The 173,737-nt window shown below is 66.4% G+C and carries 153 protein-coding genes, 1 tRNA gene and 2 riboswitches; of the genes, 98 read left to right on the forward strand and 56 right to left on the reverse strand.

Translation table 11 applies throughout. The features are described from left to right. The 3 genes from HMPREF2886_RS16790 to HMPREF2886_RS16800 all read left to right on the forward strand — a co-directional run. On the forward strand, window positions 1–1,204 hold a 1,204-nt coding region (locus HMPREF2886_RS16790), incomplete at its 5' end, for a DUF1329 domain-containing protein (protein ID WP_070747877.1). A 179-nt stretch (window positions 1,205–1,383) separates the two neighbouring features. Then, window positions 1,384–2,481, forward strand: a complete 1,098-nt coding sequence (locus HMPREF2886_RS16795; protein ID WP_033975902.1) for a WD40/YVTN/BNR-like repeat-containing protein — start codon at window positions 1,384–1,386, stop codon at window positions 2,479–2,481. Between the two features lie 12 nt (window positions 2,482–2,493). Then, window positions 2,494–4,875: an efflux RND transporter permease subunit gene (locus tag HMPREF2886_RS16800; RefSeq protein ID WP_079864453.1), complete on the forward strand. Its 2,382-nt coding sequence runs from the start codon at window positions 2,494–2,496 to the stop codon at window positions 4,873–4,875. Between the two features lie 71 nt (window positions 4,876–4,946). Here the strand turns inward: HMPREF2886_RS16800 and cprS are convergent, their stop codons facing one another. Together cprS and cprR are read right to left on the reverse strand one after the other, a co-directional pair. Continuing rightward, the gene (gene cprS, locus HMPREF2886_RS16805) at window positions 4,947–6,242 is read right to left on the reverse strand and encodes a cationic peptide sensor histidine kinase CprS (protein WP_070747880.1); all 1,296 of its coding nucleotides are present in this window, start codon (window positions 6,240–6,242) and stop codon (window positions 4,947–4,949) included. Continuing rightward, complete coding sequence (gene cprR, locus HMPREF2886_RS16810; protein ID WP_033968110.1) at window positions 6,239–6,910, reverse strand: cationic peptide response regulator transcription factor CprR; 672 nt, start codon at window positions 6,908–6,910, stop codon at window positions 6,239–6,241. Before cprR ends, cprS begins: the two co-directional genes overlap by 4 nt. 376 nt (window positions 6,911–7,286) lie before the next feature. On the opposite strand from cprR, the gene HMPREF2886_RS16815 reads away from it, so the two are divergent. Next, complete coding sequence (locus tag HMPREF2886_RS16815; RefSeq protein WP_256562546.1) at window positions 7,287–10,157, forward strand: S8 family serine peptidase; 2,871 nt, start codon at window positions 7,287–7,289, stop codon at window positions 10,155–10,157. Window positions 10,158–10,163: 6 nt separating this feature from the next. Here the strand turns inward: HMPREF2886_RS16815 and HMPREF2886_RS16820 are convergent, their stop codons facing one another. The 7 genes from HMPREF2886_RS16820 to HMPREF2886_RS16850 are packed head-to-tail and all read right to left on the reverse strand — an operon-like array spanning window position 10,164 to window position 18,117. Continuing rightward, a complete protein-coding gene (locus tag HMPREF2886_RS16820; protein ID WP_033968974.1) occupies window positions 10,164–11,243 on the reverse strand; it encodes an alpha/beta hydrolase fold domain-containing protein in 1,080 nt (359 codons plus the stop codon). 53 nt (window positions 11,244–11,296) lie between these two features. Next, window positions 11,297–12,928, reverse strand: coding sequence for a BatD family protein (locus tag HMPREF2886_RS16825; RefSeq protein ID WP_070747886.1), 1,632 nt, complete (start codon window positions 12,926–12,928; stop codon window positions 11,297–11,299). Beyond that, entirely contained in the window at window positions 12,925–14,685 is a 1,761-nt protein-coding gene (locus HMPREF2886_RS16830; RefSeq protein ID WP_033968971.1) for a VWA domain-containing protein, read from the reverse strand. Before HMPREF2886_RS16830 ends, HMPREF2886_RS16825 begins: the two co-directional genes overlap by 4 nt. After that, window positions 14,682–15,704 (reverse strand): VWA domain-containing protein, encoded by a 1,023-nt coding sequence (locus tag HMPREF2886_RS16835; RefSeq protein WP_033968970.1) that lies wholly within the window; start codon window positions 15,702–15,704, stop codon window positions 14,682–14,684. Before HMPREF2886_RS16835 ends, HMPREF2886_RS16830 begins: the two co-directional genes overlap by 4 nt. Next, on the reverse strand, window positions 15,697–16,191 hold the full coding sequence (locus tag HMPREF2886_RS16840; RefSeq protein ID WP_003107434.1) for a DUF4381 domain-containing protein: 495 nt from the start codon (window positions 16,189–16,191) through the stop codon (window positions 15,697–15,699). Before HMPREF2886_RS16840 ends, HMPREF2886_RS16835 begins: the two co-directional genes overlap by 8 nt. Next, a complete protein-coding gene (locus HMPREF2886_RS16845) occupies window positions 16,188–17,126 on the reverse strand; it encodes a DUF58 domain-containing protein (RefSeq protein ID WP_033968968.1) in 939 nt (312 codons plus the stop codon). The genes HMPREF2886_RS16840 and HMPREF2886_RS16845 overlap by 4 nt, the downstream gene beginning before the upstream one ends. 10 nt (window positions 17,127–17,136) lie before the next feature. Further along, entirely contained in the window at window positions 17,137–18,117 is a 981-nt protein-coding gene (locus HMPREF2886_RS16850) for an AAA family ATPase (RefSeq protein WP_003103494.1), read from the reverse strand. 339 nt (window positions 18,118–18,456) lie between these two features. Here HMPREF2886_RS16850 and HMPREF2886_RS16855 point away from each other — a divergent pair, with 339 nt between their 5' ends. From HMPREF2886_RS16855 to pelG, 9 genes are all read left to right on the forward strand, one after another. Continuing rightward, on the forward strand, window positions 18,457–19,227 hold the full coding sequence (locus HMPREF2886_RS16855) for a hypothetical protein (RefSeq protein ID WP_033968964.1): 771 nt from the start codon (window positions 18,457–18,459) through the stop codon (window positions 19,225–19,227). Window positions 19,228–19,499: 272 nt separating this feature from the next. After that, window positions 19,500–24,362, forward strand: a complete 4,863-nt coding sequence (gene gdhB / locus HMPREF2886_RS16860; protein WP_033968962.1) for an NAD-glutamate dehydrogenase GdhB — start codon at window positions 19,500–19,502, stop codon at window positions 24,360–24,362. A gap of 560 nt (window positions 24,363–24,922) precedes the next feature. Continuing rightward, window positions 24,923–27,769 carry a bifunctional glycoside hydrolase/polysaccharide deacetylase family protein gene (locus HMPREF2886_RS16865; protein WP_033968961.1) on the forward strand — a complete coding sequence of 949 codons (2,847 nt, stop codon included), beginning with the start codon at window positions 24,923–24,925 and terminating at the stop codon, window positions 27,767–27,769. Beyond that, on the forward strand, window positions 27,747–31,328 hold the full coding sequence (locus HMPREF2886_RS16870; RefSeq protein ID WP_070747889.1) for a tetratricopeptide repeat protein: 3,582 nt from the start codon (window positions 27,747–27,749) through the stop codon (window positions 31,326–31,328). The genes HMPREF2886_RS16865 and HMPREF2886_RS16870 overlap by 23 nt, the downstream gene beginning before the upstream one ends. Window positions 31,329–31,367: 39 nt before the next feature. Then, window positions 31,368–31,886 carry a pellicle/biofilm biosynthesis outer membrane protein PelC gene (locus HMPREF2886_RS16875; protein WP_003091288.1) on the forward strand — a complete coding sequence of 173 codons (519 nt, stop codon included), beginning with the start codon at window positions 31,368–31,370 and terminating at the stop codon, window positions 31,884–31,886. 5 nt (window positions 31,887–31,891) lie between these two features. After that, window positions 31,892–33,259 (forward strand): pellicle/biofilm biosynthesis GGDEF protein PelD, encoded by a 1,368-nt coding sequence (locus tag HMPREF2886_RS16880; protein ID WP_070747892.1) that lies wholly within the window; start codon window positions 31,892–31,894, stop codon window positions 33,257–33,259. Further along, the gene (locus HMPREF2886_RS16885; protein ID WP_070747895.1) at window positions 33,237–34,226 is read left to right on the forward strand and encodes a tetratricopeptide repeat protein; all 990 of its coding nucleotides are present in this window, start codon (window positions 33,237–33,239) and stop codon (window positions 34,224–34,226) included. The genes HMPREF2886_RS16880 and HMPREF2886_RS16885 overlap by 23 nt, the downstream gene beginning before the upstream one ends. Then, window positions 34,223–35,746: a GT4 family glycosyltransferase PelF gene (pelF, locus tag HMPREF2886_RS16890; RefSeq protein WP_070747897.1), complete on the forward strand. Its 1,524-nt coding sequence runs from the start codon at window positions 34,223–34,225 to the stop codon at window positions 35,744–35,746. The genes HMPREF2886_RS16885 and pelF overlap by 4 nt, the downstream gene beginning before the upstream one ends. A 1-nt stretch (window position 35,747) precedes the next feature. After that, window positions 35,748–37,118, forward strand: a complete 1,371-nt coding sequence (pelG, locus tag HMPREF2886_RS16895) for an exopolysaccharide Pel transporter PelG (protein ID WP_033968953.1) — start codon at window positions 35,748–35,750, stop codon at window positions 37,116–37,118. Between the two features lie 39 nt (window positions 37,119–37,157). Here the strand turns inward: pelG and HMPREF2886_RS16900 are convergent, their stop codons facing one another. Then, a complete protein-coding gene (locus tag HMPREF2886_RS16900) occupies window positions 37,158–37,388 on the reverse strand; it encodes a hypothetical protein (protein ID WP_003091282.1) in 231 nt (76 codons plus the stop codon). Window positions 37,389–37,513: 125 nt separating this feature from the next. Here HMPREF2886_RS16900 and HMPREF2886_RS16905 point away from each other — a divergent pair, with 125 nt between their 5' ends. Further along, complete coding sequence (locus HMPREF2886_RS16905) at window positions 37,514–37,990, forward strand: helix-turn-helix domain-containing protein (RefSeq protein WP_070747899.1); 477 nt, start codon at window positions 37,514–37,516, stop codon at window positions 37,988–37,990. A 37-nt stretch (window positions 37,991–38,027) separates the two neighbouring features. Continuing rightward, on the forward strand, window positions 38,028–38,504 hold the full coding sequence (locus HMPREF2886_RS16910) for a helix-turn-helix domain-containing protein (RefSeq protein ID WP_033968949.1): 477 nt from the start codon (window positions 38,028–38,030) through the stop codon (window positions 38,502–38,504). Window positions 38,505–38,599: 95 nt separating this feature from the next. Here the strand turns inward: HMPREF2886_RS16910 and HMPREF2886_RS16915 are convergent, their stop codons facing one another. The 3 genes from HMPREF2886_RS16915 to HMPREF2886_RS16925 all read right to left on the reverse strand — a co-directional run bounded on the left by HMPREF2886_RS16915 (window position 38,600) and on the right by HMPREF2886_RS16925 (window position 42,626). Beyond that, on the reverse strand, window positions 38,600–40,504 hold the full coding sequence (locus tag HMPREF2886_RS16915; RefSeq protein ID WP_070747901.1) for a M14 family metallopeptidase: 1,905 nt from the start codon (window positions 40,502–40,504) through the stop codon (window positions 38,600–38,602). Window positions 40,505–40,671: 167 nt separating this feature from the next. Further along, a complete protein-coding gene (locus HMPREF2886_RS16920; protein ID WP_058179047.1) occupies window positions 40,672–41,673 on the reverse strand; it encodes an alpha/beta fold hydrolase in 1,002 nt (333 codons plus the stop codon). Between the two features lie 71 nt (window positions 41,674–41,744). Next, on the reverse strand, window positions 41,745–42,626 hold the full coding sequence (locus HMPREF2886_RS16925; protein ID WP_039027628.1) for a DUF6685 family protein: 882 nt from the start codon (window positions 42,624–42,626) through the stop codon (window positions 41,745–41,747). Window positions 42,627–42,778: 152 nt separating this feature from the next. Here HMPREF2886_RS16925 and HMPREF2886_RS16930 point away from each other — a divergent pair, with 152 nt between their 5' ends. Both HMPREF2886_RS16930 and HMPREF2886_RS16935 read left to right on the forward strand, forming a co-directional pair. Next, entirely contained in the window at window positions 42,779–43,000 is a 222-nt protein-coding gene (locus tag HMPREF2886_RS16930; RefSeq protein WP_003103227.1) for a DUF2835 domain-containing protein, read from the forward strand. Window positions 43,001–43,056: 56 nt separating this feature from the next. Further along, window positions 43,057–44,085, forward strand: coding sequence for a quinone-dependent dihydroorotate dehydrogenase (locus HMPREF2886_RS16935; RefSeq protein WP_070747903.1), 1,029 nt, complete (start codon window positions 43,057–43,059; stop codon window positions 44,083–44,085). An 87-nt stretch (window positions 44,086–44,172) separates the two neighbouring features. On the opposite strand, the gene rmf is transcribed toward HMPREF2886_RS16935, so the two are convergent. Continuing rightward, window positions 44,173–44,385, reverse strand: coding sequence for a ribosome modulation factor (gene rmf, locus HMPREF2886_RS16940; protein WP_003103238.1), 213 nt, complete (start codon window positions 44,383–44,385; stop codon window positions 44,173–44,175). 460 nt (window positions 44,386–44,845) lie between these two features. Here rmf and rlmKL point away from each other — a divergent pair, with 460 nt between their 5' ends. Beyond that, the gene (gene rlmKL / locus HMPREF2886_RS16945) at window positions 44,846–47,023 is read left to right on the forward strand and encodes a bifunctional 23S rRNA (guanine(2069)-N(7))-methyltransferase RlmK/23S rRNA (guanine(2445)-N(2))-methyltransferase RlmL (protein WP_070747905.1); all 2,178 of its coding nucleotides are present in this window, start codon (window positions 44,846–44,848) and stop codon (window positions 47,021–47,023) included. 67 nt (window positions 47,024–47,090) lie between these two features. Here rlmKL and dacB read toward each other — a convergent pair whose 3' ends face one another. Then, window positions 47,091–48,521, reverse strand: coding sequence for a D-alanyl-D-alanine carboxypeptidase/D-alanyl-D-alanine endopeptidase (gene dacB / locus HMPREF2886_RS16950; protein WP_003160657.1), 1,431 nt, complete (start codon window positions 48,519–48,521; stop codon window positions 47,091–47,093). 310 nt (window positions 48,522–48,831) lie between these two features. Here dacB and HMPREF2886_RS16955 point away from each other — a divergent pair, with 310 nt between their 5' ends. The 3 genes from HMPREF2886_RS16955 (at window position 48,832) to HMPREF2886_RS16965 (ending at window position 52,464) form a co-directional block, all read left to right on the forward strand. Then, a complete protein-coding gene (locus HMPREF2886_RS16955) occupies window positions 48,832–49,176 on the forward strand; it encodes a YggL 50S ribosome-binding family protein (protein WP_033968940.1) in 345 nt (114 codons plus the stop codon). Between the two features lie 425 nt (window positions 49,177–49,601). Next, window positions 49,602–50,225 (forward strand): response regulator transcription factor, encoded by a 624-nt coding sequence (locus HMPREF2886_RS16960; protein ID WP_003091268.1) that lies wholly within the window; start codon window positions 49,602–49,604, stop codon window positions 50,223–50,225. A gap of 13 nt (window positions 50,226–50,238) precedes the next feature. Further along, window positions 50,239–52,464 (forward strand): ATP-binding protein, encoded by a 2,226-nt coding sequence (locus HMPREF2886_RS16965; protein WP_070747907.1) that lies wholly within the window; start codon window positions 50,239–50,241, stop codon window positions 52,462–52,464. Window positions 52,465–52,474: 10 nt separating this feature from the next. On the opposite strand, the gene HMPREF2886_RS16970 is transcribed toward HMPREF2886_RS16965, so the two are convergent. The 4 genes from HMPREF2886_RS16970 to HMPREF2886_RS16985 form a co-directional block, all read right to left on the reverse strand. Continuing rightward, window positions 52,475–53,806: a deoxyguanosinetriphosphate triphosphohydrolase gene (locus HMPREF2886_RS16970; RefSeq protein WP_033968937.1), complete on the reverse strand. Its 1,332-nt coding sequence runs from the start codon at window positions 53,804–53,806 to the stop codon at window positions 52,475–52,477. Window positions 53,807–53,922: 116 nt separating this feature from the next. Continuing rightward, window positions 53,923–54,246 carry a hypothetical protein gene (locus HMPREF2886_RS16975; protein ID WP_003103249.1) on the reverse strand — a complete coding sequence of 108 codons (324 nt, stop codon included), beginning with the start codon at window positions 54,244–54,246 and terminating at the stop codon, window positions 53,923–53,925. Between the two features lie 13 nt (window positions 54,247–54,259). Next, window positions 54,260–54,640 (reverse strand): phage holin family protein, encoded by a 381-nt coding sequence (locus tag HMPREF2886_RS16980; RefSeq protein ID WP_003091263.1) that lies wholly within the window; start codon window positions 54,638–54,640, stop codon window positions 54,260–54,262. A gap of 3 nt (window positions 54,641–54,643) precedes the next feature. Next, on the reverse strand, window positions 54,644–54,973 hold the full coding sequence (locus HMPREF2886_RS16985) for an ElaB/YgaM/YqjD family protein (RefSeq protein WP_003091262.1): 330 nt from the start codon (window positions 54,971–54,973) through the stop codon (window positions 54,644–54,646). A gap of 470 nt (window positions 54,974–55,443) precedes the next feature. Between HMPREF2886_RS16985 and HMPREF2886_RS16990 the strand changes: the two genes are divergently transcribed. Continuing rightward, window positions 55,444–56,652, forward strand: a complete 1,209-nt coding sequence (locus HMPREF2886_RS16990) for an ammonium transporter (protein ID WP_003091258.1) — start codon at window positions 55,444–55,446, stop codon at window positions 56,650–56,652. Window positions 56,653–56,836: 184 nt separating this feature from the next. Here the strand turns inward: HMPREF2886_RS16990 and opdQ are convergent, their stop codons facing one another. From opdQ to HMPREF2886_RS17010, 4 genes are all read right to left on the reverse strand, one after another. Further along, window positions 56,837–58,102 carry a porin OpdQ gene (opdQ, locus tag HMPREF2886_RS16995; protein WP_009313808.1) on the reverse strand — a complete coding sequence of 422 codons (1,266 nt, stop codon included), beginning with the start codon at window positions 58,100–58,102 and terminating at the stop codon, window positions 56,837–56,839. 168 nt (window positions 58,103–58,270) lie between these two features. Then, on the reverse strand, window positions 58,271–59,137 hold the full coding sequence (locus HMPREF2886_RS17000; RefSeq protein ID WP_003109616.1) for an MBL fold metallo-hydrolase: 867 nt from the start codon (window positions 59,135–59,137) through the stop codon (window positions 58,271–58,273). Further along, window positions 59,137–60,069, reverse strand: coding sequence for a pyridoxamine 5'-phosphate oxidase family protein (locus HMPREF2886_RS17005; protein WP_033968936.1), 933 nt, complete (start codon window positions 60,067–60,069; stop codon window positions 59,137–59,139). The genes HMPREF2886_RS17000 and HMPREF2886_RS17005 overlap by 1 nt, the downstream gene beginning before the upstream one ends. A 16-nt stretch (window positions 60,070–60,085) precedes the next feature. Beyond that, on the reverse strand, window positions 60,086–60,682 hold the full coding sequence (locus HMPREF2886_RS17010; RefSeq protein ID WP_039027623.1) for a glutathione S-transferase family protein: 597 nt from the start codon (window positions 60,680–60,682) through the stop codon (window positions 60,086–60,088). Window positions 60,683–60,849: 167 nt separating this feature from the next. On the opposite strand from HMPREF2886_RS17010, the gene HMPREF2886_RS17015 reads away from it, so the two are divergent. From HMPREF2886_RS17015 to HMPREF2886_RS17025, 3 genes are all read left to right on the forward strand, one after another. After that, on the forward strand, window positions 60,850–61,407 hold the full coding sequence (locus HMPREF2886_RS17015) for a TetR/AcrR family transcriptional regulator (protein WP_033975926.1): 558 nt from the start codon (window positions 60,850–60,852) through the stop codon (window positions 61,405–61,407). Between the two features lie 45 nt (window positions 61,408–61,452). Beyond that, a complete protein-coding gene (locus HMPREF2886_RS17020; RefSeq protein WP_033968933.1) occupies window positions 61,453–61,692 on the forward strand; it encodes a glutaredoxin family protein in 240 nt (79 codons plus the stop codon). Window positions 61,693–62,059: 367 nt separating this feature from the next. Continuing rightward, window positions 62,060–63,463, forward strand: a complete 1,404-nt coding sequence (locus HMPREF2886_RS17025) for a cytochrome b6 (protein WP_033975929.1) — start codon at window positions 62,060–62,062, stop codon at window positions 63,461–63,463. Window positions 63,464–63,520: 57 nt separating this feature from the next. On the opposite strand, the gene HMPREF2886_RS17030 is transcribed toward HMPREF2886_RS17025, so the two are convergent. From HMPREF2886_RS17030 to mobA, 3 genes are all read right to left on the reverse strand, one after another. Continuing rightward, window positions 63,521–63,597, reverse strand: a tRNA-Pro gene (locus tag HMPREF2886_RS17030). Window positions 63,598–63,750: 153 nt separating this feature from the next. After that, window positions 63,751–63,972 carry a YgdI/YgdR family lipoprotein gene (locus tag HMPREF2886_RS17035; RefSeq protein WP_024917588.1) on the reverse strand — a complete coding sequence of 74 codons (222 nt, stop codon included), beginning with the start codon at window positions 63,970–63,972 and terminating at the stop codon, window positions 63,751–63,753. Window positions 63,973–64,104: 132 nt separating this feature from the next. Next, window positions 64,105–64,701, reverse strand: a complete 597-nt coding sequence (gene mobA, locus HMPREF2886_RS17040; protein ID WP_033975930.1) for a molybdenum cofactor guanylyltransferase MobA — start codon at window positions 64,699–64,701, stop codon at window positions 64,105–64,107. Window positions 64,702–64,767: 66 nt separating this feature from the next. On the opposite strand from mobA, the gene moaB reads away from it, so the two are divergent. Then, the gene (gene moaB, locus HMPREF2886_RS17045) at window positions 64,768–65,307 is read left to right on the forward strand and encodes a molybdenum cofactor biosynthesis protein B (protein ID WP_033975931.1); all 540 of its coding nucleotides are present in this window, start codon (window positions 64,768–64,770) and stop codon (window positions 65,305–65,307) included. Next, on the forward strand, window positions 65,304–66,521 hold the full coding sequence (gene glp / locus HMPREF2886_RS17050; protein ID WP_042168998.1) for a molybdopterin molybdotransferase MoeA: 1,218 nt from the start codon (window positions 65,304–65,306) through the stop codon (window positions 66,519–66,521). The genes moaB and glp overlap by 4 nt, the downstream gene beginning before the upstream one ends. A 28-nt stretch (window positions 66,522–66,549) precedes the next feature. On the opposite strand, the gene HMPREF2886_RS17055 is transcribed toward glp, so the two are convergent. Further along, window positions 66,550–67,584: an AraC family transcriptional regulator GliR gene (locus HMPREF2886_RS17055; RefSeq protein WP_070747909.1), complete on the reverse strand. Its 1,035-nt coding sequence runs from the start codon at window positions 67,582–67,584 to the stop codon at window positions 66,550–66,552. A gap of 176 nt (window positions 67,585–67,760) precedes the next feature. Between HMPREF2886_RS17055 and HMPREF2886_RS17060 the strand changes: the two genes are divergently transcribed. The 5 genes from HMPREF2886_RS17060 to HMPREF2886_RS17080 all read left to right on the forward strand — a co-directional run bounded on the left by HMPREF2886_RS17060 (window position 67,761) and on the right by HMPREF2886_RS17080 (window position 74,414). Continuing rightward, window positions 67,761–69,356 carry an FAD-binding oxidoreductase gene (locus HMPREF2886_RS17060; RefSeq protein ID WP_003143646.1) on the forward strand — a complete coding sequence of 532 codons (1,596 nt, stop codon included), beginning with the start codon at window positions 67,761–67,763 and terminating at the stop codon, window positions 69,354–69,356. Window positions 69,357–69,361: 5 nt separating this feature from the next. Beyond that, window positions 69,362–70,942: a glycerol-3-phosphate dehydrogenase/oxidase gene (locus tag HMPREF2886_RS17065; protein WP_033968925.1), complete on the forward strand. Its 1,581-nt coding sequence runs from the start codon at window positions 69,362–69,364 to the stop codon at window positions 70,940–70,942. A 20-nt stretch (window positions 70,943–70,962) separates the two neighbouring features. Beyond that, a complete protein-coding gene (locus tag HMPREF2886_RS17070; RefSeq protein ID WP_033968924.1) occupies window positions 70,963–72,522 on the forward strand; it encodes an FGGY-family carbohydrate kinase in 1,560 nt (519 codons plus the stop codon). Window positions 72,523–72,596: 74 nt separating this feature from the next. Then, the gene (gene yegS, locus HMPREF2886_RS17075; protein WP_070747911.1) at window positions 72,597–73,505 is read left to right on the forward strand and encodes a lipid kinase YegS; all 909 of its coding nucleotides are present in this window, start codon (window positions 72,597–72,599) and stop codon (window positions 73,503–73,505) included. A 102-nt stretch (window positions 73,506–73,607) separates the two neighbouring features. After that, entirely contained in the window at window positions 73,608–74,414 is an 807-nt protein-coding gene (locus HMPREF2886_RS17080; RefSeq protein WP_033968921.1) for an MOSC domain-containing protein, read from the forward strand. A gap of 43 nt (window positions 74,415–74,457) precedes the next feature. Here HMPREF2886_RS17080 and HMPREF2886_RS17085 read toward each other — a convergent pair whose 3' ends face one another. Both HMPREF2886_RS17085 and slt read right to left on the reverse strand, forming a co-directional pair. Further along, window positions 74,458–74,844, reverse strand: coding sequence for a lysozyme inhibitor LprI family protein (locus tag HMPREF2886_RS17085; protein ID WP_003091225.1), 387 nt, complete (start codon window positions 74,842–74,844; stop codon window positions 74,458–74,460). Between the two features lie 55 nt (window positions 74,845–74,899). Continuing rightward, the gene (slt, locus tag HMPREF2886_RS17090; RefSeq protein WP_033968917.1) at window positions 74,900–76,828 is read right to left on the reverse strand and encodes a lytic transglycosylase Slt; all 1,929 of its coding nucleotides are present in this window, start codon (window positions 76,826–76,828) and stop codon (window positions 74,900–74,902) included. 225 nt (window positions 76,829–77,053) lie between these two features. On the opposite strand from slt, the gene HMPREF2886_RS17095 reads away from it, so the two are divergent. After that, the gene (locus HMPREF2886_RS17095; protein ID WP_033968916.1) at window positions 77,054–78,976 is read left to right on the forward strand and encodes an ATP-binding cassette domain-containing protein; all 1,923 of its coding nucleotides are present in this window, start codon (window positions 77,054–77,056) and stop codon (window positions 78,974–78,976) included. A 149-nt stretch (window positions 78,977–79,125) separates the two neighbouring features. Next, a complete protein-coding gene (locus HMPREF2886_RS17100) occupies window positions 79,126–79,812 on the forward strand; it encodes a DUF6901 family protein (RefSeq protein ID WP_003091213.1) in 687 nt (228 codons plus the stop codon). Window positions 79,813–79,840: 28 nt separating this feature from the next. Here HMPREF2886_RS17100 and HMPREF2886_RS17105 read toward each other — a convergent pair whose 3' ends face one another. Beyond that, a complete protein-coding gene (locus HMPREF2886_RS17105) occupies window positions 79,841–80,278 on the reverse strand; it encodes a universal stress protein (RefSeq protein WP_003091210.1) in 438 nt (145 codons plus the stop codon). A gap of 207 nt (window positions 80,279–80,485) precedes the next feature. Between HMPREF2886_RS17105 and HMPREF2886_RS17110 the strand changes: the two genes are divergently transcribed. Further along, window positions 80,486–80,920: a hypothetical protein gene (locus HMPREF2886_RS17110; protein WP_033968915.1), complete on the forward strand. Its 435-nt coding sequence runs from the start codon at window positions 80,486–80,488 to the stop codon at window positions 80,918–80,920. 16 nt (window positions 80,921–80,936) lie between these two features. Here the strand turns inward: HMPREF2886_RS17110 and HMPREF2886_RS17115 are convergent, their stop codons facing one another. Beyond that, window positions 80,937–81,755: a F0F1-type ATP synthase subunit beta gene (locus HMPREF2886_RS17115; RefSeq protein ID WP_042168980.1), complete on the reverse strand. Its 819-nt coding sequence runs from the start codon at window positions 81,753–81,755 to the stop codon at window positions 80,937–80,939. 427 nt (window positions 81,756–82,182) lie between these two features. Here HMPREF2886_RS17115 and fadB point away from each other — a divergent pair, with 427 nt between their 5' ends. The 6 genes from fadB (at window position 82,183) to HMPREF2886_RS17145 (ending at window position 89,754) form a co-directional block, all read left to right on the forward strand. Then, complete coding sequence (gene fadB, locus HMPREF2886_RS17120) at window positions 82,183–84,330, forward strand: fatty acid oxidation complex subunit alpha FadB (RefSeq protein WP_003091204.1); 2,148 nt, start codon at window positions 82,183–82,185, stop codon at window positions 84,328–84,330. A gap of 30 nt (window positions 84,331–84,360) precedes the next feature. After that, window positions 84,361–85,536 (forward strand): acetyl-CoA C-acyltransferase FadA, encoded by a 1,176-nt coding sequence (gene fadA / locus HMPREF2886_RS17125; RefSeq protein ID WP_003113978.1) that lies wholly within the window; start codon window positions 84,361–84,363, stop codon window positions 85,534–85,536. Between the two features lie 193 nt (window positions 85,537–85,729). Continuing rightward, window positions 85,730–85,993 (forward strand): DUF1653 domain-containing protein, encoded by a 264-nt coding sequence (locus tag HMPREF2886_RS17130; RefSeq protein ID WP_033968913.1) that lies wholly within the window; start codon window positions 85,730–85,732, stop codon window positions 85,991–85,993. A 90-nt stretch (window positions 85,994–86,083) separates the two neighbouring features. Continuing rightward, window positions 86,084–88,690 (forward strand): type I DNA topoisomerase, encoded by a 2,607-nt coding sequence (gene topA / locus HMPREF2886_RS17135; RefSeq protein ID WP_033975944.1) that lies wholly within the window; start codon window positions 86,084–86,086, stop codon window positions 88,688–88,690. A gap of 106 nt (window positions 88,691–88,796) precedes the next feature. Then, window positions 88,797–89,315, forward strand: a complete 519-nt coding sequence (locus HMPREF2886_RS17140) for a DUF6586 family protein (RefSeq protein WP_033975946.1) — start codon at window positions 88,797–88,799, stop codon at window positions 89,313–89,315. Between the two features lie 205 nt (window positions 89,316–89,520). Then, window positions 89,521–89,754, forward strand: a complete 234-nt coding sequence (locus HMPREF2886_RS17145; protein WP_003109483.1) for a hypothetical protein — start codon at window positions 89,521–89,523, stop codon at window positions 89,752–89,754. A gap of 20 nt (window positions 89,755–89,774) precedes the next feature. Here HMPREF2886_RS17145 and sulA read toward each other — a convergent pair whose 3' ends face one another. Together sulA and lexA are read right to left on the reverse strand one after the other, a co-directional pair. Beyond that, window positions 89,775–90,257, reverse strand: coding sequence for an SOS-induced cell division inhibitor SulA (gene sulA / locus HMPREF2886_RS17150; RefSeq protein WP_033968910.1), 483 nt, complete (start codon window positions 90,255–90,257; stop codon window positions 89,775–89,777). A gap of 11 nt (window positions 90,258–90,268) precedes the next feature. Further along, on the reverse strand, window positions 90,269–90,883 hold the full coding sequence (gene lexA, locus HMPREF2886_RS17155) for a transcriptional repressor LexA (protein WP_003091196.1): 615 nt from the start codon (window positions 90,881–90,883) through the stop codon (window positions 90,269–90,271). 231 nt (window positions 90,884–91,114) lie between these two features. On the opposite strand from lexA, the gene psrA reads away from it, so the two are divergent. The 3 genes from psrA (at window position 91,115) to HMPREF2886_RS17170 (ending at window position 93,765) form a co-directional block, all read left to right on the forward strand. Beyond that, complete coding sequence (gene psrA, locus HMPREF2886_RS17160; RefSeq protein WP_003091195.1) at window positions 91,115–91,816, forward strand: transcriptional regulator PsrA; 702 nt, start codon at window positions 91,115–91,117, stop codon at window positions 91,814–91,816. A 201-nt stretch (window positions 91,817–92,017) separates the two neighbouring features. Next, window positions 92,018–93,016 (forward strand): beta-N-acetylhexosaminidase, encoded by a 999-nt coding sequence (gene nagZ, locus HMPREF2886_RS17165; RefSeq protein WP_042168972.1) that lies wholly within the window; start codon window positions 92,018–92,020, stop codon window positions 93,014–93,016. A gap of 11 nt (window positions 93,017–93,027) precedes the next feature. Beyond that, a complete protein-coding gene (locus HMPREF2886_RS17170; protein WP_039027693.1) occupies window positions 93,028–93,765 on the forward strand; it encodes an S-methyl-5'-thioinosine phosphorylase in 738 nt (245 codons plus the stop codon). Window positions 93,766–93,811: 46 nt separating this feature from the next. Here the strand turns inward: HMPREF2886_RS17170 and HMPREF2886_RS17175 are convergent, their stop codons facing one another. Both HMPREF2886_RS17175 and mfd read right to left on the reverse strand, forming a co-directional pair. Further along, complete coding sequence (locus tag HMPREF2886_RS17175; protein ID WP_003091190.1) at window positions 93,812–94,441, reverse strand: CsiV family protein; 630 nt, start codon at window positions 94,439–94,441, stop codon at window positions 93,812–93,814. A gap of 10 nt (window positions 94,442–94,451) precedes the next feature. Then, a complete protein-coding gene (gene mfd / locus HMPREF2886_RS17180; RefSeq protein ID WP_058173611.1) occupies window positions 94,452–97,898 on the reverse strand; it encodes a transcription-repair coupling factor in 3,447 nt (1,148 codons plus the stop codon). A 139-nt stretch (window positions 97,899–98,037) separates the two neighbouring features. On the opposite strand from mfd, the gene HMPREF2886_RS17185 reads away from it, so the two are divergent. The 11 genes from HMPREF2886_RS17185 (at window position 98,038) to sthA (ending at window position 109,935) form a co-directional block, all read left to right on the forward strand. Next, on the forward strand, window positions 98,038–99,504 hold the full coding sequence (locus HMPREF2886_RS17185) for a glyceraldehyde-3-phosphate dehydrogenase (protein WP_033968904.1): 1,467 nt from the start codon (window positions 98,038–98,040) through the stop codon (window positions 99,502–99,504). A gap of 101 nt (window positions 99,505–99,605) precedes the next feature. Beyond that, the gene (locus tag HMPREF2886_RS17190) at window positions 99,606–101,015 is read left to right on the forward strand and encodes an amino acid permease (RefSeq protein ID WP_003091187.1); all 1,410 of its coding nucleotides are present in this window, start codon (window positions 99,606–99,608) and stop codon (window positions 101,013–101,015) included. 258 nt (window positions 101,016–101,273) lie between these two features. Beyond that, a complete protein-coding gene (locus HMPREF2886_RS17195; protein ID WP_033968903.1) occupies window positions 101,274–102,611 on the forward strand; it encodes a Na(+)-translocating NADH-quinone reductase subunit A in 1,338 nt (445 codons plus the stop codon). 3 nt (window positions 102,612–102,614) lie between these two features. Next, complete coding sequence (locus tag HMPREF2886_RS17200; protein WP_003109478.1) at window positions 102,615–103,826, forward strand: NADH:ubiquinone reductase (Na(+)-transporting) subunit B; 1,212 nt, start codon at window positions 102,615–102,617, stop codon at window positions 103,824–103,826. After that, a complete protein-coding gene (locus HMPREF2886_RS17205) occupies window positions 103,819–104,604 on the forward strand; it encodes a Na(+)-translocating NADH-quinone reductase subunit C (protein WP_070747913.1) in 786 nt (261 codons plus the stop codon). The genes HMPREF2886_RS17200 and HMPREF2886_RS17205 overlap by 8 nt, the downstream gene beginning before the upstream one ends. Beyond that, window positions 104,601–105,275 (forward strand): NADH:ubiquinone reductase (Na(+)-transporting) subunit D, encoded by a 675-nt coding sequence (nqrD, locus tag HMPREF2886_RS17210; protein ID WP_079387400.1) that lies wholly within the window; start codon window positions 104,601–104,603, stop codon window positions 105,273–105,275. Before HMPREF2886_RS17205 ends, nqrD begins: the two co-directional genes overlap by 4 nt. Then, complete coding sequence (gene nqrE, locus HMPREF2886_RS17215; protein ID WP_003091182.1) at window positions 105,275–105,883, forward strand: NADH:ubiquinone reductase (Na(+)-transporting) subunit E; 609 nt, start codon at window positions 105,275–105,277, stop codon at window positions 105,881–105,883. The genes nqrD and nqrE overlap by 1 nt, the downstream gene beginning before the upstream one ends. A 10-nt stretch (window positions 105,884–105,893) precedes the next feature. Beyond that, window positions 105,894–107,117: an NADH:ubiquinone reductase (Na(+)-transporting) subunit F gene (gene nqrF / locus HMPREF2886_RS17220; protein WP_003113984.1), complete on the forward strand. Its 1,224-nt coding sequence runs from the start codon at window positions 105,894–105,896 to the stop codon at window positions 107,115–107,117. Beyond that, entirely contained in the window at window positions 107,110–108,138 is a 1,029-nt protein-coding gene (locus tag HMPREF2886_RS17225) for an FAD:protein FMN transferase (RefSeq protein ID WP_083318567.1), read from the forward strand. Before nqrF ends, HMPREF2886_RS17225 begins: the two co-directional genes overlap by 8 nt. Beyond that, window positions 108,135–108,362, forward strand: coding sequence for a (Na+)-NQR maturation NqrM (gene nqrM / locus HMPREF2886_RS17230; protein WP_003091178.1), 228 nt, complete (start codon window positions 108,135–108,137; stop codon window positions 108,360–108,362). The genes HMPREF2886_RS17225 and nqrM overlap by 4 nt, the downstream gene beginning before the upstream one ends. Before the next feature lie 178 nt (window positions 108,363–108,540). Continuing rightward, on the forward strand, window positions 108,541–109,935 hold the full coding sequence (gene sthA / locus HMPREF2886_RS17235) for a Si-specific NAD(P)(+) transhydrogenase (RefSeq protein WP_003091177.1): 1,395 nt from the start codon (window positions 108,541–108,543) through the stop codon (window positions 109,933–109,935). 42 nt (window positions 109,936–109,977) lie between these two features. Here sthA and HMPREF2886_RS17240 read toward each other — a convergent pair whose 3' ends face one another. The 3 genes from HMPREF2886_RS17240 to HMPREF2886_RS17250 are packed head-to-tail and all read right to left on the reverse strand — an operon-like array spanning window position 109,978 to window position 111,614. Further along, complete coding sequence (locus HMPREF2886_RS17240; protein WP_033968899.1) at window positions 109,978–110,700, reverse strand: glycerophosphodiester phosphodiesterase; 723 nt, start codon at window positions 110,698–110,700, stop codon at window positions 109,978–109,980. Continuing rightward, complete coding sequence (locus HMPREF2886_RS17245) at window positions 110,697–111,005, reverse strand: phosphodiesterase (RefSeq protein WP_070747917.1); 309 nt, start codon at window positions 111,003–111,005, stop codon at window positions 110,697–110,699. The genes HMPREF2886_RS17240 and HMPREF2886_RS17245 overlap by 4 nt, the downstream gene beginning before the upstream one ends. 9 nt (window positions 111,006–111,014) lie before the next feature. Further along, the gene (locus HMPREF2886_RS17250) at window positions 111,015–111,614 is read right to left on the reverse strand and encodes a PilZ domain-containing protein (protein ID WP_058179040.1); all 600 of its coding nucleotides are present in this window, start codon (window positions 111,612–111,614) and stop codon (window positions 111,015–111,017) included. Window positions 111,615–111,716: 102 nt separating this feature from the next. On the opposite strand from HMPREF2886_RS17250, the gene HMPREF2886_RS17255 reads away from it, so the two are divergent. The 3 genes from HMPREF2886_RS17255 to HMPREF2886_RS17265 all read left to right on the forward strand — a co-directional run bounded on the left by HMPREF2886_RS17255 (window position 111,717) and on the right by HMPREF2886_RS17265 (window position 114,957). Beyond that, window positions 111,717–112,967: a lipoprotein-releasing ABC transporter permease subunit gene (locus HMPREF2886_RS17255; protein ID WP_003091170.1), complete on the forward strand. Its 1,251-nt coding sequence runs from the start codon at window positions 111,717–111,719 to the stop codon at window positions 112,965–112,967. Further along, window positions 112,960–113,643, forward strand: a complete 684-nt coding sequence (gene lolD / locus HMPREF2886_RS17260; protein ID WP_003091168.1) for a lipoprotein-releasing ABC transporter ATP-binding protein LolD — start codon at window positions 112,960–112,962, stop codon at window positions 113,641–113,643. The genes HMPREF2886_RS17255 and lolD overlap by 8 nt, the downstream gene beginning before the upstream one ends. Before the next feature lie 69 nt (window positions 113,644–113,712). Next, a complete protein-coding gene (locus tag HMPREF2886_RS17265; protein ID WP_033975958.1) occupies window positions 113,713–114,957 on the forward strand; it encodes a lipoprotein-releasing ABC transporter permease subunit in 1,245 nt (414 codons plus the stop codon). Between the two features lie 87 nt (window positions 114,958–115,044). On the opposite strand, the gene HMPREF2886_RS17270 is transcribed toward HMPREF2886_RS17265, so the two are convergent. Further along, window positions 115,045–115,578: a DUF2062 domain-containing protein gene (locus HMPREF2886_RS17270; protein ID WP_070747919.1), complete on the reverse strand. Its 534-nt coding sequence runs from the start codon at window positions 115,576–115,578 to the stop codon at window positions 115,045–115,047. 130 nt (window positions 115,579–115,708) lie between these two features. On the opposite strand from HMPREF2886_RS17270, the gene HMPREF2886_RS17275 reads away from it, so the two are divergent. The 8 genes from HMPREF2886_RS17275 to murB all read left to right on the forward strand — a co-directional run bounded on the left by HMPREF2886_RS17275 (window position 115,709) and on the right by murB (window position 122,544). After that, window positions 115,709–117,934, forward strand: coding sequence for a DNA internalization-related competence protein ComEC/Rec2 (locus HMPREF2886_RS17275; protein ID WP_070747920.1), 2,226 nt, complete (start codon window positions 115,709–115,711; stop codon window positions 117,932–117,934). 72 nt (window positions 117,935–118,006) lie between these two features. After that, complete coding sequence (locus HMPREF2886_RS17280) at window positions 118,007–118,642, forward strand: MotA/TolQ/ExbB proton channel family protein (RefSeq protein WP_003091163.1); 636 nt, start codon at window positions 118,007–118,009, stop codon at window positions 118,640–118,642. Then, window positions 118,639–119,079 (forward strand): ExbD/TolR family protein, encoded by a 441-nt coding sequence (locus tag HMPREF2886_RS17285; RefSeq protein WP_003091161.1) that lies wholly within the window; start codon window positions 118,639–118,641, stop codon window positions 119,077–119,079. Before HMPREF2886_RS17280 ends, HMPREF2886_RS17285 begins: the two co-directional genes overlap by 4 nt. Further along, on the forward strand, window positions 119,079–120,077 hold the full coding sequence (gene lpxK, locus HMPREF2886_RS17290) for a tetraacyldisaccharide 4'-kinase (protein WP_003091159.1): 999 nt from the start codon (window positions 119,079–119,081) through the stop codon (window positions 120,075–120,077). Before HMPREF2886_RS17285 ends, lpxK begins: the two co-directional genes overlap by 1 nt. A 37-nt stretch (window positions 120,078–120,114) precedes the next feature. After that, on the forward strand, window positions 120,115–120,300 hold the full coding sequence (locus HMPREF2886_RS17295; protein WP_003091157.1) for a Trm112 family protein: 186 nt from the start codon (window positions 120,115–120,117) through the stop codon (window positions 120,298–120,300). Then, window positions 120,300–121,064: a 3-deoxy-manno-octulosonate cytidylyltransferase gene (gene kdsB / locus HMPREF2886_RS17300; protein WP_033968892.1), complete on the forward strand. Its 765-nt coding sequence runs from the start codon at window positions 120,300–120,302 to the stop codon at window positions 121,062–121,064. Before HMPREF2886_RS17295 ends, kdsB begins: the two co-directional genes overlap by 1 nt. Continuing rightward, the gene (locus HMPREF2886_RS17305; protein ID WP_070747922.1) at window positions 121,064–121,528 is read left to right on the forward strand and encodes a low molecular weight protein-tyrosine-phosphatase; all 465 of its coding nucleotides are present in this window, start codon (window positions 121,064–121,066) and stop codon (window positions 121,526–121,528) included. The genes kdsB and HMPREF2886_RS17305 overlap by 1 nt, the downstream gene beginning before the upstream one ends. Continuing rightward, window positions 121,525–122,544 carry a UDP-N-acetylmuramate dehydrogenase gene (gene murB / locus HMPREF2886_RS17310; RefSeq protein ID WP_042168960.1) on the forward strand — a complete coding sequence of 340 codons (1,020 nt, stop codon included), beginning with the start codon at window positions 121,525–121,527 and terminating at the stop codon, window positions 122,542–122,544. Before HMPREF2886_RS17305 ends, murB begins: the two co-directional genes overlap by 4 nt. 142 nt (window positions 122,545–122,686) lie before the next feature. Here murB and rne read toward each other — a convergent pair whose 3' ends face one another. Next, a complete protein-coding gene (gene rne, locus HMPREF2886_RS17315; RefSeq protein ID WP_033975968.1) occupies window positions 122,687–125,860 on the reverse strand; it encodes a ribonuclease E in 3,174 nt (1,057 codons plus the stop codon). A gap of 576 nt (window positions 125,861–126,436) precedes the next feature. Here rne and rluC point away from each other — a divergent pair. The 3 genes from rluC to sppA are packed head-to-tail and all read left to right on the forward strand — an operon-like array spanning window position 126,437 to window position 129,051. Continuing rightward, the gene (rluC, locus tag HMPREF2886_RS17320) at window positions 126,437–127,393 is read left to right on the forward strand and encodes a 23S rRNA pseudouridine(955/2504/2580) synthase RluC (protein ID WP_033975969.1); all 957 of its coding nucleotides are present in this window, start codon (window positions 126,437–126,439) and stop codon (window positions 127,391–127,393) included. Then, the gene (locus tag HMPREF2886_RS17325) at window positions 127,386–128,078 is read left to right on the forward strand and encodes an HAD-IA family hydrolase (protein ID WP_033970435.1); all 693 of its coding nucleotides are present in this window, start codon (window positions 127,386–127,388) and stop codon (window positions 128,076–128,078) included. The genes rluC and HMPREF2886_RS17325 overlap by 8 nt, the downstream gene beginning before the upstream one ends. Further along, the gene (gene sppA / locus HMPREF2886_RS17330; protein WP_003091146.1) at window positions 128,071–129,051 is read left to right on the forward strand and encodes a signal peptide peptidase SppA; all 981 of its coding nucleotides are present in this window, start codon (window positions 128,071–128,073) and stop codon (window positions 129,049–129,051) included. The genes HMPREF2886_RS17325 and sppA overlap by 8 nt, the downstream gene beginning before the upstream one ends. Before the next feature lie 73 nt (window positions 129,052–129,124). Here sppA and HMPREF2886_RS17335 read toward each other — a convergent pair whose 3' ends face one another. Beyond that, window positions 129,125–129,703, reverse strand: a complete 579-nt coding sequence (locus HMPREF2886_RS17335; RefSeq protein WP_058173607.1) for a Maf family protein — start codon at window positions 129,701–129,703, stop codon at window positions 129,125–129,127. A 109-nt stretch (window positions 129,704–129,812) separates the two neighbouring features. Here HMPREF2886_RS17335 and HMPREF2886_RS17340 point away from each other — a divergent pair, with 109 nt between their 5' ends. The 13 genes from HMPREF2886_RS17340 (at window position 129,813) to HMPREF2886_RS17400 (ending at window position 139,865) form a co-directional block, all read left to right on the forward strand. Beyond that, window positions 129,813–130,349, forward strand: a complete 537-nt coding sequence (locus tag HMPREF2886_RS17340; RefSeq protein ID WP_003091144.1) for a YceD family protein — start codon at window positions 129,813–129,815, stop codon at window positions 130,347–130,349. A 13-nt stretch (window positions 130,350–130,362) separates the two neighbouring features. Further along, window positions 130,363–130,545, forward strand: coding sequence for a 50S ribosomal protein L32 (gene rpmF, locus HMPREF2886_RS17345; RefSeq protein ID WP_003091143.1), 183 nt, complete (start codon window positions 130,363–130,365; stop codon window positions 130,543–130,545). Window positions 130,546–130,548: 3 nt separating this feature from the next. After that, window positions 130,549–131,559 carry a phosphate acyltransferase PlsX gene (gene plsX, locus HMPREF2886_RS17350; RefSeq protein WP_071546725.1) on the forward strand — a complete coding sequence of 337 codons (1,011 nt, stop codon included), beginning with the start codon at window positions 130,549–130,551 and terminating at the stop codon, window positions 131,557–131,559. A 105-nt stretch (window positions 131,560–131,664) separates the two neighbouring features. Continuing rightward, window positions 131,665–132,603, forward strand: coding sequence for an ACP S-malonyltransferase (gene fabD, locus HMPREF2886_RS17355; RefSeq protein ID WP_058017670.1), 939 nt, complete (start codon window positions 131,665–131,667; stop codon window positions 132,601–132,603). 22 nt (window positions 132,604–132,625) lie between these two features. Next, window positions 132,626–133,369 carry a 3-oxoacyl-ACP reductase FabG gene (gene fabG, locus HMPREF2886_RS17360; RefSeq protein WP_003091137.1) on the forward strand — a complete coding sequence of 248 codons (744 nt, stop codon included), beginning with the start codon at window positions 132,626–132,628 and terminating at the stop codon, window positions 133,367–133,369. Between the two features lie 195 nt (window positions 133,370–133,564). Then, a complete protein-coding gene (gene acpP, locus HMPREF2886_RS17365) occupies window positions 133,565–133,801 on the forward strand; it encodes an acyl carrier protein (RefSeq protein ID WP_003091135.1) in 237 nt (78 codons plus the stop codon). Between the two features lie 128 nt (window positions 133,802–133,929). After that, window positions 133,930–135,174 (forward strand): beta-ketoacyl-ACP synthase II, encoded by a 1,245-nt coding sequence (gene fabF, locus HMPREF2886_RS17370; RefSeq protein ID WP_070747924.1) that lies wholly within the window; start codon window positions 133,930–133,932, stop codon window positions 135,172–135,174. Beyond that, window positions 135,174–135,989, forward strand: coding sequence for an aminodeoxychorismate lyase (gene pabC / locus HMPREF2886_RS17375; protein WP_070747926.1), 816 nt, complete (start codon window positions 135,174–135,176; stop codon window positions 135,987–135,989). Before fabF ends, pabC begins: the two co-directional genes overlap by 1 nt. Before the next feature lie 5 nt (window positions 135,990–135,994). Then, window positions 135,995–137,044, forward strand: coding sequence for an endolytic transglycosylase MltG (mltG, locus tag HMPREF2886_RS17380; protein ID WP_033970442.1), 1,050 nt, complete (start codon window positions 135,995–135,997; stop codon window positions 137,042–137,044). A 28-nt stretch (window positions 137,045–137,072) separates the two neighbouring features. Continuing rightward, a complete protein-coding gene (tmk, locus tag HMPREF2886_RS17385; RefSeq protein WP_003122486.1) occupies window positions 137,073–137,705 on the forward strand; it encodes a dTMP kinase in 633 nt (210 codons plus the stop codon). After that, entirely contained in the window at window positions 137,698–138,684 is a 987-nt protein-coding gene (locus tag HMPREF2886_RS17390; protein WP_003104126.1) for a DNA polymerase III subunit delta', read from the forward strand. Before tmk ends, HMPREF2886_RS17390 begins: the two co-directional genes overlap by 8 nt. A 33-nt stretch (window positions 138,685–138,717) precedes the next feature. Beyond that, on the forward strand, window positions 138,718–139,074 hold the full coding sequence (locus HMPREF2886_RS17395; protein WP_003091119.1) for a PilZ domain-containing protein: 357 nt from the start codon (window positions 138,718–138,720) through the stop codon (window positions 139,072–139,074). Between the two features lie 14 nt (window positions 139,075–139,088). Continuing rightward, window positions 139,089–139,865, forward strand: coding sequence for a TatD family hydrolase (locus HMPREF2886_RS17400; RefSeq protein WP_033970427.1), 777 nt, complete (start codon window positions 139,089–139,091; stop codon window positions 139,863–139,865). A 225-nt stretch (window positions 139,866–140,090) separates the two neighbouring features. Here the strand turns inward: HMPREF2886_RS17400 and HMPREF2886_RS17405 are convergent, their stop codons facing one another. Then, window positions 140,091–141,224 (reverse strand): aminotransferase class V-fold PLP-dependent enzyme, encoded by a 1,134-nt coding sequence (locus tag HMPREF2886_RS17405; RefSeq protein ID WP_070747928.1) that lies wholly within the window; start codon window positions 141,222–141,224, stop codon window positions 140,091–140,093. Between the two features lie 85 nt (window positions 141,225–141,309). Here HMPREF2886_RS17405 and HMPREF2886_RS17410 point away from each other — a divergent pair, with 85 nt between their 5' ends. The 4 genes from HMPREF2886_RS17410 to HMPREF2886_RS17425 all read left to right on the forward strand — a co-directional run bounded on the left by HMPREF2886_RS17410 (window position 141,310) and on the right by HMPREF2886_RS17425 (window position 144,270). Next, on the forward strand, window positions 141,310–141,948 hold the full coding sequence (locus tag HMPREF2886_RS17410; protein WP_033975976.1) for a TetR/AcrR family transcriptional regulator: 639 nt from the start codon (window positions 141,310–141,312) through the stop codon (window positions 141,946–141,948). Window positions 141,949–142,114: 166 nt separating this feature from the next. Continuing rightward, on the forward strand, window positions 142,115–143,011 hold the full coding sequence (locus tag HMPREF2886_RS17415; RefSeq protein WP_003091113.1) for a radical SAM protein: 897 nt from the start codon (window positions 142,115–142,117) through the stop codon (window positions 143,009–143,011). Window positions 143,012–143,075: 64 nt separating this feature from the next. Then, window positions 143,076–143,708 carry a DUF4823 domain-containing protein gene (locus tag HMPREF2886_RS17420; RefSeq protein ID WP_003091112.1) on the forward strand — a complete coding sequence of 211 codons (633 nt, stop codon included), beginning with the start codon at window positions 143,076–143,078 and terminating at the stop codon, window positions 143,706–143,708. After that, a complete protein-coding gene (locus HMPREF2886_RS17425) occupies window positions 143,701–144,270 on the forward strand; it encodes a DUF1285 domain-containing protein (RefSeq protein ID WP_070747930.1) in 570 nt (189 codons plus the stop codon). The genes HMPREF2886_RS17420 and HMPREF2886_RS17425 overlap by 8 nt, the downstream gene beginning before the upstream one ends. 48 nt (window positions 144,271–144,318) lie before the next feature. On the opposite strand, the gene HMPREF2886_RS17430 is transcribed toward HMPREF2886_RS17425, so the two are convergent. Continuing rightward, the gene (locus tag HMPREF2886_RS17430; protein ID WP_033970422.1) at window positions 144,319–145,974 is read right to left on the reverse strand and encodes an electron transfer flavoprotein-ubiquinone oxidoreductase; all 1,656 of its coding nucleotides are present in this window, start codon (window positions 145,972–145,974) and stop codon (window positions 144,319–144,321) included. A gap of 320 nt (window positions 145,975–146,294) precedes the next feature. On the opposite strand from HMPREF2886_RS17430, the gene HMPREF2886_RS17435 reads away from it, so the two are divergent. From HMPREF2886_RS17435 to fabV, 3 genes are all read left to right on the forward strand, one after another. After that, window positions 146,295–147,044 (forward strand): electron transfer flavoprotein subunit beta/FixA family protein, encoded by a 750-nt coding sequence (locus tag HMPREF2886_RS17435; protein ID WP_033970419.1) that lies wholly within the window; start codon window positions 146,295–146,297, stop codon window positions 147,042–147,044. After that, a complete protein-coding gene (locus tag HMPREF2886_RS17440; RefSeq protein ID WP_033970416.1) occupies window positions 147,044–147,973 on the forward strand; it encodes an electron transfer flavoprotein subunit alpha/FixB family protein in 930 nt (309 codons plus the stop codon). Before HMPREF2886_RS17435 ends, HMPREF2886_RS17440 begins: the two co-directional genes overlap by 1 nt. 184 nt (window positions 147,974–148,157) lie before the next feature. Then, window positions 148,158–149,354, forward strand: coding sequence for an enoyl-ACP reductase FabV (gene fabV / locus HMPREF2886_RS17445; protein ID WP_070747932.1), 1,197 nt, complete (start codon window positions 148,158–148,160; stop codon window positions 149,352–149,354). Between the two features lie 72 nt (window positions 149,355–149,426). Here the strand turns inward: fabV and HMPREF2886_RS17450 are convergent, their stop codons facing one another. The 5 genes from HMPREF2886_RS17450 to HMPREF2886_RS17470 all read right to left on the reverse strand — a co-directional run bounded on the left by HMPREF2886_RS17450 (window position 149,427) and on the right by HMPREF2886_RS17470 (window position 152,653). Then, on the reverse strand, window positions 149,427–150,374 hold the full coding sequence (locus tag HMPREF2886_RS17450; RefSeq protein WP_033970413.1) for an alpha/beta fold hydrolase: 948 nt from the start codon (window positions 150,372–150,374) through the stop codon (window positions 149,427–149,429). A 128-nt stretch (window positions 150,375–150,502) separates the two neighbouring features. Further along, complete coding sequence (gene cobM, locus HMPREF2886_RS17455) at window positions 150,503–151,255, reverse strand: precorrin-4 C(11)-methyltransferase (RefSeq protein WP_003102926.1); 753 nt, start codon at window positions 151,253–151,255, stop codon at window positions 150,503–150,505. Further along, window positions 151,252–151,680, reverse strand: a complete 429-nt coding sequence (locus HMPREF2886_RS17460; RefSeq protein ID WP_070747934.1) for a cobalamin biosynthesis protein — start codon at window positions 151,678–151,680, stop codon at window positions 151,252–151,254. Before HMPREF2886_RS17460 ends, cobM begins: the two co-directional genes overlap by 4 nt. Before the next feature lie 71 nt (window positions 151,681–151,751). Further along, complete coding sequence (locus HMPREF2886_RS17465; RefSeq protein ID WP_039027681.1) at window positions 151,752–152,453, reverse strand: CbtA family protein; 702 nt, start codon at window positions 152,451–152,453, stop codon at window positions 151,752–151,754. 17 nt (window positions 152,454–152,470) lie between these two features. Continuing rightward, window positions 152,471–152,653 carry a CbtB domain-containing protein gene (locus HMPREF2886_RS17470; RefSeq protein WP_003091059.1) on the reverse strand — a complete coding sequence of 61 codons (183 nt, stop codon included), beginning with the start codon at window positions 152,651–152,653 and terminating at the stop codon, window positions 152,471–152,473. Between the two features lie 101 nt (window positions 152,654–152,754). Continuing rightward, window positions 152,755–152,905: riboswitch (cobalamin riboswitch) on the reverse strand. Window positions 152,906–152,963: 58 nt separating this feature from the next. After that, window positions 152,964–153,155, forward strand: a riboswitch (cobalamin riboswitch). A gap of 120 nt (window positions 153,156–153,275) precedes the next feature. Between HMPREF2886_RS17470 and cobW the strand changes: the two genes are divergently transcribed. Both cobW and cobN read left to right on the forward strand, forming a co-directional pair. Next, window positions 153,276–154,328 (forward strand): cobalamin biosynthesis protein CobW, encoded by a 1,053-nt coding sequence (gene cobW / locus HMPREF2886_RS17475; protein WP_033970407.1) that lies wholly within the window; start codon window positions 153,276–153,278, stop codon window positions 154,326–154,328. A 77-nt stretch (window positions 154,329–154,405) separates the two neighbouring features. Beyond that, window positions 154,406–158,152, forward strand: a complete 3,747-nt coding sequence (gene cobN, locus HMPREF2886_RS17480; RefSeq protein WP_070747936.1) for a cobaltochelatase subunit CobN — start codon at window positions 154,406–154,408, stop codon at window positions 158,150–158,152. Window positions 158,153–158,180: 28 nt separating this feature from the next. Here cobN and HMPREF2886_RS17485 read toward each other — a convergent pair whose 3' ends face one another. Then, window positions 158,181–159,275, reverse strand: a complete 1,095-nt coding sequence (locus tag HMPREF2886_RS17485; protein ID WP_042164431.1) for a 3-deoxy-7-phosphoheptulonate synthase — start codon at window positions 159,273–159,275, stop codon at window positions 158,181–158,183. Window positions 159,276–159,832: 557 nt separating this feature from the next. Here HMPREF2886_RS17485 and HMPREF2886_RS17490 point away from each other — a divergent pair. The 3 genes from HMPREF2886_RS17490 (at window position 159,833) to HMPREF2886_RS17500 (ending at window position 162,775) form a co-directional block, all read left to right on the forward strand. Next, entirely contained in the window at window positions 159,833–160,849 is a 1,017-nt protein-coding gene (locus tag HMPREF2886_RS17490; RefSeq protein ID WP_033975988.1) for a magnesium chelatase ATPase subunit I, read from the forward strand. Between the two features lie 20 nt (window positions 160,850–160,869). After that, window positions 160,870–161,514 carry a vWA domain-containing protein gene (locus tag HMPREF2886_RS17495; RefSeq protein ID WP_033970397.1) on the forward strand — a complete coding sequence of 215 codons (645 nt, stop codon included), beginning with the start codon at window positions 160,870–160,872 and terminating at the stop codon, window positions 161,512–161,514. A 121-nt stretch (window positions 161,515–161,635) separates the two neighbouring features. Continuing rightward, window positions 161,636–162,775: a thiolase family protein gene (locus tag HMPREF2886_RS17500; RefSeq protein ID WP_070747938.1), complete on the forward strand. Its 1,140-nt coding sequence runs from the start codon at window positions 161,636–161,638 to the stop codon at window positions 162,773–162,775. 85 nt (window positions 162,776–162,860) lie between these two features. On the opposite strand, the gene paaP is transcribed toward HMPREF2886_RS17500, so the two are convergent. After that, window positions 162,861–164,471 carry an aminopeptidase PaaP gene (gene paaP / locus HMPREF2886_RS17505; RefSeq protein WP_033970394.1) on the reverse strand — a complete coding sequence of 537 codons (1,611 nt, stop codon included), beginning with the start codon at window positions 164,469–164,471 and terminating at the stop codon, window positions 162,861–162,863. 428 nt (window positions 164,472–164,899) lie between these two features. On the opposite strand from paaP, the gene HMPREF2886_RS17510 reads away from it, so the two are divergent. Continuing rightward, the gene (locus HMPREF2886_RS17510; RefSeq protein WP_033970391.1) at window positions 164,900–166,429 is read left to right on the forward strand and encodes a nucleobase:cation symporter-2 family protein; all 1,530 of its coding nucleotides are present in this window, start codon (window positions 164,900–164,902) and stop codon (window positions 166,427–166,429) included. Between the two features lie 55 nt (window positions 166,430–166,484). Here the strand turns inward: HMPREF2886_RS17510 and HMPREF2886_RS17515 are convergent, their stop codons facing one another. Further along, window positions 166,485–166,733, reverse strand: a complete 249-nt coding sequence (locus HMPREF2886_RS17515) for a hypothetical protein (protein ID WP_003091048.1) — start codon at window positions 166,731–166,733, stop codon at window positions 166,485–166,487. 155 nt (window positions 166,734–166,888) lie between these two features. Next, window positions 166,889–167,470 carry a cytochrome b gene (locus HMPREF2886_RS17520; RefSeq protein ID WP_003118076.1) on the reverse strand — a complete coding sequence of 194 codons (582 nt, stop codon included), beginning with the start codon at window positions 167,468–167,470 and terminating at the stop codon, window positions 166,889–166,891. Between the two features lie 457 nt (window positions 167,471–167,927). On the opposite strand from HMPREF2886_RS17520, the gene HMPREF2886_RS35020 reads away from it, so the two are divergent. Further along, window positions 167,928–168,059, forward strand: a complete 132-nt coding sequence (locus HMPREF2886_RS35020) for a hypothetical protein (RefSeq protein WP_003091046.1) — start codon at window positions 167,928–167,930, stop codon at window positions 168,057–168,059. 19 nt (window positions 168,060–168,078) lie between these two features. Here the strand turns inward: HMPREF2886_RS35020 and cif are convergent, their stop codons facing one another. The 3 genes from cif to HMPREF2886_RS17545 form a co-directional block, all read right to left on the reverse strand. Next, window positions 168,079–169,038 (reverse strand): CFTR inhibitory factor Cif, encoded by a 960-nt coding sequence (cif, locus tag HMPREF2886_RS17535; protein WP_070747941.1) that lies wholly within the window; start codon window positions 169,036–169,038, stop codon window positions 168,079–168,081. 21 nt (window positions 169,039–169,059) lie between these two features. Further along, window positions 169,060–170,238, reverse strand: a complete 1,179-nt coding sequence (locus HMPREF2886_RS17540; protein ID WP_070747943.1) for an MFS transporter — start codon at window positions 170,236–170,238, stop codon at window positions 169,060–169,062. 65 nt (window positions 170,239–170,303) lie between these two features. Beyond that, a complete protein-coding gene (locus HMPREF2886_RS17545; RefSeq protein ID WP_070747945.1) occupies window positions 170,304–171,413 on the reverse strand; it encodes an alkene reductase in 1,110 nt (369 codons plus the stop codon). 125 nt (window positions 171,414–171,538) lie between these two features. Here HMPREF2886_RS17545 and HMPREF2886_RS17550 point away from each other — a divergent pair, with 125 nt between their 5' ends. Beyond that, window positions 171,539–172,129: a TetR/AcrR family transcriptional regulator gene (locus HMPREF2886_RS17550; protein ID WP_003119828.1), complete on the forward strand. Its 591-nt coding sequence runs from the start codon at window positions 171,539–171,541 to the stop codon at window positions 172,127–172,129. Between the two features lie 10 nt (window positions 172,130–172,139). Here the strand turns inward: HMPREF2886_RS17550 and HMPREF2886_RS17555 are convergent, their stop codons facing one another. Continuing rightward, window positions 172,140–173,066: a LysR family transcriptional regulator gene (locus HMPREF2886_RS17555; RefSeq protein WP_003122498.1), complete on the reverse strand. Its 927-nt coding sequence runs from the start codon at window positions 173,064–173,066 to the stop codon at window positions 172,140–172,142. A gap of 65 nt (window positions 173,067–173,131) precedes the next feature. On the opposite strand from HMPREF2886_RS17555, the gene HMPREF2886_RS17560 reads away from it, so the two are divergent. Next, a partial coding sequence (locus tag HMPREF2886_RS17560; RefSeq protein WP_070747947.1) for a LysE family transporter occupies window positions 173,132–173,737 on the forward strand: 606 nt, incomplete at its 3' end.

The raw sequence follows: 173,737 nt of genomic DNA on the forward strand, positions 1-173,737 counted from the left end.
GACCGGCGGCATCACCCAGGCGCCGGCCGGCTACAAGCCGGGCCAGCACCACCCGGACCCGTTCGCCGCGGACAAGCCGCTGTTCACCATCGACAAGGCCAACCTGGAGCAGTACAGGGAACACCTGACCCCGGGCCAGCTGGCGCTGTTCAAGACCTACCCGGACAGCTTCCGGATGCCGGTCTACCCCAGTCGCCGTTCCGGTTCGGCGCCGCAGTGGCTGTACGACAACACCTTCGCCAATGCCACCAGCGCCAGGCTGCTGGACGGCGGCAACGGGTTCGCCGACGCCTATGGCGGGGTGCCGTTCCCGATTCCGAAGAGCGGCGTGGAGGCGCTGTGGAACCACGTCGCCCGCTACCGCGGCACCTATGTCGTGCGCCGCGCTTCGGAAGTCGCGGTACAGCGCAACGGTAGCTACTCGCTGGTGACCTCGCAGCAGGAAGCGCTGTTCAAGTACTACCTCAAGGGCGGCAGCTTCGCCGACCTGAACAACCTGATGTTCTACTACCTGTCGTTCACCAAGAGCCCGGCGCGCCTGGCCGGCGGCGCGGTGCTGGTGCACGAGACCCTCGACCAGGTCAAGGAGCCGCGCCAGGCCTGGGGCTACAACGCCGGCCAGCGTCGTGTGCGGCGTGCGCCGAACCTTGCCTACGACACGCCGATCGCCGCCGCCGACGGCCTGCGCACCGCCGACGACACCGACATGTTCAACGGCGCGCCGGACCGCTATGACTGGAAGCTGCTGGGCAAGAAGGAAATCTACATCCCCTACAACAACTACAAGGTCAGCAGCCCCGAGGTGAAGTACGAGGAACTGCTCAAGCCGGGCCACCTCGATCCGCAATACACCCGCTACGAACTGCACCGCGTGTGGGTGGTGGAAGGCACCCTGAAGCCGGGCGCGCGGCATATCTACTCCAAGCGCACCCTGTACCTCGACGAGGACAGCTGGAGCGCGGCGGTGGTCGACCAGTACGACGGTCGCGGCGAACTGTGGCGGGTGTCCATGGCCTACCTGAAGAACTTCTACGACCTGCCGTACACCTGGAGCGCGCTGGATGTGTTCCACGACCTGCAGGCGCGTCGCTACCACGTGCAGAACCTGGACAACGAGGAGCCGGGCACCATCGACTTCACCCAGGCGGTACCGGACGACTCCTACTTCAAGCCCTCGGCCCTGCGCCGCCGCGGCACCCGCTGATCGTTCCGCTCGCCGGCGCCGACCGCTTCCCTCCGGGGAGGAGGGCGGCGCCGATCCCCCGTTACAGACGGCTTACACGCTTAACAAAAGATAACGTGGCTTCAATTGTCTCCGTCGCCAAACGCTGGCTATATAACGCTCACCACGAACCACTAATAACAACAACGGGGACGGTATCCATGCGTGAGCCCATGACGTGGCGCACTTCGCCCGGCCAATCCGCGGACGCTTCGCGGCATCCGGCCATTCCTTCCAGATCGCCCCTGGCCAGCAGGGCCCTGTCGTTTCTCGGGGCGCTTTCTCTTCTGACCCTCGCCGCCACCCCGGTCCTGGCCGAGTCGACGCCAACCGCCGCGCCGCCGCAATTCGCCGTGGAATCGCCGAAGGCCGCCAGCAGCCTGCTGCTCGGCGTCGCCCATGCCGGCAAGCGGCTGGTCGCGGTCGGCGACCGTGGGCATATCCTGCTCTCCGACGACGACGGCAAGACCTGGACCCAGGCCAAGGTGCCGACCCGCCAGTTGCTCACCTCGGTGTTCTTCGTCAACGAGCGCAAGGGCTGGGCGGTCGGGCACGATGCGCAGATCCTCGTCAGCGACGACGCCGGCAGCACCTGGACCAGGCAGTTCGAGGACCTCGGCCGCGAAGCGCCGTTGCTGGACATCTGGTTCGCCGACGAACAGCACGGCCTGGCCGTCGGTGCCTATGGCGCGCTGCTGGAGACCCGCGACGGCGGCCAGCACTGGGAAGACGTCAGCGAGCGCCTGGACAACGAGGACCAGTTCCACCTCAACGCCATCGCCGCGGTCAAGGACAACGGCCTGCTGGTGGTCGGCGAAGCCGGCAGCCTGTTCCGCTCGAAGGACTGGGGCGCCACCTGGGAAAAACTCGAAGGCCCCTACGAGGGCTCGCTGTTCGGCGCCATCGGTACCGCCGATGCGGGCGGCGTGCTGGTCTACGGCCTGCGCGGCCACCTGTTCCGCTCCGCCGATTTCGGCGACAGCTGGGAAGAGATACCGCTGAAGGCGGCGTCCGGCGACCTGGAATTCGGTCTCTCCGACGGCGCGCTGCTGGCGGACGGGCGTATCGTCGTGGTCGGCCACGGCGGCAGTGTCCTCGAAAGCACCGACGGCGGGCGCAGCTTCAGCGTGTTCAACCGTCCCGACCGGCTGTCCCTGGCCGGCGTCAGCGCCACCGGCGACGGCCACCTGATCCTGGTCGGCCAGGGCGGCGTGCACCTCGCTGCGGCGAACGGTGCCGCGCTCGAACAACAACAATAAGTCGGGGGTCGCATGAGTGCCATGAACCAGCATCAGCAAAACAAGGCGAGCCTGCTCGAACGCCTGATCTTCAACAACCGGCCGGTGGTGATCTTCCTCTGCCTGCTGGTCAGCGTCTTCCTGTTCTACCAGGCTACCCAGGTGCGGCCGTCCACCAGCTTCGAGAAAATGATCCCGCTGGAGCACCCGTTCATCCAGAAAATGCTCGAGCACCGCAACGACCTGGCCAACCTCGGCAACACCGTGCGCATCTCGGTGGAGGCGGTGAACGGCGACATCTTCACCAAGGAGTACATGGAGACGCTCCGGCAGATCCATGACGAGGTGTTCTACATCCCCGGCGTCGACCGTTCCGGCCTGAAGTCGTTGTGGAGCCCCAGTGTGCGCTGGACCGAAGTGACCGAGGAAGGCTTCGCCGGCGGCGAGGTGATACCGCAGACCTACGACGGTTCGCCGCGGGCGCTGGAGGAACTGCGCAACAACGTGCTCAAGTCCGGGCAGATCGGCCGCCTGGTGGCGAACAACTTCAAGTCGAGCATCGTCGACGTGCCGCTGCTGGAGATGTACCCGAATCCGAAGAACCAGAGCGAACTGATCAAGCTCGACTACCGCCAGTTCTCCCATGAGCTGGAAGAGAAGATCCGCGACAAGTACCAGTTGCAGAATCCCAACGTGAAGGTGCACATCGTCGGCTTCGCGAAGAAGGTCGGCGACCTGATCGACGGGCTGGTGATGGTGGTTGGCTTCTTCGGTATCTGCCTGCTGATCACCCTGGTCCTGCTGTACTGGTTCACCAAGTGCATCCGCAGCACCATCGCCGTGCTGATCACCACCCTGGTCGCGGTGCTCTGGCAGCTCGGCCTGCTCAACCTGGTCGGTTTCGGCCTCGATCCCTACTCGATGCTGGTGCCGTTCCTGATCTTCGCCATCGGCATCTCCCACGGCGTGCAGAAGATCAATGGTATCGCCTTGCAGTCCAGCGGCGCCGACAATGCGCTGATGGCGGCGCGGCTGACCTTCCGCCAACTGTTCCTGCCGGGGATGATCGCGATCCTCGCCGACGCCGTCGGCTTCATCACCCTGCTGGTGATCGACATCGGGGTGATCCGCGAGCTGGCCATCGGCGCCTCGATCGGCGTGGCGGTGATCGTCTTCACCAACCTGATCCTGCTGCCGGTGGCGATCTCCTACATCGGCATCAGCAAGAAGGCGGTGCAGCGCAGCAAGGACGACGCGGTGCGCGAGCACCCGTTCTGGCGCCTGCTGTCGAACTTCGCCAGCCCGAAGGTGGCCCCGGTGTCCATCGCCATCGCCGTGCTGATGCTCGGCGGCGGCCTCTGGTACGGCAAGCACCTGAAGATCGGCGACCTCGACCAGGGGGCGCCGGAACTGCGTCCCGACTCGCGCTACAACCTCGACAACGACTTCATCATCCGCAACTACTCGACCAGTTCGGACGTGCTGGTGGTGATGGTCAAGACCTCCCCGGAAGGCTGTTCCACCCACCAGGCCCTGGCAGCCATGGACGAGCTGGCCTGGAAGCTGGAGAACACCGAGGGCGTGCAGTCGGCGATCTCGATGGTCACCGTGTCCAAGCAGGTGATCAAGGGGATGAACGAAGGCAACCTGAAATGGGAGACCCTGTCGCGCAACCAGGACGTGCTGAACAACTCCATCGCCCGTGCCGACGGTCTCTACAACACCGACTGCTCGCTGGCGCCGCTGCTGGTCTTTCTCAACGACCACAAGGCCGAGACCCTCGACCGCGCGGTGGCGGCGGTGCAGGCCTTCGCCGCGGAGAACGACAAGGACGACCTGCAGTTCCAGCTGGCCGCCGGCAACGCCGGGATCGAGGCCGCCACCAACGAGGTGATCAAGCAGTCCGAACTGATCATCCTGGTGCTGGTGTACATCTGCGTGGCGGCCATGTGCATGATCACCTTCCGTTCCTTCGCCGCGACCCTCTGCATCGTCCTGCCGCTGATCCTCACCTCGGTTCTCGGCAACGCGCTGATGGCGGCGCTGGGCATCGGCGTGAAGGTCGCGACCCTGCCGGTGATCGCCCTCGGCGTCGGCATCGGGGTGGACTACGGGATCTACATCTACACCCGCCTGGAGTCTTTCCTGCGCATGGGCCTGCCGTTGCAGGAGGCCTACTACGAGACCCTCCGCTCCACCGGCAAGGCGGTGCTGTTCACCGGCCTGTGCCTGGCGATCGGCGTGGCCACCTGGATCTTCTCGGCGATCAAGTTCCAGGCCGACATGGGCCTGATGCTGACCTTCATGCTGCTCTGGAACATGTTCGGCGCCCTCTGGCTGCTGCCGGCCCTGGCGCGTTTCCTGATCAACCCGGCCAAGCTGCAGGCCAGGAAGGCCTCGGTGTTCGCTCACTGAGTCGCGCCGAGCCTCGCCAAGACCGCGGCCCAGGCCGCGGTTTTTTTCGCGCGGAGGAAGGCCGTCGCGCTTCAGTCCGGCGTGGCGGGGAACAGCAGCTCGCAGCGGAAGCGCTGCTCGTCGCTGCTGTAATGCAGGCGCCAGCCGCTCTTCTGGCACAGGCGCTGGACCAGGTCGAGGCCCAGGCCGTAGCCGAAGGCCATCGACTCGTCGGTGCCCTGGGCCGCGCCGATAGGGTTGCTGATCAGCAGGCTGCGGTCGCGCACGACGATCTCCACCACGCCTTCGTCGCTGTATTGCAGGGCGTTGCGCAGCAGGTTGCCGATGATGATCCGCGCGCGGGTCTGCGGCAGGCTGTGCGGCTCCACGTCGAGGTGGAAGCTCAGGCCGCGGCGCTGGCTCAGCGCCTGCTGTTCCTCGAGCAGCTCCTCCAGCAGGCGGCCGACCTCGATGTGGCCGTCGTCGCGTAGTTCGCCGCTCTCGCGGCTGAGCCAGAGCAGGGTTTCGGTCATCTGCTGCATGCCCAGCGCCGAGCGGCGGATGCGTTGCAGGGCATGCGGGGAGGGCGCGCGGCCGGGCTGATCGAGCAGTTCCAGGTTCATGCCGATCACCGCCAGCGGGGTGCGCAGCTCGTGGCTGGCGTAGCGCAGGAAGCGCTCCTCGCGTTGGCTGAAATCCTTGATCCGGGTCACGCTGTTCCACAGGGTTTCCGCCAGCACGTTGAGTTCGCGGTAGTGGAAGCGTGGCCGCTGGCTGTCCGGGGCGAGGTCGTCGAGGGTCATCGACCAGCGCGTCAGCTTGCGCAGCGGGGCGACGATGAACCAGACCAGCAGGCCGACGGCGACCAGCGAAGGCAGGGTGACCGACAGGGTGACGATCCAGGTCTGCCTGACGCGGGCGTCGATGATGGCGTCGGACAGCGGCGTGTCGATGCTGCCGGCGGCGTCGTTGTCGTAGAGGTAGAGCGTCTTGCCGTCGGCCAGTGGCTGGCGGACCACCACGTAGGCATCGTCGCTGGGCGCGTCGTCATCCTCGTCTTCGTCATCGTCGTCCCAGTTGCCGAGCAGTTGCATGGCGCCGATGCTCTTGTAGGGTGGGGTGTCGAGCATCTCCCTGAGTTTCGGCGGCAGCCCCGCGGTGCCGACGCTGCCCTTGAAGTAGTAGCTGTCCGGCGCCGGCGTGGCCGGGTCTTCCTGGTAGCGCTGGGCGAAGTACAGCCCTTCCTCTTCCATCATCATGCTGAGCAGGTAGAGGGCGCCGGTCTCGCCGTAGTCGCCGAGCATGCGCGTGTAGACCAGCAGCACCCCGGCGAGGATCAGGGTGACGCCGCCGCCGACGGTGGGGATCAGGCTCAGGCCGCGTTTCATTTGCGCTCCAGCTGGAAGCCGACGCTGTGCAGGGTATGGATCAGAGGGGTGGCGAAACCTTTGTCGACGGTGCTGCGCAGGTGGTGCATGTGCACGTTGAGGGTGTTGCTTTCCGGCGGATCGTCGCCCCAGACGCTGCGCCCCAGTTGTTCGCGGGTGACCAGCGCGGGGCTGGCGCGCATCAGGCACTCGAGGATCTTCCAGGCGGTGGGGGACAGCGCCAGGGGCGTGCCGCCGCGGCTGGCCTGGCGGCTGTCGAGGTCCATCACCAGGTCGTCGACTTGCAGGCGCTGGGCCTGGCCGCTGCGGCGCCGGCTGAGGGCCTGCAGGCGGACCAGCAGCTCCGGCAGTTCGAAGGGCTTGAGCAGGTAGTCGTCGGCGCCGGCGTCGAAGCCGTCGAGCTTGTCCTGCAGGGTATCCAGGGCGGTGAGCATCAGTACCGGGGTCTGCAGGCCGGCTTCGCGCAGCTGGCGACAGACCTGCCGGCCGTTGATGCGCGGCAGCATGATGTCCAGCAGGATCACGTCGTAGCGGTTGGCGCGCGCCAGGTTGAGGCCGGCCTGGCCGTCGCGGGCGTGATCGCAGACCACCCCGGCGGCCTCGAGGTAGTCGATGACGGTGCCGGCGAGATCGAAGTTGTCTTCGACGACGAGTACGTGGATATGCATGGCCTGGGTCGCGTGACGAATGGGCTGGTCGACTGGCGGTGGGTGGCCGTCGCGCCATGGGCGGTTCGGGAGAGGCGAGCGGGCGGCGGTTTTCGCGAGTCGGGCAGCGATGTTCGTCGATCGGGGCGCGGGCTGTCCAGTTGCCCACCCGGTTTGCGCCTGCGCTGTGACCCCGGTCGCTCCCGTCGGCGTGCCCGCGTTAAGCCTTTTTTAACCCCCCGGGAGCTAGCGTGCCCCTGCTCGGAACGCTAGCCGCCAGGTTATTGCCGGGTGCCATCCGCGAAGAGTGCGGGTGCCTTTCGTTTTTGGGGGATTTTTTGCCATGTCGCGGACGACACGTTGGAAAGATGTTCGAAAGTGCGGGATATGCACACTGGTGCCGTTGGGCGTTTCGCTATCGCTGTCGCCCTGTGCGTTGGCCGAAGCCCGGTCCAGCGGCTGGGAGCAGGATTTCATCGGCGTGCCGGTCGCGCGCACGTTGGGCCTGACCGGCAAAGGCGTGGATGTCGGGGTGATCGATGGCGGTTTCCTTCCGCAGCATCCGGCGTTCGCCGGCCAGGCGATCACTCCGCTGGCCAACCGAGTGGCCATCGACGGCGAGGAAGCGATCGCCGATCCCTCCCGGCCGCTCTTCGATCGCGATGAGCGAAGCGGAGAAGTCCAGGTCGCCAGCCATGGCGCGAATGTCAGCGGAATCATCGCGGCCAGGCCGGAGGTCATTGCCGATTTCACCTACCGTGGTGGCGTGGCGCCGAAGGTCGGGCTTTTCCAGACGCAAATCAGGCCCAGCGACGAAGCCGATGACGAGGATGCCGACATAGAGGAGGAACAAGACGAAGCGGCGGGCCAGGCCAGCCTGCTGCAGCCGGGCAGCGAGGAACTCGTCCATGGCGCCCTGAGCACCCTCTACCGGGGCGCGCCGACGGTGCGGATCATCAACAACAGCTACAACGACGATCCTGTCGGCAATGACGCCGCCGCGGTGGATGCCGCTTATGCGGCGATCGATCCCGCAGCGCCGCATCCCTACCTGAATGCCTTGGCCGACGGCGTGCGCGACGGGTGCCTGCTGGTATTCGCGGCCGGCAACGAAAGCAGCGCGCAGCCCGGCTTGCTCGCCACCTTGCCGCGCTTCATGCCTGGACTGGAAAGCGGTTTCCTCAGCGTGGTCGCGTTGGGTCCGGACCGCGACCTCACCGACTACTCCAACCAGTGCGGGGTGGCGAAAGACTGGTGCCTGGCGGCGCCCGGCGATATGTACGTGGCCGCGGCGAACGGCGCCTCGGCCGAACGCTTGACCTACACCTATGCCGACCAGAGCGGTACCTCCTACGCCACGCCGCTGGTCAGCGCCAGCGCGGCATTGCTGGCCGAGCGCTTTCCCTACATGGACATGGCGCAGGTGCGGATGACCATGTTGAGCACCGCCGTCGATCTTGGCGAGCCTGGGGTCGACGCGCGTTTCGGCTGGGGGTTGCTGGACCTGGCCCGGGCGGTAGGTGGACCGGGCCAGCTGTTCGGCGATCAGCGGGTGACGCTGGACGCGGCGCGCGGCGGCTGGAACGCCAGGGATGTCTGGAGCAACGACATCCGCGCCGGCGGCATGCTTGGCAAGGCCGGCAGCGGCGCGCTGCGGCTGTCGGGCGACAACCGTTTCGCCGGGGTCGCGGTCGAGGCCGGCGAATTGGCGCTCGCCGGGCGCAACCGGTTCTCTGCCAGCAGTGAGGTTCGTGGTGGACGCCTGGTGGTGGACGGCACGCTCGAAGGACCGGGGTTGAGGGTAGGCCGGGCCGGCGAGCTGGGCGGCGGCGGCACCATTGCCGCGCCGACCCGGATCGACGGCGTGCTCGCCGCCGACCGCCTCGCGGGCGCGCCGAGTTTCACCCGCTCGCTCGAACTGTCGCCGTCGAGCACGACCCGGGTGGCGCTGGGCGGGCAACCGCCGATCCGCCTCGACGGCGCGGCCGCTTTCGCCCGGCTGGGCGGGCGGCTGCAACTGACGGCGGCCGATGCGGCGGGGGCGGGGCAGAAGTTCCTGACGGTCGCGCGAGGTGCCACCTACCAGGGCGGTTTCGACGCCTTGCAACAGGCGCCGGGCCTGGCCGCGCGAGGCCTGCGCCACGACTTGCGCTTCGCTGCGGATGGCATCGCCCTGGCCCTGGCTCCGCTCGACCTGCCGGGGCAGGTCAACCTACAAGGCAATGCCGGGCGTTCCGCGGCGGCGTTGAACGCGCTCCGTGACCGGCCCATCGCCCTGCGCGCCGGCGCCTACAACGATTGGCTGCAGGCCAGCCTGGCGCGCGGCGATCTCGCTGGCCTGCCGCGCAGCGCCGGCGGCCAGGTGTACGCCGACAGCCTGGCCTACCTGAGTCGGCAGCCGTCGCAAGTGGATCGCGCGATGTTCGGCGAGCTTTCCTGGGCGCAGCCCGGGCAGGCGCCGCGGTTGTGGTTCCAGAGGCTCGCTTCCGGCTTGCGCAACGAGGGGCGCTCAGGCGTCAGCGGCAGTCGCGAGCGCAGCGACGGCATTGCCCTGGGCCTGGTCCAGGCGCTCGACGAACGAACCCGGGGCGGCGCGACGCTGGCGCAGACCAAGGGACGGGTCAACAGCGCCGGCGGCAAGGTCGAGCTGGACATCACCCAGCTCGCCGTGGGCTTGGTCCACGCCTTCGACAGCCTGGAACAGGGCGGTTACGTCAGTGCCATGCTCGGCGCCGGCTACCTCGACGCCGCCAGCAAGCGGCGCCTGCCGGGCTTTGCCACGGCCAAGGGCGACAGCGAGGGCTGGCTCTACCACGCCAGCGTCAAGAGCGGCTACCGCTGGCGCAAGGACGATTGGCGGGTCGAGCCGCGGGTCGGCCTGCTGGCGACCCGTACGGAATGGAAAGGTTTCCGCGAAAAGCACAGCGAGCTGGCGCTGGACGTCGACCGCGCGGCCAGGGATGCGACCTTCGCCACCCTGGAGCTGAGCGTCGCGCGCAGCCTGCGAGTGGCCGACTGGTCGCTGGAGCCGGAGCTGAACCTGGGCTACGAGCGTGCCCTGGGAGTGCCGGCGAGCCACACCGAGGCGAGCCTGCAGGGCGTCGACCTGAAGCAGGTTTCGGCCCATCGGGGGCGCGACCTGTTCAGCGCGGGGATGGCGCTGCACGCCCGCCGCGGTCCGTTGCAGGGCAGCCTGGAGCTGCAAGGGACGAAAGGCGAGCGGGTCGGCGGCAGCGCCGTCAACCTGCGCCTGAGCTACGACTTCTAGCGCTGGCTACTTGAGCACCTTGATCGGCTTCACCGGGGTGCCGTCGCTCCACTGGCCCATGCCGGTCTGCTCCGGCGTAGCGCCCAGGGCGTACTGGCGGTTGCGGTTGTAGAACGCCGCGTCGGTGAGGCCATCGAACAGCTTCCAGGTGCCGTACCAGTCGAGGGCGTCGATCACCAGCGGGTCGTGGCCGGTATAGCGGCCTTCGGCCTGCTGCACTTCGAGGCGCTTCTCGACGCGGTCGAGCAACCAGTCGCTGTCTTCTTCCTTCGGATACTGCGGGCCGAATACCGGCGCGGTGGGCGCCGCGTGGTTGGCCAGCAGCGGCGGAGCGCCGTGGCGATCGCTGCGCAGCAGCAGGAGGTTCTTGTCGCTGGGCGGAATGTGCCGGCTCTGGCGGTAGATGCGCTTGGCGTCGGTGCAGGCCACATGGCTGTCCTCGTCGCCGCAGACCGCCAGCAGCAGGGTACCCTTGGCCAGCCCCGACAGGCGTTCCTGGGCCACGCCGTCCCAGCGCTTGCCCTGGCTCTTGCCGGGCTCGACCACCATCAGCGCCTTCGCCGCCGGCAGCTTCAGGCGTTCGCTGGCGGCCGCCAGGTTGGCGGCGAGCAGTCCGCCGGCGGAGTGGCCGAGGTAGGCGACCTGGTTCAGCCGCGGGCGCACGCCCAGCTCGCCGGCCTGCAGGCGCCTGAGGGCGTCGCCGAGGGCGCCGGCGGCATTGTCGAGGAAGTCTGCGTTGGGCGTCTTCAGGTCCGGCTGGTAGCGCGGGTAGATCACCACCATGCCGCGGCGGACGATATGGTCGATCCAGGCGCGGTAGAGGTCCGGCTGCATCACGCTCCAGCCGTGCAGGAAGATCACCAGCGGAGCGTTGCCGGGGACCGGTTGCTCGGGGGTGAACACCCAGTATTCGCGAGCGCCTTCGCCGAAATGCCACTGATGCACGCTGGCATGGCGATAGGCCGCGCCGCCCGGCCCTTCGGCCGGCTGCGTCGGCGGCGTGGGCGCGGTCGGCGGTTCGGCGGCCGTCGCGGCGTGGCCCAGGAGCAGGCCGCACAGGACGAGGAACAGGGTACGGAAGCGCATGCGGGCCCTCTTGCGGAATCGGAATGTCGTGCCAGTCCTAACCATAGCGCCGTTCAGCGCGGATAGAGCGGTGGCAGGCCGCCATTGTCGACCGCTCCCGCCGGCGCTTGTTCCGTGGTGGGCAGGGCGCGGATCGCCCGCCACAGGTCCTCGCCCTGCCAGGAATGGCCGCTCTCGCTGTACAGCGCGCCGTTGAGGCCATCCAGGGCGTCGGACAGCGGTACGAAGCGGGCCGCCATGTCGGCCAGGGTATCGGGTTGCTGACGGGCCCAGGCGTCCAGGGCCTGGCGGGTCGCCTGGGGGTCGTTGGCCAGGCAGGCGCGGCGCAGCTCGTCGAGCAGGCTGCGGCTGCTCGGGCCGTTGGCCGCGGCGCGGATCACCGCCGGTAGCTGGCGGGCGCGCCACCAGAGGCCGAAGCCGAGCAGGGTGGTCAGGGCCAGCACGGCGGTAGCCAGTTGCCAGGGCCAGAGCGTCGGCTCCAGGCGTTCGCCGAGCGGCAGCGCCGCCGCCGGCGGCTCAGCCTCGGCCTGCGGCGCGGCGGCCACCTCCAGGGTGCGCGGTGGCAGGCTGGTGTGCTCCAGGCGGTCTTCGCGGGTGTTCCACCAGACCACTTCGAGCGCCGGCAACTCGATGCGCCCGGCTTGCTCGGGCACCAGCGCCTCGCGCTCCTCGCGACTGCCGATGAGGCCCTGGTCGGTGCTCTGGTCGGCCAGCTGCGGTTGGTCCGGGTAGCGCCGCAGGCCTTGTACGTCGGGCAGCGGCAACGGCGGAAGCTGGGTGCCGGAAAGCCCCTCGACCTTCAGCAGCACGTTGCGCGTCAGCGATTCGCCGACCTGTGCCTGCTCCGGCTGCGGGCTCCAGCTTTCGCTGATGCTCAGCGCGCGGGCCGGCATCCAGGGCGCGTCGGCCGGATAGTCGGCAGGCTTGGGCCGGACCTGCAGCGGGATGCTCGGCGAAGTCACCCGCATCTGCCGGCCGGGGCGCGGGCCGAAGGGGTTGTAGTCGTCGCTGCCACGGTCGACCAGGGTCGCACTGAAGGCTTGCGCAGGAATCTCCAGGGTGCCGCTCTTCTGCGGGAAGATCGCGTAGCGCACCTCGATCACGCCGTGGCGGATGCCGTTGATCTCCTTCTCGTAGGTGCGCGCCTCACCGAGCTGTTCGACCTTCGCGTCGTTCATCACCAGCGGGGTCAGGCTGCTGTCGTCGTATAGCGACACCGAGTGGTAGATGCGCAGGGTGAGGATCGCCTGGGCCTGCACGTAGACCTTCTCCTGGTCGACGCTGGCATCGATGAAGACCGGCGCCAGCTTGCTGCTCTTGGCGCGGTCGCGCGCCTCCAGTACGTGCAGCCTGATCGGCTGGGTGCTGCTGGCGCCCAGGCTGATCGGCGGGATCGCCACGTAGCCGCTCTGCTTCGGCAGGAGGGTGACGATCCAGCGGGTGGTGGCCTGGGCCCGGCCGTTCTGCGTGGCGAGACGGTTGACCTGGCGCGTGCCGAGGACCTCGAAGAGGGCGTCCAGCGGGCTCAGGTCGGGTTTGCCGAAGAGGGTCGGGTCGTCCGATTCCAGCGTCAGTTCGACGCTTTCCCCTTCGGTCAGGCGGGCGCGGTCGACGCTGGCGCTGAAGCTGGCGTGGGCGGAGACGCAGAGGAGCGCGAGAAGCAGGCTGCAGAACAGGCGGATCATGGCGTGGCTTCCTGGCGTTGCTGCTGTTGGTACCAGAACTTGCGCCGCAGCAACTCGGCGGGATCGTCGGGAATCTGTCGCAGCCATTGCTCGAGGGCCTGGCGACGTTCGTCATCGAGTCCGTCGCCGGCTTCCTCGTCGCCCGTCCGCTCGTCCTCGGCGTCGGGTTGCGGCTGCGCTTGGTCGGGTGCTCCGGCGGTCTTCTCACCTTCGTCTTCCGGCAGGCTGGTCGAGGGCGCCGCGGCCTGGGCCTTCTGCGCATCGACGGTCGCCGCGTCGCGCGGCGGCCGCTGGCTGCTTCCGGATGGCGGGCTCTGCTGGCTCGCTTCCTGGCGCTGCTCCTTGTTCTCGCCGGCCTGCTGCTGCGCCGCCTGTTCCTGGCGCTGGCGCAGCAGTTCCTCGACCAGGGCCTTGTTGCGTTGCGCGGCGACCAGTTGCGGCTGGCGCTCCAGGGCTTGTTCGTAGGCGTCGACGGCGGCTTCCAGTTCGCCCTGGCGGGCCAGGGCGTTGCCACGGTTGTAGTGATCGGCGGCCTGGTCGCCCTGGGCGAAGGCCTGGGCCGCGGCGGCGTAGTCGCGGGCCTGGTAGAGCGACAGGCCTTTCCAGCGGAAGTCCTCGAAGCGCTTCGCCGCCTCTTCCGCCTGGCCCCGTTGCAACAGGCGCTGGCCTTGCTGGTCCGGACGCAGCCAGAGGTCTTCGAATTGGAGGGCCATGGCCGGTTGCGGCAGGCTCAGCATCAACAGCGGCAGGCAGAACAGCCAGCCGCGCCGTCCGGCACAGGCGGCCAGCAGGAGCAGCGGCAGGAGCAGCCAGTAACCCTGGTCGGCCCAGCGCTGCAGGCGCAGCAGGGCGTTCTCGCGGTCTTCCTCCAGCGTGCCGCCGCGAGCCAGCAGGCCGAGGCTGTCGAGGTCGCGGTCGTTCGGCCGCAGGCGCTGGTAGCCGGCGCCGATCTCCGCGGCGAAGCGGCGCAGCCCGCTTTCGTCGAGCCTGGGCAGGAGGATGCCGCCCTGGTCGTCCTTGAGGAAGCTGCCATCCTCCTGCTGCACCGGAGCGCCTTTCGGCGTGCCGACGCCGAGCACGGCGAGGCGCGCCGCCCGGTGCTCGAGGGCGCTGCGGATGCCTTGGCGCTCGGGTTCGCTCAGCTCGCTGGTCAGCAGCAACAGGCGGCCGCGGCCCTGGGCGCCCTGTTCCAGTAGGTCGAGGGCCTGGCGCACGGCGAGGTCGGCGCGCTGGCCGGGCTCGGGCATGATCGAAGGTTTCAGGGCGTCGAGCAGGTTGCGCGCGGTGAGCTGGTCGTCCGACAGCGGCACCAGGGTATGCGCGCTGCCGGCGTAGACGACGATCGCGGTCTGCGCGTCGTTGCGCGTGCGAAGCAGGTCGAGCAGCTTGCGCCGGGCCTGCTCCAGGCGGGTCGGCGACAGGTCGCCGGCAAGCATCCCGGGAGTCAGTTGGAGGATCGCCACCAGCGGGTCGCTACGCTTCATCGAGGGCTGTTCCAGTTGCTGCCAACTGGGCCCGAGCAAGGCCAGCAGGGCCAGCAGCCAGGCGATGCCGAGGCAGATCCAGGGCATGCGGTTCTGCCGCCCGGCGCCGCCGACCAGCAGCCAGGGCTGGAAGGCCGTCGGCAGCAGCAATTGCCAGCGTCCGGCACGACGCTGGCGATGCAGCAGCTTCCACAGCAACCAGCCAAGCAGCGGCGCCAGCAGCAGCCAGTAGGGGCGCAGCCAGTGCGGCCAGGCGTCCAGCAACAGGTTCATGGTTGCCTCCCGGAGCGGCGGCGCGGCCAGGTCCGGTTTTCCCGTGGCCAGAGTTCCAGCGCCACCAGCAGCACGCTCAGGCCGAGGGCGGCGGCCAGCGGCCAACTGTACAGCGCCAGGGCCGGGCGCGCCCGGGTAGTCTGCTGGGCGACCGGTTCGAGGCGATCGAGGGTCGCGGAAATGCTTTCCAGCTCGGCGCTGGAGCGTGCGCGGAAGTATTCGCCGCCAGTGCTCTCGGCGATACCGCGCAGGGTCGGCTCGTCGAGATCGAGCCCCGGGTTGAAGCCGAACAGGCCAGGCACGCCGCCTTGCTGCGGATCGGCGCCGATGCCGATGGTGTAGATCTTCACCTGTTGCTCGGCGGCCAGTTGCGCGGCGATCCGCGGGGCTATCTGTCCACCGGTGTTGGCGCCGTCGGTGATCAGCACCAGCACCCGGCTTTCCGCAGGCCGCTGGCGCAGGCGCTTGACCGCCAGGCCGATGGCGTCGCCGATCGCGGTGTTCTTGCCGGCGATGCCGATCTGCGCCTCGTCCAGCCAGACCCGCACGGTGTGCCGGTCGAAGGTCAGCGGCGCCTGCAGGTAGGCCTGGCTGCCGAACAGGATCAGGCCGACGCGGTCGCCACGACGGTCTTCGACGAAGTCGCCGAAGAGTTTCTTGATCAGTTCCAGGCGGCTGATCTCGTCGTCCTGCCAGCGCATGTCGCGGTAGTCCATGGAGCCGGAGACATCCACCGCAAGCAGCAGGTCGCGGCCGCTGGCGGGTAGCGGCAGGGGGTCGCCGACCCATTGCGGGCGGGCCGCGGCGAGCAGCAGGAGGAACCAGAGCAGGGCGAAGCGCACCTGCTGCCGCCAGGCCGGCAGGCGTGCGCGGGCACGGCGTCCGGCGAGGCTTTCGAGTTCGTCGAGGAAGCTCACCTTGAGCGCCGCCTCGCCGCTGTCGGCGGCCGGCAACACCAGGCGCAGCAGCCAGGGCAACGGGGCGAGGGCGAAGACCCAGGGCCAGGCGAACTCAAACATGCTTGCGAATCCAGGTGGCGACGGCGGCGTCGAGGCCGTCCACGGCCTTGTCGTCGAGGGTGCAGTCGGCGCGGTAGCCGCCTTCCACCAGGATCATCCAGCGGGTCAGGCCGGCGGCCGGGCAACGGTTGTCGAGGAACGCCAGCCAGGCGCGGCCGCTGAGGGCGTGGCTGCCGCTATCTGGCCAGCGCGCCCTGCAGACCCGCTTGAGCAGGCCGTTGATGGCTTGCAGCCAGGGCCCTGCGGAAGCCCTGCCGTAGGGCTTGGCGAGCGCGGCCAGTTCGGCCAGGGCCGCTTCGCGCAGCGGATCCAGCGGCGCTTCGCCGCGGGTGGCGATGGTGCGCCGCGGCAGGTGCCGGCGTAGTCGCCAGAGCCCCCAGCCGAGCAGTGGCAGCAGGGCGGCCAGCAACCACCAGCCGGGCGCCGGCGGCCACCAGCCGACGGGCGGGGGGGCGATCAGCGGTTCCAGCCGGTCGAGCGGATTCATGCGCGATACCCCGGCTGGTGTTGTTCCAGCAGGTCCCGCAACTGCTCCACCAGGTCTTCCTGGGTGGACAGCGGCAGCAGCGGCACGCCCAGTCGCTGGGCCAGCCGCTGCCAGCGCGCGCGGCGCGCCTCGGCCAGCTCGCGATAGGCCTGGCGCAGCTCGTCGGCGTGGGTGTCCAGCTCGAGGTCGGCGGCGCCTTCGCGGAAGCGCAGCAGCCCGGCGGCGGGGAGGGCATGGTCGAGCGGGTCGGACAGCGGCAGCAGCACCAGGTCGGTATGGCGTGCGATCAGGCTGAGTTGCTGCTCGGCGACGTCATTGAGGGTGCGCTCGTCGCACAGCACCAGGATCAGGCTGCCCGGGCGCAGCACTTCGCGGGCGCGGCGCAGGGCCAGGCCGAACAGTTCGCCAGGCCGCTCGGCCGGCGTCTCGCGCAGTTCGCGATTGGCCCGCAACAGCTGGTTGAACAGTTGCAGCAGGCTGTGCTTGCTGCGTCGCGGCTTGATTTCGTGGCAGTCGCGGTCGCCGAATACCAGGCCGCCGATACGGTCGTTGTGGGCCAGCGCCGACCAGCCGATGAAAGCCGCCGCGCGTGCCGCCAGCACCGCCTTGAAGCACAGGCCGGAGCCGAAGAACAGGCGCTGGCTCTGTTCGACCAGGACGAATACCGGCCGCTCGCGTTCCTCGTGGAACAGCTTGGTGTGCGGCTCGCGAGTGCGCGCGGTGACGCGCCAGTCGATGGTCCGTACGTCGTCGCCGGGCTGGTAGATGCGCACCTGGTCGAAGTCCACGCCGCGTCCGCGCAGGCGCGAGTGATGCAGGCCGACCAGCGGGCTGCGGCGGTTCTGCGAGGAGAACAGGCGCGCTTCGTGGAGCCGGTGGCGCATTTCCAGAAGCTCGTCGAGGCCCAGTTCGACGCCAGGGGCGGCGCTCAGCATGGCGGCGGCCTCAGGCCACGGCGACCACGTCGAGGATGCGCTGCACGACCCGGTCCTGGTCGATGCCGGCGGCTTCCGCCTCGAAGGTCAGGATCAGGCGATGGCGCAGCACGTCGAACAGCACCGCCTGGATGTCCTCGGGGCTGACGAAGTCGCGTCCGGCCAGCCAGGCGTGGGCGCGCGCGCAGCGGTCGAGGGCGATGGAGCCGCGCGGGCTGGCGCCGTAGGAGATCCATTCGGCGAGTTCCGCGTCGTGCTTGGCCGGGGTGCGGGTGGCCATGATCAGTTGCACCAGGTATTCCTCCACCGCGTCGGCCATGTACAGGCCGAGGATTTCCTGGCGCGCGGCGAAGATGGTTTCCTGGGTCACCCGGCGCTCCGGCCGGGCCTCGCCGTTCAGTGCCTCGCCACGTGCCTGCTGGAGGATGCGGCGTTCCACCGAGGCCTCCGGGTAGCCGATCTTGACGTGCATGAGGAAGCGGTCGAGCTGGGCTTCCGGCAACGGGTAGGTGCCTTCCTGCTCGATCGGGTTCTGTGTCGCCATCACCAGGAACAGCTGTGGCAGGTCGTAGGTGCTGCGGCCGACCGAAACCTGGCGCTCGGCCATGGCTTCGAGCAGCGCCGATTGCACCTTGGCCGGGGCGCGGTTGATCTCGTCGGCCAGTACCAGGTGGTGGAAGATCGGGCCTTGCTGGAACACGAAGGTGCCGGTCTCCGGTCGATAGATCTCGGTGCCGGTGATGTCGGCGGGGAGCAGGTCGGGAGTGAACTGGATACGGTGGAACTCGGCTTCGAGGCCTTCGGCGAGGTCCTTGATGGCCTTGGTCTTGGCCAGTCCCGGCGCGCCTTCCACCAGCAGGTGGCCGTCGGCTAGCAGCGCGATCAGCAGGCGGTCGACGAGTTTTTCCTGGCCGAGGATCTGGCTCGACAGGTAGCCCTTCAGTCCCTGCAGGGCGCTCTTGTGCTGCGTGCTTTCTGGCTCGTTGCTCATTGTCTGGACTACCGGTTCCAAGGCCTGCTGGGGTGTCGCTCGGTGGCGCACGGCGAGGCCGGCGCGGGCGGGCGGGGAGAAGGCTCCGCTCTGCGGCGGATGACGCCCCCCGATCCCGCACATGTTAGCGCACGGCGACTGCCTAGCGTACTCTCCGACGCTCGTGCCGCGCCTATTCGTGAACCCGCGCGGGTATGCCGGTGAAAAGCCTCCGCCTCTCGCCGTGACCTGCCTCGCGAAGCGCGGCGGATCGACGCGCCCGGGGAACTTCGCCGGCTCAGGCGGGTCGGTTTCCGCGATGCGAACAGCGAATGGACAGAGCGTTTGTCAGGAGCGACATTGCCGGGGCTTGCCCGGCGCAAGGGGGAGGGCCGCGCCCGGCGTGGGTGGCGGCGCTGGGTCGGCGGGCTGCTGTTGCTGCTCGGCGCGCTCGCCAGCGGATGTTCGAACGCGCCGCGCAACGCCGCCGGCGAGGACACCAGCCAGGGCTCGATGCGCGCCGGCGAATTCCTCCAGACCGATGCCGATCGCATGGCTACCCTGGCCATGCGCGACAACCTGCAAAGCCTCTACCAGTTGCTCTGGAAGCTGTACAAGCGCAATCCCGCCGAATGGAAGAAGACCGGCCTGCCGAGCCAGGCCGACGCCGAGCTGGCGATCCGCCGGGCCATCGAGCAGAACCGCGAACTCAGCGACCTGGGCGGCCGCCGCGACATCGCCGCGCTGTCCTATTCCCTCGATCCGGCATTCAAGGGCGACCGCGTCGGCGCCTTCATCTATGCCCTGGCCAGCATGCTGATCACCGCCCATGGCGGGCGTACCGAGTTCTACGTCTACCAGGGGATCGACGCGCAGTATGTCTACAACGCCGCGCGCAACGTCGAGGTCGCCACCTGGATGCTGGCTACCCGCAAGGACGACAAGGGCGCCCCTTTGCTGCTTTCCAACGCCCTCACCGACGACGCCAGCAACCTCAGCTACGCCCGCGAGTTCGCCAAGATCGTCGCGCGCCTGGACCTGCTCGCCGAGGTGCTCGGCGAACGCTACCGGCGGATCAGCGTGAACTACGCCCAGGGACTGCTGTTCATGCATTTCCTGCCGGTGCAGTGAGCCGATGCTCCCGGGGTGAACGAATATGTCGCAGCACGGTAAGTGTTTTGCCTTGCCGGCTCGTTAAGCTCTGTCGGATATGACCGGCGGGTCGCTCGCCGAAAAGGGCGGTTCCCGGTCAGCCTTTGCTGTGCGCCTGCCTGCCTGGATTAATGCTCAGCTTCTGCTGAACTTCATGGACGCAGCGAGGGTCGGTCCGAAGGTGCGTTGCTCGCGACCTTTCCCGCGAACCGCTCGCCTCCATGAAATAACAAGCCAAGCGGAGTACAACCATGGCGTTCTTCACCGCGGCCAGCAAAGCCGATTTCCAGCATCAACTGCAGACGGCACTGGCGCAGCACCTCGGCGACAAGGCGTTACCACAAGTCACGCTGTTCGCCGAACAGTTCTTCAGCCTGATCTCCCTCGATGAACTGACCCAGCGTCGGCTTTCCGACCTGGTCGGTTGTACCCTTTCCGCCTGGCGCCTGCTGGAGCGCTTCGACCGCGACCAGCCCGAAGTCCGCGTATACAACCCCGACTACGAGAAGCACGGCTGGCAATCCACCCACACCGCGGTGGAAGTGCTGCACCCGGACCTGCCGTTCCTGGTCGACTCGGTGCGCATGGAACTGAACCGCCGCGGCTACAGCATCCATACCCTGCAGACCAACGTCCTCAGCGTGCGCCGCTCGGCCAAGGGCGAGCTGAAGGAAATCCTGCCCAAGGGTAGCCAGGGCAAGGACGTCAGCCAGGAATCGCTGATGTACCTGGAGATCGACCGTTGCGCCCACGCCGGCGAACTGCGCGCGCTGGAGAAGGCCATCCTGGAAGTGCTCGGCGAAGTACGCGTGACCGTCGCCGACTTCGAACCGATGAAGGCCAAGGCCCGCGAACTGCTGACCTGGCTCGGCAAGGCCAAGCTGAAGGTGCCGGCGGAGGAACTGAAGGAAGTGCGCAGCTATCTCGAATGGCTGCTGGACAACCACTTCACCTTCCTCGGCTACGAGGAATTCAGCGTCGCCGACGAGGCCGACGGCGGACGCATGGTCTACGACGAGAAATCCTTCCTCGGCCTGACCCGTCTGCTGCGCGCCGGCCTGAGCAAAGATGACCTGCACATCGAGGACTATGCCGTCGCCTACCTGCGCGAACCGGTCCTGCTGTCCTTCGCCAAGGCCGCCCATCCGAGCCGCGTGCACCGCCCGGCCTACCCGGACTACGTGTCGATCCGCGAGCTGGACGGCAAGGGCCGGGTGATCCGCGAGTGCCGCTTCATGGGCCTGTTCACCTCCTCGGTGTACAACGAGAGCGTCAACGACATCCCCTTCATACGCGGCAAGGTCGCCGAAGTGATGCGGCGCTCCGGTTTCGACACCAAGGCCCACCTCGGCAAGGAACTGGCCCAGGTGCTGGAAGTGCTGCCGCGCGACGACCTGTTCCAGACCCCGGTGGACGAGCTGTTCAGCACCGCCCTGGCGATCGTCCGCATCCAGGAGCGCAACAAGATCCGCGTGTTCCTGCGCAAGGACCCCTACGGCCGCTTCTGCTACTGCCTGGCCTATGTGCCGCGCGACGTGTATTCCACCGAGACGCGCCTGAAGATCCAGCAGGTCCTGATGGAGCGCCTGCAGGCCAGCGACTGCGAGTTCTGGACTTTCTTCTCCGAGTCGGTGCTGGCCCGCGTGCAGTTCATCCTCCGCGTCGACCCGAAGTCGCGCATCGACATCGACCCGGCGCGCCTGGAGGAAGAAGTGATCCAGGCCTGCCGTTCCTGGCAGGACGACTACAGCAGCCTGGTGGTGGAAAACCTCGGCGAGGCCAAGGGCACCAATGTCCTGGCCGACTTCCCGAAAGGCTTCCCGGCCGGCTACCGCGAGCGCTTCGCCCCGCACTTCGCGGTGGTCGACCTGCAGCACCTGCTCAGCCTGTCCGAGCAGCGCCCGCTGGTGATGAGCTTCTACCAGCCGCTGGCGCAGGGCGAGCAGCAACTGCACTGCAAGCTGTACCACGCCGATACCCCGCTGGCCCTGTCCGACGTCCTGCCGATCCTGGAGAACCTCGGCCTGCGCGTGCTCGGCGAATTCCCCTACCGCCTGCGCCACCAGAGCGGTCGCGAATACTGGATCCACGACTTCGCCTTCACCTACGCCGAAGGGCTGGACGTGGACATCCAGCAGCTCAACGAGATCCTCCAGGACGCCTTCGTCCACATCGTCAGCGGCGACGCCGAGAACGACGCCTTCAACCGCCTGGTGCTGACCGCCAACCTGCCGTGGCGCGACGTTGCCCTGCTGCGTGCCTACGCGCGCTACCTGAAGCAGATTCGCCTGGGCTTCGACCTCGGCTACATCGCCAGCGCGCTGAATGCCCACACCGACATCGCCCGCGAGCTGGTGCGGCTGTTCAAGACACGCTTCTACCTGGCGCGCAAACTCACAGCGGAAGACCTGGAAGACAAGCAACAGAAGCTGGAGCAGGCGATCCTCGGTGCCCTCGACGAAGTCCAGGTGCTCAACGAGGACCGCATCCTGCGGCGCTACCTCGACCTGATCAAGGCGACCCTGCGGACCAACTTCTACCAGCCCGACGGCAACGGCCAGAACAAGAGCTACTTCAGCTTCAAGTTCAACCCGAAGGCCATCCCGGAGCTGCCCAGGCCGGTGCCCAAGTACGAGATCTTCGTCTATTCGCCGCGCGTCGAGGGCGTGCACCTGCGCGGCGGCAAGGTGGCTCGCGGCGGCTTGCGCTGGTCGGACCGCGAGGAGGACTTCCGCACCGAGGTGCTCGGCCTGGTCAAGGCCCAGCAGGTGAAGAACGCGGTGATCGTGCCGGTCGGTGCCAAGGGCGGCTTCGTCCCGCGCCGCCTGCCGCTTGGCGGTAGCCGCGACGAGATCCAGGCCGAGGCGATCGCCTGCTACCGGATCTTCATTTCCGGCCTGCTCGATATCACCGACAACCTCAAGGAAGGCGAAGTGGTGCCGCCGGCCAACGTGGTCCGCCACGACGAGGACGATCCCTACCTGGTGGTCGCCGCGGACAAGGGCACGGCGACCTTCTCCGACATTGCCAACGGCATCGCCGCCGAGTACGGCTTCTGGCTCGGCGACGCCTTCGCCTCGGGCGGCTCCGCCGGCTACGACCACAAGGGCATGGGGATTACCGCCAAGGGCGCCTGGGTCAGCGTGCAGCGGCATTTCCGCGAGCGCGGCATCGACGTGCAGAAGGACAACATCAGCGTCATCGGCATCGGCGACATGGCCGGCGACGTGTTCGGCAACGGCCTGCTGATGTCGGACAAGCTGCAACTGGTGGCCGCCTTCAACCACATGCATATCTTCATCGACCCGAACCCTGACGCCGCCAGCAGCTTCGTCGAGCGCCAGCGCCTGTTCAACCTGCCACGTTCGAGCTGGGCCGACTACGACGCCAAGCTGATCTCCGCCGGCGGCGGGATCTTCCTGCGCAGCGCCAAGAGCATCGCCATCACCCCGGAAATGAAGGCGCGTTTCGACATCCACGCCGACAGGCTGGCGCCCACCGAGCTGATCCATGCGCTGCTCAAAGCGCCGGTCGACCTGCTCTGGAACGGCGGTATCGGCACCTACGTGAAGTCGAGCAAGGAAACCCACGCCGATGTCGGCGACAAGGCCAACGACGGTCTGCGCGTCGACGGCCGCGAGCTGCGCGCGAAGGTGGTGGGCGAGGGCGGCAACCTGGGCATGACCCAACTGGCGCGGGTCGAGTTCGGCCTGCACGGCGGTGCCAACAACACCGACTTCATCGACAACGCAGGCGGCGTGGACTGCTCCGACCATGAGGTCAACATCAAGATCCTGCTCAACGAAGTGGTGCAGGCCGGCGACATGACCGAGAAGCAGCGCAACGCGCTGCTGGTGAAGATGACCGACGCGGTCGGCGCCCTGGTGCTGGGCAACAACTACAAGCAGACCCAGGCGCTGTCCCTGGCGCAACGTCGCGCCCGCGAGCGGATCGCCGAGTACAAGCGGCTGATGGGCGACCTCGAGGCGCGTGGCAAGCTGGATCGCGCCCTGGAGTTCCTGCCTTCCGACGAGGAGCTGGCGGAACGCATCAGTGCCGGCCAGGGGCTGACCCGCGCCGAGCTGTCGGTGCTGATCTCCTACAGCAAGATCGATCTCAAGGAATCGCTGCTGAAATCGCTGGTGCCGGACGACGACTACCTGACCCGCGACATGGAGACCGCCTTCCCGGCATTGCTGGCGGAGAAGTTCGGCGACGCCATGCGCCGTCATCGCCTGAAGCGCGAGATCGTCAGCACGCAGATCGCCAACGACCTGGTCAACCACATGGGCATCACCTTCGTGCAGCGCCTGAAGGAGTCCACCGGCATGAGCGCGGCCAACGTCGCCGGGGCCTACGTGATCGTCCGCGACGTGTTCCACCTGCCGCACTGGTTCCGCCAGATCGAGAATCTCGACTACCAGGTGCCCGCAGACATCCAGCTGACCCTGATGGACGAACTGATGCGCCTCGGCCGCCGCGCCACCCGCTGGTTCCTCCGCAGCCGCCGCAACGAGCTGGACGCGGCGCGCGACGTGGCCCACTTCGGCCCGCGCATCGCCGCCCTCGGCCTGAAGCTCAACGAGCTGCTCGAAGGGCCGACCCGCGAGCTGTGGCAGGCGCGCTACCAGACCTACGTCGACGCCGGCGTGCCGGAACTGCTGGCACGCATGGTGGCCGGTACCAGCCACTTGTACACGCTGCTGCCGATCATCGAGGCGTCCGACGTGACCGGCCAGGACACCGCGGAAGTGGCCAAGGCCTATTTCGCCGTGGGCAGTGCGCTGGACCTGACCTGGTACCTGCAACAGATCACCAACCTGCCGGTGGAGAACAACTGGCAGGCGCTGGCCCGCGAGGCGTTCCGCGACGACCTCGACTGGCAGCAGCGGGCGATCACCGTCTCGGTGTTGCAGATGCAGGACGGACCGAAGGAGGTCGAGGCTCGCGTCGGCCTGTGGCTGGAACAGCACCTGCCGCTGGTCGAGCGCTGGCGGGCGATGCTGGTCGAACTGCGTGCCGCGTCGGGTACCGACTACGCCATGTACGCCGTGGCCAACCGCGAGCTGATGGACCTGGCGCAGAGCAGCCAGCACGGCGTCTGCATCCCCTGATGCGAGCGGACTGACGGCAAGCAAGAGCCCCGCCCGAGTGCGGGGCTCTTTCATTCTGGCGCGGCGAAAACCTGCGGCGTTTGAGGTGGCTGAGGCGCCGTGCGACGACAAATGTCCGGCGCCCGAAGTTGGCCTGGAAAGGACAACCTGGCTCACAGATTTAATAAATATTTAGTTATTAGAAATTCTATTCATAGGTCCATATGGATCTATGACTTCTCCGCTTCGTATGCCTTGGCCGGGATCCTGTCGATCGCATAAACCCCCGGCAGCCGTACTTCCTTCCCCGCCCGGAGAGTTTTCCGGTGACGTCGGGGCGGTCACGCGGCAGGCAAGAGCAGGCAAAAGGACACTAGGGTGTCAGTGATGTGCCTAAAAATTGACAGTTTCCGCTTAAAAATTTAGCAATTAGCATATTTAGTCATTAGATTGACGTTAATCGCCTGCGGCTGCTTTGGCCGTGCCCGCACTGCCAGGGATTCGACGTTGCCACCGGAAACCGCATCCATGCTTCCGACCTGCCGCCTCGGTCGGTATCGACCCTGCCGCGTAGGCTGGGCATGCGGTTCAGCAAGAAAGGAATCGCCGTGCTGCGTCTGCCGTTCTGCCGTAACACCCTTCGACCCATCGAGCGCCCGCTCGCCTGGCTTGCCGGCCTGGCGCTGGCGCTTTGTGCCGGCACTGCCGCAGGGGCTGCCGGCGGGCCGTCCAGCGTGGCGTTCTGGTACGCCGAGCGGCCGCCGCTGGCCGAGCTTTCCCAGTTCGACTGGGTGGTGCTCGAGGCGGCGCATCTCAAGCCAGCCGATGTCGGATATCTGAAGGAGCAGGGCAGCACGCCCTTCGCCTATCTGTCGGTCGGCGAGTTCGACGGCGACGCCGCCGCCATCGCCGACAGTGGCCTGGCCCGGGGCAAGAGCGCGGTCCGCAACGAAGCCTGGAATAGCCAGGTAATGGACCTCGCCGCGCCGAGCTGGCGGGCACACCTGCTCAAGCGCGCCGCGGAGCTGCGCAAGCAGGGCTACGCCGGCCTGTTCCTCGATACCCTGGATAGCTTCCAGCTACAGGCCGAGGAGCGCCGCGAGGGCCAGCGCCGGGCGCTGGCCAGTTTCCTCGCCCAGCTGCATCGCCAGGAGCCGGGCCTCAAGCTGTTTTTCAATCGCGGTTTCGAAGTGCTGCCGGAGTTGCCCGGCGTCGCGTCGGCGGTGGCCGTGGAGTCGATCCATGCCGGTTGGGACGCCGCTGCCGGGCAATACCGCGAGGTGCCCCAGGACGATCGCGATTGGCTGAAGGGCCACCTGGATGCCCTGCGCGCCCAGGGCATGCCCATCGTCGCCATCGACTACCTGCCTCCGGAGCGGCGCGACGAGGCGCGCAAGCTCGCTGTGCGCTTGCGTAGCGAAGGCTACGTGCCGTTCGTCAGCACCCCGGCGCTGGACTACCTGGGAGTGAGCGACGTCGAGGTGCAACCGCGGCGCATCGCGCTGCTCTACGATCCGCGCGAGGGCGACCTGACCCTGAGCCCCGGTCACGTCTACCTCGGTGGCCTGCTCGAATACCTCGGTTATCGGGTCGACTACCTGCCCACCGACCAGCCGCTGCCCGAACGTCCGCTGAGCGGTCTCTACGCCGGGGTGGTGACCTGGATGACCAGTGGACCGCCGCTGGCCAGCGACGCCTTCGACAACTGGATCGCTGCACGTCTCGACGAAAAGGTGCCGGTGGCGTTCCTCGCCGGCCTGCCCACCGAGAACGACGGCCTGTTGCAGCGCCTGGGTATTCGCCGGCTGTCGCAGAAACTCAAGGTAAAGCCGAGTACCGAGACCCACGACCAGGCGCTGCTTGGTTCCTTCGAGGCGCCGCTGGTGATCCGGATCCGTGACCTGCCGGCGCTCACCGTACTCGATCCGGCGCGGGTGATCCCGGCGCTCAAGCTCAAGGGCGACGGCAAGGCGTACGTGCCGGTGGCGACCGCCGACTGGGGTGGCTTCGCCCTGGCGCCCTATGTGCTGGAGGAGGGTAGCGAGCACCGGCGCTGGATCCTCGATCCGTTCGCCTTCCTGCGCAAGGCCTTGCGTCTTGCGCCGCTGCCGAGTCCCGACGCAACCACCGAGAATGGCCGGCGCATCGCCACCGTGCACATCGATGGCGATGGCTTCGTCTCCCGAGCCGAGGTGCCCGGCAGTCCCTATGCCGGCCAGCAGGTGCTGGAGGACTTCATCAAGCCCTATCCGTTCCTCACCTCGGTCTCGGTGATCGAAGGCGAGGTCGGACCGAAGGGCATGTATCCGCACCTGGCCAGGGAACTGGAGCCGATTGCCCGGCGCATCTTCGCCGACGACAAGGTGGAGGTCGCCAGCCATACCTTCAGCCATCCGTTCTTCTGGCAGCCGCAACTGGCCGAGCAGGGCGAGAACTTCGAGGCCCAGTATGGCTACAAGATGGCCATCCCGGGCTACGACAAGGTCGACTTCGTACGCGAGGTGATCGGCGCCCGCGACTACATCGAGCAGCGCCTGACCACCCCGCGGAAACCGGTCAAGATGATCTTCTGGTCCGGCGACGCGCTGCCCGACGCCGCCACCATCAAGCTCGCCTACGACGCCGGGCTGATGAACGTCAACGGCGGCAATACCGCGCTGACCCGGGCCTTTCCCTCGCTGACCGGACTCTACCCGCTGATCCGGCCCACCCGCGGCGGCGTGCAGTACTACGCACCGATCATCAACGAGAACGTCTACACCAATCTCTGGCAGGGGCCGTACTACGGCTTCCGCGGCGTCATCGATACCTTCGCCCTGACCGACAGCCCGCGCCGCCTGCGCGGCCTGCACCTGTACTACCACTTCTATTCGGGGACCAAGCAGGCCTCGATCCGCACCATGCACCAGATCTACGCGGCGATGCAGGCGGAGCAGCCGTTGTCGCTGTGGATGAGTGACTACATCCCGCGCCTGGAAGGCCTGCATCGCGCCAGCCTGGCCAAGCGTGCCGATGGCAGCTGGCAGTTGCGCGGCTTCGCCGCCTTGCGCACGGTGCGCCTGGACCCGGCGCTGGGTTGGCCGGACCTCGGTCGCTCCACGGGAGTCGCGGGCGTGCGCGACCTGCCCCAGGGGCGCTATGTACACCTGAGTGCGGCGAATGCGCGCCTGGTCCTGCGCGACAGCCGCGATCCGCGGCCGGCGCTGGAGGAGGCCAACCTGCCGCTGAAGCACTGGCGCTACCGCGACGATGGCCGCGTCGAGTTCGCCTTCGCCGGGCACCTGCCATTGCGCCTGGTGGTGCGCGCGGCGGGCGATTGCCGGCTGAGCGCGGCCGGCAAGGCCTTCCCGGGAAAGGCCGGCAACGGCCTGTGGACGTTCGAGTTGCCGATGGAGCAGGTGCGCGATGGCCAACTCGTCTGCCGCTGACAAGCATCCCAAGGCGCGCCTGCTGAATCCCTGGGCCCTGCTGCCGGTCGCTCTCGGGGTGGTACTGGTGCTGTGGCTGACCTTCAACAGCGAAGAGGTATTCATGCCCAGCGGCGATGGCGAGCCCGACGCGGTCTCGGTGAACTACGCCGAACTGCTGTTGCAGGCGCACCCGGAGAACGACGCGCTGCGCCTGACCCTGATCGATCTGCTGGTCAAGCTCGGCGACTTCGGGCAGGCGCGTCATCACCTGGCCCTTCTGCGCGGCAAGGACCGCCTGGCAACGCCGTTCTACGAGGTGGAGCTGGACATCCTTGGCGCCCTGGCCAGGCCCGAGGGCATGGATGAGGAGCAGACGCGCCGATTGCTGGAGCGCCTGCGCAAGATCGAGCACGTTTCGTTGAGCGACGCCATGCTCGAACGACTTGCCCGTCATGCCCTGGCCCTGGACGCGCCGGACCTGGCGGCGCGGACCTTTGCCGAGCTGGCCGGCCGCGACCCGCAGGGCCGGCAGCGCTGGCTGGACGAGGCGGCCCGCTGGTACCTGGCTTCCGGCGAGCCGCTGCCGGCGGCGGACATCCAGCGGCAACTGGCCGAAGCGCAAACCGAGCCGGCGAAGCGCCTGGCCTATCTGCGCCAGGCCTTCGCCAGCCTGCTCGCTGGCGAGCGCGGCGAACAGGCGGCGGTGTTGCTGGACCAGCGGCTGGACGCCTTGCCGGAGGATGAATCGACCCTGGCCTGGCTCGCCGAGGGCGTACGCGCCGCCGAAGGCAGCCAGCGCTACGACCTGGCCGAACGCTTCATCCGGCGCTGGCGCGAATTGCGCCCCGAAGACCATGAGGCGCTGGCCGCCGACCTGCGTCTGAACATGGCCGCCGGGCGGGTCGAGCGGGCCTGGGAGGTCGGCCAGGAGCTGCTGGCCCTGCGCCCGGAGGACAGGACGCTGCTGGCCGATCTCGCGCGCCTTGGCGAATGGACCGGCAACGGCCCGCGGGCGCTGGGCCTGTGGAAGCAACTGCTGGCCGGCGCCGATGACCCGGCCCTGCGCGAGCATGCCTGGCGCCTGTCGCTGCAGATGTTCGATTTCGACAGCGCCATCGAGCTGCTGGCGCCCATCGGTGCGCAGCGACAGATGACCGACGAGGAACTCGATGCGCTGGTCTACAGCCATGAAACCCGCGGCACGCCGGAAGAGGGCGAGGCATGGCTGCGCGGCTACGTGCAGCGTTATCCGAAACAGCGCCTGGCCTGGCAGCGCTTGCAACAGATCCTCGAACACACCCAGCAGTTGCAGGAAGAGACCGGGGTCTGGGCGCGGATGGCCCGGCATTTCCCGCTGAGTGTCAAGGAACGCATGCAGTGGGCGGAAACCCACTGGAACCTGTTCGATCCGCGCCAGGCCTGGAAGGTCCTCGCCGGCGTGGATACCCGCGCGATCCGCGAGCCGGAGTTCTGGCGCCTGCGCGCGGCACTGGCCTGGGCCCTGGAGCAGGACGACGATGCCCGCGCCGCCTACGAGCGCATGCTGGCCCTGGACATCCGCCTGAACAGCAGCGACGAGGACCAGTTGGTCGCCCTGTACCGGGACAGCAATCCGAAGCAGGCCTTGCAGGTGCTTATCGGCAGTTGGCAGCGCAGCCGCGATCCGCGGCGCCTGGCCAGCGCCCTGCAACTGGCGGAGAGCCTCCACGACTGGCCGGCCCTGAAGAGCCTGCTGGCCGAGGCCGAAGGCCTGCCGGAAGCGCAGGGCAGCCCCTATTACTGGGTGGCCAGGGCGCGGCTGGCGGAACAGGAAGGCCATGGCGACGTCGCCGAGCGCCTGTACCGGGAAGCCCTGGTGCGTTTTCCCGGCGAGAACCTGGTGCGCGAACGCCTGCTCTGGTTCTACATCGACCGTGGCCGTCGCGACAGCCTGGCACCCCTGTTGGCGCAATGGCATGGCCTGGCGCTACGGGACAGCACGCTGTGGCTGCCGTTCGCCAGCGCCAGCCTGCTGCTCGAGCGTAACGGCCAGGCGCTGGCCTGGTTCCGCCTGTACCTCAAGTCCAATCCCAACGACTGGCTGGTGCAGGCCGCCTATGCCGACGCACTGGATGCCAGCGGCTACCAGGACAAGGCCCTGCGCCTGCGCCGGCAACTGCTCCGGCGGCTCGAGCGCGAGGCGGTCAGGGCCACCCCGGACAGCTTCGCCGCCTACCTGCGCCTGCTCGCCGTGGTCCAGGGGCCGCTGCTCGCCCAGGGCGAGGCGCGGCGGGCCTGGAATGGCGAGCCGGCGATGCTGCAGCTGTGGTTCGAGCAGTTCCTCGACCAACTCGCCGCCACCAACCAGGAGCCGCTGAAGGATGACTGGCTGGCCTGGGCGCGCGGCCAGGGTCTGAAGATCGGGCGCAACGAAGAGATCCAGGCCGCCCTGCGCAGCCAGAATCGCGCCGCCCTGCAACGCCTGCTGGAGCGCGGCGAGCTGGACCCGGCGCAGCGGGTCGAGGCGCTGGTGCGTCTCGGCCATGGCGGCGAAGCGCTGGGCGAGGCCCTGGGCGCACTGGGTGACGGCCACTCGCGCGATAACCGCGAGCAACTGCGGCGGCAGGCGGCGGAAATCCTCGAACGCACGCCCCAGGGCCTGCAACTGGGTTGGAACAAGCGCGACTTCGGCGGTCTCGACTTCAAGGGACCGACGCTGCGCGCGGCACGCCATCTTGGCGACGACTGGTACGCCGACCTGGCACTGGGCAGCGGTCGCTATCGCGGCGACGCCCTGGATAGTTCGCTCCTCGGTAGCGAACGCAACGCCAGGCTGACGTTGCGGCGCGAACTGGCCGATGGCTTCGCCGCGGCGACGTTCGATGGCAGCTGGCGCGACGACGAGGACCGCCACGGCCTGGGGCTGCTGCGCAATTGGCGGCTGAGCTCGCGCGACGAACTGGAAGCGGGCCTCGACTGGCACCGCGAGACCGACGAGACCGGCCTGATGCGAGCCCTCGGCATGCGCGACAGCCTGCGGCTCGGCGGCCGCCACACCCTCAGCGGGCGCGACCAGCTGAGCTGGTCGCTGGCGCACAACCGCTTCTCCACCCGCCAGGGCGACGACCTCGGCAACGGCGAGGCGCTGTCCCTGGAGTGGGCCCACACACTGTTCTTCGACGGCCCGGCCTGGCAACTGCGCGGCGGCATCGACTACCAGCGCAATCGCCTGGAGAACCGCCTGCCGGACGACCTGCTGGCGGCCCATGGCGGTGCGCTGGCGCTCGATGGCGCGCGCAGCCAGGACCTGCTGCAGGACCGCTATGGCCAGGTCTACCTCGGCAGCACCTGGCGCCGTGGCTTCCCTGGCGCGCTGAACCGCAGCCGTCCGCAATACACCTGGATCGTCGACACCCTGGCCGGCTGGCAGTGGACAGAGAAGGAGTTCAACTACGGCATCGATCTCGGCATCGGCATGGAACTGCTGGGCGACGACGAACTGGCGTTCACCTTCGGCTACCAGTCGGCTCCCCAGGGCGGCGGCGGCGATGCCGGCGGCACGCTCGGGGTGACCTACAGCACGCGCTTCGGCCGCTGAACGCGGCCCGGATACGGAATTCAACAGGAGGAACACAACATGCAATCCATCCGCTGCCTGGCTCTCGCGGCCGTCGCCCTGTTCATGGCGGGCTGCTCCAGCTTCACCAGCGAAAGCGCTACACCGCTGGCGCGTGGCGCGCAGTGGGGCCTGGTGCCGCTGCTCAATTATTCCCAGGCGCCGCAGGCCGGCGAGCGTGCCGAGCAGATCCTGCTCAGCGTGCTGGCCGAGGAGGGCGTGCGGCCGCGCCTGTACCCGGCGCAGCCGCAAGGCGACCTGCAACTGGTCGACGACCGCGAGCGCCAGCAGCGCGCGCTGGACTGGGCACGCCAGCAGAAGCTGGCCTACGTGGTCACCGGCAGCGTCGAGGAGTGGCAGTACAAGAACGGCCTGGACGGCGAGCCGGCGGTGGGCGTCAGCCTGCAGGTGCTGGAGCCGGCCTCCGGGCGGGTGCTTTGGAGCACCAGTGGGGCGCGCGCCGGCTGGTCCCGGGAAAGCCTGGCGGGCGCCGCGCAGAAAGTCCTGCGCGAGCTGGTCGGCGACCTGCGGCTCGAGTGACGGCGATGTCCGCGCACAAGGATTTCGCCCTCGCACCGCGCGCCAGCGGCAGTGTCTCCTGGGTCGAGACGCTGGTCATCAGCGCGCTCGCGCTGGGCCTGGGCTGGTGGTTCAGCCCGGACGACCCGCTGCAGGTCAACGCCACCTTTCCCTGGGTGATCCTCGCGCCCCTGTTGCTGGGCATGCGCTACGGCTTCGTCCGCGGGTTGGCCAGCGCGGCGTTGCTGGTGGCCGCGCTGTTCGCGTTCCGCGTCCAGGGCGTCGAGGCCTATGCCCAGGTACCGGCGGCCTTCATCGTCGGCGTGCTGCTCTGCGCCATGTTGGTGGGCGAGTTCCGCGACATCTGGGAACGCCGCCTGGAGCGCCTGGAGCTGGCGAACGAGTACCGCCAGTTGCGCCTCGACGAATTCACCCGCGTCCATCACATCCTGCGCATCTCCCACGATCGCCTGGAACAGCGGGTCGCCGGCAACGACCAGAGCCTGCGCAGTTCGCTGCTCGGTCTGCGACAACTGCTGCGCGAGCTGCCGGGCGAGGAGGCACCGCTCGATGCTCTGGCGGAAACCGTGCTGGCGCTGCTGGCCCAGTACGGTTCGCTGCGCATCGCCGGACTCTACCGGGTGCGCCACGACCGGACCCCGGAGCCGCAACCCTTGGCGACGCTCGGCGAGATGCAGGCGCTGGACGGCGACGATCTGCTGGTGCGCACCTGCCTGGAGCGCGGCGAACTGGTCAGCGTGCGCCAGGAACTGCTGGAGCGCGGCGAGCAGCGTGCGCACAGCGCGCTGCAGGTGTGCGTGCCGCTGGTCGATACCGATGGGCGGATCCTTGCCCTGCTGGCGGTGGAGCAGATGCCGTTCTTCGTCTTCAACGAACGTACCTTCAGCCTGCTGGCGATCCTCGCCGGGCACGTCGCCGACTTGCTGCAGAGCGACCGTCGCGCACTGCAACTGGCCGACATCGACGCCCAGCGCTTCTCCCAGTACCTCAAGCGCTCCCTGCTGGACGCCCGCGACCATGGGTTGCCGGCCTGCCTGTATGCCTTCGAGCTGACCGATGCGCGCTACGGCGAAGAGGTCCAGCGTCTGCTGGAAGGCAGCCAGCGTGGCCTCGACGTGCAGTTGCGACTGCGCAACGACGAGGGCCGGCGGGTCCTGCTGGTGTTGTTGCCGCTGACTTCCGCCGAAGGCTCCCAGGGGTATCTGCAGCGCCTGAGGATTCTCTTCGCCGAACGCTTCGGCCAGGCCAGCGAGCTGGAGTCGCTGGGCGTGCGCATCCGCCAGTACGAACTGGACGCCGGCAACGATCGGCAGGCGCTGGGACATTTCCTTTTCAACGAGTGCGGCCTGAATGATCAGCAAGTGGCTGTTTAGCGGCGCCTTCCTGTTCGAGCTGAGCAGTTGGGCGAGCGTCTTCGCCGACCTGCCGTTCGGCCAGGCGCTGGCGCTCTACCTGTTCGCCCACGGCCTGGGCAGCGCGCTGCTGTGCGTCGGCGTATGGCTGCTGTTGCCACGGCGCTACAAGTTTCCGCTGCCGTGGAGCCCGTTGTTCCTCTTCAGCCTGGCCTTCTTCGTGCCGTTGATCGGAGCGGTCGGCGTCGCTGCGGCGGTGTTCCCGGCGCTATACCTGCCGCGCCAGCGTGGCGAGCAGGCCTGGCAGGCGATGGGCGTCCCCGAGTTGCCGTTCCGACCGAAGGAAAAGCGCCTCGACATGATGTTCAGCGACGGCGGCCTGCAGGATGTCCTGCGCCATGCGCCGGACCCGAACCAGCGACTCACGGCGATCTTCGCCACCCGGCGGATGCCCGGCAAGGAGGCGATCCCGATCCTCAAGCTGGCCCTGCGCGACCCCGCCGACGACGTCCGCCTGCTGGCCTACTCGATGCTCGACCAGAAGGAAAGCCGGATCAACCAGCGCATCGAAGCCGCCCTCGGCCGCCTCGCCGGCGCCACGCCGACGCAACGCGGCGCGCTGCACGGGACCCTGGCGCGCTGGTACTGGGAACTGGCCTACCTGGGGTTGGCCCAGGGCAGCGTACTGGAGCACATCCTCGAGCAGGCGCGCGAGCATACCGACCAGGCGCTGCGCGGCACACCCTCGGCCGACCTGCACCTGCTGGCCGGGCGCATCGCCCTCGAACAAGGCCGCCTGGAGGATGCCGGGCGCGCCCTCCAGGCCGCCGAGGAGGCGGGAATCGACAGCGCGCAGCTGGCGCCGTTCCGCGCCGAGGTGGCGTTCTTCCAGCGGCGTTACCGGGACATCCCCCGGCTTCTCGCCGGAATGCCCGACGACATGCTGCAACGGCCGCCCTTCGCGGCCCTGGCGGGATACTGGACATGACCGAACACACCGCTCCGACGGCGCCCGTCGCCGATGTCTGCCTGCTGCTGGAGGGCACCTGGCCCTATGTCCGCGGCGGCGTCTCCAGCTGGGTCAACCAATTGATCCTCGGTCTCCCCGACCTGACCTTCTCGGTGTTCTTCATCGGCGGCCAGAAGGGTGCCTACGGCAAGCGCCACTACCCGATCCCGGACAATGTGCTGCACATCGAGGAACACTTCCTGGAAACCGCCTGGAGTTCGCCGAACCCGCAGACGCGACAGGGCAGTGGCGAGACCGAAAAGGCGTTGCGCGACCTGCACCGTTTCTTCCACTACCCGGAGACGCCGGACGTGGAGGAGGGCGACGCGCTGCTCGACCTGCTCGCCGAGGGCCGCATCGGCCGCGAGGACTTTCTCCACAGCAAGGCCAGCTGGGAGGCGATCACCGCAGGCTACGAGCGCTATTGCACCGATCCGTCCTTCGTCAATTACTTCTGGACCCTGCGCTCGATGCAGGCGCCGGTGTTCATGCTCGCCGAGGCGGCCCGGCGGATGCCGCGGGCGCGCATGCTGCACTCGATCTCTACCGGCTACGCCGGCCTGCTGGGCTGCATCCTGCAACGTCGCTGGGGCTGCCGCTACCTGCTGAGCGAGCACGGCATCTACACCAAGGAGCGCAAGATCGACCTGGCCCAGGCCAACTGGATCGCGGAGAACCCCGACGAGCAACTGAGTACCGGACTGGATGCCGAGGTCAGCTACATCCGTCGCTTGTGGATCCGCTTCTTCGAGCGTGTCGGCCTGCTCACCTATCGCGCCGCCGATCCAATCGTCGCCCTCTACGAAGGCAACCGCCAGCGCCAGGTGCTCGATGGCGCCGAGCCACGGCGCACCCGGGTGATTCCCAACGGCATCGACCTCGATGCCTGGGCCGGTGCCCTCGGACGGCGGCCGCCGGGGATTCCGCCGGTGGTCGGGCTGGTCGGCCGGGTAGTGCCGATCAAGGACGTGAAGACCTTCATCCGCGCCATGCGCGGGGTGGTCAGCGCGATGCCGGAGGCGGAGGGCTGGATCGTCGGTCCGGAGGAGGAAGACCCGGACTATGCCAGCGAATGCCGCAGCCTGGTGGCCAGTCTCGGCCTGCAGGACAAGGTGAAGTTCCTGGGTTTTCGTCGGATCGGCGAGGTCCTGCCGCAACTCGGCCTGATGGTCCTCACCTCGATCAGCGAAGCGCAGCCGCTGGTGATCCTCGAGGCCTGGGCAGCCGGCGCGCCGGTGGTGAGCAGCGACGTCGGTTCCTGCCGCGAACTGATCGAAGGCGCCGGCGTCGAAGATCGCGCCCTGGGCCGCGCCGGGGAGGTGGTGGCGATCGCCGACCCGCAGGCCACTTCGCGGGCGATCCTCGCCCTGCTGCGCAATCCGCAGCGCTGGCAGGCGGCCCAGGCGGTCGGCCTGCAACGGGTCGAACGCTACTACACCGAGGCGCTGATGCTCGGACGTTACCGCGGGCTGTACCGCGAAGCCACGGAGATTGCATGACATGGCCGGCATCGGCTTCGAACTGCGGAAGATCCTTTCCCGCGATTCCTATACGGCGACCCTGCGCGCCTACCTCTACGCCGGGCTGATCAGCTCCGGTCCCTGGGTGCTGTCGATCGTCAGCGTGATGCTGATCGGCGTGCTGAGCCTCGGCGTGGTGGTGCCGGACGTGCTGGTCCGGCAGTTCCTGATCACGGTGACCTACCTGATGGCGCTGTCGCTGATCTTCACCGGGGGCCTGCAACTGTTCTTCACCCGCTTCATTTCCGATCGCCTGTTCGAGCGCAAGCACGAGGCGATCCTGCCCAACCTGGTGGGCGTGCTGTTGCTGGTGACGCTGGCGGCGGGCCTGCTCTCGGCGATATTGCTGGCGACCCTGTTCGATGAGCCGTTCGCCTACCGCCTGCTGGTGATGGCCAACTTCGTGGTGCTCTGCAACCTGTGGCTGGTGATCATCTTCCTGTCGGGAATGAAGGCCTACAAGCGCATCCTGCTGGTGATGCTGATCGGCTACGCGCTGATGGTCGCCTGTGCCTACCTGCTGCGCTTCATGCAGATGGACGGCCTGCTGCTGGCGTTGCTGATCGGCCACGCCAGCCTGCTGTTCGTCTTCCTCTACGACATCCTCCGCGAGTACCCGGCCAGGCGCATGGTGGCCTTCGACTTCCTCGACCGCCGGCAGGTCTTCGTCAGTCTGCTGCTGACCGGCCTCTGCTACAACCTGGGAATCTGGATCGACAAGTTCATCTTCTGGTTCAACCCATCCACCTCGGACCTGGTGATCGGCCCGCTGCGCGCCTCGATCCTCTACGACCTGCCGATCTTCCTCGCCTACCTGTCGATCATTCCCGGCATGGCGGTGTTCCTGGTGCGCATCGAGACCGACTTCGCCGAATGGTACGAGCGGGTCTACGAGGCGATCCGCGGTGGCGAAACCCTGCAGCACATCGGCCTGCTCAAGGAGCAGATGATCCTCGCCATCCGCCAGGGCCTGCTGGAAATCTGCAAGGTGCAGGGGCTGGCGGTGGTCCTGCTGTTCCTGCTGGCGCCACAACTGCTCGGCTGGCTGGGAATTTCCCGCTACTACCTGCCGCTGTTCTACATCGACCTGATCGGGGTGAGCATCCAGGTAGTGTTCATGGCCTTGCTCAACGTCTTCTTCTACCTGGACAAGCGCCGCATCGTCCTCGAACTCTGCGTGCTGTTCGTGATCGTCAACGGCGCCCTGACCTTCGTCAGCCTGCTGCTCGGGCCGAGCTTCTTCGGCTACGGCTTCACCCTGTCGCTGCTGGTCTGCGTGCTGGTCGGGCTGTACCGCCTGACCACCGCGCTGGACGACCTGGAGTACGAGACCTTCATGCTCAATCGCTGAGGGGTTTCGCCGCGGCAGGGTCTTTCAGAAAGGGCCGATTCACCCGGTTGAATCGGCCCCTTTTTTTGCTTCCTCGATGCGTTTTTGCAGCTTCTGCATATCCACCAGGCGTTGCGTGCCGAAGGTTCGCATCGGCAGGTCGCCGCTCTCTATCCAGGCATAGAGCAGGTCCGGCCGGTCGCTGAGGCCGGTCAGGAAGGCGAAACGCATCAGGGTTATATAGCGGGGGCACTCGGCGAAACCCTCTTGGGGGAGTTCTTCCACTTTCATCAGGCGTCCTGCACCATGGTCCGATGTTGGAGGGGCACCCTCGGTCTAGAGGGCTTGGATTCATATTGATCTACTAACAGTTAGTGAATCAATATGAGTAGGGAACCATCAGACGCGGACTACACATGGTAAAGAATCGACGTTTGTTCACTGCTGGCAAGCGCTTGCGCGCCCTGCGCGAGCTGATGGGCTTGAGCCGTCCGCAGTTCGCCGAGTTGGTGGGGATGACGGCCAGGCGCCTGGAGAACATCGAGAACGAGCTGCAGCGCATGCACGACGAGGACTTCGAGAAGGTCTGCGGAACCTTCCCGGAGTTCAGCGACTGGATCGCCTATGAAGGCAGCATCGAGCCGCAGTCGATCGCCTGGAAGGTCGCCGATTCGGCGCAGGCGGCCGCGGTCTACCTGGTGGAGCGCAACCCGGTGCTGCTTGAGCAGCACGGCATCGACATGCAGGCCTGGCGCGAACGCCACCGCGAGATACGCGAGGCGCTGCTGGCGGCGGAACAGGCGCCGGAGGCGGAGCCGGCGCCCCTGGAAGAGCCGCCGGAACCCAGGCGCCAGCGGAAGAGGAAAACGCCCGCGAGCGGCAAGGGCGACTGAGGCGCATCGCGCCAGAAACGAAGGGAAGTATCTGTACATGGTCTATGTAGTGAGGAAGCGCTGCCTGTTTCGTGCCGGCGAGCGCCTGTTCGGGTTGCGCGGGCTGACGGGCTTGAACCGACCGCAGTTTTCCGAGGTGGTCGGCATGGACCCCAAGCGCCTGGAGAACATCGAGAGTGGCCGGCAGCGCATGCACGACGAGGATTTCGAGAAGGTCTGCGGGACCTTCCCGGAGTTCAGCGACTGGATCGCCTATGAAGGCAGCATCGAACCGCAGTCGATCGCCTGGAAGATCGCCGAGGCCGCCCAGGAAGCGGCGGTCTATCTGGTGGAGCGCAACCCCGAGCTGCTCGAGCTCCACGGTCTCGACGTGCCGGCCTGGCGCGAGAAGCATCGGGAAATCCTCAAGAAGGTGCGCAAGCGGGAGCTGTCGCCACCACCTGAAAAACCGCTGAAACCCAGGCGCAAGCGCAAGCCGAGAAGCAACCTGCCCACACCCACCGACGGTACCTGAGACCGGCCCCCTCTCCCCGTTTCCTCTCCCGCAAGCGGGAGAGGAAACGGGGCTCCCGAAGCCCCGCGTTATCCGCCGTCAGTCCCAGGTGGGCCTCAGAACACCACTCCTACCGGATAGACGAAGGCGTTCACGTCGTAGAACGGCGTGCGCTGGTAGAACCATTGCAGGCGCGCCTGCGGATCGGCGGCGAAGGCCTTGTCCTCGCGCAGGCGTTTGTCGAAGGCGGCCTTCAGCGCCGGGTCTTCCGCCAGCATCTTGCGCGCCATCGGCTCCATCACGTATTCCTCCGGCTCCTCGGCGGCCACCAGGGTGGAATTGAAGAAGCCCCAGGACCAGAAGGAATCCGGACTCTGCGGTTGCAGCAGGTCGATGGCCAGGACGCCCAGCGGCTGGGCGGTGTCGATCGACAGCGAGCCGGCCGGGAAGGTCTGCAGGCGCTGGAACGGCTTCGGCGTGCCGCCGACCAGCAGGCGACCTTCGTAGCCCGGAATCCGGTTGCCTTGCACGCGATCCGGTTCGAAGCCATCGGCGAGCTTGATGTCGTCCATGCGGTACAGGGTCACGGCGATTTCGGTCGGACGCTCCAGGGTGGTATAGCGGATGCCGTGGGCCTTGATCCGGGCGATCACCTCGTGCCACTGCGCCGGGACGATGAAACGCTGGGGACGCGGCACCACCAGGTCGGGTACGCCGTTGTCGGTCACCGGTAGTTTCAGCGTCTTCGGCCGGTTGCTCCAGACGATTGTACGGGCCCCGGTGACCGGCGATTGCTCGTAGCGGTAGTCGCCCACCACGAACGGCGTCTCGGCGGCCTCGCCCGGCTTCCAGGTGAGGATCACCTCCTTCTGCCGCAGCAGGCGCTCGCGGTCCCTGGCGATGGCCTGGCGCAGGCTGGCGGCCTGCTCGCCGATCACCTCGAACATCGCCTTGAGCATCACGTAGTTGCCCAGCACCTGGGTCTTGTACGGATGCAGGGCGTGTTGCTCGATGAGGATCGACGGCACGTTGCGGATGTCGCCGTACTGGTTGGAGAAGCGCGCCAGATCGGTGCGGTAGGGGTAGTAGCCCTGGGTCGGATCCTGGTTGTCGTTCAGGCTGATGCATTCATGGACCATGTGCCCGAGGCTTTCCAGCGCCTGGTACACCGGCTTGCGCATGACCTGGTCCATCCAGGCGCTGCTCGCCGGTGACCAGCCGTTGCCGTTGTGGCAGTAGGAGCTGTCGTAGGGATACATGGCGCCGTCGGTGGAGTGGGTGTCGGCGAAGAAGCTCAGCTCGTAGTGGTTGAACACCCAGGCGACGTTGCGGATCTCCGCGCTGTCGAGCTTGGTGAAGTCGCGGTTGAGGTTGAGATTGCGGCCGTTCACCCGCCAGCCGGTTTCCCGCGGGCCGTTCTGGTTGATCCGCCCGTAGGCGCTGCGGCGCAGGTCGCCGTCGACGTTGACCACCGGAATGAACAGCAGGTTGATCTTCTCCAGCAGCCCGGCGAGCGGACGATCGGCAGCGCTCATGTCGCGCAGCAGCATGAACATGGCGTCCTTGCCGTTGGCCTCGCCGGGATGGATCTCGGCTTCCACCAGCAAGGTCGGCTTGGCGGAGCGCTTCAGGCCGGCGGCGGACTTGTCGGCCTCGGTGGAGGCGGTCACCAGCAGCATCGGATGGCCCTCGGCGCTGCGCTCGGGCAACTCGCGCAGGGCGATGCGGCCGGAGGAGGCGGCCACCAGTTTCTCCAGGTAGGCGCGGGTCTCGCGGTAGTCGCTGGTGCGCTGGAAGTCGCTGCTCTCGGCCTGGGTGATCAAAGGGTCGCCGGGCTTGGCGAGGTAGCGCAGGCTGCCCAGCCTCTGCTCGAACATCGGTGGCAGGATGCGCTGGCGGGCCGCGGCCGGGTAGGCGCTGTCATCGATATAGGCGGGCGCGTGGGGCAGCTCCGCGTGAGCGGGCAGGACGCTCGCCAGCAGGACGCCGGCGAGTAGCGAACGGGGTTGGCAAGGGAACACGATGAACCTCCATGTGGATGGGAACGGCCGCGGCGTGGGCGGGCTTGCGCGACGCGAGCCACGCGTCGTCGCGCAGCCAGTGCAGTGAAACGCCGACGGCAGGCATCGGTGTTGACGCCGGGCAAGGCGCGGCGAAGCCGATGGCGAGAGCGCCGCCGGTGGATGGTTCAGGGCTGGGTTTGCAGACCCTTCAGCAGTGCCTGGTGGAAGCGTTCCGGAGCCTGTATCTGCGGGGTATGGCCAAGGTCGGGGAATTCCACCAGGGTCGCCTGGGGAATCCGTCGGGCGGCGTCCTTGCCCAGTTGCGCGTAGTTGCCCAGCCTGGCTTTCAGTTCCGCCGGCGCGGCGTCCTTGCCGATGGCGGTGTTGTCTTTCTCGCCGATCAGCAGCAGGGTCGGCATCTGCAACCGATCCAGTTCGTAGACCACCGGCTGGGTGAAGATCATGTCGTAGGTCAGCGCCGAGTTCCAGGCCACCGACTCGCGCCCCTTGCCGCGATACATACCGGCCTGCATCCGTACCCAGCGATCGAATTCGGGGCGCCATTCGCCGGCGTAGTAGGTGGCTTGCTGGTATTGGCGAATGCCTTCGGCGCTGGTCTGCAAGTCGCGCCTGTACCAGTCGTCGACGCTGCGCCAGGGCACGCCCAGGGCCTTCCAGTCCTCCAGGCCGATGGGGTTGACCAGCACCAGTCGTTCGACCTGCCGCGGATAGAGCAGGGCGTAGCGGGTAGCGAGCATGCCGCCCATGGAGTGGCCGATCACGCTGGCCCGGGCGACGCCGAGCCGTTCCAGCAGGGCGTGGGTGTTGGCTGCCAGTTGCTGGAAGCTGTACTGGTAATGGGCCGGCTTGCTCGACTTGCAGAAACCGACCTGGTCGACGGCGATCACCCGGTAGCCGGCATCGGCGAGCACGTCGATGGTGCGCTCCCAGGTCCCGGCGCAGAAATTCTTGCCGTGCATGAGCAGGATGGTGCGGCCGTTGGCTTTCTCCGGCGCGACGTCGAGGTAGGCCATGCTCAGCGGCTGTCCCTGGGAGGTGAAGTCCAGATAATGCACCGGATAGGCGTAGTCGAAGCCTTCCAGGCGTTCGCCGTAGACCGGCGCCTGGCTGGCCAGCGCCGGCCCGCAGGCGAGGGCGAGACAGAGACTGAGGCGGGGTAGGGACATGCGATCGCTCCTGTGTGGGTCTGCTGGAGGATGCACGTCAGGGCGCGAGCTGGCCAGTCCTGGCCGGTTGCCTACAGTTGCTTCAGATACTTCACCACGTCTGCCGCGCCAGCCGCCCGCAGACCTTCGCCGAGGGCATCGGCGCGTTCGTCGTTGCGGGGCAGCAACAGGCATTCCGGGGTTTCCGGGGTGAACAGGGCGAGTCGCGCATAGGGCAGGCCGGTATCCAGCAGCAGGCTCATGAAGGTCGGTTCGGACCAGGCCTCGCTCGGAATCCGCAGCATGTGGTAGCGCTGTTCCAGTTCGTCCAGCGCGCCGGGCTCCAGTTCGTAGTGTTCCAGGTGGGCCGGCAGCTTCAGGTCCAGTTCGCGGCGGCGGGCGTAGACGATCGCCGCGGCGAAGGCGCAGGCCTGGCGTTCGCCCGCCCAGAACAGGCGTTCGCCGTGCCAGGCGGCCTGGCGCAGGCGGATGCTGTCGCCGTTGGTGAAACGCGGCAGGGCCAGGCTCAGGGCCTTGACGAAATCCTTGTAGCTGATGATCCGTACGCCCCGGCAGACCTCGGCCGTGGCCAGGTCCTCCAGGCGTGGGCAAGGTGCCTGGACGAGGATCTCGCGGCTGCATACGCCTTCGATGGTCTTCAGGTCGACCGACTCCAGGGTGGAGTGGCTGACCCGCACCAGGCGCTTGAGGACCGCGTGGGCTTCCGCCTTGTCTTCCTGGACCGGGCCGGACAGCGCGCCGCGCGGCAGGTCGACCAGGGTGTGCAGAGGCGGTCCGGCCTGCCACCAGACGCTCGGCTCCGGCCGTCGCAATGCTTGGAACGGCAGCTCGAGGGCGGCCGCCCGTTCGCGCAGCTCCCGGCCATCGCTTCGCGCGGCACCCAGGCGCAGGCGATTGGCGAGTGCGGAAAGGCGACCGGTGAAGGTACTGTTGCTACGCGAGTTGGAACTCATGATCGACGGAGGGCTCCTCGGGCTCGGCGACCGACGCGGAAAGGGGCGGGAGGGGACGGCGACGGTCCGTCCATTGAAGCACAGGTTCGGGCGTGACATTCAACCGCGTGGTTTGTGGCAAGCTGTCGTGGTTCATTCAAGCGGGGGGCTCCATGCCCAGTCTCATCATGGATATCGCCCTGTCCGGCGAACGCCTGCAGGCCATCTACGGCGGCAGGGCCAATCGGGTCCTGCTGCGCAGTCGCGACGGTCGCCGGGTGAACCTGCCGGCCCATCACCTGCGTCCGTTCATCGGCCACGATGGCGTGCATGGCACGTTCCGCCTCGATTTCAGCGAGGATGGCCGCCTGCTGGCGCTGCAACGCCTCGCCTGAGCGGGCGCTCGACGGCTATAATCGGCACCCTTCATTCTGCCGACCGATACCCGACCATGTACACCCTGGCCCGCCAGCTGCTGTTCAAACTGTCCCCGGAAACCTCCCACGAACTGTCCATCGACCTGATCGGGGCCGGCGGCCGCCTGGGCCTGAACCGCCTGCTGATGCCCCAGCCGGCCAGTCTACCGGTCTCTGTGCTGGGCCTGGAGTTTCCCAACCCGGTGGGGCTGGCCGCGGGCCTGGACAAGAACGGCGACGCCATCGACGGGTTCGGCCAGCTCGGCTTCGGCTTCATCGAGATCGGCACCGTCACTCCGCGACCGCAGCCGGGCAATCCCAAGCCGCGCCTGTTCCGCCTGCCGCAAGCCAACGCGATCATCAATCGCATGGGCTTCAACAACCACGGCGTCGACCACCTGCTGGCGCGGGTGCGCGCGGCGAAGTATCGCGGCGTGCTGGGGATCAACATCGGCAAGAACTTCGATACCCCGGTGGAGCGCGCGGTCGACGACTACCTGACCTGCCTGGACAAGGTCTACGCCGACGCCAGCTACGTCACCGTCAACGTCAGCTCGCCGAACACACCCGGCCTGCGCAGCCTGCAATTCGGCGATTCGCTCAAGCAACTGCTGGAGGCACTGCGCCAGCGCCAGGAAGCGCTGGCGCTGCGGCATGGCCGGCGGGTACCGCTGGCGATCAAGATCGCCCCGGACATGACCGACGAAGAGACCGCGCTGGTCGCCGCGGCGCTGGTCGAGGCGGGGATGGACGCAGTGATCGCGACCAATACCACTCTCGGCCGCGAAGGCGTGGAAGGCCTGCCGCATGGCGACGAGGCGGGTGGCTTGTCCGGCGCGCCGGTGCGGGAAAAGAGCACGCACACGGTGAAGGTGCTGGCCGGCGAGCTGGGCGGACGGCTGCCGATCATTGCCGCCGGCGGTATCACCGAGGGCGCGCACGCGGCGGAGAAGATCGCTGCCGGGGCGAGCCTGGTGCAGATCTATTCGGGTTTCATCTACAAGGGGCCGGCGTTGATCCGCGAAGCGGTGGACGCCATCGCCGCATTGCCGCGGCGGAATTGAAAAGGGCTCCTTGCGGAGCCCTTGGGCTTGCGCCCGCCGCCCGGATGGGGCGTGCCTTGGGGAAATCGGTGCTATCCGTGTTGTCGCTTACACGTGCTGGAGTTGATTGAGACGTTGTAAGCCGGCCGTACCAGTGAGACCGTCCCAGTTGTCGCCGCGGCCCTCGCGCCAGCCGTTGAGCCAGGACTGCCGCGTCGTAGGATGGGTGAACGGACAAAGATCACGAGATTTACCGGTTATGCCGTTCTGATAACCACGCAAGAAGGCTCTTTCCAACGGATCACGCTTAAGTCTTCTCATAGGGTGTTGCCCTCACTTGTTGACTGTTATGTCCCGTTGGCCCCCAGGGGAGGCCTGGCGAAGCTTTCGCCGAAAGGGGTCGTTGCCGGCGTGACGACCCTCGCCCGACACCGTTGCGGTGGCGGATTAACTGGAGTTCTAACCAAAGCGTTCAGGTGTGTGAATGACCGATTTGTCATAAAGACTTAACGCTTTCGTCGATAGGGCCATATGTTGCAGGCTCATGACGCCTGGTTTCCGGCGCTAACGCCGTAGGGTCGCGGGGTTGCGCCTTATAACGTTTTGCACCCCCACCAATTGAGATTTCCTCGCATTCCGACGAAGGGTCGCCCAGACTGCGACTCGGGGTCGCAGCGAGCAACGCCGGGAGCGTTCCGGCAATCGAACCACGGCACCTGGTGCCAAAGAAGTGCCCATGAGGGTGCTTCCACTGACAAGGGCTACGGCCCGGGAAGGCGATATGGCTGATGTTTACGAATTGTTTCTGACCTGCCCGAAAGGCCTGGAAAGCCTGCTTCTCGAAGAGGCGCAGGGGCTCGGCCTGGACGAGGCGCGCGCCCAGGTGTCGGCGGTGCGCGGGCAGGGCAGCCTGGAGGTGGCCTATCGCCTCTGCCTGTGGTCGCGCCTGGCCAACCGGGTCTTGCTGGTGCTGGCGCGATTTCCGGTGGAGAACGCCGAGTCCATGTACATGGCGGTCCACGCGGTGAACTGGGAAGACCACCTGGACGCCGGCGGCACGCTGGCGGTGGAGTTCAGCGGCAAGGGCTCGGGCATCGACAACACCCATTTCGGGGCGCTGAAGGTCAAGGATGCGATCGTCGACAACCTGCGCGAGCGCTCCGGCCGGCGCCCGTCGGTGGACAAGGTCAATCCGGACGTGCGCGTCCACCTGCACCTCGACCGCGGCCAGGCGACCCTCTCCGTGGACCTCTCCGGGCATAGCCTGCACCAGCGTGGCTATCGTCTGCAGCAGGGCGCCGCGCCGCTGAAGGAGAACCTGGCGGCGGCGGTGCTGATCCGTGCCGGCTGGCCGAAGATCGCCGCCGAGGGCGGTGCCCTGGCCGACCCGATGTGCGGCGTCGGCACCTTCCTGGTCGAGGCGGCGCTGATGGCTGCCGATATCGCGCCGAACCTCAGGCGCGAGCGCTGGGGCTTCAGCAATTGGCTGGGTCACGTGCCGGCGCTGTGGCGCAAGCTCCACGAGGAAGCCCAGCAGCGCGCGGCGGCCGGCCTGGCCAGGCCGCCGTTGTGGATTCGCGGCTACGAGGCCGACCCGCGCCTGATCCAGCCGGCGCGCAACAATATCGAGCGTGCCGGAGTGGCCGACTGGGTGAAGATCTACCAGGGCGAACTGGCGACTTTCGAGCCGCGCCCGGACAAGGGCCAGACCGGCCTGGTGATCTGCAACCCGCCCTATGGCGAGCGCCTCGGCGACGAAGCCAGCCTGCTGTATCTCTACCAGAACCTCGGCGAGCGCCTGCGCCAGAGCTGCATCGGCTGGAACGCCGGGGTGTTCACCGGGGCGCCGGAACTGGGCAAGCGCATGGGTATCCGCAGCCATAAGCAATACGCGTTCTGGAACGGCGCGTTGGCCTGCAAGCTGCTGATGATCCAGGTCGAGCCGCGCCAGTTCGTCACCGGCGAGCGTGGCGAACGCAACGACGAAGGCCTGGCGCGGGCGCCGAGCGAGCCGGCACGGCTGAGCGAGGGCGGGCAGATGTTCGCCAATCGCCTGCAGAAGAACCTCCGGCAACTGGGCAAATGGGCGCGCCGCGACAAGATCGAGTGCTATCGCCTGTATGACGCCGACATGCCGGAGTATGCCCTGGCGGTGGATATCTACGGCGATTGGGTTCACGTCCAGGAATACGCCGCGCCCAAGTCGATCGATCCGGCAAAAGCCCAGGCGCGCCTGTTCGACGCCCTGGCGGCTATTCCGCAGACCCTGGGCGTTGCCCAGGAGCGGGTGGTGGTCAAGCGCCGCGAGCGCCAGGCCGGCAAGAAGCAGTACGAACGGCAGAGCAGCGAGGGCAAGTTCCTCGAGGTGGGCGAGGGCGATGTGCGCCTGCTGGTGAACCTGACCGATTACCTGGATACCGGGCTGTTCCTCGATCACCGGCCGATGCGCCTGCGCATCCAGAAGGAGGCGGCCGGCAAGCGCTTCCTCAACCTGTTCTGCTATACCGCCACGGCCACCGTGCATGCGGCCAGGGGCGGCGCGCGCAGCACCACCAGCGTCGACCTGTCGAAGACCTATCTGGACTGGGCGCGGCGCAACCTGTCGCTCAACGGCTTTTCCGACAAGCAGCGCCTGGTGCACGGCGACGTGATGGAGTGGTTGCGGGAAGACGATGGCCAGTACGAACTGATCTTCATCGACCCGCCGACCTTCTCCAACTCCAAGCGCATGGAAGGCGTATTCGATGTGCAGCGCGACCACGTCGAGCTGCTCGACCTGGCCATGGCGCGGCTGGCGCCGGGCGGGGTGCTGTATTTCTCCAACAACTTCCGCAAGTTCGAACTGGACGAGAGCGTGCAGGCCCGCTATGCGGTCGAAGAGATCACTGGCGAAACCCTCGATCCGGATTTCGCGCGTAATCCGAAGATCCATCGGGCCTGGAGAGTCACCGTTCGCTGAGGCGAGCGGTATTCATGAAAAAGGCCGCCGGCGGACAACCGCTGGCGGCCTTTTTTCGTGCTGCGCCTTATTTCCGCGCGTGCAGGCTCAGCAGTACCTGGTCGAGGATCGCCGAAGCGCCCCACGGCCGCGGGCTGTTGAGGATCGCCACCACCACCCAGTTGTGGCCGCTGGCGTCGCGGCTGAAGCCGGCGAGGGCGCGCACGGTGTTGAGGGTGCCGGTCTTCACGTGCGCCTCGCCGACCAGTGCGGTGCGCCGCAGGCGTTTGCGCATGGTGCCGTCGAGGCCGGCCAGCGGCAGCGAGGAGATGTACTCCGGTGCATAGGGGCTGTGCCAGGCGGCTTGCAGCATCGCCGCCATCTCACGGGCGCTGACCCGTTCCTGGCGCGACAGTCCCGAGCCGTTCTCCATCACCAGGCGCGGCGCGGTGATGCCCTTGCGCGCCAGCCACTGCCGCACCACCCGCTGCGCGGCCTGGGCGTCGTCGCCGTCGGCACTGTTGCGGAACTGCGCGCCGATGGAGAGGAACAACTGCCGGGCCATGGTGTTGTTACTGTATTTGTTGATGTCGCGGATGATTTCGACCAGGTCTGGCGAGAAGGCCTTGGCGATCAGGGTGGCGTTGCGCGGTACGCTGCCCTGGCGATCCTTGCCGAGGATGCTGCCGCCCAGTTCCTGCCAGATGCCGCGCACCGCGCCGGCGGTGTAGCCGGGGTGGTCGAGCAGCGACATGTAGGTCTGCGCGCTACAGCCCTGGGGAATCTGTCCGGTGGCCAGCAGGGTGGTGCCGTCGAACTGGGTCACCGGGCTGAAGCGCAGCTTCGGCCAGGCCGGGCAGGTGGCCGGCGCGGTCATCTTCACCTGGTTGTCGATGCGTACGTTGGCCAGCGGCGGGTCCATCTGCACGTTGACCTTGTTGCCGTCGGTGCGCACCACCATGCGCACGCTCTTCAGGTTGACCAGCAGCGAGTCCGGACCGACCAGGAACGGCTTGGTGTCGTCGCCGCCGTCGTCGTTGAATACCGGCAACTGCGGGATGTTGAAGTAGCTGCGGTCGAGTACCAGGTCACCGGTGACCTTGGTCACGCCATTGGCGCGCAGGTCGCGCATCAGCAGCCAGAGCTTCTCCATGTTCAGTTTCGGATCGCCGCCGCCCTTGAGGTAGAGGTTGCCGTTGAGCACTCCGTTCTTGAGCTGGCCGTCGGTGTAGAACTCGGTCTTCCACTGGTAGGTCGGGCCGAGCATTTCCAGGGCGGCATAGGTGGTGAACAGCTTCATGGTCGAGGCCGGGTTCACCGATACGTCGGCGTTGTAGTAGGTGGGGTTGCCCGGGCCGTCGAGCGGAATCAGCACCAGCGACAGATCGTTGCCGGTCAGCTTGTTGGTCTGCAGGGCTTTCTGCACGTTGGCCGGCAGGGTGGCGTTGACCTGGGCGAGGGTGGGAAGGGCAAAAGGCAGGAGCGTGGCGAAGGCAAGAGTACGCAGCGACTTGAACATTAATGAAGAACCCTTGAAGACGGAGGGTAGAAAATGAAATGAAGATGAAAAACGAAGCGAACCTGAAAAAAGAGACGGGCATCACGCGAAGAGGCCGTCTTGCTCATTATGCCGCAAGGCGGATAACGATGCGCTGGAGTTTCGCGGAGTTCGCCGTCATATCGCCGAATGGTCGGAACTGGTAGAGTGCGCCGGCAATCCGGCCGCGCCGCGCGGAGCTTGCCGGGGGTCGCCCGCGGCTCCAGCGGCGTCGGCTACTGTCTGTAATGCGAGGCTCCGCCAATGGAGCGTCAATCCAGGAGATGCCGCCATGGCTACTAATCGTTCCCGCCGCCTGCGCAAGAAATTGTGCGTCGATGAATTCCAGGAGCTGGGTTTCGAATTGAACTTCCACTACAAGGAAGGCGTGGATGCCGATGCGGTGAACGCTTTCATGTTGCGCTTCATCGACCAGGCGATCGAAGCCAACGAACTGACCTATGGCGGCTGTGACGAATTCGGTTTCGTCTGCCTGGCGCGCCGTGGCTCGGTCAATGAAGAACAGCGGACCCTGATCGAGGCCTGGTTGAAGCAGCAACCGGAACTGGCCAGCGTCGAGGTCGGCGCGTTGGTCGACGCCTGGTACCCGGAACAGCCTGTCCTGCCGAAGCTCTAAGCGATAGCGCCGCCATCCCGCCCGAGGATGGCGGTCGCGTTTTCCCTCTCTTCAATCCTGCCCCGGCGCCATCTGGCCTGGCGCCCGTCGTGCTTTCCTTTGGCCAGCCCAAGGCATGTCGCGGCTTGTGGCCGTACATGCGGATAGCAATACTTCGAAGCCCCTGACGAACTATTCAACTCGCTCTGGCAGATAACGAGCCGGGAGGGCGCGTATATATGCGGGTGTTTTTCATGCAGATAACCAGGGCAATTGCTTGGCAATATACGAGGTTTTGAATTCGCCGTAAGAAATAAATTAAGTTTCCGTGAGAATATTCCTTAAAGCATATGAGTTGCCATCGAATATCTCGACAATATGGCTCCCGTCTATATCTTGCTCAGGAGGAATTTTTTCTGAATTTTTATTGGCAAGGAAATCAGACAATGAGCCGTATTCTGATAGTCGACGATCATCCCGTGATTCGCATGGCCATGAAGATGTTGCTGGAAGCCGAAGGGCACCAGATCGTCGGCGATACCGATAATGGCGTGGATGCCATCAGCCTCGGGCGGGAGCTGAAGCCGGACCTGGTCATCCTCGATATCGGCATTCCCAGGCTGGACGGCCTCGAGGTCATCAGCCGCCTGATGGTGCTGGCGTTGCCCCTGAAGATCCTCGTCCTGACCGGCCAGAGCGCCTCGCTCTTCGCCCTGCGCAGCATGCAGGCGGGCGCCGCCGGGTTCGTCTGCAAGCAGGGCGGACTGGCCGAACTGGTGACGGCGGTGAATGCGGTCGCCTCGGGATACAGTTACTTTCCCAGCTCGGCCATGCGTCCTGTGCAACAGGGTGCCTATTCCGACGATGTGGAATTGCTCGGACGCCTGTCCGATCGCGAAGTATCGGTATTGCAATATCTCAGCCAGGGTTATTCGAACAAGCAGATATCCGAGCAGATGTTTATCAGCAACAAGACCGTCAGCACTTACAAGGCGCGCTTGTTGTTGAAGTTGAACGCCGGCTCGCTGGTGGATCTCATCGAGTTCGCCAAACGCAATACGCTTATCTAAGGGCCGGAACCGAATGAAGTTCCAGAAACGCAGTGCGTGCATGCTCGGCCTGCTTCTTATATTCGCCTGCATGGCGGGATATGCCGTTCCGGCGAGGGCGACGGGTGGCGAATATTCTTCCATGCCCCGGATTCCCGCTCCGGATCGTGCGGAGGACGCCGATGCGGTCGTCGAAGCGCCACTACGCCAGGCTGCCGACGGGCTGCGCTCGCCATCCCCTTCCAGCCTTGTGCTCGGCCTGCTGGTAGCCTGCCTGGTCTGCGTCGGATGCCTGGGCTGGAATACCGTCCTGCAGCTCAAGCTCAGGCGCTGGCAACGTACCGAAGCCGACCTGAGCGGCCGCCTGGCATTGAAGCAGGCGCTGGTCGACGGGATTCCCTACCCGGTGAGCATCCGCACGCTCGACGGTCGCCTGCTGGCCTGCAACCGCAATTACCTGGAAAGCCTGCGGATGACCCGTGAGCAGGCCCGCGGCACCCTGTTGACCGATTCCGACTGGGTCGAGGGCAGCAAGGCACGGCTCATGCACCAGCAGTGCCTGGCGGTGGCTCGGGGAGGAACGGCGAGCTTCACCGACATGGCGGTGCGCATCGGTGGGCAATTGCTGGAGATCCACCATTGGGTCACGCCCTACAGGGATCGCCAGGGACGGGTGCTCGGCCTGATGAACGGCTGGATCGACATCACCGAACGGGAGCGCCTGGCCCGCCAGTTGCGCGAGGCGATGCGCCAGGCGGACGAGGCGAATCGGGCGAAGAGCGTCTTCCTGGCGACCATGAGCCACGAGATCCGTACGCCGATGAATGCGGTCATCGGCATCCTCGAACTGGTCCTGCAGCGCCTGGCGCCGGAGCAGCGCGAACGCGCCTCGCTGGAGGTCGCCTACGAGGCTGCGGGGTCGCTGCAACTGCTTATCGGCGACATCCTCGACGTCGCCAAGATCGAGTCCGGCCACCTGACCCTCACGCCCGAGCGGGTTCGCCTGCGCCATGTCGTGGATTCGGTGCGCCGCATGTTCGAAGGCCTGGCCCGGCAGAAAGGCCTGAGACTCGTTGTGGAGCTGGACGATGCCCCGGGGCGGGACGTGCTGATCGATCCCCTGCGTTTCAAGCAGGTGCTCTCCAACCTGGTGAGCAATGCGATCAAGTTCACCGAGCGGGGACAGGTGACGATCCGTCTCCAGGAAAGGAGCCTGGACGAGGGGAGGGCGATCGTCCGGGTGGCCGTGGAGGATTCCGGTATCGGTATCGCTCCGGCGGACCAGGCGCGCCTGTTCCAGCCTTTCATCCAGGTGGCCAAGGGACGCACGGTGCAGGGCGGGACCGGCCTCGGGCTGGCGATCTGTCGCAAGCTGGTGGACCTCATGGGTGGCGATGTCGAGATGCACAGCGAGCCGGGCAAAGGCACCCGGGTGTCGCTCGACCTGCTATTGCGCCAGTGCGGGCCGAAAATGCCTGAATCCGGCCAGGACCCACTGGCAGCATCCATGGAGCCGTCTCGCCGCCTGCATATCCTCATCGCCGACGACTATCCGCCCAACCGGGTACTGCTGCGCCAGCAACTGGAGTTTCTCGGCCACCGGGTGGCGGAAGCGGAGGATGGCCAGGTGGCTCTGGAACTCTGGGCCGACGAGCGCTTCGAGGTGCTGATCAGCGACTGCAACATGCCGCGCCTGAACGGCTATCAGCTGGCACGCAGGATACGCATCCAGGAACGGTGCGAGCGGCGCGCGCCGATCCTGATCCTCGGCTATACCGCCGATGCCGAGCCGGACGAGGTACAGCGCTGCCGCGACGCGGGCATGGATGATTGCCTGTTCAAGCCGCTCGGCCTGGAGACCCTGCGCAACTACCTCGCGACTTCTTTCGGCCGCGACGCCGCGCAGCCCGGGGGGCTCTATGACGCGGACGCCCTCAGCAGCCTCGGCGGCGGCCGCCCGGAACGGCTGCGCGAACTGCTGGAGACCCTGCTAGGCAGCAACCGTCAGGACCTCCAGCGCCTTGCCATCCTCCTGCGCGAGGGGGACAGGACCCGGCTCGCCGAGCATGCACACCGCATCAAGGGCGCCGCGCGGATGATCGGGGCGCGTACCCTGCTGGAGGCCTGCGAGGCCCTGGAGGACGCCTGCCGGCGAAGTGGCGACGGGGAGTGCCTGCAGGCGCTTGGCGAAAGACTCCGGCTGGCCCTGGAGGCGTTGCAGGAGGAACTCCAGGAGCAATTGGCGGCCGCTGCGGTATGAGCCCTTCCGTTCAGGAGGGGCTCGAGCGTCCGGTCATTTCCCGGGCCATTTCCGTGGCGTAGCTGTCGGTCATGCCGGCGATGAAATCGATCACCTGGAGGAAGGCGCGGTACAGCGGCCACTGCGGGTCGGGCGCGTTGCGTCCGAGCAGGTCGAGGATGCGCCGGTTCTTGAACGACGGCGCATGCCCGCCGTATTGCTCCAGCGCGGCGCCACAGAAGGCGTTGAGGAGGATCTCCAGAGTGGTGTAGGCGCCGATCTCGTGGAGGGTCTTGCGCTTGTCCTGGAAGATCTTTTCCCGGGCGATGGCCTTGGCCCGCTGCACGCAGAGCTTGGCCGGGCCGTGCATGTGTTCCACCAGGTCGCCGGCAAGCTGCCCGGCGAGCAGGGCCTGCTGCTGGTCGACGAAGGCACGGGCGGCGGCATTGGTCAGGTGCTCGATGGCCTTGCCGCGGAGGATCGCCAGTTTACGCCGGCGGGAGTCCCTGGGGCCGAGTTGGCGATAGGTGTCGGGCAGGTCGTCGCCGACCAGGCCGAGCAGCAGCGCCTCGACCTCGCTGTATTCGAGCAGCTCCATTTCCAGGCCGTCTTCGAGGTCGATCAGGCCATAGCAGATGTCGTCCGCCGCTTCCATCAGGTAGACCAGCGGATGGCGAGCCCAGCGCTCGTCGTCGAGTTGCGGCATGCCGAGCTTATGGGTGATCTGCTCGAGCAGCGGCAGTTCGCTCTGGTAGCAGCCGAACTTGTGCTTCTTGTAGCCCAGCGCTTCGGCGTGGCGCGAGGTCCAGGGGTACTTCAGGTAGGTGCCCAGGGTTGCGTAGGTCAACCGCGTGCCGCCGTCGAACTGGTGGTATTCCAGTTGGGTGAGGACCCGGAAGCCCTGGGCGTTGCCTTCGAAGTGGAGAAAGTCGGAACGCTCGGCGTCGCTCATCTCGTCCAGCCAGCCACGTCCGGCGGCTTGCTGGAACCAGTTGCGGATCGCGTCTTCGCCGGAGTGCCCGAACGGAGGGTTGCCGATGTCGTGGGCCAGGCAGGCCGACTGGACGATGACCCCGAGGTCGCTGGGGTCGCACCACTCGGGTAGTTCCTCGCGGAGGATCTCGCCGACCCGCATGCCCAGCGAGCGGCCGACGCAGGCGACTTCCAGGGAGTGGGTCAGGCGGGTGTGGATGTGATCGTTGCTGGAGACCGGATGGACCTGGGTCTTGCGTCCGAGGCGGCGAAACGCGCCGGAGAAGATGATCCGGTCATGGTCCTTGTGGAAGGCGCTGCGGCCCAGTTCATCGTTGCTGTGTACCGGCTTTCCGAGCCGTTCGCGGGTGAGCAGGGTCTGCCAGTCCATCGGGAATTCCAGGGATGCGCTGAGGCGATGCGGACACGCTAACGGTTTGCCTCGGCAAGCTCAATCGTCGCGTTGGGGAAACGGAGGGCGCCGACCGCTGCCGGTCGGCGCATCCTTCAACGGCCTTTCTGCTTGCGCAGGCCGAGCAACAGCGGGGCCAGGGCGACGCCCAGGCGCAGCAGACGCTGCCAGCGTCCGCCCTTGCCAAGCAGTACGCCCAGCAGTGCGGCTCCGCCGGCGCCCCAGAGCGCCGCATTGCCACCGCCGAACAGTTGCTGGCTGAGGTTGTGGCCCAGCCCCTGGGCCTGGCGGAAGGGCTGCACCAGCAGTTGGCTTTCGCGGCGCAATTGCTGGCGCTGCATTTCCAGGCGCAGGCGGATCACCGCCTTGCGCAATTCGCGACGCGACAGGCCGGTCGCGTTCACCGGTAGTTGGCTCATGCGCGTTTCCTTGTCATGGCAGCAGTCGCTCGCGGTCGTTGGCCAGTTCTTCCAGGGTGGCGCTGAACGGCGAGCTTTCGTCGTTGATCGACTGGTACAGGCGCCAGCCGCAGAACAGCGAGCCGATCACGTAGAACAGGCACAACCCGAGCGCCGCTGCGAGCCGGTTGGTGTCCCAGAACACGATCAGCACCAGCAGCGACAGGCCGACCAGCAGGAGCAGGGCGAATACCAGGGCCAGCCCGGCGAACAGCAGCAGGCGCAGGGTGTTGGCCTTCTGTTCCTGCAGCTCGATGCCGAACAGCTCGACGTGACCGTGCAACAGGCCGAGGAAGGCGGCGCCGAAGCGCCGCAGGGAGGGGCGGCCGTCCGCCGGGTCCTTTCCTTCGCTCATGGCTCAGCGCCGGCTGACCAACAGGCCAAGCAGGAAGCCGACGCCGGCGGCGATGCCGATGCTCTGCCAGGGGTGTTCGCCGACGTACACCTCGGTGGCGTCCACCGCGGCCTGGCTGCGTTCGCGGACGTTGTCCTTCAGCGAGTCCTTGGTGTCGCGCAAGGTGTCGCGAGCGCGCTTGAGGCTGTCGTGGATCTTGCCGCGGATTTCCTCCGCCTGGTCGCCCGCCACGTCGGCGGTGCTTTGCAGCAGTTTCTCGGTATCGGCGACCAGTGCCTGGAATTCAGCCAACAGTTCATCCTTTGCAGCGTTTGCAGTGGTCTTGCGGGGCATGACGAGCTCCTCTGGTCATGGGGTGTGTTTTTTCGAGCCGAGCGCGGGGCGGAAGGTTCAACCGGTGGGTAATTTCCGCGCATTGCCGGTCGCTCCCGGCGCTCCTTTCATTAAAGACTGCCACAGCGTGCCTGTCGGCGCGGCTGCGGCGAGATGACGCCCATCCGGCTGCCTCGCAACGGGGCGCGAACTGGTATGGCGCTTGCAATTCCCTGGTGCGCACGTCGGCCGGAATGCCCCTTGCGAGGGCGCCAGGCGCTCCCGGAGGGTACTTCGGGATGAACGTCCAACCCAATGAAAACCAAGGAAAGTCCGTGAGCTTTCCATGCTGCCTCAGGCACCTTGCGAAACGTCCGCCGAAGAAAAGCGGCGGTTCGCACGACGACTACTGCTTCGTCTTGGTGCGTTGAAGGAGGGGCGTGGGCGTTTCTGGTGCTTTCTCTCTCTATGCGCGAAGGCTGCCTCAATCCATGGATAACCTGAATAGTGCGGTGCAAGTCCTGATCCACGGCTCCAATACCCTGTTCATCCTGCTCGGAGCGGTGATGGTGCTGGCGATGCACGCCGGCTTCGCCTTCCTCGAGGTGGGCACCGTGCGCCTGAAGAACCAGGTCAACGCCCTGTCGAAGATCCTGTCCGACTTCGCCATCTCGGCGCTGGCCTATTTCTTCGTCGGCTACTGGATTGCCTATGGCGTGACCTTCTTCCACCCGGCGGCGGCGCTGACCGTGGACAGTGGCTATGCGCTGGTGAAGTTCTTCTTCCTGCTGACCTTCGCCGCGGCGATCCCGGCGATCATTTCCGGTGGCATCGCCGAGCGTGCCCGGTTCGGTCCGCAGTTGTGCGCCACGGCGCTGATCGTGGCCTTCGTGTACCCGTTCTTCGAAGGCTTGGTGTGGAACGGCAATTTCGGTTTGCAGGAATGGCTGAAGCTGGAGTTCGGCGCACCTTTCCACGATTTCGCCGGCTCCGTGGTGGTGCATGCGCTGGGCGGCTGGCTGGCATTGGCGGCGGTGCTATTGCTGGGCAGCCGCAACGGTCGCTATCGCGACGGCAAGCTGGTGGCGATGGCGCCGTCGAGCATCCCGTTCCTGGCGCTGGGGTCGTGGATCCTGATCATCGGCTGGTTCGGCTTCAACGTGATGAGCGCCCAGACCCTCGCCGGGGTCAGCGGGCTGGTGGCGGTCAACTCCTTGCTGGCGATGGTTGGCGGCACCATGGCGTCGCTGCTGATCGGCCGCAACGACCCGGGCTTCCTGCACAACGGTCCGCTGGCCGGGTTGGTGGCGGTGTGCGCCGGTTCCGACCTGATGCATCCGATCGGCGCGCTGGCCACCGGCCTGGTGGCGGGGGCCCTGTTCGTCTGGGCGTTCACCGCGACCCAGGTGCGCTGGAAGATCGACGACGTCCTCGGTGTCTGGCCGTTGCACGGCCTTTGCGGGGTCTGGGGCGGGATCGCCTGCGGCATCTTTGGCCAGCAGGCATTGGGGGGGCTCGGCGGGGTGAGCCTGGCCAGCCAGGCGCTCGGCAGCCTGCTGGGGGTGACGGTGGCTTTCGCCGGCGGCCTGTTGGTCTATGGGCTGATGAAGGCGCTGCTGGGCATCCGCTTGAGCCAGGAGGAGGAGTACTACGGCGCGGACCTGTCGATCCACAAGATCGGCGCGATCAGCCACGAATGAGAGGGCGGACTTCCTTGGTCCGGTGGGGTATCGGCGGATAACGCCCCAGGCGCTATCCGTCCTGCACGTTGCGAGCGAGGCATCCCGCCATGAAAGAGGCCACCCAAGGGTGGCCTCTTCGTTCTGCCGCGGGGCCCTGGGGAGGGGCGGATGGCCGTACCGCGGCTATCCGCCGGTCCTGCCGTTACCAGAGCGGCAGCGTGTAGCTGACGATCAGGCGATTTTCGTCGTAGTCGTTGGTGTAGTTGGTGCGCATGGTCGCGTTGCGCCACTTCACCCCGAGGTTCTTCAACGGGCCGCTCTGGAACACGTAGGCGATGTCCATGTCGCGTTCCCATTCCTTGCCTTCGCCCGAGGTGGTCAGCAGGTCGATGTTGTCGCCCTTGACGTAGCGGGTCATGAAGGTCAGGCCGGGAATGCCGACGCCGGCGAAATTGTAGTCGTAGCGCGCCTGCCAGGATTTCTCGTCCTTGTTGGCGAAGTCGCCGATCTGGATGAAGTTCACCAGGTAGGGGTCGGCGCCGTTGATGTAGGCGAAGCCGGTGTCGCCGCTCATCTTCTGGTAGCCGACGCCGAAGGCGTGGTAGCCGAGGCTATAGGTGAACATGGCGTTGAGCGCCTTGTTGTCGACGTTGCTGGAGCCGTCGTCGGTGGAGCGCGCCCAGCGGATGTCGGATTTCAGCGACTGCTTGTCGGCGATCGGCAGGGTGTGCACCAGGCCGAGGTAATGCTGCTTGTAGAAGTTGTCGAGCTTGCCGTAGTGGTAGCTGGTGCTGAGGTTGTCGGTCCACTTGTAGCTGCCGCCGGCGAAGTCGAACTTGTCCGAAGTCAGCCCGGAACGGACCACGATGTTGCGCTTGCCGCCACCGGTGATGGTCATGTCCTCGTTGTCCGAGGAGTCGCGCTGGTTGACCTTCTTCAGGCGCCCGGCGTCGAGGGTCAGGCCGTCGATCTCCATGGAGTTCAGCGCGCCACCCTGGAAGGTCTGCGGCAGCAGGCGGCTGTCGTTGGGCATGATCACCGGCAGCTTGGGGGTCAGGGTGCCGATCTTCAGGGTGCTCTTCGACGCCCGCAGCTTGGCGGTGATCCCTGCCTCGCCATAGTCGTCCTGGGCGCGGCCGGTTTCGCGGTCGCGCTTGAGCAGGCCGGTGCCGCTGCGGTCGGGGCTGGAGTCGAGCTTCACCCCGAGCAGGCCGATGGCGTCGACGCCGAAACCGATGGTGCCCTCGGTGTAGCCGGACTCGTAGCGCAGGAGGAAGCCCTGGGCCCATTCCTCGGCCTTGGACTGGCTGGCGCCTTCCTGGCGGAAATCACGGTTGAAGTAGAAGTTGCGGAGTTCGATGCTGGCCTTGCTGTCCTTGATGAACTCGGCATGGGCCAGGGTTGGGACGGTAATGCTGGAACCCAGCGTGGCAAAAGCCACGGCACGGGCGATCGGGGTCATGCTCATTGTTATTGTCTCCTCGAGCGCTTGGGGCAGGCCGATGGCGGCGGCGTGACGCCACGTCGGCCTGTGACAGCCCGGTTACTTAAGCACTACGGGAAGACGGTCACTGTTAGACATTAGTCGAGGGTGGCCGCGAATTGGCACGAACCCTGTCTAGGACGGGCTTTCCCGCTATTCCAACCAGTGCGGGAAGTAGCCCAGGGCGGCCTGGACCCGCGCATCGTGCGCCGGAATCACGCTCAGGCGCGGGTCGCTGCGGAGCAGCAGGCGGATCTTCGCCAGTTGCGCGAGGGTGCGCGCGGGATCGCGATCGACCAGGGCGCGGCCGGCGAAGAATTTCTGCCGCGGGCCTTCGACGCCTTCGAGTCGCCAACTGGTGTCGCCGCTGAAGAACAGCCGGCGCCCACTGTCGAGGGTGACGAACAGACCGACCGAGCCGGGCGTATGGCCGGGCAGGGGGACCAGCACCAGGCGGCCGTCGCCAAACAGGTCGAGGCTTTCGTCGAAGCCCATGAACGGCTGCGGATCGAAGCTGTAAGGTCGCCAGCGCACGCCATGGCGGAATTGGCTGGGGAAGGCGGCCGGCGGGGTGGCGATGCGGCTGAAGGCGATCTCCTCGTAGGGTGCCCAGACCGGTACTTCGGGGAAGTCGACCAGGCCCGAGGCATGATCCCAGTGTGCGTGGGACAGCAGGATGCGATCGACGCGGATACCGGCGGCGTCCAGTTGGTCGCGCGCCGGGACGACTTTCTGGTAAGCGAACAGCGGCGCCGCCCACCAGGGCATGTCGGCGCGGAACTGGGCGTCGATGTCGCGCCCCAGGCCAGTGTCGAAGAGTAGGGTGGCGGCATGGTGCTCGATCAGCACCGCGGTATGGCTGAGCGGCACCCGGCGTACCCAGGAGCCGCCGTCGACGGTGAGCGCATCGAGGGTTTCCACTCCCGAGGTGCGCAGCAGGGCGACTCGCATTTCCGCCGCCTGCACCGGCAGGACGAGGAGGGCGATCAACAACGAGGCAAGGCGATACAGGAAAGGCATCAAGATTCACCGGCAGGAAGGAAAGGGGATGGCTGGGACTCGCCGAATGCCAGCGGCAGGCGGCCGCGTCGCCAGCGCCAGCCTGCGGGGCGCAACGCCAGCAGGCGCTCGGCGCCGGCGGGCCAGGGGATGGATGGCTGCGAACCCGGCCAGAACAGCTCGGCCTCGGCGTGCAGGTGCAGCAGGTCGCCGTTGTCGAAGTCGATGAACAGCAGGCCGCAGCGAGGCTCCTGGAGCAGGTTGCCGAGGGTATTGAACAGGCGGTTGCCGGCGTAGTCGGGCAACCACAGGCGGCCATCCGCGCCGAGCCGGAGAAAGCCCGGCGGCCCGCCGCGGTGGGAGACATCGACGCCGCCTCTGAGCGGATCGGCATGCTGGCTGGCGATGAACAGCGTATCGCTGCGCGAGACCAGCGACAGCCAGCGCGGATCGAGTCCTTCGCCCTGCAACGCGGGACTAGCGACCCTGGAGACGGGCTGATGGCTGCGCGCCTGGATGTACTTGGGACAGTTACCGAAGGATTGCTCGACGCCGACCGTGAAACCCTTTCCGTCCCGCGCCAGGACCCGTCCATTCATGCGGTTGCGGCGGCGGGTCGGCCATTCCAGGCCGAGGATGCCGAGGCGGTTGCCGGCCTCGAGATTGGCCGCCAGCGGATCGTCCGCTTGCGGCAGGCTGTCGATGCGCAGGCGGGTCGGTTCCGGCGAGCGGGCGAAGCCGGGGGGGCCCCAGAGCACCGAGGCGCAGGGGTAGCCGTCGGCGTCGAGGCTGCCCACCAGCAACAGCGATAGCAGGGCGAAGAACTCCCGGTGCTGGTCCGGCATGAAGGCGCGGATCGCGCGGCTGCCGAAGCCGGCGACCTGTTCGCGAACGCCGGCGCGTTCCTGGATCGCCAGTTCGCCGGCGTGGAAGGGACTCTGTTCCTGGCTCATGCTGCCTCCTGCCGAGCTACAGGCCGGGCATCGGGATGTAGCCGGGCAGCGCGCGGATGCGGGCGATCCAGGCGTTCAGCGCCGGGTAGTGGTCCAGCGCCAGGCCGCCCTCGGGGGCCAGGGCCAGGTAGGGGTAGAGGGCCACGTCGGCGATGCTCGGCTGTTCGCCCTGGGCCAGCCAGCGATGCTCGGCCAGGTGCCGGTCGACCAGGCGCAGCACTTCCAGGCCTCGCTGGTGGGTTTGCTCGCGATCCAGCGGCAGGTTGAAGCGAGTGATCAGCCGGGCGCTGGCCGGGCCGTTCTGCACCTCGTTGGCCGAATAGCTGAGCCAGTAGGCGATGCGGCCCTGGCTGACGGGGTCGAGCGGATACCACTCGGGGCCGGCATGGCGTCGCGCCAGATAGACGAGAATGGCGTGGGAGTCGCCCAGTTGCAGATCGCCGTCTTCCAGCACCGGGACCTGCCCGCGGGGATTCATGCGGAGGAAGGCCTGGGTCTTGTGCTCGCGGTTGAGGAAATCGACCGGCCGCAGCGTCGCCTCGCGGCCGATGAGGGAGAGGAACAGGCGGACCTTGTAGGCGTTGCCGGAGAGATCCAGGTCATGGAGTTTCATCTGAGGGTTCCTGGCAGGGGAGTGGGTGTCTGGATATTAGACAGACAGGTCTGTATATTTCAAGGGGTGCGTTCGCCCTTTTCCGTCGGTATTCGTCCGGGGAGCGACGCAGAGCGGTTCAAGGGGGCGGCAGGGTCGCGCATAATGGGCCGCTCAGGAGGCTTTCCATGACATCCCGCAAACGCGAGCAACTGCTCAGCACCGCCGTCGACCTGTTCTATCGCGAGGGTTACCACGCCACCGGCATCGACCGCATCCTGGCCGAATCCGGGGTGGCGAAGATGACTCTGTACAAGCATTTTCGCTCGAAGGACGAACTGATCATGGCCGCCCTGGAGGTGCGTCGGCAGCGCACCGCCGAACGCATGCTCGAAGCCGAGGCGCGGTTGCAGCCGCGCGCGGCGATCCTGGCTGTGTTCGATGGACTGGAGGAGTTCCTCCAGGACGAGGCGTTCCGTGGCTGTGCCTTCATCCATGCCGCCGCCGAGTTCCATGAGCGCTCGCATCCGATCCATCGCCAGGCGGCCGAGCAAAAGGCCTTCGTCGAAGCCTATTTCCAGCGCCAGCTGGAGCGACTGGGCGTGCGTTCGGCGGCACTGCTTGCGCGGCAGTTGCAATACCTGATGGAGGGCGCCCTGGTGATGGCGCACATCCACGGGCCGGCGGATCAGGCTCGCGAGGCCCGGCAGGCGGCCGAAAGTCTGTTGCAGGTCGCTGGCATCTGAGCGCGGGTGCTACCATCGCCGCGAAACACTGCACAGGTCCTTTCGATGCCACCGGAATGCCAACTCTTCGGAACCCTCGGTTGCCACCTCTGCGAAGTCGCGGAGGCGGTGCTGATGCCCTTCGTCGAACATGGCCTGCTGGTCGAGCTGGTGGAGATCGCCGACGACGAAGCCTGGGTCGAGCGCTATGGTCTGCGGATCCCGGTGCTGCGCCGCTGCGACAATGGCGCCGAGCTGAACTGGCCGTTCGAGGCCGAGCAGGTCGCAGCCTTCCTCAGCCGCTGATGCCTATTCATTCGCGCTAAGCGCGGCACTGCTGGTAACCCCGCGCTCTATGCGCAAACCGGGCTGCGTTCCGCCTCCTTCCCCCATGCCGCGCGGTACCTGGCTTCGGCGATGCTGGCGAAGCGATGCATAGGTATTTCTCAATGGTTTTCATAGCCTGAGCCTATTGGCTCGGCAGGCTGCGCTCGGCTAGGCCTGAAGGGCGATGGATAAACCCTGAGTTCCCTTCAGGACTGACTGGAAACAGCCGGGAACCCGCGTGGCGCAGGACGCGTTGCAGGTCGTTCGGTCCGCTGTCGCGGACCGCCGGGGTGTGGGGTCGGGACGACGAGGCTCGGCGTTTCCTCATAACGAAAGAGGACGCCTGATGAAAACGCCCGCCTGGACGCGCCATGCCCTCTGGGTCATGCCGTTCGCCCTGGGGCTGCAATCCGCCGTGGTCGCGGGGGATGAGCAGCCAAGCAAGACTTCCAGCTATTCGCCGGTGGTGATCAACGAGGACTTCACCACCATCATGAAGCGCATGACAGCGAACAAGCCGTCGATCGAGCAGGCCCACAAGACGCTTCTCGAACAGCGTTACGATCTCAGCGACAGGCCGGCCAAGGGCGCCAGCATGACGCGCGGCAAGCCGCTGCAGGAAGGGGTCCGGGTGAAGCTACCGGCCGGCACCAACTGGGAGGAACTGGCCAGGCTGAGCCCCGAGGAAATCCGCAAGCAGGGGCTGTTCCCCGGCGGCTTCCTGCCGCTGCCGCACCCCAACCATGCCGAAGGCGGGATGGTCTTTCCCAAGTTCCTCATCGACGAGATCAAGCGCCAGGAAAGCCGCGACCTGACCCGTTTCGACCTCGACTACGACCTGCCGGACCACTTCCTGCCGGAATTCCCGGCACCGATGTTCCTTACCACCCGGCCTGACCTGGGCGATGTGTCCAAGGGCAAGCTGGTGACCATCGACAACTATTTCGAGTTGTTCAACGGGATTCTCAATCCCAAGCAGCTGGAAGGGCTGCGCCTGCTGCTAACGGCCTTTCCGCAGCAGCAGTTCAACCTCACCGACGATCGCCGTAGCGAGCATCCGAGCCGCGGCGTGGCCTGCTTCGACTGCCATGCGAACGGCCACACCAATGCCGCTACCCACCTTGCCGGCGACGTGCGCCCGCAACCGTTCCGCCACCGCATCGACACGCCGACGCTGCGCGGCGTGAACATCCAGCGGCTGTTCGGCTCGCAGAGGGCCCTGAAGACCGTCGAGGACTTCACCGAGTTCGAGCAGCGCGCCGCCTACTTCGACGGCGATCCGGTAATCGCCACCAAGAAGGGCGTGAACGTGCTCGAGCGTGGCAGTCAGGTGCATTTCATGGGTGAGTTCCAGGCGCTGCTGGACTTCCCGCCGGCACCGAAGCTGGATGTGGAGGGGCGGCTCGATCCGCGCAAGGCCAGCGAGCAGGAATTGCGTGGCGAAAAGCTGTTCTACGGCAAGGCGGCCTGCGCCGGGTGCCATGCGCCGCCTTACTTCACCGACAACCTGATGCACAACCTGAAGGTGGAGCGCTTCTACGATCCGAAACTGGTCAATGGCGTGATGGCGTCCGCCGACGGGCCGATCAAGACCTTCCCGTTGCGCGGGATCAAGGATTCGCCGCCGTACCTGCACGACGACCGCCTGCTGACCCTGGAGGACACGGTGGAGTTCTTCAACCTGGTGCTGGACCGCAAGCTGTCCGCGGAAGAGAAGGGCGACCTGGTGGCCTACCTGCGTACCCTGTGAGAAAGACCGGATCGCAGGCAATAAAAAACCCGCCGTTGAGGCGGGTTTTTCGGGATATGGTCGGAGCGACTGGATTCGAACCAGCGACCTTCTCGTCCCGAACGAGACGCGCTACCAAGCTGCGCTACGCTCCGTTTTGTTGGGGCGCATTCTACAGAAAAAGTTTTGGTACACAAGGGGTTAGATGAATTTTTTTTCGAGCCCCGGTTTTCTCGGGCGGAAAAGCAAAGACCCCGTCGCTCGTTCGAGTCGACGGGGTCTTCAGGAAAACCTGTTACGCGACGGTATCAGAGTTCCTTGACGGTGCGGACCTGGTCCTTGTTCACGCGGGCGCGCTTGCCGTCGAGCTGTTCGAACTCGTAGAAGCCGGAATCCTCGTCATAGGAAGGAGTGTCTACGGCCTGGATTTCACGTCCGTCGTTGAGGGTGATCACGGTAGGGCTGGAACAACCCGCGAGGGCGCCGAGGCCTACGGCGAGGAGGAAGGCGGGTAGCATCCGCTTGATCATTGCGCAGTTCTCCTGTGCGGTCAGACTTTGAAGTTACGAGTTTCTGACAGACGAGTTCTAGGAAGAGTTCCCCCCCTAAAAACGAGTGTTCCCCCCACCTTCGAGAAAATTCGACTCGACGTCTCTTCCGTTTTACTTCAGTTCGCGGTGATTAGCCAACAGCTCGGGGGTGTTCAGGTTGGCCAGCCGCGGATCGCCCGCGGCCAGCTCGATGGCCTCCGCGCCAAGCGGCAACAGGACGTGGCGTGGGCTACGGTCGCCCTGGCGCCAGGCGTGTTCTATCTCTTCGGCCAGGTGCGTCGGGATCAGGCTGAACAGCGGTTCCCACTGACCGCCGCAGCGCAGCATCCAGGGGCGCGCCGGTGTGCGGCCGGCGGCCTGCAGCAGGGTTTCCAGCAAGGCGCGGTCGATGCGCGGCGCGTCGCAGGGCAGCACCAGCAGCCAGGGATGCCGGGCCACCGCCAGGCCGGCGCGGATGCCGGCGAGCGGGCCGGGGAAGTCCCGGCTGTCGTCGCTCACCAGGCGGTCGGCATATACCGCATAGTGTTCCTGGTTGCGGTTGCAGGAGACGATCAGGTCATCGGTGAGCGGGCGTACCAGGCGATGCAGGTGGGCGATCAGGGGCAGGCCCTGCCACTCGATCAGGCCCTTGTCGCGACCGCCCATGCGCTGGCCGCGGCCTCCCGCCAGGAGAAGGATGGAGCAGGGGGGCAGGGCGCTATCGGGCATCTGGGGTCTCCGTGTCGGGCCTGTGATATAACACCGCGATCACGTCCACAAGCAAGGGCCAACCCCATGAGCCACAAGGCCGAAACGGTATTCGTGCCGTTGAACATCGCCGTCCTGACCGTCAGCGATACCCGTACCCTGGAAACCGATACCTCAGGCCAGTTGTTCGTCGACCGCCTGACCGAGGCCGGGCACAACCTGGCCGCTCGCGTGCTGCTGAAGGATGACCTGTACCGGATCCGCGCACAGGTCGCGACCTGGATCGCCGAGGACAGCGTGCAGGTCGTGCTGATCACCGGCGGCACCGGTTTCACCGGCCGCGACAGCACCCCGGAAGCGGTGGCCTGCCTGCTGGACAAGCAGGTGGACGGCTTCGGCGAGCTGTTCCGGCAGATTTCGCTGGCCGACATCGGTACCTCCACCATCCAGTCGCGGGCCCTGGCCGGGCTTTCCAACGGTACCCTGGTCTGTTGCCTGCCGGGTTCCACCAACGCCTGCCGCACTGCCTGGGAAGGCATCCTCGTCGAGCAACTGGACGCCCGTCATCGCCCGTGCAACTTCGTCCCGCACCTGAAACAGGCGGCGCCCTGCGAGAGCCGCGGGTGAGCGGCTGCTGCGAACATCCGGGGCTGATGCCGGTCGAGACGGCGCTGGAACGGCTCCTCGAACTGGCTGCGCAAACGCCTATCGATATGTGTGAGCAGGTGCCCCTGGAGCGGGCTGGCGGCCGCGTGCTGGCGGTCGACCTGCTGGCCGGCCTGGACCTGCCACCGTGGCCGAACAGCGCCATGGACGGCTACGCCTTGCGCCTCGCCGACTGGAGCGGCGAGCCATTGCCGGTCAGCCAGAAGATCTTTGCCGGACAGGCGCCGGAGCCGCTGCAAGCGGGTACCTGTGCGCGGATCTTCACCGGTGCGCCGCTGCCGGAAGGCGCCGATCTGGTAGAGATGCAGGAAAACGCCGAAGCGCTCGACGATGGCCGCGTGCGCTTCACCCAGCCGTTGCGCGCGGGCCAGCATGTGCGCCCGCGTGGCCAGGAAACCCGCCAGGGCGACCTTGTCCTGCCGGCCGGCACGCGCCTGCGCTCCATCGAACTGGGGCTGGCGGCTTCGCTCGGTTGCGCGGCCCTGGAGGTGCGACGCAAGCCGCGGGTGGCGCTGCTGTCCACCGGCGACGAGCTGGTCGAGGCGGGCCAGCCGCTGCAGGCCGGGCAGATCTACAACAGCAACCGTCCGTTGCTCAAGGATTGGCTGCAACGCCTGGGCTGCGACGTGCTCGACGCTGGCATCCTTCCCGACGATCTGGCACGTACCCGCGAGCGCCTGGCCGGGTTGGCCGGGGTTGACCTTATCCTGTCCACTGGCGGCGTATCGGTGGGTGAGGCCGACTTCCTCGGCATGGCGCTGCGCGAAGCCGGCGAGCTGACCCTCTGGAAGCTGGCGATAAAACCCGGCAAGCCGCTGACCGTCGGCCAGTTCCAGGATATTCCGGTGATCGGCCTGCCGGGCAATCCGGCTTCGACCCTGGTCACCTTCGCCCTGCTGGCGCGTCCCTACCTGCTGCGCCGGCTCGGCGTGGCGCAGGTCGCGCCGCTGCGGGTGGAGGTACCGGCCGGCTTCGCCTGGACCAAGGCGGGGCAGCGTCGCGAGTACCTGCGTGGCCGTCTGGAGCTGGGCTGCGCGGTGCTCTATCCGAACCAGAGTTCCGGGGTACTGCGCAGCGCTTCCTGGGCCGAGGGGCTGGTGGAGGTCCGCGAGGGGCGTACCCTCGTGGAGGGCGAGGGCGTGGCGTTCATTCCGCTGAGCGAACTGCTCGATTGAGCCGACGGCGGCCGGATGGCCGCCGTTCTCATTGCGCCGCCGGCTCCTTGCGCCGCCGTTGCCGGTACTCGCCGGGCGTCTGCCCGGTCCAGCCCTTGAAACTGCGATGGAACGAGCGGGACTCGGTAAAGCCCAGGTACTGGGCGATGTTCTGGATCGGCAGCTCGCTATGCAGAAGGTAGTGCTCGGCCAGTTCGCGGCGCAGTTCGTCGAGGGTCTGCTGGTAGCTGCTGCCGGCTTGCTGCAGGTGGCGTTGCAGGGTGCGTACGGTCATGCCGAACTTTTCCGCCACCCGTTCCTTGCGCGGCAGGCCGTCCTTGAGTAGCTGGCGCAGGGCGTTCTTCACCCGCAGCGGCAGTGGCTCGTCATCGTCCAGCTCGGCCATCAGCGCCAGGGCATGTTCCTCCAGGGTGCGCAGCAGCGTCGCGTCGGCCTGGCGCAGCGGCAGCGCCAGGTAGTCCAGCGGCACCAGCAGCGCGGAGCAGGGTCGGGTGAAGCGCACCGGACAACCGAAGAAGGTCTCGTAGTCTTCCACGCGGGTTCCGTCCGGCAGTTCGTGTTCCAGCCAGACCTCGTCCGGCGAACCTTCCAGGTCGGCGATCCAGCGCGCGTAGAGGACCCAGGAAGCCAGGACGTGCTCGACCATGTGGCGCCGTACCAGGGGTGTCTGGTGGCGGCAGTTCCAGATCAGCCGGACCTGCCCGCCGGCCGCCTCGATGCGGCTGGTGCCCATGTCGCCGACCAGCTTCTCGTAGGGCGTGATGCGACTCATGGCCTCGCCCAGGGTGGCGCAGTTCATCGTGATGTAGCCGAGCACGCTCCAGGAGCCGGGCTGGACGAAGCGCGCCGAATGCAGGCCGAACAGGGGGTCGCCGGAATGTTCGCAGAAGTAGCCGAGCAGGCGCTCGTGGGCTTCGCCCGGCAGGCGCTGGCGATTGTCGTTGAGCTGGTCGGCCTGGAGGCCTGCGGCGGCCAGGGCAGGGGCGATGTCCAGGCCGAGCCGTTCGGCGTGGCGCAGGTATTTCAGCAGGGCCGGAACCGAGGTGGAGCCAAGGGTCTGCATGGTCGTTGTTCTTGTCGTGGCGGGTGGAACAGGCCGTCCGGCGTGCGTGCCGGCTGTCTTGATCGGTCACAGGGAGTGTCTCGATCCGACAGTGACAGGCGAGGGCGGCTGGCTAGTATAGGCAGCCAGAAAGGTTCCGATAAACAGGTTGCCGCGACAAGCGAGGGGAGAGGTTCATGCGCCGTTGGAATGGCTGGGGCGAAGAAAGCACCGTGGTCGAATTGCCGGACAGCGCCCGTGGGTTCCTGGCGGAACTGGTCGGGCAGGGCGCACGCTTGCCGGACGCCAGCCTGGAGGCGGCGCTGGCGAAGGTCCCGGCGTCACGCCTGGAGGCCGATCCGCGCTACAGTATCGACCCCCGTGAGCGGCTGCTGCATGCCCGCGGGCAGAGCCTGCCGGACTGGCTGGCGATGCGCGAGGGCGACTTCGGCGTCTACCCGGACGCCGTGGCCTATCCGGAAACCGCCGAGCAGATCCGTGAGTTGCTGGCCTTGGCCGACTCCCGCGACCTGCAACTGATTCCCTATGGCGGCGGTACTTCCGTGGCCGGCCATATCAATCCGCAAGCCTCGCGGCGGCCGGTACTGACGGTCTCGCTGGAGCGCATGAACCGCCTGCTCGACCTGGACCGCGAGAGCCTGGTCGCGACCTTCGGCCCCGGCGCCGCCGGCCCGCAGGTGGAGAGCCAGTTGCGTGCGCTGGGCTACACGCTCGGGCATTTCCCGCAGTCCTGGGAGTTGTCGACCCTCGGTGGCTGGGTCGCCAGCCGCTCCAGCGGCCAGCAGTCGCTGCGCTACGGGCGGATCGAACAACTTTTCGCCGGCGGGACCCTGGAGACCTTCGCCGGGCCGCTTGAGATCGCCACCTTCCCGGCATCCGCGGCGGGACCGGACCTGCGCGAACTGGTGCTGGGCTCTGAGGGGCGCTTCGGGATCATTTCCTCGGTGAAGGTGCGGGTCTCGCCGCTGGCCGAGGACGAGCGCTTCTACAGCGTCTTCCTGCCGAACTGGCAGCAGGCCCTGCAAGCCACCCGCGAGCTGGCCCAGGCGCGCGTGCCGCTGTCGATGCTGCGCCTGTCCAACGCCGTGGAAACCATGACCCAACTGGCCCTGGCCGGCCATCCCGGACAGATCGCCTGGCTGGAGAAATACCTGGCGCTGCGCGGCGCGGGCGAGGGCAAGTGCATGCTGACCTTCGGCGTGACCGGCAACCGCCGGCAGAACGGATTATCGCTGAGCCAGGCGAAGGCCTTGCTGAAACGCTTCGGCGGGGTCTTCACCGGCACCCTGCTGGGGCGCAAGTGGGCGCAGAATCGCTTCCGCTTCCCCTACCTGCGCGAGGCCCTGTGGCAGGCGGGCTACGCCGTGGACACCCTGGAGACCGCCACCGACTGGAGCAACGTCGACGGCCTGCTGCAGAAGATCGAGGCCAGCCTGCGCGACGGCCTGGCCGCCGAGGGCGAGAAGGTCCATGTGTTCACCCACCTCTCGCATGTCTATGGCGAGGGGTCGAGCATCTATACCACCTACGTGTTCCGTCCGGCCGCGAGCTATGCGGCGACGCTGGAACGCTGGAAGCGTCTCAAGCATGCGGCCAGCCAGGCGATCGTCGACAATCGCGGCACCATCAGCCACCAGCATGGCGTCGGCAAGGACCATGCACCCTACCTGCCCCGCGAGAAGGGCGAACTGGGCGTCGCCGCGCTGCGTGCCATGGCCGGTCACTTCGATCCGGCTGGACGGCTCAATCGCGGCACCTTGCTGCAGGACTGAGCGGAATGACTTCAGCCTGGAACGAGGAGTGGCGTCGCCGCCGCCTGCCGGCGCTGGTGGGGCAGGAGTGGGACCTGATCGTGGTCGGCGGCGGCATCAGCGGTGCCGGCATCCTCCGCGAAGCCGCGCGGCGCGGCTGGCGCTGCCTGCTGCTGGAGCAGCGGGACTTCGCCTGGGGCACCTCGAGCCGCTCGTCGAAGATGGTCCATGGCGGCCTGCGCTACATCGCCAAGGGCCAGTGGCGGCTGACCCGCGACTCGGTGCGCGAGCGCCAGCGCCTGCTCGGCGAGGCGCCTGGACTGGTGGAGCCGTTGAGCTTCGTGATGGCCCACTACCGCGGCGGCTTTCCCGGCCCGCGGGTATTCGGCGGCCTGCTGAGCGTCTACGACGCCCTTGCCGGGCGGCGCAACCACCGTTTCTACGACGCCGCCGCGTTGCGCTACCTGGCGCCGGGCCTGAAGGAACAACGGCTGCTCGGCGGCACGCGATTCTTCGATGCGGTGACCGACGATGCGCGCCTGGTGCTGCGGGTGCTGGCCGAGGCGCGTCACGACGGCGGCGAGGCATTCAACGGCATGCGCGTGCGCGAATTGCTGCGCGAGGGCGGCCAGGTGGTCGGCCTGCGTGCCGAGGACCGCGAGAGCGGCGAGCTTCTCGACTTTCGCTGCCGCGCCCTGGCGGTGGCCACCGGGGCCTGGGCCGATGAGTTGCGCCAGCCCGGCGGAAGCGAACACATCCGCCCGCTGCGCGGCAGCCATCTGTTGCTGCCGGCCTGGCGCCTGCCGGTAGCCCATGCCTTCAGCTTCATGCACGCCACGGACCGGCGACCGGTGTTCGTGTTCCCCTGGGAGGGCGCGACGGTGGTCGGCACCACCGATCTCGACCATCGCGACGGCCTTGGGGAGGATGCGCGGATCAGCCGCGCCGAACTCGACTACCTGCTGGCGGCCTGCGCCCAGCAGTTTCCCGCCGCGGCCATCGAGGCGCGCGACGTGCTGTCGACCTGGGCTGGCGTGCGACCGGTGGTCAGCAGCGGCGACGACAGCGGCAAGCCTTCCGACGAGAAACGCGAGCATGTGCTCTGGCGCGAGCCGGGCTGCGTGACCCTGGCCGGTGGCAAGCTGACCACCTTCCGTCCGCTGGCGGTGGAGGTGCTAAAAGCCTGCGCGCCGCTGCTCGGGCGCACGGTCACGGACGATGGCGCGGCGGTCTTCGGCGCCTGTGAAGACCCGCTCATCGACGGGCTCGGCTGTGGCCAGCGACGCCGCCTGGCCGGTCGCTACGGACGCGACCTGGTCCGCCTCAAGCGGCTGGTGGACACCCTAGGAACGGACTGCGTGGGTGCCAGCGAAACGCTCTGGGCCGAACTGGCGTTCGCCGCCGAGGCGGAAATGGTGCTGCATCTCGACGACCTGCTGTTGCGCCGTACCCGCCTCGGCCTGCTGTTGCCCGGAGGCGGCGCGGCATACCTGCCGCGTATCCGCGCGCTCTGCCAAGCGCGACTGGGCTGGGACGACCCGCGCTGGGAACGTGAGCAACAGGCCTATCTGGACCTCTGGCGCCGGCACTACAGCCTGCCCGTCTGACCAGCCGAGACGAGAACGAGATGAACGACAAGAACTATCTGCTGGCGATCGACAATGGCACCCAGAGCGTGCGCGCCCTGCTGTTCGACCTGCAGGGCAACCTGCTGGGCAAGGGCAAGGTGGAGCTGGAGGCCTACTACTCGAAACATCCGGGCTGGGCCGAACAGGACCCCGAGTACTACTGGGCGATGCTCGGCGAGGCCTGTCGGCGGCTCTGGGCACAAGTGGACATCGATCGCGGGCTCATCCGCGGGGTGTCGCTGACCACCCAGCGCGGCACGGTGATCCATGTCGATGCCGAGGGCAGGCCGTTGCGTCCGGCGATCCTCTGGCTCGACCAGCGCCGGGCGGAGGTCCGAGAGCGTATCAGGGGGCCGTGGGGCTGGCTGTTCAAGCTGGTCGGCGCCGAGGGTGCGGTGGAGCATTTCCGCGCCCAGGCCGAGGTCAACTGGGTGGCCCAGGAGCAGCCGGAGATCGCCGCGAAGACCGACAAGGTGTTGCTGCTTTCCGGCTTTCTCAGCCACCGCCTGACCGGCCGTTTCGTCGACTCGGTGGGGTGCTGCGTTGCCTACCTGCCGTTCGACTACAAGCGCCTGCGCTGGGCCGCGCCGCGGGACTGGAAATGGCAGGCACTGGCGGTACGCCGCGAGCAGTTGCCGGAGCTGTTCAAGCCGGGTGAGCGGCTCGGCGAGATCAGCGCCGAAGCCAGCCGGCACACCGGCATTCCGCAAGGCCTGCCGTTGATCGCCGCGGGGGCCGACAAGGCCTGCGAGGTGCTCGGCGCAGGTGCGCTGGAGCCCACCATCGCCTGCCTCTCCTACGGCACCACGGCGACCATCAACACCACTCGCGCCCGCTACCTGGAAACCGTGCCGCTGATTCCACCCTATCCGGCGGCGATTCCCGATCATTTCAATACCGAGGTGATGATCTATCGCGGCTACTGGATGGTCAGCTGGTTCAAGCGCGAGTTCGGCTTGCGCGAGATGCAGCAGGCGCGCGAGCAGGGGGTCGAGCCGGAGCAACTGTTCGACGAACTGGTCAACGGCGTGCCGCCCGGCTCGATGGGCCTGACCCTGCAACCCTACTGGTCGCCGGGAATCCGCGAACCGGGACTGGAGGCCAAGGGAGCGATGATCGGTTTCGGCGACGTGCATACCCGGGCGCACATCTACCGGGCCATCCTCGAGGGCCTGGCCTATGCCCTGCGCCAGGGCAAGGAGCGCATCGAGAAGCGTTCGGGCACGCCGATCGTGCGCCTGCGCGTGGCCGGCGGCGGCTCGCAGAGCGACGCGGCGATGCAGCTCACCGCCGACATCTTCGGCCTGCCGGCCGAGCGCCCGCACGTCTACGAGGCGTCCGGCCTGGGTGCGGCGATCGACTGTGCGGTGGGGCTCGGTCTCTATCCGGACGTCGCCAGCGCGGTGGCCGGGATGACCCGCGTCGGCCGGGTTTTCCTGCCCCAGGCGGAGGCCCGGCAGATCTACCAGCGGCTCTATGGCGAGGTCTACCTGCGCATGTATCGCCAGTTGCGCCCGCTCTACCGCAGCATTCGCGAGATTACCGGCTACCCTGCCTGAACCGGGCGCCGCACTTCCGTCCCGGATGCGCGGTCAATAGGCAAAGACAAGGCCACGACGAGGGGTTCGGTTCGATGGACAAGGGCAAGGTTCTGCTGGTCCTGCACGGCAAGCAGGCGGGCAACGAAGAGGTTCGTGCCGCGGTTGCGGCGCAGCGCGAGGCCGGACGGGAGCTGGCGGTGCGGGTAACCTGGGAGGACGGCGACGCCCGGCGCATCGTCGAAGAGGCGCTGGCGGCCGGCTATGCGACGCTGGTCGCCGGCGGTGGCGACGGCACGCTGCGCGAGGTGGCCGAAGCGTTGGCGTGCGGGCGAGGCGAGGCGAGCCTGGCGATCCTGCCGCTGGGCACCGCCAACGACTTCGCCCGCGCCGCCGGGATTCCCCTGGAGCCGGCCGCGGCGCTGGCGCTGCTCGACCAGACGGCGCGGCCGATCGACCTGGGCGAGGTGAACGACAAGCTGTTCCTCAACATGGCCACTGGCGGCTTCGGTTCGAAGGTCACGGCGAATACCTCGGAGGACCTGAAGAAGGTTCTCGGCGGTGCCGCCTACCTGTTGACCGGGTTGACCCGTTTTTCCGAAGTGCATGCCGCCCAGGGCCGTTTCAGCGCCCCGGACTTCCAGTGGGAAGGCGAGTTCCTCGCCCTGGGCATCGGTAACGGGCGCCAGGCCGGCGGCGGGCACGTACTGTGTCCGCAAGCGCGAGTGGACGACGGCCTGCTCGACGTGAGCATCCTGCCGACGCCGCAGGACATGGTCGGTACCCTGGGCACCCTGCTCGGCGGTGGCAACGGAGTGGAAAGCCTGTTCGTCCGCGCGCGGGTGCCATGGCTGGAAGTGGAGGCGGCGGAAGGTCTCGACGTCAATCTCGACGGCGAGCCGCTGGAAGGACGCAAGCTGCGTTTCTCGGTTTCCCCGGGCGCGCTGCGCGTGCACTTGCCGGCCGATTCGCCGTTGTTGTGCGAGCCGCCGCGCGAGGACTGAGGGCGGAGCCGACTGATCCGCTGCCTGGAGTGGCGTCTGTGTCTTGTCGGCCTTTCCCGCGACACCGTATAACAGCATCTTTCCACCAAGGATGCTGGTTCCATGTTCCGTCTCTCCGCGCTGTACCGCTATCCGATCAAGTCTTCCGCCGCCGAGTCCCTGGAGCGCGTCGCGCTCGATGCGCTGGGCGTGGTCGGCGACCGACGCTGGATGGCGGTGGACACCGAAACCGGACGTTTCTTCACCCAGCGCCTGCTGCCGCAGCTGGGGCGTATCCAGGCGCGCTGGGCGGCGCCGGAGGTCCTGCGGCTGAATGCGCCGGGAATGTCCGAGCTGAGCCTCGAAGTACCGGCACCCGACGCCAACCTGCGTGGCGTCACGGTCTGGCGCGATACCTTGCAGGCGCCGGATGCCGGCGACGCCGCAGCGGACTGGCTGACACGCTTCCTCGGCCGCCCGACGCGCCTGGTGCACATTCCCGAGGCGCGCGCGCGGCAGGTCGATACCGGCTATGCCGAGCCGGGGCAGAAGGTGCATTTCGCCGACGGTTTCCCGCTGCTGCTGATCGGCCAGGCTTCGCTCGACGACCTCAGCCAGCGGGTCGGCCGGCCGCTGGAGATGCTACGCTTCCGTCCCAACCTGGTGGTGGAAGGCAGCGCCGCGTTCGCCGAGGACGGCTGGAAACGCATCCGCATCGGCTCGGTCGAGTTCGTCGTGGCCAAGCCCTGTTCCCGCTGCATCCTCACCACCCTGGATCCGGCGACCGGCGAGCGCAACGAGGACCGCGAGCCGCTGACGACCCTGAAGACCTACCGGGAAAAGGATGGCGCGGTGCTGTTCGGGCAGAACCTGATTGCGCTGGGACAGGGCAGCCTGGAGGTGGGGATGCCGGTGGAAATCCTAGACTGAGGAACGGTCGCCCGCCGTTGCGGCGGGCGACCATTGCCGGCGATCAGAGCTTGGCGTCGACGCAGCCGGTGCTCAGGCACTCGCGCTCGCGTTCGCGGAGGAAGTCGAGGCGCTGGCGGGTCTTCTCGGTGGCGCAGTCGAGGTTGACGAAATAACCGTTGTCCTTGCTTTCGCTGCAGGCCGCGTCGCGCTCCTTGATCCAGGCGATCTGGCTTTTCTTCAGCAGCGCTTTCTGGCCGTCGTTCAGGTGCTTGCGCAGGGTGCCGAACTGCTGGTTCAGCTCGCGGTCGGCCTGGGAAAACTCGCCGCTGCGGCAGTACACGCTGTCGAAGGCGTTGCGCGGCGTACCGCAGGCGTCGGCGGCCAGGGCGCCGTCGGCGAGCAGCAGGCTGGAGGCGGCGAGCAGGGCGGTGGCGAGGGGCTTGTTCATCTTGAGGTCCTTTTCAAGGTACTGGAAAGGCCCGGGTGTCCGGGCCGGGTGGGGGTCAGAAATCGTCGAAGTAGCGTTCGTGCCAGTCGACGATGGGCTGCGGCGCATTGAGCTTCTGCCCGTAGATCACCGCATAGGACAGCACGTTCTGCACGTACTGGCGAGTCTCGTCGAACGGAATGGTTTCGATCCACACGTCGAAGGCCAGGTGGCGGGTGTCTTTCAGCCACTGGCGGACGCGACCCGGACCGGCGTTGTAGGCGGCCGAGGCGAGTACCCGGTTGCCGTTGAACTGGCCATGCACCTGGCTCAGGTAGGCGGCGCCGAGGCGTATGTTGACGTCGGGCACGATCAGTTGCTGGGTCGAGGCCAGCGGGATGCCGAACTTGCGCGAGGTCTCCTTGGCGGTGCCGGGCATCAGCTGCATCAGCCCGGTGGCGCCGACTCCGGAACGGGCATCTGACATGAACGCGCTTTCCTGCCGGGTGATGGCGAAGATCCAGCTGGAGTGCAGGCCGCGGTTCTTCGCTTCGCGCACCAGGGTGGCGCGATGCGCCATCGGGAAGCGAATGTCCAGGTCGTCCCAGTACTGCGCCTGGCTGATCGAGCGGATCGCCGGGAAATACCACTGCATGTCGTAGGCCAGCCTGGCCTGGGCGATTAGCTCGTCGCGGTCGAACAGGCGCGCGGCGTGGTACCACTCGCGGCGGGCGTTGATCACTTCGCCACGGTTGAAGAACTCCATGGCCCGGCGCGTGCTGGCGGCGTTGCGTACGCGTTGCAGGACGCGCGGGTCGATATGTGCAGGGCGGTTGCCGAGCTTGTACGGCACGCTCAGGCGGTCGGCGGCGAGGAAGCCGTAGAAGTCGCGCTCGCCGGCGAGCTTCTGGTACAGCGCGATCGGCTCCTTGCTGTTCGGCTGTGCCAGTTGCAGGGTGCGTGCCTGCCAATAGCGCCAGCGGCTGGTGGCGGCGAGATCCTGGGGCAGCTTGCGGGTCAGCGCATAGGCTTCGTCCCAGCGGCCCAGGCGCAGCAGCAGGCGGGTGCGCCATTCGGTGACGGTGTTGTCGCGCAGACCGGGATCGTACTGGGTCATCAGCGGCAGTGCGCGCGGATCGAAGCGCTTGGCCAGGCTGAGACCGATCTCGCGGGCGATGGCGACCTTCTCGTCGCTGGAGAAGGGTAGCGCCGAGCTGTAGTAGTCGAGCAGGCTCAGGGCCTTTTCCGGGTCCTGCCGCGCCAGGCGGCGCAGGCCGAGACCGACCACGTCGGCGGTGGCATGGTCGCGCTGGCTGAAGCGGCCGGTCTGGCTCAGCTGGGCGGGGTTCTGCGCCACGCTGACCATCAGCGCGCCCTGGTTGCCGAGGGTCGGCAGGCGCTGCGCGAGGTGCGAGGCGAGGCTGTAGTTGCGGGCTTCGGCGGCCAGCTTGAGGCGTTTCCAGACCTTTTCCTCGGTGAGCTGGCCTTCGCCCTGCCAGAGGCCGAACAGGGTGTCGCAGGCAGCCGGCTGCGACTTGCCGACCAGCCACAGGCGTTCGCTGGTGGCATAGCCTTCGGCCTTCTGGCCGTGGCCCAACTGGTACTGGCCATACAGGCAGTCGAGCTCGGTGAAGTTCAGTTTCGGGTCGTAGTAGTTGACGAAGGTCTTCCAGTCGCCGCGATCGGCCAGCAAGCGCAGCCAGCGCAGTTTCAGCCAGCCGATCTGCGGCAGGTCGCCGTGTTCGGTGAGGAAGCGCTCGACCTCCTCGTTGCTGGCGGACTTCAGCCGATGGGTCAGTTCGTCGTAGGCCAGGTAGGGTTCCAGCGGGTAATCGCGCAGGGCGCTGCGCGAGGCCATGTAGGGCGCGCTGTTGCCCTTGGCCAGGGCGGCCTTGGCCTGGTCGTAGAGACGGCGTTGTTCGGTCAGGGAAGCGGCGTGGACCGCGTCGACGGAGGAAATACCGAGCAAAAAGCAGGAAACGAGAGTGAACAGGCGACCGCGCATGACTTATCCGGGCAGGTGATGTCGGGTAACGTCGGCAGGTCCGCAACGGCTGCCTACGGGCGTTTCGACCGCTCGCGGGACCGGCGCGCGACCGCTGTCGCGGGGCGCGCCCGAAGCCGGGCGGATGGCTCGCCTAAGCTTAGCCGTTGCGGCATGGCGGTGAAAGCGCCGTGCCATCCGATGCCTATCCGGCGTAAAATGCGCGCCCTGTTTCCGGAGGCGCCCATGACCCTGCTCAAGTTCACCGATGTATCCCTTGCCTTTGGCACCACTCCCTTGCTGGACAAGGTGTCGTGGCAGATCGGCCGTGGCGAGCGGGTCTGCGTGATCGGGCGCAACGGTACCGGCAAGTCCAGCCTGTTCAAGGTGGTCAAGGGCGAACAGCAGGCCGACGACGGCGAAGTCTGGCGCGCACCGGCGCTGAAGATCGGCGAATTGCCCCAGGAACTGCCGCGTGCCGACGAGCGGACAGTGTTCGACGTGGTGGCCGAAGGCCTGGCGGAAGTCGGCAAGCTGCTCGCCGAGTACCACCACCTGAGCCTGAACATCCATACCGACGACGACCTGGCGCGCCTCTCGCGGGTCCAGCAGGAACTCGAGGCGCGCGATGGCTGGCGCCTGCAGCAACTGGTGGACAGCACCCTCAGCCGCCTGCAGTTGCCGGCCGACAAGACCCTCGCCGAACTCTCCGGCGGCTGGCGTCGGCGCGTGCTGCTGGCCCAGGCGCTGGTCGCCGAGCCGGACCTGCTGCTGCTGGACGAACCGACCAACCACCTGGACATCGGCGCCATCGCCTGGCTCGAGGAAGCGCTGCTGGGCTTCAACGGCGCGGTGCTGTTCATTACCCACGACCGCGCCTTCCTGCAATCCCTGGCGACCCGCATCCTCGAGCTGGATCGTGGCCACCTGATCGACTGGAACGGCGACTACGCCAGTTTCCTGGTGCACAAGGAACAGCAACTGGCCGCCGAAGAAGCTGCCAACGCATTGTTCGACAAGCGCCTGGCCCAGGAAGAAGTGTGGATCCGCCAGGGCATCAAGGCCCGCCGCACGCGCAACGAAGGGCGGGTTCGGGCGCTGAAGGAAATGCGTCGCGAACGCGCCGAGCGCCGCGAGCGCCAGGGCAAGGCCAGCTTCCAGTTGGAAAGCGCGGACAAGTCCGGCAAGCAGGTGATCGTGGTGGAGCACGTCAGCTTCGCCCATCCCGGCGGCCAGCCGCTGGTACGCGACTTTTCCATGGTTCTGCAGCGCGGCGACCGTATCGGCCTGCTCGGCGCCAACGGTACCGGCAAGACCACCTTGCTCAAGCTGCTGCTTGGCGACCTGCAGCCGACCTCGGGCAAGATCGAGGTGGGCACCAAGCTGGAAGTGGCCTACTTCGACCAGTTGCGCCATCAGCTCGAACCCGAGCAGACGGTGATCGACAATATCTCCGAAGGCCGCGAGTTCATCACCATCGACGGCCAGAACCGGCATGTGCTCAGTTATCTCGGCGACTTCCTGTTCAGTCCGCAGCGCGCCCGCACCCCGGTGAAGGCGTTGTCCGGCGGCGAGCGCGCGCGCCTGCTGCTGGCCAAGCTGTTCAGCAAGCCGGCCAACCTGCTGGTGCTCGACGAACCGACCAACGACCTCGACGTGGAAACCCTGGAACTGCTGGAGGAAGTCCTGCTCGGTTTCCAGGGCACCGTGCTGATGGTCAGCCACGATCGGGCCTTCCTCGACAACGTGGTGACCAGCACCCTGGTCTTCGAGGGCGAGGGCAAGGTTCGCGAATTCGTCGGCGGCTACCAGGACTGGCTGCGCCAAGGGGGCACGCCGCGCCTGCTCGGCGTGAGCGAGTCGAAGAGCGGCAAGGCCGAGCTGAATACCGCGCTGGCGCCCGCCGCCGAACCCGTGCCGGCTGCCGCGGCGCCGAGCGAGGCGCCGGTGAAGAAAAAGCTCAGCTACAAGTTGCAGCGCGAGCTGGAGGCCTTGCCCGGGCAGATCGACGCGGTCGAGGCGGAGCTGGCGGGTGTCCAGGAAGCCATCGCGCAGCAGGATTTCTATCTGCGCCCGCAGGACGAGCAGCGCGAAACCCTGGCGCGGCTGGACGCGTTGCAGCAGGAACTCGATGCCTTGCTCGAGCGCTGGGCCGAACTGGAAGACTGATCCATTTCGAAAAAGTGAGCTGCATCAATGTGATAGCGGCTCATCTCGATGATCCTTGCGGGCCTTGCCGGCGGTGGGTGCAGTCTCCCGCCGGTTCCTCTGGCTGGCGTCATTGACGGGCCGGCCGTCTCCCGAGAAAGGATCAGTCCATGGCAATCGAGTACCGCATCACGCTGGACGACCAGCATCAGCTCAACTATCGCATCGAGCTGGAGCGGCACTACGACCCGCAGGCGGCGGCCGCGGCGCCGCGCTGGACGCGCCTGGAGCACAATCGCTGCAGCAACTGCCCGCTCGATCGCGAACGCTACAGCCATTGTCCGGCGGCGGTCGACCTGCACGGGGTGATCGAGGATTTCCGCAACCTGCCGGCGTTCCGCAAGGCCGGCATTTGCGTGCGCACGCCGGAGCGCGAGTACATCAAGCAGGCGGGCCTGGAGGAAGGACTGCGCGCGCTGATCGGCTTGATCATGGCCAGCAGCGCCTGTCCGCTGCTGGCGCCGCTGAGGCCGATGGCCATGCAGCACCTGCCGTTCGCCAGCAACCAGGAGTTCGTGCTGCGGGTGGTGCCGCTGTACCTGATGCGCCAGTATTTCAATTTCCGCGAGGGGCGGCATGCCGATTGGGAACTGAAAGGGCTGGTGCGGCTGTTCCAGCAGTTGCAACTGGTCAACCAGGCGTTCTGGCAGCGAATCCACGACACCTGTGTCAGCGATTCCAACCTGAAGGCGTTCCTGACCTTCTTCTCGCTGTCGTCGAGCATCAGCTATTCGCTGGAAACCCAGTTGCAGAAGATCCGCCCGCTGGTGATGAGCGCCGAGGAAACGCTCGGCTGAGGCGCAAGCCCCGGCCGAGCGGGAGAGATCAGGCTTTCTTCAGGTGCACCGCGAGCACGTCGCAGGGCGCGCCGTGCAGCACGTCGTTGGCAGTGGAGCCGAGCAGCAGCGCCAGGCCATGGCGACCGTGGCTGCCGACCACGATCAGGTCGCAGGCCTGCTCCGCGGCGAGGCGGTGGATTTCCTGGCGCGGTTGCCCGTAGACCAGGTGGCGCTGCTCGCTGCCGAGGTCCGGATAGCGCACGGCGAAGGCATCCAGGCGTTCACGGGCCTGGTCGAACTGCTGCTGTTGCAACATCGACAGGTCCATCGGCACGTCCCCACCGAAAGCCATGGCCATGGGCTCGACCACATGCACCACCGAGAGCCGGGCCTGGTTGCTGGTGGCCAGGGCCGCCGCACGCTTCATCACCGGGTCGCATTCGTCGGTCAGGTCGACGGCGACCAGAATGTGTTGATAGGGCATGAACGTCTCCTCCCAGAAGGGGATAGTGTTTTCATTATGGACTTTCGCGCCGCGCGTGGAACCTGTTCCGTTGCGCTGGGCAAAAAGCTGCTCCGCCGTGGCTGCATTCGCCTGTAAACTGCGCCTCCCTTGGCGACTGCGACCGATCCTGCCTGTGCGCGCGGATCGAGGCAAATGCCTTAACCGTTTTTCGAGTGTCCGTTCCTTATGACCACTTGGCTGGTGATCCTGCTGCTGGCTGTCATGCTCAGTCCCCTGGCCTGGCTGATGCCGTCCAACAGGCAGCGCGGCAAGATGGCCCTGCGCCTCGAGGCGCGCCGTCTCGGCCTGGCCATGCAGCTCGCGCGCCAGGATTGGCCGCATTGGCTCGAGAGCTCTCCGCCGACGTCCTGCGCGCAGTTCCACTGCCCGCGCCGACGCGGCCGGGAGGCCTGGTGCTATTGGCAGAATACCCCGGGCCAGTGGCTGAACCAGTGGCGCGAGCCGTGCGCGGACGATGAGTTGCTGGACGCCCTGCACAGCCTCCCCGGGGATGTCTACAAGGTGGAGGCGACCGCCCAGTTCCTTGCCCTGTATTGGGGCGAGGGCGGCGATAGCGCCGACCTCGGGCGCATCGCCGAATTTCTCCGCCAGCGCGCCTGAGGCTGCGCGCCGAGGTTCATTGGTTGCGCGCGGCATACAGCGCGGCGACCTTCTCCAGGCCATCGATGATCCGGTCTGCATTCTTGTTGACCAGGAACGGCACGCTGTTCTGGTTGTAGTTGCGCAGGGATTTCTCGATGTAGTGCCACTTGATCGCCACGCTGCGCAGCGCCCTGGCGATCTCCTCGTCGTTCTGCGGCGCCTGCTGCAGCTTCAACAGGTTGACCGAAAAGCGGCTGGCCAGGTCGTCCAGTGGACGCTCCTCGCCGCCGCCGAAGAAGCTGGCACCCACCGACGCGTTGCGCGAGGCATAGTCCAAGGCAATGCCCTGCATCAGCAGGCTCTGTTCGCGGCTCTGCTCGGTGAGCGTCGGCACCGTGGCGGCGTTTTCCCGTTGCAGGCTGCGATACAGCTGGCCGCCGAGGTCCATCAGTTGCTGGTTGCGCCGTGCCAGGTCGGCGACCGGTTGCAGGTCGCTGTAGCCCTTGTTGCGCACCGCGCCGGTCAGCTTGTCGAGGTCTCGCGCATAGTCCTGCCATTGCTCGCGAAGCTGGCCCAGCAGGCGCCGGGATTCGCTGCCGTTCACGCCGTCGAGTCGCTGCAGGCGGGCCTGCGCCGTATGCGCCGAGCTTTCGATCAGGCTGGCGTAGCGCTGATCGCCTTCCTGGCCGACGTACATGAAGAAGGCGTTCAGGGATTTCTGCGTGGCGAGCCGCATCTGGTGCAGGGCGAGCAGGTCATCGGCGGTCCCTGCCGCGAAGGCGGGCAGGCTGAGCAGGCCGAGCAGGGCCAGACAAAGAGTGAACGGACGGCAGGTCATGGGTTCCATCTCCATGTGGCCCTGGAGGCCTTCTTGTTGTTCTTTTGTAACGGCCCGTGGCCGATCATGCATGGCGATCTGCGGCGACTCTAGCCTGCCTTTCCGCGCCGGGACAAGCGCCCACGGCACCGATCATCGAACATCTGAATGGTCCGACAGAGGCTGGCTGAATGGCCCTGCGCAGAGGGTCTGGAGGAGGGCAGGTGTTTTCCGGATGGCTGATTGACAATTCCCGGCTTTTGCCGGAATGTGTGCGCACCCAAGTCAAACGGGCGTATGAATCGAGCGTTTGCCTCGCGCAGGCCTCGACAATAGAGACCCGGTTATCGCGTCGGCGGGTGTGCCGAAGGGTTTGGGACTATGCTCGGCGGTTGCCGAAAGGGTCCCGACACGGCGTCCGATGTGTAAGTTCAAGCTTCCATAATAGCGTGGAGATCAGTTGATGATTTACCAAGGTAAAGCCATCACGGTTAAGCCTCTTGAGGGCGGCATCGTCGAGTTGAATTTCGATCTCAAGGGCGAGTCCGTCAACAAGTTCAACCGTCTCACCCTCAGTGAGTTGCGTGCGGCAGTCGATGCGATCAAGGCCGATGCATCGGTCAAGGGCGTGATCGTGACCAGCGGCAAGGACGTGTTCATCGTTGGTGCCGACATCACCGAGTTCGTTGACAACTTCCAGCTGCCCGACGAGGAACTGATGGCGGGCAACCTCGAAGCCAACAAGATCTTCAGCGACTTCGAAGACCTGGACGTACCCACCGTTGCCGCGATCAACGGCATCGCCCTCGGCGGCGGCCTGGAGATGTGCCTGGCCGCGGACTTCCGCGTGATGAGCGCGACCGCCAAGGTCGGCCTGCCGGAAGTCAAGCTGGGCATCTACCCGGGCTTCGGCGGCACCGTCCGCCTGCCGCGCCTGATCGGCTGCGATAACGCCGTCGAGTGGATCGCCTCGGGCAAGGAAAACAAGGCGGAGGACGCCCTGAAGGTCGGCGCCGTCGACGCCGTGGTCGCTCCCGAGCAACTGCAGGCCGCTGCCCTCGACCTGGCCAAGCGCGCCGTCGCCGGCGAGCTGGACCACAAGGCACGGCGCCAGCCGAAGCTGGAAAAGCTGAAGCTGAATGCAATCGAGCAGATGATGGCCTTCGAAACCGCCAAGGGCTTCGTCGCCGGCCAGGCCGGTCCGAACTACCCGGCGCCGGTGGAAGCCATCAAGAGCATCCAGAAGGCCGCCAACTTCGGCCGCGACAAGGCGCTGGAAGTCGAAGCCGCCGGCTTCGTCAAGCTGGCCAAGACCTCGGTCGCGCAGAGCCTGATCGGCCTGTTCCTGAATGACCAGGAACTGAAGAAGAAAGCCAAGAAATACGACGAAGTCGCCAAGGACGTGAAACTGGCCGCCGTGCTCGGCGCCGGCATCATGGGCGGCGGCATCGCCTATCAGTCGGCGCTCAAGGGCACCCCGATCCTGATGAAGGATATCCGCGAAGAGGGTATCCAGATGGGCCTGAACGAGGCCGCCAAGTTGCTCGGCAAGCGCGTCGAGAAGGGTCGCCTGACCCCGGCGAAGATGGCCGAGGCGCTCAATGGCATCCGTCCGACCATGTCCTATGGCGACTTCGGCAACGTCGACATCGTCGTCGAAGCCGTCGTCGAGAACCCCAAGGTCAAGCAAGCCGTACTCGCCGAAGTGGAAGGCGCGGTGAAGGAAGACGCGATCATCGCCTCCAACACCTCGACCATCTCCATCAGCCTGCTGGCCCAGGCGCTGAAGCGTCCGGAAAACTTCTGCGGCATGCATTTCTTCAACCCGGTGCACATGATGCCGCTGGTGGAAGTGATCCGTGGTGAGAAGACCGGTGAAACCGCCATCGCCACCACCGTCGCCTACGCCAAGAAGATGGGCAAGAGCCCGATCGTGGTCAACGATTGCCCTGGCTTCCTGGTCAACCGTGTGCTGTTCCCGTACTTCGGCGGCTTCGCCAAGCTGCTGAGCTTCGGCGTCGACTTCGTGCGCATCGACAAGGTGATGGAGAAGTTCGGCTGGCCCATGGGCCCGGCCTACCTGTCCGACGTGGTCGGCATCGACACCGGCCACCATGGCCGCGACGTCATGGCCGAGGGCTTCCCGGACCGCATGGCGGTCGAGGGCAAGACCGCCGTCGACGTGATGTACGAGGCCAACCGCCTGGGCCAGAAGAACGGCAAGGGCTTCTACGCCTACGAGACCGACAAGCGCGGCAAGCCGAAGAAGGTCACCGATCCGCAAGCCTACGAAGTGCTCAAGCCGATCGTGGTCGAGCAGCGCGAAGTGACCGACGAGGACATCGTCAACTTCATGATGATCCCGCTGTGCCTGGAAACCGTGCGTTGCCTGGAAGACGGCATCGTCGAGACCGCTGCCGAGGCCGATATGGGCCTGATCTACGGCATCGGCTTCCCGCCCTTCCGTGGTGGTGCTCTGCGCTACATCGATTCGATCGGTGTCGCCGAGTTCGTGGCCCTGGCCGACAAGTACGCCGAGCTGGGCGCGCTGTACCACCCGACCGCGAAGCTGCGTGAAATGGCCAAGAACGGTCAGAAATTCTTCGGTTAATCGCGGAACGACTAGAGCGAGAGTGAATTTATGAGCCTGAATCCGAGAGACGTCGTCATTGTCGACTTCGGCCGCACCCCGATGGGTCGTTCCAAGGGTGGCATGCACCGCAACACCCGCGCCGAGACCATGTCGGCGCACCTGATCAGCAAGCTGCTGGAGCGCAACCCGAAGGTCGACCCGGCCGAAGTGGAAGACGTGATCTGGGGCTGCGTCAACCAGACCCTGGAGCAGGGCTGGAACATCGCGCGCATGGCGTCGCTGATGACCCAGATCCCGCACACCAGCGCCGCGCAGACCGTCAGCCGCCTGTGCGGTTCGTCGATGAGCGCGCTGCACACCGCCGCCCAGGCGATCCAGACCGGCAATGGCGATGTATTCGTCATCGGCGGCGTGGAGCACATGGGCCACGTCGGCATGATGCATGGCGTCGACCCGAACCCGCACCTGTCCCTGTACGCGGCCAAGGCCTCGGGCATGATGGGCCTGACCGCGGAAATGCTCGGCAAGATGCACGGTATCAGCCGTGAGGCGCAGGACAAGTTCGGCGCGCGTTCGCACCAACTGGCGTGGAAAGCCACCCAGGAAGGCAAGTTCAAGGACGAGATCATCCCGATGGAAGGGTATGACGAGAACGGTTTCCTGAAAGTCTTCGACTTCGATGAGACCATTCGTCCGGAAACCACCGTCGAGACCCTGGCCGAGTTGAAGCCGGCGTTCAATCCGAAAGGCGGCACCGTGACCGCGGGGACCTCCTCGCAGATCACCGACGGCGCCTCCTGCATGATCGTGATGTCGGCCCAGCGCGCCCAGGATCTGGGCATCCAGCCGATGGCGGTGATCCGCTCCATGGCCGTGGCGGGTGTCGATCCGGCGATCATGGGCTACGGCCCGGTGCCGTCGACCAACAAGGCGCTCAAGCGCGCCGGCCTGACCATCGCCGACATCGACTTCGTCGAACTCAACGAAGCCTTCGCCGCCCAGGCCCTGCCTGTGCTGAAGGACCTCAAGCTGCTCGACAAGATGGACGAGAAGGTCAACCTCCACGGCGGCGCCATCGCCCTGGGTCACCCGTTCGGTTGCTCCGGTGCGCGCATTTCCGGCACCCTGTTGAACGTGATGAAGCAGAACGGCGGTACCCTTGGCGTGTCCACCATGTGCGTGGGCCTGGGACAGGGTATCACCACCGTCTTCGAGCGCATCTAAGCGTTCGTAGAAGGGGAAAGCCGGGGCCTCGTGCCCCGGCTTTCGTTTTTCAGTGTCAGCCGTTTCCGGCTGCATCGAGCAAATGACGCCCCGGGAGCGCGGGTTTGCCTATTGTGCGATCCGTGCCTATACCGGGCTGTTGTATGTCGGCATTGTGCCGTTGTTTTCCGATTTTCGAGACAAGGTAAGGAACATGGACCTGCAGGCTGGGCTCTATCGTCATTACAAGGGACAGAACTACCGGGTCCTGGGTGTCGCTCGACATTCGGAGACGGAAGAGGCGCTGGTGATCTACCAGGCGCTGTACGGCGAATTCGGTCTCTGGGTGCGTCCGCTGGAGATGTTCACCGAGGCCGTGGAGGTCGATGGCGAGTGGGTGCCGCGCTTCGTCCTGGTGAGTCCCGAGGCCGATCCCCTGGGCTTGCAGAAAGCTCCCGACGGGGAAGACCGCGCTTGACCTTGGCTCGTTCGCCACTATATATAGCGGTGCCGCGCTAGTCGCTCCCTCCTTTATATTCATCTTTTCGACGCAGGAACCTTCCGATCCATGGGTAAATCGCTGGTCATCGTGGAATCCCCGGCCAAGGCCAAGACCATCAACAAGTACCTGGGCAGCCAGTACGTGGTGAAGTCGAGCATCGGCCACATCCGTGACCTGCCCACCAGTGGTTCGTCGAGTTCCAAGGAGCCGGCGGCCAAGGGCCGCAAGAGCGCCTCCGAGGCGCCGGCGCTGTCACCGAAGGAGAAGGCCAGGCGCCAACTGGTCTCGCGCATGGGGGTCGACCCCGAGCATGGCTGGAAGGCCAAGTACGAGATCCTGCCGGGGAAGGAAAAGGTCATCGACGAGCTGCGCCGCCTGGCCAAGGACGCCGACACCGTCTATCTCGCGACCGACTTGGACCGCGAAGGGGAGGCCATCGCCTGGCACCTGCGGGAAGCCATCGGCGGCGACGAAAGCCGCTACAAGCGCGTGGTGTTCAACGAAATCACCAAGAAGGCCATCCAGGAGGCCTTTTCCCAGCCCGGCGAGCTCGATATCAACCGGGTGAACGCCCAGCAGGCGCGGCGTTTCCTCGACCGCGTGGTCGGCTACATGGTCTCGCCGCTGCTCTGGCAGAAGATTGCCCGCGGGTTGTCCGCCGGCCGCGTGCAGTCGGTGGCGGTGAAGCTGGTGGTGGAGCGCGAACGCGAGATCCGCGCCTTCGTCCCGGAAGAGTACTGGGAAGTGCATGCCGACCTCGGTACCGCCAAGGGCGCCAACGTGCGCTTCGAGGTTACCCGCGAGAAGGGCGAGGCCTTCAAGCCGCTCAACGAAGCCCAGGCCATGGCGGCCCTGGAAAAGCTCAAGGCGTCGGCCTATAGCGTCGCCAAGCGCGAGGACCGGCCGACCTCCAGCCGTCCCTCGGCGCCGTTCATCACTTCCACCCTGCAGCAGGCGGCGAGCAACCGCCTGGGTTTCGGGGTGAAGAAGACCATGATGATGGCCCAGCGTCTCTACGAGGCCGGCTACATCACCTACATGCGTACCGACTCGACCAACCTGTCGGCCGATGCCATTGGCATGGTCCGCGGCTTCATCGAAGACGAGTTCGGCCAGAAGTACCTGCCGGGCAAGGCCAACGTCTACTCGAGCAAGGAGGGCGCCCAGGAAGCGCACGAGGCGATCCGTCCTTCCGATGTCAACCTCAAGCCGACCCAGCTGTCCGGCATGGAGCGCGACGCCGAGCGCCTGTACGACCTGATCTGGCGCCAGTTCGTGGCGTGCCAGATGACCCCGGCCGAATACCTTTCGACCAGCGTGAGCGTCACCGCCGGCGATTTCGAGCTGCGCGCCAAGGGCCGCATCCTCAAGTTCGACGGTTATACCCGGGTACTGCCGCAGCAGAGCAAGCCGGGCGAGGACGACGTCCTGCCGGAAATGAAGGAAGGCGAGAACCTCAAGCTGATCAAGCTCGAGCCGAGCCAGCACTTCACCAAGCCGCCGGCGCGCTACTCCGAAGCGAGCCTGGTCAAGGAACTGGAGAAGCGCGGTATCGGCCGCCCCTCGACCTACGCGGCGATCATCTCCACCATCCAGGAGCGTGGCTACGTAACCACCCACAACCGCCGCTTCTATGCGGAGAAGATGGGCGACATCGTCACCGATCGGCTCAACGAGAGCTTCGCCAACCTGATGGACTACGGCTTCACCGCCGGGATGGAGGAGCATCTCGACGACGTGGCCCAGGGCGAGCGCGACTGGAAGCACCTGCTCGACGAGTTCTACGGCGATTTCAAGAAGAAGCTCGAGGTGGCCGAAGTCAGCGAAAAAGGGATGCGCGCCAACCAGCCGACCCTGACCAACATTCCCTGCCGCGAGTGCGGCCGGCCGATGATGATTCGTACGGCCTCCACCGGCGTGTTCCTCGGCTGCTCGGGCTACAGCCTGCCGCCGAAGGAACGTTGCAAGGCGACCGTCAACCTGATTCCCGGCGACGAGATCGCCGCGGACGACGAGGGCGAGTCCGAGTCGCGGGTGTTGCGTGGCAAGCATCGCTGCCCGATCTGCAGTACCGCGATGGACGCCTACCTGCTGGACGAGAAACACAAGCTGCATATCTGCGGCAACAACCCCGACTGTCCGGGCTACGAGATCGAGGAAGGCCAGTACCGGATCAAGGGCTACGAAGGGCCGAGCCTGGAATGCGACAAGTGTGGGAGCGAGATGCAGTTGAAGACCGGCCGTTTCGGCAAGTTCTTCGGTTGCACCAATCCGACCTGCAAGAACACCCGCAAGCTGCTGAAGAATGGCGAGGCGGCGCCGCCGAAGATGGACGCCATCCGCATGCCTGAATTGAAGTGCGAGAAGGTGGACGATATCTACGTGTTGCGCGACGGCGCTTCGGGCATGTTCCTGGCCGCCAGCCAGTTCCCGAAGAACCGCGAGACCCGCGCGCCGTTGGTAAGCGAGATCATCCCGCACAAGGCCGAGCTGGATCCCAAGTACCATTACCTCTGCGACGCCCCGCAGAAAGACCCGGACGGCCGTCCCGCGGTGATCCGTTTCAGCCGCAAGACCAAGGAGCAGTACGTGCAGTCCGAGGTCGATGGCAAGCCCACCGGCTGGCGCGCCTTCTACGATGGCGGCAAGTGGAAGGTCGAAGACAAGCGCTGATGGATGGCGCGCCCGCTTGCATGGGGCGCGCTTATACTGCGCGAAGGCCGGGCGCTGACCTGGCCTGCGCTCCGCATTCCTTCCAGTTTTAACCGGGAGTACCGGCATGGCCCAAGAGCTTTATACCCGCACCAACCAGAAGCTGTATTTCGCCGGGTTGGCTCTGGAGGCCTGGAAGCGAGCCGATGCCGAGCGGGCGATGAATGCCCAGGCGATCATTCAGGCGGAGCGCGAGTCGGCGCTGTTCCACCTTTATGGCGCAGTGCTCGGCGTATGCCATGAGATCGCCGGTTACTACCGTCTGCCGCAGGCTGCCGCTCCTCGCGTGGATGCATTGCTGAATGCCGAAGTGCTGGCGGCCGCGCCCAGCCCCGAGCTGGCTGAACTGGTGGAGTTGGCGTCGCAGCCGGAAACCTGGCTGGGCCAGTTGCTGGGCGCCTACTCCGAGCTGTTCCTGCCGCCGCGACCGACCAAGGCAGCGAAGATCGACCCCAGCACACCGTTGATCGTTGCCGTGAGTATCGACGAAGACGCTCCCTTGCTTTCTCGCGAGACCCTCGAGGAATGGCGGCAGTCGTTGAAGCAACTGGTCCTGCGTTTTCGCGAGAGCCTGACGGAGCTGTAACGCCGTCGTCATTCGCCGATCAGCGGTAGGAAATTTTCCTACCGTTCCACTCGGTTGATTTGCCAGCAAAAAAATTTAGCGGGTGCCGTCCGGGCGCTCTGGAACCGCCGTTACAGGCGCGAGAGCGGAACCGGAAGGCGGTTGCGGGCTAGGGATGCACTGGATGGGCTGTTACAATGTCGCGTCTTCGTAGAGAGCGTCTGTCATGCCAACATCCTTCCTTGAAATCGTAGAAATGCCCGACGGGCGCATCGTGCTGCGTCGCGCCGATGACGAGGAGGCGTTGGTGACCCTGGAGTTCTCCGGGGACGCGAAGAATTTCCTGCAAGGCCAGCATGTCGAAGTGGCCAAGGCCATGTTCAATGTCGGCGTGCAAATGGCCGGTCGTCTTGCCGAGGGCGAGATGGAGCACGACGAAGGCCCCCGCGTCCTGCACTGAACGCTGTCCCCCGCCGTTTTTCAACCCAGACGAATATTCAGGCTCTGTGCTTGGCCCAGTTGGGCGGCGCGGGACAGTTGCTTGCGCGCCGCCCGGCTCAGCGGTTCCAGCCAACTGACCACGGTGTGGCTGCGGCCCAGGCGCAAGGCCTCGCAACTGAGCGCCAGGGCAGCGGCGTTGTCCTTCGCCTGTAGTAGCAGGATGCGCTCGCGGTTCAGGCCGGCGCGGCGCAGCCATTCATGGGTCAGGCTCGCCGGCGGAGCGATCAGGGTCAGCCAGCGGGCATCCTGTTCCTCGCTGAGCTCGCGGAGAATCGGCGCGAGCAGGGTCAGGCAGTGCCCCGGCAGGCCGCTGAGCGAAAGTTCGCTAAAGGCAGCGGGTTCCTCGATGGAGCTGGAAGGGCTGTCGATGACATCGTCGAGCAAGGGAGCGCCGTTGCTGGCCCAGAACGCTTCCTGGAACAGTGGCAACTGGGCGCTGGGCAGCGAGTGGGAGGTCTGCATGGTATCTCCTGTCAGCGCCGGATCACGCCGACGCTCAAGCCTTCGATGATCAGTTCCTGCTCCTTCAGATCGACTTCGATCGGAGCGAACTCAGGGTTTTCCGCCAGCAGCCAGACCTTGCTGCCTTCGCGCTTGAAACGTTTCACTGTGACCTCCTCGCCGATCCGCGCGACTACCACCTGGCCGTTGCGCGCTTCGCGGGTGACGTGGACGGCCAGCAGGTCGCCGTCGAGGATGCCGATGTCCTTCATGCTCATGCCGCGCACGCGCAACAGGTAGTCGGCGCGAGGATTGAAGAAGGCGGGATTGATCCGGCAGGATTCCTCGATGTTCTGTTCGGCGAGGATCGGTGCGCCGGCGGCGACACGTCCGATCACCGGCAGGCCCTCATCGTCGTTGGCGGCATGCGGTTCGAAGCCGGGAATGCGGATGCCGCGAGAGGCGCCCGGAGTCATTTCGATGGCACCCTTGCGCGCGAGCGCCTTGAGGTGCTCCTCGGCGGCGTTCGGCGACTTGAAGCCGAGTTCCTGGGCGATTTCCGCCCGGGTCGGCGGAAAGCCGTGGTCTTCCAGGCAGCGCTTGATGAAGGAGAGGATCTCGGCTTGGCGGGGCGTCAGCTTCTGCATGTCGTCGCTCTGTGTTTTTATCCAGTGACTGGGATTATATACAGTGAGCGAGGCGTGGCAATGATTTTCCGCATGACATTTCGCCCTGCGTCACGATGAAGTTGGCCAGTGTCTTGCTTCCGTTTTTCGGGACTTCTCTGTAATTTTCCTGACTGGTGCGTCATCTGCCGCTTGACAAGGGATGTGGCTGAAACGTATGTTTCAAACAAGTGTTTGTCAGGCGGAGAAACCATGGCCCAGTCGGAAACCGTCGAACGCATTCTCGATGCGGCGGAACAGCTGTTCGCGGAAAAAGGCTTCGCCGAAACCTCGTTGCGTCTGATCACCAGCAAGGCCGGGGTCAACCTGGCGGCGGTGAATTATCACTTCGGTTCGAAGAAGGCGCTGATCCAGGCGGTGTTCTCGCGCTTCCTCGGGCCATTCTGCGCCAGCCTGGAAAAGGAACTGGATCGTCGCCAGGCCAAGCCCGAAGCCCAGCACGCCACCCTGGAGGACCTCCTGCACCTGCTGGTGTCCCAGGCGATGGCGGTGAAGCCGCGCAGCGGCAACGACCTGTCGATCTTCATGCGCTTGCTCGGCCTGGCCTTCAGCCAGAGCCAGGGGCACCTGCGCAAGTACCTGGAAGAGGTCTACGGCAAGGTTTTCCGGCGCTACATGCTGCTGGTCAACGAGGCTGCGCCGAAGCTGCCGCCCATCGAGCTGTTCTGGCGCGTGCACTTCATGCTCGGCGCGGCCGCCTTCAGCATGTCGGGGATCAAGGCCCTGCGGGCGATGGCGGAAACCGATTTCGGCGTGAACACTTCCACCGAGCAGGTGATGCACCTGATGGTGCCGTTCTTCGCTGCCGGCATGCGCGCCGAGAGCGGTATCGACGATCCGCTGCTGGCCGGGGCGCAACTGCGCCCGCGGAACAAGACGCCCGCCAAGGCCTGATCGCAGACGGCGCCCCAGGGCGCCGTTTTCCTTCCTCCTTTCTCTATGTTCCGGGCGGAACTCCATGCGCCGGGCCGGCTCCATTGGCAGGCGCGCGGTACTGCCCCGGGACTTAAGTCTTTCTGCCGGGTGCAGTACAGTGTGCGCTGTCTGAGGCCCGTGACGGCGGGCTTCGCTGATTTCCAGGCCATAGGACTTTTCATGCAAGGCTCTCTGATGCTCGACATCGGCGGCACCTGGCTGACCGCCGAGGACCGCCAAATCCTGCGCCACCCCGAGGTGGGCGGACTGATCATCTTCGCTCGCAACATCGAGCATCCTGCCCAGGTTCGCGAACTGTGTGCGGCCATTCGCGCCATCCGTCCCGACCTGTTGCTGGCCGTCGACCAGGAAGGAGGGCGCGTGCAGCGCCTGCGCCAGGGATTCGTGCGCTTGCCGGCGATGCGCGCGATCGCCGACAACCCCAATGCCGAAGAGCTGGCCGAGCACTGTGGCTGGCTGATGGCGACCGAGGTGCAGTCGGTCGGCCTCGACCTGAGTTTCGCGCCGGTGCTGGATCTCGATCACCAGCGCAGCGCCGTGGTCGGTAGCCGCGCCTTCGAGGGCGACCCGGAGCGTGCCGCGCTGCTTGCCGGTGCTTTCATTCGCGGCATGCATGCCGCCGGGATGGCCGCCACCGGCAAGCATTTTCCCGGTCACGGCTGGGCCGAGGCCGATTCCCATGTGGCGATTCCCGAAGACGCGCGCAGTCTCGAGGAAATCCGGCGCAGCGACCTGGTTCCGTTCGCCCGCCTGGCCGGACAGCTCGACGCGCTGATGCCGGCCCATGTGATCTATCCGCAGGTCGACCCGCAGCCCGCCGGCTTTTCCCGGCGCTGGTTGCAGGAGATCCTGCGCGGCGAGCTGAAGTTCGACGGGGTGATCTTCAGCGACGACCTGTCGATGGCCGGCGCCCATGTAGTCGGCGACGCCGCCAGCCGCATCGAGGCCGCCCTGGCCGCGGGCTGCGACATGGGCCTGGTGTGCAACGACCGGGCTTCGGCCGAGCTGGCCCTGGCAGCCCTGCAACGCCTGAAGGTGACGCCGCCGTCGCGCCTGCAACGCATGCGCGGCAAGGGCTATGCGAATACCGACTATCGCCAGCAGCCGCGCTGGCTGGAAGCACTGTCCGCGTTGCGCGCCGCGCAACTGATTGATTGAGGGAGCTGTCGATGAGTGTCTACGCGATTATCGGAGGAACCGGCCTGACCCAGCTGGATGGGCTGACCCTGAGCGAGTCCCTGCCGATCGAAACGCCGTATGGCGCGCCGTCCGCGCCGCTCCAGCGTGGCCGCTACGCCGGGCGCGAGGTGCTGTTCCTGGCACGTCACGGTCATCCGCACCGCTTCCCGCCGCACCAGGTGAACTACCGGGCCAATCTCTGGGCGCTGAAGCAGGCGGGTGCCGAGGCGGTGATCGCGGTGAACGCGGTGGGTGGCATCCATGCGGCGATGGGAACGGGGCACCTGTGCGTGCCGCACCAACTGATCGACTACAGCTCCGGACGCGAGCACACCTATTTCGCCGGCGATATCGAGCATGTCACCCATATCGACTTCAGCCACCCCTATGACGAGCCGTTGCGCCAGCGCCTGATCGAGGCGTTGCGTGCGTTGGGGCTCGGGCACAGCAGCCATGGGGTCTACGCCTGCACCCAAGGGCCGCGCCTGGAAACGGTGGCGGAAATCGCTCGGCTGGAGCGGGACGGCAACGATATCGTCGGTATGACCGGCATGCCCGAGGCGGCACTGGCCCGCGAGCTGGACCTGCCCTACGCCTGCCTGGCGCTGGTGGTCAATCCCGCGGCGGGCAAGTCTGCGGGGATCATCACCATGGCCGAAATCGAACAGGCGTTGCACGATGGCATCGGCAAGGTGCGCGAGGTGCTGGCGCGGGTCCTGGCCGGCTAGGCGGTCATCGCAACGAAAAAAAAGGCCGCTATTGCGGCCTTTTTCGCTATTGCGCAGGAGGTGCGGCGTCGAAGCCGCCTTCGACGGGAGGCGCGTCCGCCGGTGCCTGCTGTTCTTCCATTTCCATGGGATTGGGGGCGGCGGGACGGGCGCCGACCGGCACTACCTTGATCAGGATGCCCAGGCTCGGATGGTCGAGATAGGTCAGTTCGCCATTCTTCAGCCGCGTGCCCTGCCTGATGTGCTGGCTGCCGGCGAGGAAACCGTCGTCGCCGAAGCGATTGACCCAGAAGTCGGCCTCCATGTCGACGAAACGCACCTGGCTGAGGGTCAGCGTACCTTCCACCGGGAAATGATGATCCTGTTCCTGGCCTTCGCTGAGGGCGATCTTCACCGGGGTTTCGCCGATGTCCTGGCGCCAGGCCTTGTGCAGCAGCACGGTGTAGCCGTTGTCCTGGCTGAGCTTGGCGAGCTGGTTGTCGAGCGCGGTGGCACGCAGGGCGTCGCTGGCCAGCGGCTGTGCGCCGGTGGCCCAGTCGTCCGGCGCCGGCTGGCTGGACGGCACGGCATCGCCGGCCTGGCGGAACACCACCAGTTCCACCTGGTAGGGACCGCCGGCGAATGCCGCGGGGGCGGCCAGTGAGAGCAGCAGGGCAAGGCAACGGAACAAGCGCATAGGCTAATCCTTAGGTGGTTTGCGGTGTCAGGCGCTCGAACAGCGCCTCCAGGGTATTGAAGCGTTCTTCCGGTCGTTCCATGGGCACCTGGAAGCGGAACAGGGTTGCGCCTTCGAACTTGTAGCGGTTCGGCTGGCCCTGGATCAGCTTGATCAATACCAGCGGGTCGACCTGGGTATCGGCGGCGAATTCTATACGACCGCCCTGCGGTCCGGCATCGACCTTGAGTATTCCAAGTTTTTCCGCCTGCAGCTTCAGAAGGGTCAGGCGCATCAGGTTCTTCGCCGGATCGGGCAGGAGCCCGAAGCGGTCGATCATTTCCACCTGCAACTCACGCAAACCTTCCTCGTCAGGGGCGTTGGCGATGCGCTTGTAGAGGATCAGCCGGGCATGTACGTCGGGCAGGTAATCCTCGGGGATCAGCGCAGGCACCCGCAGGTTGACCTCCGGCCCGCCGCCCAGCGGCTGCTCGAGGTTCGGTTGCTCGCCCTTGCGGATGGCCTTCACCGCCCGTTCGAGCATTTCCATGTAGAGGGTGAAGCCGACCGCCTGGATCTGCCCGCTCTGGCCGTCGCCGAGCAACTCGCCGGCGCCGCGGATCTCCAGGTCGTGGGTGGCGAGGACGAAGCCGGCGCCCAGGTCCTGGGCGTTGGCGATGGCCTCCAGGCGCTTCTCCGCGTCCGGGGTCATCTGCCGGCGCGGCGGCGTCAGCAGGTAGGCGTAGGCCTGGTGGTGGCTGCGACCGACGCGCCCGCGCAACTGGTGCAACTGGGCCAGGCCGAACTTGTCGGCGCGCTCGATGAGAATGGTGTTGGCGCTGGGCACGTCGATGCCGGTCTCGATGATGGTCGAGGCCACCAGCACGTTGAAGCGCTTGTGGTAGAAGTCGCTCATCACCTGTTCCAGCTCGCGCTCGTGCATCTGTCCGTGGCCGATGCCGATGCGCGCCTCCGGGACCAGTTCGGCTAGGTCGCGGGCGCACTTCTCGATGGTCTTCACTTCGTTGTGCAGGTAGTACACCTGGCCGCCGCGCAGCAGTTCGCGGAGCAGCGCTTCCTTGATCACCGCGTTCTGCTGCTCCATGACGAAGGTGCGCACCGACAGGCGGCGCGCCGGCGGCGTGGCGATGATCGACAGGTCGCGCATGCCGGAGACGGCCATGTTCAGGGTCCGCGGGATCGGCGTGGCGGTGAGGGTGAGGATGTCCACTTCGCTGCGCAGGGCCTTGAGCTGCTCCTTCTGGCGCACCCCGAAGCGGTGTTCCTCGTCGATCACGACCAACCCCAGGTTGGCGAACTTCACGTCTTCCTGGAGCAGCTTGTGGGTCCCGATGAGGATGTCGATCTTGCCTTCGGCCAGTAGCCGCGCAGCGTTCTCGACTTCCTTGGCGCTCTTGAAGCGGCTCATCACCTCGACGCTCACCGGCCAGTCGGCGAAGCGGTCGCGGAAGCTGTTGTAGTGCTGCTGGGCGAGCAGGGTGGTGGGCACCAGCACCGCCACCTGCTTGCCGCTATGCACGGCGACGAACGCCGCGCGCATCGCCACTTCGGTCTTGCCGAAGCCGACGTCGCCGCAGACCAGGCGGTCCATGGGCCTGGGCGCGAGCATGTCGGCGACCACCGCCTCGATGGCGCCTTGCTGGTCCGGCGTCTCCTCGAACGGGAAGCCGGCCGAGAAGGTCGCGTAGTCGGCCTGCGGATCCTTGAACGCGAAGCCTTCGCGGGCGGCTCGGCGGGCGTAGATGTCGAGCAGTTCGGCGGCGACGTCGCGAACCTGTTCGGCGGCCTTGCGCTTGGCCTTCTGCCAGGTTTCCGAGCCGAGTCGGTGCAGCGGCGCCAGGGCGTCGTCGGCGCCGGTGTAGCGGGCGATCAGGTGCAGGTTGGCGACCGGCACATAGAGTTTGGCGTCCTCGGCGTATTGCAGCATGAGGAATTCCGCCTGCTGGTTGTCCACCTCGAGGGTGATCAGGCCCAGGTAGCGGCCGACGCCATGGTCGATGTGCACCACCGGCGCGCCTTCGCGCAGCTCGGTGAGGTTCTTGATCACCGCGTCGCCGCCGTCGCGGGTCTTTTCCCGGCGCCGGCGCTGCATGACGCGCTGGCCGAACAGCGGGCTTTCGGCGACCAGGGCGAGTGCCGGGTGGTCCAGCAGCAGGCCCTCGTCCAGCGGCGCGATGCTGATCGCCAGGCGTGCCTGGCTGGCGAGGAAGGCCGGCCAGCCGTCGACTTCCTCAGGGCGCAGCTTCAGTCGGGCCAGCAGTTCCAGCAGGACTTCCCGGCGTCCGGCCGATTCGGCGCAGAACAGTACGCGGCCGGGGAACTCTTCGACGAACCGGCGCAGCGCGGCCAGCGGCTCGGCGGCCTTGGCTTCGATCGCCAGGTTCGGCAGCGGCAGGGCCGGGAAGCGCTCGCGCCCGACGCCCGGCTCGACGTCCTCCTGGCTGGCGACCACCCGGGGCCAGCTCTTCAGCCGGGCGAAGCAGTCTTCCACCGGAAGGAACACTTCCGCCGGCGGCAGCAATGGTCGTTCCGGATCGACCCGGCGGTCCTCGTAGCGGCTGCGTACGTCGTTCCAGAACTGCTCGGCGGCCTGTTCGATGCCGGGCAGGGAGAACACCTGGGTGTCTTGCGGCAGGTAGTCGAAGAGCGTCGCGGTTTCCTCGAAGAACAGCGGCAGGTAGTACTCGATTCCCGAGGGTGTCAAACCGCTGGCGAGGTCCTGGTAGATCGGGCAGCGCCGGTAGTCGACGTCGAAGCGCTCGCGGAAGCGGCCGCGGAAACCGGTGACCGCTTCCTTGTTCAGGGGGAATTCGCGCGCCGGCAGCAGGCGGATCGACTCGACCTTGTCGATGGAGCGTTGGGTCTCCGGGTCGAAGGTGCGCAGGGTCTCGATCTCGTCGTCGAACAGGTCGATACGGAAGGGCAACTCGCTGCCCATCGGGAACAGGTCGATCAGCGCGCCGCGGACGGCGAACTCGCCGTGCTCGTAGACCGTGTCGACGCAGCGGTAGCCGGCGCCTTCCAGGCGCAAGCGCATCCGCTCGACATCGAGTTTCTGGCCGACGTCGAGGACCAGGCTGCTGCCGAGCAGGAAGCGGGTCGGCGCCAGGCGGTGCAGGGCGGTGGAGATCGGCACCACCAGCACGCCGTGCTTGAGCTGCGGCAACTGGTAGAGGGCGGCGATGCGCTGGGAAATGATGTCCTGGTGCGGCGAAAAGACGTCGTAGGGCAGGGTTTCCCAATCGGGGAAATGCAGTACCGGCAGGTCGGGGGCGAAGAACCGCAGTTCCTGTTCCAGGCGTTCGGCATTCTGGCTGTCGGCGGTCAGCAGCAGGGTGAAGCGCTTGGCGGAACTGGCGGCCTCGGCGACAGCCAGGCTCAGCGCGGCACCGGGGAGGTTGCCCCAGTGTTGCTTGCCGGCGCTGGCCGGCAGGCTGGGAAGACGCAGTACGGACACGGGCAAGCTGGGCTCCGGTCGGGAATTTGACCCGCCGGATTGTAACTTTCCCGACTGCTGGATGTCAGTCTTCCGACTGCTGCAGATTGCCGAGCCTGGCCGGCACGGTCATAATGTAGCCCCTTTTTTCATCCCCTACATGTGGAAGGTATTGCCCGTGACTCAGAAGCCCGACCAGTGTCTCGGTGAATGGATCGATCGTGAAGCCATCGCGGAAGCCATGATCCCGCTGATTGGCCAGCTCTACCGCAATAACAATGTGGTGACCTCGATCCATGGCCGTGGTCTGATCAACCGCTCGGTGATCGCGATCATGAAGGCGCATCGTTTCGCCCGTCATCGCATGGCTGATGACGCCGAGCTGTCGGTTCACGAGACGTTCCCGATCCTCAAGGCGATGAGCGAGCTCAAGCTGGGCGCCGCTTCCGTCGATCTGGGCAAGATGGTCGCCAAGTTCAAGGCAGAAGGTAACGGCCGCAGCATCGAGGACTTCGTCAAGGCCGAGCTGGCCGAGGTGGTCGGCAAGCAGAACGGCGATGCCCGCGAAGGCACCGACGTCGTGCTCTACGGCTTCGGCCGCATCGGCCGCCTGCTGGCGCGCATCCTGATCGAGAAGACCGGCGGCGGCGACGGCCTGCGCCTGCGCGCGATCGTCGTGCGCAAGGGCGCCGAGAACGACCTGGTCAAGCGGGCCAGCCTGCTGCGTCGGGACTCGGTGCACGGTCCGTTCGACGGCACCATCACCATCGACGAAGAAAACAACACGCTGACCGCCAACGGCAACCTGATCCAGGTGATCTACTCCAACGACCCGGCGTCGATCGACTACACCCAGTACGGCATCAAGAACGCCCTGCTGGTCGACAACACCGGCAAGTGGCGCGACGCCGAAGGCCTCGGCCAGCACCTGAAGTGCCCGGGGATCGATCGCGTGGTCCTTACCGCTCCGGGCAAGGGCGCGCTGAAGAACATCGTGCACGGTATCAACCACACCGACATCGGCGCCGACGACAAGATCATCTCGGCCGCCTCCTGCACCACCAACGCCATCGTGCCGGTGCTGAAGGCCGTCAACGACCAGTACGGCATCGTCAACGGTCACGTCGAGACCGTTCACTCGTACACCAACGACCAGAACCTGATCGACAACTTCCACAAGGGCAGTCGTCGTGGCCGCAGCGCGCCGCTGAACATGGTGATCACCGAGACCGGTGCCGCCACCGCCGCGGCCAAGGCCCTGCCGGTGCTGAAAGGCAAGCTGACCGGCAATGCGATCCGCGTGCCGACGCCGAACGTGTCCATGGCGATCCTCAACCTGAACCTGGAAAAGTCCACCACCCGCGAAGAGATCAACGAGTACCTGCGCCAGATGGCCATGCACTCGGACCTGCAGAAGCAGATCGACTTCGTCAGTTCCCAGGAAGTGGTTTCCACCGACTTCGTCGGTTCGCGCCATGCCGGCGTGGTGGACGCCGAGGCGACCATCTGCAACGACAACCGTGTCGTCCTGTACGTGTGGTACGACAACGAGTTCGGCTACAGCTGCCAGGTAGTGCGCGTGATGGAAGACATGGCTGGGGTCAACCCGCCGGCCTTCCCGCGTTGATGCGCAAGGCGTAGAGGAAAACGGGAGCTCTCGGGCTCCCGTTTTTCATTTCTGTGGATAACCAGAACAAGAAACTACTCACTTCGATTTAGGGTTTTTCAATGGATGGTCAACATCTGCACCAGGGCGAGCTGAAGCGTGGCCTGAAGAATCGCCACATCCAGTTGATCGCGCTGGGCGGGGCGATCGGCACCGGGCTGTTCCTCGGCTCGGCGGGCGTCATCAAGACGGCCGGCCCGTCGATGATCCTCGGTTACGCCATTGGCGGCTTCATCGCCTTCCTGATCATGCGCCAGCTCGGCGAGATGATCGTCGAGGAGCCGGTGGCCGGCTCCTTCAGTCACTTCGCACACAAGTACTGGGGCGGCTTCGCCGGTTTCCTCTCCGGCTGGAACTACTGGGTGCTGTACATCCTGGTGGGCATGTCGGAGCTGACGGCGGTGGGCAAGTACATCCAGTATTGGTGGCCGGACGTGCCGACCTGGGCGACGGCGGCGGCGTTCTTCGTGCTGATCAATGCGATCAACCTGGCCAACGTGAAAGCCTTCGGCGAGACCGAGTTCTGGTTCGCGATCATCAAGGTAGCGGCGATCATCGGCATGATCCTGCTCGGTATCTACCTGCTGGTCGGCGGCGGTGGCGGGCCGCAAGCCTCGGTGAGCAACCTGTGGGACCGCGGCGGCTTCTTCCCCAACGGTCTCAGCGGCCTGGTGATGACCCTGGCGATCATCATGTTCTCCTTCGGGGGGCTGGAGCTGGTGGGTATCACCGCCGCCGAGGCGTCCGAGCCGCGGAAGGTGATCCCGAAGGCGATCAACCAGGTGATCTACCGGATCCTGATCTTCTATATCGGCGCCCTGGCGGTGCTGCTCTCGCTGTATCCATGGGACCAGTTGGTGGAGACCATCAACGCTTCCGGCGACGACTACAGCGGCAGCCCGTTCGTGCAGATCTTCTCGTTGATCGGCAGCGGTACCGCGGCCAACATCCTCAACTTCGTAGTACTCACCGCGGCATTGTCGGTCTACAACAGCGGCGTCTACTGCAATAGCCGGATGCTCTACGGCCTGGCCGCCCAGGGTGACGCGCCGAAGGTGCTGATGTCGGTGGACCGCCGGGGCGTGCCGGTGCTCTCGATCCTGGTCTCGGCGCTGATCACCTTCCTCTGCGTGATCGTCAATTACGTATTGCCGCACAAGGCGCTGGAACTGCTGATGTCGCTGGTGGTGGCGGCGCTGGTGATCAACTGGGCGATGATCAGCCTGTCGCACCTGAAGTTCCGCGCGGCGATGAAGCGCCAGGGCGTGGACACCTTCTTCAAGGCGCTCTGGTCGCCGTTCAGCAACTACCTGTGCCTGGCCTTCGTGGTGTTCATCCTTGGCATCATGCTGATGATCCCCGGGATCAACATCTCGGTGTACGCCATTCCATTCTGGCTGCTGCTGATGTGGTTGTGCTACCGGGTCAAGCTGTCGCTGGCGGAAAGGCGCGGGCTCGGCCAGCAGGCCTGAGCCTACGGGTGGCGCGGGACGGGGGCTTCGGCTCCCGTTTTTCATTTCGCACGGGCATGTTTTTCTGTCGTGTTCTGTTACGCGTTTCAAGACCCGGTGTGCGGCTTGGGTGGCTCCCGGGGAGGTGGCTCTTTATAATCCCGGGGTTACCTTGCGGGGCCATTCATCAATCGTGCCAATTCAGTACGTTGCGCGCGATGATGGTCATTTTCTGACTTGGGCCTCGTCTTTTCTGTCCACGACCACTAGGCACTAGACATGATCAAGATAAAACGTGGCCTGGACCTGCCCATCAGCGGCGCCCCCGAACAGCGCATCGAGGCAGCACGCCCGGTACGCAGCGTGGCGTTGATCGGTTTCGACTACCACGGCATGAAGCCGACCATGGCGGTGCAGGTAGGCGACCGGGTGAAGCTGGGGCAGGTGCTGTTCACCGACAAGAAGAATCCCTCCGTCAGCTATACCGCACCCGGCGCCGGTGTGGTCAGTGCCATCCATCGTGGCGAGAAGCGCGTCCTGCAATCGGTGGTCATCGATCTCGACGGCGACGAGCAACTGGAGTTCGCCCGTTACCCCGCTGACCAACTCGCCACGCTGAGCGCCGAGCAGGTCCGCGACAACCTGTTGCAGTCGGGCCTGTGGACCGCGCTGCGGACCCGGCCGTTCAGCAAGGTGCCCGATCCCGAGTCCAGCCCCAGTTCGATTTTCGTCACTGCCATCGATACCCAGCCGCTGGCCGCCGATCCGCAGGTGGTTATTGCGGAGCAGGGCGAGGCCTTCCAGGCCGGACTGACGGTGCTCGGGCGCCTGGCCCGGGTGTTCCTGTGCAAGGCGGAAGGCGTTTCGCTACCCGGCGAGGCGCTCTCCGGCGTGACCGCGCAAGCCTTCGCCGGTCCGCATCCGGCGGGCCTGCCCGGCACCCATATCCATTTCCTCGACCCGGTGGGTGCCGGCAAGAGCGTGTGGAACCTGAACTACCAGGACGTGATCGCCATCGGCAAGCTGTTCACGACCGGGCAATTGTGGACCGAGCGGGTGATCGCCCTGGCCGGTCCGGTGGTGGAAAAGCCGCGTCTGGTGCGCACCCGCTTGGGCGCCAGCCTCGACGAACTGGCCGCCGGCCAGTTGCAGCCGGGCAACAACCGGCTGATCTCCGGCTCCGTGCTGGGCGGTCGCACCGCCCATGGCGCCTACGCCTACCTGGGGCGCTACCACCTGCAGTTGTCCTGCCTCAAGGAGGGCGACCAGCGCGAGTTCCTCCACTACCTGCGCGCCGGGGTGGAAAAGCATTCGCTGCTCAACGTGTTCGTCTCCAGGCTGCTCGGCGGCAAGCGCTTCGCCTTCACCACCAGCACCAACGGCAGCCCACGGGCGATGGTGCCGGTAGGCAACTACGAGGCGGTGATGCCGCTGGATATCCTGCCGACCCAACTGCTGCGCTACCTGATCGTCGGCGACACGGAAATGGCCCAGAAGCTCGGCGCCCTGGAGCTCGACGAAGAGGACCTGGCGCTGTGCAGCTACGTCTGCGCCGGCAAGTACGAATACGGCCCGATTCTGCGGGACAATCTGGCACGCATCGAGCAGGAGGGCTGAGCCATGGGTTTGCGTAACCTGCTCGACAAGGTCGAGCATCATTTCGAGAAGGGCGGGCGCTACGAGAAGTGGTACCCACTGTACGAAGCCGTGGACACCTTCCTCTATCGTCCCGGCAGCGTCACCCGCACTACTGCACACGTGCGCGACGGCATCGACCTGAAGCGCATGATGATCATCGTCTGGCTGTGCACCTTCCCGGCGATGTTCTTCGGCATGTACAACGTCGGCCACCAGGCCAACCTGATCTTCGCCCAGAGCCCCGACCTGCTGAGCGCCCAGGATGGCTGGCGCTTCGCCCTGATCGGCGCGCTGGCCGGGTTCGACCCGAACAGCCTGTGGGATTGCCTGGTCCAGGGCGCCGCGTATTTCCTGCCGGTGTACCTGACCACCTTCATCGTCGGCGGTTTCTGGGAGGTGCTGTTCGCCAGCATCCGCCGCCACGAGGTCAACGAAGGCTTCTTCGTCACCTCGGTGCTGTTCGCCCTGACCCTGCCGCCGTCCGTCCCGCTGTGGCAGGTAGCCCTGGGGATCAGCTTCGGCGTGGTGCTGGGCAAGGAAGTGTTCGGCGGCACCGGGAAGAACTTCCTCAATCCGGCATTGGTCGGCCGGGCCTTCCTGTTCTTCGCCTATCCGGCGCAGATGTCCGGCGACGCGGTATGGACCTCGGTGGACGGCTTCGCCGGCGCCACCTCGCTGAGCCTGGCCGCCGCCGGCGGGGTGGACAACATCCTCGGCCACGGCCTGACCTGGATGGATGCCTTCCTCGGCCACATGCAGGGTTCGATGGGCGAGACCAGCACCCTGGCGATCTTCATCGGCGGCGCCGTGCTGCTGCTGACCCGCATCGCCTCCTGGCGCATCGTCGCCGGGGTGATGCTGGGGATGGTCGCCATGAGCTACCTGTTCAACGCCATCGGCTCGGCCAGCAACCCGATGTTCGCCATGCCCTGGTATTGGCACCTGGTCACCGGCGGCTTCGCCTTCGGCATGATCTTCATGGCCACCGACCCGGTCTCGGCGTCCATGACCGATACCGGCAAGTGGCTGTTCGGCGCCCTGATCGGCGTGATGGTCATGCTGATCCGGGTGGTCAACCCGGCGTTCCCGGAAGGCATGATGCTGGCGATCCTGTTCGCCAACCTGTTCGCACCGCTGATCGACCATTTCGTCGTTCAGGCCAACATCAAGCGGAGGCTGGCGCGCAATGGCTAATCAAGAATCCACCACCCGCACACTGCTGGTAGCCCTGGTGGTGTGCCTGGTCAGCTCGGTGTTCGTCGCTGGCGCGGCGGTGGCGCTGAAGCCGACCCAGGCGGAAAACCGCCTGCTCGACAAGCAGCGCAGCATCCTCGCCATCGCCGGTCTCGGCGAGCCGGGCATGTCCGGCAAAGAGGTCAAGGCGCTGTTCGACAGTCGCATCACTGCCAAGATGGTCGACCTGCAGAGCGGCACCTTCAGCGATGCCCAGGACCCGCTCGGCTACGACCCGCTGAAAGCGGCCAAGGACCCGGCGCTGTCGGACGCGCTGCCCGCCGCCGAGGACATCGCCTCGATCAAGCGCCGCGAGCGCTATACCACGGTCTACCTGGTGGAGACCGACGGCAAGCTCGACACCCTGATCCTGCCGGTGCGCGGCTACGGTCTTTGGTCGACCCTGTACGGCTTCCTGGCGCTCAAGGGCGACCTCAATACGGTCGCCGGCTTCGGCTTCTACCAGCATGGCGAGACCCCCGGTCTCGGCGGCGAGGTCGACAATCCGAAATGGAAGGCGCTGTGGGTCGGCAAGACCCTCTACGACGCCCAGGGCGATCTTGCCGTACAGATCATCAAGGGCTCGGTGGACCCGCAGTCGGCGAAGGCGACCCACCAGGTCGACGGCCTGGCCGGCGCCACCCTGACCAGCAAGGGTGTCGACAACCTGCTGCATTTCTGGTTCGGCAAGGACGGTTTCGACGCCTTCCTCGCCAATCTGCGCAAAGGGGAGGCGTGATGGCTGCTCAACCCACGATCCGCGAAGTCCTGTTCAATCCGGTCTTCCAGAACAATCCGATCGGCCTGCAGATCCTCGGGATCTGCTCGGCGCTGGCGGTAACCTCGAACCTGAAGACCGCTACCGTCATGGCCATCGCCCTGACCCTGGTGACCGGCTTCTCCAACCTGTTCATCTCGATGATCCGCCGGCAGATTCCCAGCTCGATCCGGATGATCGTGCAGATGGTGATCATCGCCTCGCTGGTGATCGTCGTCGACCAGGTGCTCAAGGCCTATGCCTATAGCCTGAGCAAGCAGCTCTCGGTGTTCGTCGGGCTGATCATCACCAACTGCATCGTGATGGGCCGCGCCGAAGCCTTCGCCATGGCCAACCCGCCGCTCGTGTCGTTCTTCGACGGCATCGGCAACGGTCTCGGCTACAGCGCCATGCTGCTGGTGCTGGGCTTCGTCCGCGAGCTGTTCGGCGCCGGCAAGCTCTACGGCATCAGCGTGTTGCCGACGGTCAACGATGGCGGCTGGTACCAGCCGAACGGCCTGCTCCTGCTGCCGCCTTCGGCGTTCTTCCTGATCGGCCTGATCATCTGGGCCCTGCGAACCTGGAAGAAAGACCAGGTCGAGGCCCCGGCCTACAAGATGGCCCCGCAGGTATCCAGCAAGGAGGCTTACTGATGGAGCACTACATCAGCCTGTTCGTGAAGGCCGTGTTCGTCGAGAACATGGCGCTGGCGTTCTTCCTCGGCATGTGTACCTTCATCGCCATCTCGAAGAAGGTGGAGACCGCCATCGGCCTGGGTATCGCGGTGATCGTGGTGCAGACCATCACGGTGCCGGCCAACAACCTGATCTACACCTACCTGCTCAAGGACGGCGCGCTGGCCTGGGCCGGGCTGCCCGAGGTGGACCTGAGCTTCCTCGGCCTGCTCAGCTACATCGGGGTGATCGCCGCCATCGTGCAGATCCTCGAGATGCTCCTCGACAAGTACGTACCCAGCCTCTACAACGCGCTGGGCGTGTTCCTGCCGCTGATCACGGTGAACTGCGCGATCATGGCCGGCTCGCTGTTCATGGTCGAGCGCGACTACAACCTTGCCGAGAGCACGGTGTACGGCGTCGGCTCGGGCTTTTCCTGGGCGCTGGCGATCGCCGCGCTGGCGGGTATCCGCGAGAAGCTCAAGTACAGCGACGTCCCCGAGGGCCTGCAGGGCCTGGGGATCACCTTCATCACCATCGGCCTGATGTCGTTGGGCTTCATGTCGTTCTCCGGCGTGCAGTTGTAAGGAGAGGCCCGTGATCGGATTCGAGATTTTCCTGGCCATCGGCATGTTCACCGCCATCGTCCTGGGCCTGGTGGCGATCATCCTTGTCGCCCGCGCCAAGCTGGTGTCGAGTGGCGACGTGACCATCCAGATCAACGGCGAGCACAGCCTGACCGTGCCGGCCGGCGGCAAGCTGCTGCAAACCCTGGCGGCGAACAACGTGTTCCTGTCTTCCGCCTGCGGCGGCGGCGGCACCTGCGCGCAGTGCAAATGCGTGGTGGTCGAGGGCGGCGGCGAGATGCTGCCCACCGAGGAGTCGCACTTCACCCGGCGCCAGGCGAAGGAAGGCTGGCGCCTGTCGTGCCAGACGCCGGTCAAGCAGGACATGCAGATCCGTGTGCCTGAAGAGGTCTTCGGGGTGAAGAAATGGGAGTGCACGGTGGAGTCCAACCCCAACGTCGCCACCTTCATCAAGGAACTCACCCTGCGCCTGCCGGACGGCGAGAGCGTGGACTTTCGTGCCGGCGGCTACGTGCAGTTGGAATGCCCGCCGCACGTGGTCGAGTACAAGGACTTCGATATCCAGCCGGAATATCGCGGCGACTGGGACAAGTTCAACATGTGGCGCTACGTGTCGAAGGTCGACGAGACGGTGATCCGCGCCTACTCGATGGCCAACTACCCGGAAGAGAAGGGCGTGGTCAAGTTCAACATCCGCATCGCCTCGCCACCGCCAGGCAGCGATCTGCCGCCGGGGCAGATGTCGTCCTGGGTGTTCAACCTCAAGCCGGGCGACAAGGTCACAGTGTACGGACCGTTCGGCGAGTTCTTCGCCAAGGACACCGAGGCCGAGATGGTCTTCATCGGTGGCGGCGCCGGCATGGCGCCGATGCGTTCGCACATCTTCGACCAGTTGCGCCGGCTCAAGTCGAACCGCAAGATCAGCTTCTGGTACGGCGCGCGCTCGCTGCGCGAGGCCTTCTATACCGAGGAGTACGACCAGCTGCAGGCGGAGAATCCCAACTTCCAGTGGCACCTGGCGCTGTCCGACCCGCAGCCGGAGGACAACTGGACCGGCCTGACCGGTTTCATCCACAACGTGCTGTTCGAGAACTACCTGAAGGACCACCCGGCGCCCGAGGACTGCGAGTTCTACATGTGTGGCCCGCCGATGATGAATGCCGCGGTGATCAAGATGCTCACCGACCTGGGCGTGGAGCGCGAGAATATCCTGCTGGACGATTTCGGTGGCTGAGCGTTTCCGGCCGCTTGCCATGGCCGGACTGGCAGCGCTGGCGCTGGTCCTGGCCGGTTGCGGCGACACCCTGGAAAGCTTCGGCGGCCCGACCATGGGCAGCACCTATTCGATCAAGTACGTGCGCGGCGCCTCGGCGCCCGACGTCCAGACGGCGAGAGCGGCGGTGGAAGCGATCCTCTCCGAGGTCGACTGGCAGATGTCCACCTACCGCGACGACTCCCTGGTCTCGCGTTTCAATGCGCTGCCGGCGCAGTCCTGCATGGAGCTGCCGCCACCGATGCTGGAGTTGCTGCGCTACGGCGGCGAGTTGTCGGAACAGAGCCAGGGCGCCTTCGACATGACCGTCGAGCCGCTGATGAACCTCTGGGGCTTCGGTCCGCAGGCGCGGGTGGAGAAGGTTCCCAGCGCCGAGCAGATCGCCGCGGTGCGCCGTGACGTCGGCCATCGACACCTGCGCATCGACGGCCAGCGCCTGTGCAAGGACGCCGCCGTACAGCTGGACTTCGACAGCATCGCCGCTGGCTATACGGTGGACGCGGTAGGCGAACGCCTGAAGGAGCTCGGCGTGCGCAGCTACCTGGCGGAAATCACCGGCGAGTTGAAAGCCGAAGGGCGCAAGCCGGACGGCACGCCCTGGCGCATCGCTATCGAAGCGCCGCGCGAGGGCCAGCGGGTCGCCCAGCAGGTGCTGGCGCTGGACGGCTACGGCGTCTCGACCTCGGGCGATTACCGCAACTATTTCGAAGAGAACGGCCAGCGCTATTCGCACACCTTCGACCCGCGCACCGGTGCGCCGATCGACCATCACCTGGCTTCGGTCACGGTGATCGATCCATCGACGCGCAACGCCGACGGCCTGTCGACCCTGCTGATGGTGCTCGGCCCGGAGGAAGGCTACCGTTTCGCCGAGAAGCACCGACTGGCGGCGCTGTTCGTCAGTCGCCAGGGCAACGGTTTCGACAGCCGCACCACGCCACGCTACGAGCAACTGTTCGGCAACCAAGGAGAACGTCCATGACCTGGCTACTGGTCTTCGTCATCATGCTGCTGGTGGTCTTCGGCATGTCCATCGGCGTCATCATGGGCCGCAAGCCGATCGCCGGGTCCTGCGGCGGCATCGCCAACCTGGGGATCGAGAAGGAATGCTCGATCTGCGGCGGCGATCGGCAGAAATGCGAGGAAGCGAACCGCGACGAATCTGTAGTGCCCGGAAAACTCGCCTACGACGCGACCAAACGCTAATGTGCGACATTTCGCACAGGGCGTAACATATGCCCGCCTCGAGGTCGGACCGAGCCTTGCCCGGCGAATGCCGTCGTTCGCACCGACCCGATGATCGAATCGATCCGCCGCGCACATGTTGTGCAGCGGCTTTGCCGGAGGCGCCAGTGGGCGCCTCGGCCTGTTCTGAGGAGTACGCATGGCTGTCTACAACTACGACGTGGTGATTTTGGGCACGGGTCCGGCGGGCGAAGGGGCGGCGATGAACGCCTCCAAGTACGGACGCAAGCTGGCGGTAGTCGACAGCCGTCGCGTGGTCGGAGGCAACTGCACGCACCTCGGCACCATTCCTTCCAAGGCCCTGCGCCACTCGGTGAAGCAGATCATCGAGTTCAACACCAACCCGATGTTCCGCCAGATCGGCGAGCCGCGCTGGTTCTCCTTCCCCGACGTGCTGAAGAGCGCCGACCGGGTGATCTCCAAGCAGGTCGCCTCGCGCACCGGCTACTACGCGCGCAATCGCATCGACATGTTCACCGGCACCGCCAGCTTCGTCGACGAACGCACCGTCGAAGTGGTGACGCCGAGCGGCGCGGTGGAACGCCTGGTCGCCGACCAGTTCGTGATCGCCACCGGCTCGCGCCCGTATCGTCCTTCGGACATCAATTTCAACCACCCGCGGGTCTACGACAGCGACACCATCCTGTCCCTGAGCCACACCCCGCGCCGGCTGATCATCTACGGAGCCGGGGTGATCGGCTGCGAATACGCGTCGATCTTCAGCGGTCTGGGCGTGCTGGTGGACCTGATCGATACGCGCGACCAGTTGCTCAGCTTCCTCGATGACGAGATTTCCGATGCGCTGAGCTACCACCTGCGCAACAACAACGTGCTGATCCGCCACAACGAGGAGTACGAGCGCGTCGAGGGGCTGGACAACGGCGTCATCCTGCACCTGAAGTCGGGCAAGAAGATCAAGGCGGACGCGCTGCTCTGGTGCAACGGCCGGACCGGCAACACCGACAAGCTCGGCCTGGAGAACGTCGGCATCAAGGTCAACAGCCGTGGCCAGATCGAGGTGGACGAGAACTACCGCACTTCGGTGAGCAACATCTTCGCCGCCGGCGACGTGATCGGCTGGCCGAGCCTGGCCAGCGCTGCCTACGACCAGGGCCGCTCGGCCGCCGGCAACATCGTCGAGAGCGACAGCTGGCGCTTCGTCAACGACGTGCCGACCGGCATCTACACCATTCCGGAGATCAGTTCGATCGGCAAGAACGAAAGCGAACTGACCGCGGCGAAGATTCCCTACGAAGTGGGCAAGGCGTTCTTCAAGGGCATGGCCCGGGCGCAGATTTCCAACGAGCCGGTGGGCATGCTGAAGATCCTGTTCCATCGCGAGACCCTGGAAATCCTCGGCGTGCATTGCTTCGGCGACCAGGCCTCGGAAATCGTCCACATCGGCCAGGCGATCATGAACCAGCCGGGCGAGCTGAATACCCTGAAGTACTTCGTCAACACCACCTTCAACTACCCGACCATGGCGGAAGCCTATCGGGTGGCGGCGTTCGACGGCCTCAACCGGCTTTTTTGAAGGACTCCGGCCGGCGGCCTGAGCCGGCCGGAGGGGATGTGCTCAGCGATTCCCGAGGGTGGCGCTGGCCAAACCGGGAAAGTCTGTGATCAGGCTGTCCACGCCGAAGTCGGCGAGCCGGCGCATCAGAGCCGGTTCGTTGACCGTCCACACCGAGACGTGAAGCCCCAGGCGCTGGGCCTTGAGCAGGCGTTCCGGGGTGCATAGGGTCCAGTTCAGGGCGAGCAGGGCACAGCCATAGTGCTGGGCGACCTTCAGCGGGTCGAGCCAGGCGTATTCGGCGACCAGCCCGCGCGACAGTTCCGGGGTCAGTTCGTTGAGGGCCTTGAGCACGGTCCGCGAACCGCTGGTGACGGTGACCTTGTCGCGGTTGCCGAAGCGCTCGGTCAGCTCCCTGATCCGCGTTACCGTCCGCGCCGCGCGTTCGCGCGAGGCGCTCTTCACTTCCAGTTGCCAGTGCTCGAACGGGCACTTCTCGAACAACTCCTCCAGCCGCGGGATCGGCGTCGGCCGTACCCAGCCGGGGCCGCCCTCGCGCGCGTCGTAGGTGACCAGGGTGGCCGCGTCGTGTTCGGCGACCTTGCCGCGGCGGCCGGTGGTGCGCTTCAGGGTCGGGTCGTGGATCACCATCAGTTCGCCGTCGCGCGACAGGTGCAGGTCCAGTTCGCAACGCTTGACGCCATGCTCCAGGCAGCGCTGGAAGCTGGCCAGGGTGTTTTCCGGCGCTTCGCCCTTGGCGCCGCGATGTCCATAGATGAGAGTCACTGTGGCTCCTTGTTCGAGGGTTGCGCGGGAATCCGCGGCAGATGATGGCGAACGCTGTCGAGCACCCGGCCGCTTTCGAAATATACCGAGAAGTCGCGGTAATCCCAGCGCACGATGGGAGGCTGGCCGACCGCGGGATGTTCCTCGTCGGCCAGGCCGAAGCGTTGCAGCACGGCTTCGCGGCTTTCGCCGCGCGCGGGCAGGGCGACCCGGGTATCGCCCTGGGCGCCCAGCGGAATGCTCAGGGTGTCGGCGAACAGCGGCGGGGCGAGGAGGAGGGAGCACAGCAGTAGCGAACGAAGCATCGGCACATCTCAGGTCGAAGAAGGTTGGCCCGGCTCGCCGAGCGGGCCCTGTCCGGCCCGTGCCAGGCGGCGCTGCTGGGCCTGCTTCTGGAGGATATGCCGGGCCAGCAACTGGCGCTGTGCGTCGCTCAACGCTTCGAACTCGGTACCGATCTCGAATTCGTCGTCGTGTGGCTGGGCGTGGATTACCCGGGCCCGCAGTTCGAGGCCGAAACCCTGCGGCAACAGGACCATGCGCAGGAGGAGCAACTGGCCGACCGGCAATGCGCGGTCGTGGCGGAAGCTGACGCCCCCCTCGGACAGGCTGACCTTGCGCGGTTCGCCGATCTCCTTGAGCAGGCTCTGCACCATGACCTGGCCAAGCAGGTCGATGCGCTTGTTCATCACCTTCAGGTAGTTGGCCAGCGTGCGGTCGCGTTCGCTGATGTGGCGCAGCAGGTGCTGCGACTCGTAATCCATCAGGTGGAGGTCGCTGAGCAGGCTGAACAGGGTGGCCCCCGGCTCGCTCTCCAGGCCGTCTTCGACGGCCCCGGCAGGGCGAAATTCCAGTGCGAGGGTATCTTCGATACGGTAGTATTCGCGGCGGTCATCCGCGTCACGAGTGGACATGGCGAACCCACGGCGGCAGTGATGGTCAGAGTGTAAGGCCGCCGGCGATGCCTCGCCACTTCGCCATCCCGACGCATCCATTTTCTGCCAGCTAAGGGCGACATGTTCAGACCCCTGTCCGTTTTCATCGGCACGCGCTATACGCGGGCCAAACGTCGCAGCCATTTCGTCTCCTTCATTTCGCTGACCTCGATGATCGGCCTGGCACTGGGCGTGCTGGTGATGATCGTGGTGCTCTCGGTGATGAACGGCTTCGATCGCGAAATGCGTACCCGCATCCTCGGCATGGTGCCGCAGGCCACCGTCGAGTCGTACCAGCCCATCGATGACTGGCGCGCCCTGGCCGAGAAGGTCAAGGCCCACGAGCATGTCACCGCGGTAGCGCCGTTCACCCAGATGCAGGGCATGCTCAGCGCCAATGGCGCGGTGCAGACGGTGATGGTCGATGCGGTCGATCCGCTGGAAGAGGCCAAGGTCTCCATCATTCCCGATTTCTTCAAGCAGGGCTCGCTGGCGGAACTCAAGGCCGGCGGCTTCGGCATCGTCATCGGCCAACTGGCGGCGCAGAAGCTCGGCGTCGGCATCGGCGACAAGGTCACCCTGATCCTCCCCGAGGTGGCGGTCACCCCGGCCGGGGTGTTCCCGCGGATGAAGCGTTTCACCGTGGTCGGCACCTTCCGCGTCGGTGCCGGCGAACTGGATGGCGGCCTGTCGCTGATCCACCTGGAAGACGCCGCGCGCCTGCAGCGCTGGAAGACCAACCAGGTACAGGGGCTGCGCCTGAAGCTCGACGACCTGTTCCAGGCGCCGCGGGTGGCCTGGGAGATCGCCCGGACCCTGACCGACAACGACTTCTACGCCCGTGACTGGACGCGCAGCCACGGCAACCTGTACCAGGCCATCCGCATGGAAAAGACCATGATCGGGCTGTTGCTGCTGCTGATCGTCGCGGTCGCCGCGTTCAACATCATTTCCACCCTGGTGATGGTGGTCACCGACAAGAAGTCGGACATCGCCATCCTTCGTACCCTCGGCGCCACGCCGGGGCAGATCATGGCTACCTTCATGGTCCAGGGTACGGTGATCGGGGTGATCGGCACGCTGGTCGGCGGGGTCCTCGGGGTGGTCGCGGCGCTCAACGTCAGCGCCTGGATTTCCGCCCTGGAAAAGCTGCTGGGCCACCAGTTCCTCGCGTCCGACGTGTACTTCATCGATTACCTGCCGTCGCAGCTGATGCTCGACGATGTCGTGCTGGTCTGCGGCGCGGCCCTGGTCCTCAGCTTCTTCGCCACTTTGTATCCAGCCTGGCGTGCGGCGCGCACCCAGCCTGCGGAGGCTTTGCGTTATGAATGACAAGTCGGTGCTGAGTTGCCGCAACCTGAGCAAGAGCTACGACGAGGGGCCGCAATCGGTGCAGGTGCTGTCCGGCGTCGAGTTGAACCTGCTGCCTGGGGAGCGGGTGGCTATCGTCGGCAGCTCCGGTTCGGGCAAGAGCACCTTGCTGAACATGCTCGGCGGCCTGGACACGCCCTCCGCCGGCAGCGTCTGGCTCGCCGGCGAGGAGCTCTCGGCGCTGAACGAGACGGCCCGCGGGCTGCTGCGCAACCGCGCGCTGGGGTTCGTCTACCAGTTCCACCACCTGTTGCCGGAGTTCACCGCCCTGGAGAACGTCTGCATGCCGCTGTTGATCGGCCGCACGCCGATCGCGGAAGCCCGCCAGCGGGCGGCCGAGCTGCTGGAACGGGTCGGGCTGGGGCATCGCCTGTCGCACAAGCCGGCCGAGCTGTCCGGCGGCGAGCGCCAGCGGGTGGCGATCGCCCGCGCGCTGGTCAACCGTCCGCAGTTGGTACTGCTCGACGAGCCCACCGGCAACCTCGACCAGCATACCGCCCAGGGTATCCAGGAACTGATGCTGGAACTGAGCCGTTCGTTGCAGACCTCGTTCCTGGTGGTAACCCACGATCTCCAGCTGGCCGGGCACATGGATCGCATCCTGCGCCTGGAAGAAGGCCGACTGATCGCCGCGTAGCGGGGCGACGGCGTGCCCGCCGTCCGCTCCCGTCCGGCGAATCCCCCATCGACTCGGTGCATCCGCGACATGTTCAGACCGTTACCGTTCTTCATAGGCCTGCGCTACACCCGCGCCAAACGCCGCAACCACTACATCTCGTTCATCTCGCTGACCTCGATGATCGGCCTGGCGCTGGGCGTGCTGGCGATGATCATCGTGCTCTCGGTGATGAACGGCTTCCAGAAGGAAATGCGCACGCGGATCCTCGGCATGGTGCCGCATGCCACCATCAGCGCGGCGCAGCCGCTGGACGATTGGCAGACCGTCGCCAACGCGGCGCTGCGGCACCGCGAGGTGGTCGGCGCGGCGCCGTTCGCCGAACTGCAGGGCATGCTGTCGTACAAGGGCAACATGCTGCCGGTGCTGGTCAACGGCATCGATCCGCAGGAGGAGCGCAAGGTCTCCATCGTCGGCGAACACATCGTCCAGGGCAGCCTGGACGACCTCAAGCCTGGCGAGTTCGGCATCGTCCTCGGCGAGATCACCGCGCGGCGCTTCCATGTCAATGTCGGCGACAAGCTGACCCTGATTGTCCCGGAAGCCACCAGTGCGCCGGGCGGCATCACTCCGCGCATGCAGCGCTTCACCATAGTCGCCCTGTTCAAGGTCGGCGCCGAACTGGACAACTCGCTGGCGCTGGTCGACATCGCCGATGCCGGCCAGTTGCTGCGCCTGCAACCGGGCCAGGTGCCGAGCGTGCGCCTGGAACTGAAGGATCTCTACCAGTCGCCGCAGGTCGCCGCCAAGGTGGTCAAGGAGTTGGGGCAGGGCTTCAGGTCCAGCGACTGGACCAGGACCCAGGGCAGCCTGTTCAACGCGATGAAGATGGAAAAGACCATGATCGGCCTGCTCCTGCTGCTGATCATCGCGGTCGCCGCCTTCAACATCATCGCCACCCTGATCATGGTGGTCGCCGACAAGCGCACCGACATCGCGATTCTTCGTACCCTCGGCGCCACGCCGCGGCAGATCATGGCGATCTTCATGGTCCAGGGCACCGTCATCGGCGTGATCGGGACGGTCATCGGCGGGGTGCTCGGGGTGTTCGCGGCGTTGAACATCACCGGGATGATCGACCGCATCGAGCGGTTGGTCGGGCACAAGGTCTTCAGCTCGGATGTGTACTTCATCAACTACCTGCCTTCCGATCTGCAGGTGCTGGACGTGGTGCTGATCTGCAGCGCTGCATTGCTGATGAGCTTCCTCGCCACCCTGTACCCATCCTGGCGCGCGGCGCGGACACAACCGGCCGAGTCGCTGCGCTACGAGTGAGCGAGAAGGCCTGCGCCAGTCCCTGCACGGAGCGGACAAGGCCCATGAAAAAGCCGCCTTCGAGGCGGCTTTTTCATGTCCGGCGGATCACTTCGCGGCGACCCGTTCGCGACGTTGCCGGCAGCGTCGGCTCCAACTGCGCTGCACCCACCAGCGCCAGTAGAGCATCGTCAGCGCGTAGCCGAGGATGGCGGCGATGATGCCGCAGACCACCGAACCGAGCAGGAAGGGCTGCCAGAGGCTGGACAACTCCTGGCTGACCCATTCCCAGGTGAGATGGTCCGGCAGGGTGCGCGGCGGCACCTGCATCAACCAGGCGCCCAGCTTGTAGGTGCAATAGAAGACCGGGGGCATCGTGATCGGATTGGTCAGCCAGACCAATCCGACGGAGATTGGCAGATTGCTCCGAATCCACACCGCCAGACCGGCCGCCAGCAGCATCTGCATCGGCATCGGGATGAAGGCGGCGAACAGCCCGGCGGCCATGGCGCGCGATACCGAATGGCGATTGAGATGCCAAAGGTTGGGATCGTGCGTCAATTTGCCGAGAAAGCGCAGCGACTTCTGCGAGCGGATGCTTTCCGGATCGGGCATGTAGCGCTTGAACAGGCGACGCGGCATGTGGGCTCTCGGTGGATATAGGCTTGCGTATTATGCCAAGCAAGATGACAGGATTTCGTTGCCCATTGTATGACCCCATGTGACATGTCGGGGAGCGGAGGGCACGCCACGGGGATGGGAGGAACCGTTCATGCGCCTGGGATTGCCAGCCCTCGCCGCGGGGCTGCTGGCCCTGCGCTTCCTGGCGGAATTGCCGTCGGTCGGCTGGCTGCTGGGCATGGCCGCCGCCGGACTGTTGCTGCTGTTCGGCCGGCTGTACTGGCTGGGGTTGTTCCTGCTCGGGTTCGCCTGGGCCTGCGGCTCGGCGCAAGTCGCCCTGGACGGACGCCTGGCCGCCGAGCTGGATGGTCGCACCCTTTGGCTGGAGGGGCGTGTGGTCGATCTGCCGGCGAGCGGCGAGGGCATCACGCGCTTCCGGCTGGAGGAGGTCAGTGGCGCGCGGGGCGTCCTTCTTCCCGAGCGTCTGCGCCTGAGCTGGCGTGGTGCGCCGCCGCTGATGGGCGGCGAACGCTGGCGCCTGGCGGTGACCCTGAAACGCCCTCGCGGCCTGGTGAACGCGGCGGGTTTCGACTACGAAGCCTGGTTGTTGGCGCAGCGGGTCGGTGCCGTTGGAACGGTGAAGGCGGGCCAGCGCCTGCAGCCGGCCAGTGGCCTGGATGCCTGGCGCGACGCCTGGCGCCAGCGCCTCCTGGCGGTCGACGCGCAGGGGCGCGGCGCCGCCCTGGCGGCGCTGGTGCTGGGGGATGGCTCTGGATTGAGCGCGGCCGAGTGGCGCATGTTCCAGGACACCGGCACCGTGCATCTGATGGTCATCTCCGGTTCGCATATCTCGTTGCTGGCGGGGATGCTCTATGGCCTGGTGGCGGCCTTGCATCGCCTGGGCTGCTGGCCGCGGCGCCTGCCCTGGCTGCCCTGTGCCTGCGCCCTGGGTTTGCTTGGTGCCTGGAGCTACGGGTTGATGGCGGGCTTCGAGGTCCCGGTGCGGCGTGCCTGCCTGATGGTCAGCCTGGCGCTGGTCTGGCGCCTGCGTTTCCGCCACCTGGGCTTGCTGACCCCGCTGCTGGGAACGCTGGTGCTGGTCTTGCTGGTCGAGCCGCTGGCCAGCCTGCAGGCGGGGTTCTGGCTGTCGTTCCTGGCGGTTGCCCTGCTGCTCTGGCTGTTCGCCGGGCGCCTTGGGCGCTGGCGCTGGTGGGCAGCCTGGGGGCGTGCGCAGTGGGGGATGGCGCTGGTGCTGGCGATGCCGCTGCTGGCGCTGGGCCTGCCGTTGAGCCTGAGCGGAGCGCTGGCCAACCTGCTGGCGGTACCTTGGATCGAACTGCTGGTAGTGCCCCCGGCCCTGGCGGGGAGCCTGCTGCTGTGGGTACCCGGGCTGGGCGAGGGGCTGCTTCGCGCCGCTGGCGTTTCGCTGGACCTGCTGTTTCGTGCGCTTGGCCTGCTGGCGGGCCTGGCCGAGGCCTGGCAGCCACCCGCCGCAGCGGCCTGGAGCGTAGCGCTGGGCATGCTCGGCGCGCTCTGCTGGCTGGCGCCGGCTGGCTTGCCGTTGCGTGCCCTCGGTGCCGCGTTGCTACTGCCGGCGTTGTTGCCGTCATCGCCGCCTGTCGAATGGGGGCGGGCGGAAGTGCGGGTGCTGGACGTCGGCCAGGGGCTGGCCGTGCTGGTGCGTACCCGGGAGCATGCCTTGCTCTATGACAGCGGTGCGCGGCAGGGGGCGCTCGACATGGGCGAGCGGGTTGTGGTGCCGGTGCTGCGCAGCCTGGACCTGCGGCGCCTGGACGGCCTGTTGCTGAGTCATGCCGACAACGACCATGCAGGCGGTGCTCCTACGGTCGCTTCCCGATTCCCGCCGGGTTGGCTGGTCAGCGGCGAACCCGCGCGCCTGCCTTCGCCGTTGTTCGCGGACAGCTGCGACGAGCGGCGCTGGTCCTGGGATGGCGTGGTTTTCGAACAGTGGGGATGGGCGCAGGCCGGCGACAGCAACGACCGCTCCTGCGTGCTGAGGGTCGAGGCCGATGGCGAAGTCCTGCTGCTGACCGGGGACATGTCGCGTGCGGCCGAGCATGCCTGGCTGGCGCGACAGGCCGATCCGCGGGTCGACTGGTTGCTGGCGCCGCACCACGGCAGCCGCAGCTCCTCCGGAGTCGCCTTCGTGTTGCGTACGCGGCCTCGCCATGTGCTGGTCTCGCGAGGTTGGCGCAACGCCTTCGGCCATCCCCATGGCGAAGTGATGGAGCGTTACGCGAGGGTCGCCGCGCAGGTCCACGACACGGCACGCGACGGTGCCCTGACGTTTCTCCTCGGAAGCCGTGACAGTGCACGCCGGGAGCGTGATTCGGCGCACTTCTGGCGGGAAAAATGAGAACCGTGGCGGTCGGCGGAAAAGGGTCGCTGTGCTAGAGTGGCGCCACTTTTTTTTCGGGGATATGCCACTGTGTGGGAACTGGTTCAAGCCGGCGGCTGGATGATGCTGCCGATCATTCTGAGTTCGATCGCCGCCACCGCCATCGTCGCGGAGCGCCTGTGGACGCTGCGCAAGAGCCGCGTCGCGCCGCCCGAGCTGCTCGGCCAGGTGTGGAAGCAGATCAAGGGCAAGCAACTGAGCGCCCAGAAGCTCAAGGACCTGCGCGCCAACTCGCCGCTGGGAGAGATCCTCGCCGCCGGCCTGGCCAACTCCAAGCACGGTCGCGAGATCATGAAGGAGTGCATCGAGGAGGCTGCTTCCGGTGTCATCCACGAGCTGGAGCGCTACCTCAACGCCCTCGGCACCATCGCCGCGATGGCGCCGCTGCTGGGCCTGCTGGGTACGGTGTTCGGCATGATCCAGATCTTCGGCGCCTTCATGGACAACGGCATGGCCAACTCGCCGATGCTCGCCGCGGGCATCTCCAAGGCATTGATCACCACCGCCGCCGGCCTGCTGGTGGCGATTCCGGCGGTGTTCTTCCATCGCTACCTGCTGCGGCGGGTCGACGAACTGGTGATCGCCATGGAGCAGGAGGCCATCAAGCTGGTGGAAGTGGTGCAGGGCGATCGTGAAGTCGACTACGTCGAGGAAGGCAAAGCGTGAAATTCCGCCGCAGACGGGCGGGTGCCGCCCGTGAAGACGTCTTCATCAACCTGGCGTCGCTGATCGACGTGATCTTCGTCCTGCTGCTGTTCTTCGTGGTCAGTACCACCTTCACCCGCCCCGAGCAGCTCAACATCGAGCTGCCATCGGCGGAGAGCGGCGAAACCGCCGGCACCGAGCAGAAGCAACTGGAACTCTCGGTGGATGCCGAGGGGCACTACGCCCTGAACGGGCAGGCGCTGGCCAAGAGCGACCTGGCCACCCTGATGGCGGCGATGCAGCGTGAATCGGCGGGCGACAACAACCTGCCGGTGGTGATCAGCGCCGATGCCAAGTCCACCCACCAGTCGGTGGTCACGGCGATGGACGCAGCGGGTAAGCTGGGCTTCGTCCACCTGCGCATCACCACGGTCGAGAACACGGCGGCCAAGCCCTGATGTCGTTCTCCGAGCGACTGCTCGCCGCCTGGTACCAGGGGCATCCGGCGCTGGCGCTGCTGCGTCCGCTGGAGGCTCTCTATCGCCGGGTGGCGAACGGCCGCCGGGCGGACTTCCTGTCCGGGCGCAAGCCCGCCTACCGGGCACCGCTGCCGGTGCTGGTGGTAGGCAACATCACCGTCGGCGGAACCGGCAAGACGCCGATGATCCTCTGGATGATCGAGCACTGCAGGGCTCGTGGCTTGCGGGTTGGCGTGATCAGCCGCGGCTATGGTGCCCGGCCGCCCACCACGCCGTGGCGGGTGCGGGCCGAGCAGGACGCCGCGGAGGCCGGCGACGAACCGCTGATGATCGTCCGGCGCAGCGGCGTGCCGCTGATGATCGACCCGGATCGTCCGCGCGCCCTGCAGGCGCTGCTCGCCGAAGAGCAGTTGGACCTGGTCCTCTGCGACGATGGCTTGCAGCACTATCGCCTGGCGCGCGATCTGGAGCTGGTGCTGATCGATGCCGCGCGCGGTCTCGGCAATGGTCGTTGCCTGCCGGCCGGTCCGTTGCGCGAACCGGCGGAGCGTCTGGAAAGCGTCGACGCGCTGCTTTACAACGGCGCCGACGAGGATCCCGACGGCGGTTACGCATTCCGCTTGCAGCCTACCGCGCTGATCAACCTGCAGAGCGGCGAGCGCCGACCGCTGGAGCATTTTCCCGCGGGCCAGGAGGTCCATGCCCTGGCCGGGATCGGCAATCCGCAGCGTTTCTTCAGGACGCTCGAGGCGCTACACTGGCGGGCGATTCCGCATGCCTTCCCGGATCACGCGACCTACACGGCGGCCGAACTGGCGTTCAGCCCGCCACTGCCGCTGCTGATGACCGAGAAGGATGCCGTTAAATGCCGGGCTTTCGCAGCGGCCGACTGGTGGTACCTGGCGGTCGATGCGGTGCCTTCCCCAGCATTCGTCGCCTGGTTCGACGCCCGACTCGAGCATCTCCTGGCGCGCTGACCGGCGGCCATGCCGCCATTGTATGAAGGACTCCGCCATGGACCCGAAACTCCTCGATATCCTTGCCTGCCCGTTGACCAAGGGCCCGCTGGTGCTCAGCGAAGACAAGACCGAACTGATCAGCAAGCAGGCCGGCCTGGCCTATCCGATCCGCGACGGCATCCCGGTGATGCTGGAGAGCGAGGCTCGCTCCCTGAACGTGGACGAGCGGCTGGACAAGTAATGACCCAGGCGTTCACTGTCGTCATTCCCGCCCGCTACGCCTCCACTCGTCTGCCCGGCAAGCCATTGCAGGATATCGCCGGCCAGCCAATGATCCAGCGCGTCTGGAACCAGGCCCGCAAGAGCGCCGCCAGCCGCGTGGTCGTCGCCACCGACGACGAACGCATCCTGGCGGCGTGCCAGGGGTTCGGCGCCGAGGCGCTGCTGACACGTGCCGAGCACAACTCCGGCACCGATCGCCTGGAGGAAGTCGCTTCCCGGCTTGGCCTGGCCAGCGATGCCATCGTGGTCAACGTCCAGGGCGACGAGCCGCTGATCCCTCCGGCGCTCATCGACCAGGTGGCGGCCAACCTGGCGGCGCACCCGGAAGCTGCCATCGCTACCCTGGCCGAGCCGATCCATGAGGTCTCCGCGCTGTTCAATCCGAACGTGGTCAAGGTCGCCACCGACATCGACGGCCTGGCCCTGACTTTCAGTCGTGCGCCCTTGCCCTGGGCTCGCGACGCCTTCGCCCGCGATCGCGACAGCCTGCCGGAGGGCGTGCCCTATCGTCGCCATATCGGCATCTATGCCTACCGCGTGGGGTTCCTTGCCGATTTCGTCGCCTGGGGACCGTGCTGGCTGGAGAACGCCGAGAGCCTCGAGCAGTTGCGCGCGCTCTGGCACGGGGTGCGAATCCATGTGGCCGATGCCCGCGAAACCATGCTTCCGGGCGTGGATACGGTGGAAGACCTCGAACGCGTTCGCCGCGTGCTGGGGGGCTGATGCGCGTCCTGTTCGTCTGCCTGGGCAACATCTGCCGGTCGCCCACCGCCGAAGGCGTGTTCCGGCGCAAGGTCGAGGAGGCCGGTCTGGCCTCCCGTATCCATGTCGATTCCGCCGGCACCGCCGGCTGGCATGTCGGCAAGGCACCTGACCAGCGCACCCGCCTGACCGCGCAAAGGCGCGGCTACGATCTGTCGGCACTGCGTGGACGCCAGGTCGGCATCGAGGATTTCTCCTGCCATGACCTGATCCTGGCCATGGACCTGTCCAACCTGGCCGACCTCGAGATCCTGCGTGCCGGGCGCGGTGCCGCCGAACTGGATCTGTTCCTGCGTCGCTACGGATCCGAGCGGGACGAAGTACCCGATCCCTACTATGGCGGCGAAGAAGGCTTCGAGCAGGTCCTCGACCTGATCGAACATGCCTGCGACCGTCTGTTGATCGAAGCCAAGGGGCGACTGTGAGCCTGGAACTGCAAGAGCATTGCTCGCTGAAGCCCTATAACACCTTCCGCATCGACGTGCGCGCCCGCCTGCTGGCTCACGCCCGGGACGAGGCCGATGTGCGCGAAGCCCTGGCCCTGGCTCGGGCGCGTGGATTGCCGCTGCTGGTGATCGGTGGTGGTAGCAACCTGCTGCTGACCCGTGACGTCGAGGCGCTGGTATTGCGCATGGCCAGCCAGGGGCGGCGAATTGTTTCCGATGCCGCGGATTCGGTGCTGGTCGAGGCGGAGGCGGGCGAGGCCTGGGACCCATTCGTGCAATGGAGCCTGGAACAGGGCCTGGCCGGTCTGGAAAATCTCAGCCTGATTCCCGGCACCGTGGGTGCGGCGCCGATGCAGAACATCGGTGCCTATGGCGTGGAGCTGAAGGATGTCTTCGACAGCCTGACGGCGCTGGATCGCCAGGGTGGAACCCTGCGTGAGTTCGATCGCCAGGCCTGCCGTTTCGGCTACCGCGACAGCTTGTTCAAGCAGGAGCCGGATCGCTGGCTGATCCTCCGCGTGCGCCTGCGCCTGACGCGGCGGGAGAGGCTGCACCTGGACTACGGGCCGGTACGCCAGCGCCTGGAGGAGGAGGGCATCGCCAGTCCGACGGCCAGGGACGTAAGCCGGGTAATCTGCGCCATTCGCCGGGAGAAGCTGCCCGACCCCGCCGTGTTGGGCAATGCCGGCAGCTTCTTCAAGAACCCGCTGGTGGATGCGGCGCAGGCCGAACGCTTGCGTCAGGCCTTCCCGGATCTGGTCGGCTATCCGCAGGCGGACGGTCGGCTGAAGCTGGCTGCAGGCTGGCTGATCGATAAGGGCGGCTGGAAGGGTTTCCGCGATGGCCCGGTGGGGGTGCACGCGCAGCAGGCGCTGGTCCTGGTCAACCATGGCGGCGCCACCGGTGCTCAGGTCCAGGCATTGGCGGAGCGTATCCAGGAGGACGTCCGTCGGCGTTTCGGTGTCGAATTGGAGCCTGAGCCCAATCTCTACTGAGGGTGCGGCTGGAGAATGAAAAAGGGATGCCGGCGGCATCCCTTTTTCATTGTGCGTGTTCGGCGGCTCTGGTCATGACGGGCGCGGAATGGCGCGCAAAAAAAAGGGGATGCCATGGCATCCCCTTTTTTCAGCCTGTCACTCAGGCATGCGGGCGCGAGGTTTCGCTTTCCTCGGTCTTTTTCGCGTGCTCCGTGTCGGCGGCATCTTCGCCGGAAGCTTCAGGCTCGGCCTGTACCGCTTCCTGGGCTTCGTCCGCCTGGGACGGAGCGTCGGCCTGGGCGGTTTCTTCAACCTGGGGTGCGGCAGGTTCCTCCTGGGTCGACGCTTCCTCGCTCGCTACAGCCGGGATCTCCTCGGCAGCGGGAGCGGCCTGAGCTGCCGCTTCGGCTGCTGCTGCGGCTTCGCGTGCCAGACGCTCGGCTTCGCGTTGCAGGCGACGTTTTTCCCTTGGGTCGTTGAGGGCGCGGCCGGTCGCGTTGGCCGGCACCGCCGCGATGGCCGGGGTCGGCTCCTCGGTGGCTGCGGGCTCGCTAGGGGCTGCTGCTTCGACGGTCACCGGGGCGGCAACTTCTTCGGCCGCTTCCGTTGCCGGTTGCACGGCGCTCTCGGCGTCTTCGCGGCTTTCCACGCTTTCGCTGGCGAAGGGAGCTTCTTCAGTGGCTTGCGCGACCAGCAGAGTGCTCTGGTCGGCTTCGTCCCGGACCACGCTGACGGTCACCGGCGCTTCGATGTCGGCGGTTTCGCCGGCATTGGCCTCGGTGTCCGCGCCCTGGGTTTCGACGGCTTCGCTGGTCGGTGCGTCGGTTTCATCGCTTGCCGTGGTTTCGCTGGCAGCCTCGCTGGTAGTGGCCGGGGCTTGCTCCACGTTTGCTTCTACGGCTTCGCTGGCGACAGCGATACCGGCAGCGGCGGCGGCTGCGACGGTGTTCAGCGGCGCGGCGGCGTTGTCGGTCGCCTCGCTGCCTTCCAGCTCACCGCTGACCTCGCGCTGGCGTTCGCGGCGGTTGCTGCGACGACGCTGGCCGCGGGAGCGGCGGCGCGGGCGCTCGCCATCGGTATCGTCCTGCTCGTCCTGCTCCAGGCTCTCGTCGTTCGGCAGCGCCTCGGCTTCCAGGGCCGCGGCGTCGCGAGCCTGGCGATCCTCGCGCGGCTGGCGCTCTTCGCGGGCCGGGCGCTCGGCGCGTTCTTCACGGCCTTCGCGGGGTTGGCGCTCTTCGCGAGCCGGGCGTTCGGCGCGCTCTTCGCGGCGGCGTTCGCTGCGTTCCTCGCGACCTTCGCGGCCTTCGCGCGGCTGGCGTTCTTCGCGGGGCGTCCGCTCGGCGCGCTCTTCACGGCCTTCGCGCGGCTGGCGCTCCTCTCGAGCCGGGCGCTCGGCGCGCTCTTCGCGGCGGCGTTCGCTGCGCTCTTCGCGGTTCGGGCGTTCGGCGCGCTCTTCGCGCGGTTGACGCTCTGCGCGTTCCTCGCGGGGCTTGCGCTCTTCGTCGCGGCGATTGCCATCGCGGCCATCGCGGCGGCGGTTCTGCTGGCGGCCGTTGCGACGCTCGTCCTGGCGGGTTTGGCGCTCGGCAGCCGGCTTGCTGGTTTCAGCAGGCTTGGCGGCAGGTTGATCCTTGCCTGCGAACAGGCCGACCAGGGACTTCACCAGGCCCTGGAACAGGCTCGGCTCGGGCATCGGCTTGGCCGGCTCGACCGGTGCTTCGGTGTGTTGCGGTGCGGGCTGCTGGGGAGCGACGGTCTTGACTGCTGCTTCCTGGCGGACCAGGGTGCGGGTCGAACTGACCGGCTGGGCTTCTTCGTGCTCGACGGCGGCCATTTCGTAGCTGGTCTGGCCGGCAACCAGTTCGGGGCTGTCATCGCGCAGACGCTGGACTTCGAAATGCGGGGTTTCCAGATGATCGTCCGGCAGGATGAAGATGCGCGCGCGGGTACGCAGTTCGATCTTGGTGATGGCGTTGCGCTTCTCGTTGAGCAGGAAGGCGGCGACCTGGAAGGGCACGCGGGCGCGGACTTCCGCGGTGCGGTCCTTCAGGGCTTCTTCCTCGATCAGGCGCAGGATGGCCAGCGACAGCGACTCGACGTCGCGGATGATGCCCTGGCCGTTGCAGCGCGGGCAGACGATGCCGCTGGTCTCGCCGAGGGACGGACGCAGGCGCTGGCGGGACATTTCCAGCAGGCCGAAGCGCGAGATGCGACCGACCTGGACGCGCGCGCGGTCGGCCTCGAGGGCTTCGCGGACACGCTCTTCCACGGCGCGCTGGTTCTTCGCCGGGGTCATGTCGATGAAGTCGATGACGATCAGGCCGCCGATATCACGCAGGCGTAGCTGGCGGGCGATTTCCTCGGCCGCTTCCAGGTTGGTCTGCAGGGCGGTTTCCTCGATGTCGCCGCCCTTGGTGGCGCGCGCCGAGTTGATGTCGATGGAAACCAGGGCCTCGGTCGGGTCGATGACGATGGAGCCGCCGGACGGCAGCTTCACTTCGCGCTGGAAGGCGGTCTCGATCTGGCTCTCGATCTGGAAGCGATTGAACAGCGGAACGCTGTCCTGGTACAGCTTCACCTTGCTGGCGTACTGCGGCATCACCTGGCGGATGAAGTTCAGGGCTTCTTCCTGGGCGTCGATGCTGTCGATCAGCACTTCGCCGATGTCCTGGCGCAGGTAGTCGCGGATGGCGCGGATGATGACGTTGCTTTCCTGGTAGATCAGGAAGGGTGCGCCACGTTCGCCGGAAGCTTCCTTGATCGCGCTCCACAGTTGCAGCAGGTAGTCGAGGTCCCACTGCAGTTCCTCGGTGCTGCGGCCGAGGCCGGCGGTGCGCACGATCAGGCCCATGTCGGCCGGTGCGTTGAGGCCGTTCAGGGCCTCGCGCAGCTCGTTGCGCTCTTCGCCTTCGATGCGGCGGGAAATGCCACCGGCGCGCGGGTTGTTCGGCATCAGCACCAGGTAACGGCCGGCCAGGCTGATGAAGGTGGTCAGGGCGGCGCCCTTGTTGCCGCGCTCTTCCTTCTCGACCTGGACGATGACTTCCTGGCCTTCGCTCAGGACTTCCTTGATGTTGATCCGGCCTTCGGGGGATTTCTTGAAGTATTCGCGGGAGATTTCTTTGAGGGGGAGGAAGCCGTGGCGTTCGGCGCCGAAGTCGACGAAGGCGGCTTCGAGGCTGGGTTCGACGCGAGTGATGCGGCCTTTGTAGATGTTGGCCTTCTTCTGCTCGCGGGCGCCCGACTCGATGTCGAGGTCGAACAGGCGTTGGCCGTCGACCAGTGCAACACGCAACTCCTCGGGTTGAGTCGCGTTGATCAGCATTCTTTTCATGTAGTACCAATGGTTTCCGGGGCTACCGGAAACGGCGATCGGCACACACGACTCTCACGGTCGGTGCTCGGGCGCGTATTCAGGAATGGCGGGCCATTCCCGTGTCCAGCGGCGCTCGGCACTGGGTGCCGGTCCGCGACTACGTCTCCTGCTTCCTGTGTTTCAGAAGCACTTGAGTCAGGAGGAGGAATCGGCTGTCGGAGGCGGACGAAAAATGCGTCTGGATCAAGCTAGAAGCTACGCAGTCCAACAGCCGTACATCTCCACCCTACACATGTTCCTTAAGAATCGGGCGCCGCTCGCAGTATCCGGAGCGGGTTGGCATCTCGCGCTCACCGAAGTGGTCGCGGCTCATGTTTCAAGGCTTTGGTTTCGAGTCGTTAGCGGGTTGGAAATTTTCGTATTTCCGCTGAAACGCCTCTGTAGGACGGCCTGACGTCCGTTCAAAGTGTTTGCAGGCGAGGGGGAAATGCAGGTTGGCAATCATCCGCAGGCCAGGCCGCTTATGGCGGCTTCCCGACTATAGCAGCAATGATTAAGTGCTTCAATTGAATGAAAAATTGTTATGATGTACGGATGACTACTCCCGCCTCTCCGACCACCGGTGTCCAGCTGCTCGATGTGCCGCCGGAACTGGCTGGTCAACGTATCGACAATTTCCTTATCGCCCGTCTCAAGGGTGCGCCCAAGACCCTGATCTATCGCATCCTGCGTAAGGGCGAAGTGCGCGTGAACAAGGGGCGGATCAAGCCCGACTATCGGCTCCAGGCCGGAGACCAGGTGCGCGTGCCACCGCTGCGCCTGGCCGAGCGCGATGAGCCTGCGCCCCTGGCGCAGGGGCTGCTGGAGCGGATGGAGGCGGCGATCGTCTACGAGGACAAGGCGCTGATCGTGCTCAACAAGCCCGCCGGGATCGCCGTGCATGGCGGCAGTGGCGTGAGCGCCGGGGTCATCGAGGTGTTTCGCCAGTTGCGCCCCGATGCCAAGGATATCGAATTGGTGCATCGTCTCGATCGCGATACCTCCGGTCTGCTGATGATCGCCAAGAAGCGCAGCATGTTGCGTCACCTGCATGAGGCCCTGCGGGGCGAGAAGATCGTCGACAAGCGCTATCACGCCCTGGTCCGTGGCCACTGGCCGGCTGGCAAGAAGAACGTGCGCGCGCCGCTGCTGAAGAACAACCTGCGTTCGGGCGAGCGGATGGTGGAGGTGAACGTCGAGGGCAAGGACGCGCTGACCGAGTTCCGGGTGCTGCGTCGCTTCGGCGATTTCGCCACCCTGGTGGAAGCGCGCCCGATCACCGGGCGGACCCACCAGATCCGCGTGCATGCCAAGCATGCCGGGCATGCCATCGCCGGTGACCCGAAGTATGGCGACGAGGATTTCTCCCGCGAGATCCGCGAGCTGGGCGGCAAGCGCCTGTTCCTGCATGCCGCGCAGTTGCGCGTGCCGCTGCCCGACGGGCAGGTGCTGGAGCTGGAGGCGTCGGTGGACGAGATGTGGCAGCGTTCGCTGGAGCGTTTGAATGACTGACTACGCGTTGCTGGTATTCGATTGGGACGGCACCCTGGTCGACTCGATCGCGCGCATCGTCGATTCGATGAAGGCGGCGGCGCGGGAAACCGCTCTGCCGGAGCGGGACGATACCCGGATCAAGGGCATCATCGGCCTCGGCTTGCCCGAGGCGATCGCTTCGCTCTATCCGGAGGTTGGCGATCCTGCCCTGGTCGAGCGTTTCCGGCGCGCCTACAGCGAGCATTACCTGGCGCAGGAGGCGCAGCCGTCGCGGTTGTTCCCCGGCGTGGCCGAAGCCATGATGCATTTTCGCGAGGCCGGGTTCCGCCTGGCGGTCGCCACCGGCAAGAGTCGGCGCGGCCTGGACCGGGTGCTGGCGGGGCATGGCTGGAGCGATTTCTTCGATATCACCCGCTGCGCCGACGAAACGGCCAGCAAGCCGGACCCGTTGATGCTCCACGAGATCCTGGCGCACTGCCGGGTCGAGCCGGGGCGGGCGCTGATGATCGGTGATTCGCCGTTCGACCTGGAAATGGCGCGACGGGCGGGGATGGATTCGGTTGCGGTGGCCTATGGCGCCCAATCGCTGGAGCAGTTGCGGCCTTATGCGCCGCGGCTGGAAGTTGAGCATTTCACCGAGTTGCGCGCCTGGTTGGGCGGTGCTCGACGTGAGGCGGTTTCAGGAGTGGTTGAGCATGTCTGACGAGTGGAAGTCGGAAACGCCGAAGGCGAATGACGACAAGAGCTGGAAGCTGCTGGAAAAGGCGGTCCTCGCCGGGGTCCAGGAGCAGCGGCGGGCGCGGCGCTGGGGGATATTTTTCAAGTCGCTGACCTTCATCTATCTCTTTGTCGTGCTGCTGGCCTTCAGTCCGTTCGGCAGCCTGGAGAAGTCGGCCTCGCGCAGCGGTAGCCACACGGCATTGATCGAGGTGAAGGGCATGATCGCCGACGATGAGCCGGCCAGTGCCGACAATATCGTCACGGCCCTGCGCGCGGCGTTCAAGGACGAGGGTACCAAGGGGATCGTCCTGCGGATCAACAGTCCGGGCGGCAGTCCGGTGCAGTCGGGCTATATCTATGACGAGATTCGTCGCCTGCGCGGCGAGCACCCGAACGTCAAGGTCTATGCGGTGATCAGCGACCTGGGTGCCTCCGGCGCCTACTACATCGCCAGCGCCGCCGACCAGATCTACGCCGACAAGGCCAGCCTGGTCGGCTCCATCGGCGTGACGGCGGCCAGCTTCGGTTTCGTCGGCACCATGGAGAAGCTCGGTGTCGAGCGGCGCGTCTATACCTCCGGCGAGCACAAGTCGTTCCTCGATCCTTTCCAGCCGCAAAAGCCCGAGGAGACTCAGTTCTGGCAGCAGGTGCTGGATACTACCCACAAGCAGTTCATCGACAGCGTGAAAAAAGGGCGCGGCGACCGGCTCAAGGTCGAGGGGCACCCGGAGCTGTTCTCGGGTCTGGTCTGGTCCGGCGAGCAGGCATTGCAGTTGGGTTTGATCGACGGCCTGGGCAATGCCAGCTATGTGGCGCGCGAAGTGGTGAAGGAGAAGAAGATCGAGGACTACACCGTGCAGGAGTCGCCGTTCGATCGCTTCGCCAAGAAGTTCGGTGCCAGTGTGGCGGAGCGCCTCGCGCTGTGGATGGGTTGGCAGGGCCCGGTATTGCGCTGAGAGCAGAGCGTTTCCCTTCCTTATATAAAGAAGCCCGGCCGAAGCCGGGCTTCTTTCATATGGGAATGCCGGCTCAGGGGATTTCGACGCCTTCCTCGAGGAGCATGTCGACCAGGCGGATCAGGGGTAGTCCCACCAGGCTGGTGGCGTCCTCTCCTTCGGTGGCGCGGAACAGGCTGACGCCCAGGCCTTCTGCCTTGAAGCTGCCGGCGCAGTCCAGCGGGCGTTCCGCTTCGACGTAGCGGCGGATGCGGCTCTCGTCGAGGTGGCGGAAGTGCACGGTGAACGGCACGCACGCCACCTGGATGCGCCGGCTGGCGCTGTTGAGAAGGGCCAGTCCGGTGAGGAAGGTTACGCTCTTGCCGCTGGCGTTCCGTAGCTGCTGGATGGCGCGTTCGGGGGTATGCGGCTTGCCGAGGATGTCGCCGTCGAGCACGGCGACCTGGTCGGAGCCGATCACCAGGTGTTGCGGATAGCGTCCGGCCAGCGCTTCGGCCTTGCTGGCGGAAAGGCGGCGCACCAGTTCCTCGGCATTTTCCCCGGGGCGATGGCTTTCGTCGATATCGGGGCTGGCGCTTTCGAAGGGAAGGCGCAGGCGGGTCAGGAGTTCGCGTCGGTAGGGGGAGCTGGAGGCGAGGATCAGGTCGGGCATGAGGTTCTCCATGGCGAGCGGCCGATTTTAACGAAAAGACTCGTCCTTACAGCGGTTTATGGCTAATTTCCTTTGACAGGCGCGGGGGCGTCCCTATAATGGCGCGCTTATGTTGAATGGGCCGATTCCACCTCATATCGATCCGCGCAAGTTGGTCGACCGCGGCGCCACCCTCGAGGGTGTGTACGCGCTCGCCGATATGCCGCGTGTATGCGAGCAACTGACCAGCGATGCCGGTGAGGTGCGCGTGAAGGTTTCCTTCGAGCGCGACCACCAGAAGCTGGCGGTCATGCATATGCAGCTCGATACCGAGGTGAGCATGGTATGCCAACGCTGCCTGGATGCGGCGGCCATTCCCGTGCATGGCGAATATACCTACGCCATTCTTCGGGAAGGTCAGTCCGCCGACGGTCTGCCGAAGGGGTACGATGCGCTGGAAGTGGGGGAGGAACCCCTGGACCTGCTGGCGCTGGTCGAGGACGAGCTGTTGCTCGCCTTACCCATCGTTCCGGCCCATGACCCCGAAGTATGTCAGCACCCGGCTGGATTCGTCGTCGAAGACGAGCCGGAGTCGAGCGAAGTCGAGGACAAGCGTCCTAATCCGTTCAGCGTACTGGCACAGTTGAAGCGTGACCCAAACGTTTAGGAGTTAATCAATCATGGCTGTTCAGCAGAACAAAAAGTCTCGTTCCGCTCGTGACATGCGTCGTTCCCACGATGCGCTCGAGTCCAATGCTCTGTCCGTGGAAAAGAGCACCGGTGAAGTCCACCTGCGCCACCACGTATCCCCGGACGGCTTCTATCGCGGCCGTAAGGTAGTAGACAAGGGTTCCGACGAGTAATCCTTGTCCGCACCAATCATCGCGATTGATGCAATGGGTGGGGACTTCGGTCCCCACTGCGTTGTTCCGGCCTCTATTGCCTTCCTGGCCGAGAATTCCTCTTCGCAACTGATCCTCGTCGGTCAGCCTGCCCTCCTCGAAGAACTCCTTTCCCGCTATCCGTCGCTCGACCGGCAGCGCCTGCGCGTGCATGCGGCCAGCGAAGTGATAGGTTCTGACGAACGTCCCTCCCAGGCCTTGCGTGGCAAGCCGGACGCTTCCATGCGCGTGGCGCTGGAGCTGGTCCGCGACGGCCGGGCGCACGCGTGCGTCAGTGCCGGCAATACCGGGGCGTTGATGGCGCTGTCCCGGCACCTGCTGAAGACCCTGCCCGGTATCGACCGCCCTGCGATGGTGACGGCGGTTCCGACCGAGAAGGGGCATTGTCATCTGCTCGACCTCGGCGCCAACGTGGATTGCAGTGCCGAGCATCTCTACCAGTTCGCGGTGATGGGCGCGGTGGCGGCAGAGGCGTTGGGCTGCGTCTCGCCCCGGGTCGCCCTGCTCAACGTGGGAGTCGAGGAGATCAAGGGCAACCAGCAGGTCAAGCTGGCGGCGAGCCTGTTGCAGAAGGCCCAGGGGTTGAATTTCAGCGGATATATAGAAGGCGATGGCCTGTATCGCGGCGAGGCCGACGTGGTGGTCTGCGACGGTTTCGTCGGCAACATCCTGCTGAAGGCCAGCGAAGGCCTGGCGGCCATGGTGTCGGCGCGGATCGAACAGCGCTTCCGCGATGGACTGGCGGCGAAGCTGGTCGGTGCGCTGGCGTTGCCGCTGCTGCGCCGGCTGCGCGGCGACATCGCTCCGGCACGTTATAACGGCGCCAGTTTCCTCGGATTGCAGGGGATAGTGGTGAAAAGCCATGGGTCTGCCGCCGAGGAGGGTTTCCAGAGCGCCTTGCGTCGCGCGGCACTGGAAGTCCGGGAAAACCTGCCGCAACGATTGCATGGCCGTCTGGAGCATCTGCTGCTCTAATGTGTGACCGGGCGGTCCAGGCAGCCATCCAACACTCAGTTTCCTGCGCCAGTCGCGGCTGGCGCGTTATCTCCGACGAGCAAAAGACCACAAGGGACCTATTCAATGTCTGCATCCCTCGCATTCGTCTTCCCCGGCCAGGGTTCGCAATCCCTCGGCATGCTGGCCGAGTTGGGCGCCCAGCAGGCGCTGGTGCGCGATACCTTCGCCGAGGCCTCCGAGGCGCTCGGTTACGACCTTTGGGCGCTGGTCCAGAATGGACCTGAAGAGCGCCTGAACCAGACCGACAAGACCCAGCCGGCCATCCTCACGGTTTCGATCGCGCTCTGGCGCCTCTGGCTGGCCGAGGGCGGGGCGCGCCCGGCGTTCGTCGCCGGGCACAGCCTGGGCGAATATTCCGCATTGGTCGCGGCGGAAAGCCTGGCGTTCGCCGATGCGGTCAAGCTGGTCGAGCGTAGGGGCCAACTGATGCAGCAGGCGGTTCCGGCGGGGCAGGGCGGCATGGCCGCGATCCTTGGCCTGGAAGACGCCGATGTATTGGCGGCCTGTGCCGAGGCGGCCCAGGGCGAGGTGGTCAGCGCGGTCAACTTCAACGCGCCGGGGCAGGTAGTGATCGCCGGTGCCGCGGCTGCCGTTGAGCGTGCCATCGAGGCATGCAAGGCACGCGGCGCCAAGCGCGCGGTGGCGCTGCCGGTCAGCGTGCCGTCGCATTGCGAACTGATGCGTCCGGCCGCCGAGCAGTTCGCCGCCTCGGTCGAAAGCCTGCAGTGGCAGGCGCCGAAGATTGCGCTGGTGCAGAACGTCAGCGCCGCCGTGCCGGCTGATCTCGATACGCTGCGCCGCGACCTGCTGGCGCAGCTGTACAGCCCGGTTCGCTGGGTGGAGAGCGTCCAGCTGCTGGCGGAAAAGGGTGTCACCGAGCTGGTCGAGTGCGGGCCGGGCAAGGTCCTGGCAGGCCTCAACAGGCGCTGTGCGAAGGGCATCAATACCCATGGTCTGGATGGCGTCGAGGCGTTCGCCGCCACGCGCGCCGCCCTGGCCTGAGAGAGAGAAAGGAGAGAATCCCATGAGTCTGCAAGGTAAGGTCGCATTGGTAACCGGCGCCAGCCGTGGCATCGGCCAGGCGATTGCGCTGGAACTGGGGCGCCTGGGTGCCGTGGTCATCGGCACCGCGACCAGCGCGTCCGGCGCCGAGAAGATCGCCGAAACCCTCAAGGCCAATGGCGTCGAGGGTGCGGGCCTGGTCCTGGACGTTTCCAGCGACGAATCCGTAGCCGCGACCCTGGAGCACATCCAGCAGCATCTCGGCCAACCGCTGATCGTGGTCAATAACGCCGGCATCACCCGCGATAATCTGCTGGTGCGCATGAAAGACGACGAGTGGTTCGATGTGGTCAACACCAACCTGAACAGTCTCTACCGTCTGTCGAAAGCCGTTCTGCGCGGTATGACCAAGGCCCGCTGGGGGCGCATCATCAACATCGGTTCCGTGGTCGGCGCCATGGGCAATGCCGGGCAAACCAACTATGCCGCGGCGAAGGCCGGCCTGGAGGGCTTCACCCGTGCGCTGGCCCGGGAAGTCGGTTCGCGTGCCATTACCGTGAATGCGGTGGCACCGGGCTTCATCGACACCGACATGACCCGCGAGCTGCCGGAAGCCCAGCGCGAAGCGCTGCTGGGCCAGATTCCGCTGGGTCGCCTGGGGCAGGCGGAAGAGATCGCCAAGGTGGTCGGCTTCCTCGCTTCGGACGGCGCAGCCTATGTGACCGGGGCCACCGTGCCGGTCAATGGTGGGATGTACATGAGCTGAATGTGACGTTACCTTTCTCGGGTCTGTCATAAGCGCTGTCTAGAATTCGTTGCGGAATTGCAGCCGGGTTATTAGATAGAATTATCGAAGTGGCCGTGGGAAGGTGAGGCGTTCAGCTTGAAAAGCAGAAAACCCTTTCTATACACTTACCCGCAGCCCAGCTGCTCGGATTTTCCATAGGAGTGAAAACAAGGTATGAGCACCATCGAAGAACGCGTTAAGAAGATCGTCGCTGAACAACTCGGCGTGAAGGAAGAAGAAGTCACCAACAGCGCTTCCTTCGTCGAAGACCTGGGCGCCGACTCCCTTGACACCGTCGAGCTGGTGATGGCTCTGGAAGAGGAATTCGAGACCGAAATCCCTGACGAGAAAGCTGAAAAGATCACCACCGTTCAGGAAGCCATCGACTACATCGTTGCTCACCAGCAATAAGTAGTCGTCGGATTTTCCGACGTGGAAAAGCCGCACAGCCTGTAAGGGCGTGCGGCTTTTCTTTAGCGCCTTACCTACTCTGGTAGTCTTTCGGCGCAACCCCGTGAAATGAGAAAGAGGAAGTCGTAGTGTCGCGTAGACGCGTCGTCATTACTGGCATGGGCATGCTGTCGCCGCTGGGCCTGGATGTCCCGAGCAGTTGGGAAGGTATCCTCGCCGGTCGCAGCGGTATCGCCCCGATCGAGCATATGGACCTGTCCGCCTATTCCACCCGCTTCGGTGGTTCGGTCAAGGGTTTCAATGTCGAGGAATACCTGTCCGCCAAGGAAGCCCGCAAGCTCGACCTGTTCATCCAGTACGGTCTCGCTGCCAGCTTCCAGGCCGTTCGCGATTCCGGCCTGGAGGTCACCGACGCCAATCGTGAGCGTATCGGCGTATCCATGGGTTCCGGTATCGGCGGCCTGACCAATATCGAGAACAACTGCCGATCCCTGTTCGAGCAGGGGCCGCGGCGCATCTCGCCGTTCTTCGTGCCCGGTTCGATCATCAACATGGTTTCCGGCTTCCTGTCGATCCACCTGGGTCTGCAGGGGCCCAACTACGCCCTCACCACCGCCTGCACCACCGGTACCCACAGCATCGGCATGGCTGCTCGCAACATCGCCTATGGCGAAGCCGACGTGATGGTCGCCGGCGGTTCCGAAATGGCTGCCTGCGGTCTCGGCCTGGGCGGTTTCGGCGCGGCTCGCGCGCTCTCCACTCGCAACGACGAGCCGACCCGTGCCAGCCGTCCGTGGGACCGGGATCGCGACGGCTTCGTCCTGTCCGACGGTTCCGGCGCCCTGGTGCTCGAAGAACTGGAGCACGCCCGTGCCCGCGGCGCGCGGATCTATGCCGAGCTGGTTGGCTTCGGCATGAGCGGCGACGCCTTCCACATGACCGCGCCGCCGGAAGACGGTGCCGGTGCCGCCCGCTGCATGAAGAACGCTCTGCGCGATGCCGGCCTGGAACCTCGCCAGGTCGATTACATCAACGCCCATGGCACCTCCACCCCGGCCGGCGACATCGCCGAGATCGCCGCGGTGAAGAGCGTGTTCGGCGAGCATGCCCATGCGCTGTCGATGAGCTCGACCAAGTCGATGACCGGCCACCTGTTGGGGGCCGCCGGTGCGGTGGAGGCGATCTTCAGCGTGCTGGCCCTGCGCGATCAGGTCGCCCCGCCGACCATCAACCTGGATAACCCGGACGAAGGTTGCGACCTCGACCTGGTGGCCCACGAAGCCAAGCCGCGCAAGATCGACGTGGCCCTGTCGAACTCGTTCGGTTTCGGCGGGACCAACGGCACCCTGGTGTTCCGCAGGTTCGCCGACTGATGCTGGACTGGGTCGACGGCCGGCCCGCCGCCGAGCTGTCCGTGCGCGATCGCGGACTGGCCTATGGCGACGGGCTGTTCGAGACCCTGGCGGTGCGCGCCGGCACGCCGCGTCTCCTGGAACGCCACCTGGCGCGCCTGGAAGAGGGGTGTCGGCGCCTGGCGATCCCTCTCGACGCCGCGGCGTTGCGCCAGGAGTTGCTGGCGTTCTGCGCGGCGCTGGGCGACGGTGTCGCCAAGCTGATCGTCACCCGCGGCGAGGGTTTGCGTGGCTACGCGCCGCCTGCCGAGGCCTCGCCGCGGCGAATCCTCTCCGGATCGCCGCGTCCGGCCTATCCCGAGCGCCACTGGCAGCAAGGCGTGCGCCTGTTCGCCTGCCATACGCGCCTGGCCGAGCAGCCCCTGCTGGCCGGCCTCAAGCACCTCAATCGCCTGGAGCAGGTCCTCGCCCGTGCCGAGTGGAGCGACGCCGGGCATGCCGAAGGGCTCATGCTGGACGTGCACGAGCGGGTAGTGGAGGGCGTGTTCAGCAACCTGCTGCTGGTTCTCGACGGCACCCTCGTGGCGCCTGACCTGCGGCGCTGCGGCGTCGCGGGAGTGATGCGCGCGGAATTGCTCGAACGCGCCGAAGGAATCGGCGTCCCGCTGGCGATACGGGATGTTTCCATGGCTGAACTGGCGACGGCCGACGAGGTCTTTCTGTGCAACAGCCAGTTCGGCATCTGGCCGGTCCGGGCATTGGACGAGCACGTCTGGCCGGTCGGCGAGCTGACCCGTAAACTGCAAGACCAACTTCGCGACGACCTGGATTTCTGACTTTGATGCGCAAACTGCTGGTGCTGCTGGAGAGTGGCCTGTTGTTCGTTGGCCTCTGCGTCGGCCTGGCTGCATGGCAGCAGCAGCGGGCGCTGGAGCAGCCCCTGCAATTGACCGAGGAGCGCCTGCTGGACGTTTCCTCGGGCTCCACGCCGGGCGGCATGCTCGCGCGTCTGGAGCAGGAAGAGGTGCTCCATGGCGCGTTCTGGCTGCGCCTCTACTGGCGTTTCAACCTGCCGGGCCAGGCCCTGCACAGCGGCGAATACCGCCTCTTGCCGGGGATGAAGGGCGCCGACCTGCTGGAACTCTGGCGTGAAGGCGAGGTGGTGCAGTACAGCCTGACCCTGGTCGAGGGCTGGAGTTTCCGCCAGGTGCGCGAAGCGCTCGCCAGGCAGGGCAAGCTGGAGCAGACCCTGGCCGGCCTGAGCGACGGCGAGATCATGCAACGCCTCGGCAAGCCCGACGAAGTGGCCGAAGGGCGCTTCTTCCCCGATACCTACCGCTACACCCGTGGCATGCGCGACATCGACATACTGCGCAAGGCCTACCAGCGCATGCAGAGCATCCTCGCCAAGGAATGGGATGGCCGCAGCCAGGACCTGCCTTATCGCGACGCCTACCAGGCGCTGATCATGGCCTCGCTGGTGGAAAAGGAAACCGGCGTGCCGGAAGAGCGTTCGCAGATCGCCGGCGTCTTCGTCCGCCGCCTGCAGCGCGGCATGCTGTTGCAGACCGATCCGACGGTGATCTATGGCATGGGCGAGCGCTACAACGGCAAGATCACCCGCGCCGACCTGCGCGAACCGACCCCTTACAATACCTATGTGGTGCCGGGCATGCCGCCGACCCCGATCGCCCTGGCCGGGCGCGAGGCGATTCGCGCCGCGCTGCATCCGGCCGAGGGCGAGACCCTGTATTTCGTGGCGCGCGGCGATGGCAGCCATGTGTTCTCCAGCAGCCTGGACGAACACAACAAGGCGGTCCGCGAGTACCAGTTGAAGCGTCGCTCGGACTATCGCTCCAGCCCCGCGCCCATTACCACGCCGCCACAATGAGCGGCGCAGCCAAGATAAGGAGTGCCGTGTGACCGGCCTGTTCGTCACCCTGGAGGGCCCGGAAGGGGCCGGCAAGAGCACCAACCGCGACTACCTGGCCGAGCGTCTGCGCGAGCGCGGCATCGAGGTGCAGTTGACCCGCGAGCCTGGCGGCACGCCTCTCGCCGAGCGCATCCGTGAACTGCTGCTGGCGCCCAGCGACGAGCCGATGGCCGCCGATACCGAGCTGTTGCTGATGTTCGCCGCGCGGGCCCAGCATATCGCCGGGGTCATCCGCCCGGCGCTGGCGCGCGGGGCCGTGGTGCTCTGCGATCGCTTCACCGATGCCACCTATGCCTACCAGGGCGGCGGGCGCGGTTTGCCGGAGGCGCGCATCGCCGCGCTGGAAAGCTTCGTCCAGGGCGACCTGCGGCCCGACCTCACGCTGGTCTTCGACCTGCCGGTGGAAATCGGCCTGGCGCGGGCGGCGGCGCGTGGCCGGCTCGACCGTTTCGAGCAGGAGGACCGACGCTTCTTCGAGGCCGTGCGTCAGACCTACCTGCAGCGCGCCGCGCAGGCCCCGGAGCGTTACCAGGTGCTCGATGCCGGGTTGCCGCTGGCCGAGGTGCAGGCTGGCCTGGATCGGCTGCTGCCGAATCTGCTGGAGCGTCTGAATGGCTGATATCTATCCCTGGCAGCAGGCGCTCTGGAGCCAACTGGGCGGCCGCGCCCAGCACGCCCACGCCTATCTGCTCTACGGTCCCGCCGGGATCGGCAAGCGTGCCCTGGCCGAGCATTGGGCCGCCCAACTGCTCTGCCAGCGGCCCGCCGCCGCTGGCGCATGCGGCGAGTGCAAGGCCTGCCAGTTGCTCGCCGCCGGTACCCATCCGGACTACTTCGTGCTGGAGCCGGAGGAAGCGGAGAAACCGATCCGGGTCGACCAGGTCCGCGACCTGGTTGGCTTCGTGGTGCAGACCGCGCAACTGGGCGGACGCAAGGTCGTGTTGCTCGAGCCCGCCGAGGCGATGAACGTGAACGCCGCCAACGCCCTGTTGAAAAGCCTCGAAGAGCCGTCGGGCGATACCGTGCTGCTGCTGATCAGCCACCAGCCCAGCCGCCTGTTGCCGACCATCAAGAGCCGCTGCGTGCAGCAGGCCTGCCCTTTGCCGGGCGCGGCGGCGAGTCTGGAATGGCTGGCGCGGGCCCTGCCCGACGAGCCGGCCGAGGCCCTGGAGGAACTGTTGGCGCTTTCCGGCGGCTCGCCGCTCACCGCCCAGCGCCTGCACGGCCAGGGCGTGCGCGAGCAGCGCGCGCAGGTGGTCGAGGGGGTGAAGAAGCTGCTCAAGCAGCAGATCGCCGCCAGCCCACTGGCCGAAAGCTGGAACAGCGTGCCGTTGCCATTGCTGTTCGACTGGTTCTGCGACTGGACGCTGGGCATCCTGCGCTACCAGTTGACCCACGACGAGGAGGGGCTGGGGCTGGCCGACATGCGCAAGGTGATCCAGTACCTGGGCGACAAATCCGGGCAGGCCAAGGTGCTGGCCATGCAGGACTGGCTGCTGCAACAGCGGCAGAAAGTGTTGAACAAGGCCAACCTCAACCGTGTCCTGCTTCTCGAAGCCCTGCTGGTGCAGTGGGCAAGCCTGCCCGGGCCGGGCTAGAATCCCGCTGATATTCGACTGGCAGGAACCTGCATGAGTTTGCCACCCAATCTGGGGCCGCGTAACGGCATCCTGTCCTTGACCATCAAGGACAAGTCCGTGTTGTACGCCGCCTACATGCCGTTCATCAGGAACGGCGGGCTGTTCATTCCCACCAACAAGAACTACAAGCTCGGCGACGAAGTCTTCATGCTGCTCAACCTGATGGAAGAGCCGGAGAAGATCCCGGTGGCCGGCAAGGTCGTCTGGATCACCCCGAAGGGCGCCCAGGGCAACCGTGCGGCGGGCATCGGCGTGCAGTTCAACGACGGTGACAACACCGCCCGCAACAAGATCGAAACCTACCTGGCCGGGGCGCTGAAGTCGGACCGGCCGACCCACACGATGTAACGCTAGACAGGATCATGCTGGTCGATTCCCACTGCCACCTCGATCGCCTCGACCTGGCCGCCCATGGCGGCTCGCTCGATGCGGCGCTGGATGCCGCGCGAGCGCGTGGCGTCGTTCAATTCCTCTGCATCGGCGTCAGCGCCGACAATGCCCAGGCGGTGAAGGCCCTGGCCGAGCGCTATGCCGACGTGCACTGTTCGGTCGGCGTGCACCCGCTGGACCTGGAGCCTGGAAGCGCGCCAGCGCTGGACTGGCTGCTGGGTGAACTGGCGCATCCGCGGGTGGTGGCGATCGGCGAGACCGGCCTCGACTACCACTACGAACCGGAAGCCGCCGAGTTGCAGCAGGAGGCGTTTCGCCTGCACCTGGAAGCCGCGCGGATCACCGCCAAGCCAGTGATCGTGCACACCCGCGAGGCGCGCGCCGACACGCTGGCGCTGCTGCGCGAGGCGGCGTTGCCGCAGGCCGGCGTGCTGCATTGCTTCACCGAGGACTGGGAAATGGCGCGATCGGCGCTGGACCTGGGCTTCTACATTTCCCTGTCCGGCATCGTCACCTTCCGCAATGCCGATGCCCTGCGCGAGGTGGCTCGCCAGGTACCGGCCGACCGGCTGCTGGTGGAGACCGACTCGCCCTACCTGGCGCCGATTCCCCATCGCGGCAAGCCGAACCTGCCGGAATACGTGCGCGATGTCGCCGAATTCCTCGCGACGTTGCGTGGCGTCAGCCTGGAAACCCTGGCGGAGCAGACTACCGCCAATTTCCATCGGCTGTTTCCGTTGGCCCGCTAGGCCGGCGAACGGATAAAAAAAACCCGGGTTCTGGGGGATGAATCCGGGTCAAGACCATTAGGAGTGGAACAAAGGTACGCATTCCTCGGTACCTTCACTGGCTGGGTACTTGGGGGGAGATACCGCGCGCCAGTACCTTTCAGTATTGGTCATGTTCGTGGGGCGTCCAGACAGGGCTGGCGGTTTTTTAAACAGATTTGGAATACCCTTGCCGTCCTTGAGTACCTAGGTGCCTGCGACCTGGCGCAAGATCGCCAGGGTGTCGTCGATCACCGTCGAACTCGTGTAGAAGTGCGGGGAAAAACGGATACCTCCGCCACGCTGGGCGCAAATGACCCGCTCCTGGCGAAGCGTTTCGAAGAGTGTCCGGCTGTCCCGGCCGTCCAGGCTGAAGGTCAGAATGCCCGCGCGTCGGCTCGGGTTCCGCGGGCTGTGCAGGCGTACCCCGGGAATTCCCGACAGACCGTCCTGTAGCCACTGGACGCGCTCGGCGATGTCTCTGCCGACCCGCTCCATGCCGACCTCCTCCAACAGCCCAAGGCTGGCCTCCAGGGCCATCGCGCCGAGCATGTTCGGGCTGCCGCATTCGAAGCGCCGGGCGCTGCGCGCCGGCCGCCAGTCGCGACGCTCGTAATCGAGGGCATGTTCCAGCATGTGCCAGCCATATTCGTGCAGCGCCAGGCGCTCGCGCTGCTCGGGATGGCAATAGAAGACGCCCAGCCCTTCGGGGCCGAGCATCCACTTGTGCCCATCGGCCATGGCGAAGGCACAATCGTAGGCCTGTACGTCGAAGGGCAGGGCGCCGAGCTGCTGGATCGCGTCGATGCAGAACAGCACGCCGCGGCGGCGACATTCCGCGCCGATGCGCTCCAGGTCAAGGCACAGGCCGCTGGCGTACTGCACCGCGCTGATCGACAGCAGGCGGGTGCGCGGGCCGCAGGCGGCGAGGAGGGCGCCCTCGGGATCGTCGCCGGCGAGACCGACCTCGACCACTTCGACGCCGCGCGGGCGCAAGGCTTCCCAGACCACTCTATTGGACGGGAACTCCTCGTTGCCGATGACGACCTGGTCTCCCTCTCGCCAATCCAGGCCGAAGGCTACGAAGGAAAGCGCCTCGGAGGTGTTCTTGACCAGTGCGAGGTCGCTGCCGGCGCGCGCATTGAGCAGTCGGGCAAGGCGCTCGCGCAGGCGATGTTCTATCTTCAGCCATTCCGGATAGTCGCTGGCGCCGTGGGCGACGTTCTCCCGGGCGAAGGCGCTCACCGCGTCGGCGGCGCGTCTAGGCCAGGGTGCGACCGCTGCGTGGTTGAGGTAGCGCAGACCGTTGGTCTGGTCGAATTCGTCCTGGTAACAATTCATCGTCGGATGTTCCGTGCATTTTCGTGCTGAATAGGCATAATACGCGGCTTCGATTTTTGACTCATTTTGACCTGACAGTCTTTTTATGCAGAAAGAGCCTCGCAAAGTTCGTGAATTTCGTCGCCGTGAACAGGAGATTCTCGATACCGCCCTCAAGCTGTTCCTCGAACAGGGGGAAGACAGCGTAACGGTCGAGATGATCGCGGATGCCGTCGGCATCGGCAAAGGCACGATCTACAAGCACTTCAAGTCCAAGGCGGAGATCTACCTGCGCCTGATGCTGGACTACGAGCGCGATCTCGCCGCCCTGTTCCATTCCGAAGACGTAGCCCGCGACAAGGAAGCCCTGTCGCGCGCCTACTTCGAGTTCCGCATGCGCGATCCGCAGCGCTACCGCCTGTTCGACCGCCTGGAAGAGAAGGTGGTGAAGACCAGCCAGGTGCCGGAGATGGTCGAGGAACTGCACAAGATCCGCGCCTCCAACTTCGAACGCCTGACCCAGCTGATCAAGGAGCGTATCGCCGACGGCAAGCTGGAGAACGTTCCGCCGTACTTCCATTATTGCGCTGCCTGGGCGTTGGTGCATGGCGCCGTGGCGCTGTACCACTCGCCGTTCTGGCGCGAGGTGCTGGAAGACCAGGAAGGTTTCTTCCACTTCCTGATGGATATCGGCGTGCGCATGGGCAACAAGCGCAAGCGCGAAGGCGACGCTCCCAGCTCCTGATGCCTGTGGTGCCGGGACGCAGTCACTGCGCCCCGCGCACTCTTTGCCGGCAGGGATATACTCGTCGCCCATCGATCCGCCGGCGGGACGTCGGCTGTCCATTTCCGGCGAATCCGCCGGTGGCACCGTCCCGGTGGCGGCTCCACGTTCGTTCAGGAGTTCTCCGATGAGTGTCCGTGAATTCCCTATCCACTACATCGAACCGGTGTTCCGGCCCCCGAGCGAGGCGCATTCGCTGATCCTCCCGGTGACCAATGGCTGTTCCTGGAACAAATGCGGCTTTTGCGAGATGTATACCCAGCCGCAAAAGAAATTTCGCGCCCGCGACGAGAACGAGGTACTGGAGGAGATCCGCCGCTGCGGCGAGCGCCTGATCGTCAAGCGGGTGTTTCTCGCCGATGGCGACGCCCTGGTATTGCCGACCCGCCGGCTGCTCGCGGTGCTGCAGGCGATTCGCGAGCACTTGCCGGAGGTGGAGCGGGTATCCAGCTACTGCCTGCCGCGCAACCTGCGCAGGAAGTCGGTCGACGAGTTGCGCGAACTGGCCGACGCCGGGCTACGAATGGCCTATGTCGGCGCCGAGTCCGGCGACGACGAAGTGCTGGCGCGGGTGAACAAGGGCGAGACCTATTCCTCTACCCTGGATGCGCTGGAAAAGCTTGGCGAGGCGGGGATCAGTCGTTCGGTGATGATCCTCAACGGTCTGGGCGGAATGACCCTGAGCGCGCAGCACGCGGACAACTCCGCGCGCCTGATGAACGCCGCCCAGCCGGAGTATCTGTCGACCCTGGTGGTGAGTTTCCCTACCGGCGAGCAGCGTTTCCGTGCTGGCTTCGCCGATTTCGAGGCGCTGGATCGGCGTGCCCTGTTCGTCGAGGTCGAACGCCTGTTGCAAGGGTTGGAGCTCGAAGACACGGTATTTCGCAGCGACCACGCTTCCAACTATCTGGTGCTCAAGGGCGAACTGGGTGCCGACAAGGCGCGCCTGCTGGCCGAGGTCCGCCAGGCCATCGAGCAGCCGCAGCACGCTGCCCTGCGCCAGGAGTGGCAGCGTGGTCTGTGATGGCGCGGAAGCTGCATCGGCTCGTCATTCGCCGGTTTTCCGACGCCGGCAGGGGAGATGACCGATGTTGCACCTGTTCCGTATCGCCCTGGCGATGCTCCTCTTGGGCAGCCTGTCCGCCTGCATGAAGCCCAGCGACCTGGCCGACGGCGCCGACTACTACCTGCGCGACGCCGGGGTGCTCGATCACAGCGCCAGCCAGCGCAGCAACAACCGGCGGATCCAGGCCGACTCCTTCATCTACATCGGCCAGGGCCCGTTCGTGCCGCCGGGCTACCGGTACGCGCGGCCGAACGTGGTGGCCGAGCAGGCCTTCGAAGGTTTCGTCGAGTATTTCCCGCTGGTGCGCCGCGCCAAGGCGCCGCTCGGCCTGGACGACGCGATGCGCGAGGCGCGTGCCGCCGGCGCCCACTACCTGCTGTACTGCCGTTTCGCCCGGGGCGACAACAGGATCGGCAACTGGGAGGAGTGGGAAGACGAAGAGGAACTCGGCCGGGTCGGGCGCGATCGCAGTGTCATCCAGGTCATGCTGATCGAGACCAGCACCCGTTTCCTGGTGGACAGCGCGACCATCCGCAGCCGCGGCGGTTTCCTGACGTTCTACGATGCCACCCCGGAAGACCTGCTGCGTCCGCCGCTGGAGCAGTACGCCCAGGAATTGCTGGGCCTGAACAGTCGAGGAACAGGCTATGAGTGATACCGGCAAGGCCAACGACCTGCTGGCGCAGATCCCCAGGGACGAAAAGAAGGGCCTGCCGCCCGTGCACCTGTGGAATCCGCCGTTCTGCGGCGACATCGACATGCGCACCGCCCGCGACGGCACCTGGTTCTACCTGGGCACGCCGATCGGACGCAAGCCGATGGTGAAGCTGTTCTCCAGCATCATTCGCCGCGACGGCGACGACTATTTCCTGGTGACTCCGGTGGAAAAGGTCGGTATCCGCGTCGACGACGCGCCCTTCGTCGCGGTGACCCTGCAGGTGCAGGGCGAGGGTGGGGCGCAGGTGCTGCGCTTCGCCACCAACGTCGAGGACGAGGTCGAGGCGGACGCCGGGCATCCGCTGCGCGTCGAGATCGACTCCCGCACCCAGGAGCCCACGCCCTACCTGCGGGTGCGCGACAACCTCGAGGCGCTGGTGCATCGCAACGTGTTCTACCAGCTGGTCGAGCTGGCGGTGCCGCGCCGGATCGACGGCATCGAATGGCTCGGCGTCTGGAGCCACGGCGAGTTCTTTCCCATCGGTCCGCAGCCGGACTGACAGGCGCAGCATGAAAAAAGGCTCCCGAGGGAGCCTTTTTCGTTTGCCTTACATGTTGGGGTAGTTCGGCCCGCCGGTACCTTCCGGCGCCACCCAGGTGATGTTCTGCGCCGGGTCCTTGATGTCGCAGGTCTTGCAGTGCACGCAGTTCTGCGCGTTGATCTGGAAGCGCTTGCTGCCGTCGTCGTTGGCCACCACTTCGTACACGCCTGCCGGGCAGTAGCGCTGGGCCGGCTCGTCGTAGAGCGGCAGGTTCTTCTCGATCGGAATGCTCGCATCGGCCAGCTTGAGGTGGATCGGCTGGTCTTCCTCGTGGTTGGTATTGGAGAGGAACACCGAGGACAGCTTGTCGAAGCTGAGCTTGCCGTCCGGCTTCGGGTAGTCGATCTTCGGCGCTTCGCTGGCCTTTTTCAGGCAGGCGTAGTCCGGCTTGTCGTCATGCAGGGTGACGGGGATCTTGCCGCCGAAGATGTTCTGGTCGATGAAGTTGAACGCGCCGCCGCCGATAGCGCCGAACTTGTGGATGGCCGCGCCGAAGTTGCGGCTGCGGAACAGTTCGTCGTACAACCAGCTGGCCTTGAACGCATCGACGTAGTTGGACAGCTCGTCGCCGCCTTCGCGGCCGGCGGCCAGGGCCTCGGCGATCGCGTCGGCGGCGAGCATGCCGGACTTCATCGCGGTGTGGCTGCCCTTGATCTTGGCGAAGTTCAGGGTGCCGAGGTCGCAACCGATCAGCGCGCCGCCGGGGAAGACCATCTTCGGCAGCGAGTTCAGGCCGCCCTTGCAGATGGCCCGGGCGCCGTAGGCCACGCGCTTGCCGCCTTCCAGGTACTGCCTGACCACCGGGTGGTGCTTGTAGCGCTGGAACTCGTCGAACGGCGACAGGTGCGGGTTGCTGTAGGACAGGTCGATGATCAGGCCGACGAACACCTGGTTGTTCTCCAGGTGGTAGAGGAACGAGCCGCCGGTATTTTCGTCGTTCAGCGGCCAGCCGGCGGTATGGACCACCAGGCCGGGCTTGTGCTTGGACGGGTCGATATCCCAGATTTCCTTGATGCCGATACCGTAGTGCTGGGCATCGGCCTCGCTGTCCAGGTTGTATTTCTTGATCAGTTGCTTGCCGATGTGCCCGCGGCAGCCTTCGGCGAACAGGGTGTACTTGGCCCGCAGCTCCATGCCGGGGGTGTAGTAGCCTTCTTTCGGGTTGCCTTCGCGGTCGACGCCGAGGTCGCCGGTGACGATGCCGCGGACCACGCCGTTCTCGTCGATCAGCGCTTCCTGGGCGGCGAAGCCCGGGTAGATCTCCACGCCCAGTCCTTCGGCCTGTTGGGCCAGCCAGCGGCAGAGGTTGCCCAGGGAGATGATATAGTTGCCCTCGTTGTGCATGGTCTTGGGCACGAAGAAGTTGGGCACCTTGGTAGCGCTCTCGGCGCTCTTCAGGACGTAGATGTCGTCGCCGGTCACCGGAGTATTGAGCGGCGCGCCGAGTTCCTTCCAGTCGGGGAACAGCTCGTTCAGCGCGCGCGGCTCGAACACCGCGCCGGAGAGGATGTGGGCGCCCACTTCGGAACCCTTCTCGACCACGCAGACGCTGATCTCTTGACCGGCTTCGGCGGCCTTCTGCTTCAGTCGGCATGCGGCGGACAGACCGGCGGGGCCGGCGCCGACGATGACGACGTCGAATTCCATGTATTCGCGTTCCACTATCGATCTCCTACTCAAGGCTCACGGTATCTGTTTATTGGTGGCTGAGATCTTTCCCTGATCAGAGCGGGCGCATTATATATAGCTGCATGGGCAGGTCCAATACAAACGTTTGTTTGAATTCTTTGGAAGCCTGATAGAATCGGCATTCGAGGGGGGGAAACCACCCTTTTGCCGTATTGACCGAAAAGGGTGATCCGGTCAAGATACGGGCGGTTTTGCGGTCGCTGTCTAGCAGAGTGTCGGTTTCCGGCCGGCGAGCATCACCGGCCAGGCCTGTCTGGCGACATCCTTATTCACCGGAGAATAACGAGGAATCCATGAAGGTTCTTGTAGCAGTCAAACGAGTGGTCGACTACAACGTCAAGGTCCGCGTCAAGGCGGACAACTCCGGCGTCGACCTCGCCAACGTCAAGATGTCCATGAACCCCTTCTGCGAAATCGCCGTGGAAGAAGCCGTGCGCCTGAAAGAGAAGGGCGTGGCTACCGAGATCGTCGCTGTCTCCGTCGGCCCGACCGCCGCCCAGGAGCAACTGCGCACCGCGCTGGCGCTGGGCGCTGACCGTGCGATCCTGGTGGAGAGCAACGACGATCTGAACTCCCTGGCCGTGGCCAAGCTGCTCAAGGCCGTGGTCGACAAGGAGCAGCCGCAGCTGGTGATCCTCGGCAAGCAGGCCATCGACAGCGACAACAACCAGACCGGCCAGATGCTCGCCGCGCTGACCGGCTACGCCCAGGGCACCTTCGCCTCCAAGGTCGAGGTCGCTGGCGACAAGGTCAACGTGACCCGCGAGATCGATGGCGGTCTGCAGACCGTCGCGCTGAACCTGCCGGCCATCGTCACCACCGACCTGCGCCTGAACGAGCCGCGCTACGCGTCGCTGCCGAACATCATGAAAGCCAAGAAGAAGCCGCTGGATGTGGTGACCCCGGACGCCCTGGGCGTTTCCACCGCTTCCACCGTGAAGACCCTGAAGGTCGAGGCGCCGGCTGCGCGCTCCGCTGGCATCAAGGTCAAGTCCGTGGCTGAACTGGTAGAGAAACTGAAGAACGAGGCGAAGGTAATCTAATGGCTATCCTGGTTATCGCTGAGCACAACAACGCGGCCCTGGCGGCTGCCACCCTGAACACCGTTGCCGCTGCCAAGGCCATTGGCGGCGACATCCACGTGCTGGTCGCCGGACAGAACGTTGCCGCCGTGGCCGACGCCGCCGCCAAGATCGAGGGCGTCTCCAAGGTGCTGGTCGCCGACAACGCCGCCTACGCCCACCAACTGCCGGAAAACGTCGCGCCGCTGATCGCCGAGCTGGGCAAGAACTACAGCCACGTGCTGGCCCCGGCTACCACCAACGGCAAGAACTTCCTGCCGCGCGTCGCCGCGCTGCTGGACGTCGACCAGATCTCCGAGATCGTCGAAGTGGTCAGCCCCGACACCTTCAAGCGTCCGATCTACGCCGGCAACGCCATCGCTACCGTGCAGTCCTCGGCTGCGGTCAAGGTGATCACCGTGCGTACCACCGGCTTCGACGCCGCCGCCGCCGAAGGCGGTTCGGCTGCCGTCGAGCAGGTTTCCGGCCCGGCCGATGCCGGCAAGTCCGCCTTCGTCGGCGAAGAGCTGGCCAAGTCCGACCGTCCGGAACTGACCGCTGCCAAGATCGTGGTCTCCGGCGGCCGCGGCATGCAGAACGGCGACAACTTCAAGATCCTCTACGCCCTGGCCGACAAGCTGGGTGCCGCAGTCGGCGCCTCCCGCGCCGCGGTCGACGCCGGTTTCGTGCCGAACGACATGCAGGTCGGCCAGACCGGCAAGATCGTCGCCCCGCAGCTGTACATCGCGGTGGGCATCTCCGGTGCCATCCAGCACCTGGCGGGCATGAAGGACTCGAAGGTGATCGTCGCGATCAACAAGGACGAAGAGGCGCCGATCTTCCAGGTCGCCGACTACGGCCTGGTCGCCGACCTGTTCGACGCCGTACCGGAGCTGGAAAAGGCTGTCTGAGCCTGATTCCAAGCCGACAAGACCCGCTCCCCGGAGCGGGTTTTTTTATGTCCGGGCTGCGACGCGTGACCCTTTGGTCACGATTCCTGCCTTCGGTCCGCCCAAGCGGAGGTGTCTCATTTACAATGCGCGACGTCTCTAGCTCCTGAATGTGCTTTTCCGGCATCTAGCAACCGAGGTTTTCATGATCATCAAACCGCGCGTGCGTGGCTTCATCTGCGTCACTACCCATCCGGCAGGCTGCGAGGCCAACGTCAAGCAACAGATCGACTACGTCGAGGCCAAGGGCCCCGTCGTCAACGGACCGAAGAAGGTCCTGGTCATCGGTTCCTCCACCGGCTATGGCCTGGCTGCCCGCATCACCGCCGCGTTCGGTTCCGGCGCCGATACCCTCGGGGTGTTCTTCGAGCGTCCGGGCAGCGAGAGCAAGCCGGGCACCGCCGGCTGGTACAACTCGGCGGCTTTCGAGAAGTTCGCCCACGAGAAAGGCCTGTATGCCCGCAGCATCAATGGCGACGCTTTCTCCGACGAGGTGAAGCGGCTGACCATCGAGACCATCAAGCGCGATCTCGGCAAGGTCGACCTGGTGGTCTACAGCCTGGCCGCGCCGCGCCGTACCCATCCGAAGAGCGGCGAAGTGTTCTCCTCGACCCTCAAGCCGATCGGCAAGTCGGTCAGCTTCCGTGGCCTGGACACCGACAAGGAAGTGATCAAGGACGTGGTCCTGGAGGCGGCCAGCGACCAGGAGGTCGCCGATACCGTTGCGGTGATGGGCGGCGAGGACTGGCAGATGTGGATCGACGCGCTGCTGGAGGCCGACGTGCTGGCCGACGGCGCGAAGACCACCGCGTTCACCTACCTGGGCGAGAAGATCACCCACGACATCTACTGGAACGGTTCCATCGGCGCGGCCAAGAAGGATCTCGACCAGAAGGTCCTCGGTATCCGCGACAAGCTCGCCCCGCTGGGCGGCGACGCGCGCGTCTCGGTGCTCAAGGCGGTGGTGACCCAGGCCAGCTCGGCGATCCCGATGATGCCGCTGTACCTGTCGCTGCTGTTCAAGGTGATGAAGGAGCAGGGCACCCACGAAGGTTGCATCGAGCAGGTCGACGGCCTGTACCGGGAGAGCCTGTACGGCGCCGAGCCGCGCCTCGACGATGAAGGCCGCCTGCGTGCCGACTACAAGGAACTGCAGCCGGAAGTGCAGTCCCGCGTCGAGGAGTTGTGGGACAAGGTAACCAACGAGAACCTTTACGAGCTGACCGACTTCGCCGGCTACAAGAGCGAGTTCCTCAACCTGTTCGGTTTCGAGGTCGCTGGGGTCGACTACGAGCAGGACGTCAACCCGGACGTGCAGATCGCCAACCTGATCCAGGCCTGAGGTCTGTATCCGAGCCGCCCTCGCGACGGCTCCCGCTCCCCCGAACCGGCGCCCAGGCGCCGGTTTGCGTTTTCAGCGACCGGCCACCTGGGCGTTCCGTACGCCGTCGAGGAAGGCCTGGTAGTGCTGCGCGGTTTCCTCCGGGCGTTCGACCATCGGCACGTGTCCGCAGTTTTCCATGATCACCACGCTGGGCCGCTTCAGCAGCGGACGCATCACCTCGATGCTGGAGACGTCCAGCACGCGGTCGCGGTCGCCCCACAGCAGCAGGGTCGGTACCTCGATCTTCGGCAGTTCCGGCTCCAGCGGGATGTAGCGCTGGCGCAGTTGTTCGAATATCTGCGCGTTGAACGCCGACGCGGCTACCGCGCGTTCACCGAGGTAGCGCTTGAGCGGCGCCGGCAGCGGCGGTTGCTGGACGAACACGAAGTCGAGCAGCTTCTGGAAGTCTTCCGGCTGGCGCACCACCAGGGGATTCTCGCCGCGCTCCAGGTCCTCGAACAGTTCGCTCTTGCGTGCCGGCATCACCCCGGCGTTGTCGATCAGCGCCAGCGATAGCACCTGTTCCGGATGGCGCGCCGCGTAGAGCGCGGCAATGTGCCCGCCCATGGAGTTGCCGGCCAGGTGCAGGCGGCGCACGCCGATGGCGGCGGCGAAGTTGGCGACTCGCTCGGCCTGGGTGCCGACGTCGTAGCTGGCCTGTTGCGGCTTGCTGCTGTCGCCGAAGCCGGGCAGATCGAGGGCGACCACATGGTAGCGCTCGGTCAGCGGCCGGGCGAAGCGCAGCCAGTTGTCCTTGTCGGCTCCGAAGCCGTGGATCAGCAACAGGGTCGGGTTCTTTTCCGAGCCACCTTCCAGGTAGGCGATCTCCAGGTTGTCGACCTGCACGCTGTGCTCGCTGAGACCAGCGAGACCGCGCTCGACGGTGCGTACGCTGGCGAGGAGGGTAGCCGGGACGAAGTAGAGGACGCCGGAGGCGACCGCCAGCAGCAGAACCAGAGCGAGGAGGAATCGTTTCATGGGTGTCCGAAGGCTTCAGGGAAAAAGGGGCCAGCGCTGAACGCTAGCCGTGCCGGCCCGCTGTCGCAAGCCTTGCGACGAGTCTAGGCGTGCTGCCGGTGGTCGGCGCCGAACCTAAGGACGGCGGTTCATTCGCCGGGTCGATAGAGGTGTCGATGCTCGGCGCGGTACAGCGAAGAATCGGCGAAGCCTTCGGCGGCCAGCACCTCGCCGACCAGGATCAGCGCGGTGCGGCGGAAATTCCTGGCGGCGACCTTGGGCAGGATGTCGCCGAGGGTGCCGCGAACCTGTTCCTGGTCCGGCCAACTGGCCCGGTGGATCACCGCGACCGGGCAGTCGGCGCCGTAGTGCGGCAGCAGTTCCTCGACGATCTTCGCCAGGTGGGCGACGCCCAGGTGGATCGCCAGGGTCGCCCGGTGCCGCGCCAGGTCGCCCAGGCTCTCGCCTTCCGGCATCTTCGTGCGTGCGGCGTAGCGGGTCAGGATCAGCGTCTGGGACACTTCGGGCAGGGTCAGCTCGCAGCCGAGCAGGGCGGCGCAGGCGGCGGTGGCGGTGACCCCGGGGACGATCTCGTAGGGGATGCCGAGTTCGCGCAGGTGGCGGATCTGCTCGCCGATGGCGCCGTACAGGGAGGGATCGCCGGAATGCACGCGGGCTACGTCGAGGCCGCGGCGATGGGCTTGCGCGAGTAACTCGACGATCTGTTCGAGGTCCAGCTCGGCGGTGTTCACCACCTGGCCGGCCTGGTGCCCCTCGAGCAGCGCCTGCGGAACCAGTGAGCCGGCGTAGAGGATCACCGGGCACTGGCGGATCAGGCGCTGCCCCTTGACGGTGATCAGGTCGGGGTCGCCGGGACCGGCGCCGATGAAATAGACGGTCATGGGAGTTCTCGTTCGGTGAGAAGACGTGCCAGGGCAATGCTCGCCCGGTCGTCGCTGCGTTTCGCCCCGAGCAGATCGGCGCGACCGCCGCCCAGGCGTTCGGCCAGGGCCAGGGCGGCGGCCTCGGCGACGCTGGAGCAGCCGGTTTCGCGCAGCGCGACGGCGGAGGGACTGAGCAGGCGCGGCTCGTAGTCGTGCAGGACGGCGGGCGCCAGGAAATGCAAGGGGCGTTCGAGCAGCGTGGCCAGTTGCCGCAGGCCGGGTTCGTCGCGTTTGCCGTCGATGCTGGCTAGGGCGTCCAGCTCGGCCAGGTCGCGCCCGTGTTCGCCCAGCGTTCGCTCCAGCAGCGCGCGCAGATGCTCGGCGTTACAGCCTCGGCGGCAGCCGATGCCGGCGATCAGCAGACTGGGGATGGGCAGGGGCATGCGCGGACCGGAGGAGATGGAAGGAGAGACACTATGGACCCGCGACCGGCATTGGTCGCGGGCGGAAGGGGTCAGGCGTCGACGCCGGCACGGTTGCGCCGGAACAGCCAGGCAGCGGCCAGGCCGAGGGCGGCCCAGAACAGCGCATTGCTGACCAGCGAGGCGACCACGAAACGCTGGGCCAGGGCTTCCGGCGCCAGGCTGGCATGGATCTCGGGCTGCGGCGCGCCGAACAGGTGCGGCAGCGCCAGCAGGACGGCGCCGACCAGCTTCAGCGGCCAGTTGCCGCCGAACACCAGCAGGGCCAGGCCCACCGCGGTGGCGGCGGCGGTGGCGATCCACCAGTACTGGCGTTGCACCAGGTCGGCCGCGGCGGTACCCGGCAGCTCCGGCGGCAGGCCCAGCGACGGCGCAAGGCAGAACACCGCGTAGCCGGCCAGGCCCCAGAGCAGGCCCTGCCAGGTCTGGCCCGGCGCGCGCAGGGTGAAGAGGCCGGCGAGCATCAGGGCGAAGCCGACCGCCACCACCAGATTGCCGCCGGTGGTGGAGAGGGTACGCTGCCAGCCGTCCTCCGGCTCCCAGGCCTCCTCGTCGTGGACATGGGCGGCGACGCCGGGGGCGTGTTCGTGGGGCTGGGTCGCGACCGGCTCGCTCTTCTCGTAGGTCTCCGCCTCGAGGATCAGCGGGGTGACCCAGAGAATCTGCAGCAGGGTCAGCAGCAGGGCGGCGAGCAGGCCGGCGAAGCCGGCGGTCTGGGCGATGCGCTTGATCATCCTGGTTCCCTCGCGACTCAGTGGCAGGGGAAGCCGGAGCTGTGCCGGGTATCGTGGGCGGCGTTGTGTACCGCGTCGATGTGCGAGAAACCGGCGAAATAGACCAGCAGCGCACCGAGCAGGCCGGCGCCGATGGCCAGGCTCAGTCGCTTCGACAGGGAGGTGGTGGAGCTGGCGTGCGCCAGGGTGCTGCTGGACATGGTGCGTTCCCTCTGGATCGGCATGGGCGTGGCAGAGGAGTACGCACGAGGAACGGGCCCGGACGGCCCGCTTCACGCTTGCGCCCGCCCACCGCGGGTGAATCAAACGAAAGGTTCCAGGCCGGTCTCCGGGCTCGCGCGCGATGCGCTTACCGTTGCGGGGGCAGCGCCGGACTGGCTCGGAGAGCGTCACCGGCTTCCCGTTTCACCTCGTGCGCGCCGGCACGAGACACCTGGGACAACCTGCCTAGGACAGCATGAAGGACCGCCGGGCGTCAACCGGCCCGATTGACCCTGGCCCGCGCACTGCGTAGCCTTGCCGGTTCGAGGTTCCTCGCCGGCGACGGCGGGGCTAAGAGGGAACGCGGTCGATGCCGCGGCTGCCCCCGCAACTGTGAACGGCGATCGTTCCCCAATGCCACTGCGTGACGCGGGAAGGCGGGGAGCCGGCGGAGACGCCAGACCGTGAGCCAGGAGACCTGCCTCGTCGATCCCGTGGCGCGATGCCCGGGGACAAGACTTCCATACAACCGGGCGGGGTGATCCGGTGGCGAATCCGTTGCGCGGCCCCTGCGTCCGCGCCACTCGTCCGCATGCCCGCCGAGCTGAACAAGGGCTGCCCATGAAAACCCTGGCGAAACTCCCCGTCACCATCGTCACCGGCTTCCTCGGCGCCGGCAAGACCACCTTGCTCCGGCACATGCTGGACAACGCCGAAGGCCGGCGCATCGCGGTGATCGTCAACGAGTTCGGCGAACTCGGTATCGATGGCGAGATCCTCAAGCAATGTTCCATCGGCTGCAGCGAAGAAGAGGCGCAGGGGCGGGTCTTCGAGCTGGCCAACGGTTGCCTGTGCTGCACCGTGCAGGAAGAGTTCTTCCCGGTGATGCGCGAGCTGGTGGCGCGCCGCGGCGACCTTGACCAGATCCTCATCGAGACCAGCGGCCTCGCCCTGCCCAAGCCGCTGGTGCAGGCTTTCCAGTGGCCGGAAATCCGCAACGCCTGTACGGTCGACGCGGTGATCACCGTGGTCGACAGCCCGGCGGTGGCGGCCGGCACCTTCGCCGCCCATCCCGAGCAGGTGGACCAGCAACGCCGCCAGGACCCCAACCTCGACCATGAATCGCCGCTGCACGAACTGTTCGAGGACCAGTTGGCCAGTGCCGACCTGGTGATCCTGAACAAGGCCGACCAGCTCGACGCCGAGGCCCTGGCACGGGTCCGCGCGGAGATCGCCGGAGAGCTGCCGGCGGCGGTGAAGATCGTCGAGGCGAGCCGGGGCGAGCTGCCGCTCCCGGTCTTGCTGGGACTCAACGCCGAGGCCGAGCTGCACATCGACGGCCGGCCGACCCACCACGACCACGAAGGCCACGAGGACCACGACCACGACGAGTTCGACTCCTTCCACGTCGATCTCCCCGAGGTGGAGGAAGCTGCGCTGCTCGAGGCCCTCGGCGAGCTGGTGGAGCGTCACGACATACTTCGCATCAAGGGTTTCGCCGCCATTCCGGGCAAGCCCATGCGCCTCTTGGTGCAGGGCGTCGGCAAGCGCTTCGACAGGCATTTCGACCGCAAGTGGCTGGCCGACGAAGCCCGCAGTACCCGGCTGGTGGTGATCGGCCAGGAGCTGGACCAGGCCGTCATCGCCAACCAGCTGCGCACAGCGCTTGCCTGATCCGTGATCCCTGGCTGGGTGCCGGCGATGGCGATTCGCCGGCACCCAGCTTCTTGCGTCCTACCGGTAGAGCGTCCATGCACCTGTTGCGCACCCAACCCGGCGGCTTCGTTCCCGACGACGGCATCGCCCACCTGGCCCAGACTCCCGCCGAGCTGGTGATCCTCTGCAGCGGCGATTCGCACCTCGCATTGCTGGCCGAGGCCGCCCGCGCGCTGCCGGACGACTATCCGAGCCTGCGCCTGGCCAACCCCATGCAGTTGCAGAACCACGCCTCGGTGGACCTCTACGTCGACGAAGTGCTGCGGCACGCGCGGGTGATCCTGCTTTCGCTGCACGGCGGCATCGGCTACTGGCGCTACGGCGTGGAGCAGCTGGTGGCGCTGGCCGAGCGCGGCGCGCTGCTGATCCCGGTGCCCGGCGACGACCGCCCCGACCCGGAGCTGAGCGCCCTCGGCAACCTGCCGGCGGAGCAGGCCGAGCGCTTCTGGCAATACTTGCGCCAGGGCGGCCTGGAGAACGCCGGGCAGTTCTACCGCTGCCTGGCCAGCCAGTGCCTCGGCCGCGACTACGCCTGGCGCGAACCGCAGGCGCTGCCGCGGGTGGCGCTGTTCCATCCACGGCATACCGAGACGACCCTGGAACACTGGCGTGCCGACTGGCAGGCCGGGCGTCCGGTGGTCGCGCTGCTGTTCTATCGCACCCACCTGCAGGCAGCCAACACCGCCTTCATCGCACGCTTCTGCGAACGCCTCGCGGCGCAGGGGCTCAACCCGTTGCCGATCGCGCTGGCCAGCCTCAAGGAAAGCGCCTGTCTGGCGCAGGTGGAAGACTGGCTGGAGCGCAGCGACGCCGCGCTGATCGTCAATACCACCGGTTTCGCCCAGTCCAATCCGGAGGCGCCCGAGTTGCGTCCGTTCCGTCGCGACGTGCCGGTGTTGCAGGCGATCTGCTCGCTGGACAACCGCCCGCTCTGGCTGGACAACCCGCAAGGCCTGGGGCCGCGCGACCTGGCCATGCACGTGGCGCTGCCGGAGCTGGACGGACGCATCGTCACCCGGCCGATCAGTTTCAAGGGCCTGGCCTGGCGCAGCGAACGCAGCGAGAGCGACGTGGTCTGCTATCTCGCCGACGACGAGCGCATGGATTTCGTCGCCGAACTGGCGCGGCGCTGGGCCGAGCTGGCGCGCAAGCCAAGCGCGGAAAAGCGGGTGGCGCTGGTGCTGGCCAACTACCCGACCCGTGATGGCCGGATCGGCAATGGCGTCGGCCTGGACACCCCGGCGGCGGCGCTGAACATCCTTCGCGCCCTGCGCCAGCAGGGCTACCCGGTCGACGGACTGCCCGCCAGCGGAACCGAGCTGATCCGCCAGTTGCTAGGCGGCGTCAGCAACGACCTGGAGCATCTCGACCTGCGGCCCTGCGCCCAGAGCCTGGCGCTGGACGACTACCTGGCCTGCTTCGCACGCCTGCCGGAGCGTAATCGCCAGGCGGTACTGGCGCGCTGGGGCGAGCCGCAACAGGACCCGATGTTCCGCGACGGGCGGATGATGGTCGCCGGCCTGCGCTATGGCCTGACCTTCGTCGGCATCCAGCCGGCGCGTGGCTATCAGCTCGATCCGGCGGCGGTCTACCACGATCCCGACCTGGTGCCGCCGCACGGCTACCTGGCGTTCTACTTCTGGCTGCGCCACGCCTACCGCGCCGATGCCCTGCTGCACGTCGGCAAGCACGGCAACCTGGAATGGCTGCCGGGCAAGGGAGTCGGCCTGTCCGCCGAATGCTGGCCGGACGCGTTGCTCGGTCCGCTGCCGAACATCTATCCGTTCATCGTCAACGATCCGGGGGAGGGCGCCCAGGCCAAGCGCCGCACCCAGGCGGTGATCATCGACCACCTGATGCCGCCGCTGACCCGCGCCGAGAGCTACGGCCCGCTGCGCGACCTGGAGCGCCTGGCCGACGAGTTCTACGATGCTTCGCTGCTCGACCCGCGCCGCGCCGAACAGTTGCGCGGCGAGATTCTCGTCCTCCTGCGCGACAACCGTCTCGACCGCGAGATCGGCTTGCAGCTCAGCGACGATCCGGACAGCTGGCTGCCGCAGCTGGACGCCTATCTCTGCGACCTGAAGGAGTCGCAGATCCGCGACGGCCTGCATGTATTCGGCGAATCGCCGAGCGGCCGATTGCGCCTGGATACCCTGCTGGCGCTGCTGCGGGTTCCGCGCGGCGATGGCAAGGGCGCCAACGCCGGGTTGCTGAAGAGCCTGGCGGACGACCTTGGCCTGGGCTTCGATCCGCTGGCCTGCGACATGGGCGAGGCCTGGCAGGGCGCGCGGCCGGCCTGCCTGGAAGAGCGGGGCGGGGAGCCCTGGCGCACCCTCGGGGATACCCGCGAACGCCTGGAATTGCTGGCGTTGCACTGGATAGAACGCTGCCTGGGCGGCGAGCCGCCGCCTGCCGCCTGGCGTGCCAGCGGCGAGGTGTTGCGCGGCTTGTGCGAACAGGTGGCGCCGACCCTGGATGCCTGTGGCGCGGCCGAGATCGACGGGCTGCTGGCTGCCCTCGAAGGGCGCTTCGTGCCGGCCGGTCCGAGCGGCGCGCCGAGTCGCGGGCGACTCGACGTGCTGCCCACCGGACGCAACTTCTTCTCGGTGGACGTGCGCAACCTGCCGACCCCGACCGCCTGGCGCATCGGCTTCCAGTCGGCCAACCTGCTGCTCGAGCGTCACCTGCAGGAGCATGGCGATCACCTGCGCCAGCTCGGCCTATCGGTGTGGGGCACGGCGACCATGCGCACCGGCGGCGACGACATCGCCCAGGCCCTGGCCCTGCTCGGCGTGCGACCGGTCTGGCAGGCCGGCAGCCAGCGCGTCGCCGATTTCGAGATCCTTCCGGTTTCCCTGCTGGACCGCCCGCGGGTCGACGTGACGTTGCGGGTCTCCGGGTTCTTCCGCGACGCCTTCGCCAACCTGATCCGCCTGTTCGATGCGGCGGTGCAGGCGGTCGCCGAGCTGGACGAGGCGGAGGAGCTGAACCCGCTGGCCGCTCGCGTGCGCCTGGAGCGCCAGCGCCTCGAGGCGCAGGGCACGGCGCCGGCGGAGGCGCGCCGGCAGGCCGGCTGGCGGATCTTCGGCGCCAAGCCGGGGGCCTACGGCGCCGGCGTGCAGGGCGCAATCGAAGAGCGGCTGTGGGAGACCCGCGCCGACCTTGCCGAGGTCTACCTGAACTGGGGCGGCTACGCCTACGGTGCCGCCGACGACGGCACGCCGGCGCGGGAACGCTTCGCCCAGCGCCTGGAGCGCCTGCAGGCGGTGCTGCACAACCAGGACAACCGCGAGCACGACCTGCTCGATTCCAACGACTACTACCAGTTCCAGGGCGGCATGCTGGCGGCGGTGGAAACCCTGCGTGGCGCGCCGGTGGCCAGTTACCACGGCGACCACAGCCAGCCGGACAACCCGCGCATCCGCACGCTCAAGGAAGAACTCAACCGAGTGGTGCGGGCGCGGGCGGTGAATCCGAAGTGGATCGCCGGGATGAAGCGCCACGGCTACAAGGGCGCCTTCGAACTGGCGGCGACGGTGGACTACCTGTGCGCCTTCGATGCCACCAGCGAGTTGATCGACGACCACCAGTACGCGCTGCTGGCCGACGCCTACCTGCTCGACGCGGAGACCCGCGAGTTCGTCCGCCAGCACAATCCGCAAGCCTTGCGCGACATGGCCGAGCGCCTGGTGGAGGCGCAGCGGCGCGGGCTCTGGCAGGAGCCGGGGGCCTATCGCGAGGCCCTGGAGAACCTGCTGCTGGACGTCGAAGAGGAATAGCGGAGCGGCATGGCCGCTCGCGCCGCTTTCAGCGCCCCTCGGCGAGCCGCCGGGCGGCGTCGCGGAGAATCCGCTCGGTGCCTTCCCAGCCGAGGCAGCCGTCGGTGATCGAGACGCCGTAGCGCAGTTCGCCGCCGAGCGCCTGGCAACCGTCGAACAGGTGGCTTTCCAGCATTACCCCGACCAGGTCGCTGGCGCCGGCCAGGCGCTGCTCCAGCACGCTGGCGAGGACGCCGGGCTGGTTCAGCGGGTTCTTGCCGCTGTTGGCGTGACTGCAATCGACCATCATCCGCGTGGCGATGCCCTGGCTTTCCAGGGCCTGGCGTACGGCCTGCACCTGCTCGGGGCCGTAGTTCGAACCGTGGCGGCCGCCGCGCAGCACCACATGGGTGTCCGGATTGCCGCGGGTCTCGATCAGCGCCGGGTGACCGTGCGGGTCGAGGCCGAAATGGCGGTGGCCGTGGGCCGCCGAACGGATCGCGTCGCAGGCGATGCCGACGCCGCCGTCGGTGCCGTTCTTGAAGCCCACCGGCAGGCCGAGGCCGCTGACCAGCTCGCGGTGGATCTGCGACTCGCTGGTGCGCGCGCCGATCGCCGCCCAGCTCAGCAGGTCGTCGAAGTAGCCGGCGGCCAGCGGTTGCAGGAGTTCGGTGGCCAGCGGCAGGCCGAGGCGCAGCATGTCCAGCATCAGTTGCCGGGACAGCGCCAGGCCGGCGGCCATGTCGTCGCTGCCATCCAGGTGCGGGTCGTAGGCGAGGCCCTTCCAGCCCACCGTGGTGCGTGGCTTTTCCACGTAGGCGCGCATCACCAGCAGCAACTGGCCGTCGAGTTCGTCGCTCAGCGCGGCGAGGCGTTCGGCGTATTCGAGGGCGGAGCGGGGATCGTGGATCGAACAGGGACCGACTACCACCAGCAGGCGCGGGTCGTCGCCGTCGAGGATGGCGCGGATGGCGTCGCGGCTGGCGGCGACCTGGCTGGCCAGCTCCAGCGGCAACGGCTGGCGGGCCTTGAGTTCGAGCGGGCTGGGCAGGCGTTCCAGGGCGGTACGGGCGGTGGCGCTGGGCAGGGCGACGGCCTGGACGTTCGGCGAAAGGGCGGTCAGTGCGGATACGGATGAGTTCATGGTCTGGCTTCCTGGGCTGGCGGCGGGTGTCCCGCGCGCGTCGTGCCCTATCGAGGTGTTCGGCAATGTCGTGGGTTGGCGAGCGGCTGGCGGCCGTCGCTAAATCGCCAGGTGTTGAGCGGGTAGCCAGTGCGGTAGCGGTATGCGGTCATGATCGATGTCCTGTGCGTTGGTCTGTGGTTGTGGCCTTGTGGGCCGGAAAAACAAAACCCCCGGTCGGGGAGCCGACCGGGGGTTTGCGTGTGCAGGGTAGGCGTCCCGTATACCGTGGGCGCCGTTGGGGTATCAGGCGCCGGAGTGGCTAAACCAATACCCGAAGAAATACGCGGCACGGGGTGCCTGCGGCGCACGCGCGCGCAACGACAGGCCAGGGCGCGAGGCGCTGGAATGCAGGTGCGGATGGCGAGTGTGCGGCATGGGTTTCTCCCGTGAACGAGTTCCGAGCTTACTGCAAGCGAGGCGGCCGGTTCAACGATTGTTTCACGGTTCGATACCGGCGCCGCCGGCCTGATAGACTTGGCGGTCCGTATTTCCGTCCGTCCGTCGCAGGAATCCCCATGAGCGCTACCGTGCATTACCCCCTGTCCGCCGTGGTCGCCGCCGACGAACTGAAGCTGGCGCTGTGCCTGGCCGCGGTCGATCCGGCGATCGGCGGGGTACTGATCGAGGGGCCGCGCGGAATGGCCAAGTCGACCCTGGCGCGGGGCGTCGCCGAACTGCTGCCGGCGGGCGAGTTCGTTACCCTGCCGCTGGGCGCCAGCGAGGAGCGCATCGTCGGCAGCCTCGACCTGGACGCCGCCCTCGGCGAAGGTCGCGCGCGGTTCTCCCCGGGCGTGCTGGCCAAGGCCGACGGCGGCGTGCTCTACGTCGACGAAGTGAACCTGCTGCCGGACCACCTGGTGGATTTGTTGCTCGACGTCGCCGCCAGTGGCGTCAACCTGGTCGAGCGCGATGGCATTTCCCACCGGCATCCGGCGCGTTTCGTGCTGATCGGCACGATGAATCCGGAAGAGGGCGAACTGCGCCCGCAACTGCTCGACCGTTTTGGCCTCAACGTGCGCCTCGACACCCAGCCGCCGCCGGCCGAGCGGGCAGAGATCATCCGTCGCCGGCTGGCCTTCGATGCCGACCCGCAGGCCTTCGTCGAACGCTGGGAAGGCCAGCAGGACACCCTGCGCCGCCGTTGCGCCGAGGCACGCCGGCAACTGGCGCGGATTCCCCTGGACGATGCGGCGCTGGACAGCATCGCCCGACGCTGCTTCGAGGCGGCTGTCGACGGCCTGCGTGCCGACCTGGTCTGGCTGCGCGCGGCGCGCGCCCATGCGGCCTGGCGCGGCGGCGAGCGGATCGAGGCGGAGGACATCGACGCGGTGGAACATTTCGCCCTGCTGCATCGCCGTCGCCAGTCGAGCCCGCCCCCATCGGCGGCCAATCCACCGCCACCGCCCGCGGCGGCCCCTGCCGCGCTCCCGGAGCGCACCGGCGACGGCGAGGGGCAGTGGGGCGAATTGCCGGCCCGGCCGGTGGCCATGGGGACCGCCCGCGAGCTGCCGCGCTGGCCAAAAAAGCCCTGAGCATCCGCCCGCGCTCGGTCATGGGTGCGGATGCCAGGAGCAGACCCGGGGCCCTGCGCGGCGGTCTTGGCGGCGCCCTGAGCCAGGGCGCGGAGGGCGCCATCCAATGGTTGCCGACCCTGCTGCGCGGACGTCCCCGACAGCGCCGCGACCTGCTGCGCCAGCCGCGCAGCCGGCGCCCGGGCGAACTCTGGCTGGTGATCGTCGATGCCTCCGCCAGCACCCGCCGGTACGGCGCCCTGGCCCAGGCCAAGGGGGTGTTGGCGACGCTGTTCGAGGAGGCCTATCGGCAACGCATCCGCCTGGCCGTGCTGCACGCCACCGGGCAGCAGGCGCAATGGCTCTGGCAGGGGCAGAAGGCCTCGCGGGAGTTGCAGGACTGGCTGCGCCAGCTGGGCGCCGGCGGCGGTACGCCGCTGCTCGACGCCTTGCACCAGGCCGCTGGCTGGCTGGCGCGCCGACAGCGGCAGAAACCCGCCGAGCATCAGCGTCTGCTGGTGCTTACCGACGGCCGCCTGCGCGACTGGCCGGCGCTGCCGGAGGCTGCCTGCCCGAGCCTGCTGATCGACCTCGAAAGCGGCCCGCTGCGCCTGGGCAAGGCCGAGCGCCTGGCCCGGGAGCTGGGGGCCGAGTATCGGCATATCAGTGAATTGAACGAAGTCTGAGGGCGTTTCGGCGAGCCCTGCGGCTTTTTCGGTCAAATTGTATTTCGACTGTAATTCAATAAATATTATGCGCGTAATATGTTCCTGCGATCCAGCCAATCCCTCTCACGGAGATATCCTCATGTCGCCGATTTCAGTCGTTATCGCCGGTTACGCCCGTTCGCCGTTCCACTTCGCCAGGAAAGGCGCGCTGGTCGATATCCGCCCGGATGACCTGGCCGCCGCGGTGCTCAGGGGCCTGGTGGAGAAACTCGATCTCGACCCTGCGCTGCTGGAGGACGTGGTCATGGGCTGCGCCTATCCGGAAGCGGAACAGGGCATGAACATCGCGCGCATCGCCAGTTTCCGCGCCGGCTTCCCGCAGAGCCTCGGCGGCGCGACACTCAACCGTTTCTGCGGTTCGTCCATGAGCGCCGTCCACTACGCCGCCGGACAAGTCCTGCTGGGCGCCGGGGAAGCCTTCATCGCCGCCGGGGTGGAGTCGATGACCCGGGTGCCGATGGGCGGTTTCAACCTGTCGCCCAATCCCGCGTTGCTGCAAGACTATCCGGCGGTGTACATGAGCATGGGGCAGACCGCCGAGAATGTCGCCGAGCGCTACGCCGTCAGCCGCCTCGAGCAGGAAGAGATGGCCGTACGCTCCCACGCCAAGGCAGTCGCCGCGCGCGAGGCCGGCTTGCTGCGCGAGGAGATCGTCGCCATCGACACCCCCGCCGGCCGGGTCGCCGAGGATGGTTGCATCCGCCCGGGTACCAACCTGGAGAGCCTGGCCCAGCTGAAGCCGGCGTTCGGCGGCAGTGTCACCGCCGCCACCTCGTCGCCGCTCACCGATGGCAGCGCCGCGCTGCTGGTCTGTAGCGAGGAATTCGCCCGCCGTCATGGGCTGGCGATCCTGGCGCGGATCAAGGCGGTGGCGGTGGCCGGCTGTGCGCCGGAAATCATGGGCATGGGCCCGGTGCAGGCGACGCGCAAGGTCTTGCAGCGGGCCGGGCTGGGCATCGCCGACATCGACCTGGTGGAGATCAACGAGGCCTTCGCCAGCCAATCCATCGCCTGCATCCGCGAACTGGGGCTGGACATGGACAGGATCAACCTGGATGGCGGCGCCCTGGCCCTCGGCCATCCGCTGGGCGCCACCGGCGCGCGGATCACCGGCAAGGCCGCCGCGTTGCTGCGGCGCACCGGCGGGCGCTATGCCATCGCCACCCAGTGCATCGCCGGCGGCCAGGGCGTGGCGACCCTGCTGGAAGCGGTGGAGTGATCGCGCGCCGATGAAAAAGGCCCGGTGGATGAGCCGGGCCTGGATGGGGAACCTGCGCCGGCGGCCCGGCGCAGGGTAGTCGCGGTTACTTGATGAAGTCGTGACCCCAGCGTTCGATCTGGCTGGCGCTCTTCTGCATCTGCAGCGACCGCGATTGTGCTTTCTGGCCGGCAGCGGCGATCTCGTCGTCGACCACCTTGGTCGACAGCGACAGCCAACTGGTCACGAAGGCCATGGCGTCGCTGTGGATCTCCAGGGCGTCCTGGTTGATGTTGGCGATGCCGTCGCACTTGCTGTGGTAGCACTCGTCGTAGGCCTTGCCGGCGGTGCCGCCGTACTTCTGCGCCTGCTCTTCGGTCTTCAGGCCCTCGGCGCCGGTGAACAGGCCGCCGAAGGCGATGCCGCTGTTGAAGAACTCGGCGTAGTCGGAGCGGAAGTCGATCTCGGTGCCTTCCGATTGCTGGCCGCGCAGGCGGAAGTAGGCTTCGAACAGGCGCTCGATGGCGGCCGAGCCGGGCGGACCCTGGAGGCCGAAGTCGGAACCGTCGCCGTCATAGATGAAGTTGCCGAAGTTCGGCGAGCCGATCATGTCGAAGTTCAGGTAGGCCTTGATCTTCTTCTTCTCTTCCGGGGCGAGGTTCTGCACGTAGTGGGTCGAGCCCACCAGGCCGGCTTCCTCGGCGCCCCACCAGGCGAAGCGCACCTTGTTGACCGGCAGCGCCTTGGCCAGCAGCACGGCCATCTCCAGTTGGGCGGCGCTGCCCGAACCGTTGTCGTTGATACCGGGGCCTTCGAACACCGAGTCGAGGTGCGCGCCGACCATCACCACGTTGTTCGGGTTGCCGCGACGAGTCTCGGCGACCACGTTGTAGGTCTCGGTCTTCTTGCGTACCACATCGACCACCAGGTGCAACTGCAGGTCCGGGGTCTGCGACCAGGCCACGCCGTTGTCGTAGGTGGCGAAGATCACCGGGATGCCGCCCTCGTAGGATTCGCCCACGGTGACGTTCTCCAGGCCCTTGCGGTCGTCGGTGTTGCCCTGGTTGAAGATGATCACCCCGGCGGCGCCGGCGGCCGCGGCGTTCTCGGCCTTCTGCTCGAAGTTGCAGGTGCCGCGCTGGATCAGCGCGATCGAGCCGGCCGGGAAGTTGGCGAAGTCTTCCGCCTCGCAACCGCTGGTGGAGGTGTTGCCGGCGCCGAGGGACAGGTCCACCGGGACCACCTTGGCGGTGACGTCGCCTGCCTCGGTCTGCGACAGGTAGGTGAAATCCTTCTCCCATTCGTAGCTGACCGGCTGCGGCACGGTGGCGCTCAGGCTACCCGGGCCCTTCGGGTAATAGGCGGTGAACGGGAAGGGCTGCACGCTGACCTTGTAGCCGGCTTTCTGCAGGGTCTGCTTCACGTAGTCGACGGAGGCCTGGTAGCCCGGCGTGGCGGCGGCGCGATTGCCGTCGTTGAGACTGGCGATGTCCTCCAGCTTCTGCAGGCGCTTGACCACGTTGCTGGCCTGCAGGCAGCGCGGCAGGCCGAGCGGGGTGCTGACCAGCAACGGCGATTTGCAGATCGACGGGTTGGGTTTGCCGGGGGTCCAGAACTCGGTGAACTGTTGCGCTTCCGAAGGTGCCGCCAGGGATGCGGCGGAAACCGAGAGGGCTAGGGCGCCGAGTGCGTATCTGAGATTGTTCTTGTTGCTCATGAGACTCCGTTCCTTGTGAGGCGATGATCGATAAGCCGTTGATGGCATGGCGCTATTGCCCGAAATGCCGCCTCGGGCACGGCCTGACTGCCAGACTAGGAGTGCTTTCCGGGCTGTCCTGGCGTAATTCCTGAAATGTGAATTTCATCAACTTTTTGCGGAAGAGTTGCTGATAGCTCGCTGGCGGGATGGAGGGCGGCTTTCTATCGTTAATGCCCTTCGGCTCGGGCCCATGGCCGTTGGTCGGGGCTGGGAGGATGGTGCAGCAGGAAGGAAACCGTCTGGCGCGCGGATAAGCGCGCGAGCGGAAGTGGCTGGCACCAGCGCTGTCACAGATTTGTCGGAAATTTTGTATACATTTGTCTGGATATTTTCGGATCGAATTGTCTACAGTGTGCGCACAACAATAAAAGCGAGAACAGCGCACCATGAAAACGACGTCCTCCGGAACCCCACCCGTTCCACGGCCTGAAGACGAGAACCTCGGTGTCGGCGCCAACATGGCCTACGGCCTGCAACATGTGCTGACCATGTATGGCGGTATCGTCGCGGTCCCCCTGATCCTCGGCCAGGCCGCCGGCCTCGCGCCCGGCGACATCGGCCTGCTGATTGCCGCTTCGCTGTTCGCCGGCGGCCTGGCGACCCTGTTGCAAACGCTCGGCGTGCCGTTCTTCGGTTGCCAGTTGCCGTTGGTCCAGGGGGTGTCCTTCGCTGGCGTGGCGACCATGGTGGCGATCATCGGCAGCGGTGGCAGCGGCGGCATTCCCGCGGTGCTCGGCGCGGTGATGGCGGCCTCGCTGATCGGGCTGCTGATCACGCCGATCTTCTCGCGCATCACCAAGTTCTTCCCGCCGCTGGTGACCGGCATCGTCATCACCACCATCGGCCTGACCCTGATGCCGGTCGCCGCGCGCTGGGCGATGGGCGGCAACAGCCACGCGCCGGACTTCGGCAGCATGGCCAACATCGGCCTGGCGGCGATCACCCTGGTCATCGTGCTGCTGCTGAGCAAGCTCGGCAGCGCCTCGATCTCGCGCCTGTCGATACTCCTGGCGATGGTCATCGGCACCGTCATCGCGGTGTTCCTCGGCATGGCCGACTTCTCCAAGGTCACCGAAGGCCCGCTGGTGGCGTTTCCCACGCCGTTCCACTTCGGCATGCCGACCTTCCAGGTCGCCGCGATCATCTCGATGTGCATCGTGATCATGGTGACCCTGGTGGAAACCTCGGCGGACATCCTCGCGGTAGGCGAGATCATCGACACCAAGGTCGACTCGCGGCGCCTGGGCAACGGCCTGCGCGCGGACATGTTCTCCAGCATGCTGGCGCCGATCTTCGGCTCCTTCACCCAGAGCGCCTTTGCCCAGAACGTCGGCCTGGTGGCGGTGACCGGGATCAAGAGCCGCTACGTGGTCGCCACCGGCGGGTTGTTCCTGGTGATCCTCGGCCTGCTGCCGGTGATGGGCCGGGTGATCGCCGCGGTACCCACCGCCGTGCTCGGCGGCGCCGGCATCGTGTTGTTCGGCACGGTCGCCGCCAGCGGCATCCGCACCCTGTCGAAGGTGGACTACCGCAACAACATGAACCTGATCATCGTCGCCACTTCGATCGGCTTCGGCATGATCCCGATCGCCGCGCCGACCTTCTATGATCACTTCCCCAGCTGGTTCGCCACCATCTTCCATTCCGGCATCAGTTCTTCGGCGATCATGGCGATCCTGCTCAACCTGGCGTTCAACCACTTCACCGCCGGCAACTCCGACCAGCAGTCGGTGTTCGTCGCCGCCAGCGAGCGGACCCTGCGCTACCAGGACATCGCCGCCCTGCACGAAGGCGACTATTTCCTCGACGGCAAGCTGTACGACGCCCAGGGCAACGAAGTGCCGCTGGCCGGCGACGACAGCCATGGCGCGCCGTCGCGACGGCGCAGCGAAACCGCTGAAGCCGGCAGCGCCTGAGCCGCGCCGTGCTGAACGACGGCCCTCCTCGCGAGGGCCGTTTTCGTTGTGCGCTTCAGAACAGCGCCTTGCCGCGGTCCAGGCGCTGGTCCACCAGCCATTTACCGTGGGCGATGGAGGCGCGCTGGGCGTTTTCCAGGTCGGCGAGGAAGGCGAAGCGCACGGGCAGGGCGATGCGCTTGCTGGTGTGGCCTTCGGGATCGGTGATGTGGCAGCCGCCGGCCCAGGGCGTGGGAATGCCCGGATGCTCGACGACGTCGGCGGTGATGGTGTAGCTGCGGTGCTGGCAGTGCAGGCTGGCCATGGCATGCTCCTCTCTGTCGGAGGCCGACCCGGCTACCTGCGCGACGCCTGTGGTTGCCACGGAGGAGCCTCGGGGCGGCGAGGATTTCCCTGCGTGTCCCTATCCCTATAGCAGATCGTCGCCGATCCGCCGCGAGAGCCGACGAAGGGCCCCGCTCAGCGGCGCTGGCGACGGCCGAGCATGCGCTCCAGGGTGCCGTCGCGGCGGACCCACTGGTGGTAGCCGGCGGCGAGCGCATGGAGCAGCACCACCGAGGTGCTCAGCCACAGGCCGACCACGCGGTGAACGGCGTCGAAGGGCTTCTCGAACGCCTCCCAGCTCAGGTTCCAGGTTTGTGAAATCCAGGCGAACAGCGCGGTGTCCTTGAAGCTGGGTACCACGAACAGGCCGAAGTCGGTGGGCAGGCGGGTGCCGACGTAGCCGGTGAGCGGCATCACCAGCATCAAGGCATACAGCGACAGGTGCGCGTAGTGCGCCAGGCGGTGCTCCAGCGGCGTCCCGGGGACCGCTGGCAGGCGCGGCCCGCGCAGCCGCGAGACGATCCGAGGGACCAGCAGCAGGCCGACCAGCAGGCCCAGCACCCAGTGCAGGTTGAGTACCGGCAGGCGCTGCGGGTGGTCGTGGCCGAGCACCCAGATGACGAAATAGGCCAGCACGATCGCGCCGATGAAACAGAACGCCATGCTCCAGTGCAGCAGGCGGGTGGACAGGCTGTAGACGGTCGCTGGATGCGTCACGGGAATGCCTCGCAGAGAGTGAAGGCGTGCAATCTATGAAACGTCCGGAGAGCGATCAAACGTATTTATGGATAATCGATAACGGAAAACTTAATCGAAACTTTCAAATGTGACGTTATTGCACCGAAACAGTGCTGCGAGTCGCTTTTTTCCGAACCGGAAGCTACTTGGCGGAATAATTCCGGGTCGGGATCATTGTAAGTTGGTTTTTCCTTCGCCCCGGCGCTCGCGCCACGCCGGCAGAGCCTGGGGCGGGGCGCGGCTGACCCTCAAGCATTATCGGGAAATATATTCCGTTGTCTTTCCGCTGACGTTTTGCCGACAGCAAGCTGACACAGATGTAATTGAACTCGATCGCTTCGTTTCTATAGTCTTCGAACACTTCGCCGTGCACTTTCAAGGACGGCAAGTGCATATCCTGCGTCTTTTCCGCCATGACGATTCTCGAGGTGAGAGCATGAGTAGTGAGCACGATGGCAAGGACCAGGACGACCTGTTCTCCCCGTTGCCTTACCTGCTGGTTTCCGGCGCTGTCGTGCTCATGACCCTGCTGCTGCGCTGCCTGTTCTGCCCGGGCGAGCAGTTCTGATCGCCCGGACCGGGACGACTCAGCGACCGCGGCTGAGGAAGTCGATCACCAGGCGATTCATCGGCGCGGCGCACTCTTCCGGCAGCCAGTGGCCGCAGCCGGGCAGGACATGGCCTTCGACGTCGTCCGCATAGGCTTTCATCTGCTCCAGCTGGAGCGTGCCCATGCCGCCGTGGCCGCCGCCGGCGAGGGTCATGGTTGGCATCTGCAGGCGGGTCTTCGCCAGTTCGGCGTTCTGCCGCACGCTCTCGTTCAACGCGCGGTAGTACTCGAACGAGGCGTTCAGGCTGTGCGGCTTGGCGTACGACCTGGCGTACAGATCCAGCAGGCGCTCGCTGAACACCTCGGTGTTGCTGGAATGGGACTTGATGAAGTGCTCGAGGAAGAGGCGTTCCTTGCCGGCAATCAGGGTTTCCGCCAGGCGGTCGTCGGCGGCGAAGAAACTGAAGTGCCAGACCAGCGACTCGCCCTGGGCGGTGAAGGCCGGGAAGCGGTAGATCCGCGCGTCCGGGATCGGCGCTTCCATGTACACCAGGCGGGCGATGTCGGCCTGGTTCTTCACCACCATCGGGTAGGTGTTCCAGATACCGATGTCGTGGGCCACCAGGTCGAACGGGCGATCCGGGCTGAATTGCCGGGCCAGCTTGTGCAGGTAGACGGCGACCTGTTCGCCGCTATAGCCGGTCTTCGGCGGCTCGGACTGGCCGAGGCCGGGCAGGTCCGGCGCGATCACGGTGAAGCGCTTGGCCAGTTCCGGCATCAGTTGGTGCCATTCGTACCAGGTCTGGCCGAAACCGTGTACCAGCATCACCAGCGGCCCCTGGCCGCCTTTCACGTAGTGCAGCTTCACGCCGTCGACTTCCCGGTAGGCGCTTTCGAAGCCATTCGGGACGGGGAATTCCTCGGCGGCGAAGCCGCCCAGGGAGAAGGTCAGGGCGATGCCGGCCAGGAGGCCGCGGCAGAGTCTATCGAGGATCATGGTTGTGCTTCCTTGGTGGGCTCAGTGAGGGATTTGGCCGCCGAGGGACGGCTCGGTGGCAGCTTGGCGTGGCGCCAGCATCAGCAGCAGGGCCACGGCCATCGCCGCCAGGCAGACCAGCGCGCCGACCTCGCCGAGCGGCGCCAGGCCGCTGCCGTCGATCACCCGGCTGCCGGCGAGGGCGCCGATGCCGATCCCGGCGTTGCAGGCGGAGATGTTCAGCGAGGCGGCGAACGCCGGGGCCCGCGGCGCGGACTTCATCACCCGCACCTGGCCGACGATGAACAGTGCTGCCTGGGCCACGCCCCAGGTCGCCAGGGCGGCGGCGAGCAGCCAGGCGTTGCCGAGGGTCGGCACCAGGGCGAGCATGCCCAGCGCCATCAGCAGGACGAACAGCAGGGTTGCGCCCAGCGGGCTGCGATCCACCAGGCGCCCGCCGAGCCAGTTGCCGAGCAGGCCTACCGCGCCGAAGCCCATCAGCGTCCAGCCGACCAGCGAACCGCTGAAGCCGGCCAGGCGCTGGAGGATGTCGGCCAGGTAGGTGTAGGGGGTGAACATGCCGGTGAAGACCAGCAGCGACAGCAACAGGTGGCCGAGCACCAGCGGTTGGCGCAACACGCTCGCCTGGCTGCGCAGCGAGATGCCCGGCCGTCCGGGAATGCGCGGCAGCCAGGCGGCCAGCAGCAGCGCCTTGGCCAGGGCCAGCGCGGCGAGTGCGGCGAATGCCAGGCGCCAACCCCAGGCGTCGGCGATCAGCGTGCCGATGGGAATGCCAAGTACGGTGGCGGCGACGATGCCGAAGAACACCAGCGCCACGGCGCGCCCTTCGCGCGAGGGGCCGGCCAGGTGCGCGGCGGTTTCGCTGGCCATGGCCCAGAACACCGGGAGCGCCAGGGCCGGGACGAAGCGCGCCACGGCCATCGTCCAGATATCGCCGGCCACGGCGGCCAGCGCATTGGCCGCGGCGAACAGCAGCAGGCAGGCGACGAACAGCCGCTTGCGTTCGACGCCCGCCAGCGCGGCGGTGAGGAACGGACCGAAGGCGGCGACGCTGAAGGCGAACAGGCTGACCAGCAGGCCGGCCTGGGCGACGCTGACCTGGAGGTCTGCGGCAAGCGCCGGGAGCAGGCCGACGATGACGAACTCGGTGGTCAGGATGGTGAAGCCGGCGGCGGCCAGCAGGAGGATCGGCAATAGCACGGCAAGACTCCTCCGCGAGCGCAGCCGTGGCCGCGCCCGGGAACGATGCATGGGAGGGAAGGGAATCAGGCCGTAGCGGACTGGCCGAGGGTCGGGTAATCGGTGTAGCCGGCAGCGTCGCCACCGTAGAACCGCGCCTGGTTGGCCTCGGCCAGCGGCGCGCCGAGACGGATCCGCTCGACCAGGTCGGGGTTGGCGATGAACGGCCGGCCGATCGCCACCGCGTCGGCCAGTCCGGCCTGGAGTATCGCTTCGGCACGCTCGGCGTCGTAGTTGCCGCAGACGATCAGCGGCGCGCGGAAGCGTTCGCGCAGGCGCTCGCGGAAGCTTTGCGGGTAGGCCGGGCCGCCGCTCCATTCCCACTCGGCCAGGTGCAGGTAGGCGATGCCGCGTCGCTGCAGGGCTTCGGCGAGGTAAAGGGTCATCGCTTCCGGCTCGTCGTCGTGCATGTCGTTGATCGTGCCCCAGGGCGACAGGCGCAGGCCGACGCGCTCGGCACCGACCGCGGCGACCAGCGCGTCGACGATCTCCAGCAGGAACCGCGCGCGGTTCTCCAGGCTACCGCCATAGGCATCGCTGCGCCGGTTGCTGGCGCTGGCGAGGAACTGGTTGATCAGGTAGCCATTGGCGCCATGCAGCTCGACCAGGTCGAAGCCGGCGTCGAGCGCGTTGCGTGCGGCGCGGACGAATTCGTCGCGGACCCGGCGGATGTCTTCCAGGGTCATTTCCCGCGGCGCGTCGGCGGGCGCCATGGACCCGCCGCCCTGGCCATCGGCGATGAACACCTGGGCCTTGGCCTGGATCGGCGAGGGCGCGATCGGCGCCTCGCCGCCGGCCTGCAGCGAGCGATGCGACATGCGCCCGACATGCCAGAGCTGCGCGGCGATCAGTCCGCCGGCGGCGTGCACCGCCTCGGTGACCTGGCGCCAGCCGGCCAGTTGCGCCTCGCTGTAGATACCGGGGGTGTAGGCGTAGCCCTGGCCGAGGCGGGAAATCTGCGTGCCCTCGCTGACGATCAGCCCGGCGCCGGCGCGCTGCGCATAGTAGAGAGCGTTCAGGGCGGTCGGCACGTCGCCCGGCTGTTGCGCCCGGGAGCGGGTCATCGGCGCCATGACGATGCGGTTGCGCAAGGCCAGGTTGCCTACGGCGAGCGGGGAGAGGAGCAGGTTGGACATGGTCTTTTCCTTTCGAAGGCGGCAGGGAGATGGCTTGAATATCTGTATCGGTCGCTAAATAATATGGCGATGGCAACGCTCGTCAAGTAAATTTATAGTGATCGATACAAATAATGGAGGTCAGGATGGCAACGCGAGGCAGGCCACGGGCATTCGACAGGGACACCGCCCTGCAGCGAGCCATGGACGTGTTCTGGGTGCGTGGCTACGAAGGCGCTTCGCTGGCGGCCCTGACCGAGGCGATGGAAATCAGGCCGCCCAGCCTGTACGCCGCCTTCGGCAGCAAGGAAGGGCTGTTCCGCGAAGCCCTGGCCCACTATCTCGGCCAGCACGGCCGCTATCGCCGGGATGTCCTCGATGGCGCGCCGAGCGCCCGCGAGGGCGTGGCCGAGCTGCTCCGCGAGACCGTCGCGCGCTTCTGTTCCGACGAGTTCCCGCGCGGTTGCCTGGTGGTGCTCGCGGCGCTGACCGGAACCCCGGAAAGCGAGGCGGTGCGGGACGCGTTGAGCGCCGAGCGCGGCGAGTCGATCCGCCTGTTCCGTGAGCGCATGCGGCGCGGCATCGCTGACGGCGACCTGGCGGCGGACACCGACGTGGAGGAGTTGGCGACCTTCTATGCCACCGTGCTGTTCGGCCTCAGCGTGCAGGCCAAGGACCGGGTGCCTTGCGAGCGCCTGCTGGCGGTGGTCGAACGGGCGCTGCGCGCCTGGCCCTGAGCGGGCCGCATCAGGCCGCCGCGCTGCGGCGCAGCCATTCCAGCAGCAGCGTGGCAGGCTCTCCGGCCTGCAACGGTCGCGGGGTCAGCAGGTGATAGCTGCTGCCGTCGGCGAGGAATCCCAGTGGCGCCGCCAGCAGGCCGGCGGCCAGATCGTCGCGCACCAGTTGCCAGGGACCGATGGCCACGCCGAGTCCGGCGCCGGCCGCCTGCAGGCTCAGGTAGAAGTGCTCGAAGCGCTGCCCTTCGGTCGTCGCCGGCGCCTGTCCGGCGAGACGGGTCCAGGTGTTCCAGGCTTGCGGGCGGGTCGCCGTGTGCAGGCGCGGTGCGACGGCGCGAAGCCCGGGCGGGCCTGCATCGAGGTGGAAATGCCGTTCGACGTCGCTCGCCCGGCAGACCGGCCCGACCTGCTCGTCGAACAGCCAGTGGGCATGGCTGCCGGGCGGCCAGGGGAAGTCGTTGCGGCGGATCGCCAGGTCGATGCCGCGGCCGAAGGCGAACGGCCCGCCGCCGGCGACCAGCTGGATCGACAGTCGTGGCTGTTCCTGCATGAATCCGGCGATCCGCGGGATCAGCCAGCGCATCAGCAAGGTCGGTTCGCAGGACAGCACCAGCGCGGTGGGGCCGGCCTCCGCGCGCAGGGTCTCGCCGGTGCGCTCGATCAGGTCGAGGGCCGGGCCGGTGCCGGCGAGCAGGCGCCTGCCGGCCTCGCTGAGGAAAACCCGCTGGCCGCGGCGTTCGAAGAGCGCACAACCGAGTTCCTCTTCCAGGGTCCGCACGGCGCGGCTGATGGCACCGTGGGTCAGGCACAGGGCCTCGGCGGCACGGGAAAAGTTCTCCAGGCGGGCGGCGGCCTCGAAGCAGCGCAGGGCGTTCAGCGAGGGCAGGCGACGGCGCCTGAATGGTGAGTTTTCCTCACCGTGGTTGTCAGTATTCATCGTTCTCGCTCGGCGCCAAGGCCCGGTAGATTGTGGAGTCCATTCTACCTTGGAGCCTTCCAGGCATGACAGAATTGCTAGCTTTCCTGACCATCACCGTGCTCGCGGTGATCAGCCCCGGCGCCGATTTCGCCATGGTCTCGCGCAACAGCCTGCTGTATTCCCGCCGCGCCGGCCTGCTCACCGCGCTGGGCATCGGTGCGGGGGTAACGGTACATGTCGGCTACAGCATCCTCGGCGTCGGCGTGCTGGTGCGCGAGTCGCTGGCGCTGTTCACCGCGCTGAAGCTGGCGGGCGCCGCCTACCTGGTGTTCCTCGGCCTGCGCATGCTGCTGGCGCGGGAGGTTGCGGTGGCGGACGAGGTGGCGGGCGGCGCCGGGGTTTCGTCCTGGGCGATGTTGCGCAGTGGCTTCCTGACCAATGCGCTCAATCCGAAGACCTGCCTGTTCGTGGTCAGCCTCTTCATGCAGGTGATCGATCCGCATACCGCGTTGCCGGCGCAATTGGGCTACGGGGTCTTCATCGCGGTCGCCCACGTGGCCTGGTTCGGCCTGGTCGCCTGCTTTCTCTCGAGCCCGGCGGTGCGCGGCCGGCTCCTGCGTTTCCGTCGGCGCATCGACCAGTTCTTCGGCGCCCTGCTGGTCGGTTTCGGCGTCCTGCTGGGGGCGAAA

The organism is Pseudomonas sp. HMSC066A08 (assembly GCF_001813025.1).
Taxonomy (GTDB): domain Bacteria; phylum Pseudomonadota; class Gammaproteobacteria; order Pseudomonadales; family Pseudomonadaceae; genus Pseudomonas; species Pseudomonas aeruginosa.

What these genes read in the sequence shown, in the direction of transcription:
- fabG (WP_003091137.1), top strand. Translation starts at nt 132,626, where the DNA reads ATGAGTCTGCAAGGTAAGGTCGCATTGGTAACCGGCGCCAGCCGTGGC.
- HMPREF2886_RS17555 (WP_003122498.1), bottom strand. Translation starts at nt 173,066, where the DNA reads ATGAATACTGACAACCACGGTGAGGAAAACTCACCATTCAGGCGCCGT.
- HMPREF2886_RS16970 (WP_033968937.1), bottom strand. Translation starts at nt 53,806, where the DNA reads ATGGACTGGCAGACCCTGCTCACCCGCGAACGGCTCGGAAAGCCGGTA.
- HMPREF2886_RS17140 (WP_033975946.1), top strand. Translation starts at nt 88,797, where the DNA reads ATGGCCCAAGAGCTTTATACCCGCACCAACCAGAAGCTGTATTTCGCC.
- cprR (WP_033968110.1), bottom strand. Translation starts at nt 6,910, where the DNA reads ATGCATATCCACGTACTCGTCGTCGAAGACAACTTCGATCTCGCCGGC.
- HMPREF2886_RS17060 (WP_003143646.1), top strand. Translation starts at nt 67,761, where the DNA reads ATGCGCCGTTGGAATGGCTGGGGCGAAGAAAGCACCGTGGTCGAATTG.
- HMPREF2886_RS17465 (WP_039027681.1), bottom strand. Translation starts at nt 152,453, where the DNA reads ATGATCAAGCGCATCGCCCAGACCGCCGGCTTCGCCGGCCTGCTCGCC.
- HMPREF2886_RS17065 (WP_033968925.1), top strand. Translation starts at nt 69,362, where the DNA reads ATGACTTCAGCCTGGAACGAGGAGTGGCGTCGCCGCCGCCTGCCGGCG.
- opdQ (WP_009313808.1), bottom strand. Translation starts at nt 58,102, where the DNA reads ATGAGCATGACCCCGATCGCCCGTGCCGTGGCTTTTGCCACGCTGGGT.
- lpxK (WP_003091159.1), top strand. Translation starts at nt 119,079, where the DNA reads ATGTCGTTCTCCGAGCGACTGCTCGCCGCCTGGTACCAGGGGCATCCG.
- mobA (WP_033975930.1), bottom strand. Translation starts at nt 64,701, where the DNA reads ATGCCCGATAGCGCCCTGCCCCCCTGCTCCATCCTTCTCCTGGCGGGA.
- HMPREF2886_RS17435 (WP_033970419.1), top strand. Translation starts at nt 146,295, where the DNA reads ATGAAGGTTCTTGTAGCAGTCAAACGAGTGGTCGACTACAACGTCAAG.
- fabV (WP_070747932.1), top strand. Translation starts at nt 148,158, where the DNA reads ATGATCATCAAACCGCGCGTGCGTGGCTTCATCTGCGTCACTACCCAT.
- nqrM (WP_003091178.1), top strand. Translation starts at nt 108,135, where the DNA reads ATGACCTGGCTACTGGTCTTCGTCATCATGCTGCTGGTGGTCTTCGGC.
- HMPREF2886_RS17440 (WP_033970416.1), top strand. Translation starts at nt 147,044, where the DNA reads ATGGCTATCCTGGTTATCGCTGAGCACAACAACGCGGCCCTGGCGGCT.
- HMPREF2886_RS16925 (WP_039027628.1), bottom strand. Translation starts at nt 42,626, where the DNA reads ATGAGTTCCAACTCGCGTAGCAACAGTACCTTCACCGGTCGCCTTTCC.
- HMPREF2886_RS16905 (WP_070747899.1), top strand. Translation starts at nt 37,514, where the DNA reads ATGGTAAAGAATCGACGTTTGTTCACTGCTGGCAAGCGCTTGCGCGCC.
- cobW (WP_033970407.1), top strand. Translation starts at nt 153,276, where the DNA reads ATGAAAACCCTGGCGAAACTCCCCGTCACCATCGTCACCGGCTTCCTC.
- dacB (WP_003160657.1), bottom strand. Translation starts at nt 48,521, where the DNA reads ATGTTCAAGTCGCTGCGTACTCTTGCCTTCGCCACGCTCCTGCCTTTT.
- paaP (WP_033970394.1), bottom strand. Translation starts at nt 164,471, where the DNA reads ATGAGCAACAAGAACAATCTCAGATACGCACTCGGCGCCCTAGCCCTC.
- HMPREF2886_RS16850 (WP_003103494.1), bottom strand. Translation starts at nt 18,117, where the DNA reads ATGAGCAACGAGCCAGAAAGCACGCAGCACAAGAGCGCCCTGCAGGGA.
- fadB (WP_003091204.1), top strand. Translation starts at nt 82,183, where the DNA reads ATGATTTACCAAGGTAAAGCCATCACGGTTAAGCCTCTTGAGGGCGGC.
- HMPREF2886_RS17340 (WP_003091144.1), top strand. Translation starts at nt 129,813, where the DNA reads ATGTTGAATGGGCCGATTCCACCTCATATCGATCCGCGCAAGTTGGTC.
- HMPREF2886_RS17130 (WP_033968913.1), top strand. Translation starts at nt 85,730, where the DNA reads ATGGACCTGCAGGCTGGGCTCTATCGTCATTACAAGGGACAGAACTAC.
- HMPREF2886_RS17490 (WP_033975988.1), top strand. Translation starts at nt 159,833, where the DNA reads ATGAGCGCTACCGTGCATTACCCCCTGTCCGCCGTGGTCGCCGCCGAC.
- kdsB (WP_033968892.1), top strand. Translation starts at nt 120,300, where the DNA reads ATGACCCAGGCGTTCACTGTCGTCATTCCCGCCCGCTACGCCTCCACT.
- mltG (WP_033970442.1), top strand. Translation starts at nt 135,995, where the DNA reads ATGCGCAAACTGCTGGTGCTGCTGGAGAGTGGCCTGTTGTTCGTTGGC.
- HMPREF2886_RS17035 (WP_024917588.1), bottom strand. Translation starts at nt 63,972, where the DNA reads ATGATCAAGCGGATGCTACCCGCCTTCCTCCTCGCCGTAGGCCTCGGC.
- HMPREF2886_RS17405 (WP_070747928.1), bottom strand. Translation starts at nt 141,224, where the DNA reads ATGAATTGTTACCAGGACGAATTCGACCAGACCAACGGTCTGCGCTAC.
- cif (WP_070747941.1), bottom strand. Translation starts at nt 169,038, where the DNA reads ATGATCCTCGATAGACTCTGCCGCGGCCTCCTGGCCGGCATCGCCCTG.
- nqrE (WP_003091182.1), top strand. Translation starts at nt 105,275, where the DNA reads ATGGAGCACTACATCAGCCTGTTCGTGAAGGCCGTGTTCGTCGAGAAC.
- HMPREF2886_RS35020 (WP_003091046.1), top strand. Translation starts at nt 167,928, where the DNA reads ATGAGTAGTGAGCACGATGGCAAGGACCAGGACGACCTGTTCTCCCCG.
- pelG (WP_033968953.1), top strand. Translation starts at nt 35,748, where the DNA reads ATGGCCGGCATCGGCTTCGAACTGCGGAAGATCCTTTCCCGCGATTCC.
- HMPREF2886_RS16820 (WP_033968974.1), bottom strand. Translation starts at nt 11,243, where the DNA reads ATGCGCTTCCGTACCCTGTTCCTCGTCCTGTGCGGCCTGCTCCTGGGC.
- sthA (WP_003091177.1), top strand. Translation starts at nt 108,541, where the DNA reads ATGGCTGTCTACAACTACGACGTGGTGATTTTGGGCACGGGTCCGGCG.
- HMPREF2886_RS17270 (WP_070747919.1), bottom strand. Translation starts at nt 115,578, where the DNA reads ATGCCGCGTCGCCTGTTCAAGCGCTACATGCCCGATCCGGAAAGCATC.
- HMPREF2886_RS16965 (WP_070747907.1), top strand. Translation starts at nt 50,239, where the DNA reads ATGAAGTTCCAGAAACGCAGTGCGTGCATGCTCGGCCTGCTTCTTATA.
- HMPREF2886_RS17085 (WP_003091225.1), bottom strand. Translation starts at nt 74,844, where the DNA reads ATGAACAAGCCCCTCGCCACCGCCCTGCTCGCCGCCTCCAGCCTGCTG.
- HMPREF2886_RS17390 (WP_003104126.1), top strand. Translation starts at nt 137,698, where the DNA reads ATGGCTGATATCTATCCCTGGCAGCAGGCGCTCTGGAGCCAACTGGGC.
- HMPREF2886_RS17305 (WP_070747922.1), top strand. Translation starts at nt 121,064, where the DNA reads ATGCGCGTCCTGTTCGTCTGCCTGGGCAACATCTGCCGGTCGCCCACC.
- HMPREF2886_RS17010 (WP_039027623.1), bottom strand. Translation starts at nt 60,682, where the DNA reads ATGAAACTCCATGACCTGGATCTCTCCGGCAACGCCTACAAGGTCCGC.
- yegS (WP_070747911.1), top strand. Translation starts at nt 72,597, where the DNA reads ATGGACAAGGGCAAGGTTCTGCTGGTCCTGCACGGCAAGCAGGCGGGC.
- HMPREF2886_RS17105 (WP_003091210.1), bottom strand. Translation starts at nt 80,278, where the DNA reads ATGCCCTATCAACACATTCTGGTCGCCGTCGACCTGACCGACGAATGC.
- HMPREF2886_RS17515 (WP_003091048.1), bottom strand. Translation starts at nt 166,733, where the DNA reads ATGGCCAGCCTGCACTGCCAGCACCGCAGCTACACCATCACCGCCGAC.
- HMPREF2886_RS17070 (WP_033968924.1), top strand. Translation starts at nt 70,963, where the DNA reads ATGAACGACAAGAACTATCTGCTGGCGATCGACAATGGCACCCAGAGC.
- moaB (WP_033975931.1), top strand. Translation starts at nt 64,768, where the DNA reads ATGAGCCACAAGGCCGAAACGGTATTCGTGCCGTTGAACATCGCCGTC.
- HMPREF2886_RS17015 (WP_033975926.1), top strand. Translation starts at nt 60,850, where the DNA reads ATGACATCCCGCAAACGCGAGCAACTGCTCAGCACCGCCGTCGACCTG.
- HMPREF2886_RS17190 (WP_003091187.1), top strand. Translation starts at nt 99,606, where the DNA reads ATGGATGGTCAACATCTGCACCAGGGCGAGCTGAAGCGTGGCCTGAAG.
- sulA (WP_033968910.1), bottom strand. Translation starts at nt 90,257, where the DNA reads ATGCAGACCTCCCACTCGCTGCCCAGCGCCCAGTTGCCACTGTTCCAG.
- HMPREF2886_RS17245 (WP_070747917.1), bottom strand. Translation starts at nt 111,005, where the DNA reads ATGCTTCGTTCGCTACTGCTGTGCTCCCTCCTCCTCGCCCCGCCGCTG.
- HMPREF2886_RS16795 (WP_033975902.1), top strand. Translation starts at nt 1,384, where the DNA reads ATGCGTGAGCCCATGACGTGGCGCACTTCGCCCGGCCAATCCGCGGAC.
- acpP (WP_003091135.1), top strand. Translation starts at nt 133,565, where the DNA reads ATGAGCACCATCGAAGAACGCGTTAAGAAGATCGTCGCTGAACAACTC.
- HMPREF2886_RS17200 (WP_003109478.1), top strand. Translation starts at nt 102,615, where the DNA reads ATGGGTTTGCGTAACCTGCTCGACAAGGTCGAGCATCATTTCGAGAAG.
- HMPREF2886_RS16830 (WP_033968971.1), bottom strand. Translation starts at nt 14,685, where the DNA reads ATGAACCTGTTGCTGGACGCCTGGCCGCACTGGCTGCGCCCCTACTGG.
- HMPREF2886_RS17545 (WP_070747945.1), bottom strand. Translation starts at nt 171,413, where the DNA reads ATGTCCAACCTGCTCCTCTCCCCGCTCGCCGTAGGCAACCTGGCCTTG.
- pelF (WP_070747897.1), top strand. Translation starts at nt 34,223, where the DNA reads ATGACCGAACACACCGCTCCGACGGCGCCCGTCGCCGATGTCTGCCTG.
- HMPREF2886_RS16930 (WP_003103227.1), top strand. Translation starts at nt 42,779, where the DNA reads ATGCCCAGTCTCATCATGGATATCGCCCTGTCCGGCGAACGCCTGCAG.
- rluC (WP_033975969.1), top strand. Translation starts at nt 126,437, where the DNA reads ATGACTACTCCCGCCTCTCCGACCACCGGTGTCCAGCTGCTCGATGTG.
- HMPREF2886_RS17395 (WP_003091119.1), top strand. Translation starts at nt 138,718, where the DNA reads ATGAGTTTGCCACCCAATCTGGGGCCGCGTAACGGCATCCTGTCCTTG.
- psrA (WP_003091195.1), top strand. Translation starts at nt 91,115, where the DNA reads ATGGCCCAGTCGGAAACCGTCGAACGCATTCTCGATGCGGCGGAACAG.
- HMPREF2886_RS16885 (WP_070747895.1), top strand. Translation starts at nt 33,237, where the DNA reads ATGATCAGCAAGTGGCTGTTTAGCGGCGCCTTCCTGTTCGAGCTGAGC.
- HMPREF2886_RS17470 (WP_003091059.1), bottom strand. Translation starts at nt 152,653, where the DNA reads ATGTCCAGCAGCACCCTGGCGCACGCCAGCTCCACCACCTCCCTGTCG.
- HMPREF2886_RS16980 (WP_003091263.1), bottom strand. Translation starts at nt 54,640, where the DNA reads ATGAGCGAAGGAAAGGACCCGGCGGACGGCCGCCCCTCCCTGCGGCGC.
- pabC (WP_070747926.1), top strand. Translation starts at nt 135,174, where the DNA reads ATGCTGGACTGGGTCGACGGCCGGCCCGCCGCCGAGCTGTCCGTGCGC.
- HMPREF2886_RS16835 (WP_033968970.1), bottom strand. Translation starts at nt 15,704, where the DNA reads ATGTTTGAGTTCGCCTGGCCCTGGGTCTTCGCCCTCGCCCCGTTGCCC.
- HMPREF2886_RS16840 (WP_003107434.1), bottom strand. Translation starts at nt 16,191, where the DNA reads ATGAATCCGCTCGACCGGCTGGAACCGCTGATCGCCCCCCCGCCCGTC.
- HMPREF2886_RS17500 (WP_070747938.1), top strand. Translation starts at nt 161,636, where the DNA reads ATGTCGCCGATTTCAGTCGTTATCGCCGGTTACGCCCGTTCGCCGTTC.
- HMPREF2886_RS16870 (WP_070747889.1), top strand. Translation starts at nt 27,747, where the DNA reads ATGGCCAACTCGTCTGCCGCTGACAAGCATCCCAAGGCGCGCCTGCTG.
- HMPREF2886_RS17115 (WP_042168980.1), bottom strand. Translation starts at nt 81,755, where the DNA reads ATGGAGATGGAACCCATGACCTGCCGTCCGTTCACTCTTTGTCTGGCC.
- HMPREF2886_RS17415 (WP_003091113.1), top strand. Translation starts at nt 142,115, where the DNA reads ATGAGTGTCCGTGAATTCCCTATCCACTACATCGAACCGGTGTTCCGG.
- HMPREF2886_RS16985 (WP_003091262.1), bottom strand. Translation starts at nt 54,973, where the DNA reads ATGCCCCGCAAGACCACTGCAAACGCTGCAAAGGATGAACTGTTGGCT.
- HMPREF2886_RS16800 (WP_079864453.1), top strand. Translation starts at nt 2,494, where the DNA reads ATGAGTGCCATGAACCAGCATCAGCAAAACAAGGCGAGCCTGCTCGAA.
- HMPREF2886_RS17100 (WP_003091213.1), top strand. Translation starts at nt 79,126, where the DNA reads ATGGCAATCGAGTACCGCATCACGCTGGACGACCAGCATCAGCTCAAC.
- HMPREF2886_RS17460 (WP_070747934.1), bottom strand. Translation starts at nt 151,680, where the DNA reads ATGCCCCTGCCCATCCCCAGTCTGCTGATCGCCGGCATCGGCTGCCGC.
- HMPREF2886_RS17195 (WP_033968903.1), top strand. Translation starts at nt 101,274, where the DNA reads ATGATCAAGATAAAACGTGGCCTGGACCTGCCCATCAGCGGCGCCCCC.
- HMPREF2886_RS16935 (WP_070747903.1), top strand. Translation starts at nt 43,057, where the DNA reads ATGTACACCCTGGCCCGCCAGCTGCTGTTCAAACTGTCCCCGGAAACC.
- HMPREF2886_RS17495 (WP_033970397.1), top strand. Translation starts at nt 160,870, where the DNA reads ATGGGTGCGGATGCCAGGAGCAGACCCGGGGCCCTGCGCGGCGGTCTT.
- HMPREF2886_RS17170 (WP_039027693.1), top strand. Translation starts at nt 93,028, where the DNA reads ATGAGTGTCTACGCGATTATCGGAGGAACCGGCCTGACCCAGCTGGAT.
- HMPREF2886_RS17095 (WP_033968916.1), top strand. Translation starts at nt 77,054, where the DNA reads ATGACCCTGCTCAAGTTCACCGATGTATCCCTTGCCTTTGGCACCACT.
- cobM (WP_003102926.1), bottom strand. Translation starts at nt 151,255, where the DNA reads ATGACCGTCTATTTCATCGGCGCCGGTCCCGGCGACCCCGACCTGATC.
- HMPREF2886_RS17080 (WP_033968921.1), top strand. Translation starts at nt 73,608, where the DNA reads ATGTTCCGTCTCTCCGCGCTGTACCGCTATCCGATCAAGTCTTCCGCC.
- gdhB (WP_033968962.1), top strand. Translation starts at nt 19,500, where the DNA reads ATGGCGTTCTTCACCGCGGCCAGCAAAGCCGATTTCCAGCATCAACTG.
- HMPREF2886_RS16845 (WP_033968968.1), bottom strand. Translation starts at nt 17,126, where the DNA reads ATGCTGAGCGCCGCCCCTGGCGTCGAACTGGGCCTCGACGAGCTTCTG.
- lolD (WP_003091168.1), top strand. Translation starts at nt 112,960, where the DNA reads ATGAATGACAAGTCGGTGCTGAGTTGCCGCAACCTGAGCAAGAGCTAC.
- HMPREF2886_RS16825 (WP_070747886.1), bottom strand. Translation starts at nt 12,928, where the DNA reads ATGATCCGCCTGTTCTGCAGCCTGCTTCTCGCGCTCCTCTGCGTCTCC.
- HMPREF2886_RS17185 (WP_033968904.1), top strand. Translation starts at nt 98,038, where the DNA reads ATGTGGAAGGTATTGCCCGTGACTCAGAAGCCCGACCAGTGTCTCGGT.
- HMPREF2886_RS17410 (WP_033975976.1), top strand. Translation starts at nt 141,310, where the DNA reads ATGCAGAAAGAGCCTCGCAAAGTTCGTGAATTTCGTCGCCGTGAACAG.
- HMPREF2886_RS16975 (WP_003103249.1), bottom strand. Translation starts at nt 54,246, where the DNA reads ATGAGCCAACTACCGGTGAACGCGACCGGCCTGTCGCGTCGCGAATTG.
- rne (WP_033975968.1), bottom strand. Translation starts at nt 125,860, where the DNA reads ATGAAAAGAATGCTGATCAACGCGACTCAACCCGAGGAGTTGCGTGTT.
- HMPREF2886_RS17420 (WP_003091112.1), top strand. Translation starts at nt 143,076, where the DNA reads ATGTTGCACCTGTTCCGTATCGCCCTGGCGATGCTCCTCTTGGGCAGC.
- slt (WP_033968917.1), bottom strand. Translation starts at nt 76,828, where the DNA reads ATGCGCGGTCGCCTGTTCACTCTCGTTTCCTGCTTTTTGCTCGGTATT.
- fabD (WP_058017670.1), top strand. Translation starts at nt 131,665, where the DNA reads ATGTCTGCATCCCTCGCATTCGTCTTCCCCGGCCAGGGTTCGCAATCC.
- HMPREF2886_RS17250 (WP_058179040.1), bottom strand. Translation starts at nt 111,614, where the DNA reads ATGTCCACTCGTGACGCGGATGACCGCCGCGAATACTACCGTATCGAA.
- lexA (WP_003091196.1), bottom strand. Translation starts at nt 90,883, where the DNA reads ATGCAGAAGCTGACGCCCCGCCAAGCCGAGATCCTCTCCTTCATCAAG.
- HMPREF2886_RS17005 (WP_033968936.1), bottom strand. Translation starts at nt 60,069, where the DNA reads ATGAGCCAGGAACAGAGTCCCTTCCACGCCGGCGAACTGGCGATCCAG.
- HMPREF2886_RS16880 (WP_070747892.1), top strand. Translation starts at nt 31,892, where the DNA reads ATGTCCGCGCACAAGGATTTCGCCCTCGCACCGCGCGCCAGCGGCAGT.
- HMPREF2886_RS17400 (WP_033970427.1), top strand. Translation starts at nt 139,089, where the DNA reads ATGCTGGTCGATTCCCACTGCCACCTCGATCGCCTCGACCTGGCCGCC.
- HMPREF2886_RS16960 (WP_003091268.1), top strand. Translation starts at nt 49,602, where the DNA reads ATGAGCCGTATTCTGATAGTCGACGATCATCCCGTGATTCGCATGGCC.
- HMPREF2886_RS17425 (WP_070747930.1), top strand. Translation starts at nt 143,701, where the DNA reads ATGAGTGATACCGGCAAGGCCAACGACCTGCTGGCGCAGATCCCCAGG.
- HMPREF2886_RS17000 (WP_003109616.1), bottom strand. Translation starts at nt 59,137, where the DNA reads ATGCCTTTCCTGTATCGCCTTGCCTCGTTGTTGATCGCCCTCCTCGTC.
- HMPREF2886_RS16875 (WP_003091288.1), top strand. Translation starts at nt 31,368, where the DNA reads ATGCAATCCATCCGCTGCCTGGCTCTCGCGGCCGTCGCCCTGTTCATG.
- HMPREF2886_RS17265 (WP_033975958.1), top strand. Translation starts at nt 113,713, where the DNA reads ATGTTCAGACCGTTACCGTTCTTCATAGGCCTGCGCTACACCCGCGCC.
- HMPREF2886_RS16920 (WP_058179047.1), bottom strand. Translation starts at nt 41,673, where the DNA reads ATGTCCCTACCCCGCCTCAGTCTCTGTCTCGCCCTCGCCTGCGGGCCG.
- HMPREF2886_RS17255 (WP_003091170.1), top strand. Translation starts at nt 111,717, where the DNA reads ATGTTCAGACCCCTGTCCGTTTTCATCGGCACGCGCTATACGCGGGCC.
- HMPREF2886_RS17450 (WP_033970413.1), bottom strand. Translation starts at nt 150,374, where the DNA reads ATGAAACGATTCCTCCTCGCTCTGGTTCTGCTGCTGGCGGTCGCCTCC.
- HMPREF2886_RS16955 (WP_033968940.1), top strand. Translation starts at nt 48,832, where the DNA reads ATGGCTACTAATCGTTCCCGCCGCCTGCGCAAGAAATTGTGCGTCGAT.
- HMPREF2886_RS17025 (WP_033975929.1), top strand. Translation starts at nt 62,060, where the DNA reads ATGAAAACGCCCGCCTGGACGCGCCATGCCCTCTGGGTCATGCCGTTC.
- HMPREF2886_RS17145 (WP_003109483.1), top strand. Translation starts at nt 89,521, where the DNA reads ATGCCAACATCCTTCCTTGAAATCGTAGAAATGCCCGACGGGCGCATC.
- HMPREF2886_RS17510 (WP_033970391.1), top strand. Translation starts at nt 164,900, where the DNA reads ATGAAAACGACGTCCTCCGGAACCCCACCCGTTCCACGGCCTGAAGAC.
- HMPREF2886_RS17110 (WP_033968915.1), top strand. Translation starts at nt 80,486, where the DNA reads ATGACCACTTGGCTGGTGATCCTGCTGCTGGCTGTCATGCTCAGTCCC.
- HMPREF2886_RS17335 (WP_058173607.1), bottom strand. Translation starts at nt 129,703, where the DNA reads ATGCCCGACCTGATCCTCGCCTCCAGCTCCCCCTACCGACGCGAACTC.
- HMPREF2886_RS17295 (WP_003091157.1), top strand. Translation starts at nt 120,115, where the DNA reads ATGGACCCGAAACTCCTCGATATCCTTGCCTGCCCGTTGACCAAGGGC.
- HMPREF2886_RS17325 (WP_033970435.1), top strand. Translation starts at nt 127,386, where the DNA reads ATGACTGACTACGCGTTGCTGGTATTCGATTGGGACGGCACCCTGGTC.
- cobN (WP_070747936.1), top strand. Translation starts at nt 154,406, where the DNA reads ATGCACCTGTTGCGCACCCAACCCGGCGGCTTCGTTCCCGACGACGGC.
- HMPREF2886_RS16900 (WP_003091282.1), bottom strand. Translation starts at nt 37,388, where the DNA reads ATGAAAGTGGAAGAACTCCCCCAAGAGGGTTTCGCCGAGTGCCCCCGC.
- fadA (WP_003113978.1), top strand. Translation starts at nt 84,361, where the DNA reads ATGAGCCTGAATCCGAGAGACGTCGTCATTGTCGACTTCGGCCGCACC.
- HMPREF2886_RS17275 (WP_070747920.1), top strand. Translation starts at nt 115,709, where the DNA reads ATGCGCCTGGGATTGCCAGCCCTCGCCGCGGGGCTGCTGGCCCTGCGC.
- sppA (WP_003091146.1), top strand. Translation starts at nt 128,071, where the DNA reads ATGTCTGACGAGTGGAAGTCGGAAACGCCGAAGGCGAATGACGACAAG.
- rmf (WP_003103238.1), bottom strand. Translation starts at nt 44,385, where the DNA reads ATGAGAAGACTTAAGCGTGATCCGTTGGAAAGAGCCTTCTTGCGTGGT.
- HMPREF2886_RS17205 (WP_070747913.1), top strand. Translation starts at nt 103,819, where the DNA reads ATGGCTAATCAAGAATCCACCACCCGCACACTGCTGGTAGCCCTGGTG.
- HMPREF2886_RS17550 (WP_003119828.1), top strand. Translation starts at nt 171,539, where the DNA reads ATGGCAACGCGAGGCAGGCCACGGGCATTCGACAGGGACACCGCCCTG.
- HMPREF2886_RS17485 (WP_042164431.1), bottom strand. Translation starts at nt 159,275, where the DNA reads ATGAACTCATCCGTATCCGCACTGACCGCCCTTTCGCCGAACGTCCAG.
- topA (WP_033975944.1), top strand. Translation starts at nt 86,084, where the DNA reads ATGGGTAAATCGCTGGTCATCGTGGAATCCCCGGCCAAGGCCAAGACC.
- HMPREF2886_RS17175 (WP_003091190.1), bottom strand. Translation starts at nt 94,441, where the DNA reads ATGCGCTTGTTCCGTTGCCTTGCCCTGCTGCTCTCACTGGCCGCCCCC.
- nagZ (WP_042168972.1), top strand. Translation starts at nt 92,018, where the DNA reads ATGCAAGGCTCTCTGATGCTCGACATCGGCGGCACCTGGCTGACCGCC.
- HMPREF2886_RS16910 (WP_033968949.1), top strand. Translation starts at nt 38,028, where the DNA reads ATGGTCTATGTAGTGAGGAAGCGCTGCCTGTTTCGTGCCGGCGAGCGC.
- cprS (WP_070747880.1), bottom strand. Translation starts at nt 6,242, where the DNA reads ATGAAACGCGGCCTGAGCCTGATCCCCACCGTCGGCGGCGGCGTCACC.
- HMPREF2886_RS16865 (WP_033968961.1), top strand. Translation starts at nt 24,923, where the DNA reads ATGCGGTTCAGCAAGAAAGGAATCGCCGTGCTGCGTCTGCCGTTCTGC.
- HMPREF2886_RS17055 (WP_070747909.1), bottom strand. Translation starts at nt 67,584, where the DNA reads ATGCAGACCCTTGGCTCCACCTCGGTTCCGGCCCTGCTGAAATACCTG.
- HMPREF2886_RS17020 (WP_033968933.1), top strand. Translation starts at nt 61,453, where the DNA reads ATGCCACCGGAATGCCAACTCTTCGGAACCCTCGGTTGCCACCTCTGC.
- rlmKL (WP_070747905.1), top strand. Translation starts at nt 44,846, where the DNA reads ATGGCTGATGTTTACGAATTGTTTCTGACCTGCCCGAAAGGCCTGGAA.
- HMPREF2886_RS16990 (WP_003091258.1), top strand. Translation starts at nt 55,444, where the DNA reads ATGGATAACCTGAATAGTGCGGTGCAAGTCCTGATCCACGGCTCCAAT.
- rpmF (WP_003091143.1), top strand. Translation starts at nt 130,363, where the DNA reads ATGGCTGTTCAGCAGAACAAAAAGTCTCGTTCCGCTCGTGACATGCGT.